This is a genomic window from Hydrogenophaga sp. GW101-3F08, assembly GCF_059424585.1.
On the sequence record NZ_JBWKZP010000001.1, the window covers coordinates 274175 to 503314 of the forward strand.

Annotated in this window: 208 protein-coding genes, 3 tRNA genes and 2 pseudogenes (1 of these 213 running past the window's edge); 106 read left to right on the forward strand and 107 right to left on the reverse strand. The window is 66.2% G+C overall.

Features of this window, described 5'->3' with window-relative positions; all coding sequences use genetic code 11:
* The first annotated feature begins 112 nt into the window (after window positions 1-112).
* Both AC07YZ_RS01520 and AC07YZ_RS01525 read left to right on the forward strand, forming a co-directional pair.
* A complete protein-coding gene (locus AC07YZ_RS01520) occupies window positions 113-379 on the forward strand; it encodes a hypothetical protein (protein WP_494793469.1) in 267 nt (88 codons plus the stop codon).
* 257 nt (window positions 380-636) lie between these two features.
* A complete protein-coding gene (locus tag AC07YZ_RS01525; protein ID WP_494793470.1) occupies window positions 637-1068 on the forward strand; it encodes a hypothetical protein in 432 nt (143 codons plus the stop codon).
* A 189-nt stretch (window positions 1069-1257) separates the two neighbouring features.
* On the opposite strand, the gene AC07YZ_RS01530 is transcribed toward AC07YZ_RS01525, so the two are convergent.
* The 10 genes from AC07YZ_RS01530 to AC07YZ_RS01575 all read right to left on the reverse strand — a co-directional run bounded on the left by AC07YZ_RS01530 (window position 1258) and on the right by AC07YZ_RS01575 (window position 9473).
* Window positions 1258-1521 (reverse strand): hypothetical protein, encoded by a 264-nt coding sequence (locus tag AC07YZ_RS01530; RefSeq protein WP_494793471.1) that lies wholly within the window; start codon window positions 1519-1521, stop codon window positions 1258-1260.
* Window positions 1522-1690: 169 nt separating this feature from the next.
* Window positions 1691-1766 (reverse strand) — tRNA-Asn (locus tag AC07YZ_RS01535).
* A gap of 91 nt (window positions 1767-1857) precedes the next feature.
* Entirely contained in the window at window positions 1858-2958 is a 1101-nt protein-coding gene (locus tag AC07YZ_RS01540; protein ID WP_494793472.1) for an NAD(P)/FAD-dependent oxidoreductase, read from the reverse strand.
* 3 nt (window positions 2959-2961) lie between these two features.
* Window positions 2962-3291, reverse strand: coding sequence for a ferredoxin FdxA (gene fdxA, locus AC07YZ_RS01545; protein ID WP_226493060.1), 330 nt, complete (start codon window positions 3289-3291; stop codon window positions 2962-2964).
* Between the two features lie 104 nt (window positions 3292-3395).
* Window positions 3396-4718 carry a sulfate adenylyltransferase subunit 1 gene (locus tag AC07YZ_RS01550; protein ID WP_494793473.1) on the reverse strand — a complete coding sequence of 441 codons (1323 nt, stop codon included), beginning with the start codon at window positions 4716-4718 and terminating at the stop codon, window positions 3396-3398.
* 137 nt (window positions 4719-4855) lie between these two features.
* Window positions 4856-5800, reverse strand: a complete 945-nt coding sequence (gene cysD, locus AC07YZ_RS01555; RefSeq protein ID WP_226493058.1) for a sulfate adenylyltransferase subunit CysD — start codon at window positions 5798-5800, stop codon at window positions 4856-4858.
* A gap of 19 nt (window positions 5801-5819) precedes the next feature.
* Window positions 5820-6443, reverse strand: coding sequence for a phosphoadenosine phosphosulfate reductase domain-containing protein (locus tag AC07YZ_RS01560; RefSeq protein ID WP_494793474.1), 624 nt, complete (start codon window positions 6441-6443; stop codon window positions 5820-5822).
* Window positions 6444-6457: 14 nt separating this feature from the next.
* Window positions 6458-6844, reverse strand: coding sequence for a DUF934 domain-containing protein (locus AC07YZ_RS01565; protein ID WP_494793475.1), 387 nt, complete (start codon window positions 6842-6844; stop codon window positions 6458-6460).
* Window positions 6845-6864: 20 nt separating this feature from the next.
* Complete coding sequence (locus AC07YZ_RS01570) at window positions 6865-8646, reverse strand: nitrite/sulfite reductase (RefSeq protein ID WP_494793476.1); 1782 nt, start codon at window positions 8644-8646, stop codon at window positions 6865-6867.
* Window positions 8647-8681: 35 nt separating this feature from the next.
* On the reverse strand, window positions 8682-9473 hold the full coding sequence (locus AC07YZ_RS01575) for a sulfite exporter TauE/SafE family protein (protein WP_226493054.1): 792 nt from the start codon (window positions 9471-9473) through the stop codon (window positions 8682-8684).
* 191 nt (window positions 9474-9664) lie between these two features.
* On the opposite strand from AC07YZ_RS01575, the gene AC07YZ_RS01580 reads away from it, so the two are divergent.
* Window positions 9665-10474, forward strand: a complete 810-nt coding sequence (locus AC07YZ_RS01580; protein ID WP_494793477.1) for an ANTAR domain-containing protein — start codon at window positions 9665-9667, stop codon at window positions 10472-10474.
* 24 nt (window positions 10475-10498) lie between these two features.
* Here AC07YZ_RS01580 and AC07YZ_RS01585 read toward each other — a convergent pair whose 3' ends face one another.
* The 6 genes from AC07YZ_RS01585 to AC07YZ_RS01610 all read right to left on the reverse strand — a co-directional run bounded on the left by AC07YZ_RS01585 (window position 10499) and on the right by AC07YZ_RS01610 (window position 15612).
* Entirely contained in the window at window positions 10499-11701 is a 1203-nt protein-coding gene (locus AC07YZ_RS01585) for an FAD-dependent oxidoreductase (RefSeq protein WP_494793478.1), read from the reverse strand.
* A gap of 45 nt (window positions 11702-11746) precedes the next feature.
* Window positions 11747-12025: an oxidative damage protection protein gene (locus tag AC07YZ_RS01590; RefSeq protein ID WP_068168709.1), complete on the reverse strand. Its 279-nt coding sequence runs from the start codon at window positions 12023-12025 to the stop codon at window positions 11747-11749.
* A gap of 241 nt (window positions 12026-12266) precedes the next feature.
* On the reverse strand, window positions 12267-13259 hold the full coding sequence (gene mmuM, locus AC07YZ_RS01595) for a homocysteine S-methyltransferase (RefSeq protein ID WP_494793479.1): 993 nt from the start codon (window positions 13257-13259) through the stop codon (window positions 12267-12269).
* Between the two features lie 120 nt (window positions 13260-13379).
* Entirely contained in the window at window positions 13380-14081 is a 702-nt protein-coding gene (locus tag AC07YZ_RS01600; RefSeq protein ID WP_494793480.1) for an ABC transporter permease, read from the reverse strand.
* Complete coding sequence (locus tag AC07YZ_RS01605; RefSeq protein WP_494793481.1) at window positions 14078-14758, reverse strand: ABC transporter permease; 681 nt, start codon at window positions 14756-14758, stop codon at window positions 14078-14080. The genes AC07YZ_RS01600 and AC07YZ_RS01605 overlap by 4 nt, the downstream gene beginning before the upstream one ends.
* A gap of 68 nt (window positions 14759-14826) precedes the next feature.
* Complete coding sequence (locus AC07YZ_RS01610; RefSeq protein WP_494793482.1) at window positions 14827-15612, reverse strand: transporter substrate-binding domain-containing protein; 786 nt, start codon at window positions 15610-15612, stop codon at window positions 14827-14829.
* A 276-nt stretch (window positions 15613-15888) separates the two neighbouring features.
* Here AC07YZ_RS01610 and AC07YZ_RS01615 point away from each other — a divergent pair, with 276 nt between their 5' ends.
* From AC07YZ_RS01615 to AC07YZ_RS01625, 3 genes are all read left to right on the forward strand, one after another.
* Window positions 15889-16353 carry an Lrp/AsnC family transcriptional regulator gene (locus AC07YZ_RS01615; protein ID WP_494793483.1) on the forward strand — a complete coding sequence of 155 codons (465 nt, stop codon included), beginning with the start codon at window positions 15889-15891 and terminating at the stop codon, window positions 16351-16353.
* 208 nt (window positions 16354-16561) lie between these two features.
* A complete protein-coding gene (locus AC07YZ_RS01620; RefSeq protein ID WP_226493046.1) occupies window positions 16562-17335 on the forward strand; it encodes a ferredoxin--NADP reductase in 774 nt (257 codons plus the stop codon).
* A gap of 242 nt (window positions 17336-17577) precedes the next feature.
* Window positions 17578-18108 (forward strand): disulfide bond formation protein B, encoded by a 531-nt coding sequence (locus AC07YZ_RS01625; RefSeq protein ID WP_494793484.1) that lies wholly within the window; start codon window positions 17578-17580, stop codon window positions 18106-18108.
* Window positions 18109-18162: 54 nt separating this feature from the next.
* Here the strand turns inward: AC07YZ_RS01625 and argA are convergent, their stop codons facing one another.
* Window positions 18163-19503, reverse strand: coding sequence for an amino-acid N-acetyltransferase (gene argA, locus AC07YZ_RS01630; RefSeq protein ID WP_226493044.1), 1341 nt, complete (start codon window positions 19501-19503; stop codon window positions 18163-18165).
* A 152-nt stretch (window positions 19504-19655) separates the two neighbouring features.
* Between argA and hrpA the strand changes: the two genes are divergently transcribed.
* Window positions 19656-23471 (forward strand): ATP-dependent RNA helicase HrpA, encoded by a 3816-nt coding sequence (hrpA, locus tag AC07YZ_RS01635; RefSeq protein ID WP_494794023.1) that lies wholly within the window; start codon window positions 19656-19658, stop codon window positions 23469-23471.
* 155 nt (window positions 23472-23626) lie between these two features.
* Entirely contained in the window at window positions 23627-24343 is a 717-nt protein-coding gene (locus tag AC07YZ_RS01640; protein WP_494793485.1) for a twin-arginine translocation signal domain-containing protein, read from the forward strand.
* Window positions 24344-24384: 41 nt separating this feature from the next.
* Here the strand turns inward: AC07YZ_RS01640 and AC07YZ_RS01645 are convergent, their stop codons facing one another.
* The 5 genes from AC07YZ_RS01645 to lptF all read right to left on the reverse strand — a co-directional run bounded on the left by AC07YZ_RS01645 (window position 24385) and on the right by lptF (window position 29227).
* Complete coding sequence (locus AC07YZ_RS01645; RefSeq protein ID WP_494793486.1) at window positions 24385-25563, reverse strand: pyridoxal phosphate-dependent aminotransferase; 1179 nt, start codon at window positions 25561-25563, stop codon at window positions 24385-24387.
* 115 nt (window positions 25564-25678) lie between these two features.
* Window positions 25679-26623, reverse strand: coding sequence for a CysB family HTH-type transcriptional regulator (locus tag AC07YZ_RS01650; RefSeq protein WP_494793487.1), 945 nt, complete (start codon window positions 26621-26623; stop codon window positions 25679-25681).
* Window positions 26620-26976: a sirohydrochlorin chelatase gene (locus AC07YZ_RS01655; RefSeq protein ID WP_494793488.1), complete on the reverse strand. Its 357-nt coding sequence runs from the start codon at window positions 26974-26976 to the stop codon at window positions 26620-26622. Before AC07YZ_RS01655 ends, AC07YZ_RS01650 begins: the two co-directional genes overlap by 4 nt.
* 11 nt (window positions 26977-26987) lie before the next feature.
* A complete protein-coding gene (gene lptG / locus AC07YZ_RS01660; protein WP_494793489.1) occupies window positions 26988-28106 on the reverse strand; it encodes an LPS export ABC transporter permease LptG in 1119 nt (372 codons plus the stop codon).
* Window positions 28103-29227, reverse strand: coding sequence for an LPS export ABC transporter permease LptF (gene lptF / locus AC07YZ_RS01665; RefSeq protein WP_494793490.1), 1125 nt, complete (start codon window positions 29225-29227; stop codon window positions 28103-28105). The genes lptG and lptF overlap by 4 nt, the downstream gene beginning before the upstream one ends.
* Before the next feature lie 25 nt (window positions 29228-29252).
* On the opposite strand from lptF, the gene AC07YZ_RS01670 reads away from it, so the two are divergent.
* The 3 genes from AC07YZ_RS01670 (at window position 29253) to AC07YZ_RS01680 (ending at window position 32595) form a co-directional block, all read left to right on the forward strand.
* On the forward strand, window positions 29253-30755 hold the full coding sequence (locus tag AC07YZ_RS01670; RefSeq protein WP_494793491.1) for a leucyl aminopeptidase: 1503 nt from the start codon (window positions 29253-29255) through the stop codon (window positions 30753-30755).
* A gap of 28 nt (window positions 30756-30783) precedes the next feature.
* Window positions 30784-31218 (forward strand): DNA polymerase III subunit chi, encoded by a 435-nt coding sequence (locus AC07YZ_RS01675; protein WP_226493033.1) that lies wholly within the window; start codon window positions 30784-30786, stop codon window positions 31216-31218.
* A 189-nt stretch (window positions 31219-31407) separates the two neighbouring features.
* Window positions 31408-32595 carry a branched-chain amino acid ABC transporter substrate-binding protein gene (locus AC07YZ_RS01680; RefSeq protein WP_226493032.1) on the forward strand — a complete coding sequence of 396 codons (1188 nt, stop codon included), beginning with the start codon at window positions 31408-31410 and terminating at the stop codon, window positions 32593-32595.
* Window positions 32596-32708: 113 nt separating this feature from the next.
* Here the strand turns inward: AC07YZ_RS01680 and AC07YZ_RS01685 are convergent, their stop codons facing one another.
* Entirely contained in the window at window positions 32709-33281 is a 573-nt protein-coding gene (locus AC07YZ_RS01685; protein WP_226494736.1) for a C40 family peptidase, read from the reverse strand.
* Window positions 33282-33466: 185 nt separating this feature from the next.
* Here AC07YZ_RS01685 and AC07YZ_RS01690 point away from each other — a divergent pair, with 185 nt between their 5' ends.
* The 7 genes from AC07YZ_RS01690 to zapE all read left to right on the forward strand — a co-directional run bounded on the left by AC07YZ_RS01690 (window position 33467) and on the right by zapE (window position 43795).
* Window positions 33467-34072: an isochorismatase family protein gene (locus tag AC07YZ_RS01690; RefSeq protein ID WP_226493031.1), complete on the forward strand. Its 606-nt coding sequence runs from the start codon at window positions 33467-33469 to the stop codon at window positions 34070-34072.
* A 213-nt stretch (window positions 34073-34285) separates the two neighbouring features.
* Window positions 34286-36187, forward strand: coding sequence for a propionate--CoA ligase (locus AC07YZ_RS01695; RefSeq protein ID WP_226493030.1), 1902 nt, complete (start codon window positions 34286-34288; stop codon window positions 36185-36187).
* Between the two features lie 108 nt (window positions 36188-36295).
* Window positions 36296-36670: an ArsR/SmtB family transcription factor gene (locus AC07YZ_RS01700; protein WP_068168788.1), complete on the forward strand. Its 375-nt coding sequence runs from the start codon at window positions 36296-36298 to the stop codon at window positions 36668-36670.
* Window positions 36671-36931: 261 nt separating this feature from the next.
* Window positions 36932-39823 carry a 2-oxoglutarate dehydrogenase E1 component gene (locus AC07YZ_RS01705; RefSeq protein WP_226493029.1) on the forward strand — a complete coding sequence of 964 codons (2892 nt, stop codon included), beginning with the start codon at window positions 36932-36934 and terminating at the stop codon, window positions 39821-39823.
* A 95-nt stretch (window positions 39824-39918) separates the two neighbouring features.
* Complete coding sequence (gene odhB, locus AC07YZ_RS01710; protein ID WP_494793492.1) at window positions 39919-41193, forward strand: 2-oxoglutarate dehydrogenase complex dihydrolipoyllysine-residue succinyltransferase; 1275 nt, start codon at window positions 39919-39921, stop codon at window positions 41191-41193.
* 63 nt (window positions 41194-41256) lie between these two features.
* Window positions 41257-42684 carry a dihydrolipoyl dehydrogenase gene (gene lpdA / locus AC07YZ_RS01715; RefSeq protein ID WP_494793493.1) on the forward strand — a complete coding sequence of 476 codons (1428 nt, stop codon included), beginning with the start codon at window positions 41257-41259 and terminating at the stop codon, window positions 42682-42684.
* Window positions 42685-42697: 13 nt separating this feature from the next.
* Window positions 42698-43795: a cell division protein ZapE gene (zapE, locus tag AC07YZ_RS01720; protein WP_226493026.1), complete on the forward strand. Its 1098-nt coding sequence runs from the start codon at window positions 42698-42700 to the stop codon at window positions 43793-43795.
* Window positions 43796-43825: 30 nt separating this feature from the next.
* Here zapE and AC07YZ_RS01725 read toward each other — a convergent pair whose 3' ends face one another.
* A complete protein-coding gene (locus tag AC07YZ_RS01725; protein ID WP_226493025.1) occupies window positions 43826-44584 on the reverse strand; it encodes a PP2C family protein-serine/threonine phosphatase in 759 nt (252 codons plus the stop codon).
* 189 nt (window positions 44585-44773) lie between these two features.
* Here AC07YZ_RS01725 and AC07YZ_RS01730 point away from each other — a divergent pair, with 189 nt between their 5' ends.
* A complete protein-coding gene (locus AC07YZ_RS01730; protein ID WP_494793494.1) occupies window positions 44774-46804 on the forward strand; it encodes an ATP-dependent DNA helicase in 2031 nt (676 codons plus the stop codon).
* Here AC07YZ_RS01730 and AC07YZ_RS01735 read toward each other — a convergent pair.
* On the reverse strand, window positions 46767-47570 hold the full coding sequence (locus AC07YZ_RS01735; RefSeq protein WP_494793495.1) for an outer membrane protein assembly factor BamD: 804 nt from the start codon (window positions 47568-47570) through the stop codon (window positions 46767-46769). The genes AC07YZ_RS01730 and AC07YZ_RS01735 overlap by 38 nt on opposite strands.
* Before the next feature lie 55 nt (window positions 47571-47625).
* Here AC07YZ_RS01735 and AC07YZ_RS01740 point away from each other — a divergent pair, with 55 nt between their 5' ends.
* From AC07YZ_RS01740 to AC07YZ_RS01845, 22 genes are all read left to right on the forward strand, one after another.
* Window positions 47626-48642, forward strand: a complete 1017-nt coding sequence (locus AC07YZ_RS01740) for an RluA family pseudouridine synthase (RefSeq protein ID WP_494793496.1) — start codon at window positions 47626-47628, stop codon at window positions 48640-48642.
* A 212-nt stretch (window positions 48643-48854) separates the two neighbouring features.
* A complete protein-coding gene (gene scpB, locus AC07YZ_RS01745; RefSeq protein ID WP_494793497.1) occupies window positions 48855-49580 on the forward strand; it encodes an SMC-Scp complex subunit ScpB in 726 nt (241 codons plus the stop codon).
* Complete coding sequence (locus tag AC07YZ_RS01750) at window positions 49546-50901, forward strand: pseudouridine synthase (RefSeq protein WP_494793498.1); 1356 nt, start codon at window positions 49546-49548, stop codon at window positions 50899-50901. The genes scpB and AC07YZ_RS01750 overlap by 35 nt, the downstream gene beginning before the upstream one ends.
* Window positions 50902-51036: 135 nt before the next feature.
* A complete protein-coding gene (gene ndk, locus AC07YZ_RS01755) occupies window positions 51037-51462 on the forward strand; it encodes a nucleoside-diphosphate kinase (RefSeq protein ID WP_068168814.1) in 426 nt (141 codons plus the stop codon).
* Window positions 51463-51469: 7 nt separating this feature from the next.
* A complete protein-coding gene (gene rlmN / locus AC07YZ_RS01760; protein ID WP_494793499.1) occupies window positions 51470-52621 on the forward strand; it encodes a dual-specificity RNA methyltransferase RlmN in 1152 nt (383 codons plus the stop codon).
* The gene (gene pilW / locus AC07YZ_RS01765; RefSeq protein WP_413465758.1) at window positions 52618-53478 is read left to right on the forward strand and encodes a type IV pilus biogenesis/stability protein PilW; all 861 of its coding nucleotides are present in this window, start codon (window positions 52618-52620) and stop codon (window positions 53476-53478) included. The genes rlmN and pilW overlap by 4 nt, the downstream gene beginning before the upstream one ends.
* 25 nt (window positions 53479-53503) lie before the next feature.
* On the forward strand, window positions 53504-54436 hold the full coding sequence (locus AC07YZ_RS01770; protein WP_494793500.1) for a RodZ domain-containing protein: 933 nt from the start codon (window positions 53504-53506) through the stop codon (window positions 54434-54436).
* A complete protein-coding gene (gene ispG, locus AC07YZ_RS01775) occupies window positions 54433-55746 on the forward strand; it encodes a flavodoxin-dependent (E)-4-hydroxy-3-methylbut-2-enyl-diphosphate synthase (RefSeq protein WP_494793501.1) in 1314 nt (437 codons plus the stop codon). Before AC07YZ_RS01770 ends, ispG begins: the two co-directional genes overlap by 4 nt.
* A gap of 80 nt (window positions 55747-55826) precedes the next feature.
* Complete coding sequence (hisS, locus tag AC07YZ_RS01780) at window positions 55827-57140, forward strand: histidine--tRNA ligase (RefSeq protein WP_494793502.1); 1314 nt, start codon at window positions 55827-55829, stop codon at window positions 57138-57140.
* Window positions 57141-57201: 61 nt separating this feature from the next.
* Entirely contained in the window at window positions 57202-57876 is a 675-nt protein-coding gene (locus AC07YZ_RS01785) for a YfgM family protein (protein ID WP_494793503.1), read from the forward strand.
* On the forward strand, window positions 57873-59030 hold the full coding sequence (gene bamB / locus AC07YZ_RS01790; protein ID WP_226493015.1) for an outer membrane protein assembly factor BamB: 1158 nt from the start codon (window positions 57873-57875) through the stop codon (window positions 59028-59030). The genes AC07YZ_RS01785 and bamB overlap by 4 nt, the downstream gene beginning before the upstream one ends.
* 107 nt (window positions 59031-59137) lie before the next feature.
* The gene (gene der, locus AC07YZ_RS01795) at window positions 59138-60472 is read left to right on the forward strand and encodes a ribosome biogenesis GTPase Der (protein ID WP_494793504.1); all 1335 of its coding nucleotides are present in this window, start codon (window positions 59138-59140) and stop codon (window positions 60470-60472) included.
* A gap of 85 nt (window positions 60473-60557) precedes the next feature.
* Entirely contained in the window at window positions 60558-60809 is a 252-nt protein-coding gene (gene hfq / locus AC07YZ_RS01800) for an RNA chaperone Hfq (protein WP_413465756.1), read from the forward strand.
* An 81-nt stretch (window positions 60810-60890) separates the two neighbouring features.
* On the forward strand, window positions 60891-62075 hold the full coding sequence (gene hflX / locus AC07YZ_RS01805) for a GTPase HflX (protein ID WP_494793505.1): 1185 nt from the start codon (window positions 60891-60893) through the stop codon (window positions 62073-62075).
* 133 nt (window positions 62076-62208) lie between these two features.
* Window positions 62209-63528: an FtsH protease activity modulator HflK gene (gene hflK / locus AC07YZ_RS01810; protein ID WP_226494733.1), complete on the forward strand. Its 1320-nt coding sequence runs from the start codon at window positions 62209-62211 to the stop codon at window positions 63526-63528.
* 38 nt (window positions 63529-63566) lie between these two features.
* A complete protein-coding gene (hflC, locus tag AC07YZ_RS01815) occupies window positions 63567-64454 on the forward strand; it encodes a protease modulator HflC (RefSeq protein ID WP_226493012.1) in 888 nt (295 codons plus the stop codon).
* Between the two features lie 12 nt (window positions 64455-64466).
* Window positions 64467-64655 (forward strand): DUF2065 domain-containing protein, encoded by a 189-nt coding sequence (locus AC07YZ_RS01820; RefSeq protein WP_494793506.1) that lies wholly within the window; start codon window positions 64467-64469, stop codon window positions 64653-64655.
* Window positions 64656-64767: 112 nt separating this feature from the next.
* Window positions 64768-65934, forward strand: a complete 1167-nt coding sequence (locus AC07YZ_RS01825) for an ATP phosphoribosyltransferase regulatory subunit (protein WP_226493010.1) — start codon at window positions 64768-64770, stop codon at window positions 65932-65934.
* A gap of 13 nt (window positions 65935-65947) precedes the next feature.
* Entirely contained in the window at window positions 65948-67336 is a 1389-nt protein-coding gene (locus AC07YZ_RS01830) for an adenylosuccinate synthase (RefSeq protein ID WP_413465755.1), read from the forward strand.
* Between the two features lie 100 nt (window positions 67337-67436).
* Entirely contained in the window at window positions 67437-67961 is a 525-nt protein-coding gene (locus tag AC07YZ_RS01835) for a phosphoribosyltransferase (protein ID WP_068168848.1), read from the forward strand.
* Between the two features lie 5 nt (window positions 67962-67966).
* Window positions 67967-69157, forward strand: a complete 1191-nt coding sequence (locus AC07YZ_RS01840; protein ID WP_494793507.1) for a cystathionine beta-lyase — start codon at window positions 67967-67969, stop codon at window positions 69155-69157.
* Between the two features lie 33 nt (window positions 69158-69190).
* A complete protein-coding gene (locus AC07YZ_RS01845; protein WP_494793508.1) occupies window positions 69191-69388 on the forward strand; it encodes a hypothetical protein in 198 nt (65 codons plus the stop codon).
* 48 nt (window positions 69389-69436) lie between these two features.
* On the opposite strand, the gene mnmH is transcribed toward AC07YZ_RS01845, so the two are convergent.
* Window positions 69437-70513, reverse strand: coding sequence for a tRNA 2-selenouridine(34) synthase MnmH (gene mnmH, locus AC07YZ_RS01850; RefSeq protein WP_494793509.1), 1077 nt, complete (start codon window positions 70511-70513; stop codon window positions 69437-69439).
* 6 nt (window positions 70514-70519) lie between these two features.
* Window positions 70520-71185 (reverse strand): arylesterase, encoded by a 666-nt coding sequence (locus AC07YZ_RS01855; protein WP_494793510.1) that lies wholly within the window; start codon window positions 71183-71185, stop codon window positions 70520-70522.
* A gap of 15 nt (window positions 71186-71200) precedes the next feature.
* Here AC07YZ_RS01855 and AC07YZ_RS01860 point away from each other — a divergent pair, with 15 nt between their 5' ends.
* The gene (locus AC07YZ_RS01860; protein WP_226493006.1) at window positions 71201-71887 is read left to right on the forward strand and encodes an ABC transporter ATP-binding protein; all 687 of its coding nucleotides are present in this window, start codon (window positions 71201-71203) and stop codon (window positions 71885-71887) included.
* Window positions 71888-71891: 4 nt separating this feature from the next.
* On the opposite strand, the gene AC07YZ_RS01865 is transcribed toward AC07YZ_RS01860, so the two are convergent.
* Window positions 71892-72266 carry a thioredoxin domain-containing protein gene (locus tag AC07YZ_RS01865; protein ID WP_494793511.1) on the reverse strand — a complete coding sequence of 125 codons (375 nt, stop codon included), beginning with the start codon at window positions 72264-72266 and terminating at the stop codon, window positions 71892-71894.
* Window positions 72267-72327: 61 nt separating this feature from the next.
* Here AC07YZ_RS01865 and rlmB point away from each other — a divergent pair, with 61 nt between their 5' ends.
* The 4 genes from rlmB (at window position 72328) to AC07YZ_RS01885 (ending at window position 75745) form a co-directional block, all read left to right on the forward strand.
* Window positions 72328-73074, forward strand: coding sequence for a 23S rRNA (guanosine(2251)-2'-O)-methyltransferase RlmB (gene rlmB / locus AC07YZ_RS01870; protein WP_226493003.1), 747 nt, complete (start codon window positions 72328-72330; stop codon window positions 73072-73074).
* Between the two features lie 222 nt (window positions 73075-73296).
* A complete protein-coding gene (locus tag AC07YZ_RS01875; RefSeq protein WP_494793512.1) occupies window positions 73297-74094 on the forward strand; it encodes an SIR2 family NAD-dependent protein deacylase in 798 nt (265 codons plus the stop codon).
* The gene (locus tag AC07YZ_RS01880; protein ID WP_226493001.1) at window positions 74095-74448 is read left to right on the forward strand and encodes a hypothetical protein; all 354 of its coding nucleotides are present in this window, start codon (window positions 74095-74097) and stop codon (window positions 74446-74448) included. It begins immediately after the preceding gene.
* A gap of 58 nt (window positions 74449-74506) precedes the next feature.
* Window positions 74507-75745, forward strand: coding sequence for a Yip1 family protein (locus tag AC07YZ_RS01885; RefSeq protein ID WP_494793513.1), 1239 nt, complete (start codon window positions 74507-74509; stop codon window positions 75743-75745).
* A gap of 37 nt (window positions 75746-75782) precedes the next feature.
* Here AC07YZ_RS01885 and AC07YZ_RS01890 read toward each other — a convergent pair whose 3' ends face one another.
* From AC07YZ_RS01890 to AC07YZ_RS01915, 6 genes and pseudogenes are all read right to left on the reverse strand, one after another.
* Window positions 75783-76379 carry a chromate transporter gene (locus AC07YZ_RS01890; RefSeq protein WP_494793514.1) on the reverse strand — a complete coding sequence of 199 codons (597 nt, stop codon included), beginning with the start codon at window positions 76377-76379 and terminating at the stop codon, window positions 75783-75785.
* Entirely contained in the window at window positions 76376-76993 is a 618-nt protein-coding gene (locus AC07YZ_RS01895) for a chromate transporter (RefSeq protein WP_226492998.1), read from the reverse strand. The genes AC07YZ_RS01890 and AC07YZ_RS01895 overlap by 4 nt, the downstream gene beginning before the upstream one ends.
* Window positions 76994-77070: 77 nt before the next feature.
* Window positions 77071-77970 (reverse strand): DMT family transporter, encoded by a 900-nt coding sequence (locus tag AC07YZ_RS01900; protein WP_494793515.1) that lies wholly within the window; start codon window positions 77968-77970, stop codon window positions 77071-77073.
* Window positions 77967-78440 (reverse strand): annotated as a pseudogene (locus AC07YZ_RS01905) (GNAT family N-acetyltransferase); the annotation flags it as partial. The gene AC07YZ_RS01900 and the pseudogene AC07YZ_RS01905, both read right to left, overlap by 4 nt.
* Window positions 78441-78553: 113 nt before the next feature.
* The gene (locus tag AC07YZ_RS01910) at window positions 78554-80725 is read right to left on the reverse strand and encodes a 3-hydroxyacyl-CoA dehydrogenase NAD-binding domain-containing protein (protein WP_494793516.1); all 2172 of its coding nucleotides are present in this window, start codon (window positions 80723-80725) and stop codon (window positions 78554-78556) included.
* 19 nt (window positions 80726-80744) lie between these two features.
* Entirely contained in the window at window positions 80745-81950 is a 1206-nt protein-coding gene (locus tag AC07YZ_RS01915; RefSeq protein WP_494793517.1) for an acetyl-CoA C-acetyltransferase, read from the reverse strand.
* Window positions 81951-82150: 200 nt separating this feature from the next.
* Between AC07YZ_RS01915 and AC07YZ_RS01920 the strand changes: the two genes are divergently transcribed.
* Together AC07YZ_RS01920 and AC07YZ_RS01925 are read left to right on the forward strand one after the other, a co-directional pair.
* The gene (locus AC07YZ_RS01920; RefSeq protein WP_494793518.1) at window positions 82151-83305 is read left to right on the forward strand and encodes an acyl-CoA dehydrogenase family protein; all 1155 of its coding nucleotides are present in this window, start codon (window positions 82151-82153) and stop codon (window positions 83303-83305) included.
* Between the two features lie 112 nt (window positions 83306-83417).
* On the forward strand, window positions 83418-84272 hold the full coding sequence (locus AC07YZ_RS01925; RefSeq protein WP_226492993.1) for a hypothetical protein: 855 nt from the start codon (window positions 83418-83420) through the stop codon (window positions 84270-84272).
* A gap of 28 nt (window positions 84273-84300) precedes the next feature.
* Here the strand turns inward: AC07YZ_RS01925 and AC07YZ_RS01930 are convergent, their stop codons facing one another.
* From AC07YZ_RS01930 to AC07YZ_RS01965, 8 genes are all read right to left on the reverse strand, one after another.
* Window positions 84301-84897: a hypothetical protein gene (locus tag AC07YZ_RS01930; RefSeq protein WP_494793519.1), complete on the reverse strand. Its 597-nt coding sequence runs from the start codon at window positions 84895-84897 to the stop codon at window positions 84301-84303.
* Complete coding sequence (locus AC07YZ_RS01935) at window positions 84894-85295, reverse strand: GtrA family protein (RefSeq protein ID WP_494793520.1); 402 nt, start codon at window positions 85293-85295, stop codon at window positions 84894-84896. Before AC07YZ_RS01935 ends, AC07YZ_RS01930 begins: the two co-directional genes overlap by 4 nt.
* Entirely contained in the window at window positions 85295-86242 is a 948-nt protein-coding gene (locus AC07YZ_RS01940; protein ID WP_494793521.1) for a glycosyltransferase, read from the reverse strand. Before AC07YZ_RS01940 ends, AC07YZ_RS01935 begins: the two co-directional genes overlap by 1 nt.
* On the reverse strand, window positions 86239-87192 hold the full coding sequence (locus AC07YZ_RS01945) for a UDP-glucuronic acid decarboxylase family protein (RefSeq protein WP_494793522.1): 954 nt from the start codon (window positions 87190-87192) through the stop codon (window positions 86239-86241). The genes AC07YZ_RS01940 and AC07YZ_RS01945 overlap by 4 nt, the downstream gene beginning before the upstream one ends.
* 100 nt (window positions 87193-87292) lie before the next feature.
* A complete protein-coding gene (locus tag AC07YZ_RS01950) occupies window positions 87293-88930 on the reverse strand; it encodes a hypothetical protein (protein WP_494793523.1) in 1638 nt (545 codons plus the stop codon).
* Window positions 88931-89009: 79 nt separating this feature from the next.
* Window positions 89010-89099, reverse strand: a tRNA-Ser gene (locus tag AC07YZ_RS01955).
* Window positions 89100-89143: 44 nt separating this feature from the next.
* Window positions 89144-90058, reverse strand: a complete 915-nt coding sequence (locus AC07YZ_RS01960) for an SPFH domain-containing protein (RefSeq protein WP_068168922.1) — start codon at window positions 90056-90058, stop codon at window positions 89144-89146.
* 104 nt (window positions 90059-90162) lie between these two features.
* The gene (locus AC07YZ_RS01965; RefSeq protein ID WP_226492986.1) at window positions 90163-90588 is read right to left on the reverse strand and encodes an NfeD family protein; all 426 of its coding nucleotides are present in this window, start codon (window positions 90586-90588) and stop codon (window positions 90163-90165) included.
* Between the two features lie 191 nt (window positions 90589-90779).
* On the opposite strand from AC07YZ_RS01965, the gene AC07YZ_RS01970 reads away from it, so the two are divergent.
* On the forward strand, window positions 90780-93065 hold the full coding sequence (locus tag AC07YZ_RS01970; protein WP_226492985.1) for an arginine/lysine/ornithine decarboxylase: 2286 nt from the start codon (window positions 90780-90782) through the stop codon (window positions 93063-93065).
* A 37-nt stretch (window positions 93066-93102) separates the two neighbouring features.
* Window positions 93103-93318 (forward strand): HP1242/YdcH family protein, encoded by a 216-nt coding sequence (locus tag AC07YZ_RS01975; protein WP_226492984.1) that lies wholly within the window; start codon window positions 93103-93105, stop codon window positions 93316-93318.
* Between the two features lie 17 nt (window positions 93319-93335).
* Here the strand turns inward: AC07YZ_RS01975 and AC07YZ_RS01980 are convergent, their stop codons facing one another.
* Complete coding sequence (locus AC07YZ_RS01980) at window positions 93336-94220, reverse strand: DNA ligase (RefSeq protein ID WP_226492983.1); 885 nt, start codon at window positions 94218-94220, stop codon at window positions 93336-93338.
* A gap of 17 nt (window positions 94221-94237) precedes the next feature.
* On the reverse strand, window positions 94238-95035 hold the full coding sequence (gene fabI, locus AC07YZ_RS01985) for an enoyl-ACP reductase FabI (protein ID WP_226492982.1): 798 nt from the start codon (window positions 95033-95035) through the stop codon (window positions 94238-94240).
* A gap of 38 nt (window positions 95036-95073) precedes the next feature.
* Here fabI and AC07YZ_RS01990 point away from each other — a divergent pair, with 38 nt between their 5' ends.
* From AC07YZ_RS01990 to AC07YZ_RS02060, 15 genes are all read left to right on the forward strand, one after another.
* Window positions 95074-96921: an extracellular solute-binding protein gene (locus tag AC07YZ_RS01990; protein ID WP_494793524.1), complete on the forward strand. Its 1848-nt coding sequence runs from the start codon at window positions 95074-95076 to the stop codon at window positions 96919-96921.
* 157 nt (window positions 96922-97078) lie between these two features.
* Entirely contained in the window at window positions 97079-98104 is a 1026-nt protein-coding gene (locus AC07YZ_RS01995; protein WP_226492980.1) for a microcin C ABC transporter permease YejB, read from the forward strand.
* 5 nt (window positions 98105-98109) lie between these two features.
* Window positions 98110-99138 carry an ABC transporter permease gene (locus AC07YZ_RS02000; protein ID WP_226492979.1) on the forward strand — a complete coding sequence of 343 codons (1029 nt, stop codon included), beginning with the start codon at window positions 98110-98112 and terminating at the stop codon, window positions 99136-99138.
* Window positions 99135-100820 carry an ABC transporter ATP-binding protein gene (locus AC07YZ_RS02005; RefSeq protein ID WP_494793525.1) on the forward strand — a complete coding sequence of 562 codons (1686 nt, stop codon included), beginning with the start codon at window positions 99135-99137 and terminating at the stop codon, window positions 100818-100820. Before AC07YZ_RS02000 ends, AC07YZ_RS02005 begins: the two co-directional genes overlap by 4 nt.
* A gap of 101 nt (window positions 100821-100921) precedes the next feature.
* The gene (locus AC07YZ_RS02010) at window positions 100922-101719 is read left to right on the forward strand and encodes a DUF2189 domain-containing protein (RefSeq protein WP_494793526.1); all 798 of its coding nucleotides are present in this window, start codon (window positions 100922-100924) and stop codon (window positions 101717-101719) included.
* A gap of 17 nt (window positions 101720-101736) precedes the next feature.
* Window positions 101737-101958 carry a DUF2788 domain-containing protein gene (locus tag AC07YZ_RS02015; RefSeq protein WP_226492976.1) on the forward strand — a complete coding sequence of 74 codons (222 nt, stop codon included), beginning with the start codon at window positions 101737-101739 and terminating at the stop codon, window positions 101956-101958.
* Window positions 101959-102122: 164 nt separating this feature from the next.
* Window positions 102123-102713 carry a ribosome maturation factor RimP gene (gene rimP / locus AC07YZ_RS02020; RefSeq protein ID WP_226492975.1) on the forward strand — a complete coding sequence of 197 codons (591 nt, stop codon included), beginning with the start codon at window positions 102123-102125 and terminating at the stop codon, window positions 102711-102713.
* 79 nt (window positions 102714-102792) lie between these two features.
* On the forward strand, window positions 102793-104292 hold the full coding sequence (nusA, locus tag AC07YZ_RS02025) for a transcription termination factor NusA (RefSeq protein ID WP_226492974.1): 1500 nt from the start codon (window positions 102793-102795) through the stop codon (window positions 104290-104292).
* Between the two features lie 31 nt (window positions 104293-104323).
* Complete coding sequence (gene infB, locus AC07YZ_RS02030) at window positions 104324-107203, forward strand: translation initiation factor IF-2 (RefSeq protein WP_226492973.1); 2880 nt, start codon at window positions 104324-104326, stop codon at window positions 107201-107203.
* Window positions 107204-107223: 20 nt separating this feature from the next.
* Complete coding sequence (gene lepB, locus AC07YZ_RS02035) at window positions 107224-107910, forward strand: signal peptidase I (protein WP_494793527.1); 687 nt, start codon at window positions 107224-107226, stop codon at window positions 107908-107910.
* A gap of 5 nt (window positions 107911-107915) precedes the next feature.
* Window positions 107916-108290, forward strand: coding sequence for a 30S ribosome-binding factor RbfA (gene rbfA, locus AC07YZ_RS02040; RefSeq protein ID WP_068168954.1), 375 nt, complete (start codon window positions 107916-107918; stop codon window positions 108288-108290).
* A gap of 2 nt (window positions 108291-108292) precedes the next feature.
* Window positions 108293-109279, forward strand: a complete 987-nt coding sequence (gene truB / locus AC07YZ_RS02045; RefSeq protein WP_226492971.1) for a tRNA pseudouridine(55) synthase TruB — start codon at window positions 108293-108295, stop codon at window positions 109277-109279.
* On the forward strand, window positions 109276-111099 hold the full coding sequence (gene typA, locus AC07YZ_RS02050; protein WP_226492970.1) for a translational GTPase TypA: 1824 nt from the start codon (window positions 109276-109278) through the stop codon (window positions 111097-111099). The genes truB and typA overlap by 4 nt, the downstream gene beginning before the upstream one ends.
* Before the next feature lie 74 nt (window positions 111100-111173).
* Window positions 111174-112196, forward strand: coding sequence for a DMT family transporter (locus AC07YZ_RS02055; protein ID WP_494793528.1), 1023 nt, complete (start codon window positions 111174-111176; stop codon window positions 112194-112196).
* A 23-nt stretch (window positions 112197-112219) separates the two neighbouring features.
* A complete protein-coding gene (locus AC07YZ_RS02060) occupies window positions 112220-113320 on the forward strand; it encodes an enoyl-CoA hydratase/isomerase family protein (RefSeq protein WP_494793529.1) in 1101 nt (366 codons plus the stop codon).
* Between the two features lie 9 nt (window positions 113321-113329).
* On the opposite strand, the gene AC07YZ_RS02065 is transcribed toward AC07YZ_RS02060, so the two are convergent.
* The 4 genes from AC07YZ_RS02065 to smpB all read right to left on the reverse strand — a co-directional run bounded on the left by AC07YZ_RS02065 (window position 113330) and on the right by smpB (window position 115703).
* Complete coding sequence (locus AC07YZ_RS02065; protein WP_494793530.1) at window positions 113330-114154, reverse strand: anti-sigma factor family protein; 825 nt, start codon at window positions 114152-114154, stop codon at window positions 113330-113332.
* 21 nt (window positions 114155-114175) lie between these two features.
* Window positions 114176-114712, reverse strand: coding sequence for a sigma-70 family RNA polymerase sigma factor (locus AC07YZ_RS02070; protein WP_494793531.1), 537 nt, complete (start codon window positions 114710-114712; stop codon window positions 114176-114178).
* Window positions 114713-114736: 24 nt separating this feature from the next.
* Entirely contained in the window at window positions 114737-115111 is a 375-nt protein-coding gene (locus tag AC07YZ_RS02075; protein WP_226492965.1) for a COG4315 family predicted lipoprotein, read from the reverse strand.
* 97 nt (window positions 115112-115208) lie between these two features.
* Window positions 115209-115703 carry an SsrA-binding protein SmpB gene (gene smpB, locus AC07YZ_RS02080; protein ID WP_068168974.1) on the reverse strand — a complete coding sequence of 165 codons (495 nt, stop codon included), beginning with the start codon at window positions 115701-115703 and terminating at the stop codon, window positions 115209-115211.
* 103 nt (window positions 115704-115806) lie between these two features.
* On the opposite strand from smpB, the gene AC07YZ_RS02085 reads away from it, so the two are divergent.
* Both AC07YZ_RS02085 and AC07YZ_RS02090 read left to right on the forward strand, forming a co-directional pair.
* Window positions 115807-116253, forward strand: a complete 447-nt coding sequence (locus tag AC07YZ_RS02085) for a type II toxin-antitoxin system RatA family toxin (protein WP_068168977.1) — start codon at window positions 115807-115809, stop codon at window positions 116251-116253.
* A gap of 9 nt (window positions 116254-116262) precedes the next feature.
* Entirely contained in the window at window positions 116263-116592 is a 330-nt protein-coding gene (locus AC07YZ_RS02090; protein WP_494793532.1) for an RnfH family protein, read from the forward strand.
* 30 nt (window positions 116593-116622) lie between these two features.
* On the opposite strand, the gene AC07YZ_RS02095 is transcribed toward AC07YZ_RS02090, so the two are convergent.
* Complete coding sequence (locus AC07YZ_RS02095) at window positions 116623-117114, reverse strand: DUF4124 domain-containing protein (RefSeq protein ID WP_413465754.1); 492 nt, start codon at window positions 117112-117114, stop codon at window positions 116623-116625.
* A gap of 226 nt (window positions 117115-117340) precedes the next feature.
* Here AC07YZ_RS02095 and guaB point away from each other — a divergent pair, with 226 nt between their 5' ends.
* The 5 genes from guaB (at window position 117341) to AC07YZ_RS02120 (ending at window position 122229) form a co-directional block, all read left to right on the forward strand.
* On the forward strand, window positions 117341-118810 hold the full coding sequence (guaB, locus tag AC07YZ_RS02100; protein ID WP_226492962.1) for an IMP dehydrogenase: 1470 nt from the start codon (window positions 117341-117343) through the stop codon (window positions 118808-118810).
* Between the two features lie 44 nt (window positions 118811-118854).
* Window positions 118855-119046, forward strand: a complete 192-nt coding sequence (locus tag AC07YZ_RS02105) for a hypothetical protein (protein WP_494793533.1) — start codon at window positions 118855-118857, stop codon at window positions 119044-119046.
* A gap of 23 nt (window positions 119047-119069) precedes the next feature.
* Window positions 119070-120686: a glutamine-hydrolyzing GMP synthase gene (gene guaA, locus AC07YZ_RS02110; RefSeq protein WP_494793534.1), complete on the forward strand. Its 1617-nt coding sequence runs from the start codon at window positions 119070-119072 to the stop codon at window positions 120684-120686.
* 32 nt (window positions 120687-120718) lie between these two features.
* Complete coding sequence (locus tag AC07YZ_RS02115; RefSeq protein ID WP_494793535.1) at window positions 120719-121327, forward strand: 2'-5' RNA ligase family protein; 609 nt, start codon at window positions 120719-120721, stop codon at window positions 121325-121327.
* A gap of 227 nt (window positions 121328-121554) precedes the next feature.
* Window positions 121555-122229, forward strand: coding sequence for an SGNH/GDSL hydrolase family protein (locus AC07YZ_RS02120; protein ID WP_494793536.1), 675 nt, complete (start codon window positions 121555-121557; stop codon window positions 122227-122229).
* On the opposite strand, the gene opgC is transcribed toward AC07YZ_RS02120, so the two are convergent.
* Window positions 122209-123351 (reverse strand): OpgC domain-containing protein, encoded by a 1143-nt coding sequence (gene opgC / locus AC07YZ_RS02125; RefSeq protein ID WP_226492958.1) that lies wholly within the window; start codon window positions 123349-123351, stop codon window positions 122209-122211. The two genes, AC07YZ_RS02120 and opgC, sit on opposite strands and share 21 nt — an antisense overlap.
* 64 nt (window positions 123352-123415) lie before the next feature.
* Here opgC and tadA point away from each other — a divergent pair, with 64 nt between their 5' ends.
* Together tadA and AC07YZ_RS02135 are read left to right on the forward strand one after the other, a co-directional pair.
* On the forward strand, window positions 123416-124804 hold the full coding sequence (tadA, locus tag AC07YZ_RS02130; protein WP_494793537.1) for a tRNA adenosine(34) deaminase TadA: 1389 nt from the start codon (window positions 123416-123418) through the stop codon (window positions 124802-124804).
* Window positions 124805-124835: 31 nt separating this feature from the next.
* Window positions 124836-125777, forward strand: coding sequence for an LD-carboxypeptidase (locus AC07YZ_RS02135; protein WP_494793538.1), 942 nt, complete (start codon window positions 124836-124838; stop codon window positions 125775-125777).
* Window positions 125778-125818: 41 nt separating this feature from the next.
* On the opposite strand, the gene AC07YZ_RS02140 is transcribed toward AC07YZ_RS02135, so the two are convergent.
* Complete coding sequence (locus tag AC07YZ_RS02140; RefSeq protein WP_226492955.1) at window positions 125819-126151, reverse strand: hypothetical protein; 333 nt, start codon at window positions 126149-126151, stop codon at window positions 125819-125821.
* Between the two features lie 384 nt (window positions 126152-126535).
* On the opposite strand from AC07YZ_RS02140, the gene AC07YZ_RS02145 reads away from it, so the two are divergent.
* Complete coding sequence (locus AC07YZ_RS02145) at window positions 126536-127480, forward strand: adenylate/guanylate cyclase domain-containing protein (protein ID WP_226492954.1); 945 nt, start codon at window positions 126536-126538, stop codon at window positions 127478-127480.
* A 95-nt stretch (window positions 127481-127575) separates the two neighbouring features.
* A complete protein-coding gene (locus AC07YZ_RS02150; RefSeq protein WP_494793539.1) occupies window positions 127576-130062 on the forward strand; it encodes a penicillin acylase family protein in 2487 nt (828 codons plus the stop codon).
* A gap of 10 nt (window positions 130063-130072) precedes the next feature.
* On the opposite strand, the gene AC07YZ_RS02155 is transcribed toward AC07YZ_RS02150, so the two are convergent.
* The 8 genes from AC07YZ_RS02155 to AC07YZ_RS02190 all read right to left on the reverse strand — a co-directional run bounded on the left by AC07YZ_RS02155 (window position 130073) and on the right by AC07YZ_RS02190 (window position 136250).
* Entirely contained in the window at window positions 130073-130822 is a 750-nt protein-coding gene (locus AC07YZ_RS02155) for a hypothetical protein (protein ID WP_494793540.1), read from the reverse strand.
* A gap of 137 nt (window positions 130823-130959) precedes the next feature.
* On the reverse strand, window positions 130960-131727 hold the full coding sequence (locus AC07YZ_RS02160) for an ABC transporter ATP-binding protein (RefSeq protein WP_226492951.1): 768 nt from the start codon (window positions 131725-131727) through the stop codon (window positions 130960-130962).
* A gap of 16 nt (window positions 131728-131743) precedes the next feature.
* Window positions 131744-132865, reverse strand: a complete 1122-nt coding sequence (locus AC07YZ_RS02165; protein ID WP_494793541.1) for a succinylglutamate desuccinylase/aspartoacylase family protein — start codon at window positions 132863-132865, stop codon at window positions 131744-131746.
* Window positions 132866-132961: 96 nt separating this feature from the next.
* On the reverse strand, window positions 132962-133678 hold the full coding sequence (locus tag AC07YZ_RS02170; protein ID WP_226492949.1) for an ABC transporter permease: 717 nt from the start codon (window positions 133676-133678) through the stop codon (window positions 132962-132964).
* Window positions 133678-134379, reverse strand: a complete 702-nt coding sequence (locus tag AC07YZ_RS02175) for an ABC transporter permease (protein WP_226492948.1) — start codon at window positions 134377-134379, stop codon at window positions 133678-133680. The genes AC07YZ_RS02170 and AC07YZ_RS02175 overlap by 1 nt, the downstream gene beginning before the upstream one ends.
* 27 nt (window positions 134380-134406) lie before the next feature.
* Complete coding sequence (locus tag AC07YZ_RS02180; protein ID WP_226492947.1) at window positions 134407-135261, reverse strand: transporter substrate-binding domain-containing protein; 855 nt, start codon at window positions 135259-135261, stop codon at window positions 134407-134409.
* A 207-nt stretch (window positions 135262-135468) separates the two neighbouring features.
* Window positions 135469-135945 (reverse strand): cupin domain-containing protein, encoded by a 477-nt coding sequence (locus AC07YZ_RS02185; protein WP_226492946.1) that lies wholly within the window; start codon window positions 135943-135945, stop codon window positions 135469-135471.
* The gene (locus AC07YZ_RS02190; RefSeq protein WP_226492945.1) at window positions 135942-136250 is read right to left on the reverse strand and encodes a hypothetical protein; all 309 of its coding nucleotides are present in this window, start codon (window positions 136248-136250) and stop codon (window positions 135942-135944) included. Before AC07YZ_RS02190 ends, AC07YZ_RS02185 begins: the two co-directional genes overlap by 4 nt.
* Before the next feature lie 125 nt (window positions 136251-136375).
* Between AC07YZ_RS02190 and AC07YZ_RS02195 the strand changes: the two genes are divergently transcribed.
* Window positions 136376-137962 carry a winged helix-turn-helix domain-containing tetratricopeptide repeat protein gene (locus AC07YZ_RS02195; protein WP_494793542.1) on the forward strand — a complete coding sequence of 529 codons (1587 nt, stop codon included), beginning with the start codon at window positions 136376-136378 and terminating at the stop codon, window positions 137960-137962.
* Between the two features lie 440 nt (window positions 137963-138402).
* Here the strand turns inward: AC07YZ_RS02195 and AC07YZ_RS02200 are convergent, their stop codons facing one another.
* The 8 genes from AC07YZ_RS02200 to mltG all read right to left on the reverse strand — a co-directional run bounded on the left by AC07YZ_RS02200 (window position 138403) and on the right by mltG (window position 145336).
* The gene (locus AC07YZ_RS02200) at window positions 138403-139914 is read right to left on the reverse strand and encodes a tripartite tricarboxylate transporter permease (protein WP_226492943.1); all 1512 of its coding nucleotides are present in this window, start codon (window positions 139912-139914) and stop codon (window positions 138403-138405) included.
* A gap of 15 nt (window positions 139915-139929) precedes the next feature.
* Window positions 139930-140418 (reverse strand): tripartite tricarboxylate transporter TctB family protein, encoded by a 489-nt coding sequence (locus AC07YZ_RS02205; RefSeq protein WP_226492942.1) that lies wholly within the window; start codon window positions 140416-140418, stop codon window positions 139930-139932.
* A gap of 121 nt (window positions 140419-140539) precedes the next feature.
* A complete protein-coding gene (locus AC07YZ_RS02210; RefSeq protein WP_264181850.1) occupies window positions 140540-141223 on the reverse strand; it encodes an ankyrin repeat domain-containing protein in 684 nt (227 codons plus the stop codon).
* Between the two features lie 3 nt (window positions 141224-141226).
* Window positions 141227-142042, reverse strand: a complete 816-nt coding sequence (locus AC07YZ_RS02215; RefSeq protein ID WP_226492940.1) for a TatD family hydrolase — start codon at window positions 142040-142042, stop codon at window positions 141227-141229.
* Between the two features lie 88 nt (window positions 142043-142130).
* Complete coding sequence (locus AC07YZ_RS02220; protein ID WP_226492939.1) at window positions 142131-142502, reverse strand: PilZ domain-containing protein; 372 nt, start codon at window positions 142500-142502, stop codon at window positions 142131-142133.
* Between the two features lie 71 nt (window positions 142503-142573).
* Window positions 142574-143620 carry a DNA polymerase III delta subunit-related protein gene (locus AC07YZ_RS02225; RefSeq protein WP_226492938.1) on the reverse strand — a complete coding sequence of 349 codons (1047 nt, stop codon included), beginning with the start codon at window positions 143618-143620 and terminating at the stop codon, window positions 142574-142576.
* A 10-nt stretch (window positions 143621-143630) separates the two neighbouring features.
* Complete coding sequence (tmk, locus tag AC07YZ_RS02230) at window positions 143631-144326, reverse strand: dTMP kinase (RefSeq protein WP_494793543.1); 696 nt, start codon at window positions 144324-144326, stop codon at window positions 143631-143633.
* A gap of 5 nt (window positions 144327-144331) precedes the next feature.
* Entirely contained in the window at window positions 144332-145336 is a 1005-nt protein-coding gene (gene mltG, locus AC07YZ_RS02235; protein ID WP_226492936.1) for an endolytic transglycosylase MltG, read from the reverse strand.
* Between the two features lie 121 nt (window positions 145337-145457).
* On the opposite strand from mltG, the gene ygfZ reads away from it, so the two are divergent.
* Window positions 145458-146399 (forward strand): CAF17-like 4Fe-4S cluster assembly/insertion protein YgfZ, encoded by a 942-nt coding sequence (gene ygfZ / locus AC07YZ_RS02240; RefSeq protein ID WP_494793544.1) that lies wholly within the window; start codon window positions 145458-145460, stop codon window positions 146397-146399.
* A gap of 36 nt (window positions 146400-146435) precedes the next feature.
* A complete protein-coding gene (locus AC07YZ_RS02245) occupies window positions 146436-147317 on the forward strand; it encodes an NRDE family protein (RefSeq protein ID WP_494793545.1) in 882 nt (293 codons plus the stop codon).
* Window positions 147318-147398: 81 nt separating this feature from the next.
* Here the strand turns inward: AC07YZ_RS02245 and AC07YZ_RS02250 are convergent, their stop codons facing one another.
* Both AC07YZ_RS02250 and AC07YZ_RS02255 read right to left on the reverse strand, forming a co-directional pair.
* Window positions 147399-148268, reverse strand: coding sequence for a YbgC/FadM family acyl-CoA thioesterase (locus AC07YZ_RS02250; RefSeq protein WP_494793546.1), 870 nt, complete (start codon window positions 148266-148268; stop codon window positions 147399-147401).
* Between the two features lie 132 nt (window positions 148269-148400).
* Window positions 148401-149387 carry an alpha/beta hydrolase gene (locus AC07YZ_RS02255; RefSeq protein ID WP_494793547.1) on the reverse strand — a complete coding sequence of 329 codons (987 nt, stop codon included), beginning with the start codon at window positions 149385-149387 and terminating at the stop codon, window positions 148401-148403.
* Between the two features lie 143 nt (window positions 149388-149530).
* Here AC07YZ_RS02255 and gbd point away from each other — a divergent pair, with 143 nt between their 5' ends.
* Together gbd and cysK are read left to right on the forward strand one after the other, a co-directional pair.
* Entirely contained in the window at window positions 149531-150676 is a 1146-nt protein-coding gene (gbd, locus tag AC07YZ_RS02260; protein WP_494793548.1) for a 4-hydroxybutyrate dehydrogenase, read from the forward strand.
* Window positions 150677-150741: 65 nt separating this feature from the next.
* Window positions 150742-151662 (forward strand): cysteine synthase A, encoded by a 921-nt coding sequence (cysK, locus tag AC07YZ_RS02265; protein ID WP_226492931.1) that lies wholly within the window; start codon window positions 150742-150744, stop codon window positions 151660-151662.
* A 78-nt stretch (window positions 151663-151740) separates the two neighbouring features.
* On the opposite strand, the gene AC07YZ_RS02270 is transcribed toward cysK, so the two are convergent.
* From AC07YZ_RS02270 to AC07YZ_RS02280, 3 genes and pseudogenes are all read right to left on the reverse strand, one after another.
* Complete coding sequence (locus AC07YZ_RS02270) at window positions 151741-152499, reverse strand: carbonic anhydrase (RefSeq protein ID WP_494793549.1); 759 nt, start codon at window positions 152497-152499, stop codon at window positions 151741-151743.
* A 343-nt stretch (window positions 152500-152842) separates the two neighbouring features.
* On the reverse strand, window positions 152843-153343 hold the full coding sequence (locus AC07YZ_RS02275) for a hypothetical protein (RefSeq protein ID WP_226492929.1): 501 nt from the start codon (window positions 153341-153343) through the stop codon (window positions 152843-152845).
* A 202-nt stretch (window positions 153344-153545) separates the two neighbouring features.
* Window positions 153546-154541 (reverse strand): annotated as a pseudogene (locus AC07YZ_RS02280) (YcjF family protein); the annotation flags it as partial.
* Between the two features lie 140 nt (window positions 154542-154681).
* On the opposite strand from AC07YZ_RS02280, the gene AC07YZ_RS02285 reads away from it, so the two are divergent.
* From AC07YZ_RS02285 to AC07YZ_RS02310, 6 genes are all read left to right on the forward strand, one after another.
* Entirely contained in the window at window positions 154682-155239 is a 558-nt protein-coding gene (locus AC07YZ_RS02285) for a septation protein A (protein ID WP_226494729.1), read from the forward strand.
* The gene (locus AC07YZ_RS02290) at window positions 155236-155511 is read left to right on the forward strand and encodes a BolA family protein (RefSeq protein WP_494793550.1); all 276 of its coding nucleotides are present in this window, start codon (window positions 155236-155238) and stop codon (window positions 155509-155511) included. Before AC07YZ_RS02285 ends, AC07YZ_RS02290 begins: the two co-directional genes overlap by 4 nt.
* Before the next feature lie 141 nt (window positions 155512-155652).
* Window positions 155653-156432: a foldase protein PrsA gene (locus AC07YZ_RS02295; RefSeq protein WP_226492926.1), complete on the forward strand. Its 780-nt coding sequence runs from the start codon at window positions 155653-155655 to the stop codon at window positions 156430-156432.
* 191 nt (window positions 156433-156623) lie between these two features.
* A complete protein-coding gene (locus tag AC07YZ_RS02300; RefSeq protein ID WP_494793551.1) occupies window positions 156624-157970 on the forward strand; it encodes a glutamine synthetase family protein in 1347 nt (448 codons plus the stop codon).
* 94 nt (window positions 157971-158064) lie between these two features.
* On the forward strand, window positions 158065-159459 hold the full coding sequence (locus AC07YZ_RS02305; RefSeq protein ID WP_494793552.1) for an aspartate aminotransferase family protein: 1395 nt from the start codon (window positions 158065-158067) through the stop codon (window positions 159457-159459).
* A complete protein-coding gene (locus AC07YZ_RS02310) occupies window positions 159456-160103 on the forward strand; it encodes a GntR family transcriptional regulator (protein WP_494793553.1) in 648 nt (215 codons plus the stop codon). Before AC07YZ_RS02305 ends, AC07YZ_RS02310 begins: the two co-directional genes overlap by 4 nt.
* A 62-nt stretch (window positions 160104-160165) precedes the next feature.
* Here AC07YZ_RS02310 and AC07YZ_RS02315 read toward each other — a convergent pair whose 3' ends face one another.
* Genes AC07YZ_RS02315 through AC07YZ_RS02330 form a run of 4 tightly spaced genes read right to left on the reverse strand, consistent with a single transcriptional unit; the run spans window position 160166 to window position 163805 of the window.
* Window positions 160166-160657, reverse strand: a complete 492-nt coding sequence (locus tag AC07YZ_RS02315; RefSeq protein ID WP_494793554.1) for a hypothetical protein — start codon at window positions 160655-160657, stop codon at window positions 160166-160168.
* A gap of 51 nt (window positions 160658-160708) precedes the next feature.
* Window positions 160709-161500 carry a heparan-alpha-glucosaminide N-acetyltransferase gene (locus AC07YZ_RS02320; protein WP_494793555.1) on the reverse strand — a complete coding sequence of 264 codons (792 nt, stop codon included), beginning with the start codon at window positions 161498-161500 and terminating at the stop codon, window positions 160709-160711.
* Complete coding sequence (locus AC07YZ_RS02325) at window positions 161497-163032, reverse strand: SEL1-like repeat protein (RefSeq protein ID WP_494793556.1); 1536 nt, start codon at window positions 163030-163032, stop codon at window positions 161497-161499. The genes AC07YZ_RS02320 and AC07YZ_RS02325 overlap by 4 nt, the downstream gene beginning before the upstream one ends.
* A 20-nt stretch (window positions 163033-163052) precedes the next feature.
* Entirely contained in the window at window positions 163053-163805 is a 753-nt protein-coding gene (locus tag AC07YZ_RS02330; protein ID WP_494793557.1) for an alpha/beta fold hydrolase, read from the reverse strand.
* Window positions 163806-163876: 71 nt separating this feature from the next.
* Between AC07YZ_RS02330 and AC07YZ_RS02335 the strand changes: the two genes are divergently transcribed.
* Entirely contained in the window at window positions 163877-165862 is a 1986-nt protein-coding gene (locus AC07YZ_RS02335) for a peptidase U32 family protein (protein WP_494793558.1), read from the forward strand.
* Here AC07YZ_RS02335 and AC07YZ_RS02340 read toward each other — a convergent pair.
* From AC07YZ_RS02340 to purL, 4 genes are all read right to left on the reverse strand, one after another.
* Window positions 165853-166392, reverse strand: a complete 540-nt coding sequence (locus tag AC07YZ_RS02340; RefSeq protein ID WP_494793559.1) for a hemerythrin domain-containing protein — start codon at window positions 166390-166392, stop codon at window positions 165853-165855. The genes AC07YZ_RS02335 and AC07YZ_RS02340 overlap by 10 nt on opposite strands.
* Before the next feature lie 133 nt (window positions 166393-166525).
* Window positions 166526-168328, reverse strand: coding sequence for a toll/interleukin-1 receptor domain-containing protein (locus tag AC07YZ_RS02345; RefSeq protein ID WP_494793560.1), 1803 nt, complete (start codon window positions 168326-168328; stop codon window positions 166526-166528).
* Between the two features lie 208 nt (window positions 168329-168536).
* Window positions 168537-169517 carry a DUF808 domain-containing protein gene (locus tag AC07YZ_RS02350; RefSeq protein ID WP_494793561.1) on the reverse strand — a complete coding sequence of 327 codons (981 nt, stop codon included), beginning with the start codon at window positions 169515-169517 and terminating at the stop codon, window positions 168537-168539.
* 35 nt (window positions 169518-169552) lie between these two features.
* Complete coding sequence (gene purL, locus AC07YZ_RS02355) at window positions 169553-173560, reverse strand: phosphoribosylformylglycinamidine synthase (RefSeq protein WP_494793562.1); 4008 nt, start codon at window positions 173558-173560, stop codon at window positions 169553-169555.
* Window positions 173561-173694: 134 nt separating this feature from the next.
* On the opposite strand from purL, the gene map reads away from it, so the two are divergent.
* Complete coding sequence (map, locus tag AC07YZ_RS02360) at window positions 173695-174525, forward strand: type I methionyl aminopeptidase (protein WP_226492913.1); 831 nt, start codon at window positions 173695-173697, stop codon at window positions 174523-174525.
* Between the two features lie 28 nt (window positions 174526-174553).
* Window positions 174554-177250 (forward strand): [protein-PII] uridylyltransferase, encoded by a 2697-nt coding sequence (locus tag AC07YZ_RS02365; protein WP_494794024.1) that lies wholly within the window; start codon window positions 174554-174556, stop codon window positions 177248-177250.
* 294 nt (window positions 177251-177544) lie between these two features.
* Here the strand turns inward: AC07YZ_RS02365 and AC07YZ_RS02370 are convergent, their stop codons facing one another.
* The 4 genes from AC07YZ_RS02370 to def all read right to left on the reverse strand — a co-directional run bounded on the left by AC07YZ_RS02370 (window position 177545) and on the right by def (window position 183934).
* Complete coding sequence (locus tag AC07YZ_RS02370; RefSeq protein WP_494793563.1) at window positions 177545-180712, reverse strand: efflux RND transporter permease subunit; 3168 nt, start codon at window positions 180710-180712, stop codon at window positions 177545-177547.
* Between the two features lie 10 nt (window positions 180713-180722).
* Window positions 180723-181856 (reverse strand): efflux RND transporter periplasmic adaptor subunit, encoded by a 1134-nt coding sequence (locus AC07YZ_RS02375; RefSeq protein WP_494793564.1) that lies wholly within the window; start codon window positions 181854-181856, stop codon window positions 180723-180725.
* Window positions 181853-183274, reverse strand: a complete 1422-nt coding sequence (locus tag AC07YZ_RS02380; RefSeq protein ID WP_494793565.1) for an efflux transporter outer membrane subunit — start codon at window positions 183272-183274, stop codon at window positions 181853-181855. Before AC07YZ_RS02380 ends, AC07YZ_RS02375 begins: the two co-directional genes overlap by 4 nt.
* Window positions 183275-183397: 123 nt before the next feature.
* Entirely contained in the window at window positions 183398-183934 is a 537-nt protein-coding gene (gene def / locus AC07YZ_RS02385) for a peptide deformylase (RefSeq protein ID WP_226492909.1), read from the reverse strand.
* Window positions 183935-184054: 120 nt separating this feature from the next.
* Here def and AC07YZ_RS02390 point away from each other — a divergent pair, with 120 nt between their 5' ends.
* The 3 genes from AC07YZ_RS02390 (at window position 184055) to AC07YZ_RS02400 (ending at window position 186900) form a co-directional block, all read left to right on the forward strand.
* Window positions 184055-184441, forward strand: a complete 387-nt coding sequence (locus tag AC07YZ_RS02390) for a hypothetical protein (protein ID WP_494793566.1) — start codon at window positions 184055-184057, stop codon at window positions 184439-184441.
* Window positions 184442-184534: 93 nt separating this feature from the next.
* On the forward strand, window positions 184535-185935 hold the full coding sequence (locus AC07YZ_RS02395) for a S1 family peptidase (protein WP_494793567.1): 1401 nt from the start codon (window positions 184535-184537) through the stop codon (window positions 185933-185935).
* Window positions 185932-186900 carry an FHA domain-containing protein gene (locus tag AC07YZ_RS02400; RefSeq protein ID WP_226492906.1) on the forward strand — a complete coding sequence of 323 codons (969 nt, stop codon included), beginning with the start codon at window positions 185932-185934 and terminating at the stop codon, window positions 186898-186900. Before AC07YZ_RS02395 ends, AC07YZ_RS02400 begins: the two co-directional genes overlap by 4 nt.
* Before the next feature lie 124 nt (window positions 186901-187024).
* Here AC07YZ_RS02400 and ligA read toward each other — a convergent pair whose 3' ends face one another.
* From ligA to smc, 3 genes are all read right to left on the reverse strand, one after another.
* Entirely contained in the window at window positions 187025-189130 is a 2106-nt protein-coding gene (gene ligA / locus AC07YZ_RS02405) for an NAD-dependent DNA ligase LigA (RefSeq protein WP_494793568.1), read from the reverse strand.
* A gap of 114 nt (window positions 189131-189244) precedes the next feature.
* Window positions 189245-190435 carry a cell division protein ZipA C-terminal FtsZ-binding domain-containing protein gene (locus AC07YZ_RS02410; RefSeq protein WP_494793569.1) on the reverse strand — a complete coding sequence of 397 codons (1191 nt, stop codon included), beginning with the start codon at window positions 190433-190435 and terminating at the stop codon, window positions 189245-189247.
* Between the two features lie 35 nt (window positions 190436-190470).
* Window positions 190471-193992: a chromosome segregation protein SMC gene (gene smc / locus AC07YZ_RS02415; RefSeq protein ID WP_494793570.1), complete on the reverse strand. Its 3522-nt coding sequence runs from the start codon at window positions 193990-193992 to the stop codon at window positions 190471-190473.
* A 161-nt stretch (window positions 193993-194153) separates the two neighbouring features.
* Between smc and dapC the strand changes: the two genes are divergently transcribed.
* The 8 genes from dapC to AC07YZ_RS02455 all read left to right on the forward strand — a co-directional run bounded on the left by dapC (window position 194154) and on the right by AC07YZ_RS02455 (window position 202431).
* Window positions 194154-195377, forward strand: a complete 1224-nt coding sequence (dapC, locus tag AC07YZ_RS02420; protein WP_494793571.1) for a succinyldiaminopimelate transaminase — start codon at window positions 194154-194156, stop codon at window positions 195375-195377.
* Window positions 195378-195428: 51 nt separating this feature from the next.
* Window positions 195429-196262 carry a 2,3,4,5-tetrahydropyridine-2,6-dicarboxylate N-succinyltransferase gene (gene dapD, locus AC07YZ_RS02425; RefSeq protein WP_494793572.1) on the forward strand — a complete coding sequence of 278 codons (834 nt, stop codon included), beginning with the start codon at window positions 195429-195431 and terminating at the stop codon, window positions 196260-196262.
* 135 nt (window positions 196263-196397) lie between these two features.
* Window positions 196398-197558, forward strand: coding sequence for a PilT/PilU family type 4a pilus ATPase (locus tag AC07YZ_RS02430; protein WP_226492900.1), 1161 nt, complete (start codon window positions 196398-196400; stop codon window positions 197556-197558).
* Window positions 197558-198730 carry a succinyl-diaminopimelate desuccinylase gene (gene dapE, locus AC07YZ_RS02435; RefSeq protein WP_494793573.1) on the forward strand — a complete coding sequence of 391 codons (1173 nt, stop codon included), beginning with the start codon at window positions 197558-197560 and terminating at the stop codon, window positions 198728-198730. Before AC07YZ_RS02430 ends, dapE begins: the two co-directional genes overlap by 1 nt.
* Before the next feature lie 8 nt (window positions 198731-198738).
* Window positions 198739-199632, forward strand: a complete 894-nt coding sequence (gene prmB, locus AC07YZ_RS02440) for a 50S ribosomal protein L3 N(5)-glutamine methyltransferase (RefSeq protein WP_494793574.1) — start codon at window positions 198739-198741, stop codon at window positions 199630-199632.
* Window positions 199629-201665 carry an ABC-F family ATP-binding cassette domain-containing protein gene (locus AC07YZ_RS02445; protein WP_494793575.1) on the forward strand — a complete coding sequence of 679 codons (2037 nt, stop codon included), beginning with the start codon at window positions 199629-199631 and terminating at the stop codon, window positions 201663-201665. The genes prmB and AC07YZ_RS02445 overlap by 4 nt, the downstream gene beginning before the upstream one ends.
* A gap of 159 nt (window positions 201666-201824) precedes the next feature.
* Entirely contained in the window at window positions 201825-202073 is a 249-nt protein-coding gene (locus AC07YZ_RS02450) for a GlsB/YeaQ/YmgE family stress response membrane protein (RefSeq protein WP_226492896.1), read from the forward strand.
* A 118-nt stretch (window positions 202074-202191) separates the two neighbouring features.
* The gene (locus AC07YZ_RS02455) at window positions 202192-202431 is read left to right on the forward strand and encodes a PA2433 domain-containing protein (protein ID WP_226492895.1); all 240 of its coding nucleotides are present in this window, start codon (window positions 202192-202194) and stop codon (window positions 202429-202431) included.
* A gap of 74 nt (window positions 202432-202505) precedes the next feature.
* On the opposite strand, the gene AC07YZ_RS02460 is transcribed toward AC07YZ_RS02455, so the two are convergent.
* The 6 genes from AC07YZ_RS02460 to tolB all read right to left on the reverse strand — a co-directional run bounded on the left by AC07YZ_RS02460 (window position 202506) and on the right by tolB (window position 207296).
* Window positions 202506-202581 (reverse strand) — tRNA-Lys (locus tag AC07YZ_RS02460).
* A 45-nt stretch (window positions 202582-202626) separates the two neighbouring features.
* Complete coding sequence (locus AC07YZ_RS02465) at window positions 202627-203448, reverse strand: tRNA threonylcarbamoyladenosine dehydratase (RefSeq protein WP_494793576.1); 822 nt, start codon at window positions 203446-203448, stop codon at window positions 202627-202629.
* Window positions 203449-203454: 6 nt separating this feature from the next.
* Window positions 203455-204567 (reverse strand): YeeE/YedE family protein, encoded by a 1113-nt coding sequence (locus AC07YZ_RS02470; protein ID WP_226492893.1) that lies wholly within the window; start codon window positions 204565-204567, stop codon window positions 203455-203457.
* A 73-nt stretch (window positions 204568-204640) separates the two neighbouring features.
* Window positions 204641-205408, reverse strand: a complete 768-nt coding sequence (ybgF, locus tag AC07YZ_RS02475) for a tol-pal system protein YbgF (protein WP_226492892.1) — start codon at window positions 205406-205408, stop codon at window positions 204641-204643.
* A 5-nt stretch (window positions 205409-205413) separates the two neighbouring features.
* Window positions 205414-205995, reverse strand: coding sequence for a peptidoglycan-associated lipoprotein Pal (gene pal / locus AC07YZ_RS02480; RefSeq protein ID WP_226492891.1), 582 nt, complete (start codon window positions 205993-205995; stop codon window positions 205414-205416).
* A gap of 65 nt (window positions 205996-206060) precedes the next feature.
* Complete coding sequence (gene tolB / locus AC07YZ_RS02485; RefSeq protein WP_494793577.1) at window positions 206061-207296, reverse strand: Tol-Pal system beta propeller repeat protein TolB; 1236 nt, start codon at window positions 207294-207296, stop codon at window positions 206061-206063.
* Between the two features lie 273 nt (window positions 207297-207569).
* Here tolB and msbA point away from each other — a divergent pair, with 273 nt between their 5' ends.
* Window positions 207570-209384: a lipid A export permease/ATP-binding protein MsbA gene (gene msbA / locus AC07YZ_RS02490; protein WP_494793578.1), complete on the forward strand. Its 1815-nt coding sequence runs from the start codon at window positions 207570-207572 to the stop codon at window positions 209382-209384.
* Between the two features lie 58 nt (window positions 209385-209442).
* On the opposite strand, the gene AC07YZ_RS02495 is transcribed toward msbA, so the two are convergent.
* The 9 genes from AC07YZ_RS02495 to AC07YZ_RS02535 form a co-directional block, all read right to left on the reverse strand.
* Window positions 209443-210531, reverse strand: a complete 1089-nt coding sequence (locus tag AC07YZ_RS02495) for an outer membrane protein (protein ID WP_494793579.1) — start codon at window positions 210529-210531, stop codon at window positions 209443-209445.
* Between the two features lie 212 nt (window positions 210532-210743).
* The gene (locus tag AC07YZ_RS02500) at window positions 210744-212300 is read right to left on the reverse strand and encodes an Rne/Rng family ribonuclease (protein ID WP_494793580.1); all 1557 of its coding nucleotides are present in this window, start codon (window positions 212298-212300) and stop codon (window positions 210744-210746) included.
* A 36-nt stretch (window positions 212301-212336) separates the two neighbouring features.
* Window positions 212337-212954 (reverse strand): Maf family protein, encoded by a 618-nt coding sequence (locus AC07YZ_RS02505; protein WP_494793581.1) that lies wholly within the window; start codon window positions 212952-212954, stop codon window positions 212337-212339.
* 107 nt (window positions 212955-213061) lie between these two features.
* Window positions 213062-213529, reverse strand: coding sequence for a 23S rRNA (pseudouridine(1915)-N(3))-methyltransferase RlmH (gene rlmH / locus AC07YZ_RS02510; RefSeq protein ID WP_226492886.1), 468 nt, complete (start codon window positions 213527-213529; stop codon window positions 213062-213064).
* A complete protein-coding gene (gene rsfS / locus AC07YZ_RS02515; RefSeq protein ID WP_494793582.1) occupies window positions 213526-214284 on the reverse strand; it encodes a ribosome silencing factor in 759 nt (252 codons plus the stop codon). Before rsfS ends, rlmH begins: the two co-directional genes overlap by 4 nt.
* On the reverse strand, window positions 214281-214919 hold the full coding sequence (gene nadD / locus AC07YZ_RS02520) for a nicotinate (nicotinamide) nucleotide adenylyltransferase (protein ID WP_494793583.1): 639 nt from the start codon (window positions 214917-214919) through the stop codon (window positions 214281-214283). The genes rsfS and nadD overlap by 4 nt, the downstream gene beginning before the upstream one ends.
* 17 nt (window positions 214920-214936) lie before the next feature.
* On the reverse strand, window positions 214937-215851 hold the full coding sequence (gene hemF / locus AC07YZ_RS02525; protein WP_494793584.1) for an oxygen-dependent coproporphyrinogen oxidase: 915 nt from the start codon (window positions 215849-215851) through the stop codon (window positions 214937-214939).
* Between the two features lie 49 nt (window positions 215852-215900).
* On the reverse strand, window positions 215901-217175 hold the full coding sequence (gene purD, locus AC07YZ_RS02530) for a phosphoribosylamine--glycine ligase (RefSeq protein WP_494793585.1): 1275 nt from the start codon (window positions 217173-217175) through the stop codon (window positions 215901-215903).
* 131 nt (window positions 217176-217306) lie between these two features.
* Entirely contained in the window at window positions 217307-218026 is a 720-nt protein-coding gene (locus AC07YZ_RS02535) for a YebC/PmpR family DNA-binding transcriptional regulator (protein WP_226492881.1), read from the reverse strand.
* Between the two features lie 92 nt (window positions 218027-218118).
* On the opposite strand from AC07YZ_RS02535, the gene AC07YZ_RS02540 reads away from it, so the two are divergent.
* From AC07YZ_RS02540 to AC07YZ_RS02550, 3 genes are all read left to right on the forward strand, one after another.
* A complete protein-coding gene (locus AC07YZ_RS02540) occupies window positions 218119-219666 on the forward strand; it encodes a helicase HerA-like C-terminal domain-containing protein (RefSeq protein WP_494793586.1) in 1548 nt (515 codons plus the stop codon).
* Between the two features lie 44 nt (window positions 219667-219710).
* Window positions 219711-220202, forward strand: coding sequence for a DUF1499 domain-containing protein (locus tag AC07YZ_RS02545; protein WP_494793587.1), 492 nt, complete (start codon window positions 219711-219713; stop codon window positions 220200-220202).
* A gap of 61 nt (window positions 220203-220263) precedes the next feature.
* Window positions 220264-221037 (forward strand): SGNH/GDSL hydrolase family protein, encoded by a 774-nt coding sequence (locus AC07YZ_RS02550; RefSeq protein WP_494793588.1) that lies wholly within the window; start codon window positions 220264-220266, stop codon window positions 221035-221037.
* Window positions 221038-221110: 73 nt separating this feature from the next.
* Here the strand turns inward: AC07YZ_RS02550 and clpA are convergent, their stop codons facing one another.
* From clpA to icd, 3 genes are all read right to left on the reverse strand, one after another.
* Complete coding sequence (gene clpA, locus AC07YZ_RS02555) at window positions 221111-223447, reverse strand: ATP-dependent Clp protease ATP-binding subunit ClpA (protein ID WP_226492877.1); 2337 nt, start codon at window positions 223445-223447, stop codon at window positions 221111-221113.
* Between the two features lie 94 nt (window positions 223448-223541).
* Window positions 223542-223898, reverse strand: a complete 357-nt coding sequence (gene clpS / locus AC07YZ_RS02560; RefSeq protein ID WP_494793589.1) for an ATP-dependent Clp protease adapter ClpS — start codon at window positions 223896-223898, stop codon at window positions 223542-223544.
* Between the two features lie 262 nt (window positions 223899-224160).
* Window positions 224161-225414 carry an NADP-dependent isocitrate dehydrogenase gene (gene icd, locus AC07YZ_RS02565; protein WP_494793590.1) on the reverse strand — a complete coding sequence of 418 codons (1254 nt, stop codon included), beginning with the start codon at window positions 225412-225414 and terminating at the stop codon, window positions 224161-224163.
* Between the two features lie 202 nt (window positions 225415-225616).
* On the opposite strand from icd, the gene AC07YZ_RS02570 reads away from it, so the two are divergent.
* The gene (locus AC07YZ_RS02570) at window positions 225617-226072 is read left to right on the forward strand and encodes a DUF192 domain-containing protein (RefSeq protein ID WP_226492875.1); all 456 of its coding nucleotides are present in this window, start codon (window positions 225617-225619) and stop codon (window positions 226070-226072) included.
* A gap of 159 nt (window positions 226073-226231) precedes the next feature.
* On the opposite strand, the gene AC07YZ_RS02575 is transcribed toward AC07YZ_RS02570, so the two are convergent.
* Both AC07YZ_RS02575 and AC07YZ_RS02580 read right to left on the reverse strand, forming a co-directional pair.
* The gene (locus AC07YZ_RS02575; protein ID WP_226492874.1) at window positions 226232-228469 is read right to left on the reverse strand and encodes an NADP-dependent isocitrate dehydrogenase; all 2238 of its coding nucleotides are present in this window, start codon (window positions 228467-228469) and stop codon (window positions 226232-226234) included.
* A 316-nt stretch (window positions 228470-228785) separates the two neighbouring features.
* A protein-coding gene (locus tag AC07YZ_RS02580) for a superoxide dismutase (RefSeq protein ID WP_226492873.1) crosses the window boundary here: on the reverse strand, window positions 228786-229140 show its 3' portion. The gene runs 227 nt beyond the window's last position; 355 of the gene's 582 nt are visible here — the last part of the coding sequence; its start codon lies beyond the right edge, outside the window; the stop codon is at window positions 228786-228788.

The following is a 229140-nucleotide window of genomic DNA, read 5'->3' on the forward strand; positions in this document are numbered from 1 at the left end:
TTTTCCGACGAGCGGTATTGATATGCACGTCATGACGTGCATAATAGAACCCATGGACAGGCGCACTGTCTACCGCCCCGGCGGCACCGGGAATCCTAATAGGAGCAGCATCGTGAGCAACACCAAGCAAATCACCATCAGCGGCGGTTTCCACAACGCCGACGAAATCACCATCCGCGCCAAGGTTGATCCGCGCGGTGGCATCAAGCTCAGCGAAGGCCAGGCCAAGCGCCTTGGGATCCACATGTGTGGTGTCAAGGGCTGCATCTGCGGCATGCACCACGGCTGGCTGGTGAGCGGGGTCAGTCGTAACGACCTCTCCGAAGCCTTGGCAGACGCCAACGCAGACTCGTACCTCAACTCGTCGCGCAATCGCTGATCCCACCCCGTAGCCCTTGCCCAGTGCGAGGGCCTTGGAGTGCGATCCGCACCACCGTCCGGGCGGCACCCGGCACTGACGGAGATTGACCATGACCATCGTCCACCTCGCCCTTGCCTCTGACGGACTTGTACTCGCGCACTTCGCCCGATCGTCCGACGCTGCCGCGTTTTGCTCGGCCCAAGGGCTGACACATGTGCCCTACAACGCCGCGAATCGAGATCAGGCCCCGGCTCCTCTTGTCGGGACGGTCTACCGTGCCTGACGACACCATCGTCATCAAGGCCCCGGCCGGCACAAAAGCCCGCTGGGTGCGTCAGTCCCAGCGCGAGGGCCGCAAGCTCTCCGACTGGCTCATCGACCGTGTAGAGGCTCCCATGACCAAGCTTGTTTCAGTGTCCATCCCCCCCACCGTGCAGTTCGCAGACCTCAAGCTCGCGCGCGATGCCGATGGCGCCGTGTCATTTGACTGGACGCCAATCGAGCGCATTTGCGAGGCCAGCTGCATCGACATTTCTCTGCTGCGTGACCATCCAGAGGACAACCTCGCCGCGCTGCTGACGGCGTGGTACCGCCACCACCTGGCGGCCGGCGGTGCGCCTGACCCGGTGTATCTCGATCTGATCCACGAGGTGGACGCAGAAGAGGCCGCTGGACAGCACTACAGCCACGCGCCAGGTCGGGCATGACCCCCGATCAATTCGCGGCCCTGTGCGAGCTGCTGAGCCTCAAGCCCGGCCCGACGAACGACGCGGTGCGGTTACACCTCGTCGACGGCCTCAGCGTGCCCGAGGCTGCGCGCAAAGCCGGGGCGGACTATCGAGGCGCGACTTACGCCGTCAAACGCGCTCAGGCCGGCTTAATGCTCGCTCGACGGGTCACGGGGTAGCTTCCCCATCACCCTTGTCGATGTCGTCGGGCGGGTCGAAGAACGGCCGCTCGGAGCCCTTGAGGAAATCACTGGCCATATCCCACTCGTCGCGCGACTCCGGCACCGACCGCATCTCGCGCGTTCCCGGCACACGCTCAGGGTCTACAAGCTGGGCCTTGGCGTCTTCCTCCGTGAGCACGTATCTGGTGCGGATGCGCTTCTGCCGCACCTCGTCCCAGTGCGAGTATTGCCACAGCTCAATCACCTTCATGGGGCCAGTGTATCCAGCCAGAAAAAAAAGCCCGACCAGGGCAGGGCTTGAGGATTGTCGAGCGGGTGGGATGTACTGGATATTGGAAACCCTTCCAATAAACTTCCAACTGGAAAGAAAAAAGCACTTAGGCCGTAAAACCTAAGTGCTTGATTCTGTTCTGAATTTCTGGCTCCCCGACCTGGACTCGAACCAGGGACCTGCGGATTAACAGTCCGTCGCTCTACCGACTGAGCTATCAGGGAACAGCCTCAAATTATAGTGTGATTTTTGCCGTTTTCCGAGGGCGGTGCATTTTTGTCAAAAAAATGTCGCCGCATCCAGTGATGGCGAGGCTCAGTCAAACACAGGCGATTCGACGCCCAGCACCTTGTGGAGTTTCGGGCTCGTGGTGGTGTACTGCAGGAAGACCTTCTTCTCGGGGAAGATGAACGGCACCGCGCCAAAGGCCGCCAGTGCGCATTCGTGAAAACCCGAGAGGATGAGCTTCTTCTTGCCGGGGTAGGTATTGATGTCGCCCACGGCGAAGATGCCGGGGATGCTGGTGGAAAACTTCTCGGTGTCGACCACGAGCTGTTTGCGCTCGATCTCCAGGCCCCATTCGGCAATCGGGCCGAGTTTGGGGCTCAGACCGAAGAACACCAGCAACACGTCCAGTGGCACCACGCGGGTCACGCCATCGGCACCGGTCACTTTGACGCCGGTGAGCTTGCCGTCTTTCTCTTCGTAGCCCGTGACCTGGCCCACGATGAACTGCATCTCGTAGGCATCGCACAGCTCTTTCATCTTGGCCACATTGGCCGGGGCGGCCTTGAAACCGTCGCGGCGGTGGATCAGGATCACACTCTCGGCCTTGTTTGGGCCCTCGGCCACGAAGTTCAGCGTCCAGTCGAGTGCCGAGTCGCCACCGCCGACCACGACAAGGTTTTTGCCGGCGAAGTCGGCTGGGTTCTTCACGCGGTAGAAAAGCTGCGAACCTTCGAAACGTTCCAGTCCGTCGACCTTGAGCGTGCGGGGCTGGAAGGCGCCCACACCGGCGGCGATGAAGATGGTCTTGGTCAGGAATTTCGTTCCCTTGGACGTCTCAACGAAGAAACGGCCGTCTTCCTGCTTCTGAACCGTGGTGACTTCCTGCCCCAGGTGGAAGGTCGCGCCAAAAGGCTCGATCTGCTTGAGCAGGGCATCGGTCAGTTCCTGGCCGGTGCAGACCGGGACCGCCGGGATGTCGTAGATGGGCTTGTCGGGGTACAGCTCCACCGGCTGGCCACCGGGGTAGGCCAGCGAGTCGATCACATGCGCCTTGATTTCAAGCAGGCCCAGTTCAAACACCTGGAACAGGCCCACCGGACCCGCGCCAACGATGACGGCGTCGCTTTCGATCGGTCCGTCGTGCGCGGCAGCGGTGGCCATCACTTCTTGGTTCAGTTTGGGTTCCATTCTTCAGCGCAACAGTTCAGGCAGTTTGCCTGTCCGGTCTTTCCATTCCTCGGCATCGGGCAGCGGGTCCTTGCGCTTGGTGATGCTCTTCCAACCTGGCAACCGGGCCAGTTCGGCATTGAGTTCGGTCATGTGCACCTGGTCTTTCGGCAGATCCTCTTCAGCGTAGATGGCGCTCACCGGGCATTCCGGAATGCACACTGCGCAGTCGATGCACTCGTCGGGGTCGATGGTCAGAAAGTTCGGACCTTCGCGAAAACAGTCCACAGGGCAGACATCCACACAATCGGTGTATTTGCAGCGGATGCAGGATTCGGTGACGACGTGGGTCATGGTGATGGTGAGATAACGGTAAACCCTGGATTTTAGGGTTTCCCAGAGGTTAAGGCCTGGTCAAGTCCCTTGCCTTGACATAAGTTAAGGGTGGCGGAACCGGGTCAGTTCACCAGCAAAGCGCCCGATGTCTTGTGGCTGGCCGTGTCCACCAGGACCAGCGAGCCGAGCGCACGCGACTGGGCAAAGGGCAGGGTGACGAGGGGTTCCTGCAGGGTCAGTTCGATGTGACCGATGGCGTTGGGCTCCAGTTGGGTGGCATCTTCTTCGGCCAGGGTGTTGATGTCGAGCTTGTGCACGATGCGCTTGACCTTGGCCTTGACCCAACGGTGGCCGTGCAGCGCCCAGTAGACGCGGCCTGCGACCAGGGTCTCGTCGTCCATCCAGGCCACGGTGGCGCGGATCTCGCGGCTGGCTTCGAGCGCAGCGCCTTCCCCGTCGGCGGCCAGCAGCCAGTCGCCACGCGACACGTCGACCTCGCGGTCCAGCACGACGCCGGCGCTGTGACCCGCCTGCACGTTCTTCGGGTTGCGTGCATGGTTGAGCACCTGGGCCACGGTGGCGGTCTGCCCACTGGGCATCACCCTGACGGGCTGGCCGGGCATCACACCGCCGGTGGCCACGCGGCCCCAGAAGACGCGGCGGCCCTGGCTGGTGTCGGAAGACGACGAGAACTTCTCGACCCACTGCACCGGGAACGCGAACGGCAGCGCGGTGTCGGCCGCGGTCACCGGCAGGTGTTCCAGGATGTCCAGCAGCGTGGGTCCGTTGTAGCCACACCAGGCGGCGTCGGACGCGGGGTCCACCACGTTCCAGCCTTTGAGCGCCGAGACCGGCACGGTGGCCGTGACGGTGATGTCGGCGTCGGCCGCGAATGCGGTCAGCGCGGCGCTGATGTGGGCGAACGCGAGCGCGCTGTCGGCAACGGCGTCGAGCTTGTTGACCGCGAACACGATGGACGGCACGCGCAGCAGCTTGAGCAGCAGCGAGTGGCGACGGGTCTGCACCAGGAGCTTGAGGCCGGCGTCCTGCCAGTCGAGTTTGGTGGCGTCCACCAGCACCACGGCCGCATCCGCGGCGGACGCAGCGGTCACCATGTTGCGCGTGTACTGCTCATGGCCCGGCGCGTCGCCGATGATGAACTTGCGGGTTTCGGTGTTGAAGTAGCGGTAGGCCACGTCGATGGTGATGCCCTGTTCGCGCTCGGCCGACAGGCCGTCGGTCAACAGTGCGAGGTCGGTTTCACCCTGACGCTGCACACCGGCCAGGTGGTCCTGCAGCACGGCTTTGCTGTCCACCAGCAGGCGGCCGATCAGCGTGCTCTTGCCATCGTCCACCGAACCACAGGTGATGAACTTCAGGGCGGGGCGGGTGTCTTGTGCGAGGGCTTCGACAGGCTCAGCCCGAACGGAGGTGTTGGTGTTCATATCAATTTCGTTACGAATAAGCAATGCAGCCGGAGGAAGTGTCCCCATCCAAGGGCGCCGCGGAACCGGCTTTGCCGGGCCGCTAGCGCCGCCCCCTTGAGGGGGTGACGCGCCTTTAGGCGCGGCGCGGGGGTGGGTCAGAAATACCCGTCTTTTTTCCGTTTCTCCATCGAAGCGTCCGACGTTTTGTCATCCATGCGCGTCGCGCCACGTTCGCTCACGTCGGCGGCCAGCGTCTCGATGACGATGTCACCGGCCGTGGCGGCCAGGCTCTCCACCGGGCAGGTGCAGGTGATGTCGCCCACGGTACGGAAACGCACGTCGCGCACCTGCACCGTTTCGCCGTCTTTCGGCGGGGTCAGCTCGGTCACGGGGACCAGCAGGCCGCGGCGGTCCACCACTTCGCGTTTGTGCGTGTAGTAGATGGAAGGCAGGGCGATGTTCTCGCGCTCGATGTATTGCCACACGTCGAGCTCGGTCCAGTTGCTGATGGGGAACACGCGGAAGTGCTCGCCCGGGGCCAGACGGGTGTTGAAGAGTGTCCAGAGCTCGGGGCGCTGGGCCTTGGGCTGCCACTGGCCGAAGCTGTCGCGGTGCGAAAAGATGCGCTCCTTGGCGCGGGCCTTTTCTTCGTCGCGGCGCGCGCCGCCGATCAGCGCGTCGAAGCGGAATTCTTCGATCGCTTCGAGCAGAGTGACCGACTGGTGCACGTTGCGGCTCTCGCCCGGGTGGGCCAGGCGCACGGTGCCACGCTTCATGGAGTCCTCGACGTTGCGCACGATCAGCTCGGCCTGCAGTTCGGCGGCGCGGCGGTCGCGGAAGTCGGTCACTTCGGGGAAGTTGTGGCCGGTGTCGATCATCAGCAGCGGGTAGGGAATGCGGCCGACGCCAAAGGCTTTTTCGGCGCAGCGCAGCATCACCAAGGAGTCCTTACCGCCCGAGAACAACAGGGTAGGGCGCTCGAAAGCGGCGGCCACCTCACGCAGGATGAAGATGGTTTCTTCTTCGAGCGCGTCCAGGTGGGCGTTGCTCAGGTGGTGTTCGGCGGATTGCAGCACGGCAGATTCGGTACGGGCGTTCATGATGGTTCTTGTATCCTGATCAGTGGGCCAGGTGCAGGCCGCACTCGCGGTTGTCTTCGCCCTTGGTCGGGTCCACGTAGTCGAAGTTGTTGGGCAGGCCGTGGGCTTCGCAGTATTGGTACAGCTCTTTGGACGACCAGTGCAGCAGCGGCGCGACCTTGATCAGGCCGTCGGGGTTGATGCTCACCGGGTCCATCTGGGCGCGCACCGCGGTGTCGGTGGCCCGCAGCGCGGTGAACCAGACCTTGGGCGCCGTCTCGCGCAGGGCGCGGGCAAAGGGCTCCAGCTTGACTTCTTCGGTGAAGGCGGCATGGCGCGGATCGTCCAGCGCAGGGGTCGTTCCGTCCACCGCCTCGCGGTGCGCGCGCGAGCGGCGTGGCAGATAGATGCGCAGGTTCAGCTGGAGTTGCCGAGTGACTTCGTCGGCGAAGCGGTAGGTGGCTTCGGTGTTGTAGCCGTTGTCCATCCAGATGACCGGCACATCGGGCTTCACGCGCGTGACCAGATGCAGGATGACGGCCTCGAAAGGGCGGAAGTTGGTGGTGACGATGGCGGGCTGCCCCAGGCCCAGGGCCCAGTTCACCAGTTCGGGAGCGCTGCGGCCGAGTTCAGCGTTGACGCGTGCGATGTCGTTGGAAATCATGTGGTGTGCTCCGTTCAGGCCGCGACGGCAAAGTGCGGTTGCGTGTCCACCGCATCGCCCTGGTAGAAGGCGGGGTAGTGGGCCAGCAGTTTGCGACCGTGTTCCAGGTCCTGGTCGTCGCGCAGCACGGCCTGGCTGAAGCCGCTGCGCTGCATCTGCGCCAGTTGGTCGATCAGCACATCGCCGGTGGCGCGGATGTCACCGGCAAAGCCGAGGCGGCGGCGCAGCAGAAAAGCCTGGCTGAAGGCGCGACCATCGGTGAACTTCGGGAAGTTCAGCACGACGGTGGTGATGCCGTTCAGATCGGCGTCGCGCGGATCGGCGTCGTTGGCCAGCGTCAGGGTGTTGGCCTCGTCGGTGACGAAGGTCTGTGCCTTGAAGAGTTGGAGCGTGGGTTTCATGCGGGTCTCGGATGCTGGGCTCAGGCGGCAACGGGTGTGCGGGCGGTGGCCACGCGCACCGCGTTGGCGGCGGTCTTGAAGGGGTCGATACCGACGCGCTTGACGGTCTGGACGAAGGTTTCGCCCGACTGGCGCTCCGCGCGGTAGGTGGTGAGCAGGGCCTCGATCACGTCCGTCATTTCATTGGCGGCAAAAGACGGGCCGATCACCTTGCCCGGCGTGGCCTCGCCCGACAGGCGTGTGCCGTCCGAGCCGCCCAGGGTCACCTGGTACCACTCCTGGCCGTCCTTGTCGACGCCAAGGATGCCGATGTGGCCGCTGTGGTGGTGGCCGCAGCTGTTGATGCAGCCGCTGATGTGCAGGTCGATTTCACCCAGATCGTGCAGCTCGTCCAGATCCTGGTAGCGCGCCAGCAGGGCCTGGGCAATGGGCAGCGAGCGGGCGTTGGCCAGGTCGCAGAAGTCGCCGCCGGGGCAGGCGATCATGTCGCTCAGCAGACCGATGTTGGGCTTGGCCAGGCCCAGGCGGCGCGCTTCGCGCCACAGCTCGGGCAACTGGTCGCAGCTGACCCAGGGCAGCAGCAGGTTCTGTTCGTGCGTCACGCGGGCTTCGCCGGCCGAGAAGCGGTCGGCCAGGTCGGCGGCTCGTTCCAGTTGCTCCCCGCTGGCATCGCCTGGGGCCGAGCCCAGACGCTTGAACGACAGCGTGACGGCGCGCAGATCGGGGTTCTGGTGCGGCTTCACGTTCTGCGTGAGCCAGCGGCTGAACTCCACGTCGTCTTCGGCCGCGGCCTTGAGGATGTGCGCGATCTTCGCGTCGGCGCTCTTGCGGTCGCAGCGCAGCTCGGGCTGCACGAAGAAGGCGCTCACGCGGTCCAGTTCGGCCTGGGTGATGGTGTGGGGGGCGCCGTCTTTTTCGATGATGTCGCTGTACTCGGCTTCGACCTGGTCGGTGAAGGCCTGGCCCTCGGCTTTCACCAGGATCTTGATGCGGGCCTTGTAGATGTTGTCGCGGCGGCCAAAGCGGTTGTAGGCGCGCACCACGGCTTCGAGGTAGTTGAGGATCTGGTTCCAGGGCAGGAACTCACGGATCACCGTGCCAATGATCGGGGTGCGGCCCATGCCGCCGCCCACGCGCACCTGGAAGCCCAGGTCGCCGTCCACGTTGCGCAAGAGGCGCAGGCCGACGTCGTGCCAGGGCGTGGCGGCGCGGTCTTCGCGGGCGCCGGTGATGGCGATCTTGAACTTGCGTGGCAGGAAGGCGAACTCGGGATGCAGCGTGCTCCACTGGCGCATGATCTCGGCGAACGGGCGCGGGTCGGCCACCTCGTCCACGGCGATGCCGGCGAGCGCGTCGGTGGTGATGTTGCGGATGCAGTTGCCGCTGGTCTGGATGCCGTGCATGTTCACACTGGCCAGCAGGTCCATCACGTCGGCCGCGCGATGCAGGGGGATCCAGTTGTACTGCACGTTCTGGCGCGTGGTGAAGTGGCCGCAGCGGTCGGGCAGGGTGGGCACGTCGGCCAGGGCCGCGTTGGCCTTGGACACATCGTGGTCTTCCTTGTGGTCGTAGTCGCGGGCGATCTTCGCCAGCACGCGCAGCTGGGCGCTGGAGATTTCGCCATAAGGCACGGCCACACGCAGCATGGGCGCGAAGCGCTGGATGTACCAGCCGTTTTGCAGCCGCAGCGGCTTGAACTCGTCGCCCAGCAGCGTGCCGGCCTGCGAGCGTTCGAGTTGATCGCGGAACTGGGCAGCGCGCTGCTGGACGAACTGGCGGTCAAAGTCGGAATACTGGTACATGGGCTTCGTGGGATATGGGTATCAGGTATCAGGTATCAGAAAGCGATCAGCTTGGTGCCGGCGTAGGCCAGCAGCAGCGAGAGCACCGAGCGCACCAGGCGCTCAGGGGTGTGGCGCATCAGGCGGGTGCCGAGCCAGATGCCGGGCAACGATCCGGCCAGCAGCTGGGCCAACAGCGGCCAGTCCACCGAACCCAGGCTGGCGTGGCCCAGGCCGGCCACCAGCGTGAGCGGCACGGCGTAGGCGATGTCGGCCGCCACGATGCGCGGCAGCGGCAGCAGCGGGAACAGGATCAGCAGCACCGAGACGCCGATGGCACCCGCGCCCACCGAGGTGAGCGTGACCAGGGTGCCGATGACGGCGCCGAACAGCACCGGCAGGCTCCAGTGGCGGGCGTGCGTGGCATTCTGCAACTGGCCTTCGGGCAGGTTGCGCGGCAGCTGTTTGCCGCGGGCGGCCTTGTACAGCATGGCGGCGGCGGTCAGCAGCAGGGCCACACCCAGGGTGTTGGTCATGAGCGCCTGTACTGTGGGGCTGGCCGGGCCGAGGCGGTGCAACACCGTCAGCGTGATCAGGGCGGCCGGCAGGCTGCCGGCGCAGAGCTGGCCCACCACGCGCCAGGGCACCAGGCGCTGGCGCGCCAGGCTCACCGTGCCGCCGGCCTTGGTGACGGCGGCAAACAGCAGGTCGGTGCCCACGGCCAGGTAGGGCTTGATCCCGAAGAAGAAGATCAGGATCGGAGTCATCAGCGAACCGCCGCCCACGCCGGTCAATCCGACGATGAGTCCCACGGCAAAGCCGGCAAAGATGATGGCGAATTCGGGCATGGGCGCGACTTTAAGGTTGCTCGCTTATATTGCAAACGATTTTTTCGTTCTTCATATATTCCTGATTGGAATAAGGGAATGGATCGCGATGTGGGACAGGCCCCAAGGGGACCGTAAACACATTTTCAAGGCCATGCGAACCCAGTTCTTTCTGGTGCAAGCCGTTTGTGCTCCGGCGTAACATGGGCGCCATGCACAAGCAACGCATCTTTGTGAGCGTGGTCGGTTTCTCCGACGTGGAGCGGCATGCCCTCAATACCGTGTTTCGCTTGTCGGAAGAGCGCGAGTTGTCCTATGCGCCCTGGGTTCCACTCATCGCCCCCGGTGCGGAGGCATCCCCGGAGGCCAACCGGATCGCCGACGTGGCACTGGTGGACGGTGAGAGCGCCGAGGCCGTGCTGTCCCACGCCAAGGAGATGCCGCCTGGTCAGCGCCTGATCTGGGTCGGCCCCGGCGCGCCGGCCCACGCCTGGCGGGTGTTGCAGCGCCCGATCCAATGGGCCAGCGTGCTCAACGACCTGGACGCGGTGTTTGCCGCCAGGCAGGCGGATTCCGGGTATCTCGATCTGGACGTCAGCTCACCGGCGCCGCTGGACGTGGAGCTGGACGAACCGGCGCCGACGGCCAAGCGTGCGCTGCTGGTGGGAATGGACCCGCAGGAGCGCAAGCACCTGTGCTCGCGGCTGGCCCAGGCGGGTGTGGCCGAGGCCGACGAGGTCAGCAGCACCGAAACCGCGGTGGCGTTGTTGCGGCGCAATCGCTACAGCTGCGGGGTCTTCAATCTGGACGAGCATCAACTCGACGTGTGGGCGCTGGCGCGGCTGTTTGCGGACAAGAACCCCCAGGCGCTGGTCATGGGGATCAGTGAACACGCCAGCCCGCTGGCCACCTGGTGGAGCCGCCACCGGGTCAAGCGCGATACCCGGCGGGCTGGCATCCATGCGCTGCTGGCGCGGCCCCTGCAACCCCGCGAATTCTCGCAGTGGGTGGAACGGCTCTAGACGCCGCCAGGGGAAATCCGGTCTTCAGGCGGCTTGTCGGCGCGCCTGCCGCCAGGCAAAGCGGGCTGGGTCGAGCGCCTTGAGCAGGTCTTCGTCCACCGGGGGCAGTTCCGCCTGGCTTGCGTCGATCTGCGCCGCCAGCCGCGTGGCACACCAGTGCGACAGGGTCAGCCCACGCGAGCCCAGGGCGCTCAGCACGAACAGACCCGGCCAGCGCGGTGTGTCGGCCAGCGGCACACGGCCACGCCGTGCACCGGCCTGCGCCATCCGGGCTTGCAGCGCGCCCAGTTGGGGCACCGCCCCCATCACGGGCAGCCGGTCCAGCGAGGCGCAGCGCACCTGCGCCCATCCCATCAGTTCAGAACCGGCCTGCGCTTCGCGCAGGCGCCGCGCGGCCGCCGCGTTGATCGCCTGCAGGCTTTGGGCATTGCGCTCGTGGGCCGCATCGCTCAGGTGGCTGCTGTTGTCGCCGCGTTCGTAGGTCGATCCCATGGCCCAGATCCGCGCGGGCCACTGTGGGGGCAGCCCACTGTCTTCGTACACCGGCACGAACACGCCGTTGTCGCGCTGCGGGCGTTCGGCCAGTGGCGCGTCGTGCAGGGCGGCCAGGCTCATCTGCCCCTTGACCGGGCGCAGCGGCAGGGCGTCGGCGTTCATCAGGTCGGCCGACGCCGTCAGCAGGGCGAAGCTGCCAAACGCCGCAGCGACCACCACCACCGGCGCCTGGGCCAATACCTGGCCGCTGGCGTCCAGCGCCTGCCAGTCGGCAGGCCCGGAGTCCGATGTGTCGTGGTTCGCCCCGGGCACCCGGCGCAGCCCGGTCACCTGGGCGTTCCACCGGGTGGTGAGCGCGCCCAGGCGCCGGGTTTCCTCCAGCCAGGCTTGCACCAGCGCCGCAGGGCGCACCAGCGCAGCGGGCCAGCGCCCGGGGTCGTGCCCGAGGTTGTCCACCTCGCAGGCCTGCCAGCCCTGGCCCTGTGGCACCAACCGCTCCAGTTCGGCGCGCATGTCGGGCACACCCAGCTCGCACAGGCGCGACAGCGGCGTGGGTGCACGGGTCACGTGGGGGCTCAACATGCCCACGGGCAAGGCCGACGCGGCCTGCGCCGGGCCGCTGGCTGCGTCCAGCAGCGTGACGCGCCAGCCGCGCCGGGCCAAGGCTGCGCACAGCGCGGCGCCGGCCAGGCCGGCGCCGATCACCAGCGCGTGGCGAACGGTTTCAGTCAAGGGGGAAACCCGCAGGCGGGTGCGATTTCAGGCGTGTCGCGGGCCTCAAGCCGCGTCGGACGGGGGAACGTAGCCAGCGGCCGCGTCGGCACCTTCGCCAAAGAAGTGCTTTTCCATCTGCCGCGCCAGGTACTGGCGAGCGCGCGCGTCGGCCAGGTTCAGGCGGTTTTCGTTGAGCAGCATGGTCTGGTGCTTGAGCCAGGCGGCCCAGGCTTCCTTGCTCACGTTCTCGTACAGGCGCTTGCCCAGTTCACCGGGGTAGGGTGGAAAGTCCAGGCCCTCGGCTTCCTTGCCGAGCTTGATGCAGTTGACGGTGCGTGCCATGTTGATGTCCTTGGGAATTGGGTACAGGTGTTTGGGTGATCAACAACCGAGAAACGTCGTCGTTCCAGCTGTCACCCCTCGCTCCCATGATCCGCTCCGTTGCTCGTTCATCCAACGGAGAAAAATGTCATGCAAGCACCCCGACACTTTATCAACGTTTGTTCACCGCGGCCCCGGCAGGGTCGGGTCTGAGCGCTTTTGCGCCGCAGTTCCTGACCTTGCTCAAGGTCTCGTGCGCCGCTCAGCGGGTCGCGCTGGCTTCGATCAACGCACCACTGGCCACAGCGGCCTGTTTGATGGCGCGGATGTCGTCCGGGCCCGTGCGGCAGCAGCCGCCGATGAGCCGCGCACCACGACAGTGCCAGCGCATGGCCTGGGCGGCGAAGTCGTGTGCCGGGCCTTCACCGTGCCAGACCTTGTCGACCGCGTCGTAGTGTTCGCCCGAATTGGGGTAGACCACGATGGGTTTGGTGGTGTGCGAACGGGCCAGCGCCACCAGCGATTCAATGAACTCGGGCGCGGTGCAGTTCACGCCCACCGCGGCGATCTGGGGCAGGGCGTCGAGCTGCGCCACGCAGTCGGCGAAGGGCTCACCCTGGCAGTTGTGCGCGCCGTCCCGGCAGGAAAAGCTGAGCCAGGCCATCACGCCGGGAAACTCGGGCAGCAGGCCCGCGATCGCCAGCGCTTCATCGAGGCAGGGAATGGTCTCGCAGGCCAGCAGATCGGCACCCGCGTGGGCCAGCACCTGCAGGCGCGGCCGGTGGAAGTCGGCCAGCGCCTGGCGCGAGATGCCCTGGTAACCCCGGTACTCGGAACCATCGGCCAGCATGGCGCCGTAGGGCCCGATGGACGCCGCCACCAGGGGCCGGCGGCGGCCCACGCGGTGGGCGGGCTCGGCCCAGAAGGCGTCCCGGGCCTCGCAGGCCAGCGTCACCGAACGCCGCATCAGGTCGGCCGCCTGTTCGTGGCTCAGGCCGCGCCGTGCAAAGGCTTCAAAGGTCGCCTGGTAACTGGCGGTGGTGGCCACGTCGGCGCCGGCGAGGAAGTAGTCCAGGTGCACCTGTCGGATCAGGTCGGGCTGTTCGATCAGCAGCTTGGCGGACCACAGCGGGTCCAGCAGATCGGCGCCACGGCGTTCCAGTTCGGTGGCCAGCGCGCCATCGAGCACGAACAGGCCCTGTTCGGCCAGCGCGGTTTGCAGGGGGGACGACGTGGGTTCAGGGGTGGGCGTCATGGGTCGGGAGGAGGGATGGAACACGTTCACAGAGCGTAGCCATGGGGCCGGGTTTCGGGCCGCGAAGAAACGGTGGAATTGCCTGAAAACGGCGTCCTCGCCCGGGCCCGCGCGGGCCGGCTACCGGCGGCCGGCCGGGCCGAAGCGCCGCTCGATCCGCCGCACGGCCAGCACCACCACCAGCGTGATGGCCGCGTACACAACCCCGGCCATCACCAGCGCATCGGTGGTGTACGAGGCGTTCGACAGCCGGCGAGCGACGCCGGTGAGGTCCAGTACGGTGATGGTGCTCACCAGGGCCGTGGCCTTGAGCTGGGCGATCACCTCGTTGCCCAGGGCCGGCGTGGCGATCCGCCAGGCCGCGGGCAGCACGATCCAGCGGTAGCACTGGAACGGGCTCATGCCCATGGCCAGGGCGGCTTCCTTTTCGCCGACGGGCACCGCCAGAATGCCGGCCCGCAGGTCTTCGGCCATGTAGGCCGCCAGGTTCAGGCTCAGCGCGAGCAGGCCGCAATAGAACGCGTCTTCCAGCAGCCACCAGGCGGGCGATTGGCGCACGGCTTCGAACTGGCTCACCCCGTAGTACAGGATGAACAGCTGCACCAGCAGGGGTGTGCCGCGAAACGCCGCGCTGTAGCCGCGCGCCAGCCGCGCCGGCCAGGCCTTGCCAGAGGTGGCCGCGAGCGCCAGGGGCAGCGCAAGCGCAAAGGCCAACAGCACCGAGCCGCACAGCAGCTGCAGGGTGATCACCAGGCCTTCCCACACCTCCAGCACGCTGTCGGTGGGCAACTCCAGCCAGTCTTCGATGGGGGCGAAGTTCATGCCGCCCTCGCTTCAAAGCCCCGCCCGGCCCGGCGCTCCAGCCAGGCAAAGACCGGTTGTGAGGCGTGCAGGAACACGAAGTACACGGCCGCGGCCGCCAGGAAGAACAGGAACGGCTGGTGCATGGCCTGGGCCGCCATGTTGGACTTCTTGAGCAGGTCTTCCAGCCCGACCACGGACACCAGCGAGGTGTCTTTCAGCAGCGACTGCCACAGGTTGCCGAGGCTGGGCAGGGCGATGCGCCAGGCCTGGGGCAGCCGCACGGCGAAGAAGGTCTGGGTGGACGTGAGCCCGAAGGCCTGCGCCGCTTCGATCTGCCCCCGGGGGATGGCCGCAAAGCTGCCGCGAAACACCTCGCTGGCGTAGGCCGCGAACACAATGGACAGGGCGAAGACGCCTGCGGCAAACGGACGGATCTCCACCGCGCCATCGAAGTGGTTGTTGATCAGGTTGGACAGCCCGAAGTAACAGACCAGCACGATCAGGAACTCGGGAATGCCGCGCAGCAGGCCCGTGCACAGCCGCACGGCGCGGCGCAGCAGCGTGCGACCACTCAGGCTGCCGGCCGCGAGCACCAGCCCGAGGGCCAGACCCACCAACAGCGAAGACAGGGCCAGTTGCACGGTGACCCAGGCACCCTCCAGCAACTGACCGGCGTACAGCCACAAATCGTCCATTCACCATCCCGCAAAAACAGGAAAACCAGGCCACCCTGCCGGACGGCCTGGTCCCGGGGGGCGCCAGCTTACTTCAGCGCGGGCGCGATGCTGAAGGGGAACACCTTCTTGTTCTCGGCCGCGAAGCTGCCGTCGGTCAGCACCTGTTTGATCGCGGTGTTCAGGCGCGCGCGCAGCGGGTCGCCCTTGCGCACGGCGATGCCCGTGCCTTCGCCGAACATGGCCACGTCGTTCAGCGGCTTGCCTGCGAGTGCGAAGCCCTTGGCCTTGCCGGTTTTCTCCAGCCACTCGTGGGCCACCGTGGTGTCGGTCAGCGCGGCCTGCACGCGGCCGGCCTCCAGGTCGAGCCAGATCGGGTCCTGCGAGGGGTAGGCCTTGATGGCGATGCCCGACTGGCTCTTGGGCAGGCGCTTCTTCAGGTAGGTCTCGTGGCTGGAGCCGCTGTAGATGCCGACGGTCTTGCCGCGCAGCGTGGCCGGGTCCTCGGTGATGCCCGAGCCGGTCTTGGCGACGTACTGCACCGGGGCCAGGGTGAACAGGTCGGTGAAGTCCACCACCTTCTTGCGCTCGTCGGTGATCGACATCTGGGCCAGCACGGCGTCGATCTTCTTGGCCTTGAGCGCGGGGATCAGGGCGTCGAAGTCCATCGTCACGTATTCGCACTTGGCCTGGATGTGCTTGCACATGGTCTTGGCCAGCTCGATCTCCATGCCCTTGAGTTCGCCCTTGGCGTCGCGGTACTCGAACGGCGCGTAGTCCGACAGGGTGCCGATGCGCACCACGTCCTCGGCGTGCGCGGCCCCGGCGAAGGACATCACACCGGCCACAAGGCAACTCAACAGGGAACGGCTCACGTTGTTATCTCCAGAAAAAAGTCGGACCACCGACGGACAGAAGGGGGAGGGTGCAGGACCCACGGGGTGGCGCGCGGTGCTCAGGCCCGTCGGCGTGCGGCCGGGCTTGCACTGCCACGGCCCGAAGGTCTTTTTTCAGCGCAAAAAGTGGGGCAAGTATCCGCGCCTGGATTGCGGCCGGGCGGCAAAAAAAGCCCATGGCGCGCGGGATGGCGGCGATTCGGGTGGCGCTGCCGCTTGGCGGCGACGCGCAGGCGCAGTGCCTAGAATCGCCGCATGGACACCGAACTGGACGTTTTTGACCGGAAGATCCTGGACCTGGTCCAGAAGGACTGCCAGCTCAATGCCGAGGTCATCGCGGAGGCGGTGGGCCTGTCGGCTTCCGCCGTCCAGCGGCGCCTGCGCCGCATGCGCCAGGACAAGACCATCAGTGCCGAGGTGGCGGTGGTGAACCCGCAGGTGGTGGGCCACACCATGAGTTTCCTGGCCGGGCTGGAGATCAAGGACAACTACGAGGCGCTGCCGCGCATTCGCCTGTGGGCACAGACCGAACCAGCGGTGCAGCAGGTGTACTACGTGACCGGCAGCTTCGACATCATGATGGTGGTCGTGGCGCGCGACGTGAAAGCCTATGACGCGCTCGCGGCCCGGCTGATGGCCGAGGTGCCCCAGGTGGTCCGCATGACCACCCACGTCGTCATCGACGCGATGAAGGTGGGGCTGTACGTGCCGCTGGAATAGGGCCCATTCGGGTTTGTACCGAGTTCGCCTGGCGGGCGTTTTACAATCCACAGGTTTTGTTGATCGTTTCCCCGCGGTGGTGTGTCGCCCCCGGTTCGATCCGATCCCGTACCGCTTGCAGTCATGTGCTGCCGGCCGATGCCCTGGGTGTCGGCCGGCATTTTCATGGCTTGTTTCGTATTCCTTTTGCCCGGAGTCACACGATCCCATGAGTGCATTTCTTGAAGAGCGCGTCCTGAGCGTGCATCACTGGACCGACCGCCTGTTCAGTTTCACCACCACGCGCGACCCGGCGCTGCGCTTCTCCAACGGTCACTTCACCATGATCGGCCTGCGGGTGAACGACAAGCCGCTGCTGCGTGCCTACAGCATCGCCAGCCCCAACTACGCCGAACACCTGGAGTTCCTGAGCATCAAGGTGCCCGACGGCCCGCTGACCTCGCGCCTGCAGCACATCCAGGTCGGTGACAGCATCGTCGTCGGCCGCAAGCCCACCGGCACCCTGCTGATCGACTACCTGCTGCCGGGCAAACGCCTGTACCTGCTGGCCACCGGCACCGGGCTGGCGCCGTTCCTGAGCGTGATCCGCGACCCCGACACCTACGAGCGCTTCGAGCAGGTGGTGCTGGTGCACGGCGTGCGCGAGGTCAAGGAGCTGGCCTACCGCGAGTTCCTCAGCCAGACGCTCAAGCACGACGAGTTCCTGGGCGAAATGGTCGAGAAGCAGTTCCTGTATTACCCGACCGTCACCCGCGAGCCCTTCATCCACCAGGGGCGCATCCCGAATCTGCTGGACAACGGCACCTTGGCGAAAGACCTGGGCCTGCCCCGGCTGGACCCGGCGCACGACCGCATCATGATCTGCGGCAGCCCTGAAATGCTGCGCGACCTCAAGGCCCTGGCCGAGAAGAACGGTTTCGAGGAAGGCAACACCAGCCGCCCCGGTGCCTTCGTGATCGAGCGTGCGTTCGCCGGCAGTTGAACGCGGTTGGCGGGGCGTGGGGCTCGGCAGGCGCGCCAGGAGATGAAGACCACGCCCTTGTGCTCAATCTTCTGAACGCGCGGCCGGAACTCTTGATGGTGGAGTGCAATCAACCCGCGGGAACGACCCCCTGATCGAGGCGCGGATTCCTGCGCAACACATCAGGGCGTCGGGTTTCAAGGACGGTGAGACACTCGCCGTTCTCCGCACAAGGCCCAGCGTTTTCCTGCAAGGACACCGATTTGTCATCCGCTCTACCGACCCAGGTCCTCGAACTCATCGAGCGTTTTCCCCGCCGCCTGCTCGCGCTGATTGCCCTGGGGTGCATCGGCCTGCTCGCTTTTGGCCTGTACCTGCAGCATGTGGTGGGGCTGGAGCCCTGCCCCATGTGCATCGTGCAGCGTTATGCGCTGGTGCTGGTGGCGCTGGTGGCGGCCGTCGCGGCCGCGCTGCCCGGTCGCGGCGCGCACACGGTGGGTGCCGGCCTGATGGGCTTGCTGGCGGTTTCGGGGGCTTTCGTGGCCGCGCGCCAGAGCTGGCTGCAGTGGAACCCGCCCGAGATACTGAGCTGCGGGCGCGACTTTTTCGGAATGATCGAATCGTTTCCGCTCAAGCGGGCGATTCCCATGATCTTCAAGGGCAGCGGTGACTGTTCGGCCATCGACTGGACCTTCCTGGGCCTGACGATCGCCAACTGGTCGTTTCTCTGCTTCTCGCTGATCGCGCTGCTGGCCGTGCTGCTGCTGGTGCGCCGCGCACCCGCCAGCGCCTGAGTCAACGAAAGCCTCACGCAGGCAGCCCGATCGGGCCGCCGCGTGCTGCGGCGGTCACCCCAGCTTTTTCACCAGCACCTGGCTCTTGCGGTCCCAGTTGTATTTGCGCTTGCGCGCCTCGGGCAGCCAGTCCGGGTTGACCTGCACGAAGCCGCGCTTGAGGAACCAGTGCATGGTGCGCGTGGTGAGCACGAAGATGCTCTGCAGCCCCTGGGCCTTGGCGCGGGTTTCGATGCGCTTGAGCAGGCGCTCGCCGTCGCCCTGGCTCTGTGTGTCGGGCGACACGGTGAGCGCGGCCATCTCGCCGGTGCGGGCCTCGGGGTAGGGGTAGAGCGCGGCGCAGCCGAAGATCACGCCGTCGTGCTCGATGATGGTGTAGTTGCCGGCGTCGCGTTCGATCTCGGTGCGGTCGCGCTTGACCAGGGTGCCGTCTTTCTCGAACGGTTCGATCAGCGCCACGATGCCGCTCACGTCGTCCATGGTGGCCTCGCGCACGCTCTCCAGTTTTTCGTCCACCACCATGGTGCCGATGCCGTCGTGGGTGTAGATCTCCAGCAGCAGCGCGCCGTCCACCGCGAACGGCAGGATGTGGCTGCGCTCCACGCCGCCTTCGCAGGCGCGGATGCAGTGCTGCAGGTAGAAGGCCGTGTCGGTCGGCTGTGTAGGCGACGGCAGGGCGGCGAGCATCTTTTTCGCGTCGGCCAGCGGCAGCTCGGTGTCGATTTCGCTTTCCGGGTCGGCCGCGTCCACGCGGATACCGGGCACCTCGGTCAGGAACATCAGCTTGTCGGCCTGCAGCGCCACGGCGATGGAGGTGGCCACGTCTTCCATGGTGAGGTTGAAGGCCTCGCCGGTGGGTGAAAAGCCGAAGGGCGAGAGCAGCACCATGGCGCCCATGTCCAGCGTGCGCTGGATGCCTTCGGTGTCCACCTTGCGCACCAGGCCGGAGTGGATGAAGTCCACCCCATCGATCAGGCCCACCGGGCGCGCGGTGATGAAGTTGCCCGAGATCACGCGCACCGTGGCGCCGGCCATGGGGGTGTTGGGCAGGCCCTGGCTGAAGGCGGCCTCGATCTCGTAGCGCAGCTGGCCCGCGGCTTCCTGTGCGCAATCCAACGCGACGGAGTCGGTGATGCGCATGCCGTGGGAGTACTTCGCGGCATGACCTTTGGCCTGAAGCTGCTCGTTCACCTGCGGGCGAAAGCCATGCACCAGCACGATCTGCACCCCCATGCTCTGGATCAGCGCGAGGTCTTGCGCGATCAGGGGCAGCTTACCGGCCGCGATGGCCTCCCCGGCAATGCCCACCACCAGCGTGTTGCCGCGGTGTTTGTGGATATAGGGCGCGACCGAGCGGAACCAGGGCACGAAGGTGAAGTTGAAAACGTTGGACATGGGCAGCGGAGCGGACAGACATTGGGCGCGGCGCGGATAATCGCCGGTTGCCTGATTTTGACTGAAGTTCCCCCTTGTCCTCCACGCCGCTGCACATTGAGTTTCCTGAGTCCCTGCCCGTCTCCGCCCGCCGGCACGAGATTGAGGCCGCCATGCGCGAGCACCAGGTGGTCATCGTCTGCGGCGAAACCGGCTCCGGCAAGACCACGCAGTTGCCCAAGATCGCGCTGCAGATGGGGCGCGGCAAGCTCAATGCGAAACCGGGCCAGCGCCCGCAGCTGATCGGCCACACCCAGCCGCGCCGCATCGCGGCCTCCAGCGTGGCCAAGCGCATCGCCGAGGAGCTGAAGACCCCCCTGGGCGAGGTGGTGGGTTTCAAGGTGCGGTTCCAGGACCGGCTCTCGAAAGACGCCTCGGTCAAGCTCATGACCGACGGCATCCTGCTGGCCGAGACGCAGACCGACCCGGACCTGCGCGCCTACGACACCATCATCATCGACGAGGCGCACGAGCGGTCGCTCAATATCGACTTCCTGCTCGGCTACCTGCGCCAGCTGTTGCCGCGCCGGCCTGACCTGAAGGTGGTGGTGACTTCGGCGACGATCGACGCGCAACGGTTTGCCGATTACTTCGCTTCAAAAAAGGGCCCGGCACCTGTGATTCAGGTGTCGGGCCGCACCTTCCCGGTGGAGGTGCGCTGGCGCCCGTTCGAGGAAAGCCGCGACTACGACCTGAACAACGCCATCACCGACGCGGTGGACGAGCTCTGGCGCGGCCCGCAGGGGGGCGACATTCTCGTTTTCCTGCCCGGCGAGCGCGAGATCCGCGAAGCGGCCGACCACCTGCGCAAGCACCTCAGCCACCAGCCGGTGCTGCGCAACGCTGAGGTGCTGCCGCTGTTCGCACGGCTCTCGCAGGCCGAGCAGGACCGCATCTTCCAGGACCACAGCGGTCGGCGCATCGTGCTCTCGACCAACGTGGCCGAAACTTCGCTCACCGTGCCAGGCATCCGCTACGTGATCGACGCCGGCACGGCGCGCGTCAAGCGCTACAGCTTCCGCCAGAAGGTCGAACAGCTCATGGTGGAGCCGATCAGCCAGGCCGCAGCCAACCAGCGCGCCGGCCGTTGCGGCCGCGTGGCCGACGGCATCTGCATCCGGCTGTACGACGAGGCCGGCTTCAACGGCCGCCCCAAGTTCACCGAACCGGAAATCCTGCGCAGTTCGCTCGCGGGCGTGATCCTGCGCATGAAAGCCCTGCGTCTGGGCGCGGTGGAAGACTTCGCCTTCATCGAGGCACCGCAAAAGCGCGCCATCGTGGATGGCTACCAGCTGCTCTCCGAACTGGGCGCGGTGGACGAGGCCAACGAGCTCACGCCCATCGGCCAGACGCTCTCGCGCCTGCCGCTGGACCCGCGCGTGGGCCGCATGATCCTGGAGGCGCAGCAGCGTGGCGCGCTCGACGAAGTGATGGTGATCGCTTCGGCGCTGAGCGTGCAGGACGTGCGCGACCGGCCCATGGACAAGCAGACCCAGGCCGACCAGGCGCACGCCAAGTTCGACGATGAGAAGAGCGAGTTCAGCGGCACGCTCAAGCTCTGGAAGTGGCTGGAAGACACCAAAGGCGGCCATGGCAAAGACCACAAGCTCAGCCACCGCCAATACGAAAACCTGCTGCGCGAAAACTTCATCAACGTGCGCCGGGTGCGCGAATGGCGCGACATCCACACCCAGCTGCACACGGTGGTGGCCGAACACAAGTGGCAGCTCAACACCCAGCCCGCTTCCTACGAGCAGCTGCACCTGGCCATGCTCTCGGGCCTGCTGGGCAACATCGGCCAGAAGAGCGAAACCGAAGACTGGTACCTGGGCGCGCGCGGCATCAAGTTCTACCGCCATCCGGGCGCCAACCTGAGCAAGAAGCCCGGGCGCTGGATCGTCTGTGCCGAGCTGGTGGAGACCACGCGCCTGTTCGGCCGCGGCATCGCCGCGATCGAACCGACCTGGCTGGAACAGGTGGGCGGCCATCTGATCAAGAAGCAGTTGCTCGACCCGCACTGGGAGAAAAAGGCGGCGCGCGTGTCGGCGCTGGAGCGTGCCACGCTCTACGGTCTGGTGGTCTATCACAACCGCCGCACCGACTACGGCCGGGTGGACCCGGCGGGCGCGCGCGAGATCTTCATCCGCGAGGCGCTGGTGGCGGGTGAGTGGGAGACGCGCCTGCCGTTCCTGGCCGCGAACCAGAAGCTGGTGAAGCAGGTGGCGGAGCTGGAACACAAGTCGCGCCGGCAGGACGTGCTGGTGGACGACGAGCTGATCTACGCCTTCTACGACCAGCAACTGCCGGCCGACGTGTGCAACGGTGCGGGCTTCGAGCGCTGGTACCAGAGCGCGGTCAAGCTCAACCCCAAGCTCTTGCTGCTGACCAAAGAAGAGCTGATGCGCCACGAGGCGGCCGGCATCACCACGCAGGCGTTTCCGAAAACGCTGCGTCTGGGCGGCGTGGACTGCGCCTGCACCTACCTGCACGAGCCCGGCGACCCGCGCGATGGTTTGAGCGTCACGGTGCCGATCTTTGCGCTCAACCAGGTCAGCGAAGACCGCTGCAACTGGCTGGTGCCCGGCATGCTGAAAGACAAGCTGCTGGCGTTGCTCAAGACCCTGCACCAACGCCCGCGTTCGCGCCTGGTGCCGCTGCCGGCCACGGCCGAGCGCTTCGCCGCCACGCTCACCGAGCCCGCGGTCTTCGGCGCTGGCAACCTGATGGACGCGCTGCTGAAACTGGTGCGCGAGGCGACGCAACTCGACATCGTGCGCAACGACATCAAGGTGGACATGCTGAGCGCCCACCACTTCATGCACCTGCGCGTGGTGGACGAACACGGCCGCCAGCTCGGCCAGGGCCGCAGCCTCGCCGCGCTGAAGGCCGAACTGGGCGGCCAGGCGCGTGGTGCCTTCCAGGCGCTGGCGTCCTTGAAGCTGGAGAGTCTTCGACCGGCACCGCCAGAGCTCAAAGCGACTCCACCGCCCGCCAGTGCGGGCGGTGGGCGCCGCGTCACGGCAGATGCGCCCGCAACCCCTGCTGCCAGCGCCACCCAGCGCCACACCAGCTGGGATTTCGGCGAGCTGCCCGAGCTGATGGAAATCCGCAAAGGCGGGCAGACGCTGATCGGTTTCCCTGCGCTGATGGACCTGGGCGACGCGATCGGCATCGAAGTGTTCGACGAGCCCGAGGTCGCGATGGCGCGCCACCGCGAGGGCCTGCGCCGCCTGTTCGCGCTGCAGATTAAAGACGCGCTGAAGTACCTGGAGAAGAACCTGCCCGGCTTGATGACCATGGCCACGGCCTACATGCAGGTCGGCAAGACCGACAGCGGATCGGGCGGCGGCACGCTGGAAGAGCTGCGCAGCCAGATCATCGAACTCGCGCTGGACCGCGCCTTCCTGGCCGACCCGCTGCCCACCGACGAGCCCGCGTTCAAGAAGCGGGTGGACGAGGGCCGGGGCCGCTTGACGCTGATTTCCTCCGAAATCGCCCGCAACGCCGGCCTGATCCTCACCGAATACGCCGCCGCCGCGCGCAAGCTCAAAGACAGCCGCCCGCCCGCCGACGTGGCGACCGACATCGGCCAGCAGCTGCAGCGCCTGGTGCCCAAACGCTTCTTGCTGACCACGCCTTATGCGCAGCTGCAGCACTTTCCGCGTTACCTCAAGGCCGTGCAGCTTCGGCTGGACAAGCTGCGTGCCGACCCGGCGCGCGATGCCGCCAAGTTCGCTGAGCTGCGCCCACAGGACCAGCGCTTCTGGCGCATGGTGGCCGAGCGCAAGGGCGTGCAGGACGCCCGCCTGCAGGAGCTGCGCTGGCTGCTCGAAGAGCTGCGCGTGAGCTTCTTCGCGCAGGAGTTGCGCACGCCACAACCGGTGAGCGTGAAGCGGCTGGACAAAGCCTGGGCGCAGCTGAACACCTGAGCCGACGCGCCCGGAGCGGGCGCCATGGCACCCCGGGGCCTGAAATCCTGGCCCATGCCGCGCCAGGGGCATGGTTGACAGTGCGCTCCCGAATGCGCTTCACTGCAGGGTGTTCCGGCCCCGGGCGGGGCTGGTCGTTTCATGGAGGACTGTTCATGGATCGACGCAAGTTCGTGGAAGGCTGTGCACTGGGCACAGGCGCACTCGCCACCACCCTGACCGGCGGCGCCTGGGCACTGGATGCCCGACCCCGGACCCACGGTCGCGTGCTGCTGGTGGATGAGTTCGGCGATCCGCTCAAGGCCGCCAGCCTCCAGGCCCAGACCAACTACGTGTTTCACTACCCGTTCGAGGCCACGCCGGTGTTCCTGCTCGATCTGGGCAAGCCCGCCATGCCCACGGTGCTGCGCACCCGTGACCAGCAGGCCTACCAGTGGCCCGGCGGTGTCGGCCCGGCGCGCAGCCTGGTGGCGTTTTCCGCCATCTGCGCCCACCAGTTGGTGTACCCGACCCGAGAGCTGAGTTTCATCAGCTTTCGCAAGGGCGCCGCGCTGAACCCGCAGACACCGAGCAAGGGCGACGATCTGATCCACTGCTGCGCCGACCACAGCCAGTACGACCCGGTGCACGGCGCCCGGGTGATGAGGGGCCCGGCCGAACAGCCCCTGTGCGCGGTGCTGCTGGAGCACGATGCCCGGCTCGATACCCTGACCGCCACCGGCACCCTGGGCGGGGAGCTGTTTGACCAGTTCTTCAGGAAGTACGAGATGAAGCTGAGCCTGGAGGTCGGCCCGAAGGCGCGTCAGCCGGTGACGGGGCGCAGCGCGGTGCGCGAGCTGGACCGCTTCTGCAAGAACGCCGTGCGCTGCTGAGCGACGCGGCGTTGCGTCGGGGTGCGGATTTCAAGCCGCGTTCAAAGCCGTGCCAGCCGCTTGAGTGCTTCGCGCAGCGTGTCGTCTTTCTTCGCGAAACAGAATCGGATCACTTTCTGGTCGAACCCGTTGCCGTAGAAGGCCGAGAGCGGGATCGCTGCCACACCGATCTCGCGCGTGAGCCACTGGCAGAACTCGGCTTCGGGCAGTTCGCGCTCGGGCACGGCCAGGGCGGAGATGTCCACGCACTGGAAATAGGTGCCTTCACCGGGCAGCAGACGCAACCGGGTCGATGCCAGCCCTTCACGGAACAGGTCGCGCTTGCGCTGGTAGAAGGCCGACAGTTCCAGGTAGGGCGCCGGGTCGACCATGTAGGTCGCCAGCGCATGCTGCATGGGCGTGTTCACCGTGAACACGTTGAACTGGTGCACCTTGCGGAATTCGGCCGTCATCGCCGCGGGCGCCACCACGGTGCCGACCTTCCAGCCGGTGACGTGGTAGGTCTTGCCGAAGCTGCTGACGATGAAGGCACGCGCCGCCAGGCCGGGGAAACGCGCCGCACTCTGGTGCTGCTGGCCGTCGAACACCATGTGCTCGTAGACCTCGTCGCTGATCAGCAGCACATCGGTGGGCGCCAGCAGATCCTGCAGGCGCTGCATGTCGGCCGCGCTCCAGACCATGCCGCTGGGGTTGTGCGGGCTGTTGATCATCAGTGCGCGGGTGCGCGGCGTGATCGCGGCGGCAATGCGGTCGAAGTCGGGCCGGAAGCTGCCCGGCGTGAGCGGCACGCGCACCGCCACGCCGCCCGCGAGCTCGATGTTCGGCACGTAGCTGTCGTAACAGGGTTCGAGCACGATTACCTCGTCGCCCGGGTGCACCACGGCCAGGATGGCGGTCAGGATGGCCTGGGTGGCGCCTGCTGTGACCGTGATCTCGGCGTTCGGGTCACAGGCCAGCCCGTACAGCGCCTGCATCTTGGCGGCCACGGCCTGGCGCAGCGCCGGCACGCCGGGCATGGGCGGGTACTGGTTGTGCCCGGCCCGCATGGCCTGCGTAACGGCATCCACCAGCGCCGGGTCGCAGTCGAAGTCCGGGAAACCCTGGCCGAGGTTGACCGCACCCGTCTCGGTCGCCAGCGCCGACATGACGGTGAAGATGGTCGTGCCGACCTTGGGCAGGCGAGAGGTGAGGGCGGGGGTGTGGGGGACTGGGAATGGCATATCAATGTCCGGAGATCAAGGTAGCCCCGGCCAGAACACCGCGGAACTGGCTTGGCCAGGCCGCTGGTGTTGCCCCCTGGGGGGTGACGCGCCCTTAGGCGCGGCGCGGGGGGAATCACAGCTCATAGTCGTCCGGCGTGCCGCTCATGGCCCGCAGGATCAGGTCGCGCGAGAGCCGGTCGCTCAGCAGTTCGGCGAAGCGCAGAACGAAATGGCGCAGGTAGGTGCCGCGCTTGAAGGCCACGCGCGCCAGGTTGTGGCCAAACAGCTGGGCGGCAGGGCGCGCCACCAGATCGGGCGTGGCGTTCTCGCCCTGCATGGCCATCTCGGCCACGATGCCCACGCCCATGCCGAGCTTCACATAGGTCTTGATCACGTCGGAGTCGATCGCTTCCAGCACGATGTTGGGCTGCAGGTGGCGCAGCGCAAAGGCCTGGTCGATGCGGGTCCGTCCGGTGTAGCTCGGGTGGTAGGTGATCAGCGGCAGCAGCGCCAGGTCTTCGAGCGTGATGCGCTCGCGCTCCAGCAGGGGGTGGTCGAACGGGAACACCAGCACATGCTGCCATTCGTAGCAGGGCAGGGTGACGAGCTCGGGGTAGTTCAACAGCGACTCGGTGGCCATGCCGATCTCGGCCACTTCTTCCATCAGCATCCGGGCCACCTGGTCGGGCGACCCCTGGTGCAGGCTGATCGCCACCTTCGGGTAGGCCTGGCGCAGCGCCGCCACCGGCCCGGGCAGCACGTAGCGCGCCTGGGTGTGGGTGGTGGCGATGGAGAGCGTGCCGCTGTCCTGCGCCGAATACTGCTCGCCGATGCGCTTGAGGTTGTTGACCTCGCGCAGGATGATCTCAATGCTTTTGAGCACCTGCGCGCCGGGTTCGGTCACGCGTTTGATGCGTTTGCCGTGGCGCGCAAAGATCTCGATGCCGAGTTCGTCCTCCAGCTCGATGATGGCCTTGGAGACGCCGGGCTGTGAGGTATGCAGCGCCTTGGCGGCTTCGGTCAGGTTCAGGTTGCGGCGCACCGCTTCCTGCACGAAACGGAACTGGTGCAGATTCATGCGGGGAGCTCCAGGGCAATCTGGGCCAGCAGCGTCGTGAGCCGGGGGTCTTCGCCCGCGGTGGGTAGCAGCTCGAACCGCACCTGCGGGTGTGCCTGGGCGAGCTCTTGCATGAGCACCGGCAGGTCTTCACGTGCGTGTTTTCCCATGCCGAAAAACAGCGGCAGCACACGCACATGGCGGGCACCAGCGGCCACCAGGCGGTCGGCGGCCTGGTGCAGATCGGGTTCGCACAGCTCCAGATAGGCGCAACTGACGGCCACCGCCGGATCGGTCTGAGCGATCCGGGCCGCCACCGCTTCCACCGGATCGCGCCAGAGCGGGTCGCGCGAGCCGTGGGCAAACACAATCACGCCACGCGCCGTCATCGTCTGAGCACCAGCCAGCCGAACGCGCCCAGCGACATCACCGAATAGATCAGCGCTGGCGACGCCGCGGCCAGCCAGGGGCGCCACTGGTTGAGATTGCCGATGTAGCCAAACACGTTGTTGAGCAGGAAGAAACTGATGCCGATCATCACCCCGAGAAACACATAGCCGGTGATGCCGCCGGCGCGGAAATGCAGGTAGGCGAAGGGCAGGGCCAGCACCACCATGACCAGGCAACTCAGCGGGTAGAACACCTTGCGCCAGAACTCGATCTCGTAGCGTTGGGCGGACTGGCCGTTGGCCTCCAGGTGCTGGATGTAGGCGAAGAGATCCGCGGTGCGCATGCGTTCGGGTTTGAGCAGCGCCGTCGACACCATCTCGGCGCTGATGCTACTGGGCCAGCGCAGGGTTTTCAGCGTGCTGTGGTTGATGCGGGCCGATTTCAGTCCCGCGGTATCGAACTCGCGGCGCTGGACTTTGTGGAGCGTCCAGGAATCGTCTTTCTCGATTCGGCCACTTTGCGCCTGCAGCGTGGACACCAGATACCCCTGGTTGTCGAACTCGAAAATGCGGATGCCTGACAGCACTCCCTGAGCTGACATGGAGCCGACATTGACCGAGAAGTTGCTGTAGGTCTGGCGTTCCTTGAGCCAGGCGCCGGTCTGACCAATGCTGATGCGGCCCTGATAGCGTGCCTTGAGCAACTGGGCGGTCCGGTCGGACAGAGGTGCCACATAGTCTCCAACCGCAAGGGTCAGTATGACGAACACCAGGCCCAGGCCGAGCAGGGTTCTCAGGGCCCGCCAGGGCCCGAGGCCGCTGGTGCGCAGGATGGTGTATTCGGAGCTGTGGGCCAGCCGGGCCAGCACCGCCACCGAACCGATCAACACCGAGATGGGCAGCAGCTCGTAGAGCCGGCTGGGCATCAGCAGCGCCACATACAGCATCGCGTGCCGCATTTCGTAGATCAGGTTCGGTTCGAGTCGCGAGGGCTTCCCGATGGAGGCCAGTTCATCGACAAAGTCGAAGAAAAAGAACAGCGACAGAAAGGCCAGCAGAACAAAGCCCACGGCCGTGAATATCTCGCCATAGATCAGGCGCTTGATGGTTTTCATAGAGCGGCCTGTGGTTCGGACTGTCGCAGCCGACGGCTGTTGATCCACCCCCTGAAGCTCAGATTGTGGTGCCGCTTGACCAGCCACAGCAGGATCGAGATGAACACCACGCCGTGCAACATGAACAGCAGGGTGCCCAGGCTGAGCTGACCGGAAGTCACCCAACGCTGGCCGACGTTGAGCAGGTTGAAATACACGACAAAGGCGAACAGGGTGAACATCAGGTTGCCGCCTCGTCCCGCCCGCGGGTTGCTGGTCGTGGCCGCCAGCGCGAGGAACACCAGGTTCAGCGCGGTCAGGCCCACGCCGATGCGCCAGCCGAGCTCACCCAGGTTGGCGGCGTTGCTGTTCTGGATCAGCTCCCAGCTCGGGCGCGACTTGAGCGCCTGGCTGCTGCCCGTCAGGACGGACGAGGCACCGATCTGGGCACCGTACTGTTCAAACTCACTCACCTTGAGCTGTCCATTTTTTTTTGCACTGCTTTCCAGCCGCTGCCCCTTCTTGAGCATCAGGAACTGCCGCTCGCCCTCCCATTCAATGCGGCCGGAGCTCGCCGAAACCACGCTCTCCCTCCCATCGTCTTCGGTGCTGGAGATGAACACGTTTCGACCCTCCGTGCCATCGGCGGTGTCCTTGTCGATGAAGAAAACGCGTCGCCCATTGGAGGACTCCTGGAACTGGCCCGGGGCAATGCGCTCCAGGTCGCCGCGGCGCTCGAAGCGGTCACGCAGGCTGTCGGTCTGCTGGTTGGCCCAGGGCCAGACGAACAGCACCATCAGCATGATCACCAGCAGCACCGGCCAGGAAAAGCGCAGCACCGGCGAGAGGAAGCCGCCGAGCGAACGGCCACTGGAGAACCAGATGATCATTTCGCTGTCGCGGTACATGCGTGACAGGGTTGAAACGATGGCCACGAAGAGTGCCAGCGTCAGGATGGTGGGCATGCGCCCCAGCACCGTGTAGCCCAGCACCAGCATGATCTCTTCGGGGTTGACGCTGCCGCGCGAGGCCAAGCCCAGGGTGCGGATCAGCAGCATGGTCAAGACGATGGTGAACAGAACCACCAGCGTGGCCCCGAAACTGCGCGCCAGCTCTTTGCGAATGGAGGAATGGAATAACATCGAACGCAATCAGGAAACCGCAATTATGGACTTTGAACTCAAATCGTTTTCTCCCGAGCAGGCCGCCCAACTGGCCGCCGACGCGCTGCTGGTGCTGGTCCCGGACGCCTCAAGTGGGGCCGCATTGCCGGGGCCTCTGACCGACCTGATCGCCGAGGCCACACAACGGGGAGATCTGGAGGCGGGTGTCGGCAAGGTGCTCTCATGCTACCGGGTTCAGGGGGTCAAGGCCCCCCGGCTGGTGCTGGTGCGCGCCGGCGACGGCAAACCCGCTGCGGTGCGCAAGGCGGTGAGCGCAGGCATGGCCGTGCTCAAACAGCCCGGCATCAAGAAGCTGGGTCTCCTGCTTGGTTTGCTGGGCAACGACGCCGACGGCGTGAGCGTGGCCATGCAGGCCTGTGCCGAGGCCAGCTACAGCTACACGACCACAAAACCCTCGGCCAAGGCACGGGCCCTGCAACTCGTCGTCGTGGGCGTGTCGCAGGTGGCGGCGGCCCGATCCGGTTTCGACGAAGGCAAAGCCCTGGTGATCGGGGTGGAATGGGCCAAGGAATGGGCCAACCGGCCGGCCAACCACGCCACACCCAGCATGCTGGCCGATGCCGCGCGAAAACTCGGGCGCAAACCCGGCATCAAGACCGAGGTCCTGGGCCCGAGGCAAGTGGCGGCGCTGGGCATGGGCGCCTTCATGGCGGTCGCCAAGGGCTCGGTGGAGCCGCTGCGTTTCATCACCCTGCATTACAGCGGCGCGGCCAAATCCAGCGCGCCGGTGGTGTTGGTGGGCAAGGGCATCACGTTCGATACGGGTGGCATTTCCATCAAGCCGGCCGCCGAAATGGACGAGATGAAATTCGACATGGGTGGCGCAGCCAGTGTGTTGGGCACGTTCGCCGCACTGGCCGAATTGCGCCCGGCCATCAACGTGGTGGGCCTGATCCCCACCTGTGAAAACATGCCCGATGGTCAGGCGGTGAAGCCCGGCGACGTGGTCACCAGCATGAGCGGGCAGACCATCGAAATCCTCAACACCGACGCCGAGGGGCGCCTGATCCTGTGCGACGCGCTCACCTACGCGGCGCGTTTCAAGCCCCGCAGCGTGATCGACATCGCCACGCTCACCGGTGCCTGCGTGATCGCACTCGGTGCCGTGCGCTCGGGCCTGTTCTCGGCGCGCGACGATCTGGCCACGGCCCTGCAGCAGGCCGGTGAGGCCTCCCTGGATCCCTGCTGGCGCATGCCGCTGGACGACGAGTACGCCGAGGGGCTGAAGTCCCATTTCGCCGACATGGGCAACGTTGCCGGCCGGGCCGGCGGCGCCATCACGGCGGCCAAATTCCTTCAGAAGTTCACGGCGGATTTGCCATGGGCCCACCTGGACATCGCTGGCACCGCCTGGAAGAGCGGGACAGCCAAAGGGTCGACCGGGCGGCCCGTGCCCTTGTTGCTGCGTTACCTGATGGACGAAGCCAGCAGGCCGACTTCCGCGGCGGCGAAGAAAACCGCCGGCAAGCGCGTGCGCAAGGCCTGATTGGTTCCAGCGCTCGGAAGACCGCGCCATGACCGAAGTGGCTTTTCATTTCAATGCGCCCGACAAGCTGGGTTATGCCTGTAGATTGCTGCGCAAGGCCTATCTCAAGGGGGCCAGCGTGGTCGTACTGACCGACGAAGGTTCCGTGAAGGCGCTGGATGCTGCGCTCTGGACCATGGCGCAGGGCGAATTCATCCCGCACTGCCATCCCGGAGATCCTGCCCATGTGCGCGCGCGCTCGCCCATCCACATCGGTTCCCATGTCCCCGAGGCAGTCAACGCAGGGGTGCTTGTCAATCTGTGCACGGGGATGCCCGCGCATTTCGATCAATTTGCCCGCGTGATCGAAGTGGTGACCCTTGGCGGCGATGATCGCCTCCACGCGCGCGAACGCTGGCGGCAGTACAAGGCGCTGGGTATCGAGCCCCAGCGACACGATCTTCAATTGGCCACCGGTGATTGAGTTGCCCGGATTGGGTATGCGTGGTACTAATGCCGCATTCATTGACCTGATTCGACGTCGGGCAAACCCTCGAACCCAGGCGCTGTTCGAGCATCCACTGAAATCCTCTAGGTTTTTAGAGTATCTTTATGGATGTGGAGAAAAAAGTTCCCTCCGCATTTCAACTTTCATTCCTTTCCGAGGATACCTATGCAACTGAACATCAAACTGGCCGTCATCGCTGCGGCCGTCGCCTTGGCCGCTTGCGGCAAAAAAGAAGAGGCTGCAGCACCGGTCGAGGCGCCGGCTGCGGCTCCTGCGGCTGACGCTCAGGTCATCAAGATTGGTCACGTCGGTCCCACCAGTGGCGCTATTGCCCACCTTGGCAAGGACAATGAAAACGGCGCAAAGATGGCAATCGAGGAGCTGAATGCCGCCGGTTTGACCATTGGTGGTGCACCCGCCAAGTTTGAACTGCTGGCTGAAGACGATGCGGCCGATCCCAAGCAGGGCACCGCTGCTGCCACCAAGCTGGTGGACGCCAAAGTGGCTGGCGTGATCGGTCACCTGAACTCGGGCACGACCATTCCCGCTTCGCAGATTTACAACGACGCAGGTATTCCCCAGATTTCGCCCTCGGCAACCAACCCCAAGTACACCCGTCAGGGCTACGCTGGCGTGTTCCGCATGGTGGCTGACGACGTGCACCTGGGCGGCACCCTCGGCAAGTACGCTGTGGAAACGCTCAAGGCCAAGACCGTTGCCGTGATCGACGACCGCACGGCCTACGGCCAAGGTGTGGCCGACGAATTCGAAAAAGGCGTCGCTGCTGCTGGCGGCACCGTCGTGGGCCGCGAGTTCACCAACGACAAAGCCACCGACTTCAACGCCATCCTGACCACCCTGAAGGCCAAGAAGCCTGACGTGGTGTTCTTCGGCGGCATGGACGCCGTGGCCGGCCCGATGCTCAAGCAAATGAAGCAGCTGGGCATCAACGCCAAGTTCATGGGCGGCGACGGCATCTGCTCGAGCGAGCTGCCCAAGCTGGCTGCCGACGGCATGGCCGACGAGCAAGTCTATTGCGCTGAAGCCGGTGGCGTCGAAGGCGAGCAGAAGGCTGGCATGGACAAGTTCCGCGCTGACTTCAAGGCGAAGTTCGGTGCCGACGTGCAGGTGTACGCGCCCTATGTGTATGACGCTGTGAAGGTCATGGCCAATGCCATGGTCACCGCTGGCTCGGCCGATCCGGCCAAATACCTGCCTGCGCTGAAAGCCACGAACTACAAGGGTGTGACCGGCAACATCGAGTTCGACGAAAAGGGCGACATCAAGAACGGCGCCCTGACGCTGATGACCTACAAGGGTGGCGCACGCACCACCATCGCCGTGATCCGCTGATCCCGGTTGAGAGCGGGGTTCGATCTCGATCGGGTCTCGCTCTCCAAAAGAAAAGCCACCGCTTGCGGTGGCTTTTCTTTTGGGTTTTGGATGGTGCCTCGATGTCGTCGGATTCAGCGCAGGGGGCTGGCGGCTGATGCGTCAGCGCTGGCCAGCGGGACGCGGCGAGCGCCGTTGAAGCGGGTTTGCCAATAGGCCAGGCGCATGTCTTCCACCCGCACTTGTGAGCCGGTGCGCGGCGCGTGGATGAATTTGCCGTCACCCATGTAAATACCCACATGGCTGAAGGCGCGCTTCATGGTGTTGAAAAAGACGAGATCGCCCGGCTTGAGCTCATTTCGATCAATCGCCTGGGTGGCGGCCGCCTGTTCATCGGCGCGGCGTGGCAGCACCTTTCCCACCGACTGTTCGAAGACGGCACGCACGAATCCGCTGCAGTCAAAACCGGTTTCTGCGGAGTTGCCACCGTATTTGTAAGGCACACCCAGAAAGCCCATCGCATTGATGACCAGGCCGGAGGCCTTTTCACTCACCGATTCACGCGCTTGCTGGATTTGCTCGCCCAATCGCGCCATGACGCCTTTTTCGGCCAGCAGGGCGTCCATGTCTTCATACGCCCCCTCGGACGGCTGGGCGTGCACCGCGGCGGCACAACTCAGCGCAATGACGGGTATCAGGCGTTTCATCGCACGCAGGGTATCGGTGTTGCAAAGAGAAGTCAAGTGAAGTGCAGCATGCAACGCTTTGATTTTTCTGCATTTTGCCGGGGTCGCCTGCAACGGGGCAGGGTGGTCTGTTCTGCGTTCGAAGCCGCCGGCGTAGCGACCTGCGAAAATCGCCATTTCGTTGTCTGAACCCAAGAAAGATTGCCATGTTGCTGGACGCCGCAGATTCCCAATTGGTGCTGGTGGACTACCAGGCCCGCCTGATGCCTGCCATTTTTGAGGGTGCCGAGGTGCTTGCGAACGCTTCGCGGTTGGCCCAATGGGCGCGGATGCTGCATGTGCCCGTATGGGGCACGGAGCAAAACCCCGAGAAGCTTGGGTCCAACCCGCCGGAGTTGCGTGCGTTGTGTCAGAAGACGCTGCCAAAAATGCACTTTGGCGCCGTGTCTGAGGGGCTGGCTGATTGGCTGAGACCCCCCGTGCGCTCGGGTGGTGGCAACGCGCGCAGCCTGCCCAAGCACCTGCAAAAGCCTGTTGCCGCCCCGGTTCCTGACCGTGCCGCCATCGTGCTGGCGGGTTGTGAGGCCCATGTCTGTCTGCTGCAGACCGCCCTGGAGTTGGTCGAGTTGGAGTTCGATGTCTGGGTCGTGACAGATGCGTGTGGTTCGCGCACCGAACGCAACCGCGACGCCGCCTTTGACCGCCTGGCCGGTGCTGGCGTCGAGCTGGTGACCGCCGAGATGGTGGCTTTCGAGTGGCTACGCACGGCCGAGCACCCGGCATTTCGAGACGTTCAGGCGCTGATCAAGTAGGGGCAGGAGTGCGTTGGCGGGGCTGGGTGGCCGCGCTGGTGGCCCGCATTGGCTGGGATACAACGCATGAGGGGAGGCTTGTGGGGCGGGTCGACAAAATGTCAGGCTTCCGCAAGTCTGAGATTCATAATTATGAATTCAATTTCGGTTGTCTGGCATCTGTCGGGCGGCCGATGTCGGCCATCTCACAACACCAACGCGCAGGAGCCTCCCATGAGCAATCCACTGGGCTACACCGAATTTCACCGCCGCTCCATTGAAGAACGCGATGCGTTCTGGGCCGAGCAAGCCCGGCTGGTGGACTGGCACAAGCCCTTTGAGCAGGTCTGTAACTACGACAACCCGCCGTTTGCCCGGTGGTTCGAGGGTGGTCTGACCAACCTGTGCCACAACGCGGTGGATCGCCACCTGAAGGACCGTGCCGATCAGAACGCGCTGATCTTTGTGTCCACCGAAACCGACACAGAAAAGACCTACAGCTTTCGCGAGCTGCACGCAGAGGTTCAGCGCATGGCGGCCATCCTGCAGGCGCAGGGGGTGAAGAAGGGTGACCGCGTCCTGATCTACATGCCCATGATCCCCCAGGCCGCGTTTGCCATGCTGGCCTGCGCGCGCGTGGGTGCCGTCCACTCGGTGGTGTTTGGTGGCTTTGCCAGCCATTCGCTGGCCAGCCGCATCGAAGATGCCTCGCCGGTGGTCATCGTCAGTGCCGACGCCGGCTCGCGCGGCGGCAAAGTGGTGGAGTACAAGCCGCTGCTCGACGAAGCCATCAGGCTCTCGGCCCACAAGCCGGAAAAGGTGGTGATGGTCGACCGCGGTCTGGCTGCGTTTGACGCTGTCGAAGGGCGCGACGTGGACTACGCCGCCGAGCGGGCAAAACACATGGACACGGTGGTGCCTTGCGAATGGGTGGACGCCACGCACCCCAGCTACACGCTCTACACCAGCGGCACCACCGGCAAACCCAAGGGCGTGCAACGCGACACCGGCGGCTACGCCGTGGCGCTGGCAGCGTCGATGAAGCACATCTACATGGGCGAGCCGGGCGAGACCTATTTCTCCACCAGCGACATCGGCTGGGTGGTGGGTCACAGCTACATCATCTACGGCCCGCTGATCGGCGGCATGGCGACCATCATGTACGAGGGTCTGCCGATCCGGCCCGACGCCGGCATCTGGTGGAGCCTGGTGGAGAAGTACAAGGTGTCGGTGATGTTCAGCGCGCCGACGGCGGTTCGTGTGCTCAAGAAATACGACCCGTCCTTCATCAAGAAATACGACATCTCCAGCCTCAAGGCGCTGTTCCTCGCCGGTGAGCCGCTGGACGAGCCCACGGCCCAATGGATTTCGGGCGAACTGGGCAAACCCATCGTGGACAACTACTGGCAGACCGAGACCGGTTGGCCGATTCTGGCCATCTGCAATGGCGTGGAGCCGGCGCCGAGCAAGTTCGGCTCGCCGGGCAAGGCCGTCTATGGCTACGACGTCAAGCTGCTCGACGACCAGACCGGCGAGGAACTCAAAGGTGCCAACCAGAAGGGGGTCGTGGCGGTGGAGGGCCCGCTGCCGCCCGGCTGCATGCAGACCATCTGGGGCGACGACGAGCGCTTCGTCAAGACCTACTGGTCCAGCGTGCCGGGCAAGATGGTCTACAGCACCTTTGACTGGGGCATCCGCGACGCCGATGGCTACTACTTCATCCTGGGCCGCACCGACGACGTGATCAACGTGGCCGGCCACCGCCTGGGCACCCGCGAGATCGAAGAGAGCATCTCCAGCCACCCACGCATCGCCGAGGTGGCCGTGGTCGGTGTCGCCGACCAGCTCAAAGGCCAGGTCGCGATGGCGTTCGCTGTGGTGAAAGACGCGTCCCTGCTCACGGACGACGCGGCTCGGCTCAAGCTCGAAGGCGAGGTCATGAAGCTGGTGGATGAGCAGCTCGGTGCCGTGGCACGCCCCGCACGTGTGCGTTTTGTGTCGATCCTGCCCAAGACGCGCAGCGGCAAGCTGTTGCGTCGCGCCATCCAGGCGGTCTGCGAAGGGCGCGATCCAGGGGATCTCACCACCATGGACGATCCGGCAGCGCTGCAGCAAATCAAAGACCTGCTGGCTTGACCGTCGGCCGGGCATTGGCTCCTGGGTCAATGTCCGACAAAACCACTTGGTTGTCGGCGGGCTTTCTAAGTATGATCCATGCTTATATTGACAAAAGTGTGGTCTGCCATGGAACAAATGATCGAATCCGATGCCAATGTGGAAAAGGTCCGGGTGTTCGAGCTCGCCGCCGAACTGTTCGGCGTGTTGGCCACGCCAATGCGGCTGCGCATCCTGAGTGCACTGTGCGACAAGGAAAAATCCGTGTCGCAGCTGCTGCAGGAGATCGACACCACACAGCCCAATCTTTCACAGCATCTGAACCTGCTGTACCGGGCAGGGGTGCTGGCCAAGCGCAAGGACGGCACGCAGGTGATCTACCGCGTGCAAAGCGAAAAGGCCGTCACGCTGTGCCGCACGGTCTGCACACAGATCGCCATTGAAATGGACGAACCCAGTTCGGTCCCGGCGTCCGAGCGCCTCTCGCCCCGCGTGGCGTCCTGAAGATCGCAAACGCGTTCTGAGACGCCCCATTGACGGGGCCGTCGCTTCGCGGTGGCGCAACACCCCCGTGCCTATTTCGCCGGAAGATGCCCCGGCCGATGACTTCATTTCCCCTGGGCCTTGCTCAAAGTGGCACAATCGCTGGCTGCAGTCAGGTCCTTCCACAGTCACTGTCGCATCCGCCAAACGGTCCAGCCGTGTCGCGGAAGGTTTTTCTAACCAGCTAATGTTTCCTCAAGGGAAACGGAGGTCAGCGGATTTATGAGCGATACCCAAGCGAACGGGGGCAACGTCTATGTTGCCTACAAAAGCAACTCGTACCTCTTCGGCGGCAACGCGCCGTACGTGGAAGAGATGTATGAGAACTACCTGGACAACCCGGGTAGCGTGCCGGACAACTGGCGCAGTTACTTCGATGCATTGCAGCACGTGCCCGCCGTCGACGGCACCGATGCCCGCGATGTGCCGCACCTGCCCGTCATCAACGCCTTTGCCGAGCGTGCCAAGCAAGGGGGCACCAAGGTCGTCGTGGCCGCTGGCGCCGATTCCGATCTGGGCCGCAAGCGCGTCGCCGTCCAGCAACTGATCGCGGCCTACCGCAACGTCGGCTCCCGTTGGGCCGATCTGGATCCGCTCAAGCGCACCGAGCGCGACCGCATTCCTGAACTCGATCCCTCGTTCTACGGCTTCTCCGATGCCGATTTCGAGACCGTGTTCAACACCAGCAATACCTTCTTCGGCAAGGAAGTCATGTCCCTGCGGGACCTGCTCAATGCCTTGCGCGAAACCTATTGCGCCACCGTGGGTGCTGAGTACATGTACATCAGCGACCAGACGCAGAAGCGCTGGTGGCAGGAAAAGCTGGAAACGATCCGCAGCAAACCTTCTTTCAATGCCGAGAAGAAAAAGCACATTCTCGATCGCCTGACCGCGGCGGAAGGCCTGGAACGTTTTCTGCACACCAAATATGTGGGTCAGAAGCGCTTCTCGCTCGAAGGTGGTGAGAGCTTCATCGCCGCCATGGACGAGTTGATCCAGCAGGCCGGCGCGCAAGGCGTGCAGGAGATCGTGATCGGCATGGCCCACCGCGGCCGCCTGAACGTGCTGGTGAACACCCTGGGCAAGATGCCCAAGGACCTGTTCGCCGAATTCGACCACACCGCCCCTGAAGAGCTGCCCGCTGGTGACGTGAAGTACCACCAGGGTTTCAGTTCGGACGTGACCACCTCTGGCGGCCCGGTTCACCTGTCGCTGGCCTTCAACCCTTCGCATCTGGAGATCGTGAACCCGGTGGTGGAAGGTTCGGTGCGCGCCCGCATGGACCGCCGTGGTGACCCCCAGGGCAAGCAGGTGCTGCCGGTGCTGGTGCACGGTGACGCCGCCTTTGCCGGACAGGGCGTGAACCAGGAAACCCTGGCGCTGGCCGCCACCCGTGGTTACACCACCGGCGGTACGGTGCACCTGATCATCAACAACCAGATCGGTTTCACCACCTCCGACCCGCGCGACCTGCGTTCCACGCTGTATTGCACCGACATCGTCAAGGGTGTCGAAGCGCCCGTGCTGCACGTCAACGGTGACGATCCCGAGGCCGTGGTGCTGTGCATGCAGCTCGCGCTGGAGTACCGCATGACCTTCCGCAAGGACGTGGTCGTGGACATCATCTGCTTCCGCAAGCTGGGCCACAACGAGCAGGACACGCCGAGCCTGACCCAGCCGCTGATGTACAAGAAGATCAGCGCCCACCCCGGCACGCGCAAGCTGTACGCCGACAAGCTGGCCGCCCAAGGGCTGGGCGAGTCGCTGGGCGACGACATGGCCAAGGCCTATCGCGCGGCGCTGGACGCGGGCCGTCACACGGTGGACCCGGTGCTCACGAACTTCAAGAGCAAGTACGCGGTGGACTGGAGCCCGTTCCTGGGCAAGAAGTGGACCGACAGCTGCGACACCGCCATCCCCATGGCCGAGTGGAAGCGACTGTCCGATCGCCTGACGAACATCCCCGATACGGTGACTCCGCACCAGTTGGTGAAAAAGGTGTATGCCGACCGCGCGGCCATGGGCCGTGGGGACATCCCGGTGGACTGGGGCATGGGCGAGCACATGGCGTTCGCCTCCCTGGTAGCCAGTGGCTACCCGGTGCGTCTGTCGGGCGAAGACTGTGGCCGCGGCACCTTCACGCACCGCCACGCCGTGATCCACGACCAGAACCGTGAAAAGTGGGACACCGGGACCTACACTCCATTGCAGAACGTGGCCGACAACCAGGCACCGTTCGTGGTCATCGACTCCATCCTGTCCGAAGAGGCGGTGCTGGGCTACGAATATGGCTACGCCTCCAACGACCCCAACACCCTGGTGATCTGGGAAGCCCAGTTTGGCGATTTCGCCAACGGCGCCCAGGTGGTGATCGACCAGTTCATCGCTTCCGGTGAGGTCAAGTGGGGCCGTGTCAATGGCATCACGCTCATGCTGCCGCACGGCTACGAAGGCCAGGGTCCGGAGCACAGCTCGGCACGCCTGGAGCGCTTCATGCAGATGGCGGCCGACACCAACATGCAGATCGTGCAGCCCACCACGGCCAGCCAGATCTTCCATGTGCTGCGCCGCCAGATGATCCGCAGTCTGCGCAAGCCGTTGATCATCTTCACGCCCAAGTCGTTGCTGCGCAACAAGGACGCCACCTCGCCGCTGTCCGAGTTCACCAAAGGCAGTTTCCAGACCGTCATTCCGGAGCAGAGCGCCGATGTGGTGAAGAAGGCCGAGAAGGTCAAACGCATCATCTGCTGCTCGGGCAAGGTGTACTACGACCTGGTCAAGAAGCGCGAAGAGCGCGGCTCGGATGACGTGGCCATTCTGCGTGTCGAGCAGCTCTACCCGTTCCCGCACAAGGTGTTTGGCGCCGAGGTCAAGAAGTACCCCAACGCCACCGAGATGGTGTGGTGCCAGGATGAGCCGCAGAACCAGGGGGCCTGGTTCTTCGTGCAGCACTACATCCACGAGAACATGCTCGATGGGCAGAAGCTCGGTTACGCCGGACGGGCCGCCTCGGCTTCGCCGGCGGTGGGCTACGCACACCTGCACCAGGAGCAGCAGAAGACCCTGATCGATGCCGCTTTTGGCAAGCTCAAGGGCTACATCCTCAGCAAATAACCCGGGTATGACGCTGGTGCGCCGCGCGGCCGCCCTTGAAGGGCACGCGCGCCGCATCCCTCACGTCCCACGCAAAAAATCAAGGTAGAAGACACATGGCAATCGTAGAAGTCAAAGTTCCGCAGCTCTCCGAGTCGGTGGCCGAGGCCACCCTGCTGCAGTGGAAGAAAAAAGTCGGTGAAGCCGTTGCGGTTGATGAGATCCTGATCGAGATCGAGACCGACAAGGTGGTGCTGGAGTGCCCGGCGCCCGCCGCCGGCGTGCTGGTGGAAATCCTGCAGGGCGACGGCGCTACCGTGGCGGCCGATCAGCTCATCGCGCGCATCGACACCGCTGCCGTGGCTGGCGCTGCGGCTCCCGCCGCCGCGCCGGCGCCGGCCGCCGTGGCCGCCGCACCTGCGGTCGCCGCGCCCGCAGCGGCTGCATCGCAGTCCAAGGCCGGTGTGGCCATGCCCGCGGCCGCCAAGCTGCTGGCCGACAACAACCTGGCCGCCAGCTCGGTGGCGGGCAGTGGCAAGGACGGTCGAGTGACCAAGGGCGATGTGCTGGCGGCTGTGGCGTCCGGTGCCGCGGCACCCAAGGCCGCCGTGGCCGCACCGGCGGCCATCCCCACCGGCGCACCCACCAAGGTGCTGCCGCAGGTGGCCATGGTTGCCCCCGATCTCGGTGACCGCCCCGAAGAGCGCGTGCCCATGACCCGTCTGCGTGCCCGTGTGGCCGAGCGTCTGCTGCAGTCGCAATCGACCAACGCCATCCTGACCACGTTCAACGAAATCAACATGGCTCCGGTCATGGAGATGCGCAAGCGCATGCAGGAGCGTTTCGAGAAAGAACACGGCGTCAAGCTCGGTTTCATGAGCTTCTTCGTCAAGGCCGCCGTGCACGCCCTCAAGAAGTTCCCGATCCTCAACGCCTCGGTGGACGGCAACGACATCGTGTACCACGGCTACTTCGACATCGGTATCGCCGTCGGCTCGCCGCGCGGTCTGGTGGTGCCCATCCTGCGCAACGCCGACCAGATGAGCTTCGCCGAGATCGAGAAGAAGATCGCCGAATTCGGCCAGAAGGCCAAGGACGGCAAGCTGGGCATCGACGACATGACCGGTGGCACCTTCTCCATCTCCAACGGCGGCACCTTCGGTTCGATGATGTCCACCCCCATCATCAACCCGCCGCAGTCGGCCATCCTGGGTGTGCACGCCACCAAGGACCGCGCCATGGTGGAAAACGGCCAGGTGGTGGTGCGCCCGATGAACTACTTCGCCATGTCCTACGACCACCGCATCATCGACGGCCGCGAAGCCGTGCTGGGCCTGGTGGCCATGAAGGAAGCGCTGGAAGATCCCGCCCGTTTGCTCTTCGACATCTGATCGAACAGCGACATTGCAGACGCCCCTTCGGGGGCGTTTGTCCAACCCCATTCAGGAACAATCATGTCTCAAGCATTTGACGTCGTCGTGATCGGCGCCGGCCCCGGCGGCTACATCGCCGCCATCCGCGCCGCCCAGCTGGGCTTCAAGGTCGCGTGTATCGACGAGTGGAAAAACGCCGTTGGCGGCCCGGCCCCGGGTGGCACCTGCACCAACGTGGGCTGCATCCCGTCCAAGGCGCTGCTGCAGTCCAGCGAGCATTTCGAACACGCCAACCACCACTTCGCCGACCACGGCATCAGCACCGGCAAGGTGATGATGGACGTGGCCAAGATGGTGGGTCGCAAGGATGCTGTCGTGAAGCAGAACAACGACGGCATCCTCTACCTGTTCAAGAAGAACAAGGTGACGTTCTTCCACGGCCGCGGTTCGTTCGTGAAGGCCGCGGAAGGTGGCTACGAAGTCCAGGTGAGCGGCGACAAGCCCGAGACGCTGCTGGGCAAGCAGGTCATTGTGGCCACGGGCTCCAACGCCCGTGCGCTGCCGGGCACGCCGTTCGATGAAGAGAATGTGCTGTCCAACGATGGCGCGCTGCGCATCGGCGCCGTGCCCAAGAAGCTGGCCTTGATCGGCTCCGGCGTGATCGGCCTTGAAATGGGCTCGGTCTGGCGCCGTCTGGGCGCGGACGTGACCATCCTTGAAGGTCTGCCGACCTTCCTCGGCGCGGTGGACGAGCAGATCGCCAAGGAAGCCAAGAAGGCCTTCGACAAGCAGGGCCTGAAGATCGAACTCGGCGTGACCGTTGGCGAGATCAAGACCGGCAAGAAGGGTGTGAGCGTGGCCTACACCAACGCCAAAGGCGAGGCCCTGACGCTGGACGCCGACAAGCTGATCGTCTCGATTGGCCGCGTGCCCAACACCATCGGTCTGAATGCCGAAGCGGTGGGCTTGGCGCTGGACGAGCGTGGCGCCATCGTGGTGGACGCCGAGTGCAAGACCAATCTGCCGGGCGTCTGGGCGGTGGGCGACGTGGTGCGTGGCCCCATGCTGGCGCACAAGGCGGAAGAAGAGGGTGTGGCCGTGGCCGAGCGCATCGCCGGCCAGCACGGGCACGTCAACTTCAACACCATCCCCTGGGTTATCTACACCAGCCCGGAAATCGCCTGGGTCGGCCGCACCGAGCAGCAGCTCAAGGCGGACGGCGTGGCCTACAAGGCGGGCACCTTCCCGTTCCTCGCGAACGGCCGCGCCCGCGCGCTCGGTGACACGACCGGCATGGTCAAGTTCCTGGCCGACGCGGCGACGGACGAGATCCTGGGCGTGCACATCGTGGGTCCGATGGCTTCTGAACTGATCTCCGAAGCCGTGGTGGCCATGGAGTTCAAGGCCAGCGCCGAAGACATTGCCCGCATCTGCCATGCACACCCTTCGCTGTCGGAAGCGACCAAGGAAGCGGCCTTGGCCGTTGACAAGCGCACGCTGAACTTCTGACCCGGGTTCGCCCTTGTCGGTCCGCAGCACCTACGAGGCTGCGCTCAAGGAGCGCGGCTACACCACCGACCCTGCCCAGCAGCGCGCCATCGACGCGCTGGAGCGGTGTGCCTCCGAGTGGGCGACGTACAAGCAGCGCCGCTCCAACGCGCTGAAGAAGATGTTCGTCAACCCGGAGGTCCCGCGCGGGGTCTACATGTTCGGCGGGGTGGGGCGGGGCAAGAGCTTCCTGATGGACTGCTTCTACAACGCGGTCCCCATCCGTCGCAAGACGCGGCTGCACTTTCACGAGTTCATGCGCGAGGTGCACCGCGAGCTGCGCGACCTGCAGGGCACGGTCAACCCGCTGGACGAGCTCGGCGCGCGCATCGCCAAGCGCTACAAGTTGATCTGTTTCGACGAGTTCCACGTGGCGGACGTGACCGACGCCATGATCCTGCATCGCCTGCTGGATGCGCTGTTCAAGGCGGGTGTGGGTTTCGTCACCACCTCCAACTTCCATCCCGACGGCCTGTACCCGGACGGTTTGCACCGCGACCGCATTCTGCCGGCCATCGAACTGCTCAAGCAGAAGCTGGAAGTCCTCAGCGTGGACAACGGCACCGACTACCGTCAACGCACGCTGACCCACGTCCAGCTCTACCACTGCCCGCTGGGGCCGAAGGCCGATGCCGCGATGGCGCAGACCTTTGGTCAACTGGCGGAGATGGGTGACCAGGACCCGGTCATGCAGATCGAGGCGCGCCAGATCCAGGCCCTGCGGCGCGCCGGTGGCGTGATCTGGTTCGATTTCCGCACCCTGTGTGGCGGCCCGCGTTCGCAGAACGATTACCTGGAAATCGCCTCGCAGTACCACACGGTTCTGCTGTCCAACGTGCCGCAGATGTCGGTACGCCAGGCCTCGGAAGCACGGCGTTTCACCTGGCTGGTGGACGTGTTGTACGACCGGCGTGTCAAGCTGGTGATGTCGGCCGCTGTGCCGCCCGAGCAGCTCTACACCGAGGGGCCGATGGCGCACGAGTTTCCGCGCACGGTGTCGCGGCTTGCCGAGATGCAGTCGGCGGAGTTTCTGGCGCTGGAGCACCGGCTGGTAGACACCGGTCTGACCTGAGACCATCGGGCCGGCAGGCCCGAGCCGCGTTCAGGACAGCGGATCCATCTTGACGATGGCGATCGACAGGTTGTCGCCCATGCCCTTGGCGCGCGAGCGCGCCTTCTGGATCAGGAACTCGCAGGCCTCGCGCGGCGACAGCATGGCAATGGTGCTGGAGAGCTCTTCCGGGGTGAAATAGTGCCAGACCCCGTCGCTGCAGGCCATGAGCGCATCGCCCGGGCTCAGGTGCTGCACGACGTGAATGTCCACCGGTGGGTCGTTCTCAGTGCCCAGGCAGCCCATCAGGATGTTGGAGTGCGGGTGGTCCAGCGCTTCCTCTTCGCTGATTTCGCCCTGGTTGACCAGGGTCTGAACGTAGGAGTGGTCCATGGTGCGGAACACCATCTTGCCGTTGCGGAAGTGGTAGATGCGCGAGTCACCGGCGTGTATCCAGTGGCAGTCGCCAGCCGGGTTGATCAGAAACGCTGCGATGGTGCTGTGGGGTTCCTGTTCGGCCGAGACGGCCGTGAGCTTGATCACCAGGTGCGACTCTTCCACGACCTGACGCAGCATGGCGGAGGCGTCGTCGGTGTCCGGGTCGTAGCGTTCGAACAGCTGGCGAGCGGTCAGCATCACCTGATCGGACGCCTTGCGCCCGCCGCTGCGCCCCCCCATGCCGTCGGCCACCACCGCCAGCAAGCAGCCGCTTTGGCGCTGGTGGTGCAGCAGGCACACCTGATCCTGCTGGTAGTCGCGGTCGCCTCGGTGAATCCCGGTCGATGCGTGTATGCGGTAGCCTTTGGACATGTGTGTGGGTCGAACGACAGGACAGTGGGGCGGATGGGTCAGCGGGTGTATCAATGGTAACCATGAATGCCTACACGGCGAGAGCCTATCATCAAAACTCGGGCCTTGGCCTCCTGCGCACGGGTCATGCGATGGCGTGTGTTGCTTGTATTCCACCGCGGGCGGTGTGATGTTCTGGACGGAGCCGGATTGACCCCACTTGAGACCGCCGTGGTGCGCGCCTTTGCCGGGCAGGCCGAACTGCGGCCGCGTCAGGGACAGCTGGACATGGCGCTTGCCGTGGCCGAGGCGGTGGAATCGGGTTCGGCCCTGGCGGTGGAGGCGGGCACCGGTGTGGGCAAGACCTTTGCCTACCTGGTGCCGCTGTTGCTCAGCGGTCGTCGTGCCGTGTTGTCCACCGCCACCCAGGCGCTGCAGGACCAATTGTTCGGGCGCGACATCCCCGCCGTGAGCCATGCGCTGGGGCTTCCGGTGCGGGTTGCCTTGCTCAAGGGCCGTTCCAGCTATGTGTGCGTCCATCGCCTGGATCAGGCCCGTACCGCTCCGGCGCCCTCGGTGCGCCACGACCCCGCACTCACCGCTGGTTTGGAGCATGTGCATCGCTGGGCGATGGCTTCCCGCAGCGGGGATCTGGCCGAGTTGCCTGGGCTCGACGAGCGCTCGCCGCTGTGGCCGCTGATCAGCTCGACCCGCGAAAACTGCCTGGGAGGCGCCTGTCCGCGCCATGCCGATTGCCACGTCAACCGGGCCCGGCGCGAAGCGCTCCAGGCCGACTGGGTGGTGATCAACCACCACCTGTTTTTTGCCGACCAGCAGGTCCGGGAGTCCGGCGTGGCCGAGCTCTTGCCGAGGGCGGAGGTGGTGGTGTTCGACGAAGCACATCAACTCAACCAGACAGGGATCGGGTTTTCGGGTCTTGCGCTCGGATCGGGCCAGGTGCGGGACCTCGCACGCGATCTGTCCAGCCAGGGGCCGCGGTGGGCCAGGGGCCAGCGGCCATGGAGCCATCTGGCGCTGGGTCTGGAGCAGGCGGCACGGGCGTTCCCGCAACCCTCGCGCCCGGCGGACCACGGGGTTTCGCGCAGCCGCTGGCCGCTCAGAACCCCTGAGGGCGTGGATGCGGCGCATTGGGCACGTGGTGTGGCTGGTGTGGCCGCGGCCTTGTCGGCCGCCGTCGAGGCGCTCGAAGCGACCGCCGGTGCGTCGGCCGACATGCAGCGCCTGTGGGAGCGGGCACAGGCCCTGCAGGCCGACTGGACTCGCCTGACGGCGCCCAGCGCATCCGATGCCGATGGGGCGCTGGTGCGCTGGGTGGATTGGGGCTCGGGCGCTGCCTGGAAGCTGGTTTGTGCGCCGCTCGATGCATCGGCCCACTTTCGACAACTCATGGGGGACCGGCAGGATGGGCGCAGCTGGGTGTTCACCTCGGCCACGCTGGGCAGCGACGAAACACTGGATACGTTCACGGGCCCGTTGGGGCTGCGGGCACGGGCGGACCTGCGCACCCTGCTCGTACCGAGTCCGTTCGACCACCTGGCGCAGGCGGCCTTGTACGTCCCGCACGACCTGCCCGAGCCCGCCGACCCGGATCACACGCCCGAGCTGTCGCGTGCGGTGGCGCGCTGGGCATCGCGCCTGGGCGGCCGCACGCTCGTGCTCACCACCACGCTGCGGGCGGCCAGCCGCATGGCCGCGCAACTCCAGGCGCTGGTGTCCGAAGGGCGCTGTGAACCCATGCAGGTGCTGGCCCAGGGGCATGGGTCCAAGCGGGCCTTGTTGGCCCGGTTTCGCGCTGCCGAGGCTTCACCGCAGGGCGCGGTGCTGGTGGCGTCGGCTTCGTTTTGGGAGGGGGTTGATCTCGCGGGCGACGTGTTGCAGCTGCTGGTGATCGACAAGCTGCCGTTTCCCCCGCCCGACGATCCACTGATCGAAGCCCGGGCCCGCCAGCTCGAACGCCACGGTGAGAGCGCGTTCAGCGCCTGCTACCTGCCGCAGGCGGCGCTGGCGCTCAAGCAAGGGGCTGGGCGGTTGATCCGATCGGAAAGCGATCGTGGCGTGCTGGTGATCGGGGATCGCCGCCTGTTGACCCGCTCTTATGGTCAGCGCCTGCTGGGCGCATTGCCGCCCATGCGGCGGCTGGTGGACGAAGAGGAACTGATGGTGAGCCTGGATGAACTGGCGTTCACCAGACTTTCCACCACGGGTCACTCGCGCTCTTGAACCCGCGCGAGAGGTACTCGCTCTTCGGATAGCTGTTCTCCATCACGCGGCGAGCGTCGTCGCGCAGCTGCGCCATGCCCAGCGCGTCGTAGGAGCGCACCAGGATGAACAAGGCTTCTTCGAGCGCCGGCGCGTCGGTGTAATCGGTCAACGCGGTCTGGGCGCGGTTGATCGCGGCCAGATAGGCGCCCCGCTGGTAGTAATAACGCGCGACGTGCACTTCGTACTGCGCCAGCGAATTGACGATGTAGGTCATGCGGGTGCGGGCATCGGGCGTGTAGCGCGAATCCGGGTACCGGCTCACCACTTCGCGGAAAGACTCGAACGACTCCTTGGCCGCCTTCTGGTCGCGCTCGGACAGGTCCTGCCGAGCGAGGGAGCCGAACAGCCCCAGGTTGTCGTTGAAGTTGACCAGACCCTTGAGGTAGTACGCGTAGTCCAGGGCGGGGCTGGCCGGATGCAGGCGCAGGAAGCGGTCCAGAGTGGCCAGGGCCTGCGCCTGTACGCCGGCCTTGTACTGGGTATAGGCCTTGTCGAGCTGGGCCTGCTGGGCCAGAGGGGTTCCTGCGGCACGGCCTTCGAGCTTCTCGTACAGCGTCACGGCCTTGTCGAAGTTGCCCGCGTCGCGCTCGTCCTTCGCCTCGGTGTATATCTTGTTGGGGCTCCAGCCCACGGTGTTGTCCACTGGCGTGCTGGTGCAGCCCGAGAGGGCGACTGCGGCGCCCAGCGCGCACAGTGACACAGCAGATAATCTGAACGAAAGCATCACACGCACACCTTTAACAACGGGAAGACAGGTCTTGGCAACGGAAATTATATCGATGGGGGGTGTGCAAAGCCGTTCCGTGTCTGCGGAAGACCTCGAGACGCTCGCCGCCGGCGACGATGTGGTGGAGGTCGAGACCCGCTTGTGCGAGGTCCCGGCCGACATGCACGGCTGGCGCATTGACCGTGCCTTGGCCCGGCTCATTCCCGAGTTCTCCCGCTCCTACCTGCAGCAGCTCATGGCCGACGGCGCGGTGTGGCTGCGAGGCGCGCCGGTCCACAAGGCCGCGGCCCGCATCGCCGTGGGCGACCGCCTGCAGGTGGAACTGCGCCCCACCCAGCAGGCGATGGCCTTTGTGCCGCAACCCATGGCGCTGGAGGTGGTGTTTGAAGACGCCGACCTGCTGGTGATCAACAAGCCAGCTGGGCTGGTGGTGCATCCGGCGGCGGGCCACTGGAGCGGAACCTTGCTCAACGGCTTGCTGGCCCACCACGCCGCGGCCGCTAATCTGCCCCGCGCGGGCATCGTGCACCGGCTGGACAAGGACACGTCGGGGTTGATGCTGGTGGGCAAGAGTCGGCAGGCGGTCGAGGCGCTGGTGCGCGCCATCGCCGCGCGCGAGGTCAACCGGCAGTACCTGGCGCTGGCACACGGGCGCTGGCAGGGGGCGGCCGAGCAGGCCGTCGATCAGCCGATCGGCCGCGATGTGCACAACCGGTTGCGCATGGCGGTGGTGCGGCCCGAGTCCACCACGGGCAAGCCGGCCCAGACCACCATGCGCCTGCTCGATGGGACGGAGCAGGCCTGCCTGGTCGCCTGCAAACTGCACACCGGTCGGACGCACCAGATTCGTGTGCACATGGCCTGGCTGGGGCACCCCCTCGTCGGCGACACCCTGTATGGCGGCAAGCCTTTGTGGGGAATGGCGCGCCAGGCACTGCACGCGACGCGGCTGCGCCTGCTGCACCCCACGCAGGGCCAGGCGCTCGATTTCCTGATTCCCCCGCCAGCGGATTTCCTGCAACTGCTGACCGAGACCGGTCTCCATTACAATGAAAGCCAACTGGGGTGATGCCACGCCAGTCTGCGCAGTGGCCCGAAGCGGGCCCGGTTTCTGCCACAGCTTCCGATGGCCCTGATGGTCCCCATGCGGGACGAGGTGCCTGAAATCCCGATGCTGAGGCCGCTTGGCTCCATCCACGATGGAGCGTTTGCAGGCCATGCCGACCTTGTTCTCATGGACATCCCGCCCGGGCTGGATGCCGGTTACAGACAGACACGACAATGAACACCACGGATGCCAAGCGCGTCCTTGAGACGGCTTTGATTTGCGCGCCCCAACCGCTGACCGTGCGGGAGCTGAGCGTTCTCTTCGATATGGAAGTCTCCCCCGACGCGCTCAAGACCCTGCTGGCCGACCTGCAGCTGGACTGGACCGGGCGTGGCGTGGAGCTGGTCCAGGTGGCCAGCGGCTGGCGTTTCCAGAGCCGGCCGGAACTTCGCCCTTATCTGGACCGTCTGCATCCAGAAAAACCGCCCCGGTACACGCGTGCGACGTTGGAAACGCTGGCCATCATCGCCTACCGCCAGCCCGTGACGCGCGGTGACATGGAAGACATCCGGGGGGTGACCATCAATTCGTTGATTCTCAAACAACTGGAAGACCGCGGATGGGTGGAGGTGATCGGTCACCGCGAGACCGTGGGCCGACCGGCGCTCTTCGCCACCACGCGCCAGTTCCTTGACGATCTGGGGATATCGTCGCTCGACCAGTTGCCGCCGCTCGAAGGCAGCGATGTGCAGGAGTCGGCGCTGGACCGGCTCGATTTCGAATCCCTTTCGGTCAGTCTGCAACCCCCGGACGAAGACACCGAAACCACGGCAGAGACCGTTCCCGCGGCCGACGCCAAGCGCTCCGCTCCCGCCCCCGGCCCCACCAGCGAATTGCCGCTGGAAGCCTCCCCACAGGACAACCATGACACCGGTGCCACCCCCACACAACCCGCCTGAGTTGGTACCCGAGGGTCCTTCCACGGACGACGCGGTGCAGCAGCCCGTACCCGCAGCCAGCCCGTCCGTGCCTGCGGCTCCGGCGCGGCGGCCCGCCGAACCCGAAGCGCTGCGTTTTGACGACGTGGTCAGCGGTGCTTTTGACGCCGAGCAGGAAAAAGACCTGCCATTGCCCACCAAGCGCGTGCTCGCGCCCGAAGCCGAGTCGCCCAAGCTGCACAAGGTGTTGGCGCAGGCGGGCATGGGTTCGCGGCTGGAGATGGAGCAATTGATCCTGGAAGGGCGCATTTCGGTCAATGGCGAGCCTGCCCACATCGGCCAGCGCATCCAGTACGGCGACGTGATCAAGGTCAACGGCAAGCCGGTGCGTGTGCGCATGACGCCGCCGCCGCCGCGCGTGCTGGCGTATCACAAGCCCGCGGGTGAAGTGGTGTCGCACGACGACCCGCAGAACCGCCCCACGGTGTTCCGCCGTTTGCCACGCCTGTACCAGGGCAAATGGCAGTCGGTCGGCCGGCTCGACATCAACACCGAAGGCCTGTTGTTGCTGACGGACTCGGGAGAGCTGGCGAACCGCCTGATGCACCCGCGGTTCGGCCTGCAGCGAGAATACGCGGTGCGCGTGCTCGGGGCCTTGTCCAACGACGAAAAGCAGCGCCTGCTCGACGGTGTGCGGCTCGACGACGGCGTGGCGCAGTTCGCCAGCATCGAAGACGGTGGTGGCGAGGGCGCCAATTGCTGGTACCGGGTCACGATTGGTGAAGGCCGCAACCGCGAGGTGCGCCGCATGTTCGAGGCGGTGGGCCATGCGGTCAGCCGCTTGATCCGCATCCGCTACGGCGCCATGATGCTGCCGCGCGGTCTCAAGCGCGGCGTGTGGATCGAGCTCGACCAGCGCGACATCGACCGGCTCACCGCCGCGGCGGGCATGCACGCCGCTGCCGGTGAGGGCGATCGCGCAGTCCGCCCTGTGGGCCGCCACCCCGCCAACCGGGGCAAGGCCGGCAACAAGGGTGGCAAGACCTATGGCAACCCGGCCGGCAGCCGCGGTGACGCGCCGCCGCCGGGTGCGCGCCGGGGGCGCAGCCTCTGGGCACCGGACGGCACCGGCGCGCCAGGAACTGGTCCGAATGCCCGCGGTGGCAAGGGGGGGCCCAAAGGGCAGGGTGGCAAACCGTCCCAGCCCGATCCCATGAAGACCTCGTTTGGCTACATCGGTCAAGACGCCTTGCAGCGCCAGCGCGAGCAGGACGGCGGCCGGGGCGGTCCGGCCGGCGGTGCTGGACGCCGCCGCGGCGGCGGTCGCCAGGGCGGTCGCTGAGCCTGTGTCTCGTCGGCCCGATTCTGTTGCGGCCCGGTCGCGCAGGGGCTGGAAACCGGACGCCCGTTGTAGAATCAAAGGCTTTGCGGGATATCGCAAATATCACGAATTACCCAACAAAACCCAAGGATATATATGGCCATCGAACGCACCCTCTCGATCATCAAACCCGACGCCGTCGCCAAGAACGTCATCGGCCAGATCTACGCCCGTTTTGAAGCCGCCGGCCTGAAGGTCGTGGCCGCCCGCATGGCCCACCTCTCGCGTGGTGAAGCCGAAGCTTTTTACGCTGTGCACAAAGAGCGTCCTTTCTTCAAGGATCTGGTCGATTTCATGATCTCCGGCCCTGTGATGATCCAGGCCCTCGAAGGCGAAGGCGCCATCGCCAAGAACCGCGACCTGATGGGCGCGACCGATCCGAAGAAAGCCGCCGCCGGCACCATTCGCGCCGACTTTGCTGACAGCATCGACGCCAACGCCGTGCACGGCTCTGACGCGCCCGAAACGGCTGCCGCCGAAGTGGCGTTTTTCTTCGCCGGCATGAACGTCTATTCGCGTTGATCATGTCATGACGGCCAACCTGCTCGACTTCGATCTGGAAGGCTTGGCCGCCTTTTGCGAACAGCTGGGCGAAAAGCGTTTTCGCGCCGTCCAGCTGTTTCGCTGGATTCATCAAAAAGGGGCGTCGGGCTTCGATGAGATGACCGACCTCGCGCGCAGCCTGCGCGAGAAGCTGCCTTCGGTGTGCGCCATCACGGGCCTGCCGGTGCTCTCGCGCCAGGACTCGGCCGACGGCACCATCAAATGGCTGTTCGATGTGGGAGATGGCAACGCGGTGGAAACCGTGTTCATTCCCGAAGACGATCGAGGCACCCTGTGCATTTCTTCCCAGGCCGGCTGCGCCGTCGGCTGCCGTTTCTGCTCCACCGGTCACCAGGGTTTTTCGCGCAACCTCACCACGGGTGAAATCCTGGCCCAGCTCTGGCACGCCGAGCGGTTTTTGCGCCAGCACCTGGGCAAGACAGAGCGCGTGATCACCAACGTGGTGATGATGGGCATGGGTGAGCCGCTGCAGAACTACGGTGCGCTCGTCCCGGCGCTGCGTGTGATGCTGGACGACCACGGCTATGGCCTCTCGCGCCGCCGCGTGACGGTGTCCACATCGGGTGTGGTGCCCATGATCGACCGCCTGGCCCAGGACTGTCCGGTGGCCCTGGCCGTGTCGCTGCACGCGCCCAACGATGCCCTGCGCGATGCATTGGTGCCACTCAACCGCAAGTACCCGATTGCCGAACTGCTCGACGCCTGCCTGCGCTATCTGCCGGCAGCACCTCGCGACTTCATCACCTTCGAGTACTGCATGCTCGATGGGGTGAACGACCAGCCTGAGCACGCCCGGCAGTTGCTGGCCTTGCTCAAGGGCCATGGGGGCCGAGGGGTTCCGTGCAAAATCAACCTGATCCCGTTCAATCCGTTCCCCGATTCGGGTCTGAAGTGTTCACCCCGCTCGGTGGTGCTGCATTTCGGCAAGATCCTCAACGATGGCGGGATCGTTACCACGGTGCGCAAGACGCGTGGCGACGACATCGATGCCGCCTGCGGCCAGCTTGCGGGAGATGTGCTGGACCGCACCAATGCGGCAAGCCGTCTGTCGCAGCGTCGGCAGCAGACCGAACAACCCATCCGGTTTGTGCACACAGCCAAGGAAAAACAGGCATGACACCAGTACTTCGATTCGGTTCCGACGGGCATGGTTTTGCGAAAGGATGGACCCGGCGCAACGCCTGGGTGGCCCTGCTTGTGCCGATGCTGCTGGCCATGGCGGTGTTGCAGGGGTGTGCCACCCCGCCCGCATCGGCCACGTCCACCACGGCCGAGCCCATCACCGAGTCGGACGAGCCTGAAACCCGCAAGCGCGCGCGCATCCGTCTGGAGCTGGCCTCCAACTACTTTGAGCAAGGGCAGACCTCGGTCGCTCTTGACGAAATCAAACAATCGCTGGCGGCCGACCCGACCTATGGTCCCGCCTATGTGCTGCGTGGCCTGGTCTATATGCGGCTCAACGACGCGCGCCAGGCCGAAGACAGCTTCAAGCGGGCCTTGCAGATCAACCCGAAGGACCCGGATGCCCTGCACAACTTCGGCTGGTTTGCCTGCAATCAGGGCCGTCATACCGAAGCGATCCAGTCGTTCACGCAAGCACTGGCCAGTCCGATCTACAGCGGCCAGGCCAAGACTTTGATGCTCAAGGGCACGTGTGAACTCCGCATGGGGCGCCTCCCGGAAGCCGAAGGCAGTTTTGCCCGTTCCTACGAGCTCGATCCGGGCAACCCCTACGTGGGCTACAACCTGGCATCGCTGCTGTTTCGCCGGGGCGAACATACCCGGGCCCAGTTCATCGTCCGGCGGGTGAACAACTCCGAGCTGGCCAACGCCGAAACGCTCTGGTTGGGTATCAAGCTGGAGCGCCACCTGCGCAACGACGATGCGGTCAAGCAACTGGCCCAGCAGCTCTCACGCCGTTATCCGCAGTCTCGCGAATGGGCGGCTTACCAGCGAGGATCTTTCGATGAGTGAGCAGTGGTCCCATGGCGCCGATGCCATGGCGCAGATGGAAGAGCCGGCGGTGAGCTCGCCGGTCTTTCTTCGGCAGGCCCGCGAGGCCGCGGGCTTGCACATCGCTGCGCTGGCCGCGGCGTTGAAGGTGCCCGTCAAAAAACTCGAGGCACTGGAAGCCGGGCGCTACGACGAACTGCCCGACATGACCTTTGCCCGGGCGTTGGCTTCAAGCGCCAGTCGCCATCTCAAGATCGATCCGGCGATCGTCTTGTCGCAGATTCCGCTCGGACACGCGCCCCAACTGGGCACGCCGAGCCCCGCGATCAACGCCCCCTTCAAGACACCCAACGATGCCCAGGTGGGTGGTCCCCTGCGCTGGCTGTTGCGTCCGGCGGTGCTGGCCGCGTTGGTGCTGCTGCTCGCGACGCTGGTGCTGGCGTTCCTGCCAGAGCTCGATACCAGGCTGTTGACATCGGGTGGCCCCGGTATCGAGGCGCCGACCACGGGCGGAGAATCGGCGGGTGCCGCCGCCACCGGGGAGCCCGTGACCGATGGCAATGTCGTCGCACCTGCTGCTGTCGATACGCCGCGGGCGCCTTCTGGGGTGCCCGAGGTTCCGCCTCCCGCCGGCGCGTCTTTGCCGCAAGTTCCTGCTGCCGAGCCCTCCAGTGCAGCCACCGACCCGGAACCGGTGGTCGGTTCGTCGGCGTCGGCCACCCCATCCACAGCACCCGCACCCGGCAGCCTGCTGAGCATTGCCGCCACGGGGGATTCCTGGCTGCAGGTGGTCAACGGTTCGGGCAAAGTCGTGGTGCAACGCATGCTCAAGGCCGGTGACGTGATGGATTTCTCCGCAGCCCCGCCGTATTCGGTGGTGCTGGGGCGTGCTGACGCAGCCCAGGTCACGGTGCGCGGGCGCCCGTTCGATGTGACACCCTATGCGCGCAACAGCGTGGCCCGCTTTGAGGTGAAATGAGCATGACCACCGACACCGCCGTCCGCCCGGCCACGAGCAGCCGGACACCCGATACCGAATCCCAGCCCATCGCGCTGACCGCGGCGCGCGCGCGCCAGACCCGGCAGGCCGTGGTCGCTTGGGGCACGCATCGCGTGACCGTGGGGGGCGATGCGCCGGTGCGGGTGCAGTCCATGACGAACACCGATACCGCGGACGCCATCGGCACCGCGATCCAGGTCAAGGAACTGGCGCTGGCCGGCTCCGAACTGGTGCGCATCACGGTCAACAACGACGAAGCCGCCAAGGCCGTGCCGCACATTCGCGAGCAGCTGGACCGCATGGGGGTGAACGTACCCCTGATCGGCGACTTCCACTACAACGGTCACCGCCTGCTCAGCGATCACCCGGCGTGTGCCGAGGCCTTGTCCAAATACCGCATCAATCCGGGCAACGTGGGGCGTGGCGAGAAGGGCGACCGGCAGTTCGCCCAGATGGTCGAGATCGCGGCGCGCCACGACAAGGCCATCCGCATCGGCGTGAACTGGGGCAGCCTCGACCAGGACCTGCTGGCCCGGCTGATGGACCAAAACGCCCGGCGTGCCCAGCCTTGGGACACCCGCCAGGTGATGTACGAAGCCCTGATCACGTCCGCGCTCGACTCGGCGCACCGGGCGCAGGACATTGGCCTGAATGGCAACAACATCCTGTTGTCCTGCAAGGTGAGCAGCGTGCAGGACCTGATCGCGGTGTACCAGGCGCTGGCCCAGCGTTGCGACCATGCGCTGCACCTGGGGCTGACCGAAGCGGGCATGGGCACCAAGGGTGCCGTGGCTTCCGCGGCGGCGCTATCGGTGCTGCTGCAGCAGGGCATTGGCGACACCATCCGCGTTTCCCTCACGCCCCAGCCGGGCGAATCGCGCACGCAGGAGGTGGTGATCGCGTCCGAGATACTGCAGGCGCTTGGCATGCGCGCTTTCGTGCCCAGCGTGACCGCCTGCCCGGGCTGCGGTCGCACGACCAGCACCACGTTCCAGGAGCTGGCCAAACAAATCGACGACTTCCTGCGCGGCTCCATGCCGCTTTGGCGCGCCCGCTACACCGGGGTGGAAAACCTCAAGGTTGCCGTGATGGGCTGCATCGTCAACGGACCGGGCGAGAGCAAACACGCCGACATCGGCATCAGTCTGCCGGGGACCGGCGAAGCGCCGTCCGCCCCGGTTTACATCGACGGGGAAAAAGCATTGACGCTGCGCGGCGAGGGCATCGCGCGCGAGTTCCAGCAGATTGTCGAAAACTACATCGAGAAGCGGTACGGATCCGGTTCCTGATTGGCCGCTGCGCGGCTTGTACACGGCGGGCCGGCGGATGCCGCGTTCCGCCGGTTCATCTCTCCCTCTGAGCATCACCCATGGCTGAAAAACTGAGCGCCGTCAAAGGCATGAACGACATCGCCCCGCCCGTGTCCGCGCACTGGGAGTGGCTCGAAGACCGCTTGCGCTCGCTCATGCAGCGCTACGGCTATCGCAACGTGCGCACCCCCATCGTGGAACCGACCGCGCTGTTCGTGCGCGGCCTGGGCGAGGTGACCGACATCGTCGAAAAGGAGATGTACTCCTTCGAAGACCGGCTCAATGGCGAACAGCTCACCCTGCGCCCCGAGAACACCGCGGGCGTGGTGCGTGCCGCTCTGGAGCACTCGATGCTGTACGACGGTGGCAAGCGCCTGTATTACATGGGCCCGATGTTCCGCCACGAGCGGCCGCAGCGCGGGCGTTACCGCCAGTTCCACCAATTCGGCGCCGAGGCGCTGGGTTTTGCCGGCCCGGACGTGGACGCCGAACTGATCGTGCTGGCCTGTGACCTCTGGGCCGAGCTGGGTCTGTCCGGCATCGAACTGGAAATCAACAGCCTGGGCCAGCCAGCCGAGCGTCTGGCCCACCGCCAGGCGCTCATTGCCCACCTGGAGGCGCACGCCGATCGGCTCGATGAGGACGCGAAGCGCCGGCTGCACAGCAACCCGCTGCGCATCCTGGACACCAAGAACCCCGCCATGCAGGACGTGGTCAACGCGGCGCCGCGCCTCATGGACCATCTTGGGGCCGAGTCGCTGGACCACTTCAACCGCCTGCGCGCTCTGCTGGACGCGCAAGGGATCGCGTACCGCATCAACCCGCGCCTGGTGCGTGGCATGGACTACTACAACCTCAGCGTGTTTGAGTTCGTGACCACGCAACTGGGATCGCAAGGCACAGTCTGCGCCGGCGGCCGCTACGACGGCCTGTTCGAGCAGATCGGTGGCAAGGCGGCACCGGCCGTGGGCTGGGCCCTGGGCATGGAGCGCATCCTGGAGTTGCTGAAAGAGCAGGGCCGCTTGCCCGAACAACCGGCGCCCGACGCCTACGCGGTGGTGCCCGATGCGGCCGCACTACCGCAAGCCATGGCATTGCTGCGCGTGCTGCGCCAGCAGGGCGTGAGCGTGCTCATGCACGCCGGGGGAGCCGAAGGCATGGGCAGCATGAAGTCGCAGTTCAAGAAGGCCGACGCCAGCGGCGCGCGGTTTGCCCTGATCTTTGGGGCCGATGAACTGGCGCAGGGCATGGTGTCGCTCAAGCCTCTGCGCGCCCCCGGCGCCGACGGAAACCCATCGGCAGCGGTGGCGGCGCAGTCGCTGCAGCCCCTGGCCGACCCCTTGGCATGGTGCGCCATACTGCGCAGCCTTTGAGCACCTCCATCCATCCAGGCGCGCCGCCTACAATCGTCCGAACCGCATTTGCATATCCCACATGGCCAAACACCTCGACCTTGAAGAGCAGGAACAGCTCGATCAGATCAAACATTTCTGGGCTCAGTACGGCAACCTCATCACCTGGGTGTTGATTGTTGTCTTCGGTTCCATGGCTGCATGGAACGGCTGGAACTACTGGCAACGCAACCAGGCCACCAAGGCCGCGGCGCTGTACGACGAGATCGAACGGGCCGCCGTCGCGCGCGACGCGGACCGGATCGAGCGCGCTCTGACCGAAATGAAAGACCGCTTCGCGGGCACCACCTTTGCGGCGCAGGGTGCGCTGCTTGCCGGCAAGACGCTTTTTGAAGCGGGCAAGGCCGATGGCGCGCGCGCCGCCCTGTCCTGGGTGGTCGAAAAATCGTCGGACGGGTCGTACCAGGCCGTGGCGCGGTTGCGTCTGGCCGCGCTGGACCTGGAGGCCAAGGCCCATGACCAGGCGCTCAAGACCCTGGAAGCACCGTTCCCCAAGGCCTTCGAGCCATTGGCGGCCGATCGCCGGGGCGATGTCTACCTGGCCCAGGGCAAGACCGACGACGCCAAAACCCAGTACCAGAACGCCTGGCGCGCTTTGGGTGGGCGTTTTGAATACCGCAAGCTGGTTGAAGTCAAGCTCGCTTCACTGGGTGTGGATGTGTCCACACTGTCCCCCGCCACGGAGGCCTCCCCTTGAAACGTCGTCCCCTCTTGAATCTGCCCACAGGTCATGGCGCCCGGGCGTTGATCGTCCTGGCGATCGCGTCCGCCCTGGGGCTGTCCGCCTGCTCGTCCAGCCCGGAGAAGCCCAAACCGGCTGAGTTGCCACCGGTGGCCGCGCTTCTGGCCGCGAAACTGGCATGGACAGCGCAGGTCGGCCCGACCAGCTCGATGGTGACCCCCATGGTGGTCGGTGCGCGCGTGTTCCTGACCGGTGGGGAAGGCACGGTGGTGGCGCTGGATGCAAACACGGGGCAGGACCTCTGGCGCCTGAACCTGGGCACGCCGGTTTCTGCCGGCGTGGGCTCCGATGGTCAGACGGCCGCCGTGATCACGCAGGACAACGAATTGGTGGCCATCGCCGAAGGCCGTGTCAGCTGGCGCGTGCGCCTGCCTGCGCGCTCCTTCACGGCGCCTCTCGTGGCCGGTGCACGCGTGTTCGTCCTGACCGCCGACCGCGCCGTGACGGCGTTCGACGCGCAAACCGGTGCCCGCTTGTGGAACCAGGCGCGCCCAGGAGAGCCGCTGGTGTTGCGCCAGTCGGGCGTGTTGCTCGCGGTGGATGACACCCTGGTGGTCGGTTTGTCCGGCCGGCTCACGGGGCTGAATCCCCTCAATGGCGCCATCCGCTGGGAAGCCCCGGTGACCACTGCGCGCGGGACCAACGAGGTGGAACGTCTGGTGGATCTGGTGGGGCCGGTCAGCCGCCTGGGCAGCAGCGTCTGCACACGTGCCTACGGCTCGGCCGTGGGCTGCGTGGATACCAGCCGCGGTGGCGTGGTCTGGTCCAAACCCGCCCAAGGCAAGACCGGGGTTCATGGCGATGACAAACTGGTCTTTGGCAGCGAGGCGGACGGCCGGTTGCTGGCTTGGCAGCGTGCGTCCGGCGAGCAAGCCTGGGAGTCCAGTCGCCTGAAATACCGTGACCTGACGGCCCCCCTGTCGGTCGGCCGCGTGCTTGCCGTGGGCGACAGCACAGGCCTGGTGCACCTGCTCTCGCGCGAGGACGGCAGTGAAATGACCCGTTTGTCCACCGACGGATCTCCCGTGATCGCCGCTCCCGTGCTGGCCGGGCAGGTCATGGTGGTGCAGACGCGCAAGGGTGGCGTGTACGCCTGGCGCCCCCAGTGAAGATGCGACACCAGTCGTTCACCGGGTCGCGCCGGGAATGACTGGGCCCTGGTCAGACCAGGGATAGGGACCGTGTTCTGGTCCATGCAATTGAAAGGTACTGTTTCGTGAAACCCGTCATCGCTCTGGTGGGACGCCCCAATGTGGGCAAGTCCACCCTGTTCAACCGCCTGACGAGTTCACGCGACGCCATCGTGGCCGACTTTGCCGGACTCACCCGTGACCGCCACTACGGCAATGGCCGCCTGGGCAAGCGCGAGTACATCGTGATCGATACCGGCGGCTTCGAACCCGACGCCAGCGAGGGCATCTACCGCGAGATGGCCAAGCAGACCCGGCAGGCCGTGGCCGAGTCGGACGTGGTGATCTTTGTCGTGGATGCGCGTGCCGGCATCAGTGCGCAGGACCACGAGATCGCCCAATACTTGCGCCGCCTGGGCAAACCCACGGTGCTGGTGGCCAACAAGGCCGAAGGCATGACCCAGGGGCTGCAACTGGTCGAGTTTTTTGAACTCGGCCTGGGCGAAGTGCTGCCGGTGTCCAGTGCCCACGGGCAGGGCGTGCGTTCCATGCTGGAAACCGCGCTGGAGGCCATTCCTGGGTTGCCTGATCTGGACGACGAGGAGCCGGAGGTCGAAACCGGGGTGATCCGGCTGGCGGTCGCCGGTCGCCCCAACGTGGGCAAGTCCACCCTGATCAATGTCTGGCTGGGCGAAGAGCGCCTGGTGGCGTTTGACCTGCCGGGCACCACGCGCGACGCCATTTCGGTGCCGTTCGAGCGCGAGGGCCAGAAATACGAGTTGATCGACACGGCTGGCCTGCGCCGCAAGGGCAAGGTGTTCGAGGCCATCGAGAAGTTTTCGGTGGTCAAGACCCTGCAGGCGATCGAAAACGCCCATGTGGTCCTGCTGCTGCTCGACGCCACGCAGGGTGTGACCGACCAGGACGCACACATCGCGGGTTACATCCTGGAGAGTGGGCGCGCCGTGGTGCTGGCCATCAACAAATGGGACGCGGTGGATGCCTACCAGCGCGAACAGATCGAACGCCAGATCGAGACCCGGCTGGCGTTTCTCAAATTCGCCTCGCTGCACCTGATCTCGGCCAAGAAGCGCCAGGGACTGGGGCCGGTGTGGAAATCCATCGCTCAAGCGCATGCCTCGGCCATGCGCAAGATGTCCACGCCCATGCTGACGCGCCTGCTGCTGGAAGCGGTGGCGTTCCAGGCACCGCAGCGCAGTGGCATGTTCCGTCCCAAAATGCGTTACGCCCACCAAGGCGGAATGAACCCGCCGGTGATCGTGATTCATGGCAACTCGCTGGAACACGTGCCCGACGCCTACAAGCGCTTCCTGGAAGGCCGTTTTCGCAAGGCGTTCGATTTGGTGGGCACGCCACTGCGCATCGAATTCAAGACCTCGACCAACCCCTTCAAGGAGTGAGCACTCCTGCGCGAAGCCTCGTGCAGGGGGCAGGGCTGTGGTATGGTGCACACCTCATTAACTTTTTTTGAACACGGAGCATATCGTGAGCAATAACAAAGGCCAGCTCTTGCAAGACCCTTTTCTGAACCAGCTTCGCCGGGAACACGTTCCCGTGTCGATCTATCTGGTCAACGGCATCAAGCTTCAGGGTCAAATCGAATCGTTTGACCAGTACGTCGTGTTGCTGCGCAACACGGTGACGCAAATGGTTTACAAGCATGCCATTTCCACCATCGTGCCGGGCCGTCCGGTGCAGTTTTCCGCCGCTGGTGCGGACGAGTCCACTGCTTCTTGATTCACACCCTGAATCCTGCAGGCGATCGGGCGGCCTTGGGCTGCGTGGTCGCTTGCAGCGCCGAAGGCCGGTTGAACTGATTTGAACCCGCCTGATCCCTCCCGCAACGCCACGCCATCGGTCATTCTGGTGGGGGTGGATTTCGGGTTGCCCCATTTTGACGCCGCGCTCGAAGAGCTCGGCCTGCTGGCCCAGACGGCCGGCTATCGGGTGGCCGACCGTGTCACCTGCAAACGGCGTGCACCCGATCCGGCCCTTTTTATCGGGTCCGGCAAGGCCGACGAGATCAAGATGCTGGCCCAGTCTTCCGGCGCAGCGGAAATCTTGTTCGACCAGTCATTGAGCCCGGCGCAACAGCGCAACCTGGAGCGCCACCTCGGCATGCCGGTCAACGACCGGACGCTGCTGATCCTCGAAATCTTTGCCCAACGCGCACGCAGCCACGAAGGCAAGCTGCAGGTGGAGCTTGCGCGGCTGCAATACCTGTCGACCCGGCTGGTGCGCCGCTGGTCGCACCTGGAGCGGCAAAGTGGCGGCATTGGCATGCGCGGTGGTCCAGGCGAAACCCAGATCGAACTGGACCGACGCATGATTGGGGAAGCCATCAAGCGCACCAAGGAGCGGCTGGAAAAGGTCAAAAAGCAGCGCGCCACCCAGCGCCGCCAGCGCGAACGCCGCGACACCTTCTCGATCTCGCTCGTGGGTTACACCAATGCGGGCAAATCATCCTTGTTCAATGGGCTGGTCAAGGCCCGGGCCTATGCCGCCGACCAGCTGTTTGCAACACTCGACACCACCACCCGTCAGTTGTATCTGGGCGAGGCCGGGCGTTCGGTCTCGTTGTCGGATACCGTGGGCTTCATCCGCGACCTGCCTCACGGCCTGGTGGATGCATTTGCCGCCACGTTGCAGGAAGCGACCGACGCCGATCTCTTGCTGCATGTGGTGGATGCGTCCAATCCGTCGCATCCGGAGCAGATCGCCTCGGTGTTGGGGGTGCTCAAGGACATTGGCGCGGATCAGGTGCCGCAGATTCTGGTGTTCAACAAGCTCGACGCCATGGATTCGGCGGCTGTTCCGCACCTGAGAAGTGACGCGATGGAACTGGACGGCGCCTCTGTGCCTCGTATCTACGTGAGCGCCCGGACCGGCGAAGGATTGCCAGAGTTGCGCTCGTTGCTCGCGGGTCGCGTGATGTCGCAGGCGGGCGTTCTTGATCCGAATACCCCGGGGGAGACCCTCAGCATCGAAAATGTGCTGCCCTGATTGGGCACAATGTCATGGTTTTGATTCGAAAAGAAATTGGCAACACATGGATGTGAATCTGCAATCACCCGAGCGTGGCGTTGAGGCCGGCGTTCACGGCAAAAACCGGCGCGGCTGGCGTGTCCTGTTGGGCATGTTCAACCTCAACGATCCCCGCTGGGGGCGTGGTGACGACGCCTCGCGTGGCGGTGACAAGCCGCAAAACGAGTCGGAGTCGGGACGCGATACCGAGGACCGCCCTCAGCAGAAGCCACCGCGCGGTCAGGGCCCCAATCAGGGCCCTCCCGACCTGGATGAACTCTGGCGCGATTTCAACCGCAAGCTCGGCGGCTTGCTGGGCGGCAAGGGTGGTCGTGGCGGGCAGGGAGGCGGCAACGGTTCGGGTGGCGGGGGAATGCCCGGTTTCAATCCGAGTCCCAAGAGCACAGGCATTGGCGCTGGTCTGATCGTTGGCGTGGTGGCGCTGATCTGGCTTGGCACGGGCTTTTTCATCGTGCAGGAAGGCCAGCAGGCCGTCATCACCCAGTTCGGGAAATACCACAGCTCGGTCGGCGCCGGTTTCAACTGGCGTCTGCCTTATCCGATCCAGCGTCACGAGACGGTGTTTGTCACGCAGATCCGCTCTGTGGACGTGGGTGGCGACAACGTGTTGCCGGCCACGGGCCTGCGCGATTCGGCGATGCTGACCATCGATCAGAACATTGTCGAGATCAAGTTCGCGGTCCAGTACCGCTTGAACGATGCGCGAGCCTTCCTGTTCGAGAGCCGCGACCCGGATGCCGCGGTGGTCAAAGCCGCCGAAACGGCTGTGCGCGAGGTCGTTGGCAAGATGCGCATGGACGCGGCCCTGGCCGAGGAGCGCGACCAGATCGCGCCCCGTGTGCGGGTCCTCATGCAGTCCATTCTGGACCGCTACAAGGTGGGCATCGAGGTTGTGGGCATCAACCTGCAACAGGGTGGCGTGCGTCCCCCCGAGCAGGTGCAGGCTTCATTCGACGACGTGCTGAAAGCCGGCCAGGAGCGTGAGCGTGCCAAGAACGAGGCAGAGGCCTATGCCAACGACGTGGTGCCACGGGCCCGCGGCGCGGCTTCCCGACTGACCGAAGAGGCCGAAGGCTACCGGGCCCGGATCGTGGCGCAGGCCGAGGGTGATTCGCAACGTTTCCGCTCGGTGCTGGCCGAGTACCAGAAGGCGCCACAGGTCACCCGCGAGCGCATGTACGTCGATGCCATGCAGGAAATCTACAGCAACGTGACCAAGGTGATGGTGGATTCCAAGTCGGGATCGAATCTGCTGTATCTGCCGCTGGACAAGATCATGCAAATGGCTGCACAGGCTCCGGTCGCCGCTCCCAGCCCGGCGCCCACGTCCAGCCCGACGATTCCGTCGTCCGTACCCACGTCCCGCAGCCAGGACAACGCCGCGCGCTCGCGCGAGCGTGAGAGCCGCTGAGCCGGCGGCCGGGTACGAGTGACTAGAGAGCAAAGCAAATGAACAAACTGGGTTTCATCCTCACCTCCTTTATCGTGGCGCTGGCGATCGCCAGTTCCATGCTGTTCGTCGTGGACCAACGTCAGTTCGGCGTCGTGTTCCAGCTCGGACAGATCAAGCAGGTGGTCACCGAGCCGGGGCTCAACTTCAAGTTGCCCCCGCCGTTCCAGAACGTGTCCTACATCGACAAGCGCCTGCTTACGCTGGAGAGCACCGATACCGAGCCCACGCTGACGGCCGAGAAGCAGCGCGTGGTGATCGACTGGTACGTGCGCTGGCGCATCAGCGATCCTCAGCAGTACATCCGCAACGTCGGCGTCAACGAGCGTGCGGGGGCCTTGCAGCTCAACCGCGTGGTGCGCAACTCGTTCCAGCAAGAGGTCAACAAGCGCACGCTCAACGAGCTGCTGTCGTCCCGCCGCGAGCAGCTCATGGACGATGTCAAGCGCGAGGTGCTCGCCGCCGTGCGCGGAGCCGACAAGCCCTGGGGCATGGACGTGGTGGATGTCCGCATCACCCGCGTGGACTACGCCGAGAGCATCACGCTGTCGGTCTATCAGCGCATGGAAGCCGAACGCAAGCGCGTCGCCAATGAGCTGCGGTCCACCGGTTTTGCCGAAGGCGAAAAGATCCGGGCCGATGCCGACCGCCAGCGTGAGGTGATCGTGTCCCAGGCCTACCGGGCCGCGCAGCTCATCAAAGGCGAGGGCGATGCCAAGGCCGCCGCCGCTTTCGGCGAAGCCTTCGGCCGTGATCCGGCGTTCGCCCAGTTCTACCGCAGTCTGGAAGCCTACAAGGCCAGTTTCGCCAGCAAGTCCGACGTGATGGTGATCGACCCTTCCTCGGACTTCTTCAAGGCTCTGCGAAGCAGCGACGTGGCCCGTTGAAGGGCGTTGCGCGTGTCCGCCGACGCGTTCTGGCTCGCTCTGGCCCTGGTGTTGATCTTCGAGGGCCTGCTGCCTTTCTTTGCACCGGGCGCCTGGCGGCGCATGTTCAGTGAGATCCTCAAGCTTCAGGATGGCCAGTTGCGCTTCTTTGGCCTGCTCAGTCTGCTCGCCGGCATGCTGCTCTGGTGGTGGCTGATTTGAGACCCTGGTTGTCGGGCGCCAGACCCGGCCACTGAGGCCAACGTCCGGCAAGGTCGGAATGCCGTTTCCGACCCCGGTAAAATCACGTTTTTAACAGCTCCCGAAAATGCCCATGTCTGCCTGGGTCCTCCCGGATCACATTGCCGATGTCCTGCCTTCCGAGGCTCGCCACATCGAAGAACTCCGCAGGGGGTTGCTGGACACAGCGCGTGGCTATGGCTACGAGCTGGTCATGCCGCCGTTGCTGGAGCACCTGGAATCGTTGCTCACGGGCACCGGTGAAGCGCTCGATCTTCAGACCTTCAAGCTGGTTGACCAGCTCTCGGGCCGCACGCTCGGCCTGCGCGCCGACAGCACGCCGCAGGTTGCCCGCATCGACGCGCACCTGCTCAACCGCCAGGGCGTGGCCCGCCTGAGCTACTGTGGCCCCGTCGTGCACACCCGCATCGACCGCCCGCTGGCCAGTCGTGAGCCATTGCAGTTCGGCGCCGAAATCTACGGCCACGCTGGACTCGAAGCCGATCTTGAAACCCTTGAATTGGCCCAGGCTTGCCTACGCAGTGCGGGTGTGACCGGCCTGTTGCTCGATCTGGCCGATGTGCGTGTGATCGACGCCGTGCTCGCGCCCGTGCCGCTGGACGGCCACCGCACCGCGCAGATCCATGCCGCGCTGGCCGCCAAGGACGTGGCAGAGTTGCGCGCGCTGGCCGCGGACTTGCCTGAGCGTGTGCGCAACGACCTGTGCGCTCTGCCGCGGTTGTTCGGTGGCGTCGCCGTGCTGGAAGAGGCCCGGCGGGGCCTGTCGCCATCGCCCGCCTTGCACGTAGCGCTCGACAGCCTGGCCTGGCTGGCCGCGCACACGCCCGATGTCGAGGTGTCCATCGACCTGGCCGACCTGCGTGGCTATGCCTACTACACCGGCATGCGCTTCGCGCTGTTCGCCAGGGACGTGCGGGGTGAGCCCGCCGAGCTGGCCCGCGGCGGGCGCTACGACGAGGTCGGCGCGGTGTTCGGCCGCAAGCGCCCGGCGGTGGGCTTCAGCCTTGACCTCAAGGAGCTGGTGTCGGCCGTTGCGCCGCGCCCGCTGGTGGCCGCCATTCGTGCGCCGTGGGGCATGGATGCCTCGCTGCGCGAAGCCATTGCCCGGCTGCGCGGCGAGGGCCACACGGTGGTGTGTGCCTTGCCTGGCCACGAACACGAAGTGGATGAGTTCCGGTGCGACCGCGAACTGGTGTCCGATCCGGTGCATGCCGGGGCCTGGACTGTGAAGACTCTTTAACCGGAAACAGCAGATGATGAACAGCAACAGCGCCGTGGTACCCGGGCGCAACGTGGTGGTGGTCGGCACCCAGTGGGGCGACGAGGGCAAAGGCAAACTGGTCGACTGGCTGACCGAGACCGCCACCGGCGTGGTGCGCTTCCAGGGCGGCCACAACGCGGGTCACACGCTGGTGATCAATGGCGTGAAGACCGCGCTGCACCTCATCCCCAGCGGCATCATGCGCGCGGGTGTGAAGTGCTACATCGGCAACGGCGTGGTGCTGTCGGTAGGCAAGCTGTTCGAGGAAATCGCCGGACTGGAGAAGGCCGGTGTGGAGGTTCGCTCGCGCCTGCGCGTCAGCGAAGGCTGTCCGCTGATCCTGCCGTTCCATGCCGCCATCGACATCGCGCGCGAGGCCGCCAAGGTGAAGGCCGGCACCGAGAAGATCGGCACCACGGGCCGTGGCATCGGCCCGGCCTACGAAGACAAGATCGCGCGCCGCGCGCTGCGCGTGCAGGACCTGAAATACCCCGAGCGTTTCGCCGCCAAACTGCGCGAACTGCTCGATCTGCACAACCACCTGCTCACCAGCTATCTGCACTCGGCCGACATGGTCTGGGATGAAAAGATCGCTGCCTACATGCGGGACGGCGCGATCCAGTTCGAGCCCGTGTTCGCCGAGGCCATGGAGCAGGCTGAGCGGCTCAAACCCATGATCGCCGACGTGTCGAGCGAGCTCAACGCGGCGCACAAGGCCGGCGCGAACCTGCTGTTCGAGGGCGCGCAGGGCACGCTGCTGGACATCGACCACGGCACCTATCCCTTCGTCACCTCCAGCAACTGCGTGGCGGGCAATGCCGCGGCGGGTTCCGGCGTGGGCCCGGGTCTGCTGCACTACGTGCTGGGCATCACCAAGGCCTATTGCACCCGGGTGGGCGGCGGTCCGTTCCCCACCGAACTGGAATGGGAAAAAGAGGGCACGCCCGGCTGGCACATGGCCACGGTGGGTGCGGAAAAGGGCGTGACCACAGGTCGCAGCCGCCGTTGTGGCTGGTTCGATGCCGCGCTGCTCAAGCGCTCGGCCCAGGTCAATGGTCTCTCCGGTCTGTGCATCACCAAGCTGGACGTGCTGGACGGTCTGACCGAGCTCAAGCTGTGCACCGGCTACGAACTCGATGGCCAGACCATCGACATCCTGCCCATGGGCGCCGACGAGATCGCGCGCTGCACCCCGATCTACGAAACCCTGCCCGGCTGGAGCGATTCGTCGGTCGGTGCAACGCGTTACGAAGACCTGCCGGTTAATGCGCAGCGGTATCTGCAACGCATCCAGGAAACCACCGGGGTGCCGATCCACATCGTCTCGACCAGTCCGGACCGCGACCACACGATCCTGGTGCACCACCCGTACCACGGGTGAGCGACCGCCTGCCATCCGCCGTGGGTGCCGGCAGGGCCGATGGCCCGGCGGACCCCGGCTTCGTGCAAAATCCTGCCAGTCCCTCACCCCCGGAGACCCCATGCTGACCGAAGACGGCAAACACCTCTACGTCTCGTACGACGAGTACCACAACCTGATCGAGAAGCTGGCGCTCAAGGTGTATCAGTCGGGCTGGCAGTTCGACACCATCCTGTGCCTGGCGCGTGGGGGCATGCGCCCGGGCGACATCCTCTCGCGCATTTTTGACGTGCCGTTGGCCATCATGTCGACCAGTTCCTACCGCGCCAACGCCGGCACGCAGCAGGGCAATCTGGACATCGCGCGCTACATCACCACGCCCAAAGGCGAGATCGCCGGCAAGGTGCTGCTGGTGGACGATCTGGCCGATTCGGGTCACACGCTCAAGGCGGTGATCGGGATGCTGAAGAACAACTACGCCCCCATCACCGAGTTGCGCAGCGCCGTGATCTGGACCAAGCAGCTGTCCACGTTCACGCCCGATTATTCGGTGGAGTTCCTGCCCACCAACCCCTGGATTCATCAGCCCTTCGAGGGGTACGACGCCATGCGTCCGGCGCAACTGCTCGAAAAATGGAAGCTCTGATCGGAATGAGCGAGCTTTCCACCCAGCTGATCCACCATCCTTATCGCCCACCCGAGGGCTTCGACGCCGTCGCGCCCGGCGTTCACAAGGCGTCCACCGTCATCTTCCCCAACGTGCAGGCATTGCGCACGCAGGAGTGGAAAGACAAGAGCGGCTACACCTACGGCCTGCACGGCACGCCCACCACGTTCACTCTGGAAGAGCGCATCGCCACCGTGGAAGGCGGGCGCCACTGCGTGCTCGCGCCCAGCGGCCTGTCGGCCCTGTCGTTGGTGGACATGGCCTTTCTGCGCCAGGGCGATGAACTGCTGATGCCCGACAACGCCTACGGCCCCGGCAAGACCTTTGCTGCCGGGGAACTGGCCGCCTGGGGCATCACGCACCGCTACTACGACCCGCTCGATGCCGCCGATCTGGCCGCCAAGATCGGCCCGGCCACGCGCCTGGTGTGGCTGGAGGCACCGGGCTCGATCACGCTGGAGTTTCCCGACATCCCCGCGCTGGTTGCGGTGGTGCGCTCGGCGAACCAGGGGCGTGGCGCTGAACGGCCCATCCTCACGGCGCTGGACAACACCTGGGGTGCGGGCATCGCGTTCAACGCCTTCGAGCTGGGGGTGGACGTGTCCATGCAGGCACTGACCAAATACCCCAGTGGCGGCGCCGACGTGCTCATGGGGGCCGTCGTCACGCGCGACGAGGTGCTGCACCAGCAGGTCTTGCTGTGCCACATGCGGCTCGGCCTGGGCGTGAGCGGCAACGATGCCGAGCTCGTGCTGCGCGGCCTCAACAGCATGGCGTTGCGCTACCACGCGCAAGACGCCAGCGCGCGCGAACTCGCCACCTGGATGCAACAGCAGGACGGGGTGGTGCAGGTGCTGCACCCGGCCTTGCCCGGCTCACCCGGCCACGAAGCCTGGCGGCGCGACGCCAAGGCGGCCGCGTGCCTGTTCAGCGTGGTGTTTGATGAACGCTTCAGCCAGACGCAGATCGACGCTTTCTGCGACAGCCTGCGTTTGTTCAAGCTGGGCTGGAGCTGGGCCGGCCCCATCAGCTTGTGCGCGCCCTACAACATGTCCGCTATCCGCACCGCAGCCTGGCCCCACAAGGGCGGCCTGGTGCGCTTTGCCGTCGGCCTGGAGGCCGTGGACGACCTGCGTGCCGATCTGGCGCAGGCGATTGCCACGCTCAACGCCTGACATCCCTTCAACCCACCCACCCGAAAGACTGCTTTGGCCACTCCCAACTACGGATACGAAAAACGCCAGCGCGAGCTCGCCAAAAAGAAGAAGAAGGAAGAGAAGCTCAAAGCCAAGGCCGCTGGCAAGCACCACAGCGATTCCGATGCGCCCGAAGGGCCGGGCGAGGACAACACCGGCCCTGGCGACGCGGCACCCGCGGCCGGCGAAGGATCGACCTCGACCGACTGAAGGCGCGCACCGATCCGTCACGCCCACCGAGCGGCGACCGGTGCTCGATCAGGCCGGCGATGCGGTGGGTTCGGCGGCGAGCAGCCCGCGCGCGGCATCGGCCAGCGCCTCGGCCGAACGGTCGCGCAGCACACAAGGCAGGGCCTCGCCGTAACGTTTGAAGTTGCGCGCGATCGACTGCGCGTACATCGGGTCGTAGTGCTGGGTCAGGAGTTCGAGCACCACCTCTGGCGTGTGTCCCTGCTGGACTTTTTCGATCCAGGTCGACACCACCGCCTTGCCACGCAGCTCGGCCAGGGCTTGCAGGCGGTGGCAGAAATGGTCGCTGTCTTTCACGAAAAAATCGTAGTCTTCCAACAGCAGCGCCACCCGCTCGGGGTCTGACAGCTGCAGGTCGATGCAGGGGCTCTCGCGCATGGCCTCGATCAATGCATCGGGCACGCGCACATTGCCCACCTTCTTGCTCTCGCTCTCCACGTACACCGCACGCGCCGGATCAAAGTGCCGCAGCGCGTCCCATATCAGGCTGTCGAAACGTTTCTGGCTGGGCTGTTCCTGCCCGGGGATGTGGCCCAGCACCGAGCTGCGGTGGCTGGCCAGCGCCTCCAGGTCGAGCACCTGTGCGCTCTGGGCGGCGAGCGCCTGCAGCAGGCGCGTCTTGCCACTGCCGGTGGGGCCGCAGACCACGCGGTAGTGCAGGCGGGTGGCGAGCGCCGGGATCGATTCGACCAGGGCCGCGCGCCAGGCCTTGTAGCCGCCTTCGATCAGCGTGACGTGAAAACCGATCGCGCCCAGGATGGTGGCCAGGGCTCCGCTGCGGTTGCCGCCGCGCCAGCAGTACACCAGCGGTTTCCAGTTGCGCGGCTTGTCGATCACCTCGCGCTCGATGTGGGCCGCGATGTTGCGCGCGGACAGCGCAGCGCCGCGCTTTTTGGCCTCAAACGGGTTGACCTGCTTGTACATCGTGCCGATGTCGATGCGCTCCTGGTTGTTGAGCGTGGGCCAGTTGATGGCCCCGGGCACGTGGTCGAGCGCGTGTTCGTCTTCGGTGCGGGCGTCTATGACGGTGTCGAAGCTGTCGAGTCGGGCCAGGGCTTCGGCGGCGGGCAGGGTGTGAACGGGCATGCCCGATTATCGTTTCGGCAGCAGCGGGGTCAGCGCCGGCCACACATTGGCCAGCAACGTGGGCTGGGCGCTCTCGTTGGGGTGCATGCGGTCGCTCTGGAACAGCTTGGTGGGGTCCTCGAGATCGGCCACGCCTTTGAGCAGGAAGGGAACGAGCGCGGTCTTTTCCTCGCGCGCCACCTGGGTGAACACCTCGCGGAACTCCTGCGCGTAGCGCTCGCCATAGTTGGGCGGCATTTCCATGCCCACCAGCAGCACCCGCGCGCCGGCCTCGCGCGACAGGCGCACCATGCTGCGCAGGTTGTCGCGCGTGACGGACAGCGGCAGACCCCGCAACGCATCGTTGGCGCCGAGCTCGATGACCACCACCGCCGGTTGGTGTTGCCGCAGCAGGGCGGGCAGGCGGGAGCGTCCGCCCGAGCTGGTGTCGGCGCTGACACCGGCGTTGACCACACGGGCGTTCATCTTCTGGCTGCTCAGGCGCTGCGCCAGCAAGGCCACCCAGCCGCTGCCGCGTCGCAGACCGTATTCGGCGCTCAGCGAGTCGCCCACCACCAGGACGACGGGCGCCGGGTCGCTGGCGGTGCTGGCCGCGGCCTGCGCCAACGTGCTCCCGATAGACCCCGTTGCCGCGGCCAGCAGGCCCAGCGCGTTAAAGTGACGTCGATTCAACTTGAGAGCCCTTCCATGTCCGAAGTGATGATTGCAGTGCAGCACGTGTTCAAGTCGGTGGTCGACTCCACGGGATCCCTGACGATTTTGCGCGATATCGATTTCACCCTGAACAAGGGGGAAACCGCGGCCATCGTGGGCGCGTCCGGGTCGGGCAAGAGCACGCTGCTGTCCATTGTGGCCGGGTTGGATACGCCCAGCAGCGGCACAGTTCACATCGATGGCGTCGATCTGTTCGCGCTCGACGAAGACCAGCGCGCCGCCCTGCGGGCGCAGAAGGTGGGCTTTGTGTTTCAGAGCTTCCAGCTGCTCGGCAACCTCACCGCGCTGGAAAACGTGATGCTGCCGCTGGAACTTGCCGGGCGGCGCGACGCCCGTGCCGCGGCCACCGCCATGTTGCAGCGGGTGGGGCTGGGCGAGCGGCTCGCCAGCTACCCCAAGGTGCTGTCGGGCGGGGAGCAGCAGCGTGTTGCGCTCGCGCGTGCCTTTGTGGTGCAGCCCGCCGTGCTGCTGGCCGACGAACCCACCGGCAGCCTGGACTTCGCCACCGGCGGCAAGATCATGGAGCTGATGTTCGATCTGAATCGCGAGCAGGGCACCACGCTGGTGCTGGTCACGCACGACCGCGCCATCGCCCAGCGCTGCGAGCGGCGCATCACCATCGAAGCCGGGCAGGTGGCCGATCTGGAAGCGGTGCTCTGAGGGATCAGGTCGTTGCCCGACCGCGCAGCCGCTGCCAGAGGGTGGCGACCTGTTCGGTCAGGCCCGGCGCGCTCGCCGAGCCGCCTTGCAGTGTGCTCACCAGCCGCGCCAGCACCTCGGCCTGGGCGGGAATTGGGCCAAAGAACAGCACCTGATCGCCGCGCGCCAGCAGCATGGTGGGGAAGGTCTCGATGTCGATGTCGAGTTCGTCCAGCAGATCGGCCTCGTCTTCGATGTCCAGCCAGCGCCAGCGCACGTCCTTGAACTCGTGCGCCGCCTGTTCGACCACGGCGTGCCAGTCGCGGCAGGTGCTGCACCATTCGGCGCACAGGCAGACGGCCGACAGGGTTTCGGGGGTTTCAGACGGGTTGCTGGGCATGCCGGGATTCTCGCAGGCCTTGGCCCGTCGGCGCGCAGGCGGCTGCGTCGATAATCGGGCGATGTCTTCTCCCAAAGTGTTGTTCGGCTTTCACGCCGTGGGCGTGCGCCTGAAAACCGCGCCGCAATCCATCATTGAAATCTACTTCGAGCCGACGCGGCGCGACGCGCGCATGCGCCAGTTCCTGGAGCGCGCCCGGGAAGCCAACGCGCGGCTCATCGAGGCCGACGGCCTGCGCATCGCCAAGCTCGCCGGCAGCCATGGCCACCAGGGCGTGGCCGCGCGGGTCGAAGCCCTGCCCCAGGCGCATTCGCTCGACGAGTTGCTGGAGAAGCTGGAGGCTGACGGCGTGGCGCCATTGCTGCTGGTGCTCGACGGCATCACCGACCCGCACAACCTGGGCGCCTGCCTGCGCGTGGCCGACGGCGCGGGCGCACACGCGGTGATCGCACCCAAGGACCACGCGGCCGGCATCAACGCCACCGTGGCCAAGGTGGCCAGCGGCGCGGCCGAAACCATGCCGTACTTCATGGTGACCAACCTGGCGCGCACCCTGGGCGAACTCAAGGAGCGCAACATCTGGATCATCGGCACCAGCGATGACGCCCCCAAAACGCTGTACCAGGTGGACCTCAAAGGCCCGGTGGCCCTGGTGCTGGGCGCCGAGGGCGAGGGCATGCGCCAGCTCACGCGCAAGACCTGTGACGAACTGGTCAGCATCCCGATGCGCGGCGCGGTGGAGAGCCTCAACGTGTCGGTGGCCAGCGGCGTCTGTCTTTACGAAGCGCTGCGCCAAAGAACGGGATGAATCACCCCTGCGCCGCCTTCGGCGTGCCCTGCAGGCCGCAGCATCGCCAGAGTCGATGCTTCTTCGGGCCGTCCAAGCCTGCGCGGGCAGGCTCGGAGCCGCGACCCTCAGCCCCCTCCAGGGGGCGCCCGCAGCGGTCCGGCAAAGCCGGCCCCGTGCTGGCCTGGGCTGGTGCATCCCCTCGCACCTGGAACAGTTGCTCTTTCGCACCGCAGGGCCGACATGTCCGTTGCGCAAGTGGTTCGCCAGTGGATCGAGAGCGCAAACCACATCGCGGTACTCACCGGCGCGGGCATGAGCGCCGCGCCAGGCCGTTCCCAAGCAAGCTCGCACCGCAGCCCGCAGGGCGAAGGTACTCCAGTGAGCGCCGAGTCCGGCGTGCCCACGTTTCGCGACGCGCAGACCGGGCTGTGGGCACGGTTCAAACCCGAAGACCTGGCCACCGAGGACGCGTTTCGTGCCCACCCGCGCCGCGTCTGGGACTGGTACCAGTTCCGTCGCGACATGGTTGCCAACGTAGAACCCAACGCCGGCCACCGGGCGCTCGCGGCCTTTCAGCAGCGGCACCCGGGCCGACTCACCCTCATCACGCAGAACGTGGACGGCCTGCACCAGCGCGCGGGCAGCGCCGACGCGATCGCCCTGCACGGCAACCTGGCCGATGACCGTTGGCTGGACATGCCACGCGACTGTTGCCACCCCGAGTTCGTGGAGACGGGGCGTCCGCCCCGTTGCCCGACCTGTGGCAACCTGCGGCGCCCGGCCGTGGTCTGGTTTGGCGAAATGCTGCCGCTGCCCGCGCTGGACGCGGCGCAAAAAGCCGCGAACGGCTGCGACCTGATGCTGGTTATCGGCACCTCGGGCGTGGTCTACCCGGCCGCAGGCCTGGCGCACACCGTGCACCGGCGCTGCGCCCGGGTGGTGGTGATCAACCCCGAGGCAACCGAACTGGACGCCGTGGCCGACTTGTGCCTGCACGAACCTGCGGCACAATGCCTTCCAACACTGCTGGAGGATTGAATGACGAGCACATCTGCACAACGCGCCGGGTTGGCCGCCGTCCTGAGCGTCGCCTTGCTTGCGGCGGCTTGTACCCAGGAGCAGCAGAACAAGTTCAGTCGGGAGATCCAGAACTGGACCGGCACCAACGGCGTGCTCGAGGTCTATGCCGGCGACAAGGTGGTGCGCCGCTTCCTGCGGATCGACAAGATCAGCACCGCGCTCGGCACCGACGACAACACCCCCCGCGCCTACCGCTATGGGTACGGCGTGCTCGACGAGAACCTGAACATGCAGGCCGATCCGGGCGAGAAGAAGGTCTATTTCGAGATCAGCGACTACACCAACGCCGTGTTCTTCGAGAACCCGCGCTGAAGCTGGTTTCAAGCTGGTTTCATTCAGGCAGCCGTCCTTTCATTTCAAGGAGTGACCCATGAACATCGTCGAACGCGTGCAAGCCATCCTGCTCAAACCGGTGGAGACCTGGCCGGTCATCGAACAGGAATCCACCGATGCCCAGGGCATCTACAAGAACTACCTGATCTACCTCGCGGCGATTCCGGCCGTGGCCGGCTTCATCGGCATGAGCCTGGTGGGCGCCGGTGCCATGGGCATGAGCTTTCGGGTACCGATCGTGGCCGGGCTGGGCAACATGGTGGTGGGCTACGTGCTCTCGCTGGTCATGATCTACGTGCTGGCCATGATCACCAACGCCCTGGCACCCAGCTTCCAGGGTGAAAAGAATCCGCTCAACGCGCTCAAGCTGATCGCCTTCGGCTCCACCGCCGGCATGGTGGGCGGCATCTTCAGCCTGATTCCCATGCTGGCGGTGCTGGGGTTGCTCGCAGCGCTGTACTCCATCTATCTGGTCTACACCGGCATCCCCGTGCTGATGAAGGCGCCCAAGGAGAAGGCGGCGGTGTACACCGCCGTGGTGGTGGTCTGCGGCATTGTTGCGGGGATCATCCTGGGCGCGGCCAGCGCGTTGTTCAGCGGCGGCGGGCCGGGCTACATGATGGGTGGCGGACGCCCGGACGCCGGCGACGTCAGCATCAAGCTGCCGGGCACCGAGATCACGCTGGACACGGCCAAGCTCGAAGAGGCCAGCAAAAAGATGGAAGCGGCGAGCAAGAAGATGGAAGAGGCTCAGGCCCGAGGCGACAGCGCCGCGGCCGGCCAGGCCATGAACGAAATGATGGGCGCGGCCCTGGGCGGGAAGGGCGGCAAGCCCTTCGCGCCCGATGTGCTGCAGGGCTATGTGCCGGCCTCGCTTGCGGGACTGAGCCGCAACACGCTCGAAGCGCGGTCCGACAACGCCATGGGCATGAACTTCACCAGCGTCACGGCCGAATACGAAAAGGACGATCGCGTCCTGGAAGTCAAGGTGCAGGACATCGGCGCCGTGCCCGCCCTGGCGATGGCCATGGGCGCCTGGGCCCAGTCCACGGTCAACCGCGAAACCCAGGAAGAGGTGGAGCGCATCTACCAGAAGGACGGCGTGTCCATCAAAGAGGAATACCGCAAGGACGGCAGCAGTGCCGAGATGGCTCTGATGCTGCCCAACGGCGTGATGGTTGAAGTCAGTGGCAACAACCTCGACATGGATGCCGTGCGCGGCGCCGTGGCGGCCCTGGACACCAAGGGCATGGCGGGCTTGCAGCGCCAGAAATAAGCCCGGCTCGGCTTGTGCGCCTCGGGCGCTCAGCCTCTCAGACCAGACCCAGCGCCCCCAGCACCGCGCCGGCACCGATCAGCCACAGCAGGTGTATTTGGGTGCGCCACACCAGCACGGCAGCGGTGGCCGTCAGCAGCCACAGTGGCCAGTCGCGCGCCGGCTGGTTGTGGGCCGCGCTGAGCAGCCAGCCGGTGGCGATCAGCAGCGCGATCACGATGGGCGCCATGCCCGCCTTGAAGGCGCGCACCGCGCGCAGCTCGCGGTTGCGGTGGCCCCACTGGGTGGCGGTGTAGGTGAGGATGGACGAGGGCAGCATGATCGCCACCAGCGTCACCAGCACACCCAGCAGCGCCAGCGCCCAGGCGAGCCAGCCAGCCGACGGGCCGCCACCGGCGTTGAGTCCCACGTTCCAGCCCAGCAGGGCAACGAACAGCACGTTCGGGCCGGGCGCGGCCTGCGACAGCGCGATCGACGAGGTGAACTGCGCCTCGCTCAGCCAGCCCTGTTCGCCCACCAGGTAGCGGTGCATGTCGGGCGCGGTGGTGATGGCGCCGCCCACCGCCAGCAGCGAGAGCGAGGCGAAATGCAGGAACAGGTCGGTCCAGTTCGCCAGCGTGGGGGCCATGCTCATGGAGCCTCCCCGTTTGGGCGCTGGCCCAGCACCCGATACGCCCACAAGCAGGCCGCACCGCCCAGGCCCAGCAGCACCCAGGCCAGCGGCCAGCGCAGCAGGGCGATCGCCACGAAGGTGAGCACCGCCAGGGCGATGCACACCCCGATGCCCATGGCGTTCTTGCCAAGCGCGGCGATCAGCTTGATGCCGGTGGCGGTGATGAGGCCAGCGGCCACCGCACCCATGCCGCGCAGCGCGCCTTGTGCGGTGGCGCTGTCGGCCACGCTGCCGTAGAGCGCGGCCAGCAGCAGCACGATCACCAGCGGTGCGGCCAGCATGCCCGCGAGCGCTGCGAGCGCGCCCGGCAAACCGAAATAGCGCCCGCCGATCATCATCGAGAGATTGACCACGTTGGGGCCCGGCATGATCTGCGCCACGGCCCAGTCTTCCACGAACTGTTCGCGCGTCATCCAGCGTTTTTTCTCCACCAGCTCGCGCTGCACCACCGCCAGCACGCCGCCAAAGCCCTGCAGGGCCAGCCAGGTGAAGGACATGAAGAGGTCGGTTTTGGATCGGGGGTGGTTGGGGGCGGCGTCGATGGCCGGGGTGAGGGTGTTCGCTGGGGCGGGCATGGCCCGATTATCGGGCGCCCGTTCTGGCCCCAGGGGCTGTCGTGGTATTGCGCGCAGGCCCGCATCGGATGGGGATGTCAGCGCGGGCGCGGTCTGACGGGCCGCGTGGCCAGCCACAGGCCCAGCGCGATCAGCACCAGGGCGCCGAGCGCGAATCCGTCGACGGGTTCATCCAGCAACGCGGCACCCAGCAACGCCGCCGTGACCGGGTTGAGCGCGAGAAACACCGTGACGCGGGTGGGCGATTCGTGCTTGAGCGCGTACAGCCAGGCGAAGTAGCCGGCGCCGCTGGACAGGCCGATGAAGGCCACCACCGCCCAGGTGCCTGGAGCCAGGGTTCCCACGCGCTGCGGCCAGTGTTCGAGCAGGGCCAGCAGCGCGAGACACAGCACCGAGACGCCCATGGCCAGGGCCGACACCGGCACCGTGGGATAGCGGCGCAGGTAGGGGCGGTAGAGCACGCTGCACACCGCGCCGGTGAGTGCGCTGCCCAGCACCGCGGCTTCGCCCCACCAGTGGCCGGTGCCGCCGCTCGCCAGCCGCGGCCAGAGCGACAGCCCCACCCCGGCGATCGACAACCCCACGCCCGTGAGCAGGCCCGGCGTGATGTGTTCCTGCCCCAGCGCGCCCGCGAGCAGCAGGGTGAGCAGGGGGAACAGGCTGAAGATCAGCGCCGCACGGGCCGCGCCGACGTGCTGCAGGCCGAGGTTGAGCAAGGCGATGAGCAGGGCGAACTGGCCCACGCCCAGCGCGGCCATGGCCAGCAGGTCGCGGCCCGGTGGTCGGGCGGTGCCCGCCGGCCAGGGGTGCGCCCGCAGCGGTCGCCACACGAAGGGCAGCAGGCTCAGGAAACCGATGGCGTAACGCAGCAGGGCCAGTGTGAGCGGCGGCACCTCGGCCACCACGTAGCGCGAGGCGACGATGGTCGCACCCACCTGCACGCCGGTGGCCGCGGCCGCCAGCAGGGCCAGGTTCACAGGGGGAGTTCCCAGTGTTCACCCACCTGGTCGCGCCCATAGCTGTGGTGTGCCTCGCTGTCCACCAGGGCGAAGCCACGTTTGGCATAAATGGCGCGCGCGGCCTCAAGGTTGTGGTTGGTCCAGAGCACCATCTTGCGGTAGCCCTTGGCGCGCGCGAAGGCGATGCACTCGTCGGTCAGCCGCCCGCCCAGGCCCAGGCCGCGCGCCGCGGGCGTGAGGATCAGCAGGCGCAGCTGGGCCACGGTCTTGCTCTTGCGCACCACAAAGGCCGAGCCCACGCGCTCGCCGTTGAGCTCGGCGATCCAGCCGCGCTCCCAGGTTGGGTCGTGGCGCTTCATCATGCTGGCCACGATGCCGGCCACCATTGCCTCGAACTCGGCGTTCCAGCCGTATTCGCGCCAGTAGAGCTCGCCATGCTGCTGGATCACCCAGCCCATGTCGCCCGGGCGCGGGTCGCGCAGGTGGGCGCCGGAGGAAAGATGTGCTTCCATATTCAGACCGATTCAGACCGACATGCCGCCAGAAACTTCAATCACCGTGCCGTTGACGTGGCTCGCTTCGTCGCTGGTCGGGAAGGCGTTCAGTACACCGGCTGGTGCTGGCGGATCGCGGCCTTGACGGCGTCGTTCAGCGCAAAGCCCGGGCCGAACTTCGCCGCCAGTGCGGCGCAGCGTTTCTCGAACGCCTCAATGCCCATGCCGTAGATGAACTGCAGCGCGCCGCCGGTCCAGGCCGGAAAACCGATGCCGAAGATGGAGCCGATGTTGCCGTCGTGCACGCTGGTGAGCACGCCTTCGGCCAGGCAGCGCGCCGTCTCCACCGCCTGGCGGTAGAGCAGGCGGTCCTTCACGTCTTGCAGGTCCCACGCAACACCGGGCTTTTCGAACAGGGTCTTGAGCTGGGGCCAGAGGGTTTTCTTCTGCCCGGCGGGGTAGTCGTAGAAGCCGCCGCCGGCCGCGCGGCCGCCGCGGTGGTGCTGCTTGACCATCTGTTCGACCAGGTGTTCGCCCGGCGTGGTGTCGTAGTGGCGGCCCTCTTCGGCATAGTCGGCGCGGGTCTGTTCCAGCACGTGCACCGATAGCGAGAGCGCGGTCTCGTCCAGCACGGCCAGCGGCCCCACCGGCATGCCGGCCTGCATGGCGGCGTTTTCGATCACCGGTGCCGGAATGCCTTCGCCCAACATGGCGGCCCCCTCCATCACGAAGGTGCCGAAGGTGCGGCTGGTGTAGAAGCCGCGCGCGTCGTTCACCACGATCGGCAGCTTGCCCAGCGCCTGCACATAGTCGTAGGCGCGGGCGATGGTTTCGTCGTCGGTCTCTTTGCCGCGGATGATCTCCACCAGTTTCATCTTGTCGACCGGGCTGAAGAAGTGGATACCGACGAACTTCTGCGGCCGCGCGCTCGCCTTGGCCAGGCCGGTGATGGGCAGGGTGGAGGTGTTGCTGGCGAAGAAGCCACCCTCGGCCAGCATGGGTTCGGATTCGTGCGTCACCGCGGCCTTGAGCTCGCGGTGTTCGAACACCGCCTCGATGATCAGGTCGCAGCCTTGCAGGTCGGCGGTGCTCGCGGTGGGCGTGATGCGCGCCAGCAGCGCCTGCTGGTCGGCCGCGCTCATGCGGCCCTTGTCCACACGCGGCTGCGTCACCTTCAGGCTGTTGGCTTTGCCTTTGTTGGCCGCTTCCATGCTCACGTCCTTCAGCACGGTGGCGATGCCGCGGCTGGCCTGTGCGTAGGCGATGCCCGAGCCCATCATGCCGGCGCCCAGCAGGCCCACCTTCTGCGGCTTGTAGCGCGGCACGTCCTTCGGGCGGCTCTGGCCGGCCTTGATGGCGTTCAGGTTGAAGAAGAAGGTGTTGATCATGTTCCGTGCCACCGGGCCGGTCATGAGCCCGGCGAGGTAACGGCTCTCGATGCGCATGGCGGTGTCGAAGTCGACCATGGCGCCTTCCACCATCGCGGCCAGCGCGGCTTCGGGCGCAGGGTAGAGGCCGCGCGTCTTCTGCTTCAGCATGGCGGGCGCCACGCTCAGCATGGCCGCGATCTTGGGGTTGCTCGGTGTGCCGCCATGCATCTTGTAGTCCTTGCGGTCCCACGGGTGCTGGCAGGCCTCGGGTTTGCCTTGCGAGGCCTCGATGTGGGCCAGCGCCTTGGGCATCAGCTCTTCCGGTGTGGCGACGAGTTCATGCACCACGCCGATTTTCAGCGCCTCCTCGGGGCCGAAGAGCTTGCTCTCCAGGATGTAGGGCTGCGCGGCCACCAGGCCCAGCAGTCGGGTCATCTTGGTGATGCCACCGCCGCCGGGAATCAACCCCAGCGTGATCTCGGGCAGGCCAAACTGCACCTTGGGGTTGTTGAGCGCGATGCGGTGGTGGCCCACCAGCGCCACCTCCCAGCCGCCACCGAGCGCGGCACCGTTGAGGCAGCTCACCACCGGCACGCCCAGCGTTTCCAGCTTGCGGAAATTGCGCTTGATGCGCTCGATTTCGGTGAACACGCGGTGGCCGTCGGCGGCGGTCGAACGCATCACGCCCTTGAGGTCGGCACCGGCAAAGAAGGTGCTCTTGGCCGAGGCCAACACGATGCCTTGGATCTGCTCGCGGTCCTTGAGCACCTGGGCGGTCACGGCGTCCAGATCGTCCTGCCACTGCAGGCACATGGTGTTGACCGGCGAGTCCTGTTCGTCGAAGGTGATGGTGGCCACCTTGCCGAATGCGGCGTCGGCAAGTTCGTAGCGGATGGTCTTGGTGATCATGTTGGTGTCCCCGCTCGGTTCAGATGCGTTCAACGATCGTGGCGATGCCCATGCCGCCGCCGACGCAGAGTGTGGCGAGGCCGTAGCGTTTTTTCGTCCGGTGCAGCTCGTCGATCAGCGTGTTCAAAATCATCGCGCCCGTGGCGCCGAGCGGGTGGCCCAGCGCGATCGCGCCGCCATTCACGTTCACCTTCTCGTGCGGCACGCCCATCTCACGCATGAAGCGCATGGGCACGGCGGCAAAGGCTTCGTTCACCTCGAACAGATCGATCTGGTCGATGGTGAGGCCGGCCTTGGCCAGCGCCTTGCGCGCCGCCGGCATGGGGCCGGTGAGCATGATGGTCGGGTCCGCGCCCGAGAGCGCCGCCGCCACGATGCGCGCGCGCGGCGTGAAGCCGTGGGTCTTGCCGGCGGCCTCGCTGCCGATCAGCAGGGCCGCCGCGCCGTCCACGATGCCCGACGAATTGCCCGCGTGGTGCACGTGGTGGATGCGCTCCACCTGCGGGTAGCGCTGCAGCGCCACCGCGTCGAAGCCCATGGCGCCCAACTGCTCGAAGGCGGGCTTCAGACCGGCCAGGCCCGCCATCGTGGTGTGCGGTTTGATGAACTCGTCCACCGCCAGGATGATCTGACCCAAAGCGTCTTTCACCGGCACCACCGAGTGCTGGAAATGCCCGGCCGCGCGCGCAGCGGCAGCGCGCTTCTGCGATTCGAGCGCGAAGGCATCCACGTCTTCGCGCGTGAAGCCGTCGAGCGTGGCAATCAGGTCGGCGCCGATGCCTTGCGGCACGAACAGCGTGGCGCTGTTGGTCTCCGGGTCCTGCGCCCAGGCGCCGCCGTCGGAGCCGATCGGCACGCGGCTCATGCTCTCCACGCCACCGGCCACCACCAGGTCTTCCCAGCCGCTCTTCACCTTCATGGCGGCCATGTTCACCGCCTCCAGGCCCGAGGCGCAGAAGCGGTTGAGCTGCACGCCCGAGCAACGCCAGTCCCAGCCGGCCTTGAGCGCGGCCACCTTGGGCAGCACCGAGCCTTGTTCCCCGATGGGCGAGACCACGCCCATCACCACGTCGTCCACCGCCGAGGTGTCCAGGTGGTTGCGGTGTTGCAGCTCGCGCAGCAGGCCGGCCAGCAGGTTGACCGGCTTGACCTCGTACAGGCTGCCGTCCTTCTTGCCCTTGCCGCGTGGGGTGCGGATGGCGTCGAATACAAATGCTTCGCTCATGGGCTTGTCTCCAGGTTGACGGGCCGGGCCACACGCCCGCCGAAAGGTGATTTGCGGTTCCTGCGGATCAGTATAGACTTTTGCCAAGCAAATGCTTTGTGAAAATGGTGGTGCCGCCGTCCAACCAGCGACACCACGCCATCATGCACATTGCCGCACTTTCCGATACCCACGGCAACCCCAGCACCCAAGAGCACCCCATGATCGACCGCACCCTGTTCAACACCGACCACGAGGCCTTTCGTGACAGCTTTCGCCGCTTCGTGGAAAAGGAGATCGCCCCTTTTCACGGGGGCTGGGAAGAGCAGGGCTATGTGGACCGTGCCGTCTGGCGCAAGGCCGGTGAGAACGGCTTTCTCTGCATGACCATGCCGGAGGCGTATGGCGGGGCCGGGGCCGACAAGCTGTACTCGGTGGCGCAGATGGAGGAGATCGCACGCGCCGGGGTCAGCGGCATCGGCTTCGGTCTGCACAGCGAGATCGTGGCGCCGTACATCCTGCACTACGGCACCGAGGCGCAGAAGAAAAAATACCTGCCGTTGCTGGCCACGGGCGAGATGGTGGGCGCCATTGCGATGAGCGAACCCGCCGCCGGCAGCGACCTGCAGGGCGTGAAGACCACGGCCATCCACCAAGCCGACGGCAGCTACCTGCTCAACGGCAGCAAGACCTTCATCACCAACGGCTGGCACGCCGATCTGGTGATCGTGGTCGCCAAGACCGACCCGGCCGCCGGCGCCAAGGGCACCAGCCTGCTGCTGGTGGAGCAGGGCATGCCGGGTTTCAGCAAGGGAAAGCGCCTGAAGAAGCTGGGCATGAAGGCGCAGGACACGTCGGAGCTGTTCTTCGACAACGTCAGCGTGCCCGCCGAGAACCTGCTGGGGGGCGAGGGCAGGGGCTTCATCTGCCTTATGGAACAACTGCCCTGGGAACGGCTGCAGATCGCCATCGGCGCCGTGGCGGCGGCGCAGGCCGCCATTGACTGGACGGTGGCGTACGTGAAAGACCGCAAGGTCTTCGGCCAGCCGGTCGCGAGCTACCAGAACACCCGCTACACGCTGGCCGAGCTGCAGACGGAGGTGCAGGTGGCGCGCGTGTTCGTGGACAAGTGCTGCGAGCTGGTGGCGGTGGACCAGCTCGACACCGCGACCGCCAGCATGGCCAAGTACTGGTGCAGCGACCTGCAGTGCAAGGTGATGGACGAGTGCGTGCAGCTGCACGGCGGCTACGGCTACATGTGGGAATACCCGATCACCCGAGCCTATGCGGATGCGCGTGTGCAGCGCATCTACGGCGGCACCAACGAGATCATGAAAGAGGTGATCTCGCGCGGCATGGGGCTGGGTGCGCGTTGACGATTCGGCCCGGGATCCCCTTGGGCCTCGTCCCCCAGGCGGGGGTGGACTGCCTTGAACTTGGGGCGCAAAGTACCCGAGGGGGTTTTGTACCAACGTCTGGAGGAACAACATGAAAGCCTGGTTCAAACGCATGGGCGGCGTGTCCGCGTTGGTGGTCGGCGGGGTCCTGTCAGGGTGCGGTCACGGCATCACAGGCCTGGGTTTGGTCACCGGCCACCGGTTGGAGTGCGACGCGGCGAGCAATGTGTGCGGGCTGTCGAACACACAGCAATATTCGTTCGCGATCCAGGGGCACGGTACCTGTGGAACGATCGGTGTCAACTGGGGCGACGGCTTCTCGCAGAACAGGGCGGGTGACTTCGCCGCGACCACTTCCAGGACCTGGATCGGCATGGACCACCGCTACTCGCGCCCCTCGGCGGGCCAGATGATCCACAGCTGGCCAGGGCCAAAACAGGTGCATGCCTACTCGGTGGCCAACTGTGTGGGCGAAGCCCGGTTCCCTTTTCACCTGATGCACGCCACGAAGCAGTCGGACGGGTCGATCCGGCACAACGCCGCCTTCATTCTGGCGATGGGGGCGAAACTGGGCAAGCCCTGCAACAGCCTGCCGGATATGGTCGATCTGCGCATCGGCAGCCGGGTCATCATCGATGAGCTGCCATCCAACAGCGACATGAATTTCGGTTGCCTGTTCAACGGCTGCATCAATGGTCCGGAGGGCAATGCCGGCCCTGTCAGCGGGGCCTTTCCGTTCCCCACGATGCGGCGCCATTCGCTGGTGTTGCGCGTCGTGAACCCGGTGGCCGGACAGGTGCAACTGGTGCAGGGTCAGGCGCAGCGGACGGAGTTCGTGGTGAACGCGAACGGCCCGCTGGAGTTCTGCGTGAACGACGATGCGCTGGGAGACAACACGGGGGGGTGGGGCCTGGCCATTCAGGTCGACGAGACGGCGGCCCGCTGAATCGGGGCCGGGTCAGGCCCGCGCCGGCTCAACGGCACTGGTAGTCAACAGCAGTCGCACTGTTGCGGAAAGGGTCGGTCAGGTCCGACGAGTACTCGCCCATGAGCAGGCGCTTCTTGGGCAGGAAATGTTGCCGGAAGTAGCGCCCCGCGCGGGCGATGCGCTGGCCCTTGTCGGTGAGCTTGACGCAGCCGTTCTGGATCACGATGGTTCCGGACGCCAGTTGCTCGGTCAGGCGCACATCGACCAGGCGGTGCTCGTTCATGTACTCCTGGGTGAAGACCTCGGCGAAGCGCTGGTGCTGGATGCCGCCACCGCGCTGCTGGATCTTTTCCAGGATGTAGAACGACAGGGAGCGGTCGATCACGGTTGGCACGGAGATGGCGAGGCAGTAGCCCGTCAGCAGCCAGATCACCACCAGCTGCAGCTTCTCGAACCCGCCCAGCGGCCGGAAGTAGCCCAGGGCGAACACCAGCGCGCCGGTGGCGAGGGCCGCGATGATGCCGTCGGCGATGGCTGCGTAAAACACCACGTCGATGGCCAGGAAGCGGATGTGCAGCAGATAGACCACGACCAACAGAGCCAGAAACAGCACCGTGGCGACGAGCGCGCGCAGGAATTTCATTTTTTGAACACCAGAAACTTGTTGCCGAGATAACTCAGGGCGATTTGCAGGGAGGTGGCCAGCACAAAGCCCAGGCGGTAGTCCAACCCGAGCCAGTCCGTCCACACCATCAGCACACCGCCGTGAACGATGGCGATCAGCCCATACAGGCCACTGAACTTCAGCGCCTGCCCGAGCAGCGCTTCGCCGCTGTGCCCGAAGACGAAGTAGCGGCTGCCGAGAAACGACACCGCGATGCCGGCCACCGCGGCGCAGAGGTTGGCCAACCCGGCGGAGGCAAAACGCAGCACCTCCAGGTTGTAGGTGAGCACCGCGTAGTGCACCGCGGTGGCCAGCAGTCCGTTGAAGGCGTAGCGCAGCATCTCGCCGCCGTGCCGCCGGGCCAGGTCCTGCACCATCAGTCGGTTTCCAGGATCTGTTCCACGAAATCGCGGTAGGCGATCGCCGTGGTCACCGTGCCACCGCGCACCACGCCGGTCAGCATCAGCGTCATGAGCGCCAGCGCGCCGGTCTGCAGGAACATGAGCACCAGAATGCCCAGCACCAGCGAGAACCAGCCGGGTGTGGAGAACCCGAGCAGCTTGAGGGCAACCGCGGCGAAGGTGCTGATCACCGACAAGGCCGCAATCACGGCGCAGGCGATGCCCACCCGCACCAGCACGTCCTCGGCAAACACCATCAGGGCCTTGAAGCCGTGCAGCGTCAGGCCCACGAAGTTCATCTTGGAGTGGCCGGCGTAGCGGGGGCCGCGATCCAGGGAGCAGGCCTCGGTGCGCAGTTTGGACGCCAGAACCGCACCGGCCACGTGGATGTTCAGCTCCTGCATGGCGACCAGGCGCCGGAGCGCGTGGGGCTTGATCGCCATGAAGTTGCCGAAGCTGATGGCCCGGCCCGTCATCAGGCGGAAGAAGCGCTTGTAGATGGCGTAGAAGGCCTTGAAGCGCAGGGTTTCCACGCGGCTCTTGCGCCGGGCAACGACCACGTCCACGTCGTCGCTCCGCAGCGCCGCGAGCAGGGGCGGGATGGTCGAGGGCAGGTCCTCGCCGTCGGAGTCCATGACCACCACACGCTGGTGGGGCTGGACGAACTCGGACGCATAGCCCAGACCGATCGCGATGGCGCGCTGGTGGCCCACGTTGCGGCGCAGTTTGAGGATCACGCCGTCGATGCCGGCGCCGCGCAGGCTGTCGATGGTCAGCGGCTGCTTCACCGAGCCATCGTCCACCGCGATCACGAAGACCTCGCGGTCGAACTGGCCGGCCAGCTCCTGAAACAGGCGGCCGCTGGCTTCCCGGTCTTCATAGACCGGGGTCACGACGATGATGGGGTGCTTTGGTGTGCTCATTCGGCGAGGCGGCGGCGAAAGTAGTGGATGGTCTTGTCCAGACCCGCGTCCAGCTGGACCTGGGGCTCCCAGTCCAGCACGGCTTTGGCCAGGGTGATGTCGGGCTGGCGCTGCTTGGGGTCGTCCTGCGGCAGCGGTTTGAACACCAGCCGGGAGCTGCCACCGACCTTCTTCAACACCGCTTCGGCCAGCTCGCGGATGGTGAACTCGTGGGGGTTGCCCATGTTGACGGGGCCCGTCACCCCGGCATCGCTGGCCATCAGGCGGGTGAAGCCCTCGATCAGGTCGTCCACATAACAGAAGCTGCGCGTCTGCGAGCCATCGCCGTAGATGGTGATGTCTTCGCCACGCAGCGCCTGCACGATGAAGTTGCTGACCACGCGCCCGTCGTTGGGGTGCATGCGTGGGCCGTAGGTGTTGAAGATGCGCGCGACCTTGATGTCCACCTGGTGCTGCCGGTGGTAGTCGAAGAACAGGGTTTCGGCGCAGCGCTTGCCCTCGTCGTAGCAAGAGCGGATGCCGATCGGGTTGACCCGGCCCCAATAGCTTTCCTGCTGCGGATGGATTTCCGGATCGCCATACACCTCGCTGGTGGATGCCTGGAAGATCCGGGCCTTGGTGCGCTTGGCCAGCCCCAGCATGTTGATGGCGCCGTGCACGCTGGTCTTGGTGGTCTGCACCGGGTCCCACTGGTAGTGCACCGGCGAGGCGGGACAGGCCAGGTTGTAGATCTCATCCACCTCCACATAGAGCGGGAAGGTCACGTCGTGGCGCATCAGCTCGAAATGCGGGTTGCCCATCAGGTGCGCCACGTTGTCCTTGGCGCCGCTGTAGAAGTTGTCCACGCACAGAACGTCGTTGCCCTCGGTCAGCAGGCGATCACACAGATGGGAGCCCAGAAAGCCGGCGCCCCCCGTCACCAGGATTCTTTTGCGGTTGGATATGCGCATGCTGTGCCTCGGTCTTTCGCGAAGGAAATGGTGGGGTGCCGCCATCGGGCGGTGGTGCAGGACGGGATTCTGAGGACTGCAGTGTGCCGCACCGTTGGCATCATCGACCAACGGGCGCCGAGGCGGTGTACCTCTTGCAGTACGCAGAACCTGAGAAATCAAACAGATAGGCGCCTGCGTCGGCATCTTCCCAGGCGGGCAACGCGGGTGAGAGCGCTCGCAGGTGGGCCAGGAAATCCTGTCTTTGCCCGAATCGATGGGTGATGACGATCCAGGTGCGCCCCGGGGCCTGGCCGCTGCAGATGCGCCTCACAAGGGCATACGCGTTGTGCTGGACATTGCGCGTGTCAAGGTAAGTCCACAGCACAACACCGTCCAGCCCGTATGCTGGTGCGTAGAGGCTGAAGGCCTTGTTTGTCCATGTGCTGACCGCGATGTGGTCGCCCGGCTCGCGGTGCATCTGGACGTAGGCCAGGGCTCCTTTGATGTTGGAGTGGTTGTAGGGGTGCCAGGCTTTCGTAAAGCTGAGCGAGCCGGTCGCGACCATCAGGCCGGCCGCGACAAAGAGGGCGCCCCAGGCACAGCCGCGGTGTCGGCACCGCAGGGCACGGTCGACCAGCACCGAGAGGGTGAGCAGCACCACCGGCACCAGAAACAGGATCAGACGGGAGCGAAACGGGTACAGGTGCAATACCGAGGCCAGCAACACCGACAGAACCGACAGCACAAGGAAACCGGCCAGGCGCCCGGGTGAGCGCAGCAACGCCACCACACCGGCCAGGGTCAGGCACAGCAAGGCGACGTTAAGGGGCTCGAACCAGTCGGGCAGACCGAGGTGCCCCGCCACGCCCACATGGCGCAGCGCCAGATGCACCAGGGCCAGGGCGTTTTCCCAGTACCAGAAGAGATCTTCAAGGCCACGCGGCACGGGGGCGTAGGCGAAGCTCCAGAACCCCAGCAGGCTTCCCTTGCTCGACAGCGCTCGCAGCGACACCTCGTAGTTGAGCCCGAAACTCGTCAGCCAGATCAGGCCGACGACCGAGATCGCCGCCCAGGCGCGGTGCTGCCTGTGTATCGCCATTTCCAGCCAGAGCGTGGCACCCACCGCCGCCAGGACAAACACGGCCGGGTGCGAAAACCAGACCCCCAGGCCTCCCGCGATGGCCAGCACGGCAGCGCCCGAGCGCCAGCGTTCGGCCCGGAACACGGCACCCGCCCAGAGGATGAGCATCGCCACCAGCACATCGCCCGAATACTGCTTGAGCTCCGAGCTGTAGTACACGAGCACCGGAGAACACGCGACCAGGCCGACGAACAGCAGACGGGCGACAGGATGGCTGAGCGTCAGCAGGCCGATGCGCCAGGCCACCACCACGCTCAGGCATCCGGACAACAGCGGCACCAGGCGCAGCGCCAGGTCGCTGTCGTTCCAGAGCAGGACGCTGATCTTGACGAGCCACAGGAAGCCCAGCGGCGCGACCTGGTCGTTGGCCAGCGGGTGGGTCAGCAGGTCCGCCATCGTGCGGCCAACGATGCTCGTGGCCAGATAGGCTTCGTCCAGCCAGAGCGAGCGGTTGAACGCGTATTGCCAGATGCGCAGAAACAGGCCCAGCCCGATCAGCAGCGCAAACGCCAGCCTGAGCCAGGTCTGGGGCGTCGCCCGCGCCCGGATGGTGGCTCGGGCCGGATTCGGGACATCGCCCAGCGGTGGGCGCTTCGTGGCGGCGGGATGATCCATCGAGCGTTCTCCAGCACTGATCGAACGAATCTCGGGCGCACAAAAAAGCGCCCCGAAAGGCGCTTGTTTGCAATGTCACTGGCGGAGAGGGCGGGATTCGAACCCGCGGTGGGGATTAGCCCACACACGCTTTCCAGGCGTGCGACTTAAACCGCTCATCCACCTCTCCGCGAAGCCTCGCATTGTAGCAGGCGGCGAGGTCTGTTTTCGGCATCAGGCCGCTTTGCCGGTGCCGATCATCTTCATCGCCGAGCCGATCAGGCCCGCGACCTCGGTCATGTTGCCGGGAATGATGAGGGTGGTGGTGGCGTCCGCGGCGACCTTGCCATAGGCATCGACGGCGCGTTCGGCCACTTTGAGCTGCACCGCCTGCTCACCGCCGGGCTGGCGGATGGCGGTGGCGATGCGTTCGATGGCCTGTGCGGTGGCGTCGGCCACCGCGGTGATGGCCGCGGCCTCGCCCTGGGCGTTGTTGATGGCGGCCTGCTTTTCACCCTCAGAGCGGGCGATGAAGGCCTCGCGCTCGCCGGTCGCGATGTTGATCTGCTCCTGGCGGCGGCCTTCGGAGGCGGCGATCAGGGCCCGCTTCTCGCGCTCGGCGGTGATCTGCGCCTGCATGGCCAGCAGGATTTCCTTGGGCGGTGTGAGGTCCTTGATTTCATAGCGCAGCACCTTCACGCCCCAGTTGAGCGCGGCCTCGTCGATGGCGTGCACCACCTGGGCGTTGATGATGTCACGCTCTTCGAAGGTCTTGTCGAGTTCGAGCTTGCCGATGACCGAGCGCAGCGACGTCTGCGCCAACTGGGTGACGGCGATGATGTAGTTGGACGAGCCGTAGCTGGCGCGCATCGGGTCGGTGACCTGGAAGTACAGGATGCCGTCCACCTGCAGCTGGGTGTTGTCGCGCGTGATGCAGACCTGGCTGGGCACGTCCAGCGGGATTTCCTTCAGGCTGTGCTTGTAGGCCACTTTGTCGACGAAGGGCACGAGGAAGTTCAGGCCGGGCGCCAGGGAAGAGTGGTACTTGCCCAGGCGTTCAACCACCCAGGCGTTCTGCTGGGGCACGACCTTGATCGAGCGGGTGATGAAGATCGCGGCGATGACGAACAGGATGACGGCAATTTCCATGACTTGTCGCTTTGTGAAAAGTTGAGGAGGGGGGAGGGTAGCGCAGTTGTGCGCGGGTTTGAAGAATGGGCTGCGGCTGCGCCGCCAGCGGCCGCCTCGGCCTCTCAGACCTTTTCCACCAGCAGGCGGTTGCCCACCAGCTCGGCCACCCGGTAGGCGCCCGGCACCGCCGCGTTGCCCGGGCGCTGGATCACGGTCCATTGCGCGCCCCGGTACTTCACCAGGGCGGTGCCGTCGGCCTGCCATTCTTCGATCTGCAGCACCTCGCCCACATCCAGGTTCACGCTGCGCATGGCGCGCACCGATGGGTCGGCCGGGCTGCGCCGCTTGATCAGATACCAGCCCACCACGGCGGCCGACCCGACCACCGCGGCGGTGATCAGCTGGGTCGCGGTTCCTGCGCCGGTGTGGGCCACCAGGGCGGCGGCGACCATGCCCACGGCCAGCATCAGCAGGTAGAACGTGCCCGTGAACAGCTCCAGCGCCACCGTGGAACCGGCCAGCAGCCACCAAAGGGTTGAATCCGACATGAATACCACCGCCCGATCAAAAAGACATGACATCGCCGCAGGCCCGGGCCACGGCGAAACGTTTGTGTAACCAGCGCCACATTCTGCGCCAAAAGGCCGGGCGCCCCAGGGCGCCTCCCCTGTTTTCCGTACACTTCGCGCCTGCCTAGTTTCTTTTGAACCCGAGAGTCGTCCTGCGGCTGGAGATTGCCATGAAATTCCGTTTTCCCATCGTCATCATCGACGAGGACTTCCGCTCCGAGAACACCTCGGGTCTGGGCATTCGCGCGCTGGCGCAGGCGATCGAAACCGAGGGCTTCGAAGTGGTCGGGGTCACCAGCTACGGCGACATGAGCCAGTTCGCCCAGCAGCAGAGCCGGGCCAGCGCGTTCATCCTCTCCATCGACGACGAAGAGTTCAGCCACGGGGACGATCTCGATCCGGTGGTGCTGAACCTGCGCAACTTCATCGAAGAGGTTCGCCGCAAGAACGCCGACGTGCCGATCTACATCTACGGCGAAACCAAGACCAGCCGCCACCTGCCCAACGACATCCTGCGCGAGCTGCACGGCTTCATCCACATGTTCGAGGACACGCCGGAGTTCGTGGCGCGTCACATCATCCGGGAGGCCAAGAGCTACCTCGAAGGCATCCAGCCGCCGTTCTTCAAGGCGCTGCTGGACTACGCCGAGGACGGTTCCTATTCGTGGCACTGCCCGGGGCATTCGGGTGGCGTGGCGTTCCTGAAGAGCCCGGTGGGCCAGATGTTCCACCAGTTCTTCGGCGAAAACATGCTGCGCGCCGACGTCTGCAACGCGGTGGAAGAGCTGGGCCAGCTGCTGGACCACAACGGTGCGATCGGTGCGAGCGAGCGCAACGCAGCGCGCATCTTCAACGCCGACCACTGCTTCTTCGTCACCAACGGCACCAGCACCAGCAACAAGATGGTCTGGCACCACACGGTGGCGCCGGGTGATGTGGTGGTGGTGGACCGCAACTGCCACAAATCCATCCTGCACAGCATCATCATGACGGGCGCGATCCCCGTCTTTCTGAAACCCACGCGCAACCACTACGGCATCATCGGCCCGATCCCGCAGAGCGAATTCGAGATCGATGCGATCAAGGCCAAGATCCGCGCCAACCCGCTGCTCGCGGGTGTCGATGCCGATACCGTGAAGCCGCGCGTGCTCACGCTCACCCAGTCCACCTACGACGGCGTGCTCTACAACACCGAGGCCATCAAGCAGATGCTCGATGGCTACGTGGCCAACCTGCACTTTGACGAGGCCTGGCTGCCGCACGCGGCGTTCCACCCGTTCTACGGCAATTTCCACGCCATGGGCAAGAAGCGGGCGCGCCCGATGGAGTCGGTGGTGTACGCCACGCAGTCCATCCACAAGCTGCTGGCCGGCATCAGCCAGGCCAGCCACGTGCTGGTGCAGGACTCGCAGCACGTCAAGCTCGACCGCCACCTCTTCAACGAGGCCTACCTGATGCACACCAGCACCAGCCCACAGTACGCGATCATCGCCAGCTGCGACGTGGCCGCGGCCATGATGGAGCCGCCCGGGGGCAAGGCGCTGGTCGAAGAGAGCATTTTCGAAGCGCTGGACTTCCGCCGCGCCATGCGCAAGATCGACGCCGAGTTTGGCCAGGACGACTGGTGGTTCCAGGTCTGGGGCCCGGACGATCTGGCCGACGAGGGCATGGGCGAAGCGACCGACTGGGTGCTCAACCCCGACCCGTCGGGCTCGCAGGCCACGGCCAAGGACTGGCACGGCTTTGGCGACATGGCGCCGGGCTTCAACATGCTCGACCCGATCAAGGCCACCATCGTCACGCCGGGCCTGAACCTGGACGGCCGCTTCGAGACCACCGGCATTCCCGCTTCCATCGTCACCAAGTTCCTGGCCGAGCACGGCGTGGTGGTGGAAAAGACCGGGCTCTACAGCTTCTTCATCATGTTCACCATCGGCATCACCAAGGGCCGCTGGAACACCTTGCTGACCGCGCTGCAGCAGTTCAAGGACGACTACGCCAAGAACCAGCCGATGTGGCGCATCCTGCCCGAGTTCTGCCAGAAACATCCGCGCTACGAACAGATGGGGCTGCGCGACCTGTGCCAGCACGTGCACGCGCTGTACGCGCGCTACGACATCGCGCGCCTGACCACCGAGATGTACCTGAGCGACCTCACGCCCGCCATGAAGCCCAGCGACGCCTTCGCGCACATCGCGCACCGCACCACCGAGCGGGTGCCGATCGACGAGCTCGAAGGCCGCATCACCACCAGCCTGGTCACGCCGTACCCGCCCGGCATCCCGCTGCTGATCCCGGGCGAGGTCTTCAACAAGAAGATCGTGGACTACCTGAAGTTCGCGCGCGAGTTCAACACCCAGTGCCCGGGCTTCGAAACCGACATCCACGGCCTGGTGGAGGTGGTGGGCGACGATGGGCGCAAGCACTACTTTGCCGATTGCGTGAAGGCGGGGTAACCTGTGCTTTTCCAACCCGGTTCAGCAAGGAGCACCCATGTTTCCAGAATACCGAGAACTGATCTCAAGGCTCAAGAGCCACGATGTTCACTTCACACGCCTGTTCGACAAACACAATGCACTGGACCAGACCATCCGAAATATGGAAGCGCACATCGAGCCTGCCACGCAGATCCAGATTGAAGCGCTGAAAAAGGAAAAACTGATGCTCAAGGACCAGATCTACGGTCTGCTGCGTCAGGCCGATTCCTGAGCACCCAAGGCCCTGGCTCAGGGCCGCTGAGCCGCCGCACCGTCCGGCGCGTTCAGATCCAGGCCTTCGCGCACACGCGCAAAACTGGCAAAGCGGGGCAACCCGCTCTCGTGCAGACCCCGAAAACGGTACGTGACCCAGGCGCCCACCGCCGGTGGGTGGCGGCGCTGGGCATCGCTGAACCCGGAGCCCAGGCGGAAGCGCCGACCGTCGGGGGTCTGCACCAGCAAGGCCCCCATGAGACCCGCGTATTTGCCCCGGCCCGGCAGGTGGGCCACGACTTGGGCCTCGGCGTCTTCGTGGGTCTTGAGCTTGAGCAGATCGTCGCTGCGAACGCCGCGGTAGAGCGAATCGCCGCGGTGCAGCATCAAACCCTCGCCCCCGTCGCGCACCACGCGGTCCAGCCGGGCCATCAGGGCCGCGTGGCTGCCCACCCGCTCCTGCGGCACCGCCTGCACCCAGGCTTGGCCCAGTCGCGCCACTTGCTGCCGGTAGGCCTGCAGCCGTTCCGAGAAGGTGCCCGGGTGCGCTGGCAAGTCAAACACCATGAAACGGATCGCGCGCCAGGCCTCGTCGTCGGGTGTCTGCTGCCGCACGGTGGACATCGTCTGCTCGAACCGGCCCCGACCGGCCCAGAGCTCGCCGTCCATGGGCTGGGCCGGCCAGCCCGCGGTGAACCAGGCGGGCGTCTGCACCACTTCGCCACCACGGGTCAGCAGCCGCTGGCCGTCCCAATAGCCCCGCAACCCATCGTATTTTTCACTGACCCAATAGGCGTCGAGCCGCACGCCGGGCCGGTACACCCCGGCCAGCATGAGCGCGGGTTGGTCTTTGGCCGCGGCCCAGCGCGGCGCTGCCAAGGCGGCGCCCAGCAGCGCTAGAAACGGCCGGCGGCGAAGCATCGGGGGGCGAGCGGTGCTCAGGCCACCGGTTCGCTGTCGCGGCTGGCGCCTGCGGTCTGGCTGAAGCCGCCATCCACATAGGTGATCTCGGCCGTGACGCCCGAGGCCAGATCGGACAGGAGGAAGGCGGCCACGTTGCCCACGTCGTCGATGGTGATGTTGCGGCGCAGGGGCGAGGCGGCCGCGACCATGCCCAGCAGCTTGCCGAAGTCCTTGATGCCGCTGGCGGCCAGGGTCTTGATCGGGCCGGCGCTGATGCCGTTGACGCGCATGCCCCGCGGTCCCAGCGATTCGGCCAGGTAGCGCACCGAGGCTTCCAGGCTGGCCTTGGCCAGGCCCATGGTGTTGTAGTGGGGAATGATGCGCAGGGCGCCCAGGTAGCTCAGCGTGAGCAGGGCGGCGCGGTCGTTGAGGTAGGGCAGGGCCGCCTTGGCCATGGCTGGGAAGCTGTAGGCGCTGATGTCGTGGGCGACGCGGAAGTTCTCGCGCGACAGGCCGTCGAGAAAATCACCGGCGATGGCTTCGCGTGGAGCGAAACCGATGCTGTGCACGAAGCCGTCGAACCTGGGCCAGGCCTGCGCCAGATCGGCGAACATCCGGTCGATCTGCGCGTCGTCGCTCACGTCGCAATCGAATATGAGCTGGGAGTCGAATTCGGCCGCGAACTCGGTGATGCGGTCCTTGAAACGCTCACCCACGTAGCTGAACGCGAGCTCGGCACCTTGCGCATGGCAGGCTTTGGCGACGCCGTAAGCGATGGAGCGGTTGGACAGCACACCCGTGATCAGCAGTTTCTTGCCAGCGAGAAAACCCATTGCTCAAACTCCAGAGAAATTTCCAGCAGAATTGTCGCATGCGCTTTTTCCGTCTCCGCCTCCGTTCACGCTGGTTCAGCTTGTGCGCGGCCGCCGTGGCGTTGTGGTTCAGCCCGGGCGCCTGGGCGGCACACGGTTATGCCCTGTGGGGTGATTTGAAGTACCCGGACGGGTTCGCGCATTTCGCCTATGTGAATCCGGCCGCGCCCAAAGGCGGTGAGCTGCGGCTGGTGAGCAATCTGCGGGTATCGACTTTCGACAAGTACAACCCGTTCACCTTGCGCGGCAATGCGCCGGCCTATCTGTCGGACCTGATGTTCGACACGCTCCTGACCGGCTCGCTGGACGAAACCGGGGCCGGCTACGGCCTGCTGGCCGAAGACGTGAGCGCGGCTGGCGACGGCCTGTCGGTCACCTTCCGCCTGCGGCGCGAGGCCCGTTTCCACAACGGTGACCCGGTGCTGGCCGCCGATGTGAAACACAGCTTTGACACCCTGATGGGGCCATACACCTCGCCCGCCTACAAGACCATCCTTGAGGACGTGGCCGGGCTGGATGTGCTGGACGAGCGCACCGTGCGCTACCGCTTCAAGAAGCCCAACCGCGAACTGCCGCTCACCGTGGGCGGGCTGCCGGTGTTCAGCCGCGCCTGGGGCGATACCAAGGATCCCAAAACCGGTCAACGCAAGACCTTCGACCAGGTGGTGATGGACCTGCCCATCGGCAGTGGCCCCTACAGGATCGGCCCGGTGCAGTTCGGCAAGGACATCACCTACGTGCGCGACCCGGCCTACTGGGCGCGCGACCTGCCGGTGCGTCGGGGCACCGCCAACTTCGACCGCATCACGGTCAAGATCTACAAGGACAACACCGCGCGGCTGGAAGCGCTGAAGGCGGGCGAGTTCGATCTGATGCGCTTCTTCTCGGCCGGCGACTGGGCGCGCCGGGTCAGCGGCAAACGCTTCAACACCGGCGAACTGGTCAAGGCCGAGTTCAGCCACCGCTTGCCCATGGGTTTCCAGAGCTATGTGCTCAACACCCGCCGTCCGCTGCTCGCCGACATCCGCGTGCGCGAGGCGCTGGGGCTGGCGATGGACTACGAGTGGATGAACCGCCAGATGTTCTACGGCTCCTACCAGCGGGTGCAGGGTCTGTTCGGCAACACCGATTGTTCGCCCACCGGTGAGCCCGGGCCGGATGAACTGGCGCTCATGCAGCGCTGGCGTGCTCAATTGCCTGCGGCGGCCTTCGGGCCCATGTACACCCCGCCGCGCACCGATGGCGGGCATTCGCTGCGGTCCAACCTGCGCCGCGCCCAGGCGCTGTTGCGTGAGGCGGGCTGGACCGTGCAGGGGGGGCAGCTGCGCAACGCGCAGGGACAGGCCATGGTGCTGGAGTACCTGGACAGCGCCGAAACCGGGGTCCGGGTGGTCATGCCCTGGGCGCGCAACCTTGAAAAGCTCGGCATTCAACTGAAGTTCCGGCCCGTGGATTTCGCGCTGTACCAGCAGCGGCTGCGCGGTTTCGACTTCGACATCATCTCCATCGCCTTCGGCGGCACGCACAACCCCGGCGCCGAATACGCCGACCTGTTCGGTAGCCAGGCCGCAAAAACCGAAGACTCCGGCAACTTCGCCGGCGTGAACAACCCGGCGGTGGACACCCTCATCGCGCGCATGACCAACGCCCGCTCGAAGCCGGAGTTCCTGGCCGCCTGCCGGGCGCTGGACCGCGTCATCAGCCACAGCCACTACCTGATCCCGCAGTGGTCCGCGACCACCCACCGCATGGTCTACAACGCCTGGCGGCTGGAGCGACCGAAAGACATGCCGCCTTACGCCGCCGGGGAAACCTGGGCGATCGATACCTGGTGGAGCAAGCGGTGATCACCCCCGCGCCGCGTTTTGCACGTCACCCCCACGAGGGAGCAACGCCAGCGACCCGGCCAGAGCTTGTCGAAGGGCGGTTCCGCGGCGTTCCCGGCGGGCGTGACGCGCTCCGGAAAACTGCGGGTGCAGGCCCGTCATCGGTTACAAACTGACCATGTGGGTCTACATCCTCAAACGCCTCCTGCTCATGATCCCGACGCTGTTCGGGGTCCTGTTGCTCACCTTCGTGGTGATCCAGTTCGTGCCCGGCGGGCCGGTGGACCAGTACCTGGCCGAGGCGCGCACCGGGCGGGGCGGCGGCGCCGAAGGGGGCTCGGTGTACCGCGGCGCCCAGGGCGTGGACCCGCAGCGGCTGGAGCAGATCAAGGCGCTGTACGGCTTTGACAAGCCGGCCCACCAGCGCTTCGTTCAGATGCTGGGGCAGTTCGCGCGGTTTGACCTGGGCACCAGTTTCTTCCAGAACAAGGCGGTGTCGGAACTCATCATCGAAAAGCTGCCGGTGTCGATCAGTCTGGGCCTGTGGACCTTCTTCATCAGCTACCTGGTGGCCGTGCCGCTGGGGGTGGCGAAGGCGGTGCGGGCCGGTTCGCGCTTCGATCTGGTCACCACGCTGCTGGTGCTGGTGGGCTACGCGATCCCCGGTTTTGTGCTGGGTGTGGCGCTGCTGGTGATCTTTGGCGGGCAATTGCAGTGGTTTCCGCTGCGCGGCCTCACCTCGTCCAACTGGGAGGAGCTCAGCTGGGGGGCGCGCATCGTGGACTACCTCTGGCACATCACCCTGCCGGTGACGGCCATGGTGCTGGGCAGTTTCGCGGTCACGGCCATGTTGACCAAGAACGCCTTCCTGGAGGAAATCCGCAAACAGTATGTGGTGACGGCACGCGCCAAGGGCCTGAGCGAGCGCCAGGTGCTGTGGAAGCACATCTTTCGCAACGCGCTCATTCCCATCGTCACCGGCTTTCCGTCGGCCTTCATCGGTGCGTTTTTCGCCGGCTCGCTGCTGATCGAGACCCTGTTCTCGCTGGACGGTCTGGGCCTGCTGAGCTACGAGAGCGTGATCCGGCGCGACTACCCCGTGGTGCTGGGAACGCTGTTCTTCTTCACGCTGATCGGGCTGGTGACCAAGCTGGTTTCCGATCTCTGCTACGTGTGGGTGGACCCGCGCGTCAAGTTTGATTGAGCGAAATGGCCGCCGCTTCCCCCTCCCGCCGCGCCTGGCAGCGCTTCAAACGCAACCGCCTGGGTTACTGGAGTCTGGTGATCTTTTGCGTGCTGGTGGTGGCCAGCCTGTTCGCCGAGCTGTTGTCCAACGACCGGCCGTTGCTCGTGCGCTACGAGGGGCAAACCTACTTTCCCATGGTGCGCGACTATCCGGAAACCGTGTTCGGGGGCGACTTCGAAACCACCACCGATTACCTGGACCCCTTCATTCGCGAACAACTGAGCCGGGGCGACAACTGGGCGCTCTACGCGCCCAACCCCTATGGCCCGAAGACACTCAACTACTTCGCGAAAGAGCCCAACCCCTCATCGCCCACCCGCGACAACCTGTTTGGCACCGACGACCGCGGGCGCGACCTGCTGGCCCAATTGATCTACGGTTTTCGCGTCAGCGTGCTGTTTGGACTGGCACTCACCGCCATCGGTGTGGCGCTGGGGGTGGTCACGGGGGCCATCCAGGGCTTCTTTGGTGGCAAGACCGACCTGGCGTTCCAGCGTTTCATCGAAATCTGGGGCTCCATGCCCGAGCTTTACCTGCTCATCATCTTCTCCGCCGTGTTCGCGCCCAGCCTCAGCCTGTTGCTGATCCTGCTGAGCCTGTTTGGCTGGATGGGTCTGTCGGACTATGTGCGCGCGGAATTCCTGCGCAATCGCCAGCTCGACTACGTGCGGGCCGCCCGTGCCCTGGGCCTGTCGAACTGGCAGATCATCTGGCGCCATGTCTTGCCCAACAGCCTCACGCCGGTCGTGACCTTCTTGCCGTTCCGCATGAGCGCCGCCATCCTGGCGCTCACGTCGCTGGATTTCCTGGGTCTGGGCGTGCCGCCGGGCACGCCGTCGCTGGGCGAGCTGCTCAGCCAGGGCAAGAACAACATCGACGCCTGGTGGATCTCCATGTCCACCTTCGCCGTGCTGGTGATCACGCTGCTGCTGCTGACCTTCATGGGCGACGCGTTGCGCGATGCGCTCGATCCACGCAAGGCCGACCAATGAGCGCCCCCACGCTCCCCGCTGCGCGTGGTTCGCTGCCCCCTGAGGGGGCTGCCCCGCCTTGGGGCGGCCCGGCGGTGGGGCTCGGCCCTGCGCTGCTCGACGTCAAAGGTTTGCGTGTGGCGTTCGGTGGCCAGGAAGTCGTGCACGGCATCGATTTCTCCATCCGGGCCGGCGAAAAGCTGGCCCTGGTGGGGGAGTCCGGCTCGGGCAAGACGGTTTCGGCACTTTCGCTGCTGCGCCTGGTGCACAACGCCGAGGTCAGCGGCTCGGCGCTGCTGCAAGGGCGCGATCTGCTGCAGATGAGCGAACACCAGTTGCGCGGCGTGCGTGGCGACGAGGTGGCCATCATCTTCCAGGAGCCCATGACCGCGCTCAACCCGCTCTACACCGTGGGCGACCAGATCGGCGAGGTGCTGCAGCTCAAGAAGGGCCTCACGCCCCGGCAGGCGCTGGCGGCCACGGTCGAGTTGCTGGCCTCCACCGGCATTCCCGAGCCGGCGCGGCGTGCCAACGCCTTTCCGCACCAGCTCAGTGGCGGCCAGCGCCAGCGCGCCATGATCGCCATGGCGCTGGCCAGCAGTCCGAAGCTGCTGCTGGCCGACGAGCCCACCACCGCGCTCGACGTGAGTCTGCGCGGCCAGGTCCTCGACCTGCTGGCCGATCTGCAGCGCCAGCACGGCATGGCGGTGTTGCTGATCACCCACGACCTGAACCTGGTGCGCCGGTTCGCCGACCGCGTGGCGGTGATGGAGCGCGGCCATCTGGTGGAGCAGGGGGGCGTGGCCGAGGTGTTCGGCGCGCCGCAGCACGCCTACACCCGCAGGCTGCTGGCCAGCAAGCCCGAGCGCGACGTGGCGGCCACGGCTCAGGCTGCGGCGGAGCCGGTGTTGCGGGCGCGGGGGCTGCGGGTGGGGTACACCGTGCCCTTGCCGGGGGTGCGCGGCTGGTTCAGAAAAGGCGAGTTCGTGGCGGTGCAGGGCGCCGACCTGGACATCGCGCCCGGCCAGACCCTGGGGGTGATCGGCGAATCCGGCTCCGGCAAGTCCACGCTGGCCCTGGCGGTGCTGGGCCTGCTGCCGCACGGCGGCGAGCTGGCCGTGACGGGGCAGGGCTGGCCCGAGGCCTTGCGTGCGGGGCAGACCCGCGCCCTGCGACAGCGCATCCAGGTGGTGTTCCAGGACCCGTTTTCGTCGCTCTCGCCGCGCATGACGATCGAGCAGATCGTGGGGGAGGGTCTGCTGGTGCACCAGCCGCAACTCACTGCCGCCCAGCGGCGGGAGCGGGTGGTGGTCGCGTTGGCCGACGTGGGCCTGGTGGACGATCCGCGCCACGGCAGCGACTGGCTGCAGCGCTACCCGCACGAGTTTTCCGGTGGCCAGCGCCAGCGCCTGGCCATCGCGCGCGCGCTGATCGTGGGGCCGCGCTTGCTGGTGCTCGACGAGCCGACCAGTGCGCTGGATGTGACGGTGCAGAAGCAGGTGCTGGGCCTGCTGCAGCGCCTGCAGCGCGAGCGCGGCCTGAGCTATCTGCTCATCACCCACGATGTGGACGTGATCCGGGCCATGGCGCACGACGTGCTGGTCATGAAGGACGGCCAGGTGGTCGAGCAAGGGCCCGTGCAAACCGTGCTGGAATCGCCCGGGCATTCCTACACCCGCATCCTGGTTCAAGCATCGTCTTGAGAGGGGCCACACTGTGGCCTCTTGACTTTTATCAACCTCAAACGGGGGCCGACCGGCTACAACACGCGGTTTGCCCGGCCCTCCGTCTTCTGGACATCAGCATGAACGACAGGCTATCCCCCCCGGCCACCACCTCGTCAGCCCCCGTCACCCTGCGCTCGCCCCTGCGCTGGCTGGCGCTGGGCTGGGCCGATCTGCGGCGCAACCCGGCACCGGGCCTGATCCACGGCCTGCTGCTGGCCGCCTTCGGCTGGCTGCTGCTGTGGGCCGCGCGCGACCAGTTCTGGTGGCTCGCGGGTGCGTTTTCGGGTTTTCTCATCGTCGCCCCCATCCTGGCCACCGGGCTGTACCACGTCAGCCGGGCCCGCAGCAGCGGTCGCTGCGTGGGCATGGCCGAGGTGGCCCAGCTCTGGCGCTCGGGCGACGGCCGGCTGGTGCGTTTCGGCCTGCTGCTGGGGCTGGCGGGCACCGGCTGGGTGCTCACCTCCGCGGGCCTGATCACACTGTGGTCGCCCGAACCGATCCTGAAACCGGTCGACTTCCTGCGCCACGTGGTGCTGGTGCGCGACATTGGCCTGTTTGAAGTCTGGTTGCTGATGGGCGCGCTGCTGGCGGCTCCGGTCTATGCGTCCAGTGTGGTGGCGCTGCCGATGCTGGTGGACACCTCGGTGCCGGTGAGCATGGCGGTGGCCGAGAGCTGGCGTGCGGTGGCGAACCACCCGGGCCCCATGGCGCTGTGGGCACTGGTGATCGCCGTGCTGGCCGGCATCGGCATGCTCACGGCGCTGCTGGGCCTGATCGTCCTCATCCCGGTGATCGCCCACGCCAGCTGGCACGCCTACTGCGATCTGAGCCAGCGCCCGCCCGCCCCCCAGGCGCCCGCGCCGACCCCGACCTGAATCCCAACACTTTCATCATGGAAACCACCCTTTTTGGCTACACCGAAGGTCAGATCGCCCAATTCGGGCTGACCTTCGGTGTCGGCGCGTTCATTCTGTACATGCTGTTCATCGTGTTGAACCTGGCGCTGGAATCCAAAGCGGGCAAATTCGGAACCTTCATTCTTTTCCTGGTGTTGTCGTTCGGCATGCTGGGTTTCCTGGCCAAAAACATCATCCAATGGGCGCTTGGGATATGAATCCGGCGCCTCGGGGCCTGGCCAGCCGTGTGATCTTGCCAATGGGGGAGTAGACGGGTTACAATCCCGGCTTCACGACCAAATGGGCGGGTTACTACCGGCCCATTTTTTTTGGCCGAACGCTTTTCCCTCCACGCAAACCCTCAGGGCAGACACCACACAAGATGGCTTGGCAAGACACCGTAGAGCAAACCGTCACCGGACTGGGTTACGACCTGGTGGACCTCGAACGCTCCGCCAGTGGTTTGCTGCGGGTCACCATCGACTGGCCATGGCAGGCCCCGCAAGACGGGCAGGAAGCGCCGGTTGAGCGTTTCGTGACGGTGGAAGATTGCGAGAAAATCACCCGCCAGCTGCAGTACCTGCTGGAGGTTGAGGGGCTGGAGTACCGGAGGCTGGAAGTGGGGTCGCCGGGCATTGACCGGCCGCTCAAGCGCGAGATCGATTACGTCCGCTTCGTTGGCCACGTGGTGGACATCACCCTGAGAGCGCCGATCGGTGCCACGGGAACGGACGTTTCGGCCAATCGGAAAAAATTTCGCGGCACGCTGGAGCGCGCCGCCGATGGGGTGCAGTGGCAGGTGGTCTGGAGCGATGCGCCAGAACCCAAGCCCGGGCAGCGCGTGAGCAAGAAGCGCGTGCCGCCGCCCCTGCAGGCGCTGACCTTTGCGCTGGACGATGTCCAGCAGGCACGGTTGGCGCCCATTGTGAATTTCAAGGGCCGGCAGGCCCCAGGTGCGGCGGAGCCCCATTGAATGGCGCACGCAGCGTGGAAATGCATGGAAGCAACTGTTTTGAATTTGAAAACGATATCCGGAAAGGTGGGCGAGTGATATGAACCGCGAAATGTTGATGCTGATCGATGCCATCTCGCGCGAGAAAAACGTCGAACGCGACGTGGTGCTGGGCGCCGTGGAACTGGCGCTGGCCTCGGCCACCAAGAAACTCTACAAAGGCGATGTGGACATCCGTGTCGCGATGGACCCGGACACCGGCGCCTACGAGACCTTCCGTCGCTGGCTCGTCGTGCCCGATGAGGCCGGTCTGCAGAATCCGGACGCCGAAGAGTTGCTGACCGATGCGCGCGACGAGATCGCCGACATCGAAGAGGGTGACTACATCGAAAAGCCGGTCGAGAGCGTGCCGATCGGCCGCATCGGCGCCATGGCCGCCAAGCAGGTGATCCTGCAAAAAATCCGCGATGCCGAGCGCGAGATGCTGCTCAACGACTTCATGTCGCGCGGCGACAAGATCTTTGTCGGGACCGTCAAGCGCATGGACAAGGGCGACCTGATCGTCGAAAGCGGCCGTGTCGAAGGGCGTCTGAAGCGCGGCGAGATGATTCCCAAGGAAAATTTCCGCACCGGGGACCGCGTGCGCGCCATGATCATGGAGGTCGACCTCACCCTGCGTGGCGCGCCGATCCTGCTCTCGCGCTCGGCGCCCGAGTTCATGATCGAACTGTTCCGCCAGGAAGTGCCCGAGATCGAACAGGGCCTGCTCGAGATCAAGACCTGCGCCCGCGACCCCGGTTCGCGCGCCAAGATCGCGGTGCACACCAACGACAAGCGCATTGACCCCATCGGAACCTGCGTGGGTGTGCGGGGTTCTCGCGTCAACGGCGTGACCAACGAACTCGCCGGCGAGCGTGTGGACATCGTGCTCTGGAGCGAAGACCCGGCCCAGTTCGTCATCGGCGCCCTGGCGCCGGCCAATGTGCAGTCCATCGTGGTCGACGAAGAGCGCCACGCCATGGACGTGGTGGTGGACGAGGAAAACCTCGCCATCGCCATTGGCCGCGGCGGCCAGAACGTGCGCCTGGCGTCCGAGCTGACCGGCTGGCGCATCAACATCATGACGGCCGACGAGTCGGCCCAGAAGCAGGCCGAAGAGGCCGACGGCATCCGCAAGATTTTCATGGCCAAGCTGGACGTGGACCAGGAAATCGCCGACATCCTGATCGAGGAAGGCTTCACCAGCCTCGAAGAAGTGGCCTACGTGCCGCTGCAGGAAATGCTGGAGATCGAGTCCTTTGACGAGGACACGGTCAACGAGCTGCGCACCCGCGCCAAGGATGCCCTGCTGACCATGGAAATTGCCCGGGAAGAAAGCGTCGAGGAAGTCTCGCAGGACCTGCGCGACCTCGAAGGCGTGACCCCCGAGCTGATCGGCAAACTCGCCGATGCGGGCATCCACACCCGCGACGAACTGGCCGACCTGGCCACCGACGAGTTGACCGACATCACCGCACAGACGCCTGAAGAGGCCACCGCGCTGATCATGCTGGCCCGCGCGCACTGGTTCACCGGTGACGAAGCGCAATCCACGAATTGACCAGCGGAGGCCCCAGCGGAGAAAAGAACCTATGACAAGTACCACCGTCGCCGAATTGGCTGCCGAGCTGAACAAGCCCACCTCCGTTTTGCTGGAGCAACTCTCCGCATCCGGGGTTCCCAAGACGTCCGGGACCGATCCGGTCACCGAATCCGACAAGCAGATGTTGCTGGGCCACCTCAAGGCCAGCCATGGCACGGGCGGCGGTGAGCGCAAGAAGATCACCCTCGTCAAGAAATCGACCTCTGAAATCAAGCAGGCCGATGCCACCGGACGTGCCCGCACGATCCAGGTGGAGGTGCGCAAGAAGCGCACTTTCATCAAGCGCGATGACGAGATCGCTGCCGCGCCCGAACCGGTCGCGGAGCCGGTCGCTCCTGCACCGGTGGTGGATTCGGAAGAGCTGACCCGGCGCGAGGAAGACGCTCGCCGGCAGGCCGAGTTGCTGCGCCGTCAGGAAGAAGAGTTGACCCAGAAGCGCATGGAGCGCGAAGCCGAAGAGGCCCGCCAGGCCGAGGCCGAACGGGCCCGCGCTGCGGCTGAGGCCGAGGCAGCGCAAGCGGCGGCCCTGGCCGCCGCGGCACAGCCGGAAGAAGCCGTCGTCAGCGACGAGGCTGCGCAAGCCGAACGCGCGGCCAAGCAGACCCAGGCCAAGACCGCTTCGCTGGAGCGCGAATCGGCCGCCCGTGTGCTGGCCGACAAAAACGCCGAGGCCAAGAAGACCGAGGACCTGCGCGCCCAGGATCTGCTGGAGCGTCGCCGCAAGGCCGAGGCCGAAGCCGCGAACATCCGCGCCATGATGGCCGCCCCGGCCAAGACCCTGGTGGCCAAGAAGCCCGAGCCGACGCCCGACCCCAAGGCGGGCATCAAAGGCACCTTGCACAAGCCCGCCGGGACGCCCGGCAAGCCCGCTCCCGCAGCGGCCGGCGCGGTGGCTGCGCCGGGCGCGGCCGGGAAGAAGGAAGTCAAGTCCGAGAACCTGTCCTCCACCTGGAAGGACGATGCGGCCAAGAAGAAAGAGATCAAGACCCGCGGCGACACCAGCGCCGGCCGCTCCAACTGGCGCGGTGGTCCGCGCGGTGGCAGTGGCCGTCGCAACGACCGCGACAGCCGTGATGCAGGCCAGAGCAGTTTCGTGGCGCCGACCGAGTTCAAGGTGATCGAAGTGCACGTGCCGGAAACCATCACGGTGGCCGAGCTGGCGCACAAGATGAGTCTGAAGTCGTCCGAGGTCATCAAGCAGTTGATGAAGCTCGGCCAGATGGTCACCATCAACCAGCCGCTGGACCAGGACACCGCCATGATCGTGGTGGAAGAGCTGGGCCACAAGGCCGTCGTGGCCGCGCTGGACGACCCGGAAGCCTTCACCGACGAGGACGCCTCCCAACACGAAGCCGAGTCGCTGCCGCGGGCACCGGTCGTCACCGTCATGGGTCACGTCGATCACGGCAAGACCTCGCTGCTGGACTACATCCGCCGCGCCAAAGTGGCCGCGGGCGAAGCCGGCGGCATCACGCAGCACATCGGTGCCTACCACGTGGAAACCCCGCGCGGCGTGATCTCGTTCCTCGACACCCCGGGTCACGAGGCGTTCACCGCCATGCGGGCCCGCGGTGCACAGGCCACCGACATCGTGATTCTGGTGTGTGCAGCCGACGACGGCGTCATGCCGCAGACCAAGGAAGCCATCAAGCACGCGAAAGCGGCGGGTGTGCCGATGGTGGTTGCGTTGACCAAGATCGACAAGCCTGGCATCAACCTGGAGAAGGTGCGCTCGGAACTGGTGTCCGAAGAGGTCGTGCCCGAAGAGTTCGGTGGTGACGTGCCTTTCGTGGGCGTGTCGGCCAAGACCGGCGAGGGCGTGGACGCGTTGCTCGAACAGGTGCTGCTGCAGGCCGAAGTGCTGGAGCTCAAAGCGCCGGTGGACGCCATGGCCAAGGGTCTGGTGATCGAAGCACGTCTGGACAAAGGACGCGGCGCGGTGGCCACGGTGCTGGTGCAGAGCGGCACGCTCAAGACCGGCGACGTGATCCTGGTCGGTCAGACCTCGGGCCGCGTGCGCGCCATGCTCGACGAGAACGGCAAGACCATCAAGTCCGCCGGCCCGTCCATCCCGGTGGAAATCCAGGGTCTGTCCGAAGTGCCTCAGGCCGGCGACGATTTCATGGTGATGACCGACGAGCGCCGTGCGCGCGAGATCGCCACCTACCGTGCCGGCAAGTTCCGCAACACCAAGCTGGCCAAACAACAGGCGGCCAAGCTGGAAAACATGTTCACCGACATGTCCGCCGGCGAAGTCAAGGTGCTGCCGATCATCGTCAAGGCCGACGTGCAGGGTTCGCAGGAAGCGCTGGGCGCCTCGCTGCTCAAGCTCTCGACCGACGAGGTCAAGGTGCAGCTGGTGTTCTCGGGCGTCGGCGGCATCAGCGAATCCGACGTCAACCTGGCCATCGCCTCCAAGGCGGTGATCATCGGCTTCAACGTGCGCGCCGACGTGGGCGCACGCAAGCTGGCCGAGGGCAACGACGTTGACCTGCGCTACTACAACATCATCTACGACGCCGTGGACGAGTTGAAGGCGGCCATGTCGGGCATGCTGGCGCCGGAGAAGCGCGAAGAGGTCATCGGTTCGGCCGAGATCCGCACCGTGTTCGTGGCCTCCAAGATCGGTACCGTGGCCGGCTGTATGGTCACCTCGGGCATGGTCACCCGCAACGCCCACTTCCGCCTGCTGCGCGACAACGTGGTGGTCTACACCGGCGAGATCGACACCCTCAAGCGCCTCAAGGACGACGTGCGCGAGGTCAAGGAAGGCTTCGAGTGCGGTATCAAGCTCAAGAACTACAACGACATCCGCGAGGGTGATCAGCTGGAGTTCTTCGAAGTCAAAGAAGTGGCCCGCACGCTTTGATGCCTGGAGCACAAGACACCATGCGCCCGTCCAAAGGTTTCTGGCCAGAGTACAAGGGGCTGATGCTGTTCATCGGCTTCATGCTCGTGTTCCGCTCGGCCGTGGCCGACTGGAACTACGTGCCGTCCTCGTCCATGAACCCCACCTTGGTGGCGGGCGATCGTGTCGTGGTGAACAAGCTGGCCTACAGCCTGCGCGTGCCCTTCACACTGGCCCACATCACCCGCTGGGCCGAGCCCAAGGCGGGCGATGTGATCACGTTCGACTCACCCGCCGATGGTCTGAACCTGATCAAACGCGTGGTGGCGGTCGGCGGTGACACGGTCGAGATGGTCGACAACACCCTGATCGTCAACGGCCACGCGCAGGAACGGGCCTTGCTGGACAGCGCCCGCACCGTGCCCACCGAACAGGGGCCGCTGTCGGTCGAGGTCTGGCTTGAAAGCCTCGGCCAGCGCCGGCACGAGACCGCGCTGATTCCGTCGCTCAACCATTTCCGCGCGTTTGGCCCGGTACAGGTGCCCGAAGGGCATGTGCTGGTGCTGGGCGACAGCCGCGACAATAGCCGGGACTCGCGTTTCATCGGGTTCATCGACGTCCACCGCGTCACGGGCCGCGCCGAGCGCGTGGCCCTGTCGCACAATCCGCAGCGCTTCTATGTGCCCCGCGCTCAGCGCTGGTGGTTGCCGCTGGAAAGCGGAGTCTGAAGACCATGGCCGTCAAGAAATCTTCCACACCCAACCGCGGCTTCCGCGTGGCCGACCAGATCCAGCGCGATCTGTCCGAGCTGATTGCGCGCGAGCTCAAGGACCCGAGGGTGGGCATGGTCACGATCAACGCGGTCGAGGTCACGCCCGACTACGCGCACGCCAAGGTGTTTTTCAGCCTGCTCACCGGCGATCCGGCCGAAACCCTGCAGGGCCTGAACACCGCGGCCGGTTTTCTGCGCAGTGGCCTGTTCAAACGCCTGCACATCCACACCGTGCCCACGCTGCACTTCGTGTTCGACCGCACCACCGAGCGCGCGGCCGACATGAACGCCCTGATTTCCAAGGCGGTGGCCTCTCGTTCCAAAGACGGAGATTGACCATGCAGCGCCAAAGCACCAGGGTGCAACGGCGCCCTGTGCATGGGGTGCTGTTGCTCGATAAACCGCTGGGTCTTTCCAGCAATCAGGCGCTGCAGAAGGCCAAATGGCTGCTGCGCGCCGAAAAAGCTGGCCACACCGGCACACTGGACCCACTGGCCACCGGCGTGTTGCCCCTGTGTTTCGGTGCCGCCACCAAGTTCAGTCAGCTCCATCTGGATGCCGACAAGACCTACGAGACCACCGTGCGGCTGGGCGTGAAAACCCGCACCGGGGACGCCGAAGGCGATGTGATCGAGACCCGGCCCGTGACCTGCAGCGTGGGCCAAGTGGTCGAGGTGCTGGACCGTTTCACCGGCCCGATCGAGCAGGTGCCGCCCATGCACAGCGCTCTGAAGAAAGACGGCAAGCCGCTCTACGAATACGCCCGCGATGGCGAGACGGTCGAGCGCGAGGCACGCCATGTGGTGATCCACGAACTGGAGTTGCTCGACATGCAACTCCACGGCGATGCCCCCCAGCTGCGGCTGCGCGTGCGCTGCAGCAAGGGCACCTACATCCGCACGCTGGGCGAAGACATCGGCGAAGCGCTGGGCTGTGGCGGGCACCTCATCATGTTGCGCCGTACCGCCACCGGCCCGTTTGACGAATCACGGTGCACCACGCTCGAAGCGTTGGAGGCTGACAACGAGGCGCAACGCATGGCCCGGCTCTTGCCTGTGGACATCCTGCTGGGCGGGCACACGCCGGTGGCGCTCGATGCAGAAGGCGCCGGACGCTTTCTCAGTGGCGTTCGCCGCCGCGGCCACTGGCCCGATCAGGAGCAGGTGGCCGTGTTCGGCCCAGGGCCCGGCGCCGAACCCCGCGAAAACGAACCATCGCCCAGGCCCGTCCTGCTGGGCAGTGGCCACACCCAAGGTGGTGAACTGATCCCGGGGCGGCTGCTGAGCCCCATCGAAATACAGCAAATCCTGGAAACCGCAACATGAGCAAACAAATCCGCAACATCGCCATCATCGCCCACGTTGACCATGGAAAAACCACCATGGTTGACCAGTTGCTGCGCCAGTCCGGCACCTTCGCCGAGCACGAAAAAGTGGTCGACACCGTGATGGACAACAACGCCATCGAACGCGAGCGCGGCATCACCATCCTGGCCAAGAACTGCGCGGTCAGCTGGCAGGACACCCACATCAACATCGTCGACACCCCCGGCCACGCGGACTTCGGTGGTGAAGTGGAGCGCGCGCTGTCCATGGTGGACGGCGTGGTGCTGCTGATCGACGCCCAGGAAGGCCCGATGCCGCAGACCCGCTTCGTCACCAAGAAGGCGCTGGCCCTGGGCCTCAAGCCCATCGTGGTGGTCAACAAGGTGGACAAGCCCGGCGCCAACCCCGACAAGGTCATCAACGCCGCCTTCGACCTGTTCGACAAGCTCGGCGCGAACGACGAACAGCTGGACTTCCCCGTGGTCTACGCCTCCGGTATCAACGGCTGGACCTCGCTGGAAGAGGGCGCGCCCGGTGAACAGTGGGGCCCGGACATGTCGGCCCTGTTCAACACCGTGCTCAAGCACGTGCCGGCCCAGCAGGGCGACCCGGCGGCACCGCTGCAACTGCAGATTTCCGCGCTCGACTTCTCGACCTTCGTGGGCCGCATCGGCGTGGGCCGCATCAGCGCGGGCACCATCAAGCCTTCGATGGACGTGCTGGTCATGGAAGGTCCGGACGGCAAGTCTTTCAAGGGCCGTGTCAACCAGGTGCTCACGTTCCAGGGGCTGGACCGTGTGCAGGTGACCGAAGCCGGTCCGGGCGACATCGTGCTGATCAACGGCATTCCCGACATCGGCATCGGCGTGACCGTGACCGACCCGCTCAACCCCGCACCGCTGCCCATGCTCAAGGTCGACGAGCCGACGCTGACCATGAACTTCTGCGTCAACACCAGCCCGCTGGCCGGCCGCGAAGGCAAGTACGTCACCAGCCGCCAGATCTGGGACCGTCTGCAAAAGGAACTGCAGCACAACGTCGCGCTGCGGGTGAAGGAAACCGACGAAGACGGCATCTTCGAAGTGATGGGCCGTGGTGAACTGCACCTGACCATCCTGCTGGAAAACATGCGCCGCGAGGGCTATGAGCTGGCCGTGTCCAAGCCGCGTGTGGTGTTCCGGGACGTGGATGGCGTGCGCTATGAGCCTATCGAGCTGGTGACGGCCGACATCGAAGAGCAGCACCAGGGTGGCGTGATGCAGGCCCTGGGCGAGCGCAAGGGTGAGCTGGTGAACATGGAACCCGATGGCCGCGGCCGCGTGCGCCTGGAGTACCGCATTCCGGCGCGTGGCCTGATCGGTTTCACCAACGAGTTCCTGAACCTGACCCGTGGTTCGGGCCTGATCTCCAACATCTTCGACAGCTACGAGCCGCACAAGGGCGACATCGCCAGCCGCAAGAACGGCGTGCTGATCTCCATGGACGACGGTGAAATCTTCACCTACGCCCTGGGCAAGCTGGACGACCGCGGCCGCATGTTCGTCAAGGCCGGTGATCCGGTGTACGAAGGCATGATCGTCGGCATCCACAGCCGTGACAACGACTTGGTGGTCAACGCCACACGCACCAAGCAACTGACCAACTTCCGTGTCTCCGGCAAGGAAGATGCCATCAAGATCACGCCCCCGATCGATCTGAACCTGGAATACGGTGTGGAATTCATCGAGGACGACGAGCTGGTGGAGATCACGCCCAAGTCCGTGCGTCTGCGCAAGCGCCACCTGAAAGAGCAGGACCGCAAGCGCGCCAGCCGCGACTGAGCTGGGCCCCACGCTCCACCACCGGGCGGAAACGCCTGGGGGTGGTGTGACTGGCCCCTTGCGCAACACCCACCATGCCCTTCAAGGCCCTGAACCGCCTGACCCACACCCAGGCGGTTTTCCTCATGCTGGCGGTGACCCTCATGTGGTCCATCGCTGGCGTGGTTTCGCGCCAGCTGGAATCGGCCGCGCGTTTTGAAGTGACGTTCTGGCGCAGCGCTTTCACCGCACTGTCGCTGCTGGTGATCCTGCCGGTCTGGCGCCACATGGACCGCAGCCAGGGCCTGCTGCCACCGGAGCGCACCGACACCGGGCCGTGGCGCCTCTGGCTCAAGCGCCACTGGGGCCTGATTCCGGAATCCAGGTCCTTCTGGATTTCCGGTGTGTGCTGGAGCGTGATGTTCACCGCCTTCATGCTCGCGCTGACCTTCACCAGCGTGGCCAACGTGCTGGTGATCATGTCGGTGGGGCCGCTGTTCACCGCCCTGTTGGCGCGCGTCTTCATCGGCCATCGCCTGGCCACACGCACCTGGCTGGCCATCGTGGCGGCCGGCGCGGGCATTGCCTATATGTACGGCAGCCAGTTCGTTGCGGCCCTGACCCACCCCGAGATCGATACCGGCGGGCTGCTGCTGGGCTCGCTGTTTTCGCTCTGCGTGCCTGTGGCCGGCGCGATCAACTGGACGGTGGTGCAACGTGGCCAGACCCATGGCGAAAAGATCGACCTGGTGCCCTCGGTGCTGCTGGGCGCGGTGATCTCGTCGCTGCTCACCTGGCCGCTGGCCATGCCTTTCACTGCCACCGGCAGCGACGTGGCCTGGCTGGCCCTGCTGGGCCTGGTGCAATTGGCCATCCCCTGCGCACTGTCGGTGGTCTGTGCCCGTGTGCTGAAGGCACCCGAGGTGTCGCTGCTGGCCCTGCTCGAAGTTATCTTCGGCATTCTCTGGGCCTGGATCGGGGCCGGCGAAGTGCCGGGCGACGAGGTGCTGCTGGGCGGCAGCCTGGTCATCGGCGCCCTGGTGCTCAACGAGCTGCTGGGCTGGCGCGCGCGCGCGGGCACGCCACGTATCCAGACGGTCGACAAACCGCCACAATGAACGCCACCTCCGGAAACACGAAGATGACCGCATCCACCGCCGAAACCCACGTCGTCACCGAAATCCAGGGCCGGGTGGGCTGCATCACGCTGAACCGGCCCAGGGCGCTCAACGCCCTGTCGCTGGAGATGATCCGCACCATCACCCAGGCGCTGCGGGCGTGGAAAGACGATGGCATGGTGCTGGCCGTGGTGGTGCGTGGCGTCAACAAGGAAGGCCCGTTCGGTGCCTTCTGCGCGGGGGGCGACATCCGCTTCTTCCACCAGGCCGCGCTGGCCGGTGACCCGGCGCTGGAAGACTTCTTCACCGAAGAGTACGCGCTCAACCACCTGATCCACACCTACCCCAAACCCTACATCGCGCTCATGGACGGCATCGTCATGGGTGGGGGCATGGGCATCAGCCAGGGGGCAAGCCTGCGCATCGTCACCGAGCGCAGCAAGCTCGCCATGCCCGAAACCAACATCGGCCTGTTCCCCGACGTGGGGGGCGGCTACTTCCTGAGCCGTTGCCCGGGCCGTCTGGGCGAATACCTCGCGCTCACGGGCCATGTGCTGGGCGCGCGCGATGCCATGGCCGCGGGGCTGGCCGACGGCTTCATCGACTCTGGCCGTTTGCCCGGCCTGTGGGCCTCACTGGCGCAAACACCGTTCGAAAACGGCGCTTCGGTGGAGCGCTGGTGCGCCAGCCACCTGAACACCACGGTCACCCCGGGGGCCTGGCCCATGCAGGAAGTGGATCGCGCGTTTGGCCTGCCCGACATGGTGCAAATCATCGCCACGCTGGAGGCCACCGACAGCGACTGGGCGCGCGCCACCGCCGCTACCCTGCGCCAGCGTTCACCGCTCATGCTGCACGTGGTGCTGGAGCAGGTGCGCCGCGCGCGCGCCATGGGCCTGGCCGACGACCTGCGCATGGAGCGGGACATGGTGCATCGCTGCTTCCATCTGCGCCCCGCCGCGCAGAGCGAGACGGTGGAGGGCATTCGTGCGCTGGCGGTGGACAAGGACCACACCCCGCGCTGGAACCCGCCGCGCATCGAAGACGTGACGCCCGCGCAGGTGGCCGCGTTCTTTGAGAGCCCTTGGGCGGCCGACGCACACCCCTTGCGTCAGCTGGGCTGACCCCGTTCTTCAGAGCTGGCCATGAACCACCCGGGCCAGCGCCAGCAGGGCCTCGCGGGGCAGGGGGCCCGCCAGGGCGTAGCCAAAGCCCTGATCCACCCAGTAAAAGCGCGGCACCGGACCATCGTCGGTGAAGCGAAACGCGGTTTCGCCCCCTGCCGTGCCCTTCGAACCTGTGTCCAGCGCGCCCAGGTACAAGGTCAGGCGGACACCGCTGGCGTCCTGGTACATGAACTGGGCGCGAGCGCCGGTGTCGCCCGGCAGCAGGCGGCCCCCCATCAGCTGGTAGCCCTGCGCGCTCAGATCCGGCACCGCCAGCGGTTTGCCCAGTCGTTTGGAGAGCCATTGCACCAGATGCGCCTGCTCGCTCGCGGCAACCTCCACGGGGTGGCGGACCTCGGGTGAATACACCACATGGGCCACGGCCGCCTGTTGCGCAAACGCCAGGCCCCGTTGCCCCGCCACGCTGGGCGTGCCCGCCCGACCAGGCCATTGCCCATGGCTCAGCCAACCCAGGCCGAAGGCCGCCACCACACTGGCGGCCATGCCGCCCCAGCGCCACCAGTCGTTGGCCTGGCGGCGAGCGGTGGCGGCGCGCAGCAGCACGTCGCGCATCGGCTGGGGCACCGGTGCCTCCAGCAGCGGGGCATGCAGTGCCCGCAGGGCCTCGCGCTGTGCACGCCAGTCGGCGAGCCGGCGGCTGGCCTCGGGCTGCTGCAAGAGCCGCGCTTCGATGGCCTGGCGATCTGCGGGCGGCAGGTGGCCGTCGATGAGGGTGTGCAGCTCATCGTCGGTCACGGGGGCGGCAACGGAAGGTGGCGTATCGGGTTTCATGGGTTCACTCATCCGGCAAATTCATTTCAGCCGGCGCAGCGGCACCGGCTCGGCGGCGCGTTGCAGACCTGCTGCGGCCGGTACGCCATCCATCAGGGCCTGCAGCCGGTGGCGGGCCCGCGACAGCCGGGACATCACCGTGCCCTCCGGCACGCCCGTGATTTTGGCCACGGTCTTGTACGACAGGTCTTCCAGCGTCACCAGCAACAGCACCTCGCGTTGTTCCTCCGGCAGCAGCAGCAGGCAGCGCTGCAGATCGAGCGCGGTGTCGGTGGGCAGGGTGGGTGCGATCAGCTCGGCTTCGCTGTCGTCCACATCCACCTCGCGTCCGGCGGCGCTCTGGCGCCGGACGCGCTGCAACTGGTTCATGTACAGGTTGTGCATCAGGGTGAACAGCCAGGCGCGCAGATCCGTGCCTTCGCGCCACAGGCGTTGTTTCGTGCAGGCCCGCTCCAGCGTGTCCTGCACCAGATCGTCGGCCGCCCAGGCATCGCCCGTCAGCGCCCGCGCGTAACGCCGAAGGCTGGGAATTTCGCTCAGGAGCTCGTTCGGATTCATGCGCGGGGCGGGGAAGGGCGGAACTCAGGGCTTGGCCGCGTGCCAGACCTTGTTGACGCCGTCGCCGGTGGCGTCGCCGGGTTTGCTGTCCTTGACCCAGTAATACAGCGGTTTGCCTTTGACAGCCCATTGCTTCTTGCCGTCGTCGCGCGTGATCACGGTGAAGTCGCCGCTGGGCTGCTCGCCGTCGGCCGCCATGAGCGGCGGCCAGTTGGTGGCGCAGGGGCCGTTGCAGACGGACTTGCCGCTGCCGGCCACATCGTTGTCGAAGGTGTAGAGCGTCATCTGGTTGGGGCCGACCAGCATGCCGTTCATCACTTTGGCCGGCACTTCGGCGTAAGCGGATGCGGTGGCGCCCAGCAGGGCGAGGGTCAGGGTGGCGAGCGCGGGGAACTTCATGGAAACCTCCAGTGGGGATGTTGCGGAACGCAGCACAGGGCTGCACTCTCACAAACATCCGGGAGACCCGGTTTATTCCCGGTGCTCGCAAAAAAATCTAGCGGTGGCGCGACTTCATCACCCGCTCCACCTCGCGCTTGCCTTCGCGCTCCTTGATGGTGTCGCGCTTGTCGTGTTCGGCCTTGCCCTTGGCCAATGCCAGCTCGCATTTCACTTTGCCGTTTTTCCAGTGCAGGTTCAGCGGCACCAGGGTGTAGCCCTTTTGCTCGATCTTGCCGATGAGGCGGCGGATCTGGTCCTTGTGCAACAGCAGCTTCTTGGTGCGCACCGCGTCCGGGCTGATGTGGGTGGAAGCGGTGTTGAGCGGGTTGATCTGGCAACCGATCAGAAACAGCTCGCCAGCCCGGATCACCACGTATCCGTCGGTGAGCTGCACCTTGCCTTCGCGCAGGGCCTTGACCTCCCAGCCTTCGAGCACCACCCCGGCCTCGAAGCGCTCTTCGATCGCGTAGTTGTAGAACGCTTTTTTGTTGTCGGCGATGCGGGTGTCGACACCCTTGGCGGGCGCGGTCTTGCTGGGTTTGGTGGCCATGGGGTTTCAGTTGCGGCCGTTTCAGGCCAATACAATGGCAGCGAACACGCTGCGCGGGCGCCTTGCCGAATCTGGCAGATGGCCCTGAATGCACGCCGATTGTATGAAAACGATTCAAAAGTCAGTTTTGCTTTGGCACAGCGCGCACGAGATGTTCGCACTGGTGACCGATGTGCACCATTACCCGCAGTTCCTGCCCTGGTGCGATCACAGCGAAGTGATCGAGCGCGATGCGGGTGGCATGGTGGCCCGTGTGGGCATGGCGCTCAGTGGCCTGCGTCACAGCTTCACCACCCGCAACACCCATGTGGACGATCGCCAGGTGCTCATGGAGCTGGTGGACGGGCCGTTTTCACACCTGGAAGGTTGCTGGGATTTCACCCCGCTGGGTGATGGCAGTCAGCGGGCCTGCAAAGTGGAGTTTCGTTTGACCTATGGCTTTTCCAGCCAGACCCTGGCAACCCTCGTGGGGCCGATTTTCGACAAGATCGCCGGCAATCTGGTGGACGCCTTCGTCAAACGCGCCGACCAGGTCTATGGTGCTGGCTGAGGGCACGGCATGAACATCACCCTGATGTATGCCAGCGCCGCGCGCGAGGTGCACGAGCAGGCACTGTCGGTGGACCAAGCCTGCACCCTGTGGCAGGCACTGGAGCAGGCGGGCTGGCTGCAGCGCTTTCCGGAGATCGGTGAGGAGGGCTTGGCCACCGGTATCTGGAACCACAAAGCCGGCCTCGACACCGTGTTGCGTGAAGGGGACCGGGTGGAGGTCTACCGGCGGTTGCGGGTGGACCCCAAGGTGGCACGCCGGGAGCGCTTCGTGGGGCAGGGCGCACGCGGCGCCGGTCTGTTTGCCCGCAGGCGTCCGGGCTCGAAGGCGGGCTACTGAGTCAAGTCGGACGCAGCCCGCGAAACACCCTCACTTGGGTGCTGGGAGCGGGCCGCAGTCGGATCGCACGATGGCGTCGAGGCGCTTGCTTTCGGCCGCCCGAGCGTTGTCGTCCATGATTTCGCGCTCACCCTTGGCGTTCATCGTGGCCATGCGCACACCCGAGTCGAGTGTGGTTTTGGCGCGCTTGGCGCGTTCGCAGTTTTCGGCACGGGCCTTGGCCAGTTTTGCCGCTTCGGCTTTCTTCTTGGCCTGCTCGGCTTCTTCGGCCTGCTTCTTTTTGGCTTCCAGTTCGTCGTCTCGGCCACTCAATTTGGGAGCGGTGGTGGGGGCGGCGGGCGCTGCGTCGGCAGCAGGCGCGGTCTCTGAGGTGGGCGCAGGCGCGGTTCGGGCGCCCGGACTCTTCAGAATGTTCTTGTCCGGCACACCCGCTGGCGGCGGTGTGTCGCTGAATACGCGGTTGCCGGAGTTGTCGATCCACTGCCATTGCGCCAGAACACTGCCGCAGCCGAGCAATGCCACGGCAGCAACGGACCATGCGCGTTTGAATGTTGGGGAGGGTGTGCGGTGAGCCATGGCCGCAGTTTAACGGCCTCGCCGTGCAAACGGCTTGACACGCCGCCAAGCGACGTCAACAAGTGGCGGTTAGGGTCGTTTTTTGTCACCCCCATACCTGTTTTTTGACACCCTGGTCCTGAATGTGCTTGGTTCGGCGGCGGATACAATGGCGCTTTTGGAGCTTTACCCCATGCGCCTACTCGGCAAAGCGCTCACCTTCGACGACGTGTTGCTGGTGCCAGCGTACTCCCAGGTCCTGCCCAAGGACACCTCGCTCGCCACCCAGTTCTCCCGCAACATCAAGCTGAACCTGCCCCTGGTTTCCGCGGCCATGGACACCGTCACGGAAGCGCGACTGGCGATCGCGATTGCCCAGGAGGGCGGCATCGGCATCATCCACAAGAACCTCACCCCGCAGGAGCAGGCCGCCCACGTGGCCAAGGTGAAGCGTTACGAGTCGGGTGTGCTGCGCGATCCGGTGGTGATCTCGCCACAGACCACGGTGCACCAGGTCATGAAGCTGTCCGACGACCTCGGCATCTCCGGCTTCCCGGTGGTCCAGGATGGCCGGGTGGTCGGTATCGTCACCGGTCGCGACCTGCGCTTCGAAACCCGCTTCGATCTGCCGGTCAGCGAGATCATGACGCCGCGTGAGCGCCTGATCACCATGCCCGACGGCACCACGCCGGCCGAGGCCAAGACCCTGCTCAACAAGCACAAGCTGGAACGCCTGCTGCTGGTCAACGACGCCTTCGAACTCAAGGGTCTGATCACGGTCAAGGACATCACCAAACAGCTCAACTTCCCCAATGCCGCGCGCGACGCTTCGGGCCGGCTGCGCGTCGGTGCAGCGGTGGGCGTGGGCGAGGGCACCGAAGAGCGCGTCGAAGCGCTGGTCAAGGCGGGTGTGGACGCGATCGTGGTGGACACGGCGCACGGCCACAGCAAGGGCGTGATCGACCGCGTGCGCTGGGTCAAACAGAACTACCCGCAGGTGGACGTGATCGGCGGCAACATCGCCACCGGCAGCGCCGCTCTGGCGCTGGTGGAGGCGGGTGCCGACGGTGTCAAGGTCGGTATCGGCCCGGGCTCCATCTGCACCACCCGCATCGTGGCCGGTGTGGGCGTGCCGCAGATCATGGCCATCGACAACGTGGCCACAGCGCTGCAGACCACCGGTGTGCCCATGATCGCCGACGGCGGCATCCGCTACAGCGGCGACATCGCCAAGGCCATTGCCGCCGGCGCCAACACGGTGATGATGGGTGGCATGTTCGCCGGCACCGAAGAGGCGCCGGGCGAGATCGTGCTGTACCAGGGCCGCAGCTACAAGAGCTACCGCGGCATGGGCTCCATCGGTGCCATGCAGCAGGGCAGCGCCGACCGCTACTTCCAGGAAAGCAGCACCGGTAACCCCAACGCAGACAAGCTGGTGCCCGAGGGCATCGAAGGCCGCGTGCCCTACAAGGGCTCGGTCGTGTCGATCATCTTCCAGATGGCCGGCGGTCTGCGCGCCTCCATGGGCTATTGCGGTTGCCCGACCATCGAACACATGCGCGCCAAGGCGGAGTTTGTCGAGATCACCTCGGCCGGCATCCGCGAGAGCCACGTGCACGACGTGCAGATCACCAAAGAGGCGCCGAACTACCGCGCCGAGTGATCGTTGTGCGACCCACACCACCGCCCGAGCCCGTGCAATGGCAAGTGTGGGCGCTCTACGCGCTGGCACTTGTGTTGGGTGCCATGGTGGTCTACGGGCTGCTGACCGGCGAAACCCCGGGTCGGCACCCATTCAGCCGGGTCGCCGATCCCGAAAAGTTCTGGCAGTCCCTGTCCCTGCTGTTCATGCTGGCGCTCGCTGCCTTTTTCGGCGCACGCTGGCTGAACCGGCGCTGATTCTTTCACCGGTCCCGTCCTCCATGCAGCACCAGAAAATCCTCATTCTCGATTTCGGTTCCCAGGTCACCCAGCTCATTGCCCGCCGCGTGCGCGAAGCCCATGTGTATTGCGAGGTCCATCCCTGCGACGTGAACGACGCCTGGGTGCGCGAGTTCGCCGCCGATGGCCAGCTCAAGGGCGTGATCCTCTCCGGCAGCCACGCCAGCGTGTACGAGGTGGACGACAAGGCGCCCGACGCCGTGTTTGAACTGGGCGTGCCCGTGCTGGGCATCTGCTACGGCATGCAGACTATGGCACAGCAGCTCGGCGGCAAGGTGGAGGCGGGCCACACCCGCGAATTCGGTTATGCCGAAGTCCGCGCCCGCGGCCACACCGCGTTGCTCAAGGGCATTGAGGACTTCCACACCCCCGACGGCCACGGCATGCTCAAGGTCTGGATGAGCCACGGCGACAAGGTCACCGAGATGCCGCCCGGCTTCAAACTCATGGCCAGCACCGATTCGTGCCCGATCGCCGGCATGGCCGACGAGGCGCGCGGCTACTACGCCGTGCAGTTCCACCCGGAAGTGACGCACACGGTGCAGGGCCGGGCGTTGCTGGAGCGCTTTGTGCTCGACATCTGCAAGACCAACCCCGACTGGGTGATGCGCGATCACATCGAAGAAGCGGTGCAGAAGATCCGCGAGCAGGTGGGCGACGAAGAAGTGATCCTGGGCCTGTCCGGCGGTGTGGACTCCTCGGTAGCGGCGGCGCTGATCCACCGCGCCATCGGCGACCAGCTGACCTGCGTTTTCGTCGATCATGGCCTGCTGCGCCTGCATGAAGGCGACATGGTGATGGACATGTTCGTCGGCAAGCTGCACGCCAAGGTGATCCGGGTGGACGCGGCCGACCAGTTCCTCGGCCACCTCGCCGGCGTGAGCGATCCGGAAGCCAAACGCAAGATCATCGGCCGCGAATTCGTCGAGGTTTTTAAGGCCGAAGCCGCCAAATTGATTTCAAGTGGTGCATCAACAAAAGGCGCCAAGTGGTTGGCACAAGGCACTATTTACCCGGATGTGATCGAGTCCGGCGGCGCCAAGAGCAAGAAGGCCGTCACCATCAAGAGCCACCACAACGTGGGTGGCCTGCCCGAGCAGTTGGGCCTGAAACTGCTCGAACCGCTGCGCGACCTGTTCAAGGACGAGGTGCGTGAACTGGGTGTGGCGCTGGGTCTGCCGCACGACATGGTCTACCGCCACCCGTTCCCGGGGCCGGGCCTGGGCGTGCGCATCCTGGGCGAGGTGAAGAAGGAGTACGCCGACCTGCTGCGCCGGGCCGACGCGATCTTCATCGAAGAATTGCGCTCCACCCTCGACCCCATCAGCGGCAAGAGCTGGTACGACCTCACGAGCCAGGCTTTCACCGTGTTCCTGCCGGTCAAGAGCGTGGGTGTGATGGGCGACGGCCGCACCTACGACTACGTGGTGGCGCTGCGCGCGGTGCAGACCAGCGATTTCATGACCGCCGACTGGGCCGAACTGCCCTATGCCTTGTTGAAAAAAGTGTCGAGCCGGATCATCAACGAGGTGCGCGGCATCAACCGCGTGACCTACGACGTGTCGAGCAAGCCGCCGGCGACCATCGAGTGGGAATGAACGGCGCCTGAAGCCCAGCGGTTGCGATCACCATGTCGGGCGCCCGCCGAAACCCATCCGCGCCCTTGCAGGGCTCGTTGCCCGGCTTTGAGCCGCCGCAAAGGCCGACCGACCGCCTGTTCCTGGGCTTGTTCCCGGACGCGGGCGATGCAGCCAGGTTGTCGCAGCAAGCACACGGCTTGCGCGAGCGGTTCGGGCTGGCGGGCCACCTCCTGGCGCCCGAGCGGCTGCATGTGACCCTGCACCACCTGGGTGACCACGTGGGGCTGCGCGAGGACATCGTGAGCGCGGCCCGCAACGCGGCTGACACGGTGCATCTGCCGCCCATGGAAATCGCTTTCGACCAGGTCATGAGCTTTGCCACCCACCGGGGCACACACCCCTTGGTGCTGTGCTCCGGGCAGCCCCACGAAGCCCTGCGGCGGCTGTGGCAGACGCTGGATCTGGCGCTGCAGCGCGCCGCCTGCCCCAAGCCCCGCAGTGGCAGCTTCACCCCGCACATGACCCTGCTCTACGACCGCGAGAACATGCCTGTCCAGACGATCGAGCCGCTGACATGGACGGCGCGCGAGTTCGTGCTGGTGCACAGCCTGCTGGGCCAGACCCGGCATATCGTGCTGGGGCGTTGGCCCTTGCGCTGATCGTCGGTAGGTCGGCCACCTGGAGCTTCACCCATGCATCTGCCACCTCGGTTCAGCGACAGACACCTCGTCCACGCACTGGCGTGGATGCGCAAGCGCCGGTTCGCCAGCCGGATCTCGAATGCCGTCGGGGCTCAAGCGGCCACGCGGTTCGCGTGCGGTGTTTTTGGCGAGCACTCGCTGGCTGACGGGATGCCTCACCCGGGCATGAGCGGATACCCCACGAGATGAACCGACGCGGGTGTCTCGTCGCCGCGCTGGCCGCCCTGAGCTGGGTCCTCGCCCGCGCTCAGAGCGGTTCACCGGCCGAACTGCGCTGGAAGGCCGAACTGGATGCCTTCGCGGCGGCCGACGGGCGGCAACCACCGGCGCCCGGTGGGGTGTTGTTCGTGGGCAGTTCGTCGATCCGGATGTGGACCGGCCTGGAGACGGCCTTCCCAGAACAGCCGGTGGTGATCCGGCGCGGGTTTGGCGGCTCGCGCCTGTCGGACTGCGCCGATCTGGTGCACCGCCTTGTGTTGCCGTACCGGCCACGGCTGGTGGTGCTCTACGCGGGTGAAAACGACCTGACCGAGGGCGCCACGCCGCAGGACCTGCTGGCCCATTTCGTGAGGTTCGTGCAGCAGGTGCACAGCGCGCTGCCCAACACACGGATCGCCTACCTGTCGATCAAACCCAGCCCTTCGCGGCTGGCACACATGATGGCCATGCGCGAGGCCAACCTGCTGATCCAGACCCACGTTCTGGCGCAAGACAATCTGGACTACATCGACGTGCATGCGGCCATGCTGGACAACGACGGACAGCCGCGTCCCGAGCTGTATCTGCGCGACCAGCTCCACCTGAGCGCCGAGGGCTATGGCCTCTGGCGCCAGGTGGTCTCAGCGCATCTGCGCCCCTGAACGCCACACCAGCGCCGGGCGCCAGCCACGACGCTCGCGTGTTTCCACCGCCATCGCAACGGCGAACAGACCGGCGAACGCGCCGGCCAGCAGCGCGACATCGGTGCTCCAGGGGCGGATGACCTGGGTGGAGCCGAAGAAGGCGAGCGTGAAGAGCGCGATCACGATGTGGGCACAAAACACCGACAGCGAGTTGCGCCCCAGCAGCTCCAGCGGCCGGGGGCGCGGCAGCACACGCCGCAGCCAGGGGCCGGCCGACACCAGCAGCACGAACACGCTGGCAAAGTTCAACACCCGCAGCGGCCCGAGCGACCACTTGTCGAGCAACTGGCCGACCGCGGGCACGCCGGGCATCGGGTCCTGGCCCACCATGTGGCGCCACAGCAGCATGCCCAGCGCGTACAGCGCCGCAGGAACCAGCAGCCACCATGGGAAACGCGGCAGTGGCTGCCGCCGCGCGCCGAGCCACAGGCCGGCCACCCACAGCGCCTGCCAGGCCAACCAATGGAAGGCGCCCATGTCCTTGTAGGGCACCGGAAAATCGATCAACCGGCCGGTCAGCTCGTGCAGCGCCAGACCCAGCCCCCATTGCTGGGCCAGCCAGAGCAGGGCGCTGACCGTGAGCACGCCACGCCAACCCTGCTGCAGGCCTCGGCGCAGCAGCCACGGGCTCAGCAGCATCAGGGCGATGTACAGCGGCAGGATGTCCAGCAGCGGCGGGTTGTAGATCAGCATGGCGGCCCCGACCACCGCGGCCGAGGGGTCGATGAAGAAAAATTCGAGCAGGCCGGTGACGCCGCCCTGCCGGTTGTGCACGCCGAGCCAGGCGATCAGCGTGAAGGCCAGCAACAGCAGGCCGAACTGGCACAGGTAGAGTTTGAGCGCGCGGCTGTGGAAGGCGGCCTGCATGGCTGGCAGGCCATCGCGCCGGGCCCGGCCGCCGTACACGCGGCCCGCCATGAAGGCCGACAGGAACACGAAGCCCTCGGCGGCCGAGACAAAGCCGAACGGCTGGCCCGATGGCAACGAATACATCGTCGGCATGTGGGTCAGCGTCATCAGGACGAGCATGAGGCCCCGCAGGGCGTCCAGCTCCCAGCGGCGTTGAGAGGCGTTTGACATCAGGGTAAACCAGAAGAACCCCCGATCATGCCAGAGCGGACAGACCCTGGCCTACACTCGCCGCATGCCCGACACCGCCATTCCCGACCAGCGTTTCATGCGCGCAGCCCTGGCCGAGGCGCAGCGGGCTGCCCAGGCCGGCGAGGTGCCGGTGGGCGCGGTCGTGGTACAGGGCGGACGCGTGATCGCCACCGGCCGCAATGCGCCGATCGACGGCCTCGACCCGACCGCCCACGCCGAAATCGTCGCGCTGCGCGCCGCGGCCCAGGCGCTGGGCAACTACCGGTTGGACGACTGCACGCTCTACGTGACGCTGGAACCCTGCGCCATGTGCAGCGGGGCCATGCTGCATGCGCGGCTCCAGCGCGTGGTGTTTGGCGCGGCCGACCCCAAGACCGGTGCGGCCGGCTCGGTGGTCCATCTGTTTGCGGAACCTCGGCTGAACCACCAGACGGCGGTACAGGGCGGGGTGCTGGCCGACGAGTGCGGCGCACTGCTCAGCGACTTTTTCCGGCGGCGGCGCGAAGACCAGCGCCGCGCCGCGCATCCCTTGCGCGAAGACGCCTTGCGCACACCCGAAGCGCGTTTCGAGGGCCTGCCCGGCTACCCCTGGGCGCCGCACTGCGTCAGCGATCTGCCCTCGCTGGCCGGCCTGCGCCTGCATTACCTGGACGAAGGCCCGCGCGATGCCGCCATCACCTGGCTCTGCCTGCACGGCAACCCGGCCTGGAGCTACCTCTACCGGAAGATGATTCCCGTGTTCACCGCTGGCGGCGCTCGGGTGGTCGCGCCCGACCTGATCGGTTTCGGCAAGAGCGACAAGCCCAAGAAGGAGGGCGCCCACAGCTTCACCTGGCACCGGCAGGTGCTGCTGGAGCTGGCCGAGCGGCTCGATCTGCGCAACGTGGTGCTGGTGGTGCAGGACTGGGGGGGGCTGCTCGGCCTGACGCTGCCCATGGCCGCTCCCGAGCGCTACCGCGGCCTGCTGGTGATGAACACCACCCTGGCCACGGGTGACGCGCCGCTCTCGCCCGGCTTTCTGGCCTGGCGGGAGATGTGCGCCAAGAACCCCGACTTCGACATCGCCCGGCTCTTCGCCCGCGGCAACCCGCAGATGAGCGCCGAAGAATGCGCGGCCTACAACGCCCCTTTTCCAGACCGGGGCCACCGTGCCGCGCTGCGCGCTTTCCCGGCGATGGTGCCCGAGCTGGCCGACGACGAGGGTGCCGCCGTCTCGCGCGAGGCCCGCGAGTTCTGGCGCCATGACTGGCAGGGGCAGACCTTCATGGCCATCGGCCAACAAGACCCGGTGCTGGGTGAGCCGGTGATGCGCGCGCTGCAGCACGACATCCGCAACTGCCCCGAACCGCTGCTGCTGCCCCAGGCCGGGCATTTCGTACAGGAGCATGGCGAGCGCATCGCCCGCGAAGCCGACGCGTTTTTTACGCGATGATCCTGTCCCTGACCGTTTTCCATCGTTTCACATGAGCCACATCTATATCTACTCCCCGTCCAGCGCCGTGCGCGACAAGGCCGCGTTCAAGCGCGGCGTGGCCCGCCTCAAGGGCCTGGGGCACGAAGTCGAAATCGACGAGGCCGCACTCGCCAGCCACACGCGCTTCGCCGGCGACGACGCCACGCGCCTAGCGGCCGTCACCCGCGCGGCGGCCAGCGGTGCCGATGTGGCGCTGATCTCGCGCGGTGGCTACGGCCTCACGCGCATCCTGCCCGAGCTGCCCTACAAAAAAATCGCCAAGGCCGTCGAAAAAGGAACCCGCTTCGTGGGCCTGAGCGACTTCACCGCGCTGCAGTGCGCGCTGCTGGTCAAGACGGGCGCCACCACCTGGGCCGGCCCGGCGCTGGGCGAAGACTTCGGCACCGAAGACGCCCCCGACGACATCATGGAAGCTTGCTTCGACGACATGGTCTGTGGGCAGGGTGAGGGCACGGGCTGGCAACTGCCCAAATCCGATCTGCCGGCGCTGGCGGCACGGGCCAAGAAGCCGGTCGAGGAAGCACCTTCACTGCAGGTGCGCAACGCCACCCTCTGGGGCGGCAACCTGTCGGTGTTGTGTTCGCTGGTGGGCACGCCCTGGCTACCCAAAGTCAAGGGGGGCATCCTGTTTCTGGAGGATGTGAACGAGCACCCATACCGCATCGAGCGTCAGCTCACCCAGCTGCTGCACGCCGGCATCTTGGGTGAACAGAAAGCGGTGTTGCTGGGCGCCTTCAACCGCTACAAACTCAGCCCGCACGACCGTGGGTTCAAGCTGCAGACGGTGGTGGACTGGTTGCGCAGCAAGACCAAAACCCCGGTATTGACCGGCCTGCCGTTTGGCCATGTGCCGACCAAGGTGCTGTTGCCTGTGGGGCAGAAGGTGGAGCTGCTGGTGCAGGGCCGGGAGGCCCTGATCTTCTGGGGATGAAAAATTCTCGGGTCAGCTGCCGGGTGCCGATGCACCGTGACTCAGCGGCGCAGGCGGCAGGAGTCCATCAGGCTTTGAGGCAGCAGGCCCTGGAAGAGGTGGGACAAACCCATGACGGTGTCCACCGCCTTCGCTTCACCGTGCAGGCTGCTGAGCACGGCCACCATTTCCGAGCGGGCAAACCACAGGGCGTGGACGTCGTGCAGGTACAGCAGTCTGTTCCTGAGGCGCGGGTTGAGCTTTGCACCTTCTTGCCCCAGGGCTGCCAGCATCGCCTGGCGCACAGGCTCCAAGGCTTCGGGCGAGTCCTTGCGCAGTTCCGCCCCCAAAAGGGCCGAAATACTGTTCCGTAAACCGGGTTTGATCCAGCGCATGAAGGTGGCCTCAACGACTTTGTCTTTATTGGTCTCAAGAATACGCCGCCGAGCCGGTGCCGTGCAACGTTTTGTTATTGATGAAAATCAAAAAAACAACATGTAAATCATGGGCTTGGCAGGGTTATTCAAGGTGCATTCCCAGCGGTTTTAATACCTTGTGGGTAGTCATGGCTCATGGCGAGTGGGGTCGATTCAAGTATGTAGAACCTTGGGACGAATGCGGTTGAAAAACCGTGAACCGATCAACGGCCCAAAATGTCACATCGGGTCGGGCCATGGCTCGGCAAGAACCGGGCCTGAGCGCTGCGCATTCCCTGGTGTCGTCCAGGCCAGATCCGACGATCCGGTGTGTTGTAATTCCAGGCAATTTCTCAAGTACCCATGGCCGAACTGACGATTGCATTTGTGGATTTGACAGGCAGCGTGTCCGTGTTCGAAACACTGGGCAATGACCGCGCCACCCAGGCCGTCACCAAACTGACGCAATGGATTGGTTCGATGGGGTTGGAGAACGGTGGCAAGGTGGTGAAGATGCTGGGCGATGGTGTGTTGCTCTCTTTCTCCAGCAACCGCCATGCCATTGAAACCATGGTGCAGATCCAGCAGGAGCACGCCAAGCGGGTTTCCAACTGGCCCAACCGGCTCAAGCTCATGATGCAGATCGGCATGGCCCGTGGTCAGGTGGTGCAGGTCGATGGCGACTGTTTTGGCGATGCCGTCAACCTGGCTTCGCGCCTGAGCGATCTGGCCGGGCCGGAGCAGATCCTGGTCAACGATGCGGTGGTGCGCAAGCTGAGCCCCCGAAGCGGGGTGCGCAGCCGCAGCCTGGGGCCCATGCGCATCAAGGGCCGGGCCGAGCCGTGCGAGGTGTTCCGCATCGAATGGCAGACCGAAATGCTGTCGGAATTCCTGACCTTGCCGGCCGATCTGCACACCCTGGGGGTGTCGGCCGATTCGGTTTTTGGTGGCATCGAGCTGGCCTGGCTCGACGCCAGCCGCTTGTTCAGCATCACCGATCTGCCGCTGACCATCGGCCGCGTGCCGGAGGCCGGTTTTGTGGTCAACGACCCCCGGGTTTCCCGCACGCACGCCAGCATCGACATCCGCTCCGGCAACTATGTGCTGGAAGACGTGAGCAGCTACGGCACCTGGGTGCGGTTCGCCGGGGGAGACAACGTGATCGCCCTGCGTCGGCAGGAGTGCCTGCTGCACAGCGATGGCGAGATCGCCATGGGCGCGCCGTTCTCGGATTTCAGCGCCCCCACCGTGCGCTTCCGGCTGGTGGATGGCAACATGCTGCTCGGGCGCGGACAATCGCGCAAATAGGCCATCGAATCCCCGCGAAGGGGACGGCCGCTGGAGGGCCTGCTGGGCAGGCCACCTCCAGGCAGGAATCCATAAAACCAACGAAGTGAGACAACGTGCGCTGGACCAAACGTTTCGCATGGGCCTTGTTCGCCCTTTTGTGTGTGGTGGCGGTCGCTGCCGCGATCTACATCGGGCAAAGCCTGCCCCAGACCCGCGGTGAGCTGCGGCTGACCGGTCTTGGCGCGGGGGTGCAGGTGCAGCGCGATGCGGGCGATGTGACCCACATCCGGGCCAGCGACCCGCGCGATGCCTGGATGGCCATGGGCTATGTGCATGCGCAGGAACGTGGCTGGCAGCTCGAGTTCAACCGCCGCATCATGCGCGGCACGCTCTCCGAGGTGGTGGGTCCGGCCACGCTGGACACCGACCGGCTCATGCGCACCCTGGGCATCCGTGAGGCCGCGCGCCGGCAGTTCGCCGGTTTGCCCGAGGAGGCGCAGGTGGCGCTGCAGGCCTACAGCGACGGCGTCAACGCGTTCTTTGCCCGCAGCGACCAGGCGCTGTCACCCGAGTTCCACCTCCTGGGCATCGACCCGCGCGAAGCGGCCCGGGCAGGGCGGTACTGGGACCCGCTGGACAGCGCGGGCTGGGCGCTCATGATGGCGCTCGACCTGGGCGGCAACTGGGGCAACGAACTGGCTCGGCTCTCGGCCTTGCAGGTGCTGGACACGGCGCAGCTGTGGCAGCTGTTCCCGCCATACCCCGGCGAGCCGCCGGCGGCGCAGGCCGATCTGGCGCGCCTGTACCGCGAACTGGGTGTGTACCGCGCCGGGCCCGCCCAGACGTCGTCGTCGGCCGCCCCGGCGCCGACGATGATGGCGCAGATCGGCCGCGACATGCAGCTCTGGGCCAACGAGCTGGGCAACATCGAGGGCAAGGGCTCCAACAACTGGGTGGTGGCGGGTTCGCGCAGCGAGACCGGCCAGCCGCTGCTGGCCAACGACCCGCACCTCGGCCTGAGTGCGCCCGCCATCTGGTACTTCGCGCATCTGCAGGCGCCCGACGCGGGTGGCATCAAAGGCATGAACGCGATCGGCGCCACGCTGCCGGGCACCCCCTTCGTGGTGCTCGGTCGCACCGACCACGTGGCCTGGGGTTTCACCAACACCGGGCCCGACGTGCAGGACCTGTACCTGGAGCAGATCAACCCGGCCAACCCCGCGCAGTACCGCGTGCCGTCTGACTCCGGCGCCCAGGCCTGGACCGCGTTTGAAACCCGGGTCGAGACGATCCGCGTCAAGGGGCAGGCCGACGTGCTGCACACGGTGCGCAGCACCCGCCACGGCCCCGTGCTCAGCGACATTCCCGGACGCACCCAGGAGCTGATCGACACCTCCCGCTATGCCGTCGCGCTGCGCTGGACCGCGCTGGATGCGGACAACCGCAACGTGCAGGCGACGCTCGAATCCAACCGGGCGCGATCGGTGGAAGAGCTGATGCAGGCGTTTCGCCAGTTCCACGCACCGATGCAGAACGCGGTGATGGCGGACCGCAGCGGGCGCATGGCCTACAAGGCCGTGGGGCGGGTGCCGGTGCGGTCCGCCGCCAACGACATCCGGGGCGTGGCCCCGGCACCGGGCTGGGACGCACGCTACGACTGGGCCGGCTGGCTGCGCTTCGAGGACACGCCGCAGGACGACGGCGCCAAGGGCTGGATCGCCACCGCCAACCAGCGCATCCACGGCCCCGACTACCCGCATTTCCTGACCCAGGACTGGGCCGCGGCGTACCGCCAGGAGCGCATCGAAGCCCTGCTGGCGAAAACACCGCGGCACAGCATGGCCTCGTTCGAGGCCATGCACGCCGACCAGTTTTCCGCCGCCACCCTGCGCCTGTTGCCCTTCCTGCAGAAGACCGCGTCCAGCCATCCACTGGCCGCCGCGGCCCAGGAAGCGCTCAAAGGTTTCGACGGCGTGATGCGCGCGGACGCCGCGGCCCCGCTGATCTACACCGCCTGGGTCGACGAATTCACGCGGGGGGTGATCGGCGGCAAACTGGGCCGCGAGCGCTTCGAGGGCATGTACGGCAAGCGCCTGTTCCGCAACGCGGTGGAGGGCATCCTGGAGCGCGACGACGCCGGCTGGTGTGGCGCGCCGGGTTGTGCCGAGGCCAGCGCGCAGGCGCTGGGGCGCGCGCTCGACCGGTTGCGGGAAAAACACGGCCAGGACGTTTCGACCTGGCGTTGGGGCGATGCGCACCCTTCGATTTCGGTGCACCGCCCGTTGAGCAATGTGAAGGCGCTGGCGCCGTTGTTCGAGGTGCGGGGCCCCACCGGCGGCGATCCGTTCACCATCAACGTGGGGCAGTACCACCTGGACAAGGCCGACGCCCCGTTTGCCAACCGGCACGCCGCCAGCCTGCGCGCGCTGTACGACCTGTCCGATCTGGAGAACTCGCGCTTCATCTACCAGACAGGGCAGAGCGGCAATGTGTTTTCAGGCCGCTACCGCGACATGAGCCGGCCCTGGACCGAGGTGCAATACCGGCCGCTGCGGATGCAGCCGGAGCGCTGGGCCAGCAGCCTGACCCTGGTGCCCTGAGGGGCCAGGCTCAGGCCGCCTCGTTCAGGCCGCCGGTGTCGCTGAGGCCGGCGAGCGCGGTTTCGTTGTACTTGCGGGTGGCGGCTTCGATCTGGCTGTTGAGCTGGCTGACGAAGGTGGTCAGCTCGCTGTCGCTGATCTGACCGTCGCCATCGCTGTCCAGCCCGTCCATCAGGGCCTGCAGTGGATCGGCGGGGGCGGCGGCCACCGGGGTTGCCGCGTCGGTTTGTGCGGTGGCCGTGGTGGGCGCGACTTCACCGGTGGCCACAGGCACTTCGGACCCGGAGCTCACCAGGGTGGTGGTCGTCGTCGTGGTCGACACGATGGACATATCGACCCCATCGGCGCTGCTTTGCCCCGTGAACTCCGCCATCGACAGGCTGCCATCGCCGTTGGAATCCAGCGCACCGAACTGTTCTTCGTTGCCGCGCGACTGCAGGAAATCCTGGGTGTTGGTGGGCGGGGCGAACAGGTTCTGGATCACCTGACCCAGTTCCTCGCCATTCAGGGCGCCATCGCTGTCGCTGTCCAGGCCCGCAAACAGGGCCTGCGGATCCTGGCCCAGATCGATGCCGTACTTGGTGGAAACCTTCTCCATCGCGGCCTCGAATTCGGTCTTGCCGACCGTGCCGTTGCCGTCGGTGTCCATCTTCTTCAACATCTTGTCCTGCAGCTTGCCGGACAAGGCCGATCCGATGGACGCCAGAGCCTGCGACCACTGGCCAGTGACGCTGCTTCCGACCGATTCGGTGGTGCTCATGGGATTTCCTTTCGTGTGGAACAACAGGGGAGGCCGTTCGGGCTGCGCCTATGTTCCGACAAAAGGAAGGGGGCCAAGCCGGCCAACAGCGGGGCAAGATCCCCGCTGTTTGGCGTTTTGGCCGGACGGGACCGGGTTTATTTCAGGTTGCCCGAGAGGAACTGGGTCAGCCGCTCGCTCTTGGGCCGCGCCAGCACCTCGGCCGGCACGCCTTGCTCTTCGATGCAGCCCTTGTGCAGGAAGATCAGGTGGTTGGACACTTCGCGCGCGAAACCCATCTCGTGCGTCACCACCAGCATGGTGCGGCCTTCCTCGGCCAGCAGCTTCATGACGCGCAGCACCTCGCCCACAAGCTCGGGGTCCAGCGCGCTGGTGGGTTCGTCGAACAGCATCACCTCGGGCTCCACCGCCAGCGCGCGGGCGATCGCCACCCGTTGTTGCTGCCCGCCCGACATGTGCGTCGGGTACTTGCCCTCCACATCGCGCAGCCCGACCTTTTCCAGGTATTTGCGGGCCGTGGCGACCGCCTCGTCCTTGCTCTGGCCGAGCACATGCATGGGGGCCTCGATGATGTTTTCCAGCACCGTGAGGTGCGACCACAGGTTGAAATGCTGGAACACCATGGCCAGCCGGGAGCGGGCGCGCTGCAACTGCTTCTCGTCCGCGGCCTTGAGCATGCCGTCCTTGGCCTTGACCAGCTTGAGCTCTTCGCCGGCCACGATGATGCGCCCCTCCTGGGGGCGTTCCAGCAGATTCATGCACCTCAGAAAGGTGGATTTGCCCGACCCCGAGGAGCCGATGATGCTGATCACGTCGCCGGCGTTGGCGGTGACCGAAACGCCCTTGAGCACTTCGTGGCTGCCGTAGCTCTTGCGGATGTCGATGGCTTCGAGTTTGGTGGTCATGGGTATGGAGGAAGATTCAAGGGCTGAGCAGGTTACCGGAACGGATCGGGGCGGCGCCGGCGACACGGCAGATTTCCAGGCCGCTGGTGGCCCAGCGCAGGTTGTGGCGGGCATACACCACGCCGTCGATCGAACTCTGGATGGGGGTGGTGCGCGGGGTCAGCGGGTCCACCAGGTGGGCCAGCACCTGACCGGCCCGCACCACGTCGCCCACCTCGCAGGTGAAGGCGATCACCCCGGGGTGGGGCGCGTGCAGCGATTCGGTGCCCGCCAGCGGAGTGGCCTCGCAAAGGGCCTGGGGCAGGGCCGGCGCGGGGCCCGCGATGACGCCCGCGTGTTGCAGGTGGTGGAAGATGGCGAGCGCGTCCTGGCGGGCCAGCGTCTCGGACACATCGGTCTGGCCGCGCAGTTCCACCGTGGTGCTGGCGCAGGCCAAGGGCACCGGAGACCGGCCGGCGAAGTGTTCGCGCAGCCGCCACCAGGGGCCGGAGAGCGCTTCGTCAAACGAGATGGACGCCCCCGACCCTCTGGCCCACAGGACCGCGCGCGCACCCAGGAAGCGCGCCAGCGGTTCGATCTGGTCCAGCATGGGCTGTTCCACGTACAGGTGCACCGCGGCTTCGAAATCGCAGTGCAGGTCGAGCACGATGTCGGCGTCGTGGGACAGCTGCATCAGCGTCAGGCGCAGGCTCTGCAGCTCGGTTTCCGGTCGCTGGGCGTCCAGCGCACGGCGCATGGCGGCGCGGATGAGGCGTTTGTTGTCCTCGGCCTGCGGCCCCAGCTGGTCCGCCACCTCGTCCTTCACCAGCGCGAAGAAGTCCGGGTAGTTGCGGTTGAAGTTCTCCATGCTGGCCAGCTCGAAGCGGCCCAACTGGTGGTGCATGGTGGTCTGGTCCAGGCCGATCGGGTTGGCCAGCGGCACCAGCACCACCTCACCCAGCAGCTGGCTGTCCTGTTCGGCGGCTTCAAGCAGACCGCGCAGATGGTGGGCCACCAGCATGCCGGGCAGTTCGTCGGCGTGCAGGCTGGCCTGTACATAGACCTTGCGGCCGCGGCCCGCCGGACCGAAATGCCAGCTGCTCAGGTGGCGCTGGGTGCCCAGCGCGGGCGAGAGGAGGGGGTGGTTGATCTGTTGCATATCGACGTTCTAGGACCACGAACCCGCCAGGGGGCGGGCGTCTGCCCGATCGGGCCGGTCATGCAGCGCAAGGCTAACCCAGGACGGGTGGTCGTGTCAGTGGGCAATGGGGCGCAGATAAGCGAGAAAACGGCGCTCCAGCAGCCGGAACACGTACACCAGCGCGAAGGTCAGCACGAAATACAGGACCGCGACGAAGATGAACGGCTGGAACGCCAGGTAATAGGTCTTGTAGATGGCGTAGGCCGCGTTGGTCAGGTCGTACAGCGCGGGCACCACGCTGGCCAGCGAGGTGGCGTGCAGCATCATCACCACTTCGTTGGAATAGCCGGGCAGGGTGCGGCGCATGGCGCTGGGCAGGATCAGGCGGAACATCATGTTCCATTTGCCGAAACCCGCCGCCTGAGCGGCCTCGATTTCGCCCGCCGGTGTTTCCTTGATGGCGCCCGCCAGCATCTCGACGGTATAGGCGCAGGTGTTGAGCGTGAACGCCAGCACGGCGCAGAAGAAGGGGTCTTTGAACCAGGTGAACGGCCAGTGGGTGTCCCACAGGCCTTGCACCCACTCCAGCTGGGCGATGCCGTAGTAGATGAAATAGACCTGGATCAGCAGCGGCGTGCCACGCACCACGTAGGTGAACAGCCAGACCGGGGACGAGACCCAGCGGTTGCGCGACACGCGCATCAGCGTGAGCGGCAGCGTCAGCAAGGCGCCCGCGATCAGGCTGACCGCCAGCAGCTCCATGGTGGCGATGAAACCGGTCCAGTAGAGCTGCAGGTTCTGCGGCTGGAAAATGATGGCGAACTTGTCCATCAGAAATCCCCCCGCTTGACGCCGACCGAATAGCGTTTTTCAGCGTGGCGCAGCAGCAGCAGGCTGATGCTGGTGATCAGCAGGTACAGCAGGCCGGCGAAGGCCATGAAGATGATGGCGGCGCCAGGGATCTGCCCACGCGCCGCGGCGCCGGCCTGTTTGGACAGGTTGGTGATGTCCGCCAGGCCGATCACCGATACCAGGGCCGTGGCCTTGAGCAGCACCAGCCAGTTGTTGGTGAAGCTGGGCAGGGCGAAACGCACCATTTGCGGGAGCACCATGCGCCGGAATGTGTAGAACCGGCTCATGCCAAAAGCCCAACCGGCTTCCGACTGGCCTTTGGGCACGCTCATGATTGCGCCCCGGAAAGTTTCCGTCATGTAGGCGCCATACACAAAACCGATGGTCAGCACGCCCGCCACGAACGGGTTGATCTGCGGACCGCTGCGAAAGCCCAGGGCTTCCGCGATGTCGTTGACCAGAATCTGGCCCCCGAAATACAGCAGGAGCATCCACACCAGATCCGGGACACCCCGGATCACAGTGGAATAGATGTCACCCACCCAGTTGAGCCATTTGAGGTGCGACAGCTTGGCTGCCGCACCGGCCAGACCCAACAGGGCGGCCACGATGAGCGCGCCCAGGGACACACCAATGGTGACCAACAGCCCTTGAAGGATGCTGAGAAGGTAAGTCGTCATTGGATCGTGGCCTCCGGGCGCTCAGGCTCAGGAGCCCCAGATGTCCACGCCAGGAACGTGCTTCTCGGCGATTTCCTTCCACTTGCCGTTGTCACGGATGGCCTTGATGCCCGCATCCAGCGCGTCACGCAGGGCCGTGTCTTCCTTGCGGATCGCCACACCGGCGCCAGCGCCAAAGTATTTCTCGAACTCGACCGGGATGCGGCCACCGGCGCAGCTGTAGTCCTTGCCGTCCGGGGTGGACAGGAAGCCACCAGCGACCTCGACCACATCGGCCACGGTGCCGTCCAGGCGGCCGGACTTGATGTCCAGATAGACCTGGTCCTGGGCGTCGTAGGGCACGATGGTGGCGCCCGCGGGCTGGAGTTCACCCATGGCGTATTTCTCTTGCGTGGACGCCTTGAGCACGCCGATCTTCTTGCCCTTGAAGTTGGCCGCTTCGGCGCCCAGTTTCAGTGCCGACTTCACCACCACGCACGACGGCGTGTTGTAGTACTTGCCCGTGAAGTCCACGGCCTGCTTGCGTTCCTCGGTGATCGACATCGAGGAAATGATGGCGTCGTACTTCTTGGCCTGCAGGCCGGGGATCATGCCGTCCCAGGCTTGTTCGACGAAAACGCACTTGCTCTTGAGTTCGTCACACAGGGCCTTGGCGATGTCCACGTCAAAGCCGGCGGGTTCGCCGGCTTCGGTCTTGTAGGTGAACGGCTTGTAGGTCGGGTCGATGGCCACGCGCAGCTCGGGCCACTGGCTGGCGGGAGCAGGTGCCGCGGCCGCGGGTTCGGGTGCTGCAGGTGCGGCCGGGGCCGGTGCTTCGGTCTTGCCGCAACCCGCCAGGGTGGCGGCGGCGATCACACTCAGGGACAGGAACAGGTGCTTCATGGATTTCCTTGCAAAGGTTGAATGAGGGTGGCCGGATTGGACTCCTGCCGGAGGGTCACATTGTAGGTCTGGGCAGTCCAATTGCCCGATGCACCATGCTGGTGTTTCCCCGAATGGGCGGCATCACACCCGCTTCAAGCAAGTCATGGGCCAATGACACCGTCCATGCGAGGGCTCATCGTTGCGGACGAGGTCGTGTTGCGTGGGTCAGTTGCCGGCGACGGTGGTGGGCTTGCCGGCCTCTCCGACAAAGACGACCAACAGCCGACTCGGGCCTTCAGGGGCCACGTTGAAAGCCTGGTGCTGGCGGTTCTGGGATTCGATGAAAGCCTGTCCGGCCTTGTAGCGCTGGGGTTGACTGCCTTCGGTACGCAGCTCGATTTCGCCATCAAGCACATAGACATACACCGGCACTGGGTGCATGTGCAAAGGCGTGCGGCCGCCTTTTTCCAGGGTCCCGATGACCGAAACCATTTCGGGGTTCGCCGCCGGATAGCGAATGGGTTCGTTGTCGCGTGTCATGCCGGTCTTGAGCAACGGCTGGGTTGTGAAGCCGGCGGGAAGCGGGCTGTCCTGCGTGTGGCCGGGGAGGTGGGCACCCAGCAACAGCAGGGCGGCCAGGGGTATGCAACGTACTGTCATTTTCATGCTCCTTGATAAATGCCACTCGAAGCGGCGACTCACGTGACGACCTTGAGGATCTCCCAACGGGTTGAACCGGAGACGACCAACGGCTCCACCCGCAGGGCAAATGCCTTGTGTTCGGGAAAATGCGCCAGCTGATCCCATTGGGACTGCAGTTCGGCCATGTCCGGGCAGCGCACGTCCACGGTGATGAGCGACTCGGCGGCACCGACACTGCCGGTCAAGATGGTGACGTCGGTCTGTCCGATGTCACGTCCTATGGTTTTCCACCAGTTCCTGATCTCATCGATCAGCTCCTGCTTTAGCCCGAAACGGGCGTTGACTTGCCAACGTGCGACGATCATGATCGGCTCCAGGTTGAATAAGGGGAGTTCATGTTGCCCAAAGGAGCGACGTGGTGTCCTTAAGAAACTCTTGTCTTTTGCTGGTCTTTTGCTCCAGCGGATCCCGGCTCCGTTCGTGAGGAATCATGGACATCCTGTTCGAAGACTTCGTACTGGACATGGCGCGGCGGGAGCTCACCTTCAGGGGCTCGGAGGTGGCCCTTGAGCCTCAGGTCTTCGATCTGTTGGCATACCTGGTTCGTGAACGTGAACGGGTCGTCGACAAGGACGAGCTGGTCCGGCAGATATGGAAGGGCCGAACCGTATGCGACTCGACCATCGAAAGCCGCCTGTCGGTGCTCAGAAGGGCACTTCATGACGACGGGCGCAGCCAGCGGCTGATACGGACCTATGCGCGCAAGGGCGTGCGTTTCATTGGCCAGGTGAGGGGAGGAACGAGCCCGGGCGGGGCCATCTCCCAGATATTCCCTCTCGACGGTGTCGTGATCGATTCGCCAGCGACGCCCAAGCCGGGCCCGCGCCCGTCGGTGGCCGTCATTCCCTTCGACAACCTGAGTGGCGATCCCGTGCAGGATCACCTTGCCGACGGTATTGCAGCAGACCTCATCGGGCTGCTCACCCGCTGCCGCACACTGTTCGTGCTGGCCCGCAACGCGAGTTTCGGCCTCAAGCGCGCGAGTCCGAAGATGGCCGCGACGGCGTTGCAAGTGGACTACCTGGTGGATGGCACCATCCATTGCGCGCAGGGCCGCCTGCGCATCAGCTTCCAGCTGGTCGATACCCGCCACGGCTACGCCGTGCTGGCCGAGCACTACGACCGCGACATGGGAGACATCTTTTCCGTGCAGGATGACATCGCCGAGAAGATCGCCGGGCGCATCGAACCCGAGATTGGGCATTTCACGCGTCGGCACCTCGTGCGGCACCCACCGCGCTCACTGGAGGCCTGGGACCATTTCCATCTGGGCATGTCGCACCTGTACCGGGCCACCCCGGGCGACAACCGGGAGGCGCAGGCCTGGCTGCGGCGCGCGGTCGAGCTCGATCCGCAGTTTTCGCTCGCCTACGCATTCTTGTCCTACGCCGTCGTGCTCAGCATGATCTACTTCGATGCACCGCCAGTGCCTCAGCAGCTGGATGAGGCCCTGAACATCGCACTTCGGGCCGTCGAGCTCGATGACCAGGACGCATCCGTGCGTTTTGCGCTGGGCAGGGTGCTCACCGTCAAGAAGCGTTACAGGGACGCGATCGATGAAATGGCCTTGGCAACCACCCTCAATCCGGCACTGGCCATCGCCTGGTGTGGCCTGGCGGATTCATACGTCTACATGGGTGACTTCGAGCGCGCCGATCCCTTGTTTCAGCATGCGCTCGACCTCAGTCCGCACGACCCCATGCGGTGGGCCTTTCTTTCGTACCGAGCGCAGGCCAAGCTGTTCGCCCGCGACTTCGCGCGGGCCAATGCCTATGCCAGCCAGGCGGTACGGGCTCCGAATTGCCACTATTGGCCGTTTGCTCATCGGCTCGCCGCGCTGGGGCACATCGGTGCGGGCGAAGAGATAGCTAGCGCGCGTGAACAATTGCTGGAGCGCAAACCCGACTTCAATTGCGACTGGACCCGGGAACGGCTGTTCTATGTGCTGGATGCCGATCAACTGGACATCTATGTTGACGGGTTGCGCCGAGCCGGTGTTCCGGATACGGCGGCCTGAAGATCGATGCTTACCACTTGTTTATTAACATAATATACATCGTGGAATATGAAACCAAGCCATGCCGAGGAACACTTTGATACAGAAAACCGCTGTCGCGCCCGCGTCGGCGGCCGATACATGGGTTGTTCAGGGCGTGTGGCAAGAGCCGCGATGTTCTTTCGGACAACGGCGCTTCGTTGGACGCCGCGTCCGAGCATTCCACCACTTCGGCGATACCGGGCGCCTCTCAGCATTGACCTTTGGAGCACACCATGGTTGACCATCCATTCCTGACCATAGGCGTCGTCATGAGCGCCTTTTTCTGGGTGCTGCAATGGGCGGGCGAACATCTGCGCATGTTCCTCTGATCCATCCGCCCCAACAAAAAGGCGCCCGCAGGCGCCCACAAAAAAGCCCGGCCAATTCCTGCGCCGGGCTTTTTTGTTCAAACACAGCACTCAGTCTTCGACAAAGGCCTCTTCGCGCTTTTTCTTGATGGAGGGCATGAGCACGACCACCAGCAACAGGGCCGCGATGGCCAGCAGGCTGGCGGACAACGGCCGCGTGACAAACACCGACCAGTCGCCGCGTGAGATCAGCAACGCCCGGCGCAGGTACTCTTCCATCATCGGCCCCAGGATCAACCCGAGCAGCAAGGGTGCGGGCTCACAGCCGAGCTTGATGAAGATGTAGCCGATCAGGCCGAACAGCGCCACCATCCAGATGTCGAACACGTTGTTGTTGGTGGAATAGACCCCCACGGCGCAGAACAGCACGATGGCCGGGAACAGCCATTTGTACGGCACGGTCAGCAGCTTGATCCAGATCCCGATCAGCGGCAGGTTCAGGATGATCAGCATCGCGTTGCCAATCCACATCGAGGCGATCAGGCCCCAGAACAGTTCCGGGTTGCTGGTCATGACCTGCGGGCCCGGCTGGATGTTGTGGATGGTCATGGCACCGACCATGAGCGCCATCACGGCGTTGGGCGGAATGCCCAGCGTCAGCAGCGGGATGAACGAGGTCTGGGCACCCGCGTTGTTGGCCGCTTCCGGTGCGGCCACGCCCCGGATGTTGCCTTGCCCGAAGGGCACTTCACCCGGGTGCAGTTTTGTCTTCTTTTCGATCGTGTAGGCCGTGAACGAAGACAACAAGGCGCCGCCACCGGGCAGGATGCCCAGCACCGACCCCAGCGCGGTGCCCCGCAGCACGGCCGGAAGCATGCGCTTGAAATCGGCGGCGGTCGGCATGATGCCGTGCACATCGCCCGTGAAGACTTCGCGGTGCTCGTCGGGCTTCGACAGGTTGCTGATGATCTCGCCGTAACCGAACACGCCCATGGCGATGGCCAGGAAGCTGATGCCGTCGGTGAGCTCGGGGATGTCGAAGCTGAAACGCGCCACGCCGGAGTTCACGTCGGTGCCCACCAGGCCCAGCAGCAGCCCCAGCACGATCATGGCCAACGCCTTGAGCAGCGAGCCCGATGCCAGCACCACGGCGCCGATGAGACCCACGACCATGAGGGAAAAGTACTCGGCCGGGCCGAACTTCAGCGCAATTTCGGTCAGCGGAGGCGCAAAGGCGGCCAGGATGAGGGTGCCCACGCACCCGGCGAAGAAGGACCCCAGACCGGCCGCGGCCAGGGCCGGACCTGCCCTGCCCTTGCGCGCCATCTGGTAACCGTCGATCACCGTCACCACCGACGAGGACTCGCCGGGCAGATTGACCAGGATCGCGGTGGTGGAGCCGCCGTACTGCGCGCCGTAGTAGATGCCGGCCAGCATGATCAGCGCGGCCACCGGGGGCAGCCCGTAGGTGGCGGGCAGCAGCATGGCGATGGTCGCCAGCGGACCGATGCCCGGCAGCACACCGATCAGGGTGCCCAGCAGGCAACCGACGAAGGCGTAAATGAGGTTCTGGAAGGTGAAGGCGACGCCGAAACCCAGCGCCAAATGGTCAAACAGTTCCATTGTGTGTGCTCCTGATCAGTTCGAGAGGAACGCAGGCCACACCGGGAACTGCAGGTTCAACAGATAAACAAACGCACCGTAGCTGCCGATGGCCAGAAAGGTGGCCAGGATCAGCGCCTCTTTCAGGCTGGCGCCTTTGCGCGCCATGCTCGCGATGAGCACCAGCGCGTAGATGGAGACGATGAAGCCCATGGCGGGAATGCCCAAGGCCGGCAGACCCACCAGCAACGCGCCGAAGGCCAGGTTGGCGCCCAGCACGTACCCCAGCGGACGCCAGGCAAACGCACCCACGAGGTCCCCGCCCGGCGGGCCGGCCTTGAAGGAATTGATGGTGACGATGATGCCCAGGATCACCAGCAAGATGCCCAGCATGAGCGGGAAGTAGCCGGGGCCCATGCGTGCACCCTCCCCCACTTCATAGGTGGTGGCGCCCCAGGCAAAGGCGCCGCCCACCGCGGTGAACATGAGTCCCGAGAAAAAATCTTTCTGACTGGCCAGGGCCACGATGCGTCTCCTCAAGTTTTGGATATGCACGCATTCTGAGGGCCGCAGGGGGCCCCGGCCATGTGGGTTACACCTACCCGAGGGCTGGTGCAACCCACGCCCGCGAGGAGGGGCGAACCGGTTACCAGCGGCCTTGGGGCTGTCTGGCGCGCACGAAGGAGGCGATCAGGCTGGCATGGGCGTCGCGCTGGGCCCGGCGGGCGAAGTCGATCGCGGTCATGCCCTGTTCATTGCGGATCATCGGGTCCGCGCCCTCTTCCAGCAGGAGTTGCACCACGTCCGTCGAACCGTAGTGCGCGGCCATCATCAGGGGCGTGCTGTGGTTGGGCGACTCGGCATCGATGTAGGCGTGGTGTTCCAGCAGCAGGCGCACCATGTCCGTGCTCACGGGCGTCGCGTTGCTGGCGGCGTAATGCAGCGGCGTCCAGCCCGGCTTGTTGACCTCGGCCTTGCGCTGGATGAGCCGGCGGGCCTGCGCCAGATGGCCTTTGAGCGCCGCCATCATCAATGGGCTTTCGCCCTGGGCGTTGCGCGCCTCGACCTGAACCACCGTCTGGTCGAGCAGGAAATCCGCCACCTTCAAGGATCCCTCACGCAGGGCCAGAAACAGCGCGTGGTCTCCATCGGCATTGCGGGTGTTCAGGTCAAAGCCTCGCAGAGTCAGCGCGATCACGGCCGATTCGTCGTCACGCACGACAGCTTTGAAATAGTCTTCAAATGATCCGGCGTGAAGCGTTCCTAAAAAACCAATAAACCATGAAATAACAATCAACTTTATCGATTTATTAAAGTCATTTCTCAGCATGGTTCACCCCGTCACTCGATCAAACAGGCATTCGAAATTGCGGCTGGTGGCCTCGGCCACGTCCTGCAGCGCCAGCCCTTTGATCTCGGCGATCTGCTGCGCCACGAAGGGCACGTAGGAAGGGTTGTTGGTCTTGCCGCGGTGGGGCACCGGCGCCAGGTAGGGGCTGTCGGTTTCGATGAGGATGCGCTCCAGCGGCACGAAACGGGCCACCTCGCGCAGGTCGGCGGCGTTGCGAAAGGTCAGGATGCCGGAAAACGAAATGTAGAAATCCAGCTCCAGCGCCGCACGGGCCACCGCCTCGGTTTCGGTGAAGCAGTGAAACACGCCGCGTGAAACGGCCTGGCCGGACGATGGCTGGGCCAGGCTGGAAAAACCACCCTCTTCGCGCAGGATGGCCAGCGTGTCCTCGGACGCGCTGCGGGTGTGGATCACCAGCGGCAATCCGGTCTGCCTTCCGGCCCGGATGTGCGTGCGGTAGCGATCGCGCTGCCATTCCATGTCGGCCACACTGCGCTCGCCCAGCCGGTAATAGTCCAGCCCGGTCTCACCGATGCCCACCACGCGCGGGCGGGCGGCCCGCGTCAACAAATCGTCCAGCGTCGGCTCCAGAACGCCCTCGTTGTCCGGGTGCACCCCCACGGTGGACCACAGGTTGGTGTGCTCGCGCGCCAGCGCGTGCACGTCCTCAAACTCTTCCAGCGTGGTGCAGATGCACAGCGCACGCTCCACCTGAGCCTGCTGCATGGCTTCGAGGATGGCGGGCAGCCGCTCGCGCAGCTCGGGAAAACTCAGGTGGCAGTGGGAGTCGGTGAACATGAAGCGGGGCGATCCATCAAAGACAGCGCCCGCCGGCCATGCGGGCAGGCGGGCGGGTGTTCAGCGGGGCTGGCGGGCGCAGCCGGACTCAAATGGTCTGGGTCGATCGTTCCGAACCCAGATGGGAACCCAGGATGTCCTCGATCCGGTGCTTGAGCAGGCGCGATTTTTCGTCGGCCGGGAAACGAATGCCCACACCCTGCGTGCGCCCACCCTGGGCCTTGGCGGGCGTGACCCAGGCGACCTTGCCAGCCACCGGGTAGCGTTGCGCGTCATCGGGCAGGCTGAGCAGCACGTACACGTCGTCGCCGAGGCGGTATTCACGCGCCGAGGGGATGAAGATGCCCCCATCGGAGAACAGTGGGATGTAAGCCGCGTAGAGCGCCGCCTTCTCCTTGATGGAGAGCTGGATCACGCTCGGGCGTGCGGCATTCGCTGACAAAGGAGGGGAAGTGCTCATGGCGCTCTAGTTTAGCGGCAAACCCGTGGCCAGCGAGCGGCCTGCTGGCCATGGGGCACAGCGGGCGGTACTCAGCCGCGGGTTGCCTTGCTGCCAAGCGCCAGACGGGTGCTGGCGACCCAGGCCTCTTGCATCAGACCCGGATTGAAGGGGTGTTCCACGGTGCGCGCGGCGTCCATCAGTTCGCGCGACCAGCGCGCCAGGATGCCCCAGCGCGGGGCCGCGGGCAGATGATCGGCGGCAAAAAAGCGCGGCGCGGCGCCCGAGGCCGACGCCATCAGATCGTGGCAGAGCTTTTGCAACACTTCGAGCTGCTGGGCCGCGGGCCAGTCGGCCAGGGTGCTCCAGTCCCCTTGGGCCAGCGCCTTGGGCAGCAGGCCCCAGGCTTGGGCGCTCAGCCCGGTGCGAGCCCAGGCGAGCGCGTCATCGGGTCGCCCGCCCGCCGCGAGCAGCCACACCCTGGCTTCTTCGGCGGTGGCTTTTGGCGCACCCTGCGCGCGGGCCTGCGCCAGCAGCCACTCCAGCGCTTCGTCCGGGTCCGGCCAGGTCATGGCGTGGGTCTGACAGCGGCTGCGGATGGTGGGCAAGAGCTGGTGCGTGGCTTCGCTGGCCAACACGAAGCGCGTGTCGCCCGGCGGCTCTTCCAGGGTCTTGAGCAGGGCGTTGGCGGTGACGTGGTTCATGCGCTCGGCCGGGTACACCAGCACCGCGGTGCCGCGTCCGCGCGCGCTGGTGCGCTGGGCAAAGGCCACGGTGTCGCGCATGGCTTCCACGCGAATCTCCTTGCTCGGCTTGCGCTTCTTGTCGTCGATCTCTTTTTGCGCCGACTCGGACAAGGGCCAGCCCAGGGCCAGCATCACGGTTTCGGGCATGAGGACCACGAAGTCCGGGTGGGCGTGGCTGCCGACCAGGTGGCAACTGTTGCACACCCCGCAGGCACCCGTGGCGGTGGGCGCTTCGCACAACCAGGCCTGGGCCAGCGCCAGGCCCAGTTCGTACTGCCCCAGGCCCGAGGGCCCCTGCAGCAGCCACGCGTGTCCGCGCTGCCCGAGCAGCCGCGAGAGCTGGCGCTGGATCCAGGGCGCGGGGGCCGTTGCGGCGTGGGACGGTTCCGTCATGGCCGTGCGCTCAATGCGAACCACCCGGAGCCACCGGCGTGCCGGGCCACCAGCCACGCCGCGCAAAAGTGTCGACGATGTCTTGCCAGACCCGCTCGCGGGGCTGGTCGGCGTTGATGCGGGCGAAGCGCTGCGGTTCGGCCTCGGCACGCGCGGCATAACCGGCCGCCACGCGCCGGAAAAACGCGACCGGCTGGGCCTCGAACCGATCGGGCGCGCGGGCATCGGCCAGACGCGCCGCCGCGATCTCGGCGGGCAGGTCGAACCACAGCGTCAGGTCGGGTTGGCGAATCGCGGGGGCCCGCACGGCGGGCGTGGTCTGTACCCAGCGCTCCAGCACCGAGAGTGTGGCCAGGTCGAACCCCCGTCCACCGCCCTGGTAGGCAAACGTGGCATCGGTGAAGCGGTCGCACAGCACGGCGTCCCCGCGCGCCAGCGCCGGCTCGATCACGTTCAGCAGGTGGTCGCGCCGCGCGGCGAACACCAGCAGCGATTCGGTCAGCGGGTCCATGGCCTCGCCCAGCACCAGGGCGCGCAGCTTCTCGGCCAGCGGTGTGCCGCCGGGTTCGCGCGTGAGCGTGACGCTGCGCCCCTGCAGGCGAAACGCCTCGGCCAGGCCCGCGATGTGCGTGGACTTGCCCGCACCGTCGATGCCCTCGAAGGTGATGAATAGTCCGGCGGGAAGGGGCGTGCTGGGTTCGGCCATGGTGTTCAGCGCTTGAGCTGGAAGCGGCGCACCGCAGCATTGTGCTCGTCGAGGGTGGCGCTGAACTGGCTGGTGCCGTCACCGCGCGCGACGAAATACAGCACCGGCGTGGCGGCCGGCTGCACGGCGGCCCGCAGCGAGTTCCAGCCCGGCATGGCGATCGGCGTGGGCGGCAGGCCGGCGCGGGTGTAGCTGTTGTAGGGGGTGTCGGCCTGCAGGTCCACACGGCGCAGGTTGCCGTCAAAGTGTTCGCCCAGGCCGTAGATCACGCTCGGATCGGTCTGCAGGCGCATGCCGATGCGCAGCCGGTTGTTGAACACGGCCCCCACCATCGGGCGGTCGCGCTCGACGCCGGTCTCTTTTTCGATGATGCTGGCCAGGATCAGGGCCTCGTCGGCCGAGCGCAGCGGCGTATTGGGCGTGCGCTCGGCCCAGGCCTGGGCCAGTCGCTCGTCCATGGCCTGCGCGGCCTGGCGCAACACGACCGATGCCGGGGTGTGTTTGACCATGCGGTAGGTGTCGGGGAAAAAACGCCCTTCGGGGTGGCGCTCCGGGTAACCGATGCGCGCCATCACCTCCTCCGGGCTCAGGCCGTCCAGGTCCTGCGTCAGGTCGGGCGAACTGCGCACCGCCTGCAGCAGGTCGCGGATGTTCCAGCCTTCGACCAGCGTCAGGCTGCGCAGCGCCTGCTCGCCGCGCACCAGCTTGTCCAGCAGGCTGCGCGGCGTGGTGCCCGGCGCGAATTCGTAGGTACCCGCCTTGATCGCGCGCGACTGGCCTGAAAACCGGAACCAGGCGTACAGCAGCACCGAAGAGGTGCGCACCCCGGCCTGGCTCACCGCCTGGGCGGCGGCGCGGGCCGACGCCCCGGGGGGCACGTTCACTTCCAGCGGTGTTTCGGCGCTTGCCGAGGGCGGCATGTCCAGAGGATTCTGCAGCCACCAGGCACCCAGCGCGGGCAGCAGCGTGGCGACGACGACAGCAACGACCAACAGTTTGAAAGCGCGCATCAGGGGCTTGGGTTGAACAGGGGCAGGAAGGGGGGATAAACCAGGGTCAACCCGGCGGCGAACCGGGCCAAAGATCATAATCGACCGCTGTTTCCCAGCCCTTTGATCACCCGGCCCCACCATGACCCTTGTCACCCCTTTCACCACGCTTGACCCGGCCCGGCTGCAGGGCGCCACCCCCCTGCCCCAACTGGGGGTGATCCGCGCCCAGGGCGAGGACGCGGCGAAGTTCCTGCACGGGCAGTTGACACAGGATTTTTCGCTGCTCGGCCTGTCCGAGGCGCGGCTGGCCGGCTTCTGCTCGGCCAAGGGCCGCATGCTGGCCAGTTTTGTCGGCTTCAAGCGCGCGCACGACGACATCCTGCTGGTCTGCAGTCGCGACGTGCTGGCCGCCACGCTGAAACGGCTGTCCATGTTTGTGTTGCGCGCCAAGGTCAAGCTGGTCGACGCCAGCGATGCGTTCCAGATCTGGGGCCTGGCGGGTGCCGCGTTGCCCGCAGGCGCGCAGAAGCCCTGGAGCCTGACCGGCGGGCCCGATGACGGCCAGACGGTGCGGCTGTACCCGGGCGCGGGCGTGGCACGTGCCCTGTGGGTGGCACCGGCCGAACAACCGGCCCCGGTCGGCGAGCGTTTGCCCGAGATCCTCTGGGCCTGGCTGGAGGTGCAGAGTGGCGTGGCCACCCTCACCCAGCCCATCGTCGAGGCCTTCGTGCCGCAGATGCTCAACTACGAGTCGGTCGGCGGCGTGAACTTCAAGAAGGGGTGTTACCCCGGCCAGGAGGTCGTGGCCCGCAGCCAGTTTCGCGGCACGCTCAAGCGCCGGGCCTATCTGGTCCATGGTGACGGACCGCTGCAGGTGGGGCAGGAGGTGTTTCACGACAGCGACGCCAGCCAGCCCTGCGGCACCGTGGCCGCCGCGGCGCCCCACCCCGAGACCGGTTGGGACGCCATCGTCTCCATGCAGACCAGCGCCGCGGCCGGGGGCCAGCTGCGTGCGGGCAGCGCCGATGGCCCGGCACTGGCCGTATTGCCCCTGCCCTACCCGCTGCTGGACGACATCTGAGCGCCTGAGCCGGCCACGCACGGCACGGAAACCGCCATGTGCCTGATTGCTTTCGCCATCGACGCCGATCCGGCTTGCCCGCTGCTGATCGCGGCGAATCGCGACGAGTTTTTCGACCGCCCCACCGCACCGCTGCACCGCTGGACGCTGCCCGACGGCCCCACCGTGGTGGCCGGGCGCGACCTGCGCGACGGCGGCACCTGGCTGGGCGCGAGCGACACCGGTCGCGTGGCCATGCTCACCAATGTGCGCAGCGCCCAACCCGGCCCCGGCCAGCGCAGCCGGGGCGAGCTGGCCACCCGCTGGCTGCGCGGTGACAGCGACGAGGCGGCCCTGCTGGCGCACATCGACCCGGCTGCCTACGGTGGCTTCAACCTGGTGGTGGGCGACTTCCGCAGCGGTGTCTGGGCCTGGCTCAGCAACCGCCACCCCGAGCACCCCCACGACGACGGCGCCGTGGCCCTGCACCACCAGCGCTTGCCCGGCGGCGTGTATGGCCTGTCCAACGCCGCGCTGGACACACCCTGGCCCAAGACCGAACGTTTGAAGGACGCGCTGGGCGCATCGCTGCGGCGGATGGCGGCGACGGACGAAGCCTGCGGCTGGTTGCCGCCCCTGACCGAAGCGCTCGCCGATCGGCAGGCGGCAGCCGCGCACGAACTGCCGCTGACCGGTGTGCCGCCCGAGGTGGAATCGGCACTGTCCAGCCCCTTTGTGCGCATGCCCGAGCGCGGCTACGGCACACGCAGCAGCGTGGTGCTGCGCGTGCAACCCGCGAAGAAGCCCCCTCAGGCCGAGGCAGATGCCCCTCGCTGGCAGGTGCAGATCAGCGAATGGACACACACACCCGGCCCCGCGCCGGACGGCCCGCACGCCTGGGCCGAGCAGGCCCGGCGCAGCGAAACCCTGGTCTGGTGAAAGCGGGCAGACCGCATCCGCGGCGCCACGGGACCCTCAATGCACGAAACGGTCCAGCCGAGCCGCGTTGTGGGGGACGTCCTACCGCAGCGGAACGAACATCTCCTGGTGGGCGATGCCCGCTTCGTCGAACGGCTCCCCCCGGCGCTGGTAACCCAGGCGCTCGTAAAACCCCTCGGCGCTGCGCTGCGCGTGCAGCATCACCTCGCGATCACCGCGCGCGCGGGCCGCGTCCGTCAAGGCCTGCAACACCTGCTGGCCCAGATGGCCGCCGCGCAGCACCCGGTTGACCGCCAGCCGGTCCACCTGCGACACGCCCGGTGCGCCGGTCGGGATCAGCCGCCCGGTGGCCACCGGCTGGCCCAGCCGGTTGTGGGCCACCGCGTGCAGCGCCGTCAGGTCCGCCTCGTCGTGCTCCAGGTCTTTGGGGATGCGCTGCTCCTGCACGAACACCTCGGTGCGGATGCGCTGCGCGTCGGCGCCGAGTTCGCTCCAGGCGCCCAGCCTCACCGTGCTCATGGTCTCGCCGGCCTCGTAGCCCATGAGAATGTCGCGCAGGGCCTGCGGCACCGGGCGCGAGGTCTGGCTGCTCGGATCGGCGAACACGTAGACGATGTCGCCCGAGATCAGGTGTTCGTCGCCCCGGAAGATGGCGCCGGTGAACTGGATCGATGAGGTGCCGATGCGGCCGCATTTCATGGCCACCTCGATCTGGTCGTCCACCCGCGCCGAGGCGTGAAACTCCAGCGTGGCCTTGACCACATACAAATCGCCTTCGAGCCGCTGCATGGCCGCCTCGTAGGGCAGCGCCAGCGCCCGCCAGTAGTCGGAGATCGCGGTGTCGAAGTACATCAGGTAGTGCGCGTTGAAGACAATCTTCTGCATGTCCACCTCGGCCCAGCGCACGCGCAGGCGGTGGACAAAGCGGAAGTCGGATCGTTTGAGGCTCATGGGGGGCTCCGGGTCGGTGGCGGTGGGCTCAAAAAGCCAGGGCCGTCAAGCATAGTGCGGCCGGGCATCCGTGGCGGTCGCCGGTTTGTCCGGCGGATGGGCGCCCAGCACCGCCCATCCATTACCTCGGATTCAAGCGCCCGATCCCCAGGCCTGGCGCAGCGCACGCGCCGCATCGTTGTGGGCTTTGAGCGCCTGCGGGATGGCGCGGCCGAACTGGATGAAGCCGTGCACCACGCCGGCGTAGATCTCCAGATCCACCGCCACGCCGGCCATGCGCAGCCGGTCGGCGTACAACACGCCCTCATCCACCAGCGGGTCGCATTCGGCCAGCCCCATCCAGACCGGTGCCACGCCCTCCAGGTCGCGCAACTGGCCGCGTTCGTCCACGCCATCGAGTGGCGCGAAACGCCAGTCGTCGCGTTCGGCCGGGCTGCGCAGGTAGTGGCCAAAGAAAAAGCCGATGTGTGCTTCTTCGAGCAGGAAGCCCTTGGCGAAGCTGTGGTGCGAGGGCGTGTTTTGGTGGCCGGCGGTGCCGGGGTAGAACAGCAGCTGCAGCGCCAGTGGCCAGCCGGCGTCGCGCGCGGCGATGGCCGTCACGGCCGACAGCGTGCCGCCCGCGCTGTCGCCGCCCACAGCGATCCGGGCGCCCTCCAGGCCCAGCGCCGGCGCCTGCTCGCGCAGCCAGGCCAGGCTGTCCCAGGCGTCGTGCACCGCGGTGGGAAAAGGCCACTCGGGCGCGAGCCGGTAGTCCACCGAGAGCACCGCGCAGTGGGCCAGGTGCGCCAGGTGCCGGCACAGCGGCTCGTGCGTGGCCACACTGCCGATGGTGAAGCCGCCGCCATGAAAGAAAAGCAGCACCGGCAGCGGCTGCCCGGTCGCGGGCGCGAACAGGCGTGCCGGCAGGGCGTGGCCATCGCGCGTGGGGATGCGCAGGTCTTCCACGCGCGCGAGCTTGTGTGGGGAAACCTCAAGCACACCCGCACCGGCTTCGTAGGCCTGTCGGGCCTGCTCGGGGGACAGGGCGTGCATGGGCGGATGCCCGGCGCGGGCGATGCGGTCGAGCAGTCCGCGCATGGCGGGCGTGAGCAAGGCTCGGGGGTTGGCGTGGTGCGGCATGCGGTGCGTTTTTTGTGAGGTCTGGCCGCCGAGGTGGCCCATGTCCTGTGCGGGACCGTCGCATCGAGTGCGGCATTGGCCCGGGAGCGCTGCGGTCGTATAGTTTTGAATCCTAATTCAGACCACAACACAGCGAGACAAGCATGGCCCAGATCCTCTATGTGACCAACATCCTGATCGACTTCGGCGCCCTGGCGCAACTGCAGGCCGAGTGCGAGCGGGTGGGCATCACACGCCCGCTGATCGTGACCGATGCGGGCGTGAAGGCCGCGGGCCTGCTGGACAAGGCCCTGGCCGCCCTGCCCGACCTGCCCGACCTGCAGCCTGCTGTGTTCGACCAGACGCCGTCGAACCCGACCGAGGCCGCCGTGCGCGCGGCCGTGGCGGTGTACCGGGCGCAAGGCTGCGACGGACTCGTGGCGCTGGGCGGCGGCAGCGCCATCGACTGCGCCAAGGGCGTGGCCATCGCCGCGGTGCACGAAGGCCCGCTGAAGACCTACGCCACCATCGAAGGCGGCTCGCCGAAGATCACCGACCGCGTGCCGCCGCTGATCGCCGTGCCCACCACGGCCGGCACCGGCAGCGAGGTGGCGCGCGGTGCGATCGTGATCGTGGACGATGGCCGCAAGCTCGGTTTCCACAGCTGGCACCTGGTGCCCAAGACCGCCCTGCTCGACCCCGAACTCACGCTGGGCCTGCCGCCCATGTTGACCGCGGCCACGGGCATGGACGCGATCGCCCACTGCATGGAAACCTTCATGGCGCCGGCCTTCAACCCGCCGGCCGACGGCATCGGGCTGGACGGCCTGATGCGTGGCTGGGCGCACATCGAGCGCGCCACCCGGGATGGCCAGGACCGCGAGGCGCGGCTCAACATGATGAGCGCCAGCATGCAGGGCGCGATGGCGTTCCAGAAAGGGCTGGGCTGCGTGCATTCGCTCAGCCACAGCCTGGGCGGCGTCAACCCACGCTTGCACCACGGCACGCTCAATGCGATGTTCCTGCCCGCCGTGATTCGCTTCAACGCCGAGGCCGAGTCGATGAAAAAGGACCGGCGCCTGGACCGCATGGCCCATGCCATGGGCCTGCACAGCGGCAGCGACGTGCCCGAGGCCATCGAGGACATGAACGCCCGCCTGGGCCTGCCCAATGGCCTGGCCGCCATGGGCGTCACGCCCGACCTGTTTGACAAGGTCATCGAAGGAGCCCTGGCCGACCACTGCCACAAGACCAATCCACGCATCGCCAGCGCACAGGATTACCGCGCCATGCTCGAAGCGGCCATGTGAGCGGCCTGCACGGCACCCCCGATCGGGGGATACTTGGCGCCCAGCATCAACGAACCGGAGACCGCATGAAAGCCGTGAACATCCTCAAGACCATTGGCAACACGCCACACGTCCGCATCAACCGCCTGTTTGCCGGGGCCTCGCAGCAGGTGTGGATCAAGTCCGAGCGCAGCAACCCGGGTGGCTCCATCAAGGACCGCATCGCGTTGTCCATGGTGGAAGACGCCGAACAGTCCGGAGCCCTGCAGCCCGGAGGCACCATCGTCGAGCCCACCTCGGGCAACACCGGCATCGGCCTGGCCATGGTGGCCGCCGTCAAGGGCTACAAGCTGGTGCTGGTCATGCCCGACAGCATGTCCGTCGAGCGCCGTCGCCTGATGCTGGCCTACGGCGCCTCGTTCGATCTCACGCCGCGTGAAAAGGGCATGAAAGGCGCCATCGCCCGGGCCGAAGAGATCGTGGCCAGCACCCCTGGCGCCTGGATGCCACAGCAGTTCAACAACCCGGCCAACGTCGCGATCCACGCCAAGACCACGGCCGCCGAAATCGCCGCCGATTTCCCCGAGGGTGTGGATGTGCTGATCACAGGCGTGGGCACCGGCGGCCACATCACCGGCTGCGCGCAGGTGCTGAAAGCGAAATGGCCCCAGCTCAAGGTGTACGCGGTGGAGCCGGTGGCCTCGCCCGTGATCTCGGGCGGCAGCCCGGCGCCCCACCCGATCCAGGGCATTGGCGCGGGTTTCATTCCCAACAACCTCGACACCACGCTGCTGGACGGCGTGATCCAGGTGGACGCCGAACCCGCCCGAGAGATGGCGCGCCGTTGCGCGCGCGAAGAAGGCATGCTGGTGGGGATTTCGTCGGGCGCCACGCTGGCGGCCATCGCGCAGAAGCTGCCGGAACTGCCAGCCAACGCCGTGGTGCTGGGTTTCAACTACGACACCGGCGAACGTTACCTGTCGGTCGACGGTTTCCTGCCGGCCTGAGGAGGCCGCAAGGCGTCAAAGGGAGTGCCCGAGGGCACATCCCTCCCCCCATGGAAGCCATGGGGTCGCTGGCTTTCGTCAGGCGCTTTCCTTGACGACGCGCCCATGGAGCGGCTGCAGGGGCCGCGCGTTGGCGTTGTACAGCTGGCGGAACGCCTTGATCTGCTGGGCGCCCAGCTTCACGGGTTCCTTGAGCACCATCCATTGCACGCCCTCGGAACAGGGCGGCGTGGTCAACGAGCCGGCAAAGCTGTAATAGCCCTTCTTGGCGGGCAACAGGGTGCTGGCATCCAGGGTGAGGCCGTCCACCGTCAGTTGCTCGCCCACGCGTGGCAGGTGCTCGAAGATCGGCGCCCAGGCCGCATTGGTCTTGCCGGGCTGGATCAGCACGGCCACCACGCCCAGCTTGCCGTCCTCGCCCTTGTGCACGAAGTGCGCCACCATGGCCGCGCGCTTGCCGCCAATGGCTTCTTCGCTGGGGGTGTGGAAGTGGAACTGCAGCAGCTCCATCGCCTTGCCATCCACCACCAGCTTGCTGCCCGAAGGCATGTTCACCTGCACGGTGTGCCCGTTGTTGACCAGCGTGGGGGCGCCAGCCGTGTATTGGAAGTCCAATGCGGGCAGCGCTTCTTTCACGGTGTTGCGAATGTCGATGGGGCTTTGCGCCATGCCGCGTGCGCAGGCTTCGAAGCCGGGTTCCAGCGCGCCCCAGTGGGCGGCGCCGTGTTCACCCTTGTATTCCCAATGCGGGCGGGCCCCTTCCGCGCCAGCCCAGGTGGCGGCGCACAGTGCGAGAGCGGCCACGGTGGTGTGCCGAATCAATTTCTGGTAATTCATGGTGTTATTGAAGACAGGTGAGGAAATGCCGCAGCCTGTCTGCACATCCACCGCACGCGCCGTGGCCCACCCCATGCATCACGGAAGGCCACTGGCAGCGCGGCAGGAACACAAACCGGCACACAACACTGACCCCGCAAGCTGCGGGGTCGCCGGATTCTGAACAAACACGCCGCAACACGGCGGCATGCATCGCGCAAGGCCCTGATGCCGTGTCAGGCAAGCCGAGGAACGGCCTGGCCTAAGCACTGAGCATGTCAGATTTCTCAATGAAATCAGGCGAGTGCAACGGCTTCTTCAATAAAACCTTGAACTTTGAGGCCGTGAGGCCCGCCGGGCCCGATCAGATGCGCGAGAGCTTGTACTCGATGAATTCGCTCGGGTAGCCCTCGGCGTCCTTGCCGGAGTCCGGGTCGCCGATCTGCAGCAGGGTGCCGTCGCTGTGCAGCAGCACCTTGCTCGAACCCTGGTCGGAGGTGCCGGTGAACTTGTCGGCGGTCACGCCCGCGGTCACCTTGGTGCCCACGTGGGTCATCTGCAGATTCGTCAACACCTTTTCAGACTTCACGCTCGGGCCTGAACATGAGGTGCCGATGTAGGCATAGGCGATCACGTCGCCCGAAAAGCCGGTGGCGCTGGTCTTGGTGATGTCGGCCCGCAGGTGGGCCGAGGCGCCATCGTCGGTGTAGCACTCGCTTTCCCAGGATCCGATGTATTTGGCCACCACGTCGCCCGACGTATCACCGGGCAAAGGATCGTCGTTGCCACCCCCGCAGGCCGTCAGGGTGGCCATCGCCAGGCCCAGGCCGATCAGTTTGAAACGGGTGTATGTCGTCTTCGTCATCATGGAAATCCCAAGGTTGGGTGAAACGGTGAAACCGGGTCCTGGTCGGGCCTGTGGCTGCAGCTGCTTCACGGGTCAAAGTAGCGCGGATTGTGCAGGACAAAAAACGCCCGCTCGGTGCGATCGGACACGGAGCCCGCCATGGAGCCCCGGTTTTACACCTGCTTGCATCCGCCGGTCTCGGGCGCGGGCGGCGGTGCCTTCAACCGCCCCGCACCATCGCCAGCACCTTGCCCGCGTCCAGCGTCTGCGCCGTGGCCTGGATCTGTGGCAGGTATTGCGCCTGCATCTGCTTGGCCGGCTCCAGCAGGTTCTGGAAGGTTTCCTGCAGCAGCGCAGTGCTCATCACCCGGCCGCCCGCGTAATAACGCTTGGCCACCTGGCCCAGCGCATAGGTGGTGGCAAAGGAAAACGCCACGCCCGTGGCCGCTCGGCCCAGCCCGCCGAGCATGCGGCCCGCGGCGGCACCGATCAGCCCTCCCAGCAGCTTGCGGCCGAACTGTTCGAGGTACTGCGACGTCAGGCCCACGCCCACGGCGGCGATGAATTCGCGGATGTGTCCCTGGTCAAGCTCGACACCGTGCGCCTTGCCAATGTTGTAGACCATGCGCACCTGCAGCGGAATGATGGCCATCGAGGCCCAGGACTGCGGCAGCAGCTCCAGCGCGCCGTTGAGCAGCGCCGCGTTCAGGATGGTTTTGTCGAGCTGGGCGTCGAGCGCGGTATCGAGCGGCGCGGCCCGTGGCACCGGTGGCGCCGCCGGCGTGGTGGCGGCCACCGGCACGGGCACCGGGGCGGCCTCGTCGGCCGCGTCCAGGAGGGCCGCCACCTCGCGCTCGAACGCCAGGGCCTGCGCCGCGTCCAGCTGCAGACGGGTCTTCAGGTCGGCCAGGAAGGCGGCCTCAGCCGGGCTCTGGCGCCCGTCCGCATCGCAGACGCACACCGCCATTTCGTAGGCGAGCTGGCGCTGACCGGCGTCCGTCAGGCCAGCCACGGCATCGGCCAGCGAAACGCGCTTGAGCAGCACGTCCTGGTAGAGCCGGGTCAGCCCGGCGCCACCGGGCTCCTGGCCGAGTGTGTCCGCCAGGTGGCGAATGGCCTCGCGCTCGGCGTCGGCCTTGTGTCCGTCCGAAAACGCGGCCAGCAAGGCGATGCTCAGAATGGACTGTTGTTCTTGAGGGGACATGGGCGATGCTCTCCTGGGTTGCGTTGGATGCGCCGAGTATGGGCTGCGGGCATTTCAGGGCCAAGGGGTCTGGTATCAAGACCTTCGTGGGTCCAACGGGATACCCGGTGCGTCTGGACCGCGACCCGCGCCGCAACCCCGATAATCCCCGCATGCGCTTTCTGATCGACTTTTTCCCCATCGGCCTTTTCGTCGCGGCCTACAAACTGCACGACATCTACACCGCTACCGCTGTGCTCATGGTGGCCACCGTGGTGCAGACCGCCATCATCTATGCCATTGACCGGCGGTTGCAGACCTTGCACAAGGTGACGCTGGTGCTGGTGCTGGTGTTCGGCACGCTGACCCTGGTGCTGCAGGACGAGCGCTTCATCAAGTGGAAACCGACCGTGTTGTACGCGAGCATGGCCATCGTGCTGGGGGCGGCACTCTGGGGCTGGAAGAAGAACTTCCTGCAGCTTCTGCTGGGCAGCCAGTTGACCTTGCCCGCCCCGGTGTGGGCGCGGCTCACCGTGATCTGGATCGGCTACTTCCTGTTCATGGCGGGCATCAACGCCTACGTGGCCGCGTACTACTCCACCGAAGACTGGGTGAACTTCAAGCTCTGGGGCTATGTGTTCCCGGTGATCTTCATCGTGGGCCAGGGGCTGTACATCGCGCGCTATCTGAAAGACGACGGCTCCGCCGCCAACGGGGAACCGAAACCATGACAGAGACAACCCTGCCCACGGCCGAGGCACTGGACGCGACCCTGCGCGCCGCGCTGGCGCCCACCTGGCTGGAGGTGCTCGACGAGAGTGCCGCGCACGCCGGCCATGCCGGCGCGAACGCGCTGGGGTATGGCACCCACTTCCGGGTGCGCATCGGTGGGCCGGCGTTTGCCGGCAAGAGCCGGGTGGCCCAGCACCGGCTTGTGTATGATGCGCTGCAAAAATTCACCGGCGCGGGCCTGCACGCGCTGGCGATTGAAATCAAGGTCTGAACCCTTTTACCGATGCACGCACCGCCAACCGCCCCGCCCGTTGGCCCCGACACACCCTGACACCTTTTTTTGCGGCCGCCGCGCCATGCAACTTCGCTGCACACGGCCGCTCCAACCCCTTTTTTCAACCCGAGGAACACCATGAAATTTTCCCTGTCGGCCCTGACCGCGGCCGCCCTGATCGTCGCTGCGCCCTGGGCCGCCGCGCAGAACGTGGCCGTTGTGAACGGCAAAGCCGTGCCCACCGCGCGCGTGGAAGCGCTGGCACAGCAGGTGGCGGCGTCCGGCCGCCCGGTGGATGACACCGTGCGCGCACAGCTGAAAGAAGAAGTGGTGCTGCGCGAGATCTTCGTGCAGGAAGCGCAGAAGCGCGGCATCGCCGCCACGCCCGAATACAAGACCCAGATGGAACTGGCCCGCCAGACCATCCTGATCCGCGCTCTGTTCGCCGACTACCAGAAGAAGAACCCGGTGAGCGACGCCGAGGTGCAGGCCGAGTACGACAAGTTCGCCGCGGCCAACGGTGGCAAGGAATACCGCGCCCGCCACATCCTGGTGGAAAAGGAAGACGAAGCCAAGGCCATCATCGCCTCGCTCAAGGGCGGCGCCAAGTTCGAAGACATCGCCAAGAAGCAGTCCAAGGACCCGGGATCCGGCGCCAACGGTGGCGATCTGGACTGGGCCGCCGCCGGCAGCTACGTGGCCGAGTTTTCCGAAGCCATGGTGAAGCTGGACAAGGGCCAGATGACGCAGGAGCCGGTGAAGAGCCAGTTCGGCTGGCACATCATCCGCGTGGACGACGTGCGCCAGGCCCAGTTGCCCAAGCTCGAAGAGATCAAGCCGCAGATCGCCCAGCAGATGCAGCAGCAGAAACTGATGGCGTTCCAGCAAAGCCTGCGCGAGAAGGCCACGGTCAAATAAGAAACGACGGTGGTGCGCCGCTTCGGCGCCCTTCCCTGCTGGCGAAAAGCGCGACCGAGGTCGTGCTTTTTTTTGTGCTCGCGCATCGGGCTCGAAGAGCCGTCGTTACAACAATATTTGATCAAATATTTGACGACTATGGATAATTTTGCATAATTCAGACCATTATTTGATCAAACAAGGCGATCTTCATGTCTGCTTCCAGCCCCAGCATCCAGGACTTTCTGTCCCAGCACCGCATCCAGGAAGTGGAGTGCGTCATCCCCGACATGACGGGCATCGCACGCGGCAAGATCCTGCCCAAGGACCTGTTCCTCAACTCCGGCCACATGCGCCTGCCCAAGAGCGTGCTGCTCAACACGGTCAACGGCCAGCAGCCCGACAACGCCGCCTTCGTGGGCGACACCGACCCGGACATGGTCTGCGTGCCCGACCTGGCGACCGCGCGGGTGGTGCCCTGGGCAGCGGAGCAGGTCGCGGTGATCATCCACGACTGCGAGGAGTTCGACGGTACACCGGTGGCGCTTTCCCCGCGCTGCGTGTTGCGCCGCGTGTTGCAGCTCTACGCAACGCAGGGCTGGCAGCCGGTGGTGGCGCCCGAGATGGAGTTCTACCTGGTGGCGCGCCACCAGAACCCGCACGAACCGCTGCAGCCGCCGCTGGGCCGCACCGGCAAGCCCGAGGCCGGCCGCCAGTCGTATTCGATCGACGCGGTGAACGACTTCGACCCGTTTTTCCTGGAGCTCTCGCGCTTCTGCGAGGTGCACCGCCTGGGGGTGGAAACGCTGATCCACGAAGCCGGCGCGGGCCAGATGGAGATCAATTTCACGCACGGGGAGCCGATGGACCTGGCCGACCGCGTGTTCCTGTTCAAGCGCACGGTGCGCGAAACCGCGCTGCGCCACGGCATCTTCGCCACCTTCATGGCCAAGCCCATGGAGGCCGAGCCGGGCAGCGCCATGCACATCCACCAGAGCATCCTGGATGCGAAGACGCGCGACAACATCTTCAGCCTGCCCGACGGCTCGGTAAGCCCCGCGTTTCACCACTACATCGCCGGCCTGCAGCGCTACGTGCCGCAGCTCATGCCCATGCTCGCGCCGTATGTGAACTCGTACCGCCGGCTCGCGCGCCACATGTCGGCGCCCATCAACGTGCAATGGGGCTACGACAACCGCACCTGCGGCATCCGCGTGCCGGAGTCGGACGCGGCCAACCGCCGGCTGGAAAACCGAGTGCCGGGCGTGGACGTGAACCCCTACCTCGCCATGGCCGCCACGCTGGCCTGTGGTTACCTCGGCATGGTGGAGCAAAGCCTGCCCACCGAACCCATGAACAGCAGCGCCTGGGCCATGGACCACGAACTGCCGAGCCACATGGAAGACTCGATCCGGCGCATGCGCGAATGCGAGCCGCTGCGCGAGATGCTGGGCGGGGCCTTCATCGACGCCTTCCTGGCCGTGAAAGAGGTGGAGTACGCCACCTACAACCGCGTCATCAGTTCGTGGGAACGCGAACACCTGCTCCTGCTGGTGTGAGGGTATGTGGCACCCCCTGCGCCGCTGCGCGGCTGGGTGGGGCCGCGTTCCGTTGAGGATGTGCGTTGAATCTTGAAAAAACGATAGAGGCGAGATGAAAACTCCAACCCCTTCCCTTTCCAGCCGCACCGGCTTGGACTGGCCCCGCGCCCAGGCTTTCCTGGCCCGCGAGCGCGACAGCTACGCCGCGAGCAACCCGCACTCGGCGGCGCTCGCGGCGCAGGCGCGGCAGCACCTGCTGTTTGGCGTGCCGCTGCACTGGATGAACGACTGGGGCACGCCGTTTGCCCTGCACGTGTCCCACGCCAGCGGCGCCGAAGTCACCGACGTGGACGGGAACGCCCTGGTGGATTTCTGCCTCGGCGACACCGGCGCGATGTTCGGCCACGCGCCCGCGCCGGTCGCCGCCGCGCTGGTGCGGCAGGCCACGCGGGGCTACACCACCATGCTGGCCACGGCCGATGCCGCCGCCGTCGGCAGCTTGCTCGCCGAGCGCTTTGGCTTGCCGTTCTGGCAGTTCGCCCTGAGCGCGACCGATGCCAACCGCTACATCGTGCGCTGGATCCGCGCCGCCACCGGGCGCAAGAAGCTGCTGGTGTTCAACGGCTGTTACCACGGCACCATCGAAGACGTGTTCGTCGATCTGATCGACGGCCGGCCCACGCAACGCGACAGCCTGCTGGGCCAGGTGCACGACCTGACCGAGCACACGGTGGTGGTCGAGTTCAACGACCTGCCCGCGCTGGAGGCCGCGCTGGCCCAAGGGGACGTGGCCTGCGTGCTGGCCGAGCCGGTCATGACCAACATCGGCATGGTGCTGCCCGAGCCGGGGTTCTGGGAGGCGGCGCAGGCGCTCATCCGGCAACACGGCGCCTGGCTGGTGATGGACGAAACCCACACCATCAGCACCGGCCCCGGCGGCTACGCGCGCGCCCACGGCATCGAGGCCGACGCGCTCGTGCTCGGCAAACCGGTGGGCGGCGGCGTACCCTGCGCGGTCTATGGCATGAGCGAGCGCCTCGCCGAGCGCGCCGTGAAAGCCAAGCAGGACGCGCCGCCCGGCCACAGCGGCATCGGCACCACGCTCACCGGCAACATGCTGGCCATGGCGGCCATGCGCGCCACGCTCGGCGACGTGATGACCCCTGCCGCCTACGGGCACATGCTGGCCGTCTCGGCACGGCTCGCGGACGGCATTCGCCAGACCCTGGCGCGCCACGGCCTGCCCTGGTGCGTGACCCAGGTGGGCGCGCGCACCGAGTTCCAGTTCTGCCCCGAACCACCGCGCAACGGCAGCGAGGCCGGGCAAGCGCTCGACGCTGAGCTGGAACACCTGATCCACCTCGGCCTGCTCAACCGCGGCGTGATGATCACGCCCTTTCACAACATGATGCTGGTCTGCCCGCAGACCACCGAGGCCCACGTGGATCGGTTGATCGCCGCGCTGGACGAGGTGATCACCCAGATCAAGGCGCCCGCCGTCCCATGAAGAACACCACCGCCACCACCCAGCAGGACAGCACCTACCTGCGCCTGCGCCAGTGGGTCACGGTGGGCAAATTCCTGCCGGGCGAACGGCTCAAGATCCACGCGATCGCCAAGCAGTTGGGCGTCGGCGTCATGCCCGTGCGCGCCGCCCTGCAGCGGCTGGCCGCCGAAGGCGCACTGGTCAACGTGCCGCACAGCGGCATGCTGGTGCCCCGGCTGTCGCTGGCCGAGTTCGACGACGTGTTACAGACCCGCCTGCTGCTCGAAGGCGAAGCCGCCGAACGTGGCGCGCACCGGCTCGATGCCGCCGGCGTGGCCGAGCTGCTGGCGCTGGAGCAGAAGATGCGCGACGCGCTCAAGGTCAACGACGCCAAGGGCTACCTGGACGCCAACGAGCTCTTTCACCTGCGCCTGTACCAGGCCGCCGCGTCGCCCACCCTGCTCTCGCTGATCGAAACCGTCTGGCTCAAGGTCGGGCCACTGTCCAACAAACTGTTCGAGGTGTCCGCCTCGTTGCGCGTGATCAACGAGGCACACGGCGACGTGGTGATGGCGCTGCGGCTGCGCGACAGCGCCGGCGTGCGGCGCGCGATCGAGAAAGACCTGTTCGTGGCCGGGCAGTTCCTGCGGCCGTTCTGCGCATAGCAACAAACTCGTTCAGGAACCTTGACGAACGGATCGCCCACACCGCCCCGAGCCTTCAACATTCAAAATGATCGGCAGCCACGCAGTTTTGAGTTCTTGTACAGCACCCGATCCATCCCTTCATTGGTTATTTCCACAGTGATGCTGTGCTTGTGGGTGGCCCAAAGGCAGATGTCCTGCCTGAGCAAAATACCCTCTTGTTTCGGATCGCCCGGACCACAGCCGCCGAAGTACTCTTGGTACAAGGCGTCGTCTTGCAATATGTCGCGCACTGCGAGCGAAACAAATGCAACTCGTCCCCTGAGTGGTCTCGGTCCTGATTTGTTAACGACCCACAGCGCAACGCTCTTGATTCGAGAATCCACGGCACTCATTGCCTCCGGTGTGAACTCCCACAAATCAAAAAGGACAGGCCCTTCACCTGTGTCCTTGACTGGATGGCGTAACGCAACTTGTTGAATCTTCAATCCGACAAGCCTTGAAAAATCAACGGACTTCAATATCCGGCAGTCTCCCGCGAAGCCCGTCTCCCCGCCGAACAGGTACATCAGCAATACCAAAGTCCTTGCCACCACACATCTACGCATTCGCGCCTCCGCCCCGATTCAATACAACTGACTCAAAAGCGATCCAACGGACGGAATCATTGCCGCAACCGTCAGGACGCCAATCATGACCGGCTGGTGCAGCAGGTAGTAGCTCAGGCTCCAGCGGCCCAGCGTCACCAGACCGCGTTTCAGGCCGGTGGCCGGCGCGTCCGCCGAACCCAGCCACTGCGGCCGGTGCAGCAAGGCCCAGCGCCCCGCCGCCACGCCCCACCACATCACGCCCAGCCAGGGCAGCAGCGGCACATAGTCTTCGGTCACCGGCAGGCGGCTGATGAAGCCCAGCGCATTCGGGCCCGGGCTGTTGAGCACCTGCAGCGCCGGCATGGCGGCGATCCCGGCCGGGGCGATGAACTTGGCCGCGATCGCCAGTGCGCCCAGCGGCCACAGCCAGGCGCCCCAGCCGGCGGTCAGCCGCACCACGATCAACATCACCGCGATACCGTGCAGCACCCCGAAGTAGATGAAGCTTTTGGGGAACATCAGCATGGAGCCCGCGGTGACCAGCAGCGCCGCGCCCGCCACCTGCCCCCAGCGCCGCCAGAAACGCGGCCAGCCCTGCCTCTGCGACAAGGCCACCGCCTGCGACAGCCCGGCAGTGAACAGGAACAGGCTCACGATGGCGCTGCGCTGCCAGGTCCAGAACGGATCGTGGTGGAAGTCCGCGCGGATGAAGCCGAAGTGGTCGAGGTCAAAGCAGAAATGGAACACCGTCATCCACAGCATGGCGGTGGCGCGCAGCAGGTCGATGCGGTCGAGACGGCTGGCCTTCGGGTCCGTGCGAGGCATCATGGGAGTGCGATGTTCGCTTTGCGCCGCTCGTCACACGACAGCCCCCAGCCGGGTCGCGCAGCCAGCTTGTTGCTGGCGATCTGATGGCCCTTCCTGGCTGCGGCCTGCAGCCAGTACCCCGCCGCCGCATCCACATCGGCTCGCTGAGCGGCGTCCGTCATGATGCGAGGCAGCAGCACCGCCACGTCGTGCGCGGAGTTGTTGTGCCCGCCCCGGGCGGCCAACAGGTGCCAACGCAGTGCTTCGCGATGGTCAATGGGCGCGCCGCCAAATCCTTCGGTGTGGGACGAACCCAGGCAATTGGCGCCGCTGGGCAAGGCCAGGGCACCCGCCATCTGGCAATGCGCATACAGGCCGGCGAAGTCTTTCAACGGGCGCCCCATGCCACCCCGCACGTAGCTCTGGATCACCTCGCTCATGGCCCAGTCGCTGCCGACGGCGGCCGCGGCCATGGCGGCCTCGTACGCCTCATGGGGGCGATCCATCTGCTTGAGGGCCCAGCTTCTGATCTCCCAGGCGCGGCGGTGTTGCGGGTATAGGGTGTGAATGCGTTGCGTGATGTCCAGGAGCAGCGGCCAGTTCGTCAGGCGGTACTCGGCCTCCATCCAGTCCACCAGGTTGTGCAGTGTCGGCGCCGCGGACACGCGCGCCTCCCAGTACGGGCGCACCGCCTGCGGGTTGGCGATGCGTTCGGGCGGGCGGTCGATGGCATCCAGCTCCTGCCTCAGCGCGGTCATGTGCGGTTCGGGAAGCCGGTGCTGGTGCGCCAGGGCCATCAGAGCCCGCCAGCGCATGGGCGAGGTGCCGCCCGACCACCGGGGATGCGCAAACCCGGCAGCGATCTGGTAGAGATTCTCGTCGTGCGGTGCGTAGGCAATGACTTTCATGAGGGAGGACCACCCCACGGTGGAGCTGCCGTCCAGCAGGCCGCGGGTGGCCAACAGGTAGCGCCCACCCACGCCATAGATGTCTTTTCTGGGCAGCAGCGCTTCGATCAACGGGTCGGCGAGTTGAAAACGCGCGTGCATATGCTGAAGCTGGGTCGGGCGGGTATCCCGGATGGCGTTTCTGCCCCTGGCCTCCGTCGCCGCCTCGACATAGGCCGCCGCCAAGGTCAATTGAGCCGCGGGTGATTGGGGCTGGCGGGCCACCCAGGCCTGCGCCTTGTCCAGGAGCATCAGGCCCCGCCCATCCAGGGAAAACAGGCTACCGGTCAACGCCTTCGTCTGCTGCTCACGCACCGCCAATTGGGCGATCTGGTCCCAATGGGCCTGGGCCGCCGAAAAATCACCCGCCACCAGCAGCGGCGCCAGACGCGCAGCGCCTTTGGCGTAGCGCTGAACAATGTCGGTTGGCAGCGCCCCGCTCTTGACCGGCCCCGGACTGGGCAGCTCAAGACCGAACGTGACCAGGCCCCAGTCCTTGTCCAAACGTTCGCAGTTGGCGAGGGCCGCCACAGGCCATGCCATCAGCACGGCGACCCAAGCCAGGTTCCGGCGGATCGTGCGCCGGAGGGTGTCTGAAAAAGCCATGTTTTCCCTGTCTGTCTGAATCAAGCGGCCCGGTGGTGAATCGCCAGCAGCAGTTGCGCCAGATCGCGCGGCGCGCTCACCATGGGGTCGTGCCCGGTGGCCATTTCGTACACCGTCCAGCCCGGCTCGCTGCGCACGCGCTGGCGCGACGCCGCGATGGTGGCCAGCGGTGGGTGGGTGCAGTCGATGAAGCTGTGCGGCACGGCCCAGACCAGCGCCGGGTCGAAGCGCAGCGGCTCCTGGTAGAGCCGGAAGGGCTGGGGCGTCTGCCGGCGGTTGACCCAGTCGCGGTCGGCGCCTTCCAGGCCAAACAACGAGGCGTCGGGCGGCGGAAAACTCAGGCCGCCACTGGCCTGCGCTTCCTTGACGCGCCTGGCCACGGTTTCGGGGCTGTGCGGCGTGCTCCAGCTGTCGCCGGGGTTGGGCACGCCCGCGTCCACGTAAACGAGGTGGCGCAGCAGGCCCGGGTGCGTGCGCTGCAGGCGGTCGGCCACGCAGGTGATGAGGTTGCCTGCGTAGCTGTGGCCCACCAACACCACGCGCTGCAGCTCTTCGGCCTCGATCAGGCCGATCACGTCCTGGGTGTGGGTGTCGATGCCAACCTCGGGGCTGAGCAAGTGCGCCCGCTCGCCCACGCCGGTGAGCGTGACGGCGTGCGTCTCGACACCCGCGCCGCGCAGCAGGGGCAATACGCGGCGCCAGCACCAGGCGCCGTGCCAGGCGCCGTGCACGAGCACGATGGCGGTCTTTGCGATTTCGGTGGCTGCGTTCATGGGCGTTCTCCAGGACAATACCGGCTTGAATTTTTCCCCCGATTCTGCCTCTTCGCCCCGCCCCACCGACCATGCTGCCGCACCAACTCGAACTGCTCTCCCCCGCGCGCGACGCCGACATCGGCATCGAGGCGGTGAACCACGGGGCCGACGCGGTCTACATCGGCGGGCCGAGCTTCGGCGCGCGCACCAGCGCCGACAACCGCGTGCAAGATATCGCCCGGCTGGCGAAACATGCGCACCGCTTCGGTAGCCGCATCTTCACGACGATGAACACCATCCTGCGCGACGACGAGCTGGAGCCCGCGCGCAAGCTGGCCTGGCAGCTCTACGACGCCGGGGTGGACGCGCTCATCGTCCAGGACATGGGCCTGTTGGAGATCGACCTGCCGCCGATCCAGCTGCACGCCAGCACCCAGACCGACATCCGCACGCCCGAAAAAGCCCGCTTCCTGCAGGACGCCGGCCTGTCCCAGATCGTGCTCGCGCGTGAACTCACGCTGCAGCAGATCGCCGACATCCGCGCCGCCACCGACCCACAGCGCTGCACGCTGGAGTTCTTCATCCACGGCGCGCTCTGCGTGGCCTACAGCGGCCAGTGTTTCATCAGCCACGCCCACACCGGGCGCAGCGCCAACCGCGGCGACTGCTCGCAGGCCTGCCGCCTGCCCTATGAAGTGAAAGACAGCCAGGGCCGCATCGTCGCGCACGACAAGCATGTCCTTTCCATGAAGGACAACAACCAGAGCGACAACCTGCGCGCCCTGATCGACGCCGGCGCGCGCAGCTTCAAGATCGAAGGCCGCTACAAAGACATGGGCTACGTGAAGAACATCACCGCCCACTACCGGGTGTTGTTTGATCAGATCCTGGAAGAACGCCCCGAGTTGGCGCGCGCCAGCAGCGGCGAATGCACCTTCAGCTTTCAGCCCGACCCGGACCAGAACTTCAACCGCGAGTTCACCGACTACTTCGTGCAGGGCCGCCAGCAAGACATCGGCGCCTTCGACACCCCCAAGAACCCCGGCCGCCCCATCGGCTACGTCACCCAGGTCGGCCCCCACTTCGTGGAGCTGGAGACCGACGACCCGGCCACCGTGATCCACAACGGCGATGGCCTGTGTTACCTGGACCTACAGAAGGAACTGGTGGGTCTGCAGATCAACCGGGCCGAGTCGACAGGCAAACCGGGCCTCTGGCGCGTGTTCCCCAAAGACCCGATGGACAGTTTCAAGGATCTGCGCAAAGGCGTGCAGATCAACCGCAACCGCGACATGGACTGGGTGCGCGGGCTGGAGAAAAAATCGGCCGAGCGCCGCATCGGCGCCTGGCTGAGGCTGGACGAAACCACCAACGGCCTGAGCCTCACGGTCACCGACGAAGACGGCCACAGCGCCACCGCCACCCTGCCCTGCGCGCTGGAACCCGCGAAAGACCCGGCGCAGGCCGATGCCCGGCTGCGCGACAGCCTCTCACGCCTGGGTGAAACCATCTTCCAGCCCATCGACGTGGCGCTGAACCTGAATGGACCCCGCTTCGTGCCCGCCTCGCTGCTCAACCCCTTGCGCCGCGAGGCCATCGACAAACTCGAAGCCGCCCGCACCGCCGCGTGGCAGCGCCTGCCGCGGGCAAAGCCGGTGGAGCCGCCCGCCCCCTACCCCGAAGACACCCTGACCTACCTGGCCAACGTGTTCAACCACAAGGCCCGCGACTTCTATGCGAAACATGGCGTGAACATGATCGCCGCCGCCTACGAGAGCCACGAGGAAGAAGGCGAAGTCAGCCTGATGATCACCAAACACTGCGTGCGCTACAGCCTCAGCCTGTGCCCCAAGCAAGCCAAGGGTGTGACAGGGGTTCAGGGCACGGTGCGCGCCGAACCCATGCAACTCATCAACGGCCATGAAAAGCTCACCCTGCGCTTCGACTGCAAGCCCTGCGAAATGCACGTGGTGGGCAAGATCAAGCGCAGCGTGTTGAACGCCGTGCCGGCGAGCCCGGTGACGTTCTACCGGACGCGGCCGAGCGGCGCGGCAGCGGCACCCGATCAAATATAGGCGTTCGCCGGCGGCACATGCCGCATGTGCAGCGACATTCCCAGCGCGGCCATGTGGTTGCTGTTGCGGCCGAGGATTTCTTCGCTCAGGGGCAGAAACTCGGTCTCCTCGAACGTGGCGTGGGCCTTGTATTCGGTCACGAGGCGGTGCAGCTCGCTCACGTCCAGACGGGTGCTCTGGCCTTTGGCAACCGGTTTCAAACCCTTTTCCAGCTGTTTCCAGAGCGCTTCGATGGCGCGGTGTTCATCGGTCAGGCGTTTGGCCATGGCCTTGACCCGTTCGAGTTCCGCGCCGGGCTGGGCGCTGGCCATCACGGCGGGGAACAGCTCGCGCTCTTCTTCCAGGTGGTGTTCGAAGATGGCTTCGCGGAAGAATTCGAGCGATTCCTCGGCGATCTGGCGCGCCCTGGCGGCGGGCTCCAGCAAGGCGGGCAACTCGTCGAGCGCGGTGAGGCGCTTGACGATCCCTGCGTGGCAGTTGGAAAAGTTGTTCAGCGGGGCGTCGGCATCGACCGGGGGCTGGGTGATCATGGGGGGCTCCTGAGAGGGTATGGGGGTGATCAGCGCGGCGCATGGCGCCCAACCGCTGTGGATGGTTCTTTGTACCGCATGACCGGGTGTTCCGGGACGGGGCGTGAGCAAGGATTGATGCATGTCAAGCGGCCTAGGGCTGGCGGTGTTCCACCAGTTCGAACACGTCTTTCTCCATTTCGAGGCTGGCCGCAGAGAGCACGCGGCGCTGCATCTTCACGTAGCGTTTCACCTCGGGCGCGTACCACACCAGGTAGTGCACCCGCACCGGTTCGACCTGGGCCACGGTGGGCCCGCCGGTGGCGCGGCGGCTGCTCCAGACCTCGACCTTGTGGGCCGAGAAGGTGCCGGCGGGCACGCTGACCGACTCCTGCCCCAGCACCTTGGCCTGCGAATACCAGTCGCCCCACTGCGGGTCGTAGTCGGGGGTGGCGAAGCCGCGCTGCGAGCCCATCTCGGCCAGCGAGACGGAGGCACCGAGGTAGGGGCTGAACTCGAAGCCGATCTCGCTCCAGGTGACGAAGCCAGGCGCGCCGCTGCGCGAGCGCCGCGACTCGGCCCTCGGGCCGGCGTCGGGATCGAGTGGGCGAAGGGCGTCGGTGGCCAGGCCATCGACCAAGGACTGCATCACCATCTCGAACCGGCGCTTCGGGCTGGTGCGCCACTTGCCGGACGACTGGTAGACCCAGCGCTCTCCGCGGCGCGGCAGGCCTGAGGCCGACGACGCGGGCTCGGTGGCGGCGGGCCGCGCCACCGGTGCCACGGGAGTGACTGGCGCCACAGGTCTGGCCACGACCACCCGGGGGGGCGACACCAGCAGGGTCTTGCGCACCGCCTTGTCCGCGTGGCGCGCGGTGAGCGTGAACGTGGTGGCAACGTCCACGTCCACCGGCACACAGTCGCGGCCGGCGCGTTCGAGTTCGCCGGGGCGGGGTGACAGCGTGACGCTGTCGGCATTGCTGACCCGGTAACACAGGCGCGTACCGCCCTCGCCCGCCTCGGCTCGGAACTCGTGGATCAGCGGCGGCACGACCGCCGGTTCAGCGGCTGGTGTTGGTGTTGGCGGAGATGGAGATGGAGATGGAGATGGAGATGGAGATGGAGATGGAGATGGCTTCACAGTGTCACCCGATGCGGCCGCGACCACCGGCGGTGTTGCCACCGGCCGGGTGGTCGCACCGGGTACCACCGCAGCCACCGGGGCCGGCGCATCGGTCTTCGGCGCGCTGGCCACCACCACGGGCGCGGCCGATTCGGGCTTGGCCGCCACCAGCGCAGTCGTTGGCTCGGGTCTCTCGGAAGGTGGCCCGCCCATCGGCAGCCACCACCACACGCCCACACCCAGCAGCACGGCGCCCGCTGCGGCGGACGGCCAGACCCAGGGTAGCGCCCGCCCGCCGGCCTTGTTCGCCACCACGGCCGGGCCCCGGTTGGCCGCTTTCGCTTTGAACGACGCCGGCTCAGGGCCGCCCTCGTGGGCCAGAATCCGTTCCAGCGTGCGTATCAGTTCACTGGAGGACGCGTCCCACTGCTTGTGGTTGATCTCCACCGCCTGGCGGCGCGTCAATAGCTTGAGGTCTTCGGGCAATTCTTCGGCGCGGGGCATGACCGCGCCACCCACCAGCACCGGCATCACACGGATGCCACGCTGGAGCGCCGCGCTGGTTTCGAGCCGGACAAAGTCGTTGGGGTCGTCGAGCCGGCGGCGCCCGGCGGCGTCGGTGCCGTGGGTCCATTCGTCACCGATCATGACGATGAGCACGCGGCAGGAACTCACCGCCTCTTCGATCGCGTTGACGAAATCGGCACCGGGTTCGATGCCCTCGACGTCCATGAACACGCGCTCGCCACCGAAGTGGGTGGCCAGCCGGTCGTACAGACGCCCGGCGTAGCCCGCCGAGTCGTCGCGTCGGTAGCTGATGAAGATCCCGTCCATGGGCGCTCGACCCCCGTTCTTCACAACTGGCGGTACCCGGGCCTCGGGCGCTGCGCCGGGCGCGCCCCGCCAGCGCCAGATCAAGGCGTATTAGGGGCCCATCACCCGCAATTTGCAAGGGCTTGCCAGTGCAGGCGGCGCACCCCTGCCCCTCTGATGGGGGATGCGCCCGGCGGGCCCGCCACCGGGCGGCGCAAGCTGCGTGCGCTCAGTGCGCCGCAGCCGATTTCCCGGAGGCGCGGAATCGCCCCCACAGACCCACGACCGCCAGCACCACACCGCCCGCGGCCAGCCCGATCAGAGCACCGGCCAGGCTGGACACGATGGGGCCGAGCCAGCCCAGCGTGTGCGTGAAATCTTCGATGCCGTGCCCAATGGCGGGCACGCCGTGCACCAGAATGCCGCCGCCCACCAGGAACATCGCGGCCGTGCCGACGACCGACAGGCCTTTCATCAGCCACGGCGCCATGCCGACGATGCCGCGCCCGATGGCCTGTTTCCAGGCCGCCGCCTGGCGGCTGAGGTACAGGCCGGCGTCGTCGAGCTTGACGATGCCGCCCACCAGGCCATAGACGCCGATGGTCATGATGATGGAGATGCCCACCAGCACGGCCACCTGGCGCGCAAAGCTGGCCTCGGCCACGCTGCCCAGGGTGATGACGATGATCTCGGCCGAGAGAATGAAGTCGGTGCGCACGGCGCCCTGGATCTTCTCTTTCTCGAATGCCACCAGGTCGATCTGCTCGTCGTTGACCGCCTGCACCAGCTCGGCGTGGTGTTGCTGGTCTTCGGCTTTGCGGTGGGCCAGCACATGCACCACCTTCTCGGTGCCTTCGTAGCAGAGGAACAGACCACCCAGCATCAGCAGGGGCGTGATGGCCCAGGGCGCCACGGCGCTGATGGCCAGCGCGGCGGGCACGAGAATCGCCTTGTTCTTCAAGGAACCCTTGGCCACGGCCCAGACCACGGGCAGTTCCCGGTCGGCCTTGACGCCGGTGACCTGTTGCGCGTTGAGCGCCAGATCGTCGCCCAGCACACCGGCCGTCTTCTTGGCCGCGAGCTGCGTCATGGCCGCCACGTCGTCGGCGGCGGCCGCGCCCTGGCGGGCGGCGACCTTGGTCATGACGGCCACGTCGTCCAGCAGGGTGGCGATGTCGTCGATGAGGGCTAAGAGGCTGGAGGCGGCCATGGTGTGCGTTCGGTCAGGTCAAGAGAAACAACGAATCAAACCACCCATTTGCGCGCATTGCGCCAGATGCGCATCCACGGGCTGTGGGCGTTCAGGTCGCCGCTGGTCCAGCTCATCTGGATGTTGCGAAACACGCGTTCGGGGTGCGGCATCATGGCCGTGAAGCGGCCGTCGGCCGTGGTCACCGCCGTCAGGCCGCCCGGGCTGCCGTTGGGGTTGAACGGGTACTGCTCGGTGGCCGCGCCGTGGTTGTCCACGAAGCGCATGGCCGCGATGGCCTGCCCCGGGTTGCCGCGGTGCTTGAAGTTGGCGTAACCCTCGCCGTGCGCCACGGCGATGGGCAGGCGGCTGCCGGCCATGCCCTGCAGGAACAGGCTGGGCGATTCGAGCACTTCCACCATCGACAGGCGCGCCTCGAAGCGCTCGCTCTGGTTGGTGGTGAAGCGCGGCCAGGCTTCGGCGCCGGGGATGATGTCGGCCAGCTCGGCGAACATCTGGCAGCCGTTGCACACGCCCAGGCCGAAGGTGTCTTCGCGGCCGAAGAAGCCCTGGAACTGTTCGGACAGCAGCGGGTTGAACGTGATGCTGCGCGCCCAGCCGATGCCGGCGCCCAGCGTATCGCCATAGCTGAAGCCGCCGCAGGCGACCACACCTTTGAAATCCGCCAGTTTCGCGCGGCCGGTCTGCAGATCGGTCATGTGCACGTCGTAGGCCTCGAAGCCGGCCTGGGTGAAGGCGTAGGCCATCTCCACGTGCGAGTTCACGCCCTGCTCGCGCAGGATTGCGACCTTGGGTTTCGACAGGTTCAGGAACGGCGCGGCCACGTTGTCCGACGGATCAAACGTCAGCGACACGTGCATGCCGGGGTCAGCAGGCAGACCAGCCGCAGCGTGTTCGGCGTCGGCGCAGGCCGGGTTGTCGCGCTGCTGGTTGATCTTCCAGCTCACGCTGTCCCAGACCTGGTGCAGGTCGAACAGGCTGGCGCTGAACACGGCCTTGGTGTCGCGCCAGACCTGCAACTGGCCCTTGCCCACGTCCATGCCGGAGGCGGCGGGGCGGGTCTTGCCGATGAAGTGGCTGTGTTTGGAAAGGCCGTGCTCGCGCAGGGTCTGCATCACTTCGTTGCGGTGCTCGGTGGCCACCTGCAGCACCACGCCCAGCTCTTCGCTGAACAGGGCCTTGAGCGTGAGCTCCTGGCGGCGCGCGGCCACCTGGGTGGCCCAGTTCTTGGCGTCGCCGCTGTCCATGCGGCTGTCACTGATGCCGTCGCCCTCCAGCACCAGCATGTCCACGTTCAGCGCCACGCCCACGTGGCCGGCGAAGGCCATTTCGGCCACGGTCGCGAGCAGGCCGCCGTCGCTGCGGTCGTGGTAGGCGAGGATGCGGCCCTGGGTACGCAGGGCGTTGATGGCGTTGACCAGGTTGACCAGGTCTTGCGCACCGTCCAGATCGGGCACCGTGTCACCGAACTGGCCCAGCACCTGGCCCAGCACGCTGCCGCCCATGCGGTTCTGACCCTTGCCGAGGTCGATCAGCACCAGGGTGGTGTCTTCGATCTGGTTGTTCAACTGTGGCGTGAGCGTGCCGCGCACGTCGGTCAGCGTGGCGAAGCCGGTGACGATCAGGCTCACCGGCGAGGTGACTTTTTTCTTGTCCGAGCCGTCGCTCCACTGCGTGCGCATGGACAGGCTGTCCTTGCCCACGGGGATGGAGATGCCCAGCGCCGGGCACAGCTCCATGCCCACGGCCTTCACGGTCTCGTACAGCGCGGCGTCTTCGCCCGGCTCACCGCAGGCGGCCATCCAATTGGCGGACAGCTTCACGCGCGGCAGCTCGATCGGTGCGGCCAGCAGGTTGGTGATGGCCTCGGCCACGGCCATGCGGCCCGAGGCCGCGGCGTTGATCGCCGCCAATGGCGTGCGCTCGCCCATGCTCATGGCCTCGCCCGCAAAACCGGCGAAATCGGCCAAGGTCACGGCGCAGTCGGCCACCGGCACCTGCCAGGGGCCGACCATCTGGTCGCGGTGCGACAGGCCGCCCACGGTGCGGTCGCCGATGGTGATGAGGAAACGTTTGGAGGCCACGGTCGGGTGACTCAGCACGTCGATCACGGCCTGCTGCAGGTCCACGCCGGTCAGGTCCATGGGCTGGCCGGTGCGTTCGACGGTGGTCACGTCGCGGTGCATCTTGGGCGGTTTGCCCAGCAGCACGTCCATGGGCATGTCGACCGGGCTTTCATGGCCTTCATCGACCAGCGACAGGTGACGCTCTTCGGTGGCCACGCCGACCACCGAGAACGGGCAGCGCTCGCGCTCGCAGAAGGCCTTGAACTGCGCCAGCGACTCGGGCGCGATGGCCAACACGTAGCGCTCCTGGCTCTCGTTGCACCAGATCTCTTTCGGCGCCAGGCCGCTTTCCTCCAGCGGCACGGCGCGCAGGTCGAAGCGCGCGCCCCGGCCGGCGTCGTTCACCAGCTCGGGAAAAGCGTTGGACAGGCCGCCCGCACCCACGTCGTGGATGAACAGCACCGGGTTCTGCTCGCCCTGCGCCCAGCAGTGGTTGATGACCTCCTGCGCGCGGCGCTCGATCTCGGGGTTGCCGCGCTGCACGCTGTCAAAGTCCAGCGAGGCGGCGTTGGTGCCGCTGGCCATGGAGCTGGCGGCGCCGCCGCCCATGCCGATCTTCATGCCCGGGCCGCCGAGCTGGATCAGCAGCGTGTCGGCCGGAAAGTCGATCTTCTTCGTGAGCTTCGAGTCGATCACGCCCAGGCCGCCCGCGATCATGATGGGCTTGTGGTAACCCCGGGTCACGCCCGCCACGTCCTGCTCGTATTCGCGGAAATAGCCCAGCAGGTTGGGCCGGCCGAATTCGTTGTTGAACGCGGCGCCGCCCAGCGGGCCCTCGGTCATGATCTGCAGCGGGCTGGCGATGTGCTCGGGCTTGCCGCCCGGCTGGTCGCTCAGGCCGCCCCAGAGTTTGGAGACGGTGAAGCCGGTCAGGCCGGCCTTGGGCTTGGAGCCGCGACCGGTGGCGCCTTCGTCGCGGATCTCGCCGCCCGCGCCGGTGGCGGCACCGGGGAACGGGGAAATCGCGGTCGGGTGGTTGTGGGTTTCCACCTTCATCAGGACGTGGTTGGTCGCGGCCTGGCTGGCGTAGGCGGGCGAGGCGCCCTGCCCGGCGCGCGCCACGAAACGCTCGACCTCGCTGCCTTCCATGATGGAAGCGTTGTCGGAGTAGGCGACGATGGTGTGTTGCGGCGCCGTCTGGTGGGTGTGGCGGATCATGCCGAACAGGCTCTTGTCCTGCGCCACGCCGTCGATGGTGAACTGCGCGTTGAAGATCTTGTGGCGGCAGTGTTCGCTGTTGGCCTGCGCGAACATCATCAGTTCGACGTCGGTCGGGTTGCGTTTCAGGCCGTTGAACGCAGCCACCAGGTAGTCGATCTCGTCATCGGCCAGGGCCAGGCCCCATGCGAGGTTGGCTTTTTCCAGCGCCGCGCGGCCACCGGCCAGCACGTCCACGTGCTCCATGGGCGCGGGGTGCAGCTCGGTGAACAGGGCCTCGGCCTGGCTGCGTTCGGTGGTCACGGCCTCGGTCATGCGGTCGTGCAGCACGTCGGCCACGGCGCGCAGTTGGTCCGCGCTCAGGCTGGCCTTGCCGAGCAGGCCGCTCTTGAGGCCAATGCGGTATTCCACCAGCCGCTCCACGCGGTGCAGCGCCAGACCGCAGTTGTGGGCGATGTCGGTGGCCTTGGAGGCCCAGGGCGACACCGTGCCCAGGCGCGGCATCACCAGCAGCGCCGGGGCGCCGGCTTTTTCCAGCGCCAGGTGGGCTTCGGTGGCCGGCTCGCCATAGGCCATGAGCTGGCCCACGCGGTCCAGCGTGGCCGCGTCGGGCGCGGCGTCGAACGACGCCAGGTGCACGAAGCGGGCCGAGAGGCCGGTGATCTTGTCGGAAATGCCCACGAGACGGGGCAGGATTTGCTGGACTTTGAAGTCGCTGACGGCGTTGCCGCCATCGAAGAAGCGCAGGTGCAGGGTCACGGTGGGTGGCCTTGGGGCTGGCGGGCGCGGGGTGGCCCGGGGGGATGGGTGGAAACCCGGCATTTTACCCGGGGCTCCGCGCCCGATTCCCCTGTCGTTTCAAGGCGTTGCGGTCCGCAGGATAATCGCCTCCCATGAGCATCACCTACAAAGACGAAGCCGGCATTGCGGGCATGCGTGTGGCCTGCAAGCTGGCCTCCGAAGTGCTGGACCACCTCACGCCGCTGATCCAGCCGGGGGTGACCACGCTGGAGATCGACCGACTGGCGGCCGAGTACATGAAACAGCAGGGCACGGTCTCCGCCACCATCGGCTACCAGCCCAGCGGCTACCCACCCTACCCCGGCCATCTCTGCACCTCGATCAACCACGTGGTGTGCCATGGCATCCCCAACGAGAAGCCGCTCAAGAAGGGCGACATCCTGAACGTGGACGTGACCGTGATCACGCCCGAAGGCTGGTACGGCGACAACAGCCGCATGTACATGATCGGCGGCGAGGCCGCCTGCAGCATCCAGGCCCGGCGCCTGTGCCGCGTGACCTACGAGGCCATGTGGAAGGGCATCGTCATGGTCAGACCCGGCCTGCACCTGGGCGACATCGGCCACGCGATCCAGGTCTTTGCCGAAGGCAATGGGTATTCGGTGGTGCGCGAGTTCTGCGGCCACGGCATCGGGCGGCGCTTCCACGAGGAACCGCAGGTGCTGCACTACGGCCGCCCGGGCACGCTCGAAGAGCTCAAACCCGGCATGACCTTCACCATCGAACCCATGATCAATGCGGGCAAGCGCGACATCAAGGAAATGGGCGACGGCTGGACCATCGTCACCAAGGACCGTTCGCTGTCGGCCCAGTGGGAACACACCATCCTGGTCACCGAAACCGGCTACGAAGTGCTCACGCTGTCGGCGGGCAGTCCCGCAGCGCCGGCCTTCGTGACCCCGGCCAACGGCCTTGCCGCGTAAGCCCGTGAAGGGCCAACACGCCACCGCCATGGGCGATCTCAGTGAACTGCGGCTGCAGTACCGCCGCGACAAAGCCGCTCTGCTGGCCCAGCTGGGCGTGCAGGGGTCGTCCACCCGTGGCGTGCGCAGCGCGCTGCAAAAGCTCTCGCGCCTGACCGACCAGACCCTGCGGGAACTCTGGGCGCGCGCCGGCTTTGGCCCGGGTTTTTCGCTCATCGCCGTGGGTGGCTACGGCCGTGGCGAACTGTTTCCGTCGTCCGACGTGGACGTGCTGGTGCTGCTGCCCGACGGCGCCCAGCCCGACGAGGACAGCGCTCTCAAGACCCGGCTGGAGACCTTCATCGGCGCCTGCTGGGACGTGGGCCTGGAGATCGGCTCCAGTGTGCGCACCACGGCCGATTGCGTGGCCGAGGCGTCCAAGGACGTGACGGTGCAGACCTCGCTGCTGGAATGCCGGTTGATCCGCGGTGGCAAGGCCCAGTTCGCGGCACTGGTCAACCAGCTCAACGAGGCCATGGACCCCAAGGCCTTCTTCGTGGCCAAGACGCTGGAGATGCGCCAACGCCACAACAAGTTCGAGAACACGCCCTATTCCCTGGAGCCCAACTGCAAGGAGTCGCCCGGTGGCCTGCGCGACCTGCAGATCGTGCTCTGGGTGGCCAAGGCCGCCGGTCTGGGCCGCAGCTGGGACGAGCTCGCGCGCCGGGGCCTGGCCACGCCGCTCGAAGCGCGCCAGATCAAGTCGAACGAGGCCTTGCTGAGCCTGATCCGCGCGCGCCTGCACCTGTTGTCGAACCGGCGCGAGGACCGCCTGGTGTTCGACCTGCAGAACGTGGTGGCCGAGTCGTTCGGCTACAAGGCCCAGGCGCCCGCCGTGCGTGGCGCGCGGCGTGCCAGCGAAGAGCTGATGAAGCGCTATTACTGGGCCGCCAAGGCGGTGACCCAGCTCAACCAGATTCTGCTGCTCAACATCGAGGAGCGCCTCAACAGCGACGACATCGGCGTGGACCGCCTGCGTCCGATCAACGAGCGCTTCTTCGACAAGGCCGGCATGCTGGAGGTCGCCAGCGACAACCTGTACGTGCAGCAGCCGCACGCGATCCTGGAGACCTTTCACATCTACCAGACCACGGTCGGCATCAAGGGCCTGTCGGCGCGCACGCTGCGCGCGCTCTACAACGCCCGCCCGGTCATGAACGCGCAGTTTCGCGCCGACCCGGTGAACCGGGCGCTGTTCCTGCGCATCCTGCAGGAGCCCGAAGGCATCACCCACGCCATGCGGCTGATGAACCAGACCTCGGTGCTGGGGCGCTACCTCTGGGTGTTCCGCAACATCGTGGGCCAGATGCAGCACGACCTGTTCCACGTCTACACCGTGGACCAGCACATCCTGATGGTGCTGCGCAATGTGCGCCGCTTCTTCATCGCCGAGCACTCGCACGAGTACCCGTTCTGCTCGCAACTGGCCGCCGGCTGGGACAAGCCCTGGATCTTCTACATCGCGGCCCTGTTCCACGACATCGCCAAGGGCCGCGGCGGCGACCACTCCGAACTCGGCTCGCGCGACGTGCGCACCTTCTGCCGCCAGCACCGGCTGGACCGCGAAGACGCGAAGCTGATCGAGTTCCTGGTGGCCGAGCACCTGACCATGAGCCGCATGGCGCAGAAGGAAGACCTGAGCGACCCCGACGTCATCAACTCCTTTGCCCAGCGGGTGGGCAACGAGCGCTACCTGACCGCGCTCTATCTGCTGACCGTGGCCGACATCCGCGGCACCAGCCCCAAGGTGTGGAACGCCTGGAAGGGCAAGCTGCTGGAAGACCTGTACCGCTACACCCTGCGCGCGCTCGGTGGCCGCGCGCCCGACCCCGGCGCCGTGATCGAGGCGCGCAAGCGCGAGGCCCTGTCCATGCTGGCGCTGCACGCCCTGCCCCACCTGGCGCACAAGGCGCTGTGGGACACGCTGGACGTGAGCTATTTCATGCGCCACCAGGCCGACGAAATCGCCTGGCACACCCGGGTGCTGACGCGCCAGCTCGCGCTCAACGCGGCCCAGACGCCGTCGCAACTGGCCACACAACACGCGCGCGCCGCGGCGCAGCGCCCGGCCGAGGCCCCGGGAACCGAGACCGCCGCCGCCACGGAAAACTGCATCGTGCGCGCCCGGCTGTCGCCCGAAGGGGAAGGTCTGCAGGTGCTGGTGTACGCGCCCGACCAGAGCGACCTGTTTGCCCGCATCTGCGGCTATTTCGACGCCTCGGGCTTCAGCATCCTGGACGCGCGCATCCACACCACCCACAACGGCCATGCGCTCGACACCTTCCAGGTGGTGGCGCCCACCTTGTCGGATCACTACCGAGAACTCACGGCCATGGTGGAAAACAACCTGGCCCAGACCATCGACCAGCGCGGCCCGCTGCCCACGCCGAACAAGGGCCGGCTGTCGCGCCGGGTCAAGAGCTTCCCGGTGACGCCGCGGGTGGACCTGCGGCCCGACGAAAAGGCCCAGCGCTGGCTGCTCAGCGTGTCGGCCAGCGACCGCGCCGGCCTGCTGTACTGCATCTCGCGCGTGCTGGCCAAGAACGGCATCAGCGTGCAACTGGCCAAGATCACCACGCTGGGCGAGCGCGTGGAAGACACCTTCCTCATCAGCGGCCCGCAGCTGCAGGTGAACAAGCGCCAGATCGAGATCGAGACGGAGTTGCTGGAGACTTTGGAGGGGTGAAGCCCGGCAACACCTGGGCGAGCCGATGAGGCTGGGCGGTCGACTCCGCTCATGTCCCCCGACGCAGGCTTCGCCCGCGTCTCCTCCTTTACTTCGCTGCGTCGCCCACCCAGCCTCATCGGCTTGGCAAGGTGATTGGCGCACGGCGGACCCACCAAGCCCGCAGGATCAGGAAGGCTGCAGGTTCAGCGCAGCGAAGTAAAGGAGGAGGAACGGCGCAGCCGTTCCGGGGGACATGAGCGGAGCTGAGCCTGCAGTCTTCCTGATCCCGCCAACCAGCAGGCCAGCAAGGTATCAGGTGCTCGCAGGCTCCACCATTGGCGGCGCCTCCACGTGCGCCGGTCTGCGACCGAAGAACAGCCGCCCAAAGAAGTTGGCCACGTCGTCCACCATGGTGAACACCGCCGGAATCACCAGCAGGCTCAGGAAGGTCGAGGTGATCAGACCGCCGATCACGGCCACCGCCATCGGCGAGCGGAAACTGGCGTCGGCCGCGCCCCAACCCACTGCGATCGGCAGCATGCCCGCGCCCATGGCGATGGTGGTCATGACGATGGGGCGGGCGCGTTTGTGGCAGGCGTCCAGGATGGCGTGCACCCGGTCCATGCCGTGCTCGCGCCGCGCCTCGATCGCGTACTCCACCAGCAGGATGGAGTTTTTCGTGGCCACCCCCATCAGCATGATCAGACCGATCAGCGAAGGCATGGAAAACGCCTTGTTGGTCAGCAGCAGCGCCACGAAAGCGCCACCCAGCGACAGCGGCAGCGCCGCCAGGATGGTGACCGGGTGCAGGAAGGCTTTGAACAACAGCACCAGCACGATGTAGATGCACAGCACGCCGGTCAACATCGCCAGACCGAAGCTGGCGAACAGCTCACCCTGCACCTCGGCGTCGCCAATCTCCAGCACCGACACGCCCGCGGGCAGGTTGTTGATGCTGGGCAGCTTGTTCACCGCGGTCTTCATGTCGCCCAGCGCAATGCCGGCCAGCTCGACCTCGAAATTGATGTTGCGCGAGCGGTCGTAGCGGTCGATCACCGCCGGGCCGCCGCCAAACGACAGTGTGGCCACCTGCCCCAGCATCACCGGCCCCCGGCTGCCCGGCACCGCCAGACGCCCCAGCACCTCCAGGTTCTCGCGCGCGGCGGCGTCGAGCTTGACCACGATGGGCACCTGGCGCTGCGGCAGGTTCATCTTGGGCAAGGCGCTGTCGTAGTCGCCCACGGTGGCGATGCGCAGGGTCTCGGCGATGGCGCTGCTGGTCACGCCCATCTCGGCGGCGCGGGCCAGATCGGGCGCGACGCTGATTTCGGTGCGCACCAGCGCCGCGGTGGACTGGATGCTGCCCACGCCCGGGATGGTGCGCAGGTCGCGCTCAATCGCCATGGCCGCCGTGCCCAGCGCGCTGGCGTCGTTGCCGGTCAGGGTGAGGATGTATTTTTCACCCGAACCACCCAGCCCCACCTTGCTGCGCACGCCCGGCAGGTTGGACATGGCCGCCCGGATCTGGTTTTCGATCACCTGCTTGCGCGGGCGTGTGCCGCGCGGATCGAGCTGGATCGTGAGCGCCGCCTTGCGCGACTCCTGCGCGCCTTGCGGCGCGAACGGATCGCTGCCCGCCGAGCCCGAGCCGATGGTGGTGTAGACCGACTTGACGTGGGACACCGCGCTCACCAACTGGCGCGCGCGCTCGGCCGTGGCCACGGTCTGCTTGAGCGTGGCGCCCGGCGGCAGCTCCAGGTAGACCTGCGTCTGCGAGTTGTCGTCGGCGGGGATGAAGCCCTGTGGCAGCAGCGGGATCAGCATCAGCGAACCCACGAAGAACGCGCCGGCGGCCGCCATGGTGATCCAGCGGTGGCGGATGCACCAGGCCGCCCAGGTGCCGTAGGTGTGCAGCCAGGCCGGCTCGCTCTGGTTGGTCATCCAGCCCCAGATGGCGCCCAGCACGCGGTTGCGGCGCGCCCAGGCGGGCCGGTCCTTGGCCAGCACCACCGGCTTGAGCAGGTAGGCCGCCATCATGGGCGTGAGCGCACGCGCCACCACCAGCGAGGCAAACACCGCGAACGAGGCGGTCCAGCCGAACTGCTTGAAGAACTTGCCCGGAATGCCCGACATAAAAGCGGTGGGCAGGAACACCGCGATCAGGGTGAAGGTGGTGGCGATCACGGCCAGGCCGATTTCGTCGGCCGCCTCCATGGCCGCCTGGTAGGGCGACTTGCCCATGCGCATGTGGCGCACGATGTTCTCCACCTCGACGATGGCGTCGTCCACCAGGATGCCGATCACCAGCGACATGGCCAGCAGCGTCACCACGTTGATGGTGAAGCCCATGTAGTGCATGCCGATGAAGGCGGGAATGGCCGACAGCGGCAGCGCCACGGCCGAGACCACGGTGGCTCGGAAGTCGCGCAGGAACAGCCAGACCACCAGCACCGCGAGGATGGCACCCTCGTACAGCAGCAGCATGGAGCCGTTGAATTCCTCTTCCACCGGGGTCACGAAGTCGAACGACTCGGTGATCTTCAGGTCGGGGCGGCTGGCCTGTAGCTCCTTGAGCTTGGCGCGCACGCCGTGGCCCACCTCGACCTCGCTGGCGCCACGGCTGCGCGCCACCTCGAAACCCACCACCGGCTTGCCGTCGAGGAAGGCCGCGGCCGTGGGTTCGGCCACGGTGTCCTTCACCTCGGCGATCTGGTCCAGGCGGATGCTGCGCCCGTCCGGGAGCGAGAGCTCCAGCCGGGACAGCTCTTCGGCCGAGGTCAGCATGGAGAGCGTGCGCAGCGGCTGCTGGCTGCCCCCCACGTCGGCACGGCCACCGGCACTCTCGATCTGCACCTTGGCGAGCTGGCGCGAGATGTCGGCCGCCGTGGCGCCCAGCGCCTGCAGTTTGAGCGGGTCGAGCAGGATCTGCACCTCGCGGTTGACGCCGCCCACGCGGTTGATCGCCCCCACGCCACGCACCGACAACAGCAGCTTGGCGATGTCGTTTTCCACGAACCAGGAGATGGCCTCGTCGTCCATCTTGTCGGAGCTGACGGTGTAGGCCAGCACCGCGCCGCTGGCGAGTTCGAGCTTGTTGATGATGGGTTCGCGCAGATCGGTGGGCAGGTCACCTCGGATCTTGGCCACGGCCGAGCGCACGTCGTCCAGCGCCTCCTGGGTGCTCTTTTCGATGCGGAATTCGGCCGTGATGGAGACCGTGCCGTCCTGCACCTTGGTGTAGATGTGCTTGAGCCCCTGCAGCGCGGCCAGGCTGTTTTCGATCTTGCGCGCCACGTCGTTTTCGAGCTGCGTTGGCGCGGCACCGGGCAGGCTGGCCACGATGGTGATGTTGGGCACGTCCAGGTCGGGGAAGTTCTGCACCTTCATCGACTGGAACGAGAACAGCCCGGCGAGCGTGAGCATGACGAACAGCATCGCCGCCGGGATGGGGTTGCGGATGGACCAGGCGGAAACGTTCATGACCGGACCTTCACTGGACGACTTTGACCAAATCGGCTTCGTTCAGGAAGCCCGCGCCCTGCACCGCCACGGTCTCGTCGGCCTTGAGCCCGGTGAGCACCTCCACGCGCTCGCCGATCCGCCGTCCGGTCGTCACCTTGCGCTGACCCGCCTTGTTCTGCGCGTCGATCACGAACACGAAGGTGGTGCCGTCGCGCACCACGATGGACTGCGTGGGCACGGTGAGCGCGGCGCTCTCGCCCAGCGCGAAGCTGCCCTTGGCGAAGGTGCCAGCCTTGAGGTCGCCGTGCCGGGGCAGGTCCACGAACACCAGGATGTTGCGGGTCTGCGGGTCGGCCGTGGGGGCGATGGCGCGCACCGTGCCGGCGATCTGCACCCCGGTGGCGGCGGTCACCCGGACTTTCTGCCCCACCTGGATGCGTCCCACCTCGCTGGGCGTGACCTCGCCACGCCACTCCATGCGCCCCTGGCGCACCAGGCGAAACAGCTCCTGCCCGGCGCCCACCACCGCGCCCACGGTGGCGCCGCGCGCGGAAATGATGCCGTCGTCCGGCGCCAGCACCCGCGTATTGCCCAGGCGCACCTGGGTCGCGCCCAGGGCGGCCTTGGCCGCTTCCCACTGGGCATGGGCCACCTTTTCCTGGGTCAGGTACTGGGCGATCTGCGAGGCCGACAAGGCGCCGGTGTCCTGGATCGAACGCGCCCGCTCGGCATCGGCCTTGGCGTTTTCATAGCTGGCCTCGGCCTGCATCAGGCTGGCCCGGCTCTGCAGGCTCTCGGCGTGGGTGGTCTCGTTGGCAAACACCGCCAGCACCTGGCCCTTGCGCACCACGTCGCCGACGTTGACGTTCACCAACGACAGCCGCAAGCCGTTGACCTCGGCACCCACGCTGGCCTCCTGCCAGGCGCTGATGTTGCCGTTGGCCTGCAGGGTCAGGGCTAGGCTCTCGCTGGAGGGCCGGGCCACCGTGACCGTCATGGACGGCTTGGGTCCGACCTCGTCGGCCGGCAGGGTTGCCTCGGCCGATTGCGCGGGCTGGCGCAGGAACACGGCAAGGACCAGCAGCAACAGGGCCGCCAGGGCGATGGCCAGCCAGAGCCAGCGTTTGCGGGGGGATGGGGTGTGCAGCGTTGCGGGATTCATGACGGCTCTTTGGATGCGTTGAGGGTGTCCAGCGGATCAAAGCCGCCGCCCAGGGCGACGTACAGGCTGATCCAGGCGTTGATGCGTTCCTGCTGCAGCGTCACGGCGCTGCTGTCGGCGTTGAGCTTGAGGCGGCGGGCCTCTTCGAGCTCATTGAGGTTGGCCAGGCCCACGCGGTAACGCGCCTCGGTGGCGTTGAACGAGCGGGTATAGCCCTCCACGGCGGTCTGGGTGGCGTCCACCCGCTGTCGCAGGCTGGCGAGGCTCACCAGCGCCTGCTCCACCTCGGCCACCGCGCGCCGCAGCGTGCCGGCGTAGGCCGCACCGGCGGCGTCGTACTGGGCCACGGCGGCGTCCGCGCTCGCGCGCAGACCGGCACGCCCGATCACCGGCAGGCTCAGCGTGAGCGGACCGACCGACCAGCTGTTGAAGGAGGTGGTGATGCCTCCGCTGGAAAACCGGTTGCGCAGCACGCTGCCCGAAAGGCTCAGGCTGGGCAGCAGCGCCGCGCGGGCCACGCCCACGCCTTCGCCGGCAGCCACCAGGTCGCGCTGCGCGCGGTAGACGTCGGGGCGCTGGCGGATCACCTCCGCCGGCACGGCGCTCACGGCCAGCATGGCCTCAAGCCGGGGACTGGCCGGCAGGCCGGGCGCGGCGGCCAGCTGGGCGCGCAGCTCGGGTTCGGCCAGGCCGGTGAGCGCCACCAACGACTTGAGCTGCCGCTCGCACTGCTCGGCCTGCTGCTCGGTGCGGCTGGCGGCGTCGGCGCCGCTGGCGCGCGCCAGGGCGGCCACGGCGGGCGCGGTGAGTCCGGCGCGCTCGCTCTGCGCATTGGCATTGGCCGTCGCGGCGCGCGAGTCGCGGTCGCTGCTGGCCACGGCGAGCTGCGCCAGGCACAGGCGGTGGGCGAAATAGAGCTGGGCCACCTCGGACGCCACCAGCACGCGCGCCTCGTGCCAGCCCGCGTTGGCCGCATCCTGTTGGGCCCGGGCGCGCTGGGCACTGGCCGCCTGGCCGCCCCACACGTCCAGCGCCCACGACATCTGGGCGCCCGCGCTCAGGCTGTTGCCCAGGGGCTGCTGGCCCGGGGTCTCGCCGCGCGAGGCGTTGGCCAGCACGGAGACCTGGGGGCCGGCCGCGCTCTGCACGCCCGCCAGACTGGCGCGCGCGGCAAACACCTGCGCCCGCGCAGCGGCGATGCTGGGGCTCAGGGTCTGGGCGCTCTGGATGAAACCGGTCAACACCGGGTCATCGAACTGGTTCCACCACTGCGCCAGGTTCTGGCCGCTGCCCTGGTGCGCCAGCGGTGGCGCGTACCAGGCTTCGGGCAAGGCCACCGCTGGTTCGGTGGGCGGTGTGGTGGTGCTGCAGGCGGCCAGCACGGCGGCCAGTGCCACCACGGCAAATGTTCTCTTCATCAAACTCGGAACTCCCCCGTTGGATTGCTTTTTGGGCGCTTGACTCTCGGCTGTTTTTGCGTCACGGGCGTGACCAGGTGTTACGCCCCTGTTGTCGTATCGGGTATTGGTTCCCGCGCGCCTTCAGTCGTCCTCGGGCGCGAGCCCCGGAAACAGCACGTCGTTGAACCCGAACCGGCTGAAATCGCGCATGCGCATGGGATAGAGCTTGCCCAACAGGTGGTCGCATTCGTGTTGAACCACCCGCGCATGAAAATCGGCGGCTTCGCGGTCGATCGGGTGGCCGATGATGTCACAACCCTGGTAGCGGATGCGCCGCCAGCGCGGCACCACCCCGCGCAGGCCGGGCACCGACAGACAGCCCTCCCAGTCCTCTTCCTCCTCGTCGCCCAGCGGGGTGATCACCGGGTTGACCAGCACCGTGCGCGGCACGGGCGCCGCGTCCGGGTAGCGCGGGTTGGGCGCGCCGCTGCCGAAGATCACCACCTGCAGGTCGACGCCGATCTGTGGCGCGGCCAGGCCCGCGCCGTTGGCGGCCGCCATGGTGTCGAGCAGATCGGCCACCAGCTGGTGCAGCTCGGGGGTGTCGAACGTGGTCACGGGACGCGCCACGCGCAGCAGGCGCGGATCGCCCATTTTCAGGATGGTTTGAACGGTCATGGTGCGGAAATGGGGTGGCGGCTCAGTGGTTTACCCCGTAGGGTGTTGGGCGCGGGTCGCGGTACATTGACTTTCGCTGACCGGACACGGTGTGCCCGGGGCGTTTCAGGAGGATTTTCCATGCATTCACCCCGTTCTGCGCCCCCCTTGGCACCGGCCGCACCGTCCAGGCTTGGGCTCGGGGCGCTCGCCACCGGTTTCCTGCTGGCCGCAGGCCTGGCGCTGTGGAGCGCCCAGGCCCGTGCGCAAGGCGCCGAGATCTTCAAGGGTGCCGACCTCGTGCTGGGCGAAAAGCTCATCGCCGAACACCGCTGCGCGCAATGCCACGCCAGCAAGGTCGGCGGGGACGGCAGCGGCATCTACAAACCCCGGGGCCGGATCAACACCGCCGGGCTGCTGCGCGGCATGGTCGAGCAGTGCAACACCACGATGAACCTGCAGATGTTTCCGGAAGACGTGACCGCCGTGGCCGCGGTGCTCAACCGCGACCACTACAAATTTAAATAAGGCCTTCCGAGCCACACCCGGTGTGGCGTGCCGCAGACAGAGGCGAAGTGGCCCTGCTTTAGACTGGCCCACCGCTTGTTACAGCACGCCTCCATGTCCCTTCTTTCACCGTTTGCGTCCGCCTGTCTTGCCATCGGGCTCGCCTTGAGCACACCGGCCGCCCTGGCCCAGGACAAGCCGCCGGCCGACACCGCTGCCGATGCCCCTTCGGCGGCACAGCCTTCCATCCCCGAACCCTCGTCGTCGGCGCGTGCGCTGTTTTCCCGCTCCAAGGACGGCATCGTGCAGGTGCGGGTGCTGCTGGCGAGCGCGGGCGAGCAGTCGTCGCTGGGCTCCGGGTTTCTGGTGCGCGACGACGGCGCCCAGGGCGCCTGGGTGGTGACCAACTACCACGTGGTGTCGGCGCTCGCGATCGACCCGCAGAAGTACCGCATCGAGCTGCGCGGCAGCAACCAGCGCGTGGCCAGGGCCCGGCTGGTGGCCCTGGACGTGGTGCACGACCTGGCGGTGCTGCGCACCGAACCCGAGGCCAGCAACACCCCCACCGCCTGGCAGGTGCTCACGCTGCGCGAGGCCCCGCTGGTGCAGGGCAGCAAGGTGTTTTCCCTCGGCAACCCGCTGGAGCTCGGGTTCCTGATCTCCGAGGGCATCTACAACGGCTCGGTGGAGTCCCGGATCTACGAACAGATGCTGTTTTCGGGCGCGCTCAATTCGGGCATGAGCGGCGGCCCGGCCATCGACGACAACGGCCAGGTGGTGGGCGTCAACGTGGCCACCCGCCGCGACGGTGAACAGCTGAGCTTTCTCGTGCCCAAGCGCTATGCGCTCGAGCTGCTGCAGACCGCCTGGCGCGGCGGCGGCGGCGCGCGCACGGAATGGCGCAGCGAGATCGCCCGCCAACTGCTGGCCCACCAGCGCTTCGTGGCCGGCAAGCTGCTCGACCCCAGCGCCGGTGCCAGCGGCGCCGGGGCGCAGGCGGGTTTCTCCAGCCAGGTGCTCAGCGGCCGCCCGGTGCCCACGCTGGACGGCAACCTCACCAAGTGCTGGGCCAGTGGCATGGACGGCGAGCGCCTGCGCTACCAGCGCGATCGCCTGGACTGCGACCTGCAGTCCGAGCTGTTCGTGCGAGGCAACCTGCACACCGGCAGCCTGAGCATCGGCCACACCCTGCTGCGCAACGACCGGCTGGCCACCCCCCAGTTCATCGCCCTGGGTGCCCACGGCAACCCCGGTTGGCGCGGCGTCGGCCAGGGCACGGGCGAGCTCACACGGGCCGAATGCCAGGACGACTACGTGCAGACGGCCAGCCACGTGTACCGCGTGGCCATCTGCGCGCGGGCCTACCGCAAGTTCGAAGGCGTGTACGACTACAGCGTGCAGGCCACCCAGGTGGACGACGCCCGGGAGCGGCTGAGCAGCCACATCGACCTGCGCGGTTTTTCGTTCGACAACGCCCAGCGCCTGGGCCGCATGTTCCTGGAGCGCCTGCAATGACCTGGTTTGTCGAACACGTGCACCGCGACGGTTCGGTGCTGGCCCGGGTGGCGGTGCCTGGCGATGCCCTGCGGATCGGCCGCGCGCTGGACAACGACCTGATCCTGGACGACGCGCACTGCGCGGCGCACCACGCGTGCCTGCGGCTCCAGGCCGACGGCAGCGCCGTGCTGGAAGACCTGGGCAGCGTCAACGGCATCGCACGGCACCCGGGCAGGCCCGCCACTGAGGCCATCTCCGTCACCACCGACCAGCCGCTGCGCGTCGGGCAGAGCCTGCTGCGGGTGCGCTCCAGCGACTGGCCCCTGGCGCCCGAAAAACCGCTGTCCTCACGCACCGTGTGGCCTTGGGCCCTGCTTGCCTTGTCGGCGGTGCTGGGCTACAGCGCCTGGGAGGTCTGGCTCTCCGATCTGAACGACAAATCGCCGCCCTACCTCTACATGCTGAGCAGCATCGCCGCGGTGTTTGGCATCTGGAGCGCCGCCTACGCGCTGTTTGGCCGGCTCATCGGCGGCGTGGACCGCTTCTTTTCCCACCTGCTGATCGCCTGCTGTGGCTACCTGTGCGCGGAGGCCATCCACGCGGGGCTGGAGTCGCTGGCCTTTTCCACCGGCTGGCTGTGGCCGCTGCAGATCGCGCCCTACGTGCTGATCGTGGTGGTGGCGCTGGTGGTGCGCCAGCACCTGCGCCTGGCCGACCCTCGGCACTGGCCCACCACCCGCTGGGGCGTGCTGGTGGTCACGGTGGGGGCCTTCCTGGTGCCGCTGGGCCAGACCTGGATTTCGCAGCAGCGGCTGACCGACATCCAGACCATGGGAAAAATCGCCCACCCGCGCTGGCGCCTGGCCCGGCCCGTGCCGGTGGGCGATTTCAGCGAGCGCTCGGCCGCGCTGCAACAGCGCGTGGACGCGGCGCGCAGCGCGCCGGCGGACGAGGATGAATGGTGGTCGGGAGACGAGGAGTGAAACACCCCCCGCGCCGCTTCGCGTCACCCCCCTCTCTCGCCTTCGGCGGGAGGGGGACGGCACTGGCCGTCCGTCCTGAGCCTGTCGAAGGGCGGCCCGGCGGTGCCCCTGGGCTGCATCGCTCTCACTTACCGCCGGTTGAGGCGTCCGCGCCTGGGGCCAGCAAAGCCAGCATGGCGGCCTCGTCGAGCACCGCCACGCCGAGATCGCGCGCCTTGTCCAGCTTGCTGCCGGCCTCGGCGCCGGCCACCACGTAGTCGGTCTTCTTGCTGACCGAGCCCGCCACCTTGGCGCCGGCGGCTTCCAGCAGGTCCTTGGCCGCGTCGCGGCTGAGCGTGGGGAAGGTGCCGGTGAGCACGAAGGTCTTGCCCGCCAGCGGTTTGGGGGCCTGTGCGGCGGGCTCGCCCTCTTCCCAGGTGACGCCACAGGCCCGCAACTGCTCCACCACCTCGCGGTTGTGCGGCTGCTCGAAGAAGGTTCGGATGCTTTGCGCCACCACCGGCCCCACGTCGTTCACCTCCAGCAGTTGCTCCACCGTGGCGTCCATGATGCGGTCGATCTGGCCGAAGTGCCGCGCCAGGTCTTTCGCCGTGGCCTCGCCCACGTGGCGAATGCCCAGGCCGAACAGGAAACGCGGCAGCGTGGTGTGTTTGGACTTCTCCAGCGCGGCCACGATGTTCCGCGCCGACTTGTCGGCCATGCGGTCCAGGCCGGCCAACGCGGTGAAGCCCAGGCGGTAGAGGTCGGGCAAGGTCTTGACCACGCCCGAGTCCACCAGTTGCTCCACCAGCTTGTCGCCCAGGCCCTCGATCTCGACCGCGCGGCGGTGGGCGTAGTGCAGGATGGCTTCCTTGCGCTGGGCGGCACAGAACAGGCCGCCGGTGCAGCGGGTGTCCACCTCGCCCTCCTCGCGCACCGCCGCACTGCCACAGACCGGGCAGACCTGCGGCATGGTGAACACCTCGGCGCCCTCGGGCCGCTTCTCGGGCAGCACGGCCACCACCTCGGGGATCACGTCGCCCGCGCGGCGCACGATCACCGTGTCGCCCACGCGCACGTCCTTGCGGCGCGCTTCGTCTTCGTTGTGCAGGGTGGCGTTGGTCACCGTCACGTTGCCCACGAACACCGGCGCGAGCTTGGCCACCGGTGTGAGCTTGCCGGTCCGGCCCACCTGCACGTCGATGGCCAGCACGGTGGTGAGCTGTTCCTGCGCCGGGTATTTGTGCGCCACCGCCCAGCGCGGCTCGCGCGTGACGAAACCGAGCCGGCGCTGCAGCGCCAGCGAGTTGACCTTGTAGACCACACCGTCGATGTCGTAGGGCAACTGGTCGCGGCTGGCGCCGATGCGCTGGTGAAAAGCGACCAGCTCGTCGGCCCCCGTGGCGATGGCGGTCTGCTCGGCCACCGGAAAACCCCAGGCCTTGAGCTGCATGAGCAGCGCGAAGTGGGTGTCAAACGCCGGGCCGCCCTGCTCCGGCGGCGTGGTCTGGCCCAGGCCGTAGGCGAAGAAGCTCAGCGGACGCTGGGCGGCAATGCCCGAGTCCAGCTGGCGCACCGCGCCTGCGGCGGCGTTGCGCGGGTTCACAAAAGTCTTTTCGCCTTTGGCACCGGCGGCGATCTTCGCGCGCTGCTTCTCGTTGAGCGCATCGAAGTCGTCGCGGCGCATGTAGACCTCACCACGCACCTCCAGCAGCGGCGGGGCATCGGCCGGCAGGCGCAGGGGAATCTGGCCGATGGTGCGGACGTTGTTCGTCACGTCCTCGCCCACCTCGCCGTCACCGCGCGTGGCGGCCTGCACCAGCACGCCGTTTTCATAGCGCAGGCTCATGGCCAGGCCGTCGAACTTGAGCTCGGCCACGTAGTCCACGGGCGGATCGGCCTCGGTCAGTCCCAGCGCACGGCGCACGCGGATGTCGAAACTGCGCGCACCGGTCGGCTCGGTGTCGGTCTCGGTGTTGATCGACAACATGGGCACCGCATGGCGCACCGGCGTGAAGGCTTCGAGCACGGAGCCCCCCACCCGCTGCGTCGGCGAATCCGGCGTCAACAGCTCCGGGTGCGCGGCTTCGAGCGCCTGCAATTCTCGGAACAGACGGTCGTACTCCGCATCCGGAATCTCCGGCGCGTCCAGCGTGTAGTACAGGTGGGCGTGGCGGTTCAACAGCGCGCGCAGCTCGGCCGCGCGTTCGGCCGGAGCGGGCTCAGAGGAAAAAAGATCAGAAGTGCTCATGCAGACAAGATCACACAGCGAATGAGGGGAAGTCAACCGAGGATGCCGCGGAACCGGCTTCGCCGGGCCGCCAGCATCGCCCCTTGGGGGGTCACGCGAAGCGTGGCGGGGGGGTCAACTAAACAGCCGTCGCGCCTGCGGTGAACCCGCCGACAGATCGCGGCTGTCGAGCGCGTCGTACAGGCTTTCCAGATCGGCCCCGATGCGGTCCATGGTGTCGGTGGACAGCGGTTGGCCGGCGTCGTCGGTGACCACACCGTCCATGGCTTCGGCCAGCGCGGCGGCGGCCTGGCGCATGCGCACGAACGGTTGTTCGCTGCGCGGCACGTGTGTCACTTCCAGCGACAGCGCGATCTCGCGCAGCGCGCTTTGTTCGGGGTCTTCGGCCATGGCGGCCTGCGGGTCGAACACCAGGCTCAGGACCGGGGCCTGCCCGTTCTGGCTGCCCGCCAGCACCATGCGCCCGGGCAAGGCGCCGGCCACAAAGCCCAGCCGGGCGGCGTTCTGCGCCACATAGCCCGGGCTCCAGGCGGCGCGGCGCGCGCGCAGCACGAAACCGAGCTGGGCGTCGTGTCCGCTGGCGAAGGCGTCGAGCTCGCGCGCGCGGGCCACCTCGGCCCGCATGTCCGGGAAATCGGGTGTGGCGCCCACGGCGTCGGCGAAGGCCTGGGCCTTGACGACGAACTCGGAGAACTCGATGTCGTTGAGCGCGCCGGCGCGGTTGGCCAGCTGCACCCCGGCCTGCAGTGCGCGGTAGCGCTGGCCCGGGCGCGGGCTTTCCCATTCGCCGGAGCTCTCGCTCTGCCCTTCCACCGCGAACGGCTTGCTGCCCACGCGGCGTGTGCCCGGCAGGGCAGCCAGTAAGGCGTCGCCCGAGACCTCGCCTTCGAGCAGCATCGGCGTGATGACGTCGATCAGGGCGTCGAGCGCGGGCTTTTTCTCGGGCACGTGGACCACGTTGTTGAGGGTCACGGGCACCACCGGCGGCCCCGGGTGGCGGGCGTCCGGGGGCGGTGCGTCGCTGGCGGTGTCCGGTGACGGACCGTCGTCGAGCACGGGTTCGATGCGCTGCGCGATGTCCAGCCCCGGCCCGGTCTGGGGCCGCTCGGCGAGCGCCGCCGGGGTGGTGTCGTCGAAACGCCCGGCCTGCGAGCCGCCCTCGTAGGCGCCGGGTGCGGCGTCCTGCGGCCCGCGCTCGCGCGCCGTGCGGGGCGCGCTCTTGCTGGTGACCCAGGCGTTGTAGGCCACCACGCCCGCCAGCACGAGCCCTCCGATGATGGCCAGACTGAGTTGCAGTGTGCTCATGGTGCGAGGAGAAGTGGGAGATGGGGGTTGGGTGCTCAGGAGGGTTCGAGCATGCCGGCGGCGGACTCCATGTCCACCGCGACGATACGCGAAACGCCCTGCTCCTGCATGGTCACACCGATCAGCTGCTCGGCCATTTCCATGGCGATCTTGTTGTGGCTGATGAACAGGAACTGGGTGCCCTGCTTGCTCATGCTGGTCACCAGCCGGGCGTAGCGCTCGGTGTTGGCGTCGTCCAGCGGCGCGTCCACCTCGTCGAGCAGACAGAACGGCGCCGGGTTGAGCTGGAAGATGGCGAACACCAGCGCGATGGCGGTGAGCGCCTTTTCGCCGCCCGAGAGCAGGTGGATGGTCTGGTTCTTCTTGCCGGGCGGCTGTGCCAGCACCTGCACGCCCGCGTCCAGGATTTCCTCGCCGGTCATCACCAGACGGGCGTTGCCGCCGCCGAAGAGCTCGGGGAACATGCGGCCGAAGTGCTCGTTGACGGTGTTGAAGGTGCTGCCCAGCAGGTCGCGGGTCTCGGCGTCGATCTTCTTGATCGCGTCTTCCAGCGTGTTCATTGCGTCGTTCAGGTCGGCCGACTGCGCGTCGAGGAAGGTCTTGCGCTCTCGCGCGGCGGTAAGCTCGTCCAGCGCGGCGAGGTTGACCGCACCCAGCGCCTGGATCTCTCGGTGCATGCGGTCGATCTCGCCCTGCAGACCCGCGAGCCGCACGTTGCCCTCGGTGATGCTCTGCGCCACCGCGGCCAGGTCGGCCTGGGCCTCTTCGAGCTGCTGGCTGTACTGCTCCACGCCCAGGCGCGCGGCCTGTTCCTTGAGCTGGAACTCGGTGATGCGGTTGCGCAGCGGATCGAGTTCGCGCTCCAGTTGCAGGCGGCGCTCGTCGCTGGCGCGCAGCTTCATCGTGAGGTCGTCGTACTGGCTGCGCAGGGCGCCCAGGGTCTGCTCGCGCTCGAGCTTCACGGCCAGCACGTTCTGCAGCCCGGCCTCGGCGGCGGCGGCGCTCAGCCGGGCCAGCTCGTCGGTGGCACGCTGTTCTTCGTCGACCAGCGCCTTTTCCTGCGAGGCCGCGGTTTCCAGCGAGCGCTGCAGCTCGCCCTGGCGCGCCTGCAGGCTGCGCAGGGCGAAGGTGGCTTCCTGCGCGCTGCGCTCCAGTGAGCGCTGCTGTTCGCGGGCGGCGTTCAGCGCGCGCTCGGCGTCGATCACCTTGTCGTCGAGCTGGGCATGGCGCTCCTGGCTGTCGGCGAGCTGCATGTCCAGCTCTTCGAAGCGGGCTTCGGCGGTGACCCGGCGCTCCTGCAGCTCATCGAGCTGGGCGTCCACCTCGGCGAGGTCGGCGGCGATCTGTTCGCTGCGCGCACGGGTCTGCTCGGCCAGCTGGGTCAGGCGCAGGGCCTCGACCTGCAGCTCGTGGGCCTTGCCCCGCGTTTCGGCGCCTTCGCGGCGCGCGCTCACCAGGCGCTGCGAGGCGTCGGTGTAGGCCGCTTCCGCGCGCACCAAGTCCGTGCGGGCCTGTTCGGCCATCAGGGCCTGGGCGCGCAGCTGTTTCTCCAGGTGTTCGATTTCCTGCGCCCGGGCCAGCAGACCGGCCTGCTCGCTGTCGGGCGCGTAGAAGCTCACGCTGTGTGCACTGACCGCGTGGCCGCTGGGCACGTAGATCACCTCGCCGGCCTGCAACTGGGCGCGCTGCGCCATCGCCTCGTCCAGATTCGCCGCGGTCAGGCAGCCTTGCAGCCAGTCGGCCAGCAGGGCTTTTTGCCCGGCGTCGTTCAGGCGCAGCCAGTCGGCCAGGGGCTTGAGGCCGCTGGAACTGCCCGTGGCAACCCCTGCGGACACCGGGCTGTAGAACGCGAGTTTCGCCGGGGGCGCATCGTTGGCGAAGGCACGCACCATCTCCAGCCGTGAGACTTCGAGCGCGCCCAGGCGCTCGCGCAGCGCGGCTTCGAGCGCGTTTTCCCAGCCGGTTTCGATGTGGATGCGGCTCCACAGGCCCTGCAGGCCGTCGAGCCCGTGTTTGGCCAGCCAGGGTTGGAGTTTGCCGTCGGTCTTGACCTTGTCCTGCAGCGCCTTGAGCGCTTCCATGCGGGCCGACAGGTCGGACTGTTTCGCCGACTCCTGGTTCACCGCCTGCTGGGCGGCGCGGCGCACTTCGTCGAGCTGGGGCACGCTGTCCTGCAGTTCGTGCAGCACGGCATCGGCCACATCGGCCGCTTCCTGGGCCTCCGCCAACTGGCTTTGCGCACTGAGCAGGCGCGCCTCGTCGGGCGCGGCCAGGGCGTTGCGGTCGGCCATCAGGCGTTCGCGGCGCTGGTTGAGCTGGCGGCTCTGCTCTTCCACGTTGCGCTGTTCGGCCGCCAGCACCTGGATCTGCTGCTGCACCTGGGTGACGCTGCCGCGCTGCTCGTTGGCGCGGTTCTGTGCCTGGCGCAGGCCGTCTTCCAGCGCGGGCAGCGCCCCGGCCTGCTCCTCGCCCTGGGCGGCGAGCACCACCGACTTTTCTTCGGCTTCGACCACGGCCTCGGCCAGTTGCTCCAGTTCAACGCTGGCGTCCTGGCTGCGCGTGGACCACGAGGCCATCTGTTCTTTCAATTGCACCAGACGCTGTTCCACGCGGGTGCGGCCCTCGACCACGAAGCGGATCTCGGCTTCGAGCTTGCCGACCTCGGCACTGGCCTCGTAGAGCTTGCCCTGCGCCTGGTTCACCTGGTCGCCGGCGGCGTAGTGCGCCTGGCGGATGGTCTCCAGCTCGGCTTCCACGCGGCGCAGGTCGGCGGTGCGCGACTCCAGATCGTTCAGGGCCTGGGCGGCGTCGTTCTTCACCTTGACCTGATCGGCCTCGGCCTCGCTGCGTTTGAGGAACCAGAGCTGGTGCTGCTTGAGCGTGGCGCCGGTCTGCAGCGTGTTGTAGCGCGCGGCCACCTCGGCCTGTTTCTCCAGCTTGTCCAGGTTGGCGTTGAGCTCGCGCAGGATGTCTTCCACCCGCGTGAGGTTTTCGCGCGTGTCGGCCAGCCGGTTGGCGGTCTCGCGGCGGCGCTCCTTGTATTTGGAGACCCCGGCGGCTTCTTCGAGGAACAGCCGCAGCTCTTCGGGCTTGCTCTCGATGATGCGGCTGATGGTGCCCTGGCCGATGATGGCGTAGGCGCGCGGCCCCAGGCCGGTGCCGAGGAACACGTCCTGCACGTCGCGGCGGCGCACCGGCTGGTTGTTGATGTAGTAGCTGCTGGTGCCGTCGCGGGTGAGCACGCGCTTGACGGCGATTTCGGTGAACTGGCCCCACTGGCCGCCGGCGCGGTGGTCGCTGTTGTCGAACACCAGTTCCACACTGGAACGGCTGGCCGGCTTGCGGTTGTTGGTGCCGTTGAAGATCACGTCCTGCATGGACTCGCCACGCAGCTCGGAGGCCTTGGACTCGCCCAGCACCCAGCGCACCGCGTCCATGATGTTGGACTTGCCGCAGCCGTTGGGACCCACCACGCCCACCAATTGACCCGGCAGCATGAAGTTGGTGGGTTCGGCGAACGACTTGAAACCGGAGAGCTTGATCGAATTGAGGCGCACGGGAATTCGGTCGCAGGAAGCTAACTGTTTGATTTGAAACGAAAATCCGGCCACACCCGGGGCCGGATCGCAAGCCGCATGATACCGTGTCCACCCACCCCTGGACCGCCACCCGACCCCACGCCGAGGCCGCTGCGCACGCCCCCGGGATAATCGGCCCCATGAATCCCAAGTTGTCCCTCTTGCAGCCTTATCCTTTCGAACGGCTGCGCCAGCTGTTTGCGGGCGTCACACCCAACCCCGACCACCGGCCCATCAGCCTGGGCATCGGCGAACCCAGGCACGCCACACCCCAGATGCTCAAGGACGCGCTGGCCGCCGCGCTCGACACCGGACTGACCGGATACCCCGCCACCGCCGGCGAACCGGCCCTGCGCGAAGCCTGCGCGGGCTGGCTGCAGCGGCGCTACGGCGTCACGGTGGACCCGGCCACCCAGGTGCTGACGGTCAACGGCTCGCGCGAGGCGCTGTTCTCGTTTGCCCAGACCGTGATCGACCCCACACGGCCCGGCGCGACGCTGGTGTTTCCCAACCCGTTCTACCAGATCTACGAGGGCGCGGCCCTGCTCGGCGGCGCCCAGCCTTATTACGTGGCGAGCGACCCGGCGCGCAACTTCGCGGTCGACTGGGACAGCGTGCCGGACGAGGTCTGGGCCCGCACGCAACTGATCTTCGTGTGTTCCCCCGGCAACCCCACCGGCGCCGTGATGCCGCTGGACGAGTGGCAAAAGTTGTTCGAGCTGAGCGACCGCCACGGCTTCGTGATCGCCTCGGACGAGTGCTACAGCGAGATCTATTTCCGAGACGAGCCGCCCCTGGGCGGGCTGGAAGCGGCCATGAAGCTCGGGCGGACCGACTTCAAGAACCTGATGATGTTCACCAGCCTGTCCAAACGCAGCAACGTGCCCGGCCTGCGCAGCGGTTTCGTGGCCGGCGACGCGGCGCTGATCAAGCCCTTCCTGCTCTACCGCACCTACCACGGCGGCGCCATGAGCCCGGCCGTGCAGGCCGCCAGCCGGGTGGCCTGGGGCGACGAGGCGCACGTGGTGGACAACCGCCGCCAGTACCGCGAGAAGTTCGCCCAGGTCACGCCCCTGCTCTCCTCCGTGCTCGACGTGGCCCTGCCCGACGCGGCGTTTTACCTCTGGGCGGGCGTTCCGGAGGTTTTTGTCGACCGGGTGCCCGGCCTGAGCGCCGACGAGGCCTTCGCGCGTGAGCTGCTGGCTCAATACAATGTCACGGTTTTGCCGGGCAGCTACCTTGCCCGCGAGGCGGGGGGCGTCAACCCTGGCCGGGGCCGCGTGCGCATGGCGCTGGTGGCCGAACCCGCCGAATGCCTGGAGGCCGCCGGGCGCATCAAGGCGTTCGTGTTCCACAACGACTGACCCCTTCTTATCTTCGTTTCCTCTCCGTTCACCCCCATCGTCCGAGACACCATGACCCTCCAACTGCAAACCCTGATCGACAACGCCTGGGACAACCGCGCCGACCTCTCCCCCGCTTCCGCCCCCAAGGAGGTGATGGACGCCGTGGAACACGTGATCAGCGAACTCAACGCCGGCACGCTGCGCGTGGCCACGCGCGAAGGCGTGGGTCAGTGGACCGTGCACCAGTGGATCAAGAAGGCCGTGCTGCTGTCGTTCCGCCTCAAGGACAACGAACTGATGCGCAGCGGCGACCTGGCGTTCTACGACAAGGTGCCCACCAAGTTCGCCGACCTGAGCGAAGCCGAGATGAAGGCCACCGGCGTGCGCGTGGTGCCGCCGGCCGTGGCGCGCCGTGGCAGCTTTGTCGCGAAGGGCGCGATCCTGATGCCCAGCTACGTGAACATCGGCGCCTATGTCGACGAAAACACCATGGTTGACACCTGGGCCACCGTCGGCTCCTGCGCGCAGATCGGCAAGAACGTGCACCTCTCCGGCGGCGTGGGCATCGGCGGCGTGCTGGAGCCGCTGCAGGCCGGCCCCACCATCATCGAAGACAACTGCTTCATCGGGGCGCGCTCCGAAGTGGTCGAGGGCGTGGTGATCGAAGAAAACTCCGTGCTGGGCATGGGCGTGTATGTCGGCCAGAGCACCCCGGTGTTCAACCGCGAAACCGGCGAAATCACCTACGGTCGCGTGCCCGCAGGCAGTGTGGTCATCAGCGGCAACCTGCCCAAGAAGACCAAGGCCGGCCAGGACTACAGCACCTATGCCGCGATCATCGTGAAGACGGTGGACGCCCAGACGCGCTCCAAAACCAGCCTGAACGACTTGTTGCGAGACTGAGCCCCCTGCGCCGCTTCGCGTCTTCCCCCCAGGGGGACAACACCAGCGGCCTGGCAAAGCCAGTTCCGCGGTGTTCTGGGTGAAGGCACGGACTCCGGTCACGTATTGTTTTTTTTCTTCTGATAAGGACACGGCATGAGCAGCGGAACAATGGAGCGCATCCTGCGCCTGATGGCCGAGAAGAAGGCTTCGGACGTCTACCTTTCGGCGCATGCGCCGGCCATGATCAAGATCAATGGCCAGACCATCCCGGTCAACAGCCAGGTGATGCCGCCGGACGCACCCAGCAACCTGCTCGCCGAGATCGTGCCGGCCACGCGCATCGAAGAGCTGCATGAGACCGGTGAGCTCAACATGGCCGTGCCGCTGGAAGGCGTGGGCAACTTCCGCGTCAGTGCCTTTCGCCAGCGCGGCAACTACGCCGTGGTGATCCGCTTCATACCGGGGGACGTGCCCAGCCTGGACTCGCTCAACGTGGCGCCGATCCTGTCCGAGCTGATCATGGAAAAACGCGGACTGGTGTTGATGGTGGGTGCCACCGGCGCGGGCAAGTCCACCACGCTGGCGGCCATGATCGATCACCGCAATGACCGCTCCACCGGCCACATCCTCACCATTGAGGACCCGATCGAGTACGTCTACCGCAACCGCAAATCGGTGATCAACCAGCGCGAGATCGGCACCGACACCGCCTCGCTGCAGATCGGCCTGAAGAACGCGCTGCGCCAGGCCCCCGACGTGATCCTGATCGGCGAAATCCGCGACCGCGAAACCATGTCGGCGGCCATCGCCTATGCCCAGTCGGGCCACCTGTGTCTGGCCACGCTGCACGCCAACAACAGCTACCAGGCCCTCAACCGGATCCTGAGCTTCTACCCGGTGGAAGTGCGCCCCACCATGCTGGGCGACCTGTCCTCGGCGCTGCGCGCCATCGTCTCGCAGCGCCTGTTGCGCACCCACACCGGCGGGCGCGTGCCGGCCATGGAGGTGATGCTCAACACCGCGCTGATCGCCGACCTGATCCAGAAAGCCGACTTCTCCGGCGTGCGTGAAGCGATGGAAAAGTCGCTGGCCGAAGGCTCGCAGAGCTTCGAGCAGGACCTGTCCCGGCTCATCGTGGACGGCCTGGTGTCTCGCAACGAGGGCCTGGCCCACGCCGACTCGCCCAGCAACCTCATGTGGCGTCTGCAGAACGACTTCAACACCACACGCACCAACCAGCAGGCCACGCCGGGCGAAGAAGAGAACGGCGACAGCGCCACCTTCACCGAGTTCACCCTCGACGTCAAATTCTGATGACCGCCACCCTGCGCCTGACCGAAGAACTGATCGCCCGTGCCTCGGTCACCCCCCTGGACGCGGGCTGTCAGGCGCTGATCGCGTCGCGCCTGTCGGCCCTGGGCTTCGCCTGCGAAACGCTGGAGAGCGGCCCGGCCGATTTCCGCGTGACCAACCTCTGGGCCCGCCGCGGCCGCGGCGACCAGCCGACCCTGGTGTTCGCCGGCCACACCGATGTGGTGCCCACCGGCCCGCTGGAGGCCTGGGCCAGCGACCCGTTCGTGCCCTCGCACCGTGACGGCAAGCTCTACGGCCGTGGGGCCAGCGACATGAAAGCCTCGCTGGCGGCCATGGTCGTGGCCTGCGAAGAATTCATCGCCTCCAACCCCGAGCCGCAGATCGACATCGCCTTCCTGCTCACCAGCGACGAAGAAGGCCCGGCCAACGACGGCACGGTGATCGTCTGCCGCGAACTGCAAAAGCGCGGCGAACGGCTGGACTGGTGCATCGTCGGCGAACCCACCTCGGTGGAGCGCACCGGCGACATGATCAAGAACGGCCGCCGCGGCACCATGAGCGGCAAGCTCACGGTCAAGGGCATCCAGGGTCACATCGCCTACCCGCAGCTCGCCAGGAACCCGATTCACATGGTGGCGCCCGCGCTGGCCGAACTCGTGGCCACCGTCTGGGACACGGGCAATGCCTTCTTCCCGCCCACCACCTGGCAGGTCAGCAACATCCACGGCGGCACGGGCGCGAGCAACGTCATCCCCGGCACCGTGGTGATCGATTTCAACTTCCGCTTCTCCACCGCGTCCACACCCGACGGCCTGCAGCAGCGCGTCGCGGACATCCTGCAGCGCCAGGGACTGCGGGCCGGCACGGACTTCGATCTGGCGTGGACCGTGGGTGGCCTGCCCTTTCTCACCGAACCCGGCCCTCTGGTCGACGCCGTGCGCGCGGCGATCCGGGCCGAGACCGGCATCGACACCCAGCTCTCCACCACCGGCGGCACCAGTGACGGACGTTTCATCGCCCAGGTCTGCCCCCAGGTGATCGAACTCGGCCCGCCCAACGCCACCATCCACAAGATCGACGAACACGTCGCGGTGGCCGACATCGAGCCGCTCAAGAACATCTACCGCCGCACCCTGGACCAACTGGCCCGACTGGCCGGCGCTGGCCGCTGACCCGCCCCATGAACCTGCAACACACCCTGGCCGAGGCGCAGCGCCGCCTCGCCGCCGCCTCGCTGGCCTATGGGCATGGCACCACCAACGCCCACGACGAAGCGGCCTGGCTGGTGCTGTGGCAGTTGGGGCTGCCCCTCGACAGCGACCTCGATGCGCTGGCCACGCTGCCCGTGACCGATGAGGCCGCGCAAGCCGTCGCCGCGCTGATCACCCGCCGCATCGAAACCCGCCAGCCCGCCGCCTACCTCACGCGCGAGGCCTGGCTGCAAGGCGTGCCGTTCTATGTGGACGAGCGGGCCATCGTGCCGCGCAGCTTCATCGCCGAGCTGATCGCCGACGGTGGCATCGATCCCTGGCTGGGCGAACACACCACGCGCGTGCTGGACCTGTGCACCGGCAACGGCAGCCTGGCCGTGCTGGCCGCCATGGCCTGGCCCGAGGTGCAGGTCACCGGCGCCGACATCTCCGCCGACGCGCTGGCCGTGGCTCGCATCAACGTGGACCGCCACCGGTTGCAGGACCGCATCACGCTCATCGAATCCGACGGGCTCAAGGCCTGCCCCGGCCCCTACGACCTGGTGCTGTGCAACCCGCCCTACGTGAACGCGCAGAGCATGCGCGAGCTGCCCGCCGAATACACCGCCGAACCCGCGCTGGCCCTGGCTGGCGGTGCCGACGGCATGGACTTCGTTCGTGCGCTGCTGCGCGACCTGCCCGCGCGGCTGGGTCCGCATGGCGTGCTGGTGCTCGAAATCGGCAACGAACGCGAGCACTTCGAAGCGGCCTTTCCGCAGCTCGAAGCCGTGTGGCTGTCCACCAGTGCCGGCGACGACCAGGTTCTTCTTCTCACCTCCGAATCCCTTTCGGCGCTGGCCGTCCAGCCTGCGCCCCACCCATGATCACTCTGAAAAACCTGGTCCTTCGTCGTGGCACGAAGGTCCTGCTCGATGGCGCGTCCGCCACCATCAACCCCAGCGAAAAAGTCGGCCTCGTCGGCCGTAACGGCGCGGGCAAGTCCAGCCTGTTCGGCCTGCTCAACCACACCCTGCACGAAGACAAGGGCGATTTCTACGTGCCTGCGCAGTGGCGCATGGCGCAGGTGGCGCAGGACATGCCCGAGACCGACATGCCGGCCACGCAGTTCGTCATCGAAGGCGACGTGACCCTGCTGGCCGCGCGCCAGGAGGTGCAGGCCTCGGAAGACAGCGGCGATGGCGAGCGCATGGCCCACGCCTACATGGCGCTGCACGACGCGGGTGAACACGATGCGCCGGCGCGCGCGCAGGCCCTGATCCTGGGCCTGGGTTTCCGCACCGACGAGCTGGAACGCCCGGTCAACAGCTTCTCGGGCGGCTGGCGCATGCGCCTGCAGCTCGCTCGCGCGCTCATGTGCCCGAGCGACCTGCTGCTGCTCGACGAACCCACCAACCACCTGGACCTGGACGCCCTGGTCTGGCTGGAAGCCTGGCTCAAGCGCTACGAAGGCACCATGCTCGTGATCAGCCACGATCGCGAGTTTCTCGATGCCGTGACCGACGTCACCATCCACATCGAACGTGCCCTGCTCACGCGATACGGCGGCAACTACAGCAAGTTCGAAGACATGCGCGCCGAGCAGATGGCGCTGCAGGCCACGGCGTATTCCAAGCAGCAGGACAAGGTGGCGCACCTGCAGAAGTTCATCGCCCGCTTCAAGGCCAAGGCCAGCAAGGCCAAACAGGCGCAGAGCCGGGTCAAGGCGCTGGAGCGCATGGAAAAGATCGGCCCGGTGCTGGCCGACGCCGAGTTCACCTTCGAGTTCAGCGAACCGCAGAACCTGCCCAACCCCATGCTGGCGATGCATGAGGTCAGTTTCGGCTACCCGCCGCTGGAAGACGGTGGCGAGCCCACCGTGATCGTGCGCAACGTCAGCCGCTCGGTGCTGGCCGGGCAGCGCATCGGTATCCTGGGCGCCAACGGCCAGGGCAAGTCCACGGTGGTCAAGACCATCGCGCGCGATCTGGCCGCCATCAGTGGCGACATCATCGAAGGCAAGGGCCTGAACATCGGCTACTTCGCGCAGCAGGAACTCGATGTGCTGCGCCCGGCCGACACCCCGCTGGAGCACATGATCCGGCTGGTACGCGACTGCACAGCGCAGGGCCGCCTCAGCGGCCAATCCACCCGCGAGCAGGATCTGCGCAGTTTCCTGGGCAGTTTCAACTTCACCGGCGACCAGGTGAAACAGGCCGTGGGCAGCATGAGCGGTGGCGAAAAGGCGCGGCTGGTGCTGTGCATGATCGTCTGGCAGCGCCCCAACCTGCTGCTGCTCGACGAGCCCACCAACCACCTGGACCTGGCAACCCGCGAGGCCTTGTCGATGGCGCTCAATGAGTTCGAAGGCACCGTCATGCTGGTCAGCCACGACCGTGCCCTGCTGCGCGCCGTGTGCGACGAGTTCTGGCTGGTCTCTCGCGGTGGCATCGCACCCTTCGACGGCGATCTGGACGACTACCAGCGCTACCTGCTGGACATGGCCAAGCAGTCGCGCGAAGCCCAGCGCCAGGAACAGCGCGATCAGGCGCGAGGCGCTGCCCCCGCCGTGGCGACGCCCGCTCCCAAGGCCACTGCCCCGGCGCCGCAGGCTCCGGTGGCCGCGCCCGCCAGCGCGGCGACCCGCAGCCCCGAGCAACGTCGGCAGGATGCCCAGCGCCGCCAGCAGTTGGCCGAACAGGCCCGCCCCCTGAAGAAGGAGCTGGAACAGAACGAGAAGCGCACGGCGGCACTGGCACAGGAAAGAGCGCAACTGGAGACCCTCCTGAGCCAGCCCACCAGCCCCGCGGCCATGGCCGACTCGGGCCGCCGACTCAAGGCTGTCAACGACGAAATCGACACGCTGGAAGGTCGCTGGCTGGAGCTCACGGAAGCCATTGATGCGATGAACGCGGGTTGAAGCCGGGCGGGGTTGGCGCGCGTGCGCTGGACGCCACACCTGGGCGACGCCCATCACGGCGGCCCGGCCCTGGCACCGCCAAGCACGGCGAAAACACCAGCTCGGCGCTACAGTTGAGCGCGTCTTCTCAACCACCTTTGCCCGAAAGGCAGACCGCCCATGATGTCCCTGCTTGGAACCCTCTTCATTGGCCTCATCGCAGGCTTTGTCGCACGTGCCCTCAAACCCGGCGACGACGGCATGGGCTGGATCATGACCGCCATCCTGGGCGTGGCCGGATCGTTTCTGGCCAGCTACCTGGGCGCGGCGCTCGGGCTGTATGCGCCGGGACAGGCGGCCGGCTTCATTGCGTCCGTGATCGGCGCGGTACTGCTGCTCGTGGTCTACGGCTTCGTCAAGAAGAAGTGACCCGGACCTGATGCGAATCCTGGGATCGCAACGCGGTTAATGCGGGGCACTGGTGCCCACCGGACAGCTCTGAAACAATCCCGACCCCAGCATGTGCTGGTCGTTTGAGGGGTTTGTCATGAAGAAGCTGTTGTTGACGTCCTGCGCGCTGTTGTTCTCGGGCGTGGCTCTGGCCAATAGTTGCCCGACCGAGATGAAGGCCATCGATGCCAAGCTGGCAACCAAACCGGCTTTGGCGGCGGCCGACCAGGAGAAGGTGATGACTTTGCGCGCCGACGGTGAACGCCTGCACAAGGCGGGCGATCACGACGCCTCGATGAAGGCGCTGGCGCAGGCCAAGAAAATCCTGGGCCTCTGAGCCTTTGATCTGCACAAACAAAAAAGCCTGCTACCGATGCGATAGCAGGCTTTTCAGGCTTTACGCCATGATTTTGGTGGGACGTGCGGGGGTCGAACCCACGACAAACGGATTAAAAGTCCGCTGCTCTACCAACTGAGCTAACGTCCCACGGTTTCGAAACTTTGGCTTTCAGCCTTGTTGCGAAGCCTCAAATTATAGCGTCATTTTTGGGTCTTTTTGAAGACCCAATGGAATCTTGTGTGCGTTGTTCGCCAGCACATTCATCAGCGCCCCCGCCGCGCACAAACCAAACGTGGCGGTCACGCTCACGGCCGAGCCGTAACCGTGGCAATTGAGTGAGCCATCCCCCGCATCCAGCTGGCAGGACGCATCGGGAGCGGCCACGGTCTCTCGGCTGAACACGCAATTCACGCCGATGCGCCCCGTCCGGGCCGCGCCGTGATGTTTGCGCAAGCGGTAGCGCAACTGGGCCAGCAGCGGATCGTGGGTGGTGTCGGCCAGATCGGCCATGTCCACCGCGTGGGCCTGACGTTTTCCACCCGCGGCGCCCACCGTCACCAAAGGCACATGGTGGTTCAGCGCCCAGGCGGCCAGGGCGGTCTTGGCCCGCACCTGGTCGCAGGCATCGATGAGGCCCAGGCCGCCCGCGTCAGCCTCGACGCCGAGTGCCTCCAGCGCTTGGGGCCAGTTTTCCGGGGTCACAAAGTCGTCGATCACATCGACCACGCAGGCCGGGTGGAACTGGGCGATCCGCTCACGCATGGCCAGCACCTTCGATTGACCCAAGGTGGCGTCAAGCGCGTGAATCTGGCGGTTAATGTTGGACTCGGACACATGGTCCATGTCGATCAGTGTGAGGCGCCGCACGCCGCTGCGCGCCAGCGCCTCGACCGCCCAGGAGCCCACGCCCCCGATGCCGACCACCACCACATGTGCGTCGAAGATGCGCTGGGACCCCTCCATGCCGTAGAGCCGGCGCAGGCCCCCAAAGCGGCGCTCGAAATCGATGCTCATGCGCGGTCACTCACGCTCGATCAACCACATCTGGAAGCGAAAACCGGCGATCGCGCCCAGCACGATGCCCGTGACAGCGATCATGCTCGTCAGGCTGAGGGTGGAGAGTCCGGAAAGGCCCTGGCCCACGGTGCAACCCAGCGCCGTGACCCCGCCCACACCCATGCAGAACGCGCCCACCAGGTGCAGCGCCGTGTCCTGCGTGCCGCGAAAACCTTCCCAGCGGAAACTGCGCCCCACCAGCGCTTGCACGAAAGCACCCACCACCACCCCGGCCACACTGATGACGCTCAGCGTCAGCACCTTGGAGGTGTCGCTGAACAGAATGAGCCAGTCCAGCGCGTAGGCCATCGGAGCACTGAATGTCAGCGACTCCATGCGCCCGGTGTTGGTGGCGAGGTAGACCGAATCGAGGGTTTCTGGGTGTTCCTGGACAAACCCGAGGTGGCCGCTGACCCACCACATGGCCACAATCATGAGCCCGATGCCCACGCCACCGGACAGATTGCTGCCGGTGCGGAACTCCGGCTCGGTCAACGCCCACAGCACCAGGGCGCCGCCGACCAGCAAAGCCAGCAGCAACCCCGCCAACGCGGGTTTGACGCCCAAGGCGCCCGCGACCCAGACCGGCACGGTGCCGCCCGCCGTGATGTCGAAAGCCACCTGGTCCAACGTGTTGACACGGGCCACCGCCAACACGCCGCGCAATGTGGCGAAGGCGGCAAACCCCATGACGAAGAACACCACCAGCGACTTGAGACTGCCCGCGCCGATACGCACCAAAGTCTTGCTGCCGCAACCGGATGCCAGCACCATGCCGAAACCGAACAGCGCACCACCCACCAGCGCCGACAACCAGATGATGCGGCCCGTGGAATAGATGGTTTTGCTGGTGTCGATCCAGCCCAGCCAGCCCATGGCGTAAAAACCGATCATGGCCACGCCGACGGCCATGCCCCACATGCGCATGCGCGTCCACGCGCCCATGTTGACGATGTCGCTGATGGCCCCCATGGTGCAGAAGTGGGTGCGCTGGGCGATGAACCCAAACGCCGCGGACACCGCGAATGCGGCCCAGAGCACCAGAGTCTGCAGTTTGTGAAGGTCGGCGATTTCCATGGCCGCCATTGTAGGAGCAGGCCCACGAGAGGCCTGCTGCATCACGGTGCCCGCCAGGGCGGGCGCTGGCGCGTCAGCGCAGACCCGCCAGCCGTTCGCGGGCCGCTGCCGCGGCCTCGGACCGCGGATGCTGTTTCACCAGATCGTTCAGCGTGCGGCGTGCCGTCTTGCTGTCTTTCATCTCGATCTGGCTGTTGGCCATGGCCAGCATGGCTTCGGGCGCACGCAGGTGTGTGGGGTACTGCGTCACCAAGCGGCGATGGCTGTCAATGGCGTCTTTGTAGGCCCGGTTTGCGTACTGCGCGTTGCCTAGCCAATACAGTGCCGACGGGGTGTAGCCGCTGTCCGGATAACGGCGCATGAAGGCCGCGTAAGCCTGCGACGCCCGCACAAAGTCGGAGCGGCGCAGCACTTCCATGGCCGCATCAAAATCGCGCTTTTCCTCGGGTGTCGCCGTGAACTCCAGGCCATCCAGAGACACCCGCACCGGTTCCACCTGACGCAGGCGTTCGTCGATCCCGACCTGAACATCCTTCTGCTGGCGCTGCAATTCGGAGACCTCGCGCGCGAGCTGCTCGTTCTGCCCGCGCAGCCGGGCCAGTTCGCCGCGCAGCTCCTCGATCTGGTTGGAGAGTTCAAGCAGGCTGCGGCGGTGGGCCGCACCGCTTTCCCGCGCTTCGGCCAGAGCGGCATCGGTGGCCTGGCTTTTGGCTTCAAACTTCTGTCGCAGTTCGATGACGGCCTTGCGCGCTTCGTCGTCATCGAACAGGGCATGCGCCTGCAGCGGCCACCAACCGGCAACGGTCAGCATCGCCGCCGCGGATGTCAGGGAAAAACGCATGGTGCTCAGCGGTAGGTCAGTTCAACGCGACGGTTCTTGGCAAACGACTCTTCATCAAAACCCGGCACCGCAGGCTTTTCTTCACCAAAGCTCACGGGCTCCATCTGCGTCTCGGGGACGCCCAGCAAGGTCAGCGCGCGGCGCACGGCTTCGGCGCGTTTCTGACCCAGTGCCAAGTTGTATTCACGTCCACCACGTTCGTCGGTGTGGCCTTCGAGCGCCACTTTGCGATTGCGATTGGCGTTGAGGTAGCGGGCGTTGGCTTCGAGCGTGGCGGTGAAATCAGCGCGCACTTCGTAGCTGTCGTAGTCGAAATAGATCACACGGGCCATCCCCGCTGGCTGCTGGGAGTCCATGCCGGGCACTTCGACCCCGGCAACCCCGCGTGGGTCCACACCACTGCCCTGCCCGCCCTGGCCACCCGCGCCGGTGGAGGTGCCGCGATCTTCCACCGGCACGTCGTCGAGCTTCACGCTGGAGCCGCAGGCGGCCAGAGAAACCACCAGCACGGCGCCGGTGAGCCAGGTCAGCCAGCGAGGCGTGTTGCGGGTCGAGGAGTGAGCGTCGGGTTTGGCGTTTTTCAACATGAGGATGTCCCTTTCTGAACGGGTATGCAATGGAATGGATGCGGTGAACCAGGGGCCGGCAGCCCTCAGCGTGTGAAGGGGCCCCACTCGGGCTCGCGGATGTCGCCGCGTGCGCCGGCGAGCCGGGTCTTGATGCGGCCATCCACGGTGGTGGTCATGAGCGCTTCCTGGCCTTTGTCGCGGGTGGCATAGATGATCATGCGGCTGTTGGGCGCAAAGCTCGGGCTTTCATCGGCACTGGTGTCCGTCACGGCGGTCACATTGCCGCTGGCCAGTTCCATCACGTGCAGGCGAAAGGCACCGCCCACGCGCGAAACAAAGGCCAGCCAGCGCCCGTCCGGGCTCGGCGAAGGCGAAATGTTGTAGTTGCCCGTGAAGGTCACGCGCTGGGGGTTGCCGCCCTGCGCGCCCATCTTGTAAATCTGTGGCGATCCACCGCGATCGCTGACGAAGAAGATGGTCCGGCCGTCGGCGCTGAACACCGGCTCGGTGTCGATGCTGGAGCTCTGGGACAGCCGGCGGGGCTCGCCACCGTCGGACTCCATGGCGTAGATCTGCGCATTGCCGGAAATGGAGAGCGTCGCGACCAATTGCCGGCCGTCGGGCGACCACGAAGGAGCGCTGTTGGAACCGCGGAAGTTGGCGAGCAGCCGGCGCCTGGCCGTGGCCACGTCGTGCGAATAGATCACCGGTTTGCGTGACTCGAAGGACACGTAGGCCAACTGCGCCCCGCCGGGTGCCCAGCTGGGGGAAATGATGGGTTCCGCGCTGGTCAGCGCGGCTCGCGCATTTTCACCATCGGCATCGGCCACCCACAGGCTGTGGCGCGTGCCGGCCTTGGTCACATAAGCAATGCGGGTCGAGAAGACACCCTTTTCACCGGTGAGCTTTTCGTAGATGTAGTCGGCAATGCGGTGGGCCGCGAGGCGCAGATCTTGTGTGGCCACGGGGTAGCTCAACCCGCCGAGGTCTTGCCCACGAACCACGTCCCACAGGCGGAACCGCACGTCGTAGCGGCCATCGGCCAGGCGCGTCACGCTGCCGGTGAGCAGGGAGTCGGCCCCTTTGCTGCGCCAGGGCGTGAGGTCCGGCCGGGAGGTTTCGTCCAGCCGTGCGGCCACGGGTTCGACAAAACGGAACTGCCCGCTGCGCTCGAGATCGGCGCGCACGATGGCGGCCATGTCCTGATCGATCTGCGCATTCTCTCGAAAGCTGACGGCAGAGAACGGTATCTGCGTCATGCCCGCGCCGGACACTTCGACGCGGAACTGGGCCTGGGCTGCCTGCCAAGGCATCGCCATCAGAGGGAGGGCTGCGGCGCCGCTGAGCATGCCGCGTCGGGAAAGTCGCCAGTCAGATGGGTTCAAATCCAGCATTCGTCACAAGGTTGGGGAGGGGCGAAAACGACGCCACAGGCGCGTCCTGCGGGTCCGACAACGGATAATAACGGAACCGGGCACGGGCCCCGTGACAAGATGTGCCGTCACCCCCTCTTTCCTGCGGTATGACCGGGCACTTCCTGTTGGCCCGAACCGATCTTTCGACCCCCCAAAAAGCCGCCAGGCCACACCGCCTTGACCCCATCGATTCCCACGCGCTCCCTGCCGGCAGAGACGATCCGGCAACGCCTGAAGCGGCTGTGGCCGTATTTCCGCTCCGCCCGCGCCGGCATCGCACTCGCGGCCATGGGAACCCTGCTGGGCGCGGCCACCGAACCCATGATTCCGGCGCTGCTCAAGACGCTGCTGGACCGGGGTTTCGCCGAAGGCAACATCGCCTTGTGGATGGTGCCCGTGGCCCTCATGGGGCTGTTCGGCATCCGGGGCATGGCCGGTTTCGTGGCGCAGTACGCGCTGTCCTACACCGCCAGCCTGGGCCTGCTGAATCTGCGCCGGGCCATGTTCGTCAAGCTCAACCATGCGCAGATGACGCTGTTTGCCCGCCAGAGCGCGAGCAAGCTTTCCAACACCCTGGTCTACGAGGTCCAGACGGGCTCCACCATGCTGGTGTCGGCGCTGCTCACGCTCACCAAGGACAGCCTGACCCTGCTGGCCCTGATGGGCTATCTGATGTACCTGAACTGGAAGCTCACCCTGATCGTGCTGCTGCTGTTTCCAGGCTTGGTCCTGATCATGCGCGTGCTCTCGCGCCGCCTCTACAAGCTCACCAAGTCGAGCCAGGACGCCACCGATGAGCTGGCCTATGTGGTCGAGGAAAACGCGCTGGCCCACCGCATGGTGCGGCTTCATGGTGCGCAGCAGCGCCAGACCCACCGCTTCGATGGCCTGAGCGTGGCGCTGCGGCGGCTGGCCCTGAAATCCACCATCGCTCAGGCCGCCATGACGCCGCTCACGCAGCTGCTGGCGGCTGCCGCGCTGTCGGCGGTGATCGCGGTCGCGCTGTGGCAGAGCAGCAGCAGCGGGGTGACGGTGGGCAACTTCGTCGCCTTCGTCACCGCCATGCTGATGCTGATCGCGCCGATCCGCCACCTGGCTGAGATCGCCGGCCCCATCACGCGCGGCCTGGCCGCGCTGGAGCGCGGCCTGGACCTGATCGACCACACACCGGAGCAAACCAGCGGCACCCACACCGCCACGCACGCACAGGGCGATATTTCGCTCCGGCAGGTGTGGGTGCGCTACCCGGCCAAGGACGGAGCGACTCCGAACGAGGCCGACGATGCCAGCCGCACCGCGTTGCGGGGCATCGATCTGCACATCCGCCCCGGTGAAGTGCTGGCATTGGTGGGCCCCTCGGGATCGGGCAAGACCACCCTGGCCAACCTGTTGCCCCGCTTCGTGGAAGTCGAGCGCGGCGAGGTGCTGCTCGATGGCGTGGCGCTGCCCGACTGGGACCTGCGCAGCCTGCGCCGCCAGTTCGCCATGGTCAGCCAGGACGTGGTGATGCTCAACGACACGCTGGCGGCCAATGTGGCGCTGGGTGCCGCGGACGACGAGATCGACGAGGCCCGCGTGCGCGCCGCGCTCGACTCGGCCAACCTGGGTGATCTGGTCGAGCGACTGCCGAGAGGGGTGCACAGCACGGTGGGCCACAACGCCGCCGAACTCTCCGGCGGGCAGCGCCAACGGCTGGCGATCGCGCGGGCGATCTACAAGGACGCGCCGGTCCTGATCCTGGACGAGGCCACGTCGGCGCTGGACAACGAATCCGAACGGCTGGTGCAGGACGCGCTGGCCCGCCTCATGAAGGGCCGCACTACGCTGGTGATCGCGCACCGCCTGTCCACCATCGAACACGCCGACCGCGTGGTGGTGCTGGCCAACGGACAGATCATGGAACAGGGCACGCACCGTGAGCTGTTGCATGCCGACGGCCTCTATGCCCGGTTGCATGCGCAGGGCTTCAAACCGGAAGTCGAACAGGAATGAAAAAACCGGAGCCACCTGTGCAGGCGGCTCCGGTTTCGGTTCAGACCTCTGAGCGGGCTCAGAAGTTGTATTGCAGGCCCACGCCGAAGTAGTCCAGATTGCCCCAGCCGGCGTTGTTCACGCGACGCTTGAAGGTGTGGTCGGCATCAAAACGAACCGACAGATTTTCCGTCAGGCCGTAGGTGGCGCCAAAGCCGATCAGGGGACGGGTCTGGCTGTCCGAGTGGGAGGCGCCAGCCGCCTGGGTCCAATGCGTGCCTTTGGAACTGCTGTGCTTCACGTTGGCCACACCGGCCTTGGCGAACAGGCGCAGATCGTCGGTCACGTTCGCGCCCACGGTCACGCGTGCACCGAAGACCCGTGTGGAGAGCGCGTTCACATAGCCATTCGCCGCGGGGTACTCCAGGCTCTTGCCACCCTGGTAGAACACCTCGGCGCCCAGCAAGTCGTTGAACTGCAGACCCGCGCCCAGCTGGAGGCCGGTTTCGGTGCCACTGGCACCCACGCTGTGGGCCGGATTGTTCTCGAGGTGGATCACGCTGTCGTGCACCGAGCCGACCGTGCCAAACACGTACGGCGTCATGCGCGCGGCGGGTGACGCGGCCTGAGCGGGTCCGGCCACCGGCGCAGCAGCGACCGGTGCAGGCGAGGGAGCGGGCGCGGCCGCTACCGGTGCGGCCACCGGTGCCGGAGCGGGAACGGGCACCGCGCGGGGCACGACGTCCGAGAAGCGGTTGTCGCACTGGGCCATGGTGGCGCGCACGCCCTCGCCCGACTTGTTCAGGTACTGGTTGACGGGCATGTCCGGGCTGTAGGGCACGAACTTGCCCTGCAACGGTTTGGCGACGCCGTTGCGGCCATTTTTGCGGCCCACGCCCACATCACAAGCGCCGAGCCGGTACTGGGGTCCCAGATCGGCCAAGCGCGCGGTGCGCACAGCGGTCTCGCCCTTGCGGCGCAACGGGCTCATCTTGGTGCTGGGCTGGTAGAACTTGGCGGTTCCCGCCTGAACGGCCGCATCGCACTCGGCAGCGGTGTCGTAGCCGACGTTGCCGTTCTTGTCAGAGACTTGGCCCGCGTGGGCATGAAACGTAAAGAGAGTGCCACCCAACAGGAGCAAAAGTGGCTTGAGGGAATTCCTGAGCATGTTGTTATCCAAAAACAGAGTGAAAACGGCAAATTGTCCGCAAGCGCCTCGGGGAAAACCCCAGGTTTTGCGCACAGCGCCCGATTGTCACGAAGACACGCAGCGACAAGCCCATGAATCGGGGAAAAAAAGAGTTCAGCGTGTTGGCTGTGTCATTCCGGTCACAGAGTCGCGCCAGAAGCGTCCGGTGCGAGCGCGGCGGCAACCCGCGGCTACAGCAGCACGATGTCGTACTGCTCCTGCGTCATGGACCCTTCGGCCTGCAGCGAAATCGGCTTGCCGATGAAGTCGCTCAGGCCGGCCAGATGCTGGCTCTCTTCGTCCAGGAACAGCTCGACCACCTGGGGGGCAGCCACCACACGGAACTCGCGCGGGTTGAAGGCCCGCGCCTCGCGCAGGATCTCGCGCAGGATGTCGTAGCAGACGCTGCGCGCGGTCTTGACCACGCCTTTGCCACTGCAGGCCGCGCAGGGTTCGCTGAGCATCTGCGCCAGCGACTCGCGCGTGCGCTTGCGCGTCATCTCCACCAGACCGAGTTGCGAAAAACCGCCGATCATGGTCTTCACACGGTCGCGCGCGAGCTGTTTGCGGAACTCGGTGAGCACGGCCTCGCGGTGGTCCTCGCGCACCATGTCGATGAAATCCACGATGACGATGCCTCCCAGGTTGCGCAGGCGCAACTGGCGCGCGATCGTCTGGGCGGCTTCGAGATTGGTGCGAAACACCGTGTCGTCGAAATTGCGCGCACCCACAAACCCCCCGGTGTTCACGTCCACCGTGGTCAGCGCCTCGGTCTGGTCGATCACCAGGTAGCCACCGGACTTCAGGTCCACCCGGCGGCTGAGCGCGCGCACGATGTCTTCGTCGATGTTGAACAGGTCAAAAATCGGGCGCTCGCCACTGTAGTGCTGCAGCTTGCTCACCGTGTCGGGCATGAACTCGGCGGCAAAGGCCTGCAGCAGGCCATGCTGTTCGCGCGAATCGATGCGGATCGACTGCGTCTGCGCGCTCACGAGGTCCCGCAGCACGCGCTGCATCAGGTTCAGGTCTTCGTGCAGCAGCGTGGCGGGCGGCTGGCGCGTGGACGCCTCCTTGATGCGCAACCAGGTCTTGCGCAGATAGGCGGTGTCTTCGATCAGTTCTTCGTCGGTCGCGTCCTCGGCATTGGTGCGCAGGATGAAGCCGCCGGCCGCGCTGCCGTCGGACGTGGCGGTCAGCCGCACCAGGCGTTGGCGCAGCGCTTCACGCTGGGCCGGCGGAATCTTCTGCGACACGCCAATGTGGTTGTCCTGCGGCAGGAACACCAGCAGCCGCCCCGCAATGCTCATCTGCGCCGTCAGGCGCGCGCCCTTGGTGCCGATCGGATCCTTGAGCACCTGCACCATGAGCGCCTGGCCTTCAAAGATCTGCCGTTCGATCGGCAACACCGGATCGGGCGTGAGCACACGGGCGTTGCCGCCGTTCGGCGCAGGCTGGGCCGACGCCTCGTTCGTGGGCGCGGCCTGGCCACGCTCACGCGGCGCGGCGTGTTTGGCCGCGATGTTGGGCATGAGGTCGGCCACGTGCAGGAACGCGGCGCGGTCCAGACCGATGTCGATGAAAGCCGACTGCATGCCCGGCAACACCCGCGAGACCTTGCCCAGGTAGATGTTGCCCACCAGGCCGCGCTCCAGCGTACGCTCCAGATGCACTTCCTGCACCGCGCCCTGCTCCACCACCGCCACACGGGTTTCCTGGGGCGCCCAATTGATCAAAATGTCCTGGCTCATGGAATCGCTTGTCTCGGTTGTGATCGGATCGGCGGCTCAGACCAGCCGCACGCCAGCGGCGCCCAGCACCTGCGCCGTCTCGTGCGCGGGCAGGCCCATGATGCCCGAATAACTGCCGCTGATGTGGTGCGTCCACAGCGCAGCGCGCCCCTGGATCGCATACGCGCCGGCCTTGCCCAGCGGCTCGCCGCTGTCGGCGTAGCGCCGGATCTGCGCAGGCGTGAGCGCATCGAAACTCACCCACGAGGTGGACAGTGCGCTCCATCGCCGCGCACCCCGCGCACCGGGCTTGCCCACCGCCACCGCCGTGAGCACCCGGTGGCGACGGCCCGCCAGATCGGCCAGCATGCGGCAGGCCTCGGCCGCATCGGCCGGCTTGCCCAGGATGCGCCGGCCCAGCGCCACCGTGGTGTCGGCGCAGAGCACCGGCGCGGGCGGCAGGCTGCGGCGTTGGAGCCTGGCCAGAGAAGCCTCCAGTTTGAGACCGGTCACCCGCTGCACATAGGCCGCAGGCGCCTCGCCGGGGAGCAGCGCTTCGAGTGCCTCCACGTCTTCGTCGGCATCGGGCAGCAGCAGTTCGCAGCGCACGCCCCACTGTTCGAGCAGTTGCAGGCGTCGCGGACTCTGGGAGGCAAGGTAGATGAAATCGGACATATGAAAACCAAGACCTGTGGATCAACGCAGAAGGAGGTGCCGCCACCGGATCGCAGGGGGACGCCCCCTCCGCGACCCGCGCGGCGATGAGGCGTAGGGAACGGAATTCACTCTCGGTGGTAAGGGTGGTTGGCATTGACCGACCACGCCCGGTACAGCTGCTCGATCAGCAGCACCCGCACCATCGCGTGGGGCAAGGTCAGGTCGGACAGGCGAATGCGCTGGTGCGCAGACGCCCGGAACGCCGGTTCCAGGCCGTCGGGTCCGCCGATCACCAGGGCCACGTCGTCTCCCTCCAGCTGCCATTGCTGCAACTGCTGGGCCAGCGCCTTGGTCGTGAGCGCCGTGCCGCGCTCGTCGAGCACCACCACGCGGCAACCGCGCGGAAGGACCGCCTGGATGCGCTCGCGCTCGGCCGCCAGCAGCGTCTCCACGGTTTTGGAGCCGCGCGGTTCGGTCTTGACGGTCTTGATTTCCACCCGCAGTTCGGGCGGAAAGCGTTTGGCGTAGTCGTCGTAGGCGGTCTGGGCCCAGTCGGGCATGCGCTGCCCGACCGCGACGATCACCAGCTTCATGCCTTTTTCTTGGGTGCCGCTTTGGCCGCGGTCTTGGCGGCAGGCGCCCGCTTCACCGCAGGTTTGGTGGCCGATTTGGCGGCCGGACGCGTCGCGCTCTTGGGCTTGACCACCACGGTCTTCAGCGGGGTCTTGGCGGGTGCGGCGCTGGTGGCCGTCTTGCGACTCGCGGGCTTCGTGGCCATCTTGACCGCGGCTTTGCCGGTCGCCCGCGTGGCCGTCTTTGCACCGGCCTTGGCTGGCGCGGCGGCCACGGCGGCAGAAGCCGCCTTGGCGGCCTTGCGCGCCACCGACTTGGCGTCGATCGGCTTGACCTCCTTGGCGGCGACTTTCTTCGTGGCCTTGGCCGCCGTCTTGGTGGCTGGCTTGGCTTCGGCCGCCTTTTCAGCGCCGTGCTTCAGGCGCACCGGCTTGGAGCCCCAGATTTCTTCCAGGCGGTAGTACTGCCGGATCACGGGCTGCATCACATGCGCCACGGCGGCGCCGCAATCCACGATGATCCACTCGCCGTTGTCTTCGCCCTCGATGCGCGGTTTGTCGAAACCGGCCTCGCGCACAGCGTCGCGCACGCTGGCGGCCAGCGCCTTGGTCTGCCGGTTGGATGTGCCGCTGGCGACGATCACGCGCTCGAACAGGGGGGAGAGATGTTCCGTGTTAAAGACCACGATGTCCTGACCCTTGACGTCCTCAAGCCCATCGACAATGGCGCGCTGGAGTTTCTGGATGTCTTTTTTGCCGGTGGTTTCGCTGGTCATGAAGGATTCTGATAAAGGTGATGGAGTGAAATATAGCTTGCGACGGCCTCGGGCACCAGAACCTGCAGCGAGTCACTGCGGCTGATGGTCTGCCCCAGATGGGCACGCACGGCGGTGGCGCTGATGTTTTTCAACGGCATGTCCAGCCGCTGAAATGGCAGGTCAACGCCGGAAAGATCCGTTTCCTGTTGCGGGTCGAGCGTGGCGTCGGCGCCGATGTTGGTGGCGCGGTTGGCCACGGCCAGCGTGGCCTGCGCCAGCACCTCGGGCCAGCGCACCCAGCTTTTGAAGGCCAGCAACTGGTCGGCCCCCAGCACCAGGAACAACTCTGCGCCCGGGTACTCGGTGGCCAGTTCTTTCAGGGTGTCGGCGGTGTAGCTCGGGCCGGCGCGGTGGATCTCCCGTTCGTCGATGCGGGTGTTGGGCAGGTCGCCAAAGGCCAGCCGACACATGTTCACCCGGTGTTGGGCCGGCGACAGCACGCGTGCCTTGTGCCAGGCCTGACCCGTGGGCAGGATGTGCAGCACGTCGAGCCCGAGCTGGCTCAACGCCACGTCGGCCAAGGCCCGATGCGCCCAGTGGGGTGGATCGAACGCACCGCCGAACATGCCCACACGCTGGGGCCTCGTGGCCATGGCGCTTGCCGGGGCCATCAGAGCCAGTCCTTGCGCACCAGGAATTCCTTGTACAGCCGGTCTTCCGGTGTGCCTTTTTTGCTCTTGCGGTTGTAGGCCCAGCTCACCAATGGTGGCATGGACAACAGGATGGACTCGCTGCGCCCGCCCGACTGCAGGCCGAAATGGGTTCCCCGGTCCCAGACCAGGTTGAACTCCACGTAGCGTCCGCGACGGTACAGCTGGAAGTTGCGCTCGCGCTCGCCGTAAGGCATGTTCTTGCGCCGGTCCACGATGGGCAGGTAGGCATCGAGAAACGCGTCACCCACCGAGGCCGTCATGGCAAAGCTGCCGGCAAACCCCAGCTCGGAGAAATCGTCGTAGAACACGCCGCCGATGCCGCGTTGCTCATCGCGGTGCTTGAGATAAAAATACTCGTCGCACCAGGTCTTGAACCGCGGGTACTTGTCCACCCCGAACGGGTCGAGCGCGGTCTTGCAGCTGCGGTGGAAATGCACCGCGTCTTCCTCGAAACCATAGTAGGGCGTGAGGTCCATGCCGCCGCCGAACCAGCACACCGGAGCGCCGTCCCGGGGGGTGGCGGCGATCATGCGCACGTTCATGTGCACCGTGGGCACATAAGGGTTGCGAGGGTGGAACACCAGCGACACGCCCATGGCCTCGAACGGCGCGCCCGACAGCTCGGGCCGGTGCTGCGTGGCCGAGGGCGGCAGGCGCGGGCCTTTCACATGCGAGAAACCGCAGCCGGCGCGCTCGAACACCGCACCATCCTCCAGGATCTGCGTGATGCCCTGCCCTTGCAGCGGTTCACCAGGCGCCTTCTTCCACTTGTCCACCAGGAAACGGCCGCCATCGATCATGGCCACGGTGGATGTGATGCGCTCCTGCAGGTCTGTCAGGTAGTCGCGAACCTCTTGCGTCTGTTGGCTCATGCGGGTGTCCGGGTGTGCGGAAATCGGGTCGCCCCGGCCAGGCGCGGCATCACACCGCGCGGTAACCGATGTCGCGGCGGAACTGCATGCCGTCAAAGCGGATGCGGTCGATCGCGTCGTAGGCCTTGCGCTGGGCGCTGGCCACGGTGTCGCCAAGGGCTGTGACACACAGCACCCGGCCACCCGAGGTCACCACCTCCCCGCTGGACGCGCAGGTACCGGCGTGGAACACCATGAGATCGGCCGCATCCACCGGCAGGCCGGTGATGGCATCGCCCTTGCGCGGGCTCAGGGGATAACCCGCAGCCGCCAGCACCACGCCCAGCGCCACGCGCGGGTCCCACTCCAAAGCCACCCGATCGAGCTCGCCGCGCGTGGCGGCCAGCAACACCTGCGCCAGGTTGCTCTTGAGGCGCATCATGATCGGCTGGGTTTCCGGGTCGCCCATGCGGCAGTTGAACTCCAGGGTCTTCACACGGCCGTCGGGCGTGATCATCAGACCGGCATACAGGAAGCCGGTATAGGGAATGCCGTCGGCCGCCATGCCGCGCAGCGTCGGCAGGATCACCTCGTTCATGGCGCGGTCGTGCACCTCGGGCGTGACCACCGGCGCGGGCGAATACGCACCCATGCCCCCGGTGTTCGGGCCCTGATCCGCGTCCAGCAGCCGCTTGTGGTCCTGGCTGGTGGCCAGCGCCAGGGCATTCACGCCGTCGCACAAGACGATGAAGCTGGCTTCTTCTCCTTCGAGGAACTCTTCGATCACCACGCGCGCGCCACCTTCGTTGTGCGCCACGCCCAGCGTGTTGTCCACCAACATGAAGTCGATCGCCTCGTGCGCTTCGGGCAGCGACATGGCCACCACCACGCCCTTGCCCGCTGCCAGGCCATCGGCCTTGATCACGATCGGCGCGCCCTTGGCGTCCACGTAGGCATGGGCCTGCACCGGGTCGGTGAAGGTCTGGTACTCGGCCGTGGGGATGCCGTGGCGCTGCATGAAGGCCTTGGAGAAGGCCTTGGAGCTTTCCAGCTGAGCGGCGGCCTTCGTGGGGCCGAAGATCGACAGGCCATGGGCACGGAACTCGTCCACCACGCCCGCGGCCAGCGGGGCTTCAGGGCCGACCACCGTGAGCGCGACGCCGTTGGCCTGCGCCCATTCGCGCAGCGCCACCTTGTCGGTGATCGCCAGATTGACCAACTGTGGGTCGCGCGCCGTGCCGGCGTTGCCGGGCGCCACGAAGACCTGGCTCACGCCCTCGGACTGTTTCAGTTTCCACGCCAGCGCGTGCTCGCGGCCACCGCCGCCAATCACCAGAACTTTCAAACCCATCTCCAAAATTCAATCACAGTGTCGAAGCGCAATGCCCCATCGAGAACGCGGCGGAACCGGCTTTGCCGGACCGCACGCGTTGCCCCCTTGAGGGGGTGACGCGCACAGCGCGGCTCGGGGGTGGGTCACAGCTCGGCGTTGTGGAAAACCTCTTGCACATCATCGAGGTCTTCGAGCACATCCAGCAGCTTCTGCATGCGGGCAGCGTCTTCACCGGCGAGGGGAACGGTGTTCTCGGCGCGCATCGTCACCTCGGCCACCTCGGGCTTCAGGCCCGCCGCTTCCAGCGCGTTTTTCACGGCCTCGAAATCCGTGTAGGCGGTCAGCACCTCGATGGCGCCGTCCTCATCGGTGATCACGTCTTCGGCGCCGGCCTCCAGCGCCACTTCCATCACCTGGTCCTCCGAGGTGCCGGGAGCAAAAATGATCTGGCCGCAGTGTTTGAACTGGAACGCCACCGAACCGTCGGTGCCCAGGTTGCCGCCGTACTTGCTGAATGCATGGCGCACTTCGGCCACGGTGCGCACCTTGTTGTCGGTCATGGTGTCGACGATGATGGCGGCACCGCCAATGCCGTAGCCCTCGTAGCGAATTTCTTCCAGCGCCTGGCCCTCCAGGGCGCCCGAGGCCTTGTCCACGTTGTATTTGATGCGGTCGGCCGGCATGTTCGCGGCCTTGGCCTTGTCGATCGCCAGGCGCAGGCGCGGGTTCATCGCCGGGTCGCCGCCGCCGGTGCGGGCGGCCACCGTGATCTCACGGATGACGCGCGTCCAGATCTTTCCCCGCTTTTCGTCCTGACGACCCTTGCGGTGTTGAATATTTGCCCATTTGCTGTGTCCGGCCACGAAAGATTCCTTATCCCCGTTTCGGGTTTGATCTAATAAGCAGTCGATTTTACGTTTTCACCCACCTTGCTCCCGGAAGGACCACCTCCACCATGGCCGAACCGATGCTGATCGCCCAGAACGCCACCACCCAGTGCCACCTGCTGCCGGGTCTGGCCAACCGACACGGCCTCATCACCGGCGCCACCGGCACCGGCAAGACCGTGACCCTGCAGACCCTGGCCGAGCAGTTCTCCAACATCGGTGTGCCGGTGTTCATGGCGGACGTGAAAGGCGACCTCACCGGCATCAGCCAGTTGGGCAGCTTCGGCGAAAAGATCAGTGCCGTGCTCAAGGACCGCGGCATCACCCTGCCCATGAGCCAGACCTGCCCCGCCACGCTGTGGGACGTGTTCGGCGAACAGGGCCACCCGGTGCGGGCCACGGTGAGCGACATGGGGCCGCTGCTGCTGGCGCGCATGCTCAACCTGAACGACACCCAGGCCGGAGTGCTCAACCTGGTGTTCAAGATCGCCGACGACAACGGCCTGCTGCTGCTGGACATGAAAGACCTGCGCACCATGCTGCAGCACGTGGGCGACAACGCCAAGCAGTTCACCACCGAATACGGCAACATCAGCGCGGCCAGCATCGGCGCCATCCAGCGCGGCCTGATGCAGGTCGAGCAGCAAGGCGGCGACAAGTTCTTTGGCGAGCCCATGCTCGACATCAGCGACTTCATGCAGACGGTGGACGGCAAGGGCGTGGTCAACATCCTCGCCGCCGACAAGCTCATGAACGCGCCGCGCCTGTACGCCACCTTCCTGCTGTGGATGCTGTCCGAGCTGTTCGAGCAGTTGCCCGAGATCGGCGATCCGGAAAAGCCCAAGCTGGTGTTCTTCTTCGACGAGGCCCATCTGCTGTTCAACGAGGCACCGAAGGTGCTGATCGAGCGCATCGAGTTGGTGGTGCGCCTCGTGCGATCCAAAGGGGTGGGCGTCTATTTCGTGACGCAGAACCCGCTGGACATTCCCGACAGCGTGCTCGGCCAGCTCGGCAACCGCGTGCAGCACGCGCTGCGCGCCTTCACCCCACGCGACCAGAAGGCCGTGCGGGCAACGGCAGAGACCATGCGCCCCAAGGCCGGCCTGGACATCGAAGCCGCCATCACCGAACTCGCCGTGGGCGAAGCGCTGGTGAGCCTGCTGGATTCCAAGGGCCGTCCCAGCGAAACCGAGCGTGTGTACGTGCTGCCCCCGGGTAGCCAGCTCGGCCCCATCACCGCGCAACAGCGCCAGAGCCTGCTGCAGGGTTCGCTGGTGGCCGGGGTGTACGAAAAAGAAGTGGACCGCGAAAGCGCTCACGAAATCCTGCGTGCCCATGTGGACGCCCGCACCGCCCCGGCGGAGCCCGAGGCAGCCGACGCGCCCAAGACCCCGCGCATTCCAGGCGTGGCGAAACAGCCGGCCGAAGCCGCAGGGAGTGGCGGCATCGGCGGCATGTTGAACGAAGCCCTGTTCGGTCGCACGGGTCCGCGCGGAGGCCAATACGACGGTCTGGTGCAGACCATGGCCAAGACCGCGGCGCGCAGCGTGGCCAGTGGGATTGGTCGGCAGATCGTGCGGGGGGTGTTGGGTGGCCTGTTCGGGGGCAAACGCTGAACCAGCGGACCCCTTCCCATTCCGCGCCCTCTTCGGCTTCCCGCGTGCATCTGTTGAAGGCTCTGCTGTCCGGCCTGCTCGCCTTGGCCGTTCTGGTGCTGGTCGGCGCCCAGTTCGGCTGGTTCAGCGGCCGTCCGCCGTCCGATCTCGGTGTGAAGCAAGGGCGCCTGAAGCCGCCGTCCCTCACGCGCAACAGCGTCTCCAGCCAGGCCGATCTGTATCCGGACCACCCGCAGCGGGCCCACGCGCTCATACAGCCCCTGCCCCTCAAGCATGGCGACGCCACGGCCTCGCTGCGCACGCTGGCCGCCGTGCTGCAAACCCAACCCGGCATCACGCTGGTCGAGCAGCGGCCGGATTACCTCTACGCACAGGCCCAGACGCGCTGGCTCAGGTTCGTGGACGACCTTGAGTTCTGGTTCAACCCGGCGCGGAGCGTGATCGAAGTGCGCAGCGCAAGCCGCCTGGGTCGCGAGGACACCGGCCTGAACCGTCGGCGCATCGAAAACATCCGCGCGGCCTATCTGCGTCAATGAACCCCTGGCGAAGCCGATGCCCCATCGGGGGGCCCGATCAACCCACCTTTCTGGAAGCTTCATGCCTCGAAAAAATGCCCCCTCCCGTGCCGCCATGCTGGTGCTGACCGCGGTGCTCAGCGCCTGCGGCGGCGGCGACTCCGACGACGGCTCGGGTGACGGCACGTCGGCGCTCAGGGTCGCGAGCTGTGGCGGCGAAGGCGGCCCGCTGCGCATCATGCCCCTGGGTGACTCGATCACCCAGGCCGAGGCCGGGCACAACAGTTACCGCCGGGTGCTCTGGCAGCGCCTGAACGCCGCGGGCTGTTCGGTGAATCTGGTGGGCAGCCGCTCTGGCGTCTCCAGCGGCTACCGTGACAGCCCACAAACCAGCGCCCCCAACCCGGATTTCGATCAGGACCACGAAGGCTACTGGGACTACCGGGCCCAGGAACTCGCGCCCCTGGTGTCGGGCAAGGTCGGCAGCGCCCGCCCCGACGTGGTGTTGCTCCACCTGGGCACCAACGACGTGCTCGACGGCCAAAGCGCCGCCGGCATCATCGGAGAGTTGGGAGGCGTGATCGACGCCATCCGGGCCGGCAAGGCCGACACCCACATCGTACTGGCCAAGATCATTCCCGCCGCCCCCGACACGGCGGGAACCGCCGCCCTGAACCGGGGCATCGATGCGTTGGCGGCGTCGCGCAACACCGCGCTTTCACCCATCACCGTGGTGAACCAGGCGGCGGGTTATTCGGTCGCAGACAACTACGACGGTGTGCACCCGAACGCCACCGGTGAGTCCAAACTCGGCAACAAGTGGGCCGACACCGTGCTGGCGTGGCGGACGCATTGACCCATCGATAGCCCGAAAAAAGAAGGCCCGGACATCCGGGCCTTCTTTTTTGTGTACGCCAGGGCGCCCGGCATCAACCCGCTGTGGCTTCCTCCGGCTTGGCCTTGCCTTCTTTCTTCGGCAGCGGCTGGATGTCGAGCTTGACCTCCTGGGTCTCCTTGCCGGCTTCGTCGGTCTTGGTTTCCAGGTCCACCGTGAGCCGCCCACCTTCGGTCAGGCGGCCGAACAGCAGTTCGTCGGCCAGGGCACGACGGATCGTGTCCTGAATCAGCCGCTGCATCGGACGCGCACCCATCAGCGGGTCGAAGCCCTTCTTGGCGAGGTGCTTGCGCAGCGCATCGGTGAAGGTGACTTCCACCTTCTTCTCGGTCAGCTGGCCTTCCAGCTGCAGCAGGAACTTGTCCACCACGCGCATGATGACGTTCTCGTCCAGCGCCTTGAAGCCCACGATGGCGTCCAGGCGGTTGCGGAATTCCGGCGTGAACAGGCGCTTGATGTCGGCCATCTCGTCGCCGGCTTCGCGCGGGTTGGTGAACCCGATCGTGGCCTTGTTCATGGTCTCGGCGCCCGCATTGGTCGTCATGATGACGATCACGTTGCGGAAGTCGGCCTTGCGCCCGTTGTTGTCGGTCAGCGTGCCGTGGTCCATCACCTGCAGCAGCACGTTGAAGATGTCCGGGTGCGCCTTTTCGATTTCGTCGAGCAGCAGCACGCAGTGCGGCTTCTTGGTGATGGCTTCGGTCAGCAGACCGCCCTGGTCAAAGCCCACATAGCCGGGAGGCGCACCGATCAGGCGGCTCACGGCATGGCGCTCCATGTACTCGGACATGTCGAAGCGGATCAGGTCGATGCCCATGATGTAGGCCAGTTGCTTGGCCGCTTCGGTCTTGCCAACGCCGGTGGGGCCGCTGAACAGGAAGGCGCCAATCGGCTTGTCGCTCTTGCCCAGGCCCGAACGCGCCATCTTGACCGAGGATGCCAGCACCTCCAGTGCCTTGTCCTGGCCAAACACCACGCTCTTGAGATCGCGCTCCAGCGTCTGCAGCTTGCCGCGGTCGTCGTTGGACACATTGGCCGGCGGGATGCGCGCGATCTTGGCCACGATCTCTTCGACCTCGGCCTTGCTGATGGTTTTCTTGCGCTTGGACGCCGGCAGGATGCGCTGCGCCGCGCCCGCCTCGTCGATCACGTCGATCGCCTTGTCGGGCAGGTGGCGGTCGTTGATGTACTTGGCGCTCAGCTCGGCCGCCGCCTGCAGCGCCGCCAGAGCGTACTTGACGTTGTGGTGTTCCTCGAAGCGGCTCTTGAGGCCCTTGAGGATGTCCACGGTCTGTTCCACGGTCGGTTCGACCACGTCCACCTTCTGGAAGCGGCGCGAGAGCGCGGCGTCTTTTTCGAAGATGCCGCGGTACTCGGTGAAGGTGGTCGCACCGATGCACTTCATCTGCCCGCTGGAGAGCGCCGGCTTGAGCAGGTTGGACGCGTCCAGCGTGCCGCCCGAGGCCGCACCGGCCCCGATCAGGGTGTGGATTTCGTCGATGAACAGAATCGCGTTGGGCTTGTCCTTGAGCGACTTGAGAACGCCCTTCAGGCGCTGCTCGAAGTCGCCCCGGTACTTGGTGCCGGCCAGCAACGCGCCCATGTCGAGCGAATACACGTTGGACTCGGCCAGGATTTCGGGCACGTCCCCCTGGGTGATGCGCCAGGCCAGCCCCTCGGCGATCGCGGTCTTGCCCACACCGGCCTCGCCCACCAGCAGCGGGTTGTTCTTGCGGCGGCGGCACAGGATCTGGATCACACGCTCGACCTCGTACTCGCGGCCGATCAGCGGATCGATCTTGCCGTCTTTCGCCAACTGGTTGAGGTTCTGGGTGAACTGCTCCAGCGGCGAGGCCTTTTCGTTGCTCTTGGCTTCACCGGCTTCTTCGTTCTCGGCCGCGCTCTCGCCCGACTTGGTGGGCTCGGGCGGATCGCTCTTGCGGATGCCGTGAGCGATGAAGTTGACCACGTCCAGGCGCGTCACGCCCTGCTGGTGCAGGTAGTAGACGGCGTGAGAGTCCTTTTCGCCAAAGATGGCGACCAGCACATTGGCGCCCGTGACTTCCTTCTTGCCGTTGCCGGTGGACTGCACGTGCATGATGGCGCGCTGAATCACGCGCTGGAAACCGAGCGTGGGCTGGGTGTCCACCTCGTCGGTGCCGGCCACCTGCGGGGTGTTGTCCTTGATGAAATTGGCCAGCGACTTGCGCAAGTCGTCGACGTTGGCCGAGCAGGCGCGAAGCACCTCGGCCGCGCTGGGGTTGTCGAGCAACGCGAGCAGCAGGTGCTCGACGGTGATGAATTCGTGTCGCTGTTGCCGAGCCTCGACGAAGGCCATGTGCAAGCTGACTTCAAGTTCCTGGGCAATCATGGTCACTTCCTTTAGGGCTGTGGGTGATAGGAAACGCGGATTTCAGGGTTAGAGATTACGCGGAAGGAGACCATCAGGTGGGGCGTGTTGTTATTTATTCAACCGGTTCACTCAAGCACTGCAACGGGTGACCGGCCGAGCGGGCGGCCTGCAGCACTTGGTCGACCTTGGTGCTGGCCACGTCCCGGGTGTACACGCCGCAGATGCCTTTGCCCTCCAGATGGATCTTGAGCATGATCTGGGTCGCGGTTTCGCGGTCCTTGCTGAAGAACTCCTGGATGACGTGGACAACAAACTCCATGGGCGTGAAGTCGTCGTTGAGCAGCACCACCTGGAACATCTGGGGCGGTTTGACACGCTGGGCGCGGCGCTCGAGCACCACGGAATCATCGCTGCCCACACTGGGCGGGGCAACGGGATTGGGCGGTTTTCTGGGGTTCTGGGTGGCCATGAAATTGATTCTAGCGGTGCACACCCTTCCCCTGTGATCCGAAGGCAAATGAAATCCCCGTGCCCGCTCGCCGCCCCCGCCAAGGGGCCTGGCATGGGGGCGCTTGGCTGGCGCTGGAGGGTGCTGTTGGGCATGCCCCCATTGTGAGCCGACCGCCCAAAAGGAAACCGCCGAGGAAGCCGGCTTCCTGGCGGTTTTTCGTGATCTTCCACCGCCCTGACGAGCCGCCCGGCAACCGGGTCCGGCGGGGGGCGGCGCCGTGTTACATGTTGTCGATCATGACCTGACCAAACCCGGAGCAGCTCACCTGGGTGGCGCCGTCCATCAGGCGGGCGAAGTCATAGGTCACCTTCTTGCTCGCGATGGACTTCTCGATCGAGCTGATGATCAGATCGGCGGCTTCTTTCCAGCCCATGTGCCGCAGCATCATTTCGGCGGAAAGGATTTCGGAACCCGGGTTCACGTAGTCCTTGCCGGCGTACTTCGGCGCCGTGCCGTGGGTGGCCTCAAAACAGGCCACGGAGTCGGACAGGTTGGCGCCCGGGGCGATGCCGATGCCGCCAACCTGCGCAGCCAGGGCGTCGGAGATGTAGTCCCCGTTCAGGTTCAGCGTGGCCACCACCGAATACTCGGCCGGGCGCAGCAGAATCTGCTGCAGGAAGGCGTCGGCAATGCTGTCCTTGATCACGATGTCCTTGCCGGTCTTCGGGTTCTTGAACCTGCACCACGGGCCACCTTCGATCAGTTCGGCGCCAAACTCCCTCTGGGCCAGGGCATACGACCAGTCCCGGAAGCCGCCTTCGGTGTATTTCATGATGTTGCCCTTGTGCACGATGGTCACGCTGGGCTTGTCGTTGTCGATCGCGTACTGGATGGCCTTGCGCACCAGGCGCTCGGTACCTTCGCGCGACACCGGTTTGATGCCGATGCCCGAGGTGTTCGGGAAACGGATCTTGGTCACGCCCATCTCTTCCATCAGGAACTTGATGAGCTTCTTGGCCTTGTCGGACTCGGCCTCGTATTCGATGCCGGCGTAGATGTCTTCCGAGTTCTCGCGGAAGATCACCATGTTGGTTTTCTCGGGCTCTTTCACCGGCGAAGGAACGCCCTTGAAGTACTGCACCGGGCGCAGGCAGACGTAGAGATCGAGTTCCTGGCGCAGTGCCACGTTCAGCGAACGGATGCCACCGCCCACGGGGGTGGTCAGCGGGCCTTTGATGGAGACCACGTACTCGCGCAGCGCGGCCAGGGTTTCTTCGGGCAGCCACACGTCGGGGCCGTAGATCTTGGTCGACTTCTCCCCGGCATACACCTCCATCCAGTGGATCTTGCGCTGGCCGCCATAGGCCTTGGCCACGGCCGCATCCACCACCTTGAGCATCACCGGGGTGATGTCCAGGCCCGTGCCGTCGCCTTCGATGTACGGCACGATGGGCTGGTCAGGCACATTGAGCGACATGTCGGCGTTGACGGTGATCTTCTCGCCTTGGGCAGGGATGGTGATGTGCTGGTACATGGGGACGGGTCTCCGTGAGAGGCTGTGGGGTGAGGCGTCGGCCCATGTTGACGTGGTCCGGCGGCCGCACGGGATCGTGCTCGCAAATTCTAGTTCCGATTGTTCCGCCCAGGCCAGGCGCCCCCTTGGGGCCCAGCCAGCACAGCCCTACCACGGCGAATGGCGGACAATGTGCGCTGCCCATGACCACCGCACTTGCTTCATGAACCGACTGCTCGCCCTACTGTCCTGCCTGCTGGCCGTTTTCACACTCCCGGCATGGTCGCAGGACGCTCCCCAGCTCCAATTGCCACGCGTGACACTCTCGGCGGGCATGCACCTGATCAACGCCCAGGTGGCGGCCACGCCGGAGCAGCGCACCATCGGGCTGATGTTCCGGCAGGAGATGCCGGCGAACGAGGGCATGCTGTTCGTCTTTGAACAGCCCGCGGGCCAATGCTTCTGGATGAAAAACACGCTGCTGCCGCTGACCGCCGCCTTCGTGGCCGACGACGGCACCATCGTCAACCTAGCGGACATGAAGCCGCAGACGCTGGACTCGCACTGCTCGGCCCAGCCGGTGCGCTATGTGCTGGAAATGAACAAGGGCTGGTTCGCCAAACGCGGGCTCAAGTCGGGCTCCAGGCTGGGTGGTGCGCCCTTTGAGCGCAGCAAATAGCCAGAGCCGGAGCCCTGCCGTCGGTCGGCCGCACCCCGGCCTCGACACCCGTGAACGACAAAGGCGACCCACACAGCCCTTGCTGTCCGGGTCGCCTTTGAGATCAGACGCCGTCGATGAAAGCGCGTCCACCTGAACGGTGGGGCGGCCTTCAGTGCCTCAAGCGGAAACGGTTTCCAGCGCCGCGTTGAGCGTGGGGCTCGGACGCATCACGGCGGCCAGCTTGTCAAAGTCGGGCTTGTAGTACCCGCCGATGTCCACCGGCTTGCCCTGCACCGCCGCCAGCTCGGCCACGATGGTCTGTTCGTTCGCCGTCAGTCGTTGGGCCAGCGGTGCGAAATGAGCGGCCAGCGCCGCATCTTCGGACTGCGCGGCCAGTTCCTGGGCCCAGTACATGGCCAGGTAGAACTGGCTGCCGCGGTTGTCCAACTGACCGGTCTTGGGCGACGGGTTCTTGTTGTTGTCCAGCAGCTTGCCGGTGGCAGCATCCAGCGTCTTCGCCAGAATCTTGGCCTGGTTGTTGCCGGTTTTGATGCCCAGATCTTCCAGCGAGACCGCCAGCGCCAGGAATTCACCGAGCGAATCCCAGCGCAGGTGGTTTTCCTCCACCAGCTGCTGCACGTGTTTGGGGGCCGAGCCACCAGCGCCGGTTTCGTACATGCCACCGCCGGCCATCAGCGGCACGACCGACAGCATCTTGGCCGAGGTGCCCAGTTCCATGATGGGGAACAGGTCGGTCAGGTAGTCGCGCAGGATGTTGCCGGTGGCGCTGATGGTGTCCAGACCGCGCACCACACGCTCCAGGGTGTAGCGCATGGCACGCACCTGGCTCATGATCTGGATGTCCAGACCGGTGGTGTTGTGCTCGTGCAGGTACATCTTGACCTTGGTGATCAGTTGGGCCTCGTGCGGACGGTACTGGTCCAGCCAGAACACCACGGGCATGCCGGAATTGCGCGCCCGGGTCACAGCCAGCTTGACCCAGTCGCGGATGGCGGCGTCCTTGACCTGGCACATGCGCCAGATGTCACCGGCTTCCACGTTCTGGCTCAGCAGCACCTCGCCCGTGGCCAGATCGGTGATGTTGGCCACGCCATCTTCGGGTATCTCGAAGGTCTTGTCGTGTGAGCCGTACTCTTCGGCCTGCTGGGCCATCAGGCCCACGTTGGGCACGGTGCCCATGGTCTTGGGGTCAAAGGCGCCATGCCATTTGCAGAAGTTGATGATCTCCTGGTAGATGCGGGCGAAGGTCGACTCGGGCATGACCGCCTTCACGTCCTTCAGGCGGCCGTCGGCGCCCCACATCTTGCCGCCGTTGCGGATCATGGCGGGCATGGACGCGTCCACGATGATGTCGTTGGGCGAGTGGAAGTTGGTGATGCCCTTGGCCGAGTCCACCATGGCCAGTTCGGGGCGGCCTTCGTGGCAGGCGTGCAGATCGCGCTTGATCTCGTCCTGCTTGCTCTGTGGCAGCGTGGCGATCTTGTCGTACAGGTTGGCCATGCCGTTGTTGACGTTCACGCCCAGTTCGTCGAACAAGGCGCCATGCTTGGCGAAAGCGTCCTTGTAGAAAATCTTCACGCAGTGGCCGAACACGATGGGGTGGGACACCTTCATCATGGTGGCTTTCACGTGCAGCGAGAACATGACGCCGGTCTTGTGGGCGTCCTCGATCTCTTTCTCGTAGAACGCTTCCAGCGCCTTCTTGCTCATGAACATGCTGTCGATCACCTCGCGGTCGAGCAGCGAAACCTTGGGTTTGAGAACGATGGTCTTGCCGCTGTTCGTGATCAGCTCCATCTTCACGTCGCGCGCGCGGTCCAGCGTGATCGACTTTTCGCCGTGGTAGAAGTCGCCGGCGTGCATGTGCGAGACGTGCGAGCGCGAGGCCTGGCTCCATTCGGCCATGCTGTGCGGGTTCTTGCGGGCGTATTCCTTCACGGCCTTGGGCGCACGGCGGTCCGAGTTGCCTTCGCGCAGCACGGGGTTGACGGCGCTGCCGATGCACTTGGCGTAGCGGGCGCGGATGGCCTCTTCTTCGGGCGTCTTGGCCGACTCGGGATAGTCGGGCAGCGCGTAACCCTTGGATTGCAGTTCCTTGATGGCACTGACCAATTGCCCCACCGAGGCGCTGATGTTGGGCAATTTGATGATGTTGGCTTCGGGCCGATGCGTCAGCTTGCCCAGCTCGGCCAGCGCATCGGGCACGCGTTGCGCTTCGGTCAGGCATTCGGGGAACGTGGCCAGAATGCGCGCCGCCACCGAGATGTCGCTGGGCACCACGTTGACGCCAGCGGGTGCGGTGAACGCCCGGATGATGGGCAAGAAGGCACTGGTGGCCAACAGCGGCGCTTCGTCGGTCAGCGTGTAGATGATGGTGGGTTGCTGGTTGCTCACGGTTTTCTCCAGATATCGTTGTAGGCATCCCGCTGGCTCGCGTGGCAGGCCAGCCGAATCGGCGGATAGTCCGCAATTTTGCTTTCAGTGCACTGACCCAGACCCCGCTTTTTGAACCGCCATCTCACAATGCGAACTATTGAGTCCGTGTGACCAACTTTTTTTTCTCGAATCGACGATAACGACCTCTCGATCCAGGAGATCGGGGTCCCTTTTCGCGCCGGTCTGGCCGCCCGCCACGCCGCACCCACCGGCAACAAAAAAGGCCCGAAGGCATGGCCTCCGAGCCTTTTTTCTGTCAGCGCAAAAAACGACTTCAGGCGAAGTTGGCTTCAGCGAACGACCAGTTCACCAGCTTGTCGAGATAGGTTTCGACGAACTTGGGACGCAGGTTGCGGTAGTCGATGTAGTAGGCGTGTTCCCACACGTCCACGGTCAGCAGGGCCTTGTCGCCGGTGGTCAGCGGGGTACCGGCAGCGCCCATGTTGACGATGTCGACCGAACCGTCGGCCTTCTTCACCAGCCAGGTCCAGCCGGAACCGAAGTTGCCCACGGCGCTCTTGACGAACGCTTCCTTGAAGGCAGCGTAGCTGCCCCATTTGGCATTGATGGCCGCAGCCAGCGCACCGGAAGGCTCGCCGCCGCCGTTGGGCTTCATGCAGTTCCAGAAG

Coding starts and splice junctions, on each gene's coding strand:
- AC07YZ_RS01530 (WP_494793471.1), bottom strand. CDS start 1,521: ATGAAGGTGATTGAGCTGTGGCAATACTCGCACTGGGACGAGGTGCGG.
- AC07YZ_RS01540 (WP_494793472.1), bottom strand. CDS start 2,958: ATGGAACCCAAACTGAACCAAGAAGTGATGGCCACCGCTGCCGCGCAC.
- fdxA (WP_226493060.1), bottom strand. CDS start 3,291: ATGACCCACGTCGTCACCGAATCCTGCATCCGCTGCAAATACACCGAT.
- AC07YZ_RS01550 (WP_494793473.1), bottom strand. CDS start 4,718: ATGAACACCAACACCTCCGTTCGGGCTGAGCCTGTCGAAGCCCTCGCA.
- cysD (WP_226493058.1), bottom strand. CDS start 5,800: ATGAACGCCCGTACCGAATCTGCCGTGCTGCAATCCGCCGAACACCAC.
- AC07YZ_RS01560 (WP_494793474.1), bottom strand. CDS start 6,443: ATGATTTCCAACGACATCGCACGCGTCAACGCTGAACTCGGCCGCAGC.
- AC07YZ_RS01565 (WP_494793475.1), bottom strand. CDS start 6,844: ATGAAACCCACGCTCCAACTCTTCAAGGCACAGACCTTCGTCACCGAC.
- AC07YZ_RS01570 (WP_494793476.1), bottom strand. CDS start 8,646: ATGTACCAGTATTCCGACTTTGACCGCCAGTTCGTCCAGCAGCGCGCT.
- AC07YZ_RS01575 (WP_226493054.1), bottom strand. CDS start 9,473: ATGCCCGAATTCGCCATCATCTTTGCCGGCTTTGCCGTGGGACTCATC.
- AC07YZ_RS01580 (WP_494793477.1), top strand. CDS start 9,665: ATGCACAAGCAACGCATCTTTGTGAGCGTGGTCGGTTTCTCCGACGTG.
- AC07YZ_RS01590 (WP_068168709.1), bottom strand. CDS start 12,025: ATGGCACGCACCGTCAACTGCATCAAGCTCGGCAAGGAAGCCGAGGGC.
- mmuM (WP_494793479.1), bottom strand. CDS start 13,259: ATGACGCCCACCCCTGAACCCACGTCGTCCCCCCTGCAAACCGCGCTG.
- AC07YZ_RS01600 (WP_494793480.1), bottom strand. CDS start 14,081: ATGAACTTCGCCCCCATCGAAGACTGGCTGGAGTTGCCCACCGACAGC.
- AC07YZ_RS01605 (WP_494793481.1), bottom strand. CDS start 14,758: ATGGACGATTTGTGGCTGTACGCCGGTCAGTTGCTGGAGGGTGCCTGG.
- AC07YZ_RS01615 (WP_494793483.1), top strand. CDS start 15,889: ATGGACACCGAACTGGACGTTTTTGACCGGAAGATCCTGGACCTGGTC.
- AC07YZ_RS01620 (WP_226493046.1), top strand. CDS start 16,562: ATGAGTGCATTTCTTGAAGAGCGCGTCCTGAGCGTGCATCACTGGACC.
- argA (WP_226493044.1), bottom strand. CDS start 19,503: ATGTCCAACGTTTTCAACTTCACCTTCGTGCCCTGGTTCCGCTCGGTC.
- hrpA (WP_494794023.1), top strand. CDS start 19,656: ATGCGCGAGCACCAGGTGGTCATCGTCTGCGGCGAAACCGGCTCCGGC.
- AC07YZ_RS01640 (WP_494793485.1), top strand. CDS start 23,627: ATGGATCGACGCAAGTTCGTGGAAGGCTGTGCACTGGGCACAGGCGCA.
- AC07YZ_RS01645 (WP_494793486.1), bottom strand. CDS start 25,563: ATGCCATTCCCAGTCCCCCACACCCCCGCCCTCACCTCTCGCCTGCCC.
- AC07YZ_RS01650 (WP_494793487.1), bottom strand. CDS start 26,623: ATGAATCTGCACCAGTTCCGTTTCGTGCAGGAAGCGGTGCGCCGCAAC.
- lptG (WP_494793489.1), bottom strand. CDS start 28,106: ATGAAAACCATCAAGCGCCTGATCTATGGCGAGATATTCACGGCCGTG.
- lptF (WP_494793490.1), bottom strand. CDS start 29,227: ATGTTATTCCATTCCTCCATTCGCAAAGAGCTGGCGCGCAGTTTCGGG.
- AC07YZ_RS01670 (WP_494793491.1), top strand. CDS start 29,253: ATGGACTTTGAACTCAAATCGTTTTCTCCCGAGCAGGCCGCCCAACTG.
- AC07YZ_RS01675 (WP_226493033.1), top strand. CDS start 30,784: ATGACCGAAGTGGCTTTTCATTTCAATGCGCCCGACAAGCTGGGTTAT.
- AC07YZ_RS01680 (WP_226493032.1), top strand. CDS start 31,408: ATGCAACTGAACATCAAACTGGCCGTCATCGCTGCGGCCGTCGCCTTG.
- AC07YZ_RS01685 (WP_226494736.1), bottom strand. CDS start 33,281: ATGAAACGCCTGATACCCGTCATTGCGCTGAGTTGTGCCGCCGCGGTG.
- AC07YZ_RS01690 (WP_226493031.1), top strand. CDS start 33,467: ATGTTGCTGGACGCCGCAGATTCCCAATTGGTGCTGGTGGACTACCAG.
- AC07YZ_RS01695 (WP_226493030.1), top strand. CDS start 34,286: ATGAGCAATCCACTGGGCTACACCGAATTTCACCGCCGCTCCATTGAA.
- AC07YZ_RS01700 (WP_068168788.1), top strand. CDS start 36,296: ATGGAACAAATGATCGAATCCGATGCCAATGTGGAAAAGGTCCGGGTG.
- AC07YZ_RS01705 (WP_226493029.1), top strand. CDS start 36,932: ATGAGCGATACCCAAGCGAACGGGGGCAACGTCTATGTTGCCTACAAA.
- odhB (WP_494793492.1), top strand. CDS start 39,919: ATGGCAATCGTAGAAGTCAAAGTTCCGCAGCTCTCCGAGTCGGTGGCC.
- lpdA (WP_494793493.1), top strand. CDS start 41,257: ATGTCTCAAGCATTTGACGTCGTCGTGATCGGCGCCGGCCCCGGCGGC.
- AC07YZ_RS01725 (WP_226493025.1), bottom strand. CDS start 44,584: ATGTCCAAAGGCTACCGCATACACGCATCGACCGGGATTCACCGAGGC.
- AC07YZ_RS01735 (WP_494793495.1), bottom strand. CDS start 47,570: ATGCTTTCGTTCAGATTATCTGCTGTGTCACTGTGCGCGCTGGGCGCC.
- AC07YZ_RS01740 (WP_494793496.1), top strand. CDS start 47,626: ATGGGGGGTGTGCAAAGCCGTTCCGTGTCTGCGGAAGACCTCGAGACG.
- scpB (WP_494793497.1), top strand. CDS start 48,855: ATGAACACCACGGATGCCAAGCGCGTCCTTGAGACGGCTTTGATTTGC.
- AC07YZ_RS01750 (WP_494793498.1), top strand. CDS start 49,546: ATGACACCGGTGCCACCCCCACACAACCCGCCTGAGTTGGTACCCGAG.
- ndk (WP_068168814.1), top strand. CDS start 51,037: ATGGCCATCGAACGCACCCTCTCGATCATCAAACCCGACGCCGTCGCC.
- rlmN (WP_494793499.1), top strand. CDS start 51,470: ATGACGGCCAACCTGCTCGACTTCGATCTGGAAGGCTTGGCCGCCTTT.
- pilW (WP_413465758.1), top strand. CDS start 52,618: ATGACACCAGTACTTCGATTCGGTTCCGACGGGCATGGTTTTGCGAAA.
- AC07YZ_RS01770 (WP_494793500.1), top strand. CDS start 53,504: ATGGCGCAGATGGAAGAGCCGGCGGTGAGCTCGCCGGTCTTTCTTCGG.
- ispG (WP_494793501.1), top strand. CDS start 54,433: ATGAGCATGACCACCGACACCGCCGTCCGCCCGGCCACGAGCAGCCGG.
- hisS (WP_494793502.1), top strand. CDS start 55,827: ATGGCTGAAAAACTGAGCGCCGTCAAAGGCATGAACGACATCGCCCCG.
- AC07YZ_RS01785 (WP_494793503.1), top strand. CDS start 57,202: ATGGCCAAACACCTCGACCTTGAAGAGCAGGAACAGCTCGATCAGATC.
- hflK (WP_226494733.1), top strand. CDS start 62,209: ATGTTCAACCTCAACGATCCCCGCTGGGGGCGTGGTGACGACGCCTCG.
- hflC (WP_226493012.1), top strand. CDS start 63,567: ATGAACAAACTGGGTTTCATCCTCACCTCCTTTATCGTGGCGCTGGCG.
- AC07YZ_RS01825 (WP_226493010.1), top strand. CDS start 64,768: ATGTCTGCCTGGGTCCTCCCGGATCACATTGCCGATGTCCTGCCTTCC.
- AC07YZ_RS01830 (WP_413465755.1), top strand. CDS start 65,948: ATGATGAACAGCAACAGCGCCGTGGTACCCGGGCGCAACGTGGTGGTG.
- AC07YZ_RS01835 (WP_068168848.1), top strand. CDS start 67,437: ATGCTGACCGAAGACGGCAAACACCTCTACGTCTCGTACGACGAGTAC.
- AC07YZ_RS01840 (WP_494793507.1), top strand. CDS start 67,967: ATGAGCGAGCTTTCCACCCAGCTGATCCACCATCCTTATCGCCCACCC.
- mnmH (WP_494793509.1), bottom strand. CDS start 70,513: ATGCCCGTTCACACCCTGCCCGCCGCCGAAGCCCTGGCCCGACTCGAC.
- AC07YZ_RS01860 (WP_226493006.1), top strand. CDS start 71,201: ATGTCCGAAGTGATGATTGCAGTGCAGCACGTGTTCAAGTCGGTGGTC.
- AC07YZ_RS01865 (WP_494793511.1), bottom strand. CDS start 72,266: ATGCCCAGCAACCCGTCTGAAACCCCCGAAACCCTGTCGGCCGTCTGC.
- rlmB (WP_226493003.1), top strand. CDS start 72,328: ATGTCTTCTCCCAAAGTGTTGTTCGGCTTTCACGCCGTGGGCGTGCGC.
- AC07YZ_RS01875 (WP_494793512.1), top strand. CDS start 73,297: ATGTCCGTTGCGCAAGTGGTTCGCCAGTGGATCGAGAGCGCAAACCAC.
- AC07YZ_RS01880 (WP_226493001.1), top strand. CDS start 74,095: ATGACGAGCACATCTGCACAACGCGCCGGGTTGGCCGCCGTCCTGAGC.
- AC07YZ_RS01885 (WP_494793513.1), top strand. CDS start 74,507: ATGAACATCGTCGAACGCGTGCAAGCCATCCTGCTCAAACCGGTGGAG.
- AC07YZ_RS01890 (WP_494793514.1), bottom strand. CDS start 76,379: ATGAGCATGGCCCCCACGCTGGCGAACTGGACCGACCTGTTCCTGCAT.
- AC07YZ_RS01895 (WP_226492998.1), bottom strand. CDS start 76,993: ATGCCCGCCCCAGCGAACACCCTCACCCCGGCCATCGACGCCGCCCCC.
- AC07YZ_RS01910 (WP_494793516.1), bottom strand. CDS start 80,725: ATGATCACCAAGACCATCCGCTACGAACTTGCCGACGCCGCATTCGGC.
- AC07YZ_RS01915 (WP_494793517.1), bottom strand. CDS start 81,950: ATGAGCGAAGCATTTGTATTCGACGCCATCCGCACCCCACGCGGCAAG.
- AC07YZ_RS01920 (WP_494793518.1), top strand. CDS start 82,151: ATGATCGACCGCACCCTGTTCAACACCGACCACGAGGCCTTTCGTGAC.
- AC07YZ_RS01925 (WP_226492993.1), top strand. CDS start 83,418: ATGAAAGCCTGGTTCAAACGCATGGGCGGCGTGTCCGCGTTGGTGGTC.
- AC07YZ_RS01930 (WP_494793519.1), bottom strand. CDS start 84,897: ATGAAATTCCTGCGCGCGCTCGTCGCCACGGTGCTGTTTCTGGCTCTG.
- AC07YZ_RS01935 (WP_494793520.1), bottom strand. CDS start 85,295: ATGGTGCAGGACCTGGCCCGGCGGCACGGCGGCGAGATGCTGCGCTAC.
- AC07YZ_RS01940 (WP_494793521.1), bottom strand. CDS start 86,242: ATGAGCACACCAAAGCACCCCATCATCGTCGTGACCCCGGTCTATGAA.
- AC07YZ_RS01945 (WP_494793522.1), bottom strand. CDS start 87,192: ATGCGCATATCCAACCGCAAAAGAATCCTGGTGACGGGGGGCGCCGGC.
- AC07YZ_RS01950 (WP_494793523.1), bottom strand. CDS start 88,930: ATGGATCATCCCGCCGCCACGAAGCGCCCACCGCTGGGCGATGTCCCG.
- AC07YZ_RS01960 (WP_068168922.1), bottom strand. CDS start 90,058: ATGGAAATTGCCGTCATCCTGTTCGTCATCGCCGCGATCTTCATCACC.
- AC07YZ_RS01965 (WP_226492986.1), bottom strand. CDS start 90,588: ATGTCGGATTCAACCCTTTGGTGGCTGCTGGCCGGTTCCACGGTGGCG.
- AC07YZ_RS01970 (WP_226492985.1), top strand. CDS start 90,780: ATGAAATTCCGTTTTCCCATCGTCATCATCGACGAGGACTTCCGCTCC.
- AC07YZ_RS01975 (WP_226492984.1), top strand. CDS start 93,103: ATGTTTCCAGAATACCGAGAACTGATCTCAAGGCTCAAGAGCCACGAT.
- AC07YZ_RS01980 (WP_226492983.1), bottom strand. CDS start 94,220: ATGCTTCGCCGCCGGCCGTTTCTAGCGCTGCTGGGCGCCGCCTTGGCA.
- fabI (WP_226492982.1), bottom strand. CDS start 95,035: ATGGGTTTTCTCGCTGGCAAGAAACTGCTGATCACGGGTGTGCTGTCC.
- AC07YZ_RS01990 (WP_494793524.1), top strand. CDS start 95,074: ATGCGCTTTTTCCGTCTCCGCCTCCGTTCACGCTGGTTCAGCTTGTGC.
- AC07YZ_RS01995 (WP_226492980.1), top strand. CDS start 97,079: ATGTGGGTCTACATCCTCAAACGCCTCCTGCTCATGATCCCGACGCTG.
- AC07YZ_RS02000 (WP_226492979.1), top strand. CDS start 98,110: ATGGCCGCCGCTTCCCCCTCCCGCCGCGCCTGGCAGCGCTTCAAACGC.
- AC07YZ_RS02005 (WP_494793525.1), top strand. CDS start 99,135: ATGAGCGCCCCCACGCTCCCCGCTGCGCGTGGTTCGCTGCCCCCTGAG.
- AC07YZ_RS02010 (WP_494793526.1), top strand. CDS start 100,922: ATGAACGACAGGCTATCCCCCCCGGCCACCACCTCGTCAGCCCCCGTC.
- AC07YZ_RS02015 (WP_226492976.1), top strand. CDS start 101,737: ATGGAAACCACCCTTTTTGGCTACACCGAAGGTCAGATCGCCCAATTC.
- rimP (WP_226492975.1), top strand. CDS start 102,123: ATGGCTTGGCAAGACACCGTAGAGCAAACCGTCACCGGACTGGGTTAC.
- nusA (WP_226492974.1), top strand. CDS start 102,793: ATGAACCGCGAAATGTTGATGCTGATCGATGCCATCTCGCGCGAGAAA.
- infB (WP_226492973.1), top strand. CDS start 104,324: ATGACAAGTACCACCGTCGCCGAATTGGCTGCCGAGCTGAACAAGCCC.
- lepB (WP_494793527.1), top strand. CDS start 107,224: ATGCGCCCGTCCAAAGGTTTCTGGCCAGAGTACAAGGGGCTGATGCTG.
- rbfA (WP_068168954.1), top strand. CDS start 107,916: ATGGCCGTCAAGAAATCTTCCACACCCAACCGCGGCTTCCGCGTGGCC.
- truB (WP_226492971.1), top strand. CDS start 108,293: ATGCAGCGCCAAAGCACCAGGGTGCAACGGCGCCCTGTGCATGGGGTG.
- typA (WP_226492970.1), top strand. CDS start 109,276: ATGAGCAAACAAATCCGCAACATCGCCATCATCGCCCACGTTGACCAT.
- AC07YZ_RS02055 (WP_494793528.1), top strand. CDS start 111,174: ATGCCCTTCAAGGCCCTGAACCGCCTGACCCACACCCAGGCGGTTTTC.
- AC07YZ_RS02060 (WP_494793529.1), top strand. CDS start 112,220: ATGACCGCATCCACCGCCGAAACCCACGTCGTCACCGAAATCCAGGGC.
- AC07YZ_RS02065 (WP_494793530.1), bottom strand. CDS start 114,154: ATGAAACCCGATACGCCACCTTCCGTTGCCGCCCCCGTGACCGACGAT.
- AC07YZ_RS02070 (WP_494793531.1), bottom strand. CDS start 114,712: ATGAATCCGAACGAGCTCCTGAGCGAAATTCCCAGCCTTCGGCGTTAC.
- AC07YZ_RS02075 (WP_226492965.1), bottom strand. CDS start 115,111: ATGAAGTTCCCCGCGCTCGCCACCCTGACCCTCGCCCTGCTGGGCGCC.
- smpB (WP_068168974.1), bottom strand. CDS start 115,703: ATGGCCACCAAACCCAGCAAGACCGCGCCCGCCAAGGGTGTCGACACC.
- AC07YZ_RS02085 (WP_068168977.1), top strand. CDS start 115,807: ATGAAAACGATTCAAAAGTCAGTTTTGCTTTGGCACAGCGCGCACGAG.
- AC07YZ_RS02090 (WP_494793532.1), top strand. CDS start 116,263: ATGAACATCACCCTGATGTATGCCAGCGCCGCGCGCGAGGTGCACGAG.
- guaB (WP_226492962.1), top strand. CDS start 117,341: ATGCGCCTACTCGGCAAAGCGCTCACCTTCGACGACGTGTTGCTGGTG.
- guaA (WP_494793534.1), top strand. CDS start 119,070: ATGCAGCACCAGAAAATCCTCATTCTCGATTTCGGTTCCCAGGTCACC.
- AC07YZ_RS02115 (WP_494793535.1), top strand. CDS start 120,719: ATGTCGGGCGCCCGCCGAAACCCATCCGCGCCCTTGCAGGGCTCGTTG.
- AC07YZ_RS02120 (WP_494793536.1), top strand. CDS start 121,555: ATGAACCGACGCGGGTGTCTCGTCGCCGCGCTGGCCGCCCTGAGCTGG.
- opgC (WP_226492958.1), bottom strand. CDS start 123,351: ATGTCAAACGCCTCTCAACGCCGCTGGGAGCTGGACGCCCTGCGGGGC.
- tadA (WP_494793537.1), top strand. CDS start 123,416: ATGCCCGACACCGCCATTCCCGACCAGCGTTTCATGCGCGCAGCCCTG.
- AC07YZ_RS02135 (WP_494793538.1), top strand. CDS start 124,836: ATGAGCCACATCTATATCTACTCCCCGTCCAGCGCCGTGCGCGACAAG.
- AC07YZ_RS02140 (WP_226492955.1), bottom strand. CDS start 126,151: ATGCGCTGGATCAAACCCGGTTTACGGAACAGTATTTCGGCCCTTTTG.
- AC07YZ_RS02145 (WP_226492954.1), top strand. CDS start 126,536: ATGGCCGAACTGACGATTGCATTTGTGGATTTGACAGGCAGCGTGTCC.
- AC07YZ_RS02155 (WP_494793540.1), bottom strand. CDS start 130,822: ATGAGCACCACCGAATCGGTCGGAAGCAGCGTCACTGGCCAGTGGTCG.
- AC07YZ_RS02160 (WP_226492951.1), bottom strand. CDS start 131,727: ATGACCACCAAACTCGAAGCCATCGACATCCGCAAGAGCTACGGCAGC.
- AC07YZ_RS02165 (WP_494793541.1), bottom strand. CDS start 132,865: ATGCAACAGATCAACCACCCCCTCCTCTCGCCCGCGCTGGGCACCCAG.
- AC07YZ_RS02170 (WP_226492949.1), bottom strand. CDS start 133,678: ATGGACAAGTTCGCCATCATTTTCCAGCCGCAGAACCTGCAGCTCTAC.
- AC07YZ_RS02175 (WP_226492948.1), bottom strand. CDS start 134,379: ATGACGACTTACCTTCTCAGCATCCTTCAAGGGCTGTTGGTCACCATT.
- AC07YZ_RS02180 (WP_226492947.1), bottom strand. CDS start 135,261: ATGAAGCACCTGTTCCTGTCCCTGAGTGTGATCGCCGCCGCCACCCTG.
- AC07YZ_RS02190 (WP_226492945.1), bottom strand. CDS start 136,250: ATGATCGTCGCACGTTGGCAAGTCAACGCCCGTTTCGGGCTAAAGCAG.
- AC07YZ_RS02195 (WP_494793542.1), top strand. CDS start 136,376: ATGGACATCCTGTTCGAAGACTTCGTACTGGACATGGCGCGGCGGGAG.
- AC07YZ_RS02200 (WP_226492943.1), bottom strand. CDS start 139,914: ATGGAACTGTTTGACCATTTGGCGCTGGGTTTCGGCGTCGCCTTCACC.
- AC07YZ_RS02210 (WP_264181850.1), bottom strand. CDS start 141,223: ATGCTGAGAAATGACTTTAATAAATCGATAAAGTTGATTGTTATTTCA.
- AC07YZ_RS02215 (WP_226492940.1), bottom strand. CDS start 142,042: ATGTTCACCGACTCCCACTGCCACCTGAGTTTTCCCGAGCTGCGCGAG.
- AC07YZ_RS02220 (WP_226492939.1), bottom strand. CDS start 142,502: ATGAGCACTTCCCCTCCTTTGTCAGCGAATGCCGCACGCCCGAGCGTG.
- AC07YZ_RS02225 (WP_226492938.1), bottom strand. CDS start 143,620: ATGACGGAACCGTCCCACGCCGCAACGGCCCCCGCGCCCTGGATCCAG.
- tmk (WP_494793543.1), bottom strand. CDS start 144,326: ATGGCCGAACCCAGCACGCCCCTTCCCGCCGGACTATTCATCACCTTC.
- mltG (WP_226492936.1), bottom strand. CDS start 145,336: ATGCGCGCTTTCAAACTGTTGGTCGTTGCTGTCGTCGTCGCCACGCTG.
- ygfZ (WP_494793544.1), top strand. CDS start 145,458: ATGACCCTTGTCACCCCTTTCACCACGCTTGACCCGGCCCGGCTGCAG.
- AC07YZ_RS02245 (WP_494793545.1), top strand. CDS start 146,436: ATGTGCCTGATTGCTTTCGCCATCGACGCCGATCCGGCTTGCCCGCTG.
- AC07YZ_RS02250 (WP_494793546.1), bottom strand. CDS start 148,268: ATGAGCCTCAAACGATCCGACTTCCGCTTTGTCCACCGCCTGCGCGTG.
- AC07YZ_RS02255 (WP_494793547.1), bottom strand. CDS start 149,387: ATGCCGCACCACGCCAACCCCCGAGCCTTGCTCACGCCCGCCATGCGC.
- gbd (WP_494793548.1), top strand. CDS start 149,531: ATGGCCCAGATCCTCTATGTGACCAACATCCTGATCGACTTCGGCGCC.
- cysK (WP_226492931.1), top strand. CDS start 150,742: ATGAAAGCCGTGAACATCCTCAAGACCATTGGCAACACGCCACACGTC.
- AC07YZ_RS02270 (WP_494793549.1), bottom strand. CDS start 152,499: ATGAATTACCAGAAATTGATTCGGCACACCACCGTGGCCGCTCTCGCA.
- AC07YZ_RS02275 (WP_226492929.1), bottom strand. CDS start 153,343: ATGACGAAGACGACATACACCCGTTTCAAACTGATCGGCCTGGGCCTG.
- AC07YZ_RS02285 (WP_226494729.1), top strand. CDS start 154,682: ATGCGCTTTCTGATCGACTTTTTCCCCATCGGCCTTTTCGTCGCGGCC.
- AC07YZ_RS02290 (WP_494793550.1), top strand. CDS start 155,236: ATGACAGAGACAACCCTGCCCACGGCCGAGGCACTGGACGCGACCCTG.
- AC07YZ_RS02295 (WP_226492926.1), top strand. CDS start 155,653: ATGAAATTTTCCCTGTCGGCCCTGACCGCGGCCGCCCTGATCGTCGCT.
- AC07YZ_RS02300 (WP_494793551.1), top strand. CDS start 156,624: ATGTCTGCTTCCAGCCCCAGCATCCAGGACTTTCTGTCCCAGCACCGC.
- AC07YZ_RS02305 (WP_494793552.1), top strand. CDS start 158,065: ATGAAAACTCCAACCCCTTCCCTTTCCAGCCGCACCGGCTTGGACTGG.
- AC07YZ_RS02310 (WP_494793553.1), top strand. CDS start 159,456: ATGAAGAACACCACCGCCACCACCCAGCAGGACAGCACCTACCTGCGC.
- AC07YZ_RS02320 (WP_494793555.1), bottom strand. CDS start 161,500: ATGATGCCTCGCACGGACCCGAAGGCCAGCCGTCTCGACCGCATCGAC.
- AC07YZ_RS02325 (WP_494793556.1), bottom strand. CDS start 163,032: ATGGCTTTTTCAGACACCCTCCGGCGCACGATCCGCCGGAACCTGGCT.
- AC07YZ_RS02330 (WP_494793557.1), bottom strand. CDS start 163,805: ATGAACGCAGCCACCGAAATCGCAAAGACCGCCATCGTGCTCGTGCAC.
- AC07YZ_RS02335 (WP_494793558.1), top strand. CDS start 163,877: ATGCTGCCGCACCAACTCGAACTGCTCTCCCCCGCGCGCGACGCCGAC.
- AC07YZ_RS02340 (WP_494793559.1), bottom strand. CDS start 166,392: ATGATCACCCAGCCCCCGGTCGATGCCGACGCCCCGCTGAACAACTTT.
- AC07YZ_RS02345 (WP_494793560.1), bottom strand. CDS start 168,328: ATGGACGGGATCTTCATCAGCTACCGACGCGACGACTCGGCGGGCTAC.
- AC07YZ_RS02350 (WP_494793561.1), bottom strand. CDS start 169,517: ATGGCCGCCTCCAGCCTCTTAGCCCTCATCGACGACATCGCCACCCTG.
- map (WP_226492913.1), top strand. CDS start 173,695: ATGAGCATCACCTACAAAGACGAAGCCGGCATTGCGGGCATGCGTGTG.
- AC07YZ_RS02365 (WP_494794024.1), top strand. CDS start 174,554: ATGGGCGATCTCAGTGAACTGCGGCTGCAGTACCGCCGCGACAAAGCC.
- AC07YZ_RS02370 (WP_494793563.1), bottom strand. CDS start 180,712: ATGAACGTTTCCGCCTGGTCCATCCGCAACCCCATCCCGGCGGCGATG.
- AC07YZ_RS02375 (WP_494793564.1), bottom strand. CDS start 181,856: ATGAATCCCGCAACGCTGCACACCCCATCCCCCCGCAAACGCTGGCTC.
- AC07YZ_RS02380 (WP_494793565.1), bottom strand. CDS start 183,274: ATGAAGAGAACATTTGCCGTGGTGGCACTGGCCGCCGTGCTGGCCGCC.
- def (WP_226492909.1), bottom strand. CDS start 183,934: ATGACCGTTCAAACCATCCTGAAAATGGGCGATCCGCGCCTGCTGCGC.
- AC07YZ_RS02390 (WP_494793566.1), top strand. CDS start 184,055: ATGCATTCACCCCGTTCTGCGCCCCCCTTGGCACCGGCCGCACCGTCC.
- AC07YZ_RS02395 (WP_494793567.1), top strand. CDS start 184,535: ATGTCCCTTCTTTCACCGTTTGCGTCCGCCTGTCTTGCCATCGGGCTC.
- AC07YZ_RS02400 (WP_226492906.1), top strand. CDS start 185,932: ATGACCTGGTTTGTCGAACACGTGCACCGCGACGGTTCGGTGCTGGCC.
- ligA (WP_494793568.1), bottom strand. CDS start 189,130: ATGAGCACTTCTGATCTTTTTTCCTCTGAGCCCGCTCCGGCCGAACGC.
- AC07YZ_RS02410 (WP_494793569.1), bottom strand. CDS start 190,435: ATGAGCACACTGCAACTCAGTCTGGCCATCATCGGAGGGCTCGTGCTG.
- dapC (WP_494793571.1), top strand. CDS start 194,154: ATGAATCCCAAGTTGTCCCTCTTGCAGCCTTATCCTTTCGAACGGCTG.
- dapD (WP_494793572.1), top strand. CDS start 195,429: ATGACCCTCCAACTGCAAACCCTGATCGACAACGCCTGGGACAACCGC.
- AC07YZ_RS02430 (WP_226492900.1), top strand. CDS start 196,398: ATGAGCAGCGGAACAATGGAGCGCATCCTGCGCCTGATGGCCGAGAAG.
- dapE (WP_494793573.1), top strand. CDS start 197,558: ATGACCGCCACCCTGCGCCTGACCGAAGAACTGATCGCCCGTGCCTCG.
- prmB (WP_494793574.1), top strand. CDS start 198,739: ATGAACCTGCAACACACCCTGGCCGAGGCGCAGCGCCGCCTCGCCGCC.
- AC07YZ_RS02445 (WP_494793575.1), top strand. CDS start 199,629: ATGATCACTCTGAAAAACCTGGTCCTTCGTCGTGGCACGAAGGTCCTG.
- AC07YZ_RS02450 (WP_226492896.1), top strand. CDS start 201,825: ATGATGTCCCTGCTTGGAACCCTCTTCATTGGCCTCATCGCAGGCTTT.
- AC07YZ_RS02455 (WP_226492895.1), top strand. CDS start 202,192: ATGAAGAAGCTGTTGTTGACGTCCTGCGCGCTGTTGTTCTCGGGCGTG.
- AC07YZ_RS02465 (WP_494793576.1), bottom strand. CDS start 203,448: ATGAGCATCGATTTCGAGCGCCGCTTTGGGGGCCTGCGCCGGCTCTAC.
- AC07YZ_RS02470 (WP_226492893.1), bottom strand. CDS start 204,567: ATGGAAATCGCCGACCTTCACAAACTGCAGACTCTGGTGCTCTGGGCC.
- ybgF (WP_226492892.1), bottom strand. CDS start 205,408: ATGCGTTTTTCCCTGACATCCGCGGCGGCGATGCTGACCGTTGCCGGT.
- pal (WP_226492891.1), bottom strand. CDS start 205,995: ATGTTGAAAAACGCCAAACCCGACGCTCACTCCTCGACCCGCAACACG.
- tolB (WP_494793577.1), bottom strand. CDS start 207,296: ATGGCGATGCCTTGGCAGGCAGCCCAGGCCCAGTTCCGCGTCGAAGTG.
- AC07YZ_RS02495 (WP_494793579.1), bottom strand. CDS start 210,531: ATGCTCAGGAATTCCCTCAAGCCACTTTTGCTCCTGTTGGGTGGCACT.
- AC07YZ_RS02500 (WP_494793580.1), bottom strand. CDS start 212,300: ATGAGCCAGGACATTTTGATCAATTGGGCGCCCCAGGAAACCCGTGTG.
- AC07YZ_RS02505 (WP_494793581.1), bottom strand. CDS start 212,954: ATGTCCGATTTCATCTACCTTGCCTCCCAGAGTCCGCGACGCCTGCAA.
- rlmH (WP_226492886.1), bottom strand. CDS start 213,529: ATGAAGCTGGTGATCGTCGCGGTCGGGCAGCGCATGCCCGACTGGGCC.
- rsfS (WP_494793582.1), bottom strand. CDS start 214,284: ATGACCAGCGAAACCACCGGCAAAAAAGACATCCAGAAACTCCAGCGC.
- nadD (WP_494793583.1), bottom strand. CDS start 214,919: ATGGCCACGAGGCCCCAGCGTGTGGGCATGTTCGGCGGTGCGTTCGAT.
- hemF (WP_494793584.1), bottom strand. CDS start 215,851: ATGAGCCAACAGACGCAAGAGGTTCGCGACTACCTGACAGACCTGCAG.
- AC07YZ_RS02540 (WP_494793586.1), top strand. CDS start 218,119: ATGGCCGAACCGATGCTGATCGCCCAGAACGCCACCACCCAGTGCCAC.
- AC07YZ_RS02550 (WP_494793588.1), top strand. CDS start 220,264: ATGCCTCGAAAAAATGCCCCCTCCCGTGCCGCCATGCTGGTGCTGACC.
- clpA (WP_226492877.1), bottom strand. CDS start 223,447: ATGATTGCCCAGGAACTTGAAGTCAGCTTGCACATGGCCTTCGTCGAG.
- clpS (WP_494793589.1), bottom strand. CDS start 223,898: ATGGCCACCCAGAACCCCAGAAAACCGCCCAATCCCGTTGCCCCGCCC.
- icd (WP_494793590.1), bottom strand. CDS start 225,414: ATGTACCAGCACATCACCATCCCTGCCCAAGGCGAGAAGATCACCGTC.
- AC07YZ_RS02570 (WP_226492875.1), top strand. CDS start 225,617: ATGAACCGACTGCTCGCCCTACTGTCCTGCCTGCTGGCCGTTTTCACA.